The following is a 229,508-nucleotide window of genomic DNA, read 5'->3' on the forward strand; positions in this document are numbered from 1 at the left end:
GTCGTCGGCTCATCCGCAATGATCAGATCCGGCTCCAACGCCAACGCCATCGCAATCATGATCCGCTGCCGCATCCCACCCGAGAACTGATGCGGGTAGTCGCCGACGCGGGCGGCGGCCGCGGGGATCTTCACCCGCTCCATGAGCTCGACGGCCTTCGCCTTCGCCTCCTTGCGGGAGGCTCCGCGGTGCACCCGGTACATCTCACCGAGCTGGTAGCCCACCGTCAGCACGGGGTTGAGCGCCGAGAGCGCGTCCTGGAAAATCATCGCGATCTTCGCCCCGCGGATCTTGCGCCGCTCCTCGCGGCCCATCGTCAGCAGGTCGTCGCCGCGGTAGAGGATCTCGCCCTTGGGTATGCGCCCGGGCGGCATGTCGAGGATGCCCATGATCGCCTGGGCGCTCACCGACTTCCCCGAGCCGGACTCGCCGAGCACCGCCAGCGTCTCACCGGCCTCGACGCTGTAGTCGACACCGTTGACGGCCTTGACGGCACCGTCCTTGGTCTGGAACTCCACGTGCAGATCGCGCACTTCGAGCAGAGTCATGTACGCCTCCCTCAGCGGGACTTCGGGTCGAGGGCGCTGCGTACCGCATCGCCGAGCATGATGAAGGCGAGGACGGTGAGCGACACCATCAACGCCGGGAAGAGCAGCACGTGGGGCGCGTTGCGGAGCTGGTCCTTGCCGGCGTCGATGTCGACGCCCCAGGAGACCGCGGGCTCCGCAAGGCCGAGCCCGAGGTAGGAGAGCGTCGCCTCGGCGCCGATGTAGCCGCCGAGCGCCACGGTGGCGACGACGATCACCGGTGCGATGGCGTTGGGCAGCACGTGTCGCATCAGGATGCGCCACGTACTGGCACCGAGCGCCTTCGCGGCCTGCACGTAGTCGGACTGCTTCACCGTCAGCACCGAACCCCGCGCGACGCGCGCCACTTGGGTCCAGCCGAGGATCGCGAGGGCGGTGATCACCATCCAGAGGCTCCGCTCGCCGACCGCCGTGAGCACCACCATGGCGCCGAGGAGGAACGGGATGCCGAAGAAGATGTCGGTGATCCGGGAGAGCAGCGAGTCGAGCCATCCGCCGAAGTACCCGGCGAGCATGCCCACGATGGTGCCGAAGACGGCGACGACCAGGGTCACCGCGATGCCCGCGATCACCGAGGCGCGGGCGCCGTGGATGACCCGGACGTAGACCGAGCGGCCGTGTGCGTCGTAGCCCAGCCAGTCGTTGGCGAAGAGGTGCCCGAGGTTGGGCTCGGTGAGGTAGTGCGCGGCCTGGTCGCCGTCGCGCGGGGAGCCGTCGGCGAAGAGTCCGGGGAAGGCGACCATCGTGAGCAGCACCAGGATCAGTACCGCGGAGATCAGGAACAGCGGGTTGCTCCGCAGGTTCCGCCAGGCGTCCTGCCACAGGCTGCGCGCCTTTTCCGGCTTGGGGGCGGCCTCGGTCAAGGCGGCACCTGCCGCGGGGTCGTCCCGGCGTTCCTTTGTGAGGGCGGGCTCAGGCATAGCGAATCCTCGGGTCGAGGACCGCGTAGAGCAGGTCCACGATCAGGCTGGTGGCGAGGTACAGGATGACGATCAGGGAGACGACGCCGACGACGGTCGCCCCCTCCAGCCGCATCAGCGACTGGTAGATCACGTTGCCGATGCCGTGCACGTTGAAGATGCCCTCGGTGACGACGGCGCCGGCGAGGAGGGCGCCCAACTCGGTGCCGAGGAAGGTGACCACCGGGATCAGCGAGTTGCGCATCAGGTGGATGCCGACCACACGACGCCGCGGCAGCCCTTTGGCGACGGCGGTGCGTACGAAGTCGGAGCGCAGGTTCTCCGCGACGGAAGTCCGGGTCAGGCGCACCACGTAGGCGAGCGACAGCCCGGCGAGGACCACAGCGGGGAGCGTCAACTGCCCCCAGGAATCCGAACTCTGGACGGTGGGGGTGACCCACTGGAGCTCGAAGGCGAAGAAGTACTGGAAGATGTAGCCGAGCACGAAGACCGGGATCGAGATCAGCAGCATCGTGAAGACGAGCAGCACCCGGTCGACCCAGGTGTCGGCGCGCAGGCCGCCGAGGAGGCCGAGCGCGATGCCGACGACCACGATGATCGCGAACGAGTAGAGCGTCAGTTGGATCGTGACGGGCAGCGCGTCCGCGATGACCTCGGAGACGGGTCGGCCGCTGGCTATCTGGGTGCCGAAGTCGCCCTGGAAGAGGCCCGTGAGGTAGTTCCAGTACTGGTGCCAGAGGGGCAGGTCGAGGCCGAGGTCGGCCTTGATGTTCGCGATCTGCGCGGGGTCGTAGGACTTTTCGCCCATCATCGTCCGGACCGGATCGCCGGGTAGGGCGTACATGGCGCAGAAAATGAGGGCAGTCGACCCGATGAAGACCGGGATCATCTGGAGCAGTCGCCGAGCGACGTAGCGCCCCATGGTGCCTCCGTTGGGGGGAAACGTGAGAGGGAAGCGGTCCGGCGGGGCCGGTCCTCCGGGTCGCGGAGGTCCGGCGCCCGCCGGGGATCGCGCGGTCGGTTACTTGGCGATCACGTCGCGCAGAAGGATGTGGCCGTCCCAGTTCGCCTTGACGTTCTTCACGTGCTCGCTGTGGACGATGCTGGCCGTCATGTCCCAGAGCGGGATCGCCGGCATCTCCTGGAGGAGCTTGTCCTCGGCCTTCTGGTAGTCCTTCACCGCGGCGTCGAGGTCCGCGGCCTTGTCGCCGTCCTTGAAAAGGCCGTCGACCTCCTTGTCGGAGAAGCGACCGTAGTTGGCGTCGGCACCGGTGCGGTAGAGGTCCCTCAGGAAGTTGATGTTGAGCGGGTAGTCGCCCAGCCATCCGGCGCGGTAGGTGCCCTTAACGTTGTCGGCGTCGCGCTCCTTGAGGTCCGTCTCGAAGCTCGGCTTGGAGTCGGCGAGGCACTCGACACCGGCCGCCTTGCGGATCGAGTCGCAGACGGAGGTGATCCACTCCTTGTGGCCGCCGTCGGCGTTGAACTGAATCCAGATCTTGTTGCCCGGGACGCCGCCGCCCTCCTTGATGAGCTGCTTCGCCTTCTTCGGGTTGTAGCTCAGGACGTCGGTGTCGAGCGCCTCGAAGCCCTCGACGTTCGCCGGCACGAAGGACTTGGCGGGGACCGCGGTGCCGTCGAGGACGGTCTTGGTGATGGTGTCGCGGTCGATCGCCATCGAGAGGCCCTGGATGACCTTCGGGTCGACGTCCTTGAACGGCTTGGCGTAGAAGGCCGGCGCGATCGTGGTGTTGCCGGCGTACGGCTTGTCGATCGAGCGGTTGCCGAAGTCCTGCTTCCGCTTGGGGCGGTCCTTCGGCCCGACCTGGTCGGCCGCGTCGAGGTTCCCCGAGAGGACGTCCTGGTAGGCGCCCTCGATCGTGGAGTAGTTCTTGAACTGGATGCCCTTGTTCTTCGGCTTGTCCGAGCCCTTGTAGCCGTCCCAGGCAGCGACCTGGATCAGCTTGTTGTGGTTCCACTTCTCGAACTTGTAGGGGCCGTTGCCGATCGGCTTCTGGCCGAACGCCTTCGGGTCCTTGTAGAACGCCTCGGGGACCGGCGCGAACGTCGAGTAGCCGAGCATGTAGTTGAAGTAGGAGACACGCTCCGAGAGTTCGACCGTGAAGGTGTGGTCGTCGACGACCTTCAGGCCCTCCATCTCGTCCTTCTTCGGGTCGCCCTTCTCCGGGTGGACGTCCTCGTAGCCCTTGATCTGCTCGAACCAGGCGCTGTTGGACTGGTTGTTCTTGACGTTGGCGTACCAGTTCCACGCCTTGACGTAGGACTCGGCCGTGACGTCCTCGCCGTTGTGGAACTTCCAGCCCTTCTTGAGCTTGATCGTCCACGTCTTGCTGTCGTCGGTCTCGACCGACTCGGCGTTGGCGTTCTGGAGCTTGCCCTTCTCGTTGTAGTCGACGAGGGTGCTGAAGACGTTCTCGACGACGTAGCCGCCGAAGCTCTCGTTGGTGTTCGAGGGAAGCAGCGCGCGCTGCGGCTCACCATGGAAGATCGAGACGTAGCCGTCGGGCTTGTTCTCGTCCGAATCGCTGTTGTCACCGGAGCCGCAGGCCGTCGCGGCGACGGCTATCGCTGCCGCCGTCGCGGCCCACTTCATGCTTCTCGCAGCACGCATCAGGGCGTCCTCCTGAGTCAGTTCACCGAATGGAGAAAGGGGGCGGCCCTCCCGATCCGGCGACACTGTCGGACGGGGTGAGGCCCCGCGCTCGGAGCCGGCGCCCATGCGGTGCGTGACCCACTAACCCGAGCTTTACGCCCTTACTATGGGTCAATCCCCCCACTGGAACCAGGGGTTCCAGATCTCGTTTCGGTCACGTCAGCGGCAATGGCGTTCGATAAACGGACATTGACCCCTAAAGCACCACAGGTGAAACGCAACTTTAACGAGCTATCCCGACGGCATCCCCAAGATCACGTCCGCAATGCGGACAGACTAGAGGGGGTCGCCTCCCGTTCGAGAAGCGACCCCCTCCATGACAACTACACCGGATCTCCCTCGGATCTAGGAGAGGTCACCATCCGGTATCCGCTATCCGAGCACGGCCACCGTTATGCGGAGCGTGCGGTGTTTTGCCCAACTGCCGCGTATCGACCGGGAGTTGGAGCTCAGCGCTTGGCCCGGGCCGCCGCCCTGCCGCGCTCCTTCTGGTCGAGCACCACCTTGCGGATACGCACCGTGTCCGGCGTGACCTCCACGCACTCGTCCTCGCGGCAGAACTCCAGCGCCTGCTCCAGCGAAAGCTTCCGCGGCGGGACGAGGCTCTCCGTGTTGTCGGCGGAGGCCGCACGCATGTTGGTGAGCTTCTTCTCCTTGGTGATGTTGACGTCCATGTCGTCGGAGCGGGAGTTCTCCCCGATGATCATGCCCTCGTACACCTCGGTGCCCGACTCAGTGAAGATGACGCCGCGCTCCTGGAGGTTCATCATCGCGAACGGGGTCGTCACGCCCGGGCGGTCGGCGACGAGCGAGCCGCTGCGGCGGGTGCGCAGGTCGCCGAACCACGGCTCGTGGCCCTCGAAGAGCGAGTGCGCGATGCCCGTGCCCCTCGTCTCCGTGAGGAACTCCGTCCGGAAACCGATGAGTCCGCGGGCGGGCACGATCCACTCCATGCGGACCCAGCCGGACCCGTGGTTGGTCATCGTCTCCATGCGGCCCTTGCGGGTCGCCATCACCTGCGTGATCGCGCCGAGGTGCTCCTCCGGCGCGTCGATCGTCATGCGCTCGATCGGCTCGTGGAGCTTGCCGTCGATCTCCTTCGTCACCACCTCGGGCTTGCCGACGGTGAGCTCGAAGCCCTCACGGCGCATCGTCTCCACGAGGATCGCCAGCGCCAGCTCGCCGCGGCCCTGCACCTCCCACGCGTCCGGACGCTCGGTCGGCAGCACCCGCAGCGAGACGTTGCCGACGAGCTCGCGGTCGAGCCGGTCCTTCACGAGCCGTGCGGTGACCTTGTGCCCCTTGCCGCCTTTGCCGACGAGCGGGGAGGTGTTGGTGCCGATCGTCATCGAGATCGCCGGCTCGTCGACCGTGATGAGCGGCAGCGCCACCGGGTTCTCCGCGTCGGCGAGGGTCTCGCCGATCATGATGTCGGGGATACCGGCGACGGCGCAGATGTCGCCGGGGCCAGCGACCTCGGCCGGCTTGCGGGTGAGCGCCTCCGTCATCAGCAGCTCGCTGACCCGGACGCTCTGGACCGAGCCGTCCCGCCGCATCCAGGCCACGGTCTGGCCCTTCTTCAGCGAGCCCTGCTTCACCCTCAGCAGCGCGATACGGCCGAGGAAGTTGTCCGCGTCGAGGTTGGTGACGTGGGCCTGGAGCGGCGCCTCGGGAACGTACCGCGGGGCGGGGACCGTCTCCAGCAGCGTGGTGAAGAACGGCTCCAGGCTGTCGCTGTCCTGCGGGACCGCGCCGTCCTCCGGCTGCGTCAGGGAGGCGATGCCGTCCCTGGCACAGGCGTAGACGATGGGGAACTCGATCTGCTCCTCGTCCGCGTCGAGGTCGAGGAAGAGGCCGTAGGTGTCGTCGAGGATCTGGGAGATCTGCGCGTCGGGACGGTCCGTCTTGTTGACGCAGAGGATCACGGGGAGGCGGGCGTCGAGCGCCTTGCGGAGGACGAACCGCGTCTGCGGCAGCGGCCCCTCGGAGGCGTCGACGAGCAGGACGACCGCGTCGACCATCGAGAGGCCCCGCTCGACCTCGCCGCCGAAGTCGGCGTGGCCCGGGGTGTCGATGATGTTGATCGTGACCGGGTCCCCCTCTTTGGGGATGTACCGGACCGCGGTGTTCTTCGCGAGGATCGTGATGCCCTTCTCGCGCTCCAGGTCGCTGGAGTCCATCACGCGATCGTCGACCGACTCGAGCTGGTGCGCGCCGAAGGCACCTGCCTGCTTGAGCATCGCGTCGACCAGGGTCGTCTTGCCGTGGTCGACGTGCGCGACGATGGCGACGTTCCTGATGTCCTCGCGGGCCACGGTCTGCGCGGCGGACGTTTCCTCGACGGTGCTGGGCATCCTGGAGCAACTCTCCCGGGTTGGCTGGTGGGGCGGCGCTGCGTCGTAACCCTGCGCCCTGCCGGGCTGGTCTTGCCGCGGCCTCGTCAACCATGGTACGCGGGGCCCGGGGAGGTACACCGACCGCGGGCCGCCGCCCACGCCCGCGCACCTCCCCGGGGCGGCCGCGACTCGGCTACCCCTTGAACCCGATGTCCTGGTAGCGCGGGGTCTGGAAACCGAAGGCCCCCGCGTTGGCGACGCCCTCCTTCACCGCGACGAGCTGCGGACGCTGGTAGAGCGGGACGGAGCCGGCCGCGGCCCAGATGCGGGCGTCCGCCTTCCCGATGAGCTCCCTGCGCTCGTCGTCGTCGAGCTCGCCTGCCGCCTGCTCGAAGAGCTGGTCGATCTGGTCGGTGCCGACGCGGGTGTAATTCTGCTCGACCTGGAGCGAGCCGTCCGCTGCCGGCTGGGGCTTCGCGAAGATCGGACGCGCGTCCGTCGCCGGGTAGGCGGAGGCCGGCCAGGAGTAGAGCGCCAGGTCGTACTCGCCCTCGGCGACGTACTCCTTGAAGTACTTCTCACCGGGGACCTTCAGCACCTGCGTACGCACCCCGACGTCGTCGAGGGCGGAGGCGATCCGCTCGCCCGTCGCACGGATCTCGGCGGTGCCCGGCCCCTTCGGCAGCACGAAGCGAAGCGCCAGCGGCTTGCCTCCCTTCATCCGCACCGCCGAGGAGGAGCCGTTCGACGCGAGTCTGAGCTCCCGCGCGTGGGCGCGTGCCGTGCGCGCCTCGGCGAGCTGCGCCTTCGCCGCGCGGAGCTGCTTCGCCTCGGGGTTGCCCGCGCCCGGCTCGCCGCGGCCCGGCTTTGCGTCGTCGGCTTCGGCGTGCACACCGCGGAGCGCGGAGGCCGCCGCCTGCTCCAGTAGACCGGCGCGCTGCGCGGCCGCCTCCGGCGCCGGGCTCAGCGGCCGACGGACCACCTGCGCCGCCTCGGCCCGCGTGAGACGGACCGAGTGCTGCGCCTCCCCGCGGCGCTCGGGCGACTCCGCGGCGGGCGCGTCCTGCTCCGAGGCGCTGCCCGCCTCGGCGGGGCCGCCCTCGGCCTTCTTCTCGCTGCCGTCACCGCCGCCGGGCGAGCCGACGCCTTCCCAACCCGCCTCGGCGAGGAGCCCCTGGGCCGACTCGACGTCCTTGCCGCCGAGCGCGTCGCTGCTGTCGCTGTAGCCGTCCTGGTCGAGCATGCGCAGATGGCTGCCGAGCGGCTTCGCCGGGAGCCCTGCCCTGCCGAGCGCATGCTCCGCGAGCTCGTCCCTGTCGATCGCGCGGGCGACGGCGCGGCGCACCCGCTCGTCGGAGAGCGGGCCGCTCTCACCGTTCAACGCGAGCTGCGTGTACGCGGGATCGAGCGCCTTGCGGACCGTGTAGCCCTTGAGCTTGCGCAGCTCCCGCTCCGCCTTGGCGCCGTGGCCCCGCTGCGGCCCGTCGGCGCGCGCTTCCCGCTGCTCGTCCCCGGCGAACTCCGGGTGGGCACCGCGGACGACGCCGTGGCCGTGCATCGCGTCGGGCGCCCCGGCCGGGTCGACGCCGCCGGGGTCGTGCGCGACGCGGCCGCCCGAGCCTGCGCCCTCGCCCGCCGCGCGGTCCCCGTTCTTCCCCGCGGCCTGGGCCTTCGCGACCCGGTCGGCGGACGTGGTGTCGAGCTCCGCGACGTCCAACTCGCCTTTCTTCAGGGCTTCCTGGCGCTCGCCTCGCGGAACGGCGCGCAGTTCGATGCGGGAGAGCTTCGGCTCCTCGCCCCACCAGGACGAGTCGCGCTCCAGCCGCACCCGGCGCCCGCCCGGGCTGAAGCCGACCGGTCTGAACGGCCCTGCCGTCGCCGGCAGCGAAGTGCGGGAGCCCTCGTTGAAGGCGCGGGGGCTGCGGGTGGCGCCCGAGGGGTAGAGCGGCGTGAAGAGTGACTTCCAGTCCGCGTAAGGGCGCGCGAAGACGACCTTCACCTCGTGTTTTCCCTCGCCCTTGCCGATCGAGGCGATGCGGTCGTAGCCGGCGTTGCGCGCGGCCTTGTAGGAGCCGTTGCCGCCGCTGAGCGCCTGCCACTGGGCGCGGAAGTCGCGGGCCGTGATCCGGCGCCCGTCGCTCCACTTCGCCTTCGGGTTGAGCTTGTAGACGACCGTCTGGCGCGGGTCCCGCTCGGTGATCTCGGCGGACTCGAGGTAGTCCTCGTTGAGTTGGGGCTTGGCGTTCTTGTCGAGGGTGAAGAGCGCGGGGAGGGTGGCGCCCGCGATGCGGTCGGTCGCCTCGGCCGCGTCGGCGCTGAAGGCGTTGAGCGTCGCGGGCGCCTCGTCGACCGCCCAGCGCAGGGTGCCGCCCGAGCGTACCTGGTCGCGGGGGGCGCCGGGGACGTCGCTGGCGGCGCCGCTGCCTCCGCCGCCTCCGCTCCCGTGGGAGCCGTCGGACGAGCTGCACGCGGCGAGGGGCAGCAGGAGTCCCGCGGCGAGGACGGCGGCGCATCGCCGCGCGGCGGTGTCGATGGCTGACATGGCGGAAACCTCCGGACCGGCTGCACGTCTGCACGTCTGCGCGTCCATGTGTCTTGTACGTGCTCGCGTGGGGCGTTGGCGCTTCGTCAGTTGTGCGTTGATCACATCTACGGCCACTCAAGGCGAGTGCGAACCCGCTGTCGCGCTGACACGTCGCGCCGGGTGAGCCACTCCACCCGTGCGGAGCACCGTCCGCGGCGCGGGAGTTCGGTGCAGGCTGCACAGACGGGCGGGACCGCGGCGGTTCCACCGCGGGCGTCCCGAGGCCGGGAGCGCAGTCCCCGCGTAGCCGCGCCCCGTGCGACCGGGCACTGGCGGGCCGAGGACCCGCGATCTTCGCCCGCCGCCGGGGCGGCGGCGCGGGGAGCAGGCACGCCCCCACTCCGTGGAGTGCGCCGCCTCCCCGCCGCCGCAGCCCGACGAGCACCGCCGCGGCCTCGCGGCCGAGCTTCGCTTCCGGCTGCCCTCCGGGCTCTCCGGCGCAAGGTCCCGGAAGGCCACATTGGGCCGCCCGGCGCACCCCCTCACTCGTCGTTCCCGACTTCCACGTCCGCCGGGGACGGCGCCGAGCGGGCTGGACGAGGAGCACCGCAGGACGCACAAGGGCCGGTACCGATCGCACTCCTCGCGAGGGAGACCGTGGAGGGCGGGGAGCTCACGGGCGGCGCGAAGCACCGGAGGTACGCGGTCGCCGGGGCGCCCGTCTACGTGACGGTGCACCGGGCGCCCGGGGTGGCGTGCGCCTACTCGCTGCCGGCTGTGCGGGCAGGACCTGCCGGGTACGCAGCGGTGAGCCGGACCACTCGGTGGTGTCCTGCCGCTCTTGGGGTCCTTCTCCCTTGCTGGGCACGGCAGTTGCGGCCGGTTGACGCGGGCGGACGGGAGTCGCGGTGCGGCGTCGTCAACCCCGCGGGCGGTGCGCCACTCCAAAGCAGCCAACCGCGGCCTGGCCCTTCCCAAGCGGGAGTGTGACGCGCAACACTTCCGCCACGCGCACGGACCAGCCGGCCGCCACCACTGCACGGAGGTGGGCACGCATGTCTCTGGACGAGGAACTGACCGCCGCACAGCGCTGCTTGGAGGACCTGACGCGCAGCGTCAACCGCCTCGAACGCCGCGTCGGCGCCGGTCTGGAGATGCGCAGGGTGCGTAGCGACACCGACCACCTCAAGGAGTCGCTCTCCCTGCTGCGTGCCTCCTCGCCCGAACCGCCAGGTGCAGGTGGACCGGAGTTGGTGCTCATCCCGGAGACGCCGTACGACCGGGAACTGTGGACCGACGTGGACGACGAGGGTCTGGGCGCGCGGGACCGGCGAGCGCCCTGAGCGGCGCGGGTCCGCAACGCCCGGCCGCGCCGTAGCGGGCGGCCGGCTCCCCCGAAGTCGCCTCAGCGGAGAGTCAATTGGCCACCGGCACCGAACCCCCACCGAGCCCAGGCGGCGTACGCAACGCCACCCGCGCCGCCATCGCGGAACCGCATCTGCGCAAGGACCGCTGGTGGTTGGCGCCAGGCGCCACCGCGTTCGGTCTGCTCGCGTTCGTCGTCTACTCCTCGTGGCGGGCCTTGAGCGGCGCCGACTACTACGCGGCTCCCTACGTCTCGCCCTTCTACTCCCCTTGCCTCGCCGAGAGCTGCCAGACCATGAAGGCAGGCCCCAACTGGGCGCTCTTCGGCGAGTGGTGGCCCTTCTCGCCCGCGGTGATCATCCTGCTCTTCCCGCTCGGGTTCCGGCTCACCTGCTACTACTACCGCAAGGCGTACTACCGCGGGTTCTGGGCCTCGCCGCCGGCCTGCGCCGTCGCCGAGCCGCACCGCAAGTACACCGGCGAGACGCGCTTCCCCCTGATCCTCCAGAACCTCCACCGCTACTTCTTCTACGCGGCGCTGCTCGTCGCCGTCGTCCTGAGCTGGGACACGGTGCTCGGCTTCCGCAACTCCGCTTACGAGTGGGGGCACATGGGGGTCGGCACCCTCGTCTTCCTCGTCAACATCGCGCTGATCTGGGCGTACACCCTCTCGTGCCACTCGTGTCGGCACATCGTCGGCGGCAGGCTGCGCCACTTCTCACAGCACCCGGTGCGCTACCGGCTGTGGGGCTGGGTCGGGAAGCTCAACGGCCGCCATATGCAGCTCGCCTGGGCGTCGCTGCTGAGCGTGGCGCTCGCCGACTTCTACGTCTACCTGCTGGCGGTCGGCGCCTTCACCGACCCGAAGCTGTTCTGAGAGGTACGCACCGATGACGCAAGTGGAGAGCCAAGAGTGGGACGTCGTGGTGGTCGGCGCGGGCGGAGCGGGGCTCCGTGCGGCGATCGAGGCGCGCGAGCGGGGGCTGCGTACCGCGGTGATCTGCAAGTCCCTCTTCGGCAAGGCGCACACCGTGATGGCCGAGGGCGGCATCGCGGCGAGTATGGGGAACGCCAACGCGGGCGACAACTGGCAGGTGCACTTCCGGGACACGCTGCGCGGCGGCAAGTTCCTCAACCAGTGGCGCATGGCGGAGCTGCACGCCAAGGAGGCGCCGGAGCGCGTCTGGGAGCTGGAGACGTGGGGCGCCCTCTTCGACCGCACCGCGGACGGCCGGATCTCGCAGCGCAACTTCGGCGGCCACGAGTACCCCCGCCTCGCACACGTCGGCGACCGCACGGGCCTCGAACTCATCCGCACCCTCCAGCAGAAGGTCGTCTCGCTCCAGCAGGAGGACTTCCGCGAGACGGGCGACTACGAGTCGCGGATCAAGGTCTTCCAGGAGTGCACCGTCACGCGGCTCCTCAAGGACGGCGCCGGTGAGGACGCACGCATCGCGGGCGCCTTCTGCTACGAGCGCGAGTCCGGCAGATTCTTCGTCCTGCGGGCCCCTTCGGTGGTCCTCGCCACGGGCGGGATCGGGAAATCCTTCAAGGTCACCTCCAACTCCTGGGAGTACACGGGCGACGGGCACGCACTGGCGCTCCTCGCGGGCGCCTCGCTGATCAACATGGAGTTCGTCCAGTTCCACCCGACGGGTATGGTCTGGCCGCCTTCAGTGAAGGGCATCCTCGTCACGGAGTCGGTCCGCGGCGACGGCGGGGTGCTCCGCAACTCCGAGGGCCGGCGGTTCATGTTCGACTACGTCCCCGCCGTCTTCAAGGAGCAGTACGCCGAGACCGAGGCGGAGGCCGACGGCTGGTACGACGACCCGGAGAGCAACCGCCGGCCCCCCGAGCTCCTCCCCCGCGACGAGGTGGCACGCGCGATCAACGCCGAGGTGAAGGCGGGCCGGGGCAGTCCGCACGGCGGCGTCTTCCTCGACGTCTCCACGCGCATGCCGGCAGAGGTGATCAAGCGCCGACTCCCTTCCATGCACCACCAGTTCATGGAGCTCGCCGACGTCGACATCACCGCCGAACCGATGGAGGTCGGGCCGACGTGCCACTACGTCATGGGCGGCGTCGACGTGGAGAGCGACACCGCTGCCGCGGTGGGCGTGCCCGGGCTCTTCGCGGCCGGGGAGGTCGCAGGCGGGATGCACGGCTCCAACCGCCTCGGCGGCAACTCCCTCTCGGACCTGCTCGTCTTCGGCCGCCGCGCCGGGCGTTACGCGGCCGAGCACGCGGAGCGGCTCAGCGGCACGGCACGCCCCGAGGTGAGCGACGAGGCCGTTGAGCGGGCCGCGGCTGAGGCGCTCCGCCCGTTCGACGGCAAGGCCGACGAGGACGACGCACAGCCGGAGAACCCGTACACCCTCCACCAGGAGCTCCAGAAGTCGATGAACGACCTCGTCGGCATCATCCGCCGCGAGGAGGAGATGGAGCAGGCGCTGGAGCGCCTCGCCGAACTCCGGCGGCGTGCGGCGCGGTTGGGCGTCGAGGGCCACCGGCAGTTCAACCCGGGATGGCACCTCGCCCTTGACCTGCGGAACATGCTGCTGGTGAGCGAGTGCGTCGCGAGGGCGGCCGTCAACCGCACCGAGTCGCGCGGCGGGCACACCCGGGACGACCACCCGCAGATGGACCGTGAGTGGCGGCGGGCCAACCTCGTCTGCACGCTCGGCGGGACGGCGCAGCAGTCCGACCCGGCTGCCGGACGCATCGCGCTGCGGCGCCGCGAGATGCCGCCGATCCGACGGGACCTGCTGGAGCTCTTCGAGAAGGAGGAGCTGGCCAAGTACCTGACCGATGAGGAGCTTTCCGGATGACCACCGCCACCGAGAGCGAGAGCAGCACCGGCTACGACGCCCACTTCCGGGTCTGGCGCGGCGACGTCGAGGGCGGCGACCTCGAGGACTTCACGGTCCGGGTGCACGAGGGGGAGGTGGTCCTCGACATCATCCACAGGCTCCAGGCGACGCAGGCGCCCGACCTCGCCGTCCGCTGGAACTGCAAGGCGGGCAAGTGCGGTTCGTGCAGCGCCGAGGTGAACGGCCGCCCGAGACTGCTCTGCATGACGCGGATGTCCGTCTTCGAGCGGGACGAGACGATCACCGTGACGCCGCTCCGCGCCTTCCCCATCGTCCGGGACCTCGTCACCGACGTCTCGTTCAACTACACCAAGGCGCGGGAGGTGCCGGCGTTCGTCCCGCCGCAGGAGCTAGCCCCCGGCGAGTACCGGATGCAGCAGGAGGACGTCTCCCGCTCGCAGGAGTTCCGCAAGTGCATCGAGTGCTTTCTGTGCCAGGACACCTGCCACGTCGTCCGCGACCACGAGGAGAACAAGGGGGCGTTCGCGGGGCCGCGTTTCCTGATGCGGGTTGCCGAGCTGGACATGCACCCGCTCGACGCCGCGGAGGAGGAAGGACTCGACCGCAGGACGACGGCGCAGGACGAACACGGCCTCGGCTACTGCAACATCACCAAGTGCTGCACGGAGGTCTGCCCCGAGGGCATCCACATCACCGACAACGCCCTCATCCCCCTCAAGGAGCGCGCCGCCGACCGCAAGTACGACCCGGTGGTGTGGCTGGGGAACAAGATCCGGCGACGGAAGGGGTGAAGGGCGCGGCCGAGCGGGTTCCGGGGACGGTGGGCTGAGGCAGGCGGGCGGTGGCCGGCGCGCTGCCGTCCTCGCCTTCGAAGGAGCGAGGACCGGGGGCAGACTGGGACGATGCGCATCGTCCTCCCCGTCTTCGACGGGTTCACCGCACTCGACGTCATCGGCCCGTACGAGGTACTGCGGATGCTGCCCGACGCCGAGGTTCTGCTCGTCTCCTACGAGCGCGGTGAGGTGAGCGACGGGGCCGGCGCCGTTCGGCTCGTCGTGCAGGCAGCCTTCGCGGAGGTCGAGCGGGCCGACGTCCTGCTGGTGCCGGGTGGTCCGGGGGCGCGGCGCAGGACCGAGGAGCCCGAACTCCTCGACTGGCTCCGCCGGTTGCACACCTCGACCGACTGGACGGCCTCGGTCTGCACCGGCGCGCTGCTCCTCGCGGCGGCCGGCGTCCTCGACGGGCTCCGCGCGACGACGCACTGGAGCGCCGCCGCTCTCCTGGAGTCGTTCGGCGCCACGTACGCGCCGGAGCGCGTGGTGACCGAGGGACGCATCCTCACGGGCGCCGGCGTCTCGGCGGGGATCGATCTCGCATTGACCCTCGCGGAGCGCGTCGCGGGGCGTACGGCCGCCGAGGCGTACCAGTTGGCGCTGGAGTACGATCCGCAACCGCCGTTCACCGCCGGGTCGTTGGACACGGCGCCGCAGGGGGCGAAGGACTACCTGGCGGCCCGCGCCGCACGCTGACGGAGCATTCCCCTCGGACGGTCTCGGCCTGCACCGGCTCTCTGCCGCTGGCAGCGGCGGACCTCCTCGACGGTCGGCGTGCGACGACGGGGCGGAGCGGTCCGACTCCTTGAGCCGCTCAACCGTTCACCGCTGGGTCGTTGGCACACGCACCTCGGACGGCCACCGACTGCACGAGCGGTTGTGCCGCAGAACGCCGAGGCACACACCACGGCATCACGGACGGGTGACTGGGCGGGTCAGCTCTCCCGACGAGTGCGGCCGAGCTGGAAGGCGCCGACGACCAGGGCGACCACGACCGCGCCGCCGAGCCCGTAGCGTACGGCGTTGTCCAGGTCGCTGGAGATCAGCGCGGCGTCTACGGCGATGAGGACCGCCATCACCGTCCCGATGAGGGCGGTGGAAGCCCGGTTGATCGCGCTCATGGTTCCCCCTGGATACGAGAGTTGACTCAATGAGGTGCGCTGAGACTGTAAGAGCATCCTGCACGTGCCGCACCGATGCAGCAGGACTTTGCCGTTTCTGCCCTCTCTGTCTCCTGCCCTGGGAAACGACGCCGGAACCAACCGGTGAATCCACGTGGAAGGCCAGCGGCGAGCGGACACTCGCTGCCTCGCCCTGGCTTGCGGCCCGGCGCGTACGGCAGTTCCGCGCTACGTCGCAACGCCCCCACCACGACGCGCGGCTCCGGCGGCAGCGGCTGGCGTACGCCGGGTGCGGGCAGGCGGCCGAGCGCGGGAGCGCGCCCCTTGGCCACCGGAAGACCCGGCTCGGCGAAGAGGGAGCCGGGACGACTTGAGGCGACCTGTTTCGCGCTCGCCGTAGCACCACCGTGAACTCGTCCTGTGCAGCGGCGAATCGGCAATCAGGCCACGCCTCGCTCACGGCCGGGGGCCGCCCGGCAGCTACCGTCCCGCGACGCAGTGCAGGGCCTCGGCGGATAGGCTCGGCGCCCGCGGGCCGTGCTGCATTGCGGGCAGCACGGTGCCGCTCCCCGGCACCGACACACAGCGGGCGCCCGGCGTACGCCGGCAGGAGACGTCGACCTCCCGGCACCGCAGGCACGTCGACGTCCGAACGCGCTCCCTCGCACGCTCAGAACAGGCTCAGCACCGCCTCCGCCGGATCGGGAGCGGAGACTCCGTTCTCGGGGCGGGAGAGTTGGAACCAGACCGCCTTGCCGTGCGGAGTGCGCCTGCTGCCCCATCCGGAGCTGAGGAGGTCGACGAGTTGGAGGCCGCGGCCGCCCTCGTCGGTCGCGTGGGCGCGGCGGCGGCGCGGCTGCACCAGGCCCCTGTCCCAGACCTCGCAGACGAGGGTGCGCTCCAGCAGCAACCGCAGCCGGATCTCCCCCGAGCCGTGCCGCAGCGCGTTGGTGACGAGTTCGCTGACGAGGAGTTCGGCCGTGTCGGCGAGGCCCTCGATCCCCCACTCCGCGAGCTGCCGGCGGGTGAGTTCGCGTGCCCTCGCCACCGAGCGCGGCTCGGAGTCTAGGTCCCAGTCGCCTACCGAAGAGGAGGGCAGCCCGTGGACGCGCGCCATCAGGAGGGCGATGTCGTCCTCCCCGTGGTGGACGTTGAGGGTGCGGAGCACCGAGTCGGCGGTGTCCTCGAGCGGTTCGGCGGTGTTGGTGAGCGCCGAGCGGAAGCGGTCGAGGCCCTCGTCGAGCGGGTGGTCCCTGGACTCGACGAGGCCGTCGGTGTAGAGGGCGAGCAGGGCGCCGTCGGGGAGTTCGATCTCGATCTCCTCGAACGGTTCGCCGCCGACGCCGAGCGGCACGCCCTTCGGCACCTCCAGCAGCAGCGCGTCCTCGCCCGGTTCGACGAGGACGGGCGGCAGGTGCCCCGCGTTGGCGAAGGTGCAGCGGCGGGAGACGGGGTCGTAGACGGCGTAGATGCAGGTGGCGAGGTAGACCTCGGCGAGGTCGGTGGTGCCGCGCTGGGAGCGCGGAGTGCCGCCGAGGCCGCGCGCGATCTCGTCGAGCGCGCCGAGCACCTCGGCGGGTTCCATGTCGGTGAGCGCCAACGTGCGGACGGCGGAGCGCAGTTCGCCCATGGCGACGGCGGCGCGCAGGCCGCGGCCCATCACGTCGCCGATGACGATCGCGGTGCGCATGCCGGGGAGCTCGATGACGTCGAACCAGTCGCCGCCGACCTCCGTAGCCGGGTTGCCCGGGAGGTAGCGGCAGGCGATGTCGAGGCCCGTCGACTCGGGGTCGTCGGGCGGGAGGAGGCTGCGCTGGAGGATGAGCGCACGCTCGTGCTCGCGGCGGTAGAGGCGGGCGTTGTCGATGAAGACGGAGGCGCGGCCCGCGAGTTCGGCGGCGAGCGCGCTCTCCCGGTCGCCGAAGGGCTCACTGCCCTTGGCGCGCGAGAACTGCACGAGCCCGAGTACGCGCCCCCTGGCGACCATCGGCACCACGAGTGTCGACTGCACGACGGCGCCGAACTGCGCGGGCGCCGAACTGTCCTGCCCCGGCACGTGCTGCACCCGTCCCGTCCGCAGCGCCTCGGCGTACGGCGAACTCTCCAGGTAGCGGTGGGTCGCGCCGAGTGTCACCGCGGTGCCCAACTGCCCGGCGCCTTCCGGCGGCGTGTGCTCCGGCTGCGGGAGCCCGCTGCGACGGGACGATTCTGCAGCGCTCCCCCCGCCGCCATCGGCCGGCCCGGCCTGCGCGGGCAGACGGGGTCCCTCGACGGGCTTCTCCCCCTCGCCGTAGGGCCGTTCGCTCTCGTCCGGCCCCCGCTCCTCCGAACCCGCCAGGGTCAGCGGCGCGTCGGAGACGGCGCTGCCGAAGGCGACCCGGCGTAGCTGCGCGCTGCCGTCACCCGGGCCCACGGGGGGCGGCTCGTCACCGGCGAGCACCTCCTCGAAGAGGTCGACGGACGCCAGGTCGCAGAACTGCGGCACTGCCACGTCGAGGAGTTCGCGCGCGGTCGTCTGGAGGTCGAGGGAGTTACCGATGCGTGCGCCCGCGGCGTTGAGCAGTGCGAGGGCCCGCCGCACATCGTCCGGCTTGCCCGACGCCTCGACTGGCAGATCGCTCAATGCCGCCCCTTCCCACTGCCTGCGCCCCGACCACCGGGACCAGGAGGCGCAGGGAGCGCGCCGCACCCGGGCGGACACGCCTGCGACCTCCGTGCGTTTCCCACCGGTTGGAGCAGATTGCGCACATCCCCGCCGTCCACGGGGTTACCCCAGTCTTCTAACCAGCAGAAGCCGTGTCGAACCCCGCACGCTGCGGCACCACGCACACCACCCGGTGGTGCACCTCGGGCAGCACCGTACGCAGGAAGTCGCCCCCGGCGAAACCCGGAACGCGGGCTCAGGGAGCCAGAAGCTCGAACCAGACGGTCTTGCCCTCGGGTCCCCTCCGCGTACCCCAGCGGTGTGCTGCTCCCGCAACGAGTTGGAGGCCGCGTCCCCCCTCGTCCTCGGGCGCCGCCGTCCGTTCGCTCGGAGCGTCCTGCGCGGTGTCCGCCACCTCCACCACGACCGAGTGCTCGTTGCGCACCATCCGCAGGCCGACGGTGCCCTCCGCGTACCGCAGCGCGTTGGTGACGAGCTCGCTGACGAGGAGCAGCGCCGCGTCCTCCAGCGCGCCCAGTCCCCAACTGCGCAGCGTGGCACGGACGGAACGGCGCGCGTCGCCGGCCGTGCGCTCCTCGGGGGTGAAGGTCCACGCCTCCGCCGCGCCCGTCGGCAGGCCACCGAGGCGGGCGAGGAGCAGCGCCACGTCGTCGGCGTTGTCCGTGCTGTCCGCCCCGTCCGACGCGCCGGGGCCGCGGTCGAGCGCCTCCAGGACGTCGGTGCACATGTTGGCCAGGCCGGTGCCGGGGGTCAGGGAGATCTCGTGGCGGAGTCCCTCGGCCGCCTCCCGTACCTCGGTGCGCAGCCTGGCGAGCCCCTCGCCGAGCGGTCGTGCACGGTCCTCGACGAGGCCGTCGGTGTAGAGCACGAGGACCGTGCCCTCCTCGACCTCGATCTGCACCGACTCGAACGGCACCACGCCGACGCTCAGCGGCGTCCCGCTGGGCAGTCTCAACTCCCGTACGCTGCGCCGCCCGTCGGGCTCCTCCTTGACGAGCAGCGGCGGCAGGTGCCCGGCGTTGGCGACGGTGAGCAGGCCGCGCCGCCGGGCGCCGGGGCGCTCGGCGAGGTGGGGTGCGACCGTGGGCGCCGGCTCGTAGACGGCGTAGACACAGGTGGCCATCGGAGTGTCCCCGTCCTCCTCCGCCAGGTCGTCGCCGAGTTCGCCGACGCGGCGCAGCACCTCGTCGGGGGCGAGGTCGAGTCCGGCGAGCGTGCGGACGGCGGTGCGCAGCCGTCCCATGGTGGCGGCGGCGCGCAGGCCGTGCCCCATCACGTCCCCGATGACGAAGGCGACGCGCCCGCCGGCGAGCGGGATCACGTCGAACCAGTCGCCGCCGACCTCGGCGCCGGAGGCCGCGGGGACGTAGCTGGAGGCGATGCTGACGCCGACAGGGTCGGGGAACCGGCTGGGCAGCAGGCTGCGTTGGAGCATCAGCGCGCTGTCGCGCTCTCTCGCGTAGAGCCTCGCATTGTCGATCGAGACGCCGGAGCGGCCGGCGAACTCGGTGGCGAGCGCGAGGTCGTCGCGGTCGAACGGTTCGGTGCCGTCGGTGCGACCCAGGACGAGCAGGCCGAGGACGAGCCCCCGAGCGCGCAGCGGCAGCGCGAGGACGGAGTGCACATCGGGGTCGCAAGCGGCACCGAGATCCGAGGCGCCCGCGCCGACGAGTTCGGCGCGCGCCCCCGCGGTGTCGATGATGCGCGCCCTGCCGCCGGCCAGCACCTTGCCGACGACGCTCTCCGGATCGAGCGGGAACCTCTCGTCGCCGACCTCGCGCCGCACCGCCGCGCGCGAGGCGGTGCCCGCGTGCCGGAGCGCGTCGTGCGGCGGTGCGCCGTGGCCCGGGAGTTCGCCGCCGCTGAGCACCTCGCCGAAGAGGAGGACGTCGGCGTGGTCGGTGAACCGGGGCACGAGCGCCGAGGTGAGGCTCTGGGCGATCTCGCGCACGTCGAGGTGCTCGCCGATCGCCACCCCGATGTCGTCGAGGAGCAGCAGCCGCTCCCTCGCCCGCTCCACCTTGTTGAGCGCCTCGCGCCGGCTGGTGTTGTCGAGCACGAGGCAGCTTGCCCCGATGACGTTGCCCTCCACGTCCGTGAGCCGGTTGTACGAGACCGAGCGGGACCCGCCGTCCGCTGCCGGGACGACGGCGTCGACGATGGGGCGGCCGGTGCGCAGCACCGTGCGCTGCAACCGGTCGACGGCGCGGGCGACCTCGTCGGGCAGCAGCTCGTACGCGGTGCGGCCGAGGTGCTCGTCGACGGGATGGCCGTTGAGGTGGGCGAGGGCCTGGTTGACGTGGACGTACCGCTGCTCCGTGTCGAAGAGCGCGATGCCGACCGGCGAGTGTTCGAAGAGCGCGTCGAGCCCGGCGAGGCGGCGCTCCAGGGTGCGCAGGTGCACGGTGTCGACGAGGTTGAGCACGAGGTAGGAGCGGTCCTCCGCGCCGATCACCAGGGAGGCGTGCAGGGCGAGTTCGACGGTGCCGCCGTCTCGGCGGCGCAGGCACACCAGGCCCCGCCAGTGGCCCTCGCGCTCCACCACCTCGCGTACCTCGGCGACGCCCGGCCCCTCCGCGACGTACCCCTCGAAGGCAGTCCCCACCGTCTCCGCCGGTGTGCGGTGCAGCATCTCGCCGACGATCGGCCCCGCGAGGAGGACGGTGCCGTCCTGGTCGAGCATGACGGCACCGACGCGCAGGCCGCTGTGGATCGTCGCACCGCCCAAGGGTGTGCCCACCGTGCCCACGCCCCTGCCTTGCTCGGCTGGCGGGCTCGGCCCCGGTCGGGAAGCGAGCTGGACGTCTGCCCACGGCTTAAATTCTGGCCGCGGGGACGCCTGGCCACCGTGCGGATCTGGGCCGTTCGGGGGGGGGCGTGGTCGCCGGGGCCTCGGCGCCGGTGCGTCAGTCCGGGGGGTACATGTGCTCGACCAGGTATCCGCCCTGGCCGTCGACGGTGCCCGTTCCGGGGCCACCGGCCTTCCCCAACCGCTCGGCGATCTGCACGGCCTCGGTGCGGGTGGCATAGCTGCCGACGCGGTAACGGTTGCCGTTGCCGTCCTGGCGGATCACGTGCCAGGGCAGCACGGTATTGCTGTCGCCGCTCACACTTCGCATATGCCGGAGCCTACGCCCGGCATTCACTCACCGCATTCGCCTTTGCACAAAGGGCCATCGATTTCGGCCAGACGTTCGCCTCGACTGCCTCCTCCCTCTCCCTCCCACGACCGCCCGCGCACGGCTCACTGCCAGATCACACCCCCAACGCGCCCCCCCCCCGTGCGCCCTACTTCACGGGCAGGTGGTACGAGATCCGGTACCGATCGGCGGCGACCACCACGTCGGCGGTCTCCACCGGGCGGCCTCCCGCAAAGTACGTACGCGCGACGACGAGCACCGAGTGTCCCGGCACCCCGCCGAGCGCCACCGTCTCCTCGGCCTTTCCCGGGCGGGCGCCCACTTCCTCCACGACGTTGTCGACGACGACGTCGATCGCGGCCATCCGCTCCACCACTCCGCGCCCGCCGAGCGGCCCCTCCTCGGGGAGAAGCACGGGGGTGCGGCCTGTCACCGCGAGCGGCTCCCAGGAAGTGGAGAGCATCGTGGGCTCGCCGTCGACGCGGAAGAGGTAGCGGGTGCGCATCAGGCGCTCGCCCGGCTCGATCCGCAGTCGCTCCGCGATCTCCGGTGAGCACTCCTCCTGCTCGCTCGCCGACTCCCAGGTGCCCTTGGCCGACTCGTCGGCCTGCTCCTGGCGGAACGGCGAGGAATCACCGCTGCGGTACCCCGTGCGCACGATCCGCCGCGGGGCCGGCAGCTCCCTCACATAGGTGCCGGAGCCGGAGCGGCCCTCGACGAGCCCCTCGGCCATGAGGACCTTGCGCGCCTCCAGGGCGACCGTGTCGGAGACGCCGTACTCCTCGCGGATGCGCGCCTGGGAGGGGAGGCGGGCGTGCGGGGGCAGGGCGCCTTCGGCGATCTTCTTGCGCAGGTCCCCGGCGACACGCAGATACGCGGGCTGCTCACCGAATGGCACGGACGCCCCTCCCGGCTCCCTGGGGCACCGCCGACCGGCGCAACGGATCGGCGTACGTCCGCACCCCCGATCGGCGCCTCGGCAGAACCGGGGACCCCGACAGTTGACAGTGGGCAACAGCTTGGCAACCGACGGTTGTTGGCGCAATAGTCGGCCAACGTTTCACCCGATGTGATGAGTTGCAGCTCAGGGGGCGCACAAGGCCCACACCCGGGCGCACAGCACAGCACGCTGAAACGGTACGGCGGTCACGTGCACCCCCTGCTGCGCCCGCGCCCCGCCCCGCGCACGCGCCCGACGCCGGAGCGGACGCACCGGCGAACCCGCCCCGCCCGCACGGGAGTTGGCGGACCAACGCAGTCCACGCACGTACGCCCCGCGACCCGAGCCCGGGCGCGGGGCGCGGCGCGGAACCGTCAGGTCAGGCCCTGCGCGTGCATCGCCTCGGCCACGACCTCGAAGCCGGCCGCATTGGCGCCCACAACCAAGTCGCCCGGGTGCCCGTAGCGTTCGGCCGTCTCGAAGCTGGAGTCGTGGACGTGCCGCATGATCTCGGCGAGCCGCTGCTCCGTGTACTCGAACGTCCAGGAGTCGCGGGAGGCGTTCTGCTGCATCTCCAGCGCGCTCGTCGCCACGCCGCCCGCGTTGGCCGCCTTGCCGGGCCCGAAGGCGATGCCGGCCTCGCGGAGCACCCGGACCGCCTCCGGCGTCGTCGGCATGTTCGCACCCTCGGCCACGGCCTGGACGCCGCCGTTGACGAGGGCCACCGCGTCCTGCTCGCCGAGCTCGTTCTGCGTCGCGCACGGGAGCGCCACGTCGCACGGGACCTGCCAGACGGTGCCGCCGGGCACGAACTTCGCCTGTGCGCCCCGGCGTTCGGCGTACTCCGCGATCCGTCCGCGCTCCACCTCCTTCACCTGCTGGAGCAGCTCGACGTCGAGTCCGCCCTCGTCGACGACGGCGCCCGAGGAGTCCGAGCAGGAGATCACCTTCGCGCCGAGCTGCTGCGCCTTCTGCGCCGCGTAGATCGCCACGTTCCCCGAGCCGGAGACGACGACCCGCATCCCGTCGAGGCTGCGGCCGCGGGTGCGGAGCATCTGCTCGGTGAAGAGGACGCAGCCGTAGCCGGTCGCTTCCGTGCGCGCCCGTGCGCCGCCCCAGCTCAGCCCTTTGCCCGTGAGCACGCCGGACTCGTGCCTGCCCGTGATGCGGCGGTACTGGCCGAAGAGGTAGCCGATCTCGCGCCCGCCGACGCCGATGTCGCCCGCCGGGACGTCGGTGTACTCGCCGAGGTGCCGGTAGAGCTCCGTCATGAACGACTGACAGAACCGCATCACTTCGGCGTCCGAGCGGTCCTTCGGGTCGAAGTCGCTGCCGCCCTTCCCGCCGCCGATGGGCATGCCGGTGAGGGCGTTCTTGAAGACCTGCTCGAAACCGAGGAACTTCACGATCCCCAGGTTGACCGAGGGGTGGAACCGCAGCCCGCCCTTGTACGGCCCCAGCGCGCTGTTGAACTCGACGCGGAAACCACGGTTGACGTGAACCTCGCCCGTGTCGTCCATCCACGGCACCCGGAAGATCAACTGACGCTCGGGCTCGCAGAGCCGCTCGACGAGCTTGTCCTCCAGATACTCGGGGCGCTGCGCGAAGACGGGCGCGAGCGTCTCCAGGACCTCGCGGACGGCCTGGTGGAACTCGTCCTCCCCCGGGTTTCTCCGCAGTACCCTCTCGTAGAGCGGTGCGAGCGCACCGGAAGAGAGGTCGTGCTTCGGTATCCGCTGGTCGAACGGCGGCATCAGGCGGCTCCTTTTACGAAACGGAATATCCCTGGCCAATCCTTCCGAGCGTACGGGAAGCCCTGCGTCCGCTCGCGGTGCGATCCCCCGGACCAGGGACGAGGGCTTCCCTCTCCGGCTACGTTGAGGGCCGCTCCTTCGTGTTCCGTTCGCACACACCCACGGGATGGCCCATGGACACGCACTCTTCAGGACACGGCACGGACGCCCCGCACCCCGCGCGGATGTACGACTACTACCTCGGCGGCAAGGACTGGTTCGCCGCCGACCGGGACGCCGCGGAGCAGGCGATGGCCGACTTCCCCACCGCGCCCGTCGTCGCCCGCGAGAACCGCGCGTTCATGCGCCGGGCGGTCGCGGCGCTCGCGGGGGAGCACGGGGTCCGGCAGTTCCTCGACATCGGTACCGGCCTCCCGACCGAGCCCAACCTCCACCAGATCGCGCAGCGCGAGGCGGCGGAGTGCAGCGTCGTCTACGTCGACAACGACCCGCTCGTCATCGAGTACGCCGACGTGCTCATGCGCGCGGCGCCCGGCCGAGCGGTCAGCTACGTCGAGGCCGACCTGCGGTACGACGCGCTCCTCGAGGAACCGCGGGTGCGGGAGGCCCTCGACCTCTCCCGTCCGGTGGCGCTCTGCCTCGTCGCGCTGCTGCACTTCGTCGAGGACGAGCGCGACCCGCACGCCCTCGTACGCGGCCTCCTCGATCGCCTCGCGCCCGGCAGCTACCTCGTGCTGTCGCACACCACCGACGAGTTCGCGCCCGAGCGGGCCCGGGCCGGCGAGGAGATATACGGGCGCAACGGCATCCCGTACCGCATCCGGTCCCGCGCCGAGATCGCGCGCTTCTTCGACGGCCTGGAGCTCCTCGAACCCGGCGTGACGACGACGCACGCCTGGCGGCCCGAGGAGCCCTCGCCGCACAGCGACCGGGACGTGTCGACCTACGCCGGAGTGGCGCGGAAGCGGTAGCCCGGCGGCCGGCCGCGGTCAGCGCATCGCGGCGGAGACGCCCTCCGCCCACTCCCAGGGCGCGTCGCTGCCCCCGGGGTCCGAGGCGGCGTACTCCCAGCCGGCTGCGCCGCCGAAGTCGGGGTATTTCGCGGCGAGTTCGGAGAGCGTCCCGGTGAGCTGGTCGAACGGAACGTGGCCGTCGCAGTACGCGGAGTTGGTGACGGTGCCGGCGACGACCTTCTCCGCGGGGACGACACCGTGGTCGACGATGTCGTCGTAACCCGAGGTGTCCTGGAGCGAGCCCCAGCCGCAGTAGAACTGCGTGTTGAACCAGTCGATCGCGTCGCCGCGCTCCTCGTAGAGCCGGTCGTAGCCGAAGCCGGAGAGGTTGCCGCCACCCTTGAGCGCCGTCGCCACGGGAGCGAGGGTGATGAGGAAGTCGTCGCCGAAGTCGGCGCGGAGGGTGTCGATGAGGCGGGTGATCGTCGAGAGGTCGATCTCCTCCTCCACGTCGAGGTCGAGCCCGTCGAGGCCGTGCGCCTCCACGACCTCCTTCAACTTCGGGTAGTACGCGTCGAAGTCGTCCTCCAGATTGGTGAAGGAACCCTGGGCCGCGCCGCCGACCATGCCGAGCACGTGGACGCCTTCCGACTGGACGTCGGCGAGGTCCGACCACATGTCGTCGAACCGCCCGGCGTCGTGCGGGTCGTCGTTGAGGCGGGCCTTGTCGTCGTCGGTGAGGTGCACGGCGCCGACGATCACGTCCGTCGCGCCGGCGTCGCGGTCGGTGAGCTCCTTGGGCGAGATGAGGGTGTCGCCGTCGAACTGCGTCTGGTAGTAGACGACGGTGCGGTGATCGGCAGCGGTGCTCGACGGTGCTGCGTGCAGAGTGGGGGCGGCGAAGAGGAGCACGAGGGCTGCGGCGAGCGGGGGCAGGAGTCTGCGCCTGTGCACGGTCGGTTCTCCTTCGGTGGGGGTGAGAACCAGCGGAGAGGGCGGTGCGTCTCCGCGTCTCTCTGACAACGATGTCGGGTTCATGAAAAGGGCGATCGGCCCCCACGTCAAGGGTGTTGGGCGCCGCTCAGCCCTGGTCCGCCCGATACCCCGGGACCGACGGCCACCGCACGGTGAGGACCACCGACTCCTCCTCCGCGTACCAGGAGTGGTCGACGCCCTTGCCCCAGACCACGTAGTCCCCCTGCTCCTCCAAGAGCACGGAGCGGCCCGGGAGTTCGACCCGGAACCGCCCGCTGATCAACACCAGCAACGCCGTCCGCGCCTCCCCGCGCACCCACGCCGCACGCGCGTCCCCCGGCGGGTGCACCCCCCACTTGATCTCCACGGCCTCGCTGTACCGCGGGTCCCCCACGCTCTTGAAGTGCCCGAGCAGCCACCCCCGGTCCGCGGCGGCGTCGGGCCCCGCCTTGCCCACGTACACGGTGTCGTCGTCGCTCTCCATGCGACGGAATCTAGCAATCCGGATCGCGGTGCCTGAGACCGACCGGCAAGGGGCCGTAGTCGCAGAGGGGGAGCGTGGAGTGAGTGCAGCGCGGGCACACGTCCGCTGCTTTGTCCGGAGGATTCCCGACCGGATCTCGGCAACCTTGTTCGCAACCTCGCCCTGCGCAGGCGCGACGAGGGGCAGGACGGTGCGGGGTGGGGGTAGCTGCCGTATCAACCCGGGCGTCAGCAGGATGGGCGACCGGTGCGCCGGCCCGGCACGCTGAGGCGGGAACGGTACAGGCAACAGGAACAGGGGCGATCGGTGAAGGCACGTGCGAGGGCCGCAGTACTGGTGGCGGGGATGTGCGCGGTGACGGTATCGGGGATCTTCCCGGCGGCCGCGGCGGATCGGGCGTCGGCCCCGCCGCCCGCCGGCCTCGAGAAGGCCGTCGAGCAGACGGTCACGGACGGCTTCCCGGGTGTCGTGGCGTACGCCAGGCACGGAGAGCGGGAGTCACGGATGGCGGCCGGGATCGCGGACACGGCGAGCGGCGAGCGCGCACGGCCGGACCAGCGGTTCCGGATCGCCAGTAACACCAAGTCATTCGTGTCGACGGTACTGCTGCAACTGGAGGGCGAAGGACGGCTCTCGCTCGACGACAGCGTGGAGAAGTGGCTGCCCGGCGTGGTCCGGGGAAACGGCAACGCCGGCAAGGACATCACCGTCCGGCAACTGCTCAACCACACCTCGGGCATCTACGACCCCACCGAGGAGCCGGAGTTCTTCGCCCCCTATCTGGAGCGCGAAGAGTGGGACCACGTTTACACACCTCGGGAGGTGATCGCCCGCGCCGTCCGGCACAAGCCGCTCTTCGAACCCGGCGGCGGCTGGTCGTACTCCAACACCAACTACCTGCTCGCCGGCCTGGTGATCGAGGCAGTCACACGGCACAGCGCGCCCTCCGAAATCCAGCGCCGGATTCTCACCCCACTCGGCTTGGAGGACACCTCCTTCCCCCTGACCGATCCGGCCATTCACGGCCCTCATCTGCACGGTTACGACCTCGCGGGACGCGATATGACCCGGTTCAGCCCGTCGTACGACTGGACCGCCGGCGCCATGATCTCCACGGTCGACGACCTGGCCCGTTTCCACCGGGCCCTGTTCACCGGCAAGCTGCTGCGCCCCGCCCAGCAGCGCGAACTCCTGACGACGGTGCAGTTCCCCGAGGCTCCGGCGTACGGACTCGGCGTGCAGCGCATGGACGTGCCGTGCGGCTCGGAGCCAGGCGCCGAGCGGATCGACGCCTGGGAGACGGACGGCGCCGGCCCCGGGTTCACCAGCGTGTCCCTCACCACCGCCGACGGTAAGCGGCAGTTGGTCCTCGTCGCCAATGTCTACGACCTCGGCGCGGACCTGCAGGATGAGCGGCCCGTCCCGCAAAGCGAGGGACTGGGGAAGGCGCAGACCGCAGCCCTGTGCGACTGAGACGGCGTCATGTCACCGCGGACGACTCCGCATGGTGCGCCGCGCGGGACCCGTCAGGAAGCGGGACGCGACGACCGCGCACTCAGCGATCACCTGCCGTGCCGCAGTGCCCTCTTTCCGCACCTTCCTGCGACCGGTTCGCCGTACTCCTGTCCGCCCGGGGAGAGTTCGTAGCGGACCACCCGCCGGACTGTCACCGCCGTCGGATCGCCGACCGGACGGTCTTCGAGCACATCGTGCTCGCGGAGAGAGCAGAGTCGGGGCTCACGGCCGAGCTCGCCCGCAAGGGGGGTGCGGGTCCCGCTCCAGGCGGGCAGACGCTGGGGATCGAACGCCCGCACCCGTGGATGAACGGTTACGGCAAGCTCCGGCGCCGCACCGGGAGGAACGGCGAGGCCGTGGACTGCAACCTCCGCCTCGCCGCCGCTCTTGCCACGCTCCGCATGCCCATCGGCCGAGCAACGCGCCGCTACCGCTGGGACGGTGGACCCACCACCCGGCGCCCCGAATGATCCGGGCGCCGGTCGGTCTCAGCCCCGCCCGTCACTCCCCGCGCCACACCGCCGCGTCGTCCGCCTCCGTCGCCCCGTCCGACTCCTTTGCCAACCTGGCCTGTTCGTCCTCGACGATCCGGCGTGCCGTCTCGGCGTCCGAGACGTCGACGGCGTCCGGCGCCGCGTCCGCCCGCATCCAGCCCGCGCAACCCGTCGAACGTGGTGACCGCCACGCCGCCGCTCTCCCGCCACTCGGCGAACGTGTCGTGGCGTCCGGGCCCGTGCAGCGGCACCGCCCGCAGCGTGCTGCGCGTACGCACCTCGCGCACCCAGCCCACCAGCACGCTCGCCGGGCAGGCGACGAGGAACCGCGCGCGCCCCTGCGCCGCCAGATGCGCGAGGACGGCGATCGCCTCGACGGTCTTGCCGAGGCCCATCTCGTCCCCGATGATCACCCGATGCTGGACGAGCGCGAACCGTGCGCCGAACTCCTGGTAGCCGCGGAGCGCGAGGCGCAGGTGCGTGGTGTCGAGCGGCTGCGCGTGGACACGGGCGACCAGCTCCTGCGGCAGATGGCCCTCGGCCGCCGCCTCCTCGGGGGCGGCACCGGCGATCTCGTCGAGGAGTGTGTGGTACTCGGCCGACCGCGCCTCGAAGTCGACCCAGGCGGCGACCGGCGACGCCGTCGGGCGCAGCAGGTCGGCCGAGGTCTGCGCGAACGCCGCGGGGAGCGCGGCGCGGTCCGCCTCCGCCAGCGCCGTCGTCAACTCCGCGGTGGCCGCCCGCACTCGGGCACGTCGACGGGGGCCGAGGAGGAGCCGACGCACCCGGCGGCCGGCCGGCGCCGCCTCGTCGAGCAGCGGACGCAGCCGGGCCGTCGTCCGCCGTGCGCCTTCGACGGCCTCCCTGGCGTCGGGGCCCGCGTCGACGAGTCGGTGGAGCGCCGTGAGGAGCCTTCCCTCGCGCTCCTCGCGCCGGTCGACGTCGAAGCGCACGGAGACGGTCTCGCGGACCGCCTCGGCGAGCCGGCGGGCCGCGGCCACGGCCTGGTCTGCGGTGTGCGCGCCGACCCCCGGCGCCTGCTTGACACCGTGCCGGCCGGCGGCGAGGACGTCGTCCACGGTGCCGTGGCCGGCGTCGCGCAGCGCGTTCAACCGCAGCCGTCCCTCCGTGACCTCGCGCAGCCGCTCCAGCGGGATGCGCCGGAGCTCGGCGGAGACGAGCTCGTCCTGGAGCGGTGCCAGTGCGGTGCGGACGTCGTCGACAGCCGAGCGGTGGTCGGCGAGGACCGCCGACGCCGACCTGCGCAACTCCCGGCCCGCGGCGAGCACTTCGCCCGCCGGCTACTGTTCCGGGCCTCCGCCCGTCTCGCCCTCACGGACGCCGTCCGCCTCCATCCTTGCACCGGGGCACAACCCGGCCCCTGCCGCACTGGTGAACGGCGGGGCTCGTGTGGTCGGGTGGGGCCGGGCGACGCCCGCCCGTCGGCAGCCCTTACGGGTGCAGGCGGGTGTTGGATGGCGCACGGACGCACTCGCGGCGGTGCGTTCCTTCCGTGTTCTAGGAGGTCAGCTCAGCATGCAGTTCGGCGTATCCACTTTCCTCACCGATCAGGGCATCGGCCCGGCCGAGTTGGGCCGCGCCCTCGAAGAGCGCGGCTTCGACTCGCTGCTCATCGCCGAGCACAGCCACATCCCGGTCTCGCGGACAAGCCCCTGGCCGGGCGGCGGCGATCTGCCGACGCACTACTACCGCACCCTCGACCCCTTCGTCGCACTCGCGGCGGCCGCCTCCGTCACCGAGCGACTCCTGCTCGGCACCGGTATCGCGCTCATCCCGCAGCGCGACCCGTTCCACACCGCCAAGGAGACCGCCTCCCTCGACCTCGTCTCGGGCGGAAGGGCCATCCTCGGCGTCGGCGTCGGCTGGAACCGCGAGGAGATGCGGCACCACGGGGCCGACCCGCGCACCCGCGGCCGCCTCACCGACGAGCGGCTGCACGCGATCCGTGCCCTGTGGACCCGGGAAGAGGCGTCCTACCACGGCGAGTTCGTCGACTTCGACCCCGTCTACTCCTGGCCGAAGCCCGTACAGCGGCCGCACCCGCCGATCTACGTCGGCGGCGGCCCCGGCGCCTTCCCGCGCGTCCGCGAGTTCGGCGACGCCTGGCTCGCCAACAGCACTCCGCCCGAGCAACTGGGGCCGCAGATCGCGCAGATGCGCGAGACCGCGGGGCGCGACGTCCCGGTCTCCGTCTACGCCATCCCCGAGGACGCCGCCACCGTCGAGGCGTACACCCAACTCGACGTCGAGCGCGTCCTCTTCTACCTCCCCACCGTGCCGAAGGCCGAGACGCTCCACCACCTCGACGCCTTCGCCGACGTCGCTGCGCGCTTCCGGTGAACGCGCCTGCCGCCCAGGGGAGTTGACGTGCCGCGTCTGACAACCGACGAGGCGTACGCGCGCTTCGCGGCGGCGCGCGTCGCCCACCTGGCGACCGCCGACGCCGCGGGGCGCCCCCATCTCGTCCCTGTCGTCTTCGCCGTACGCGCGGCGGACGGCGCCTCCCCCGCCGGCGTCGTCCTCGCCGTCGACCACAAGCCGAAGCGCACCACGTCCCTGAAGCGCCTCGCCAACATCCGCGCCAACCCCGCGGTGAGCATCCTCACCGACACCTACGACGAGGACTGGACGCGCCTGTGGTGGTCCCGCTGCGACGGCACCGCCCGCGTCCTCCCGCCGCGGGCGGAGTCCCCGCAGGCGGCTCGGCTCGCTGGGCTGCTCGTCGCCAAGTATCCGGAGCAGTACACGCAGGGGGCACCGGAGGGGCCGGTGGTGGAGGTGGCTGCGGAGCGGTGGAGCGGGTGGCGGGCCGGGTGAGGGAGGCCCGCTCCAACGTGCGCGCCTCCGTCTCTCCTGCACCTCGCTCCGCCCGCCGCCACACGGATCAGCCGGGCGGGTACCGCGGCAACTCCCGCGAGAGCGTGGAGAAGAATCGGTGCTGCTTCCACGAATCGTGATCGCCGACGACGATGAGACGGCGCTTGGCCCGACTGACGGCGACGTTCAGGAATCCATGAGGAGATCGCCCGGACATCCGCCGAGCTTTCCGCGACCTGCCGCCTCATCGCCCACCGGCAACTCCAGCCATGCGGTCAGCCGCTCTCAGCGGCAACGGAAGAGCGTCCCCACCGGTCGGTGTTGCGACACAGCTCGGCCGGGATGCGGCGTGTGGAGATGTTGATGCCGCCCTGGGCGCGGCCGCCGGCGAGGGCAGCGACGCCGAGAACGAAGTGCACCCACATATTGAACTGGATTTCCTTGGTGACGCGCAGCCGGCTGTAGAGGATGTCGGCCCACCGGTTCCCTGCGCGCGACCAGGCTTCGACTTGGAAGTGGATCGCGCCCCCGTCGCGTCGGGCCGAGAACCTGATCTGGCCGGCTTCCAGATGGCCGCGCAGCGTGCCCAGTTGCAGGGAGACCGAGTCGCGGTGGAGTACCCGTACCGGACCGTCCCAGGGGCCCGGCATCTGCACGCGGTACTCGTCGCCGACGCGTGCGGGTCCGTCGGCGCCCCGCGTCTTGTGGAAGACCGCCACCGTCGACGGGGCAGGCCGGTTCAGGTCGGCGGCCACGGCCTCCATCAACTCCTCCGGGCCCATCACCGCGCCCTCGATACGGACGCTGAAGCGGCGGTGGAACATCGGACCCGCACCGTCTCTGAGTGCCTGGGTGAGGTCGTCGACGAGCTCGTGGGGTAGCAGCGGCGGCAGGTCGCCGTGGTCGCCGTCCGTCTCACTGCGGTGGAAAGCCGTCACCCGCCACATGTACTCCCACGACACCAGCAGCACCCCCACCGGGAAGCGCAGCAGGGCGCCGATCCGCCGCCTCGGAGGCGGCTTGGCGGGACGGGCGGCGCCGTGGATGCCGTTCTGTGGAGACATGTCTCTCATGGGAGCATGCAAAAGAGGCCCCCGCGTCTCGGCAGTGTCCGACACGGGGGCACGGACAGGAGGTGTGACGTGCTGGAAGAGTTGATGTCCCGGGTCGGCCTGCGCAGGGCGCAGATGCAGTGGGCGTCGATGGGATCAGTTGTCCTGTGCACCGTTCTTTGGATGCGCGCGTCCAGCTTCGATCAGAACGAACGGGGCAACGCCGAGCGCCGAGCCCTGTTCGTCGGCCTGTGGGCACCCACACTCTGGGCCGTGGGGCAGTCGCTCCCCCAGTCCCGGCGCCCCGGACGTTCCCGGAGACGATGAGCCGCCATGCGGGAGCGGCGCCTGTACCGGCCTCGAGCCGTCGACACGCTCTACGCCCTGGCGGGCCGCGAGATCAACTACCGACCTCCGGTCGACGACGTCCCCACGTCGGACGAACACTGGCACGTGGACTCACTTCGCTGGCCGCTCGCCCGGGAACCGTCCGGCGACCCGGTGCAGGGAGGGGCCTGGGACATCGCGTGCAGGCTGGTGCGCGACTACCAGTTCGCGGAGCCGGGCATTCTGCGGGCGCTTTACCGCACCGACCGCCCCTTGCTGGGGCGCGACATGCTCCTAGAAGGGCGATTCGCCGGACTCCGCTTCGACCTGGGCGTACGGATCACGTTCGTCGTGGACACCATCCAGCGATCGGGAGGCACCGAATCGCGAGCGTGGGGTTGGGCCTACCGCACGCTCCAGGGGCACCTGGAACAGGGACAGCTCGCCTACGAGGTCCTCAAGGACCGTCGCACCGGCGTCGTGGACTTCCGCATCAGCGGCTACTCTCGGCGGGCCCCTATCGCCAATCCCGTCGTCCGGGCCGGGTTCGCGGCCTTCGGTAGCCGGACGCAACACCGCTTCTACCACGCCAGCGCCCGTCGCCTGCAGCACTTGGTGCAGAGCGAACTGCTTGGCGCCCCGCCCCTGACCGCCGAGCTCCTCCCGGGCTACGGCGACATCGTCATCGCCCCCCGCCTCAACTGAGACGTACGGCAACGGCTCGGCCAGGAGCGGCGGTTGACACGATGGCTGGTGGCTGATGAGGCGACTCCCGGAGGGCACAGTCGTCGGAAGGCGGGCATCCAGACGGAAGCAGGTTTTAGCACCCACCGGTAGGCGCCAACTACGGTGAGAGGGCGAGTGCTTCGACGAGCTAAGGCCCTGGCGGTCGTCCTCTGCCCCGTCCCGTGAGACTTCGCCGCGGCCCCGGCGCTCCTCACGACCGCCCCCGGTTGCATCGGCGTACGCCGTGACGGCAGGGGCACGGCCACCGACTTCGGCCAGCCCCGTACCGGCCGCCCTCCTGACGGTGGCGGTGACGGGGCAGCCGTACGGGTGCCGCAAATGACTTGGTGCAGCGCTCAGTTGACGCTCACGACCGTCCGAGACACGCAACGCCGCCCGGTCTCCCTCCTCCTGGCCGACGCCTCTGCCAACAGCTTCGATCGAAGCCCCTGCCCCGACCGGCCGAGAAGACCAAGGAAACCCTCCAACACCCGCGAGCGCTCGACTCGTTGAGCACCTCGCCGAGGGACACCTCAACCCGCCCCCGCAGGACCCGATCGCGAGGTGACCACATGCCCCCGTCCCGACACGACGCCGCCGCCTGGAAAGCCCAGGCGACCCACGCCTCCGCACTGATCCGCAACCGGCGCGGCGAGTACCTGCTGCACTTGAGGGACCCCTTGCCGGGCCGGACCGAGCCAGGCGCATGGTCCCTGCCGGGAGGCGCCCGCGAGCCGGACGACGCCTCGCTGGAAGCGACCGTGCGCAGGGAGCTGGCCGAGGAGGCAGGTCTCGACGTCGCCGACTTGGAACCGTTCTCCGTGACGCAGGAGGGCGACGCCGCGGTCTACTCCGTCCGCTGGGAGGGCGACCCGGAGTCCCTCGCCCCGACCGAGGGCGCGGCGCTGCGCTGGTTCGCCCCGGCCGACCTGCACCGCCTGCGCATGCTGCCCGCCGTCCGCGACCTGGTCCTCGCGCACGCCGCCCGCCAGTCCCCCGCCGACGGGGGCAGCGCCCGTCCCCCGAGGCAGCGGGACGTCGGCTGGCTTCCGCCCGAGCAGTACGCCGAGACGGTGCTCAAGGCCACCGCCTTCGCGTGCCTCTACTTCACAGACGAGGACGACCGGCCGCTCCAACTGCACTCCGTCTACTCGCCCTCCCACCCGTGGCAGTTGGTCGGCGGCACCATGGACCCGGGCGAGCGCCCCTGGGAGACGGCCGTCCGCGAGTGCCAGGAGGAGACGGGGCGCACACCGTCCGGCCCGCCGCGGCTCCTCGCGACGGTGTACGGCCTCCCCGGCGCCGAGTGGCCGTACAGCACGATCGGCCTCGTCTTCGACGGCGGCCGCCTCACCGCGGCCCAGCTCCACGCCCTCGTACTGGACCCGAAGGAGCACGACGAGGCCCGCGTCCTCCCCCTCGCCGACTGGCAGCACCTCATGCCGCGCCGGGACTTCCTCCGCCTGGAGGCCGTCGCCGAAGCCCGCCGCACCGGCACGGCTGCCTACTTCGACACATGGGGATGGGACACATGAGCAGCGGCCATGCGCCTGTGTCCTTCGCCCCGGCAGCGGTTACCGAGCAACCGCGCTCGACGGAGGCATGGCGGGCCGGTCGGTACTCGAACTGCCCATGCCCCCAAGGCACGTCAAGTGCGTAGGACGGTCCACGGACGGCGTCCGTCCCCTTCTTTCGCCGGCCGGCCAACGGCGGCCTGCGCCGGGGCGGGCCGCGGCAAGCAAGTCGCACGTAACAGCATCCGGTCGACCACCTCCGGTGACCGATGCCACCGGCCACCACGCTGCCCCGTCGAGGACTCCGACCAGGCGGGCTGCACACACCTCGGGCAACCCGCCACGTCGGCGGTCACACGATCCGCCGGGCCAAGCCCCAGCGGTGCCGGCCTACTTCGACGGGTTCATCAGCTCCGTGCCGAACCGGCCCTTCGTCGCCGGGGAACCCAGATCGCCCGGCTCGACGAGTGCCGCGCCCTCGGCGCTCAGCCCGTCGGTGCCCGCGTACAGCAGGGCCGTGGCGCCGACGCCCTCGGTACGGTTCGGGATGCCCACAGCGAGGTCCGGCTTGCCGTCACCGTTGTAGTCGGCCGGCGAGACGGACGCGCCGAACATGTCGTTCCCCTCCATGGAACCGGGGACGCCCTCGGTGTCGAGCGAGAAGGTCTGCGCCCCCTCGTCGGTGAGCCAGTTCTCGGTGCCCTTGAGCACGTTGATGGCACCGGCGTTGTTGTAGCCCCCGGGCGCCTCGGCGCCGGTGTTGCTGACGACGAGATCGTCGTGGCCGTCGCCGTCGAAGTCGGCGAGCCGGATGGCTTCGCCCTCCTGCGCCTTGCCCTGCCAGTCCACCGGCTCGTCGGAGTCGAGTCCGTCGGCGGTGCCGGGGTAGGTACGGAGCTTCTGCTCGTCCGGACCGTCCGCGAAGCCGGTGTCCGTGACGACGTCGTCCTTCCCGTCGCCGTTGATGTCGCCGACCACGGGGCTGTAATGCGCGAACGGCAGCGGGATGTCCTTGCCCAGCGACGTGCTCTTCAGGCCACCGGCCGAGCCGGGCAGCACGCCGAGCGTGCCCTCGTCGGCGGGCGAGTCCTGGGAGGCGACGGTCACGAGATCGGTGTAGCCGTCCCCGTCGATGTCGCCGGAGGCCAGGTGCTCGACGCTGACACCGCCGCCGGGCGGGGTGACGCTGGTCATCTTCGGGGTCTCGGTCTCTCGCAGGTTCTTCGCACCCTTGACGAGCTGAATCTTCGCGCCGTCGGAGATGGCGATGTCGTCGAGGCCGTCGTTGTCGTGGTCGCCCACGGCAAGCTGGTCGCCGAAGTGTGCGTTGGCAGTGACCTTCGGCGCATGGAAGGCGATGGCGTCGTCGGACAGGCCGCCCTCGGCGCCGAAGACGACCGTGACGGAACCGGCCTGGCCGGTGCTGCCGATGGCCTCGTTGTTCGCGGCGATGACCAGGTCGGCGTAACCGTCCCCGTCCACGTCGCCGCTCACCACGGCCGAGCCGAAGCCGTCCTTGGCCTCCGGGACACCGGGTATGTTCGCGTTTGCCTGCGACAACGTGCTGTGCCGCTCGGTGTCGACGCCGCCCTCGGCGCCGTACGTCACGGCCACGTAGCCCGCCTTGGCCTCTCCGGAGACGGTGCCCTCGGGTGCCCCTACGCCGAGGTCGGCGTAGCCGTCGCCGTCGAGGTCGCCTTGGGTCTCGCTCTGCTCGGCAGCCTTCGTGGAAGACCGGTCCTGGCTCTGCCCGCCGCCGTCCGCCAGTGCCGCCGTGGCCCCGCCGGCCACAGCCGCGGCCACGGCCGCACCCACAGCGCCTGCCACCATGCCTCTGGTTCGATTGCGCACGCGTCCTCCAACGGATCGATCGCCCCTGGGTCCTGCCCCGCGGTGGGACGGAAGGGCCTGCAGAAGTAGACAGGGGCAAAAAGCTGAACGGTTCCACAACGGACAGAAAATTACTCGGCCCGGCACATTCGCACAGGTCACGACAACTCCGCGCCGCAACAGCGCACTTGGCGCCGTCCGTCCACCTCCGGTGGATGCGGTACCGGGCGTCAGCCCCCCGCCTCGAGGAACTTGCTTCCGCAGCAGGACAGTTGCATGTCCACCGCACAGGCTCGATGAACGAAGCCTTCCGGCCGACGGCCGTCCGGACTGGAACGCCGGCCTCCGCCCGCAGGGGACCGCCCTCAACTCCCTGCTCTGGCACGGACGTGCGACGGTGCTCGGCTGTTCCTACGGCATCGGTACGCAGGCCGTGGGACTGGCGACACCGCGTCATCGGGACGGACCTCAGTCCCCACGCTGCGGCTCGCGCCTCCCGCGACCCCACCCTCCGCAGCACGGTCCTCCCCACGTCCGCCGCCGACATGCGCCGCCTCCCGTTCCGCGACGGCACCTTCGACGCCGTCGTCTGCGCCGACAACGCGCTCCCACCTGCTGACTCGAAGATCGTCGCTGAACCGAGCGGCGCCTGCGCCTCGGCCAACGACGAGTCAGGAATGATGAGCGCGGTGATCTCCAGCCACGGCGCGGACCTGCCCACCTCCACCGGCTGATCGGTCAGAGCGCCCACCGGAAGGAACCACCCGTGTCCGACGCCCCTTTCCCCACGATCACGCAGTACGCCAGCGCCGACCTCATCACCGCCTTCGCCTACGAAGGCCGCGCCCACGACGACGACCCCCGCTGGAAGGAGTCCGGCGCCCCGAGCCTCGACGCCTACGGCCGCTGGGCCGGCCACATGTGCGGCATCGCCTGCCTGCGCATGGCACTGATCTCCCGTACCGGCGAGGCACCCACCATGTTCGAACTCCTCGAAGGCGCCCGGAGATACGGGGCCTACACAGAGGACCCGGACACCGGAGCGATCCACGGCCTGATCTACGCCCCCTTCGTCCAGTACGTGACAGACGCCCTCCCCCTGGACGCCGAGGTCCACCCGCACCTGACCGTGCCCGGTCTCCTCGCTCTCCTCGACGCCGGCCGGATGGTGATGGCCTCCGTCCACAAGGAGATCCGCCGCCCCGGGAACCCCGCCCCGGGCAAGGGCGGCCACCTCGTACTCGTCACCGACCGCCAAGGCGACACGGTGCACTTCCGCAACCCGTCCGGCCACACAGCGCAGGCCCGTACCGCGAGTCTGCACGCGGCCGAGTTCACCGAGTTCTTCGGCGGCCGCGGCGTATCCCTCACCTGAGAGACGTACTGACACCACTGACATGTCCCCGGCGGCCGCGGACAGGAAGCAACCGGGCCGGAGCCGCGCCCCGGCCGCCGCGTGAGATCAGCTCGACGGCTTCACGGTCGTCGATCGAGTGAAGCGGTGGACCGGAGCGAGCTCGACAGGCTGTCGGTCGCCGTTGTCCCAGCCAGCCTCGCCGTTGCCCGCGCATATGTCTGACATTCGGCTAGGGTGGGATGCATGACTGACCTCCGAGCCCCCCAGAGGAACGCGAGCCTTTCCACTCAGCTCGTGGAGAGCCTGCGTGAGCACATCACCTCCGGTGCCTGGGCCGTGGGAACTCGTCTGCCGTCCGAACACGAGCTGGTGGGACAGCTCGGCGTCAGCCGGACGACTCTGCGTGAGGCACTACGGGCCCTCACCCATCTCGGCCTTCTCGAGGCCCGCGCGGGTGACGGCACCTACGTGCGCGCGGCGAGCGAGCTGGAAGCCGTGCTGGTGCGCCGCGCGGCCTCGTCGTCCGCTGACGACGTGCTGGAACTGCGGGCCGTGCTCGAGGAGTACGCCGCCGGTCTGGCGGCAGCCCGACGCAGCGCCGACGATCTCGTGCGCCTACGAGCTCTCTTGGCCGAGGCCGACACCGCAGCGGAGAGCGGTTCGATGCCGGCGATCGCCGAGGTCGACGCCTGCTTTCACCGGGCCGTCGTCCGTGCCGGCGGCAACCTTCTGCTGGCCGAGGTGTACGACCACCTCGGCGGTGCCATCACCGCCTCCCTGGGCGGCCTGCCTCTCGACGAGGACGTGCTCGGTGAACACGTGCGATTGCACCAACGCCTGGTCGAAGCGATCGAGCACGTCGACGAGGCGGGTGCGCGGTCCATCGCGACGCAGATCGTCGCCATGACCAGAACAGGCCGCCCGGAACAAGCGGAAGAGACGAAGTGACCACCGGAGCGATCAACACAACCAAGTCCACGTCGTCGCCGGCGACGCTCGGGGCCGGCCTGGTGCTCGCGATCGTGCTGGTCGCGGCCAACCTGCGCGCGACCCTCACCGGGGTCGGTACCCTGCTGCCCGCGATCGAGTACGACACCGGGCTGCCGGCGAGCTGGGGCGGCTTTCTCAGCACACTGCCGCTGCTCACCTTCGCCGCCACCTCCCCGTTCGTCGGGCGCGTCTCCCACCGGTTCGGCTCCGCCCGGGTACTCGCCCTCGCCCTCGCCGTGCTCGCTGCGGGCACGATAGTGCGGTCGTTGCCCTCGATCGCGTGCCTGTTCCTCGGCACCATAGTCCTGTCCGCCGCGATCGCCTTCGGCAACGTGCTGCTGCCATCGATCATCCGGCAGAGTGTGCCGTCGGCACGCATCCCCCTCATCAGCGCGGCCTATGTCACCGTGATGGGTTTCGTGGCCGCGGTCTCCTCGGGCATCTCGGTACCCCTGGCCGATGCCTTGCCCGGCTCGTGGCGCACCAGCCTGGCGTGGGGGCTGGTCCTCGCCGTCGCCGCGCTCGCCGTCTGGCTACCCCGCATGCGCGGCGACCGACCGGCCGCGTCGAACGACACCGGGCACAGCCCCACCCCGTGGAAATCCGTACTGGCTTGGCAGGTCGCCGTCTTCATGGGCCTGCAGTCCCTCGGCTTCTACACGATCATCGCCTGGCTGCCCAGCATCCTGGCTCACCAGGGCATGGACCCTGCAGGCGCCGGCTGGATGCTGTTCTTCTACCAGGTCGTCGCGCTCGTCTCCAGCATGCTGCTGCCACTGGTCACCCGTGGCCGCCACGACCAGCGCTTCACCGCTGCCGTCGCCTCGGTGCTGGTCGCCGCGGGCTTCGCCCTGCTGCTCGCCACTCCTGGCCTGGCGGTCCTGTCCTGCGTCCTGCTCGGCCTGGGCGGCGGCGCTTGCCTCGTCATGGCGCTGAGCTTCCAGTCCCAGCGCGCCGCAGGACCCGACGAGTCCGCAGCCCTGGCCGGTATGGCACAGGGCGTCGGCTACCTCGTCGCCGCTGCAGGGCCCCTCCTGCTCGGCGTCCTCCACGACACCACCCGGGACTGGACCGTGCCGCTGATCCTCCTCATCGTGCTCAATCTCGTCATGTCCTTCTTCGGCTACGGCGCAGGCCGCGACCGCCACGTCCGCAGCGCGGTCCGGCAGTGAGGCTCAACCCTGTGCCTCCCGAACGGGGTTGATCGGCCGACGGCTGTATCCGTCGGCCGTCCGGCCCGGAGGTCCCGGTACTCGTCAACGAGCAGGTGGGCAGGGTGGCCCCGGCGTCGGCGCGGCAACCGGCCAGGCACCGCTGTCGCCGGCGGCCCCAACTTGCCTTGTGCACTGGGAGATTGCTGTGCTCTCGTCGGCGAGGCCGTTCAAGGATCGCGGACGGACTTCGCGGTTGTTCCCGGGAGCCGCCGGCTCGACGTGGTGCGTAGCCGGCCGGTGCGGCAGGCGACGCCCGGCGTTGCGCTCGCCTCTGAACAGGTCTTGACCATTTGCGACGGTCAATGGCTATGTTGGGCACGGAAGTCGGCGGATCGTGGCACGCCGGGTGCTGCCGGGTTTCCGAGGTCGCTCGGGAGCCTGCCGCAACAGGGGAGCAAGAAGGGCAATATGGGGCATCGGACGTTCGTGCCGAGAAAGACCGGGTCGGAAGCGCAGCGCGCGCCCGCTGCCGTTGCCCGCCGTTCACGGAGCAACGTCTGGATGCCCGGACGATGAGCACGTCGCGCCTCTCGCTTCCGGGACCCGTCGTCGGGCTGGACATGGGCGGCACCAAGATCGATGCGGCGCTCGTGGCGCCCGACGGCGTGCCGCTCGCCCGTGCCACCCGGCCCACGCCCGCGCAGGAAGGACCGGCCGCCGTACTCGACGCGCTCGCCGCCTCGTTCGCCGCCGTGAACACGGGTGCGGTCGCAATCGGCGTGGCCGCGGCCGGAGTCGTCGACTCCGTGAGCGGCACCGTAACCGGCGCCACGGACGCCGTACGCGGCTGGAAGGGCACCCCGCTGGGGCCGGAGTTGGCACGGCGTACCGGCCTCCCCGTCGCTTGCGACAACGACGTGCGGGCCGCCGCAGGACCCGAGCTGAGCGTCGGCGACAGTGTGCTCTACGCCGCCGTCGGCACGGGGGTGGGCGGTGCGATCGCTGTCGACGGGCGGCTACTGCACGGTGCCGGCGGTCTCGCCGGCCACCTGGGGCACCTGGCGGCGACGGAGGCCACGGGGCTGAGGTGCCCGTGCGGCGCCACCGGCCACCTGGAGGCCGTCGCCTCCGGTCCCGGCATCACCGCGCTCTACGTACGCGAGTCCGGCCGTACGGCGGAGAGCCTGCAGACGGTGGCCGCCCGCGCCGTCGAGGGCGACGCGGCAGCCGAGCACGCGATCGCCACCGGCGCCGGGGCGTTGGGCCGCACGCTCGGCGGGCTCGCGAACGCGCTCGGTTGCGACCGGGTCGTCGTCGGCGGCGGGGTGCCGCGCATCGGCCCGCGCTATCGCACGCCGCTCGGCGCGGAGTTCGCCGCCACCCTCCTCCCCGGTCTGCAGCACCTCCGCCCGAACGCCCCGCTGTTCGGTGACGACGCCGCCGTCATCGGCGCCGCCGCACTGACGAGCAGCGCTCCGCTGCACCGCCCGGCACGTACTCCGGGCGACCCCGTCTGAGCCCATCGGCGGGCGGCACCGTCAGGCAAGAGGAAACGGACCTGCACCGTTCTTCGCCGAGCGCGCCCGCGTTCGGCCACCTCGGAAATGTCGGTCCGACTCCGGGTGTGACGCGAGCGGTTGGACATGCACCGACGGTCCGCGCCATCGCGGAGAAGGTCGCGTCGCGTAGTCCGCGCTGCGTGCTGCCGACCGCTCGCAGCCCGTCGAACAACGCGGCGCTGCACGCGAAGCACCCCATGAGGACCCGGCTCGACCCGGCTTTGCGGATGCACTTCGACGTCCACGGCCTACGGCGCCGACCAGGATCACCGCAACACCCTCGTCGTCTCCGCCGGCCAGTCCGGCTCGTGCGGTGCCGCTCGCGGCGTCAACCCAACGCGGCCGCAAAGCGATTGGCCAGCGCGGCGGGAGCGGTGATGGCGGTACCCACGATCGCCGTCCAGGCGCCGGCGTCGAGGGCAGCGCGGGCGTCCTCGGGGGTGTGCAGGCGCCCCTCGGCACAGACCGGAACGCGCACCCGGGAGGCGAGTTGCCGGACCAACGGCAAGTCGGGGCCGGGTTGTTGGGGGCTGTACGGGGTGTATCCGGACAACGTGGTGGAGACGAGATCGGCACCGAGGGCGGCGGCGCGGACGCCTTCCGCCACGGTTGAGATGTCCGCCATGAAGAGCTTGCCCGCGCGGTGCACGGTACGGACGAGCTCGTGGAGTTCGCTGCCGTCCGGGCGGGCGCGTCCGGTGGCGTCCGCGGCCACCAGGTCCGCGCCCGCGTCCGCAACCTGCAGTGCGTGCCGGGGAGTCGGCGTGATGTAGACGCCCTCGTCGCCGTCCTTCCACAGGCCGATGACGGGTACCTCGACGGTGGCGCGTACGGCCGCGATGTCGTCGAGCCCTTGGACCCGGACCCCGGCGACGGGTGCGCCCGCGGTGACGGAGGCCGCGATCGCGGCGATGTGGTGCGGCTCGCGCAGCGGGTCCCCGGGAGGAGCCTGGCAGGAGACGACGAGTCGACCCCGGAGGCCGTCCAGGAGCGCGTTCGCCCGTGCTGCGGGCATGGCGGTACGGCTCGGCTCCGGGGCGCCGGACTCTGTGGTGCGCACGATGCTTCCTTCGTCGTCAGCGGTGTGGGGAGGGCGGCGGTTCGGGCCTCAGGAAGCGGGCGTCCGCCGCACGGCGAAGCGGATGTCGTAGCGGTCCGCGCGGTAGAGCGTGGTGGTCGCCTCTACTGGGCGCTCGCGACGGTCCAGTCCGACACGCTGCACATGCAGCCCGGAGGTGCCGACCGGCACCTCCAGCAGCGTCGACTCCGTCTCGCCCAGATCGACCGCCCGCACCACCTGCTCCGCGGTGACGATCTCCAAGCCGTAACGCTCGCTGAGGAGTTGGTACAGCGAGCCGTCGAGGTCCGCTTCGGCGAGCCCCGGCACACGCGCGGTCGGCAGGTGGACGGTCTCCAGGCACATCGGGGCTCCGTCGGCCAACCTGAGCCTGCCGATACGGAAGACCTCGGCTCTCGGATCGAGGTCCAGGAAGTCGCCTATGCGGCGACCGGCCCGCACGGTCCCCGCGGTGAGCAGCCGGGCGCCGGGCTCCATTTCACGTGCCCGCATGTCCTCCGAAAAGGACGTGAGTGCAAGGGACTTGGACACCACGGCAGGAGCGACGAAGGTGCCCGCACCCTGTACGCGGTAGACGCCCCCCGCCTGTTCCAACGCGTCGAGCGCCTGGCGCACGGTGTTGCGTGAGACCCCGTGTTCGGCGGCGATCTCCCTCTCGGTGGGCAGGGGCGTGTGCGGCGGGGCGTCGGCCATGCCCGCCAGCAGCCGCTGTCGTAGCTCCTCATGTTTGGCCAGCTTGGCCACGTGGCCCTCCGTCCTGTGTTGAGCCTGTCCTCGGCGTATAGGTACCAGCCAATACCTGGAGCTTACGGGTAAGTTCCCCAACAGTTCCAAGCCCCATGGGAGATTGGTACTGTCCAATGCGACTCAAGGTGGGCAGCTCCACGCTACGCGGCAGCACGCGGGGGCGTCGGTCCGCACCTGCTCACCCACTCAACCCGCCAACCACCCGCTTCCGCTCGCGGCCCCTCGGGCGCCCGCAGGACGCGGGAGTCAACCGCTCCGGGGCGCCCAACGCAGCGCTGTCCCCCACCCGTTCCGTCATGACGGCGGTTAATGGTTGGCACCAATCGTTCGCACTTCGCCTGCTCCACGGCTAGTTGACTATTGACGGACCCAATTGGATGGGACCAAACTAACCCTGCCTTCCAGCCGTTTCGCCTTGGAGTACTCGTGCACATCGCGCTGCTGCCACTCGACGAGCGCCCCGTCAACACCAGGCTGCCGCGGCAGGTTGCGGCCGTCGCGGGAGCCGAGGTGAAGCTGCCGCCCGCGGCCGTGCTCAGCCACAAGAAGCAGCCGGGCGACACCGCGGCGCTCGGTTCCTGGTTGGAGTCCACCGTCGAGGGCTCCGCACCCGCCGACGAACTCGTCGCCTCGCTGGACACCCTCGGCTACGGCGGTCTGATCGCCGCCCGTACGACCACTGACAGCGTCGCGGCGGTGCTCGACCGCTGGGAGGCGCTGCGTCGCGTCCGGGCGCGCGCGCCCCGAACCGGCCTGCACGCCGTCTCGTTGGTCACCCGCGCGCCCAACTCCAACAGCAGCGACGAGGAACCCGACTACTGGCGGCACATCGGCGTGGATCTGCACCGCTACGGCGCGGCCTTGCACCGCAGGTACCTCGGTGAGCAGGCGGGCGAGCGAGAGGCCGGCGAGCTCCGCGAGCGGCTTCCGCGCGACTCCGTCGCCGACTTCGAAGCCCGACGGCTGCGCAACCACACCGTCAACCTCGCAGCGCTGGGGCTCGCCGCGGACGCCACCGTGCAGACACTGCTGGTCACCGCGGACGACACCGCCGAGCGCTCCGCCGGCAGCCTGGAGCAGCACTGGCTCGCGCACTGGAAACGGGTCCTGGGAGATGCGGTCGACGGCGTGCTGATGCACCCCGGCGCCGACGAGGTCGGCGCCGTCCTGGTGGCACGCGCGGTGCTCGGGCGACTGCGGGACACCCCGCTGCCGGTCGCCGTCGAGTGTGCGGTGCCGGACGGTCTCTCCCGGGTCGCACCGTACGAGAACCTGCCGCTCGCGCAGGGAACGCAAGGCCACCTGAGGGCAGTTGGCGCCGCGCCCGCGGCGGGTGCCGACGCGGAGCTCGTCGTCGTGGTGCACCCGCCTGACCGGCAGGGGGGCGACTGGGCGCATCAACACCCGAGAGTGCGGGAGCAGGAGCACTCGGAGGTACGGGCCACGGCCGAACGCGTCGCCTCGCTGGTCGCAGCGGGCGCCGCGGTGGTGGTCGCCGACTGCGCGTACCCGAACGGGTCCGATCCGGCGCTGCTCGCCGCCCTCCAGTCGCGTATCGAGCTCAAGTCGCTGGCCGCGTACGGCGGCTGGAACACCGCGGGGAACACCGTCGGCAGCGCCCTCGCGCACGGTGTCGTCTGTGCGACGGCCCGTGCCGCCGGCGTGCTCGACCACGTCGCGCATCACCGGTTGCTGTTGCACCGGCTGATCGAGGACCACGCCTACATGACCGACATCCGGGGCCGCGCGCTGGCGAGGTTCAGCCAGCAGGACCGCCACGACGAACTCCCGGCCGAAGTGCGGGAACCCGCCCGCTCCTGGATCGCCGCCGAACTCGCCAGGTCCGTCGAGCGGTTCCCCGAGTTCGCCGGGTGGTCGCTCCCGGCCGACTCGGTGCGGCTGCCGTGGGACCGGACCTTCGAGGTCGACTTCACGCTCCGCCCGGCCGACGGTCCCGCCGCCGAAGCCGTACCGGAAGAAGGGCTGAGATGAGGGGCGTTCCCTTTCCGCGACCGCTGCGCCGGGTCATAACCATGGCGGTGAGCGGCGCGCTGCTGACCGCGTGCGGCGTCGCCGCTCCTGACGTACCGCTCGATCAGCCCGGGCACGAGCCGGTGACGATCTCGGTGTGGAGCGCCTACAACGGTCGCGAGCTCGACGCTTTCAACAAGGTGCTCAGGCGGTTCGAGCGGGAGCACCCCTGGATCAGCGTCGACAGCCTCGGCTCCCAGGACAACGACCGCATGGTCGCGGCGCTGCGCGGTGGCCCGGCGCCCGACGTGCAGTGGGCACCACAGAGCGAACTGGCGGGCGTCTACTGCCCGAGCGGTGGTTGGCGCGACCTCACCCATTACATCGAGCGCGACAAGTTGGACACCAAGAAGTTTCTGCCCGCGCCCTATCAGGCGGGCTCGTCCGAGGGGAAACGGTGCGGACTGCCCGTCCTCGGCGACATCTACGGCCTCTACTACAACAAACGCAAGCTCAAGGACGCCGGCCTCGACGGTCCGCCCAAAACGATGAGCGAACTGGACGACTATGCGCGGAAGTTGACCGAACGCAGCCCTAACGGTGCGATACAAGGGGCGGGTTATGTGCCGCTGACCATGTTCTACGCCAACCGCCCCGCGTACGAGGCCCAGTTGTGGGGTGCGCCGTGGTTCGACGAAGCCGGGGCCTCCGCCGTCGGCACCGATTCAAAGTGGCGGAAGATGCTCGATTGGCGCAAGAAGCTGATCGACTGGTACGGCTACGAGCGGCTGCGGGCCTTCAGCGCCGGCGCCGGTGCCCAGTACACCGCTTCGAACGCGTTCCAGACCGGCAAGCTGGCGTTGATGCTGGACGGCGAGTTCCGCACCGCCTTCATCGAGGACGAGGCGCCCGAACTCGACTACGGCACCGCCCCGTTCCCCGCGCCCGACGACGAGCCCCAACGGTACGGCGGCGGCGCCTGGACGGTGCACCTCGCCGGAATCACCCACCGCAGCGAGCACCCGGAAGCCGCCTGGCGGCTCGTCAAATGGCTCGCCACGGACACCGGCGCACAGACCGAGTTGGCGAAGGAACTGCACAACGTGCCGACCACGAAGGCGGCGCTGCGTTCCCCGGAGCTCGCCAAAATCCCGAACTTCAAGCCCTTCCTGAAAATGGCCGGCCACCCGCACAGCACACTGCCGCCGAACACCCCGGCGGGGCTCAGCTACCAGGACTCGATGTCGACCTTCTTCCAGCAGTGGGAGTCGGGGAAGGTGGCGAACCCCGAAAAGGGACTGCGCAATGAGGCCGAGGCCATCGACAACTTCCTCAGGCAGATCACGATCGGGAGGGGAGAGTGAGGGCGCCGGGCTCCCTCCCGCGTCGGCGGGGATTCCGGGAGAGGATCAACTGGCCGGCCATGGGCCTCATGGCGCCGTGGTTCCTCGGATTCGGGGTCTTCTTCCTCTACCCGCTGCTCGCCAACGTCTACATCTCCCTGACGCGCTACGACCTGATCACACCCGCGAAGTTCATCGGCCTCGACAACTGGCGGTTTCTCTTTCAAGACGACGCGCTGATGACCGGCATCGGCAACAGCGCCTGGATTCTCCTCATCGGCGTCCCGGTGAAGATCACGTTCGCGTTCCTCATCGCGCTGATGATCTCCCGAGTGAAGCGCGGCAGCGGCATCCTGCGCACCGTCTTCTACCTGCCGTACCTGATGCCGCTGGTCGCGGCCTCGCTAGGGTTCGTCGTGCTGTTGAACCCCTCGGCCGGTCCGGTCAACACCGTGCTGTCCCACCTCGGCGTCGACGGGCCACTGTGGTTCGACGATCCTGGATGGTCCAAGCCCTCACTGTTGCTGCTGGACACCTGGATGGTCGGCAACCTGATGGTGATCTTCCTCGCCGCCGTGCTGGACGTGCCACAACAGCTCTACGAGGCCGCCGAGATCGACGGGGCCGGCAGACTCGGCAAGCTGTGGCACGTGACGCTGCCGGCGATCCGTCCGGTGCTGGTCTTCGCCGGAGTGACCGCGTGTATCGACGCCCTGCAGTACTTCACGCAGGCGTACGTCGTGGCGACCTCGCTCTCCGGGGGCGCCACCAACGGTGCGGAGTCCCTCGGGTATCCGAACGACTCGACACTCTTCTTCCCCGTGCTGCTGTACAAGCAGGGTTTCCGCTACTTCAACATGGGCTACGCCTCGGTGCTCGCCCTGCTGCTGTTCGCGGTGTCCTTCTGCATCGCATTCGTCATGCTCCGGCGCGCCAGCCGGTGGTCCTAGGAAGTGGGAGCAGCGTCGATGTCCACCCTCGCCCCGACTCGCCGTAGGGCCGCCGGGCCGCAGCAGCCGCGGCCGGGCCTCGATCGCCGGCTCGTTCGCAGACGGCGGCAGCAGTTCCTGGAGACGGTCGCGGAACGCGCCTTCGTCATCGCCCTGGCGTTCTTGGTGCTGGTGCCGTTCGTACTCATCGCCCTCACCGCGCTGATGAGCAACTCGCAGACCCTGTCGGCCAATCTGTGGCCGGAGACCTTCCAGTGGCACAACTTCGTCGAGGTCTTCGAACGGATTCCACTGGCGCGGTACGCGGGCAACACCCTGCTGTACGCAGTTCTCGGCACGCTCGGGACGCTGCTCTCCAGCGTGCCCGCCGCCTACGCGATGGCGAAGTTGGAGTGGCGAGGCAGGCACGTATGGCTGCTGATGACCGTCGGCGTCATGATGCTTCCCCCGCAGGTGACGCTCGTCCCGCTCTTCTCGATGTGGGCCTCGGTCGATCTGGTCGGCACGCTGGTCCCCTTGGTGGCGCCGCTCTTCTTCGGCCACGCCTTCAGCATCTTCCTGCTCCGGCAGTTCTTCCTCACCGTTCCGCAGGAGTATTTGGAAGCGGCACGGTTGGACGGCTGCAGCGAACTCGGCACACTGCTGCGCGTCGTCCTCCCGATGACGAAACCCGCCCTGGCCGCGGTCGCCGTCTTCCAATTCACGTTCTGCTGGAACGACTTCCTCGGTCCGCTGCTCTACGTCGGCAACAACGAAGCCGCCTGGACCCTGCCGGTGGGGCTCACCCAGTTCCGCGGCTCCTACCAGGTCGAGTGGAATCTCACGATGGCCGCCTCGCTGCTGGCGGCGCTCCCCGTCGTGCTCCTCTTCTTCTTCGCCCAGAAGAGCTTTGTGAAGGGCATCACCCTCACCGGCGTCAAAGGCTGACCAATCCACCGTCGGACCGACTCTTCACGCAACGGGAAGCGTGTTGGTCGGGTGTGCGGCTCAACGAACGCTGGAGATGACCACCGCTGGGAAAACCTGCTGCGATCTTCCCGGCCAAGCGTGCACGACTGGCGTCCAGAACGATCACGGCACCCTCGCTCCCGTCAGCCGCCCGCCGGACAGGACCAGCAACCATCCAACGACGGTACGGATGCCCAGCAGTGGTGGCAGGTGGCGAACTAGCAGCACAACCAGCACAGACGCAGCGACCGGAACGACACCGAGGGCCGGCCCCGAACAGACCGACCCCCGGTGCTCCGCGAGTTCGACGGATCACGCCGTCAATGCCGACGGAAAGCCAAACGTTGAGCCGGAACTCCACCACGTGCCCACATGGAGGACTATTTGCCTCGGGCCACCAAGCCGAAAGCGGGTAGCTGCTCCTCGCCACTCTCACTCTTCTGCGGCTTGTGCGCCAGAGTTCTACCCGCAGCGGATCACACCACGATGATGCGCCGTCCTCTGGTGTGTCCAGCTTGGCTGTCGATGTGCGCCGCGCCGGCCTCGGCCAGCTTGTAGGTCTGGGCCACCGGGATCCGCAAGACTCCATCCGCGACCAGTCGAGCAGCCTCGACGAGAGCCGCGTGCACGTCGCCCGCTGCTCCGGAAAACCGAACGCCGAACTTCGGGGCGTCCAGATCCGCGGTCGTGAGCACTCGGTCCGGAGTGCCGACGAGGTCCACCAGCTGCTGGATGATCCCTGCTCCCGCGAGGTCCAGGGCGGCGTCGACGCGACCGAGACGGCGCACGCGGTCGGCCCAGCCCTTGTCATACGTTGTGACCAGCGCGCCGAGGCCGCGCAGATAGTCCTGGTTCGCCGGTCCAGCAGTACCGATCACCGAGATTTCGCGAGATCGGGCGATCTGAACCACCGCAGAACCGACGCCTCCGGCGGCACCACTGACCAGGAGGGTCTCACCAGCGTGGACCCCGACCTCGTCGAGCACGCGCAGCGCCGTCTCGACGACGGACGGATAGCCGGCGGCTTCGACAAAGGTCAGCTCAGCCGGCATCGGATACCAATGCGACATTAGTGCTGACTCGGCGTAGGTCTCGTTCCCTTCACCGAAAACGGCGTCACCGACCTCGACATCCGTGACCCCCTCGCCCACCTCCTCGACGACCCCCGCCGCGTCCAGCCCGAGGCCGGCCGGTAGCTGCACCGGGTGAGCACCGAGCTTTTGGCCTTCACGCACCCGCCAGTCGAAGGCGTTCACCGCGGCCGCCCGGACCGCAATCCGCAGCTGCCCGGGACCCGGGCGCGGCACCTCGCTGTCGACGAGATGGAGTACGTCCGGTCCGCCGAAGCGCGTGTAGATGACCTTCTTCATGCCCGGCACGCTAACACTAACGGTTAGTGTTTTGTATCCGCTAGGCTCGTGCGATGACCAACCCACTCCAGCCCGCTGGTCGCCGCGAGCGGAAGAAGGCAGCGACGCGACGCGGGATCGCTGATACCGCCCTGCGGATGTTCCGCGAAAGCGGGTACGAGTCTGTGGGCATCCGGGAGATCGCCACCGAAGCCGACGTGGCCGTCACGACCCTGTTCGCACACTTCCCGTCGAAGGAAGCCTTGGTGTTCGAGCAGGCCGCCGATTTCGAGACCCGCCTCGTCGCTGCGGTCGCCGACCGCGACGAGGGGGCTTCGGTGGTCTGCGCGCTGCACGAGGAGATCAGGGCCCTTGTTCAGCACTGCACGACGGGGGATGCGACCGGGATCTGGACGATGATCGAGCAGAGCCCGGAGCTCTCGACCTATGCCCAGGTCCTCGAGCTGCGATACGCGCGCACGCTCGCTGCAGCGATCCAGGCAGCGCCGGACCTCCACACATCTGAGGTCGCCTCCGACACGATCGCCCGCTTCGCCATGGCAGCCTTCACGCTTGCACGGCAGTCCGCAGACCCGGAGGCCGCCCTCGACGAGGCCTTCGGCATGATCAGGGCCGCGTGGTCCGCCACCCAATCTTCAGAGGAGCAGTAACCAAGAGCCCGTCCCACCGGGTGTGCTCCACCCCCGTCCGCCGTGCTGCCTCAGAGGCCGGATGGCGAGCTCGTCCGGCATAGCGGACGGACTTGCAGCGGTCCATCACACGCGAGGAACGGCAGCCGGCCGACGAGGCGGGTTCGGCCCGAGCGGATCGCCGCCTTCACCATTCTCGCCGCGGAACTCATCTACGCCGCCGCACTGCTGGCGTGGCACGGCGAGCCGGGCCGAAGCCATCACCATGCGGCACTGAGGACCAGCGCGGATCCGGCCAGCTCCCGGAGACGCTGCTCGTCGGAGACTCGTCCGCCTCGGGCGAACGACATGCATCGTGTACAAGATGACACCGATGCCCCTCTGGCATCACTAGCCAGTAGCTACACGTTGAACCGGAACTCCACCACATCCCCGTCCCGCATCACGTACTCCTTCCCCTCCATCCGGGCCCTCCCCTTGGCGCGGGCCTCGGGGACGGAGCCGGCCTCCATGAGGTCGTCGTAGGAGATGATCTCGGCCTTGATGAAGCCCTTCTGGAAGTCGGTGTGGATGACGCCGGCCGCCTCGGGGGCCGTGGCCCCCTTCGGGATCGTCCAGGCGCGGGCCTCCTTGGGGCCGGCCGTGAGGTAGGTCTGGAGGCCGAGGGTGCGGAAGCCGACGTGTGCCAGGGTGGCGAGTCCCGGCTCCTCCTGGCCGACCGTGTTGAGGAGTTCGAGGGCCTCCTCCTCGTCGAGCTCGGCGAGGTCGGCCTCGAGCTTGGCGTTGAGGAAGACGGCTTCGGCGGGGGCGACCAGGTCGCGCTGCTCCTGCTTGAACTCCTCGTCGGTGAGCTCGTCCTCGTCGACGTTGAAGACGTAGAGGAAGGGCTTGGTCGTCAGGAGGTGGAGGTCGTGGAGGAGGGCCGCGGGCTCCGTGCCCTGGCGGATGCCCTCGGAGAAGAGGGTGTTGCCCTTCTCCAGGATCTCCTTCGCCTCCTGGACGGCCTTCAGCTCGGGCTGCCGGTCCTTCTTGACCCGGGCCTCCTTCTCCAGGCGCGGCAGGACCTTCTCGATCGTCTGGAGGTCGGCGAGGATCAGCTCGGTGTTGATCGTGTCGATGTCGTGCGCGGGGGAGATACGGCCGTCGACGTGGACGACGTTGTCGTCCTTGAAGGCGCGGATCACCTGGCAGATCGCGTCGGACTCGCGGATGTTGTGGAGGAACTTGTTCCCCAGCCCCTCGCCCTCGCTCGCGCCCCGCACGATGCCGGCGATGTCGACGAAGTCGACGGTGGCGGGCAGCACCTTCTGCGAGTCGTAGAGCTTGGCGAGCTCGGCGAGCCGCACGTCCGGCACGCCGACGACGCCGACGTTGGGTTCGATGGTGGCGAACGGATAGTTGGCCGCCAGGACGTCGTTCTTGGTCAGGGCGTTGAACATGGTCGACTTGCCGACGTTGGGCAGGCCGACGATTCCGATCGTGAGCGACACGTGGCGACTTCCCGTAGCGAGAGGATCTGGAGGACCGGCCCGCCGAGCACGGACCAGTCCACCAGTCTACGGGCGCCCTCGGATGGTACGACCGGCCCCGGCCCGCGGAGAGCCGGCCGCCGCACGGCAGGACGGACGAACGGCCGCGCCTCCTCGTCCACACCACGACGGCGCCGGCGACCGCCCCCAGGACGAGCGCGGGGCCGAAGGCGTGCCGCAGGGAGGCGGCCGCGCAGTACCCGGCGGCGGTCTCGGCCGCCGACCACAGCACCCCGGCCGCCGCGCTCGCGGGGGCGAGTCGCCGATAGGGCAGCCGGGCAGCACCCGCGAGATGGGGCACGAGGGTCCGCACCACCGGCAGGAAGCGGCCGAGGAAGACGGCCTGCCCGCCCCGGCGGTCCATGAGCGTCTCGGCACGCTGCCAGACGGAGGCGGGCAGGCGGCGGCCGAGTCGTCCCGTCCGCATGCGGACGCCGAGGGTGCGGCCGGTCCGGTGGGCGAGGAAGTCCCCCGCCACCACCGCGGACGCGGCGACTCCGACCAGCACGGGCAGGTCCAGCCGACCGGCCCGCGCCAACCCGCCGGCCGTGAGCAGCAGCGTCAGGGTGGGGACGAACGCCCCGACGAGCAGGACCGATTCGGCGAGGACCGCCAGCGCCACGACGGCGTACGCACCGACGGGCGCCTGTTCCAGCAGCCCGTTCATCCGACGGCCGCGGCTTCCCGGCGAGGCGCAGGCGCAGCCGACGCCGGTCGCCGGAGCTGCCAGACCCTCGCGGGAGGAAGGTTGGGCCACACCGTCCGGCAGGCGGTTGCATAGCTCCACCGGTAGCCGGCGAGCACCTCCTCGACGGCTCGGTGCCGCCGCGTCCGGCTGCGGGGGGCGAACAGGGCAGAGGCCGGGAGGGTGCCGAGGTAGGCGAAGTAGGTCAACGTGCCTCCGGGGCGCAGGAGTTCCAGGTACCGCTCCATGACCGTCTCGACGTACCGGGGTGCGAAGTTCGCGAAGGGCAGGCCGGAGACGACGGCGTCGTAGGTCCGGTCGGTCTCCACCTCCTCGACGGGACGGAGGTGGAGCCGCACCTCCTTTCCGTCCCGTCGATGCCGGTCGGCGAGGCGTTGCAGCCGGTCGGCGAAGCGCGGGTTGGCTTCGACGACGTCGAGTCGGCTCCCTCTCGGCAGCCGCGAGAGGAGCGCGCTCGTCACCACGCCTGTGCCCGCGCCCGCTTCGAGGACGGTCGCGGGGCCGTGCCCGGGGGCGCACGCCGGTTCGCTCAACGCGTGCGCGAGCCCTCTGCCGCTGGGTGCGACGGCGCCGGTGGTACGCATGTCCCTGGCTGCCTCCCTCAGGAACGCCCAGCCGTCGGAGCGCGGAGGTCGGTCGTGCCGCACGGTCTCGTGATCCATGCCGGAGACGCTAGAAACCGGGCCGGAACGGTGAATCCGCCTTCCCGCGACGGCCTCCCCCTACGAAAGTCGGGGGTGCAGGCGGCAGTCGGTCGGGGGACAGCGCAGGATCGGCCCGCCTAAGGTCATCCGGGATGAGACGGAGAGAGGACTTTCCCTGGGCCGCCTACGGGCGCAGGGCGCTGATCCTGGTACTGGTGCTCAACGCCGTGCAGAGCGCGTCCGTCGCCGCAGACGGTGCGTACCTGACCTGGCGGACCGCGGTCGCCCTGCTGTGCGGGGCGGCGCTGCTGGTCCGCCGTCTGCCCTGGCTCGTCGCGCCGGTGAGCACCACGGTGGCGACGGGTGCGTGGGGGTGGCCGATGCTGCCGCTGCTGCTCGTCGCCCTCTTCGACCTCGCTGCGCGCCGCCGGCCCGGGTGGGCGGTCTGCTGCGGCGTCGCCGTCATGGTCGCCAACTCCTCGTCGCCCGAGCCGGAATCGCTGTGGCGGCCCCAGCAGTACGGCTCCACGCTGTTCCTGCTCCTGGCCGTCGTCGGCGGGCTGTGGGTGGGCAGCCGTCACCGCCTGGTGGAGCTGCTCAACTCGCAGGTGGAGCGGTTGCGCGTCGAGCGGGAGCTCCGCGAGGAGGCCGCGCGCGCCGCCGAACGCTCCCGCGTCGCCGCGGAGATGCACGACGTGCTCGCCCACCGCCTGAGTCTCATCGCGCTCCACTCCGGCGTGCTCGCCACCAAGTCCGACGCGCTCCCCGAACCGGTCGCCGAACGCCTCGCCCTGCTGCGCACCACCTCCACGGAGGCCCTGTCCGATCTGCGGGACGTCCTCGGCGCCCTGCACACCCCCGACGCGGCCGGAACGGCACCCGTCCTGCGCGACGTGCGGGAGCTCGTCGCGCAGGCACGGCAGTCCCAGCACGTCGAACTGGACATCGCGGGCCGCGCCGAGGAGGCGCCGGCCGCGCACCGGCTCGCCGTCTACCGGCTCGTGCAGGAAGGTCTCACCAACGCCCGTAAGCACGCCGCCGGTTCACCGGTGCACATCCGCCTCGACTACCGGCCGCCCGACACCACCGTCGAGGTCACCAACCGCCCCGGCACCTCCGCCGCGCTCGCAGAGCCCTCGGGTTTCGGGCTGGTGGGGCTGCGCGAGCGCGTCTCCGCGCTCGGCGGAGAGCTCAGCGCCGGCCCGCACGGCTCCGGCGGCTGGCGGCTCGCGGCCCGTATCGCCCATCACGCGCCCGACAGACAGGGAAGCTCCCGCACATGATCCGCGCCATGATCGTCGACGACGACGCCCTCGTCCGTCTCGGACTCGCCGACCTCCTCGACGGGGACGAGGCGATCGAGACGGTAGCCCAGGCGTCCGACGGCCTCCGCGCGGTCGAACTCGCCACGGCCCACCGCATCGACGTCGCCCTGGTCGACGTGCGCATGCCGCGCATGGACGGCATCGCGGCCACCGCCCGCCTGCGTGCCCTGCCCCACCCTCCGAGGGTGATCACGCTGACCACTTTCGACCTCGACGAGTACGTCTACGACTCCCTCACGGCCGGAGCCGACGGCTTCCTCCTCAAGGACACCGCCCCGTCCGAGATCCTCCGCGCCGTCCACCTCGTCGCGTCCGGTTCGGCGATGCTCCACCCCGCGGCGGCACGCAGGCTCATCGACCGCTACCACCAAGCCGGCCACTCCCGGGCCGCCGCGGCCCGGAAAAAACTGGAGAACCTCACCCCCCGCGAACGCGAGGTGCTCGCGCTGCTCTCCCGCGGGGAGACCAACGCGGAGATCGCCGGACACCTCGGCATGCGCGAAAGCACCGTCAAGGCACACGTCAGCCGCATCCTCACCGCGCTGGAGGCCGACAACCGCGTACAGGCCGCCCTCCGCGCCCGCGACGCCGGCTTCACCGGCTGAGGCGTCCGGCGGACCGGTGCGACGGCGGCAATTGCGCGTTCGCGCACGGAACTTGGCATGCGTACCGAAAGACCCGTAGCTCCGGCAACCGGCCGTTCCGTCCACCACCGCACGCCCGACACCCCACCTCCGCACGCGTGTCCGTCGCCCCGCAGCCCCGGGGGCACCGCCTACCGTGGCCCGGTGGAGCAACGCAGCGCGCGCACGACCCCGCACGAACCGCAAGTGCGGCGGGAGCGGAAGACGGGCAACAGCGGCACGACGACCCCCGAGGAAGAGCGGCTCTACCGCGCCCCCGCGGTACCGCACCCCGCGGAACCCGTCGCGGTCCCCGACCCGCCGGCGGCAGGAGTCCGTACCTCGAGGAAAGAGGAACGCCAGCGCGACCGCAGACCCTCCGCGCCGCCGAAGGACGCCGAGACGCCCAGCGGCGAGGCCCGGCGGAGCCGTCCCGAGGACCGCCGCGCGCCGACCTCCAGAGCGCTGCTGCTCCGCGTGCTCCCCCGACCGCTCGCCGACCGGGCAGCACGCCTTCCCCGCGCCCGGCTGACCGGACTCGGCTGCGGACTGCTCGCGACGACGGCGATGCTGCTCGTCGGCGCGGCGGACGCGGCGCTGCTCGACGGCGAACCCGTCGTCTACTGCGTCCTGTTCCTCCTCGCCGTCCTCGCCTCGGCGTGCTGGGTGCGCGCGGCCGACCTGATCGCGGCGCCCATCGCCGCCCCGCTCGCGTTCACGGCAGGGCTGCTCACGCTGGGCGGGCCCGGCGAGGGGTTCTCCGGTCTCGCGCAGGACGTCTTCACGCACCTGGCGCTCAACGCCGGCTGGGTGTACGCGGGCACGGGCCTCGCGGGCGCCGTGGTGCTGCTGCGCCGCATCAGCATCGTGGCCGGGCGCCGTCGCTGAGGACGGCGCCCGGCCAGCGGGCGTGCGACCGGCTCAGTCGGAGCCGGAGGCGGCCGCCGCCTCGGCGCGGAGGTCCCGCCTCAGCTCCTTCGGCAGCGAGAACTGCATGCGCTCCTCGACGGGTTGGACGATCTCGACGTCGGCCCAGCCGTGCTGCTCCAGCCAGTCGAGGACCCCGTCGACGAGTACCTCGGGCACGGAGGCGCCGGAGGAGACGCCCACGGTCGTGACGCCCTCCAGCCAGGCCGGGTCGATCTCCTCCGCGCCGTCGACGAGGTGTCCCGCCTTGGCCCCGTGCGAGAGCGCCGTCTCCACGAGGCGCACCGAGTTCGAGGAGTTCTGCGAGCCGACGACGAGGACGAGGTCCGACTCGGCGGCGACCTTCTTGATCGCGGTCTGGCGGTTCTGCGTCGCGTAGCAGATGTCGTCGGTGGGCGGGGAGATGAGGTCGGGGTAGCGGCCCTTGAGCGCGTCGACGGTCTCCATCGTCTCGTCGACCGAAAGCGTCGTCTGGGAGAGCCAGACGACCCGCTCGGGGTCCCGGACCTCGACGTTCTCCACGTCGTCCGGGCCGTCGACGAGCGTGATGTGCTCGGGCGCCTCGCCGCTGGTGCCGATGACCTCCTCATGGCCTTCGTGGCCGATGAGGAGGATGTCGTAGTCCTCCTTGGCGTACCTGACCGCTTCCTTGTGCACCTTGGTGACGAGCGGGCAGGTGGCGTCGATGGTGGCGAGCTGGCCGCGGGCGGCCTCCTCGTGCACCTCGGGCGCGACGCCGTGCGCGGAGAAGACGCAGATCTCCCCGGGCGGCACCTCCGAGGTCTCCTCGACGAAGATCGCGCCCTTCTTCTCCAGGGTGCGCACCACGTATTTGTTGTGCACGATCTCGTGGCGGACGTAGACGGGCGCGCCGTACTGCTCCAGAGCCTGTTCGACGGCGATTACGGCTCGGTCCACGCCGGCGCAGTAGCCCCGGGGGGCGGCGAGCAGCACACGGCGAGCGGGCGATGCAGTCATGTGCCCATCCTAAATGCCTCCCAACGAGCTACGCGCGGACGCCCGCCCCCGCCGGCCACCTCGCTGATCGGCCCGTCCTCCCCCTGCGCCGCGCCGTTTTCCGGCATGGTGAGCCCGTGCCCGAACTGCCGAACCTCCCCGAACCCGGGTCCGGCGGTGAGCTGCGCCGCACGCTCACCTTCCGCGATCTGATCGTCTACGGACTGCTGTTCATCGCGCCGATGGCCCCCGTCGGCATCTACGGCGCCCTCGACGCGAGGAGTCAGGGCACCGTCCCCCTCGTCTACGTCGTCGCGACGATCGCCATGGGCTTCACGGCCTACTCGTACGCGCGGATGCTGCGCGCCGTCCCGCACGCCGGCTCGGTGTACGCGTACGCGCGGGCGGGGCTCGGGCCGTCGGCCGGGTTCCTCGCCGGCTGGATGATGATGCTCGACTACGTGCTCATCCCGGCCGTGGCCTACCTCTTCTCCGGGATCGCGATGGCGCAGCTCGTCCCGGAGGTCGACCAGTGGGTGTGGACGGCGCTCGCCGTCGTGGTGACGACGGCGCTCAACCTCTCCGGGGTGCACAGGGCGGCGTTGGTCGGATTCCTCGTGCTGGCGCTGGAGTTGGCGGCGCTCGCCGTCTTCGTCGTGGCGGCCGTCGTGGTGCTGGTGCAGCACGGGCCTGAGCGCGACTGGCTCTCGCCGCTGACGGGGGACGACGGGTTCTCGGCCGAGGCCGTGCTCAGCGCGGTCTCCATCGCGGTCCTCTCCTACCTCGGCTTCGACGCGATCGCCAACTTCGCCGAGGAGGCGACCGGGGGCCGCGGGACCGACGGGCAGCGCTCTCCGGTGGCGCGTGCGCTGGTGTGGTGCCTCATCACCACCGGCATCCTCTTCATCATCCAGACCTACCTCGCCGCGCTCCTCTCGCCGGAGACCTCACAGGAGCTCGCGGACGACCCCGCCGCCCAGGGCCCGGCGTTCTACGAGGCGGTCAACTCCTCGATCGGCGGCTGGCTGGAGACGCTCGTCGCCGCGAGCAAGGCGCTGGGCGCCGCCTTCGCCGCGCTCGCCGGACAGGCAGCGGCGGGACGGCTGCTCTTCGCGATGGCGCGGGACCGCCGGCTGCCGCACGGGCTCGCCACGATCTCCCGCCGCACCGGGGTCCCCTGGATCACACTGCTGGTCAGCGCCGCGATCACCATGGCGGCCGCGGTCTGGGCGGCCCGCGCGGCCGACGGCCTCGACAGGCTCGTCTCGATCGTCGACATCGGCGCGCTCTTCGGGTTCGGGATGCTGCACCTCTCGGTCATGGGGTACTACGGCCTCACCGGGCGCGGGGCGGCCGCCGGGTTCGTGCGCGACTGGGTGCTCCCGCTCGTCGGCCTCGCGATCGTCGTCGCGGTGATCGTCACGGCGAACCGGGAGGCGCACTGGGTCGGCCTGGTGTGGTTCGTCGTCGCCCTCGTGGTGTTGGCGGTGCTCCGCAGCCGCGGGCGGCTGGACGACGTACCGGTGGAGGGCGAGCGCGAGGGCCCCGGCGCGGGGTGACCGCTCGCGCGAGGTGTCCCGCTGTCGGTGGCGGGGCCTATCCTCGCGGGCATGGCTCTGCAGACGTCGGCCGAGACGCCGGTACCCGTCAGCGAGGTCTCGCGGCTCATCGGCGGCTGGATCGACCGGCTCGGCGCGGTCTGGGTGGAGGGGCAGATCGTGCAGCTCTCTCCGCGGCCGGGGGCGGGCATGGTCTTTCTCACCCTCCGGGACCCCTCGCGGGACGTCTCGCTCACCGTCACCTGCTATCGGCAGGTCTACGAGCGCGTCAAGGACGTCGTCGCCGAAGGCTCGCGCGTGGTGCTCCACGCCAAGCCCGAGTGGTACGCACGGGGCGGGCGGCTGTCGCTGCGCGCCGCCGAGATCCGCCCGGTCGGCGTCGGTGAACTCCTCGCGCGGCTTGAGCAGTTGAAGAAGAAGCTGGCCGCAGAAGGGCTCTTCGCCACCGACCGCAAGCGCGCGCTGCCGTTCCTCCCGCACCGCATCGGCCTGGTGACGGGCCGCGCCTCCGACGCCGAGCGGGACGTCCTCCACACGGCGCGCGAGCGCTGGCCCGCCGTCCGCTTCGAGATCCGCAACACCGCGGTGCAGGGGGTCAATGCGGTGCCCCAGGTGATCGAGGCCGTCCGCGAACTCGACGCGCACCGCGAGGTCGACGTCATCATCGTCACGCGGGGCGGCGGCGGCATGGAGGACCTCCTCCCCTTCTCCGACGAGCGGCTCGTCCGCGCCGTCGCCGAGTGCCGGACGCCGCTCGTCTCCGCGATCGGCCACGAGGCCGACGCCCCGCTCCTCGACCTCGTCGCCGACGTGCGCTCCCGCACCCCGACGCACGCGGCGAAGGACACCGTGCCCGACGTCGGCGAGGAGCACGAGCGCATCGCGCAGCTCCGCCGGCGCTCCCGGCGCGCGGTGGACGGGCTGCTCGAGCGCGAGGAGCGGGGCCTCGCCGGGCTCCTGAGCCGCCCTGCGCTGGCCGAGCCGTACACCCTCGTCGAGGAGCGCGAGGAGGACACGGCGCACTGGCTGGACCGTGCGCGCCGCGTCCTCGGCCACCGACTCGACCGCGCCGAGGACGAGTTGGCGCACACCAGGGCACGCGTCGTGGCGCTCTCCCCCGCCGCGACCCTCCGGCGCGGGTACGCGGTGCTCCAGCGGGACGGCGGCGGCGTGGTGCGCGACGCCGCGGAGGTGGAGGCGGGGGAGAAGCTCAGTGCCCGGGTCGCCGAAGGCGGCTTCGAGGTGGTTGTCGGACCGGACTCATAGGGTGGGGCCATGACGACGCGCGCACAGGGCGGGGCCGACGAGGAAGAGGACGGCAGCGCCGAGGAGGCCGGCCTCGGGTACGAGCACGCCAGGGCCCAACTGATCGAGGTGGTCCAACGGTTGGAGGCCGGGGGCACCTCGCTGGAGGAGTCGCTCGCGCTCTGGGAGCGCGGCGAGGAGCTCGCGCGGATCTGCCGCGAATGGCTGGAGGGCGCCCGCGCCCGGCTCGACGCCGTCCTCGAAGCGGAGGAGGAAGGGGACGAGACCGAGGGCGAGGACGCCGATGCGGAAAGCTGACTCCGCCGGGGAAGCATGACAGTGCCGTGGTGGTGCACAACATTAACGGAAGAAGATCGTTCCATTTTTCGTTGAAGCCAAAATATGTGGCTCGTACAGTCACAGTTGCACACAACGCACCGGCACGAAAAGGCAGTTATGACCCTCCCCCTCGACCCCGCCGCCCAGGACCTGCTCTTCAAGGAGGCGCACACGGCGCACCGGTTCACCGACGAGCCGGTGACCGAAGAGCAGATCCAGGAGGTCTACGACCTCATCAAGTACGCTCCCACCGCGTTCAACCAGTCGCCGCTGCGCGTCACGCTCGTGCGCAGCCCGGAGGCGCGGGAGCGCCTCGTCTCGCACATGTCGGAAGGCAACCAGGCGAAGACGCGCACGGCCCCGCTCACCGCGATACTCGCCGTCGACCTCGACTTCCACGAGCGGCTGCCCGAACTCCTCCCGTTCAAGCCCCAATTGAAGGACACCCTCTTCGCCGACGAGGCATACCGCGAGTCCTCCGGCACCCTCAACGCCACTCTCCAGATCGGCTACTTCATCCTCGGCATCCGCGCCGCCGGCCTCGGCGCAGGACCGATGACGGGCTTCGACGCGGCCGGTGTCGACAAGGAGTTCTTCGGCGACGGCAAGCAGCACGCACTCGTCGTGGTGAACATCGGCAGGACCGCCCCCGACGGGCACAACCCGCGCGCCCCCCGGCTCGCGTTCGAGGACGCCGTCACCACGGTCTGATGCACGGAATACGGCCGTCCGGCCGGAGACCGGCTCCGGCCGGTCCCCGGCTCAGGGCGTCGCCGAGGGCGAGGAGCCGCCCTGCTTCTCCTGCAACGCACCGGCGAGCTGCCCGAGTTCGGCGAAGCCGGCCGTCCCCGTCACCACGGTGGTCATCGCCTGCTTCTCGTCGGTGCGGACGAGCGCGTCGTACTTCTCCCCCTCGTACCGCATCCACGCGTCGCCTTCGACCTGCTGGGTGCGCTCGGTCTTCTCCGCTCCCTGGGTCACGTCCCGTATGAACTTCGCGGGGCGTTTGGCGTCGCTCTGCTCGACGGCCGCGTACTCGTCCTGGGGCGACATGAAGCCGAGGTGCCAGTCGACGGCGCCGGAGCCCTCGCCCTGGAAGGTGACGGAGGTGGCGCGCCAGCCGTCGGGCAGGCCGACGGGCGCGGCGACCGGATACGGCGCCGCACGGCGGGCCGAGTCGAGCTCGACCCGGTAGCTGACGGGACGGACCGGGTCCTGGTCCTCGTCGTGCGGGATGAAGAGGTAGATCACCCAGGCGGCGAGGAGGATCACCGCGAGCGAGATCAGCATGTCCCGCACCGTCTGCTTGCCGCGCTGCTTGTCTGCTGCCACCTCGACATCGTCCCCCATGGGCGGAGAGCGCCGGTACGCGGGGACCGTCCGCAGGCGGGCGGGGGCGGCCCGGTGCGCGCGGACCGCGGATACTGACACATACTGTTTTGCGTGCGGATTCCGTGCAGTGGCGGCAAGTTGAGCGCCTCGACCGCTCATCCGAGGGTGCACCTGCTCAAATTTTCGAAGCCCGGTAGAGTCGGAAGCACCCTCAGTAGCGCGGCCGTCGCCGTACAGAAAGGCGGGTTCCGATGTCAGAGAACCATCACCTGCCCTCCCAGCTCGAAGTGAGCCCGGAGGCGCCCGACCGCAACCTCGCCCTGGAGCTCGTCCGGGTCACCGAGGCCGGGGCGATGGCCTCCGGCCGCTGGGTCGGCCGCGGCGACAAGATCGGCGCCGACGGTGCGGCCGTGAAGGCGATGCGCACCCTCGTCTCCACCGTCTCGATGAACGGCGTCGTCGTCATCGGCGAGGGCGAGAAGGACGAGGCTCCGATGCTCTACAACGGCGAGCGCGTCGGCGACGGCACGGGCGCCGAGTGCGACGTCGCCGTCGACCCCGTGGACGGCACCACGCTCACCGCCAAGGGCATGGGCAACGCGGTCTCGGTCCTCGCGGTGGCGGAACGCGGCTCGATGTTCGACCCGAGCGCGGTCTTCTACATGGACAAGCTCGTCACGGGCCCCGAGGCCGCCGAATTCGTCGACATCTCGGCGCCGCCCGCCGTGAACATCCGGCGCATCGCGAAAGCGAAGGGCTGCGGACCCGAGGACGTCACCGTGGTGATCCTCGACCGCCCGCGCCACCAGGGCCTCGTGAAGGAGGTCCGGGAGGCGGGGGCCCGGATCAAGTTCATCTCCGACGGCGACGTGGCCGGCGCGATCATGGCCGTGCGGGAGGGGACGGGCGTCGATCTCCTCCTCGGAGTGGGCGGCACCCCGGAAGGGATCATCGCGGCCTGCGCGATCACCTGCCTCGGCGGCGCCATGCAGGGCAAGCTGTGGCCCAAGGACGACGAGGAGCGACAGGCCGCGCTCGACGCCGGGCACGACCTGGAGAAGGTGCTCACCGAACGCGACCTCGTCAAGGGCGACAACGTCTTCTTCGTCGCCACCGGTATCACCGACGGCGACCTGCTGCGCGGCGTGCACTACCGGGGGGAGCGCGCGTACACGCAGTCGCTCGTGATGCGCTCGAAGTCGGGCACGCTCCGCCAGATCGAGTCCACCCACCAGCTCTCGAAGCTGCGGGCCTACAGCGCCATCGATTTCGACCGCGCCAACTGACCGCCTCGGACACGCGCTACGGGACGCTCCTCGGCCCGGTCCCCGGAACCGCCCGGCGGGCCGGGCTTCAGGCGATGCGCTCGACGGGGGCGGCCGTCACCTTCTCCGCGGCCGTCTCCCGACGGCGCCGGCGAGCGAGGACCACGCGCCGCTCGGCGGCCGTCAACCCGCCCCAGACGCCGTACGGTTCGGGGAGGAGGAGGGCGTGCTCGCGGCACTCGGCGAGCACGGGGCAGCCGGCGCAGACGCGCTTGGCCGCCTGCTCCCTGGAGAGCCGCGCGGCGGTCGGCTCCTTCGAGGGCGCGAAGAAGAGCCCCGCCTCGTCCCTGCGGCACACGGCCTCGGAGTGCCACGGCCCTGGCTGATCCCCCAGCGGGGAGCGCTGCGCGGGCACGGTGGCGGTCTTCGGGGACTGATGCGGCGTGTGCAGCACGGTCTGCTCCTGACGAGACGTCGGTGATTCCCCTTCACCCGTCTTTCTGCGCACGGCAGTTGACCTTCCTACCGCACGAGCGACGATGCACCAGCCCTACCCGCTGTGCGCGTCGGTATGCATACCGTGGCATCGTCTGACTCGTCAGACCGGTGGGGCTCCTTCGGCCCCCGCGGTACGGAAGGGAACCCTCCGCTCCGCGTTCACTCCTCCTTCCGCAGGCGGTCGCCCGCGCGCAGATTCCTCAGCAGCCTGCCGCGCTTGGGCTTCGCCTCGACAGAACCCAGCACGCCCGCCCCCTGGACCAGCACCACCGGCGCCTGCGGATCGGTGGCCTCGGCGCACTCGACGTCGAAGCTGCCGAAGACACCCGCCCCCTTCTGCCGGAGGGTGACGTTCTCCGGCACCTGTATCTCCACGCTCCCGAAGACCGCCGTCGCGTTGATGACGATGTACTGCTCGGTGAAGACCGCCTGGCTGAGGTCGATCTCGACACTGCCGAAGACCGAGACGGCGTTGATCCTCGGGGGGACGTTCCAACGCCCCTTGCGCACCGACGCGCTGAAGATCGCGACGAGGTTCTCCTTCCACCCGCCGGGCCGCGGCGCCTCCCAGCGGTACTCGGAGGGCGCGGCCTCCGCCCGCGGCGCCTGCCTGCTGCGCGCACCCGCCGGCAGATCGGCTATGAGCGGCTCCAGCTCGCCGAGTGTCTTGGCTTCGTAGACCGCATCGAGACGCTCCGCGTGCTCGGCGGCGTCGAGCCGGCCCTCGGCGAGCGCCTCGCGCAGAATCTCGGCGATGCGGTCCCGGTCGGCGTCGGAGGCGCGGACGGCCGCCTCGCGGGCGGGCGCCGGGGCGCGCTCGGGCTGCTTCTTCAGCGGGGAGTCCTCAGTCACGCCCCAAGGCTACGAGACGCGATAGATCGCGACCACCCCCTGTGGACAACCCCGGGCTTCGACCGGGCGGACCTCACGCCCCCCGGTGCGCGCGGGGGTTCTAACCTGAAGGGCGCAACGCCGCGAGTCGACGGACCAGCACTACGCCCGGCCGCGCACCGAAGTGAGAGGAAGAGCCCCTATGTCTGCCAGCTCCCAACCGGCGTTCTCCTACACGGAGATGCTCCCCGTCGGCGCGGACCCCACACCGTACCGACTCGTCACGAGCGAGGGCGTGAGCACCTTCGAGGCCGACGGGCGCACCTTCCTCAAGGTGGAGCCGGAGGCGCTGCGGAAGCTCGCGGCCGAGGCGATGCACGACATCTCGCACTACCTGCGCCCCGAGCACCTCGCCCAGCTCCGCAAGATCCTCGACGACCCCGAGGCGAGCGCCAACGACCGCTTCGTCGCGCTCGACCTGCTGAAGAACGCCAACATCGCGGCGGCCGGCGTCCTGCCCATGTGCCAGGACACCGGCACGGCGATCGTCATGGGCAAGCGCGGCCAGCACGTCCTCACCTCGGGCGGCGACGAGGAGTCCCTCTCCCGCGGCATCTACGACGCCTACACGCAGCTCAACCTCCGCTACTCCCAGATGGCACCGCTGACCATGTGGGAGGAGAGGAACACGGGAAGCAACCTCCCCGCGCAGATCGAGCTCTACGCGGAGGACGGTGACGCCTACAAGTTCCTCTTCATGGCGAAGGGCGGCGGCAGCGCCAACAAGTCCTACCTCTTCCAGGAGACCAAGGCCGTCCTCAACGAGGGGTCGATGATGAAGTTCCTGGAGCAGAAGATCCGTTCGCTGGGCACCGCGGCCTGCCCGCCGTACCACCTCGCGGTCGTCGTCGGCGGCACCAGCGCCGAGTTCGCGCTCAAGACCGCCAAGTACGCCTCCGCGCACTACCTCGACGAACTCCCCGGCGAGGGCTCCCCCAGTGGTCACGGTTTCCGCGACAGGGAGTTGGAGGAGCAGGTCTTCGAGCTGACGCAGCGGATCGGCATCGGTGCGCAGTTCGGCGGCAAGTACTTCTGCCACGACGTGCGCGTCGTCCGCCTTCCGCGGCACGGCGCCTCCTGCCCCGTGGCGATCGCCGTCTCCTGCTCGGCCGACCGGCAGGCGAAGGCCAAGATCACCGCGGAGGGCGTCTTCCTGGAGGAGCTGGAGACGGACCCGGCCCGCTTCCTCCCCGAGACCACCGACGCGCAGCTCACCGAAGGCGCGGGCGCCGACCTCGACTCCGTCGCCATCGACCTCGGCCGCCCCATGGAGGAGATCCGCGCGGAACTCTCCAAGCACCCCGTCAAAACGCGGCTCTCGCTCACGGGAACCCTCGTCGTGGCCCGCGACATCGCGCACGCCAAGATCAAGGAGCGGCTCGACGCGGGCGACGAGCTGCCGCAGTACCTCAAGGACCACCCGGTCTACTACGCGGGGCCCGCCAAGACGCCCGAGGGCTATGCGTCGGGCTCGTTCGGGCCGACGACGGCCGGCCGGATGGACGCGTACGTCGAGCAGTTCCAGGCGGCGGGCGGCTCGCTTGTGATGCTCGCCAAGGGCAACCGGAGCAAGCAGGTCACCGACGCGTGCGCGGCCCACGGCGGCTTCTACCTCGGCTCCATCGGCGGGCCTGCGGCGCGGCTCGCGCAGGACTGCATCAAGAAGGTCGAGGTACTCGAGTACGAGGAGCTCGGCATGGAGGCGGTCTGGCGGATCGAGGTCGAGGAGTTCCCCGCCTTCATCGTCGTCGACGACAAGGGCAACGACTTCTTCGCCGACCCTGCGCCCGAGCAGCCGTTCGTCACGTCGATCCCCGTACGCCAGGGGTCGTGAACCGGCGTCGACGGGCGGGCCCGCGCGCCCGCCCGTCGACCCAACGATCCGCAGCCCACACGTGCGAGTGAACCACCGGGCATACGAGCATGGCGCCTCCGGACGCCTGCGTAGCGTCGCCTCCATGGTCAACTCGCCTCACGAGGCGCTCCATCGGGCCTTCCGGCAGTTCCCCGAGCTCTTCGGCCGCGCCTTCGCGCTCCTCGGCCTCCCCGAGCCGGGTGCGACGGTCGTCTCCGACGTGAACTGCGACCTCACCGAGGTGAGGCCCGTCGAGCGCCGTGTCGACACACTGCTCCGGCTCGACGGGCCCGACGGACGGGGCTACCTGCTCGCCGTCGAGTCCCAGACCGCGGACGACCCGGAGAAAGCCAGGAGTTGGGCGTACTACCTCGCTTACCTCGCCAACAGGTACCGCGATCACCGCCCCGTACTGCTCGTCCTCTGCCGCGACCGCGCGACCGCGCGCTGGGCAGCCGGCCCCTTCCGCATCGGCCACCCCGCCGGAGCCAACCTCCAGCTCACGCCCTTCGTCCTGGGCCCGGACAACGTCCCCTTCATCACCGACGTCGAGCAGGCTGCCGCCGACCTCCCGCTGACGCTCTTCTCGGCACTGACGCACAGCAGCGACCCACGCATCGGTGAAATACTGGACGTGCTCGCAGCAGCCCTGAAGAAGACCGAGGACGACGACGCCGTCACCGTCTACGCAGACTTCACCGCAAGCGGCCTCGCCGACTCCCCCACGGCCGCCGACCACTGGAGGAAGCTCATGAGCTCAGGACTTTTCGAACTCCGCGGCTTCGTGGCGGAGGGACTGAGAGAGGAAGGCCGAGAGGAAGGCCGAGACGAGGGCAGGGACGAGGGCAGGGACGAGGGCCGCCTGCAGACGCAGATCGAGCAGCTCCTCCAACTCCTCGACGCCCGCGACATCCCCCTCACCGAAGCCCAACACCACCACCTCACCACCTGCCGGGACACCGATCTCCTCAGCCACTGGTTCACCCGAGCCCTCACCGCCGGCGCCGCCGACGAAGTGCTCACCTCCGCCCCACCCGAGCCCGGCCCCGCGAGCGTCTGACCTCCCCGCGACGCGGTGACGCATCCGGGGAATGCGCCACCGCGTACGCGACGCTGACCTGGATGGAGGTGTACGCACGATGAGCGACAGCACGGAGTACCGCGTCGAGCACGATTCCATGGGCGAGGTGAAGGTCCCGGCCGCGGCGAAGTGGCGGGCCCAGACGCAGCGCGCCGTGGAGAACTTCCCGATCTCCGGGCAGCGCCTGGAGCGGGCGCACATCGAGGCACTGGCACGGATCAAGGCGGCGGCAGCCCTGGTCAACGGGCGGCTCGGGGTGCTCGACGGCGAGCTGGCCGAGGCGGTGCGCGAGGCGGCCGAGGAGGTCGCCGCAGGGCGTTGGGACGCGGAGTTCCCGATCGACGTCTTCCAGACGGGTTCGGGCACCTCGTCCAACATGAACATGAACGAGGTCGTGGCCACGCTGGCGACCGAGCGCCTCGGCTCGCCCGTCCACCCCAACGACCACGTCAACGCCAGCCAGTCGTCGAACGACGTCTTCCCTTCGTCGATCCACATCGCCGCGACCGCCGCCGTCACGAGGGATCTGCTGCCGGCGCTCGACCATCTGTCGGCGTCGCTGGGGCGCAAAGCCGCGGAGTTCGACGGCGTCGTCAAGTCGGGGCGCACGCACCTGATGGACGCCACCCCTGTCACGCTCGGCCAGGAGTTCGGCGGGTACGCGGCCCAGGTCTCGTACGGGGTGGAGCGGCTGCGGTCGTCGCTTCCCCGGCTCGCCGAACTCCCGCTCGGTGGCACGGCGGTGGGCACCGGCATCAACACGCCGGCCGCCTTCTCGGCCTCGGTGATCGAGGAGGTGGCCCGCGCCACGGACCTGCCCTTCACCGAGGCGCGCGACCACTTCGAGGCGCAGGGCGCCAGGGACGCGCTGGTGGAGACGTCGGGGCAGCTCCGGGTGGTGGCCGTCGGCCTCACGAAGATCTGCAACGACCTGCGGTGGATGGCTTCCGGCCCGCGGACGGGCCTCGCCGAGATCGCCCTGCCCGACCTGCAACCCGGTTCCTCGATCATGCCGGGCAAGGTCAACCCGGTGATCCCGGAGGCGGTGCTCATGGTCGCCGCCCAGGTCACGGGGAACGACGCGACGGTCGCAGCGGCGGGGGCCGCCGGCAACTTCGAACTCAACGTCATGCTCCCCGTGATGGGGAAGAACCTCCTGGAGTCCGTACGCCTGCTCACCAACGCGGCGACGCTCCTCGCCGACCGCACCGTCGACGGCATCACAGCCGACGCGGAACGCGCCAGGGAGTACGCCGAGTCCTCCCCGTCCGTGGTGACGCCGCTCAACAAGTACCTCGGCTACGAGAACGCCGCCGCCGTCGCCAAGAAGGCCCTCGCCGCACGCATGACGATCCGCGAAGCGGTCCTGGACGCGGGGTACGTCGAGCGCGGGGAGCTCACGCTGGAGCAGCTCGACGAGGCGCTGGACGTCCTGCGGATGACGCACCCCTGAGCAGACGCCGGAACGGCAACGGTCGTCAACTCCCCGTCCTGAACGGGGCGTCCGAGGTACGCCGGAGGACGGCGCACCGCCGAACCGTGTGGCGACCCTGGCCGTACGGCTCCGCACCGGCGTGCGCCAGTACCGGAACTCCCCGCGGACGTACGCGCATTCAGGCACACATGCCCCGAAGGGACGAAGCCGGCACCGGGCAACCCCCTCTCCACCGGCACTTTCGGGTGCGGTGGGACGGTTCGGGGTTACTCGTACGTGTAGCTCTGCGGCCCAGGTCACGGCGGCGAGCGGCGACCGCGCCTAAGATCGGTTCATGGCCGGGGAGATGAGAGGCGCACATGCGGGCGTGGAGCCCCGCGAGAGCGCAACGGGAAGAGCAGCGGGCGCCCCCGTTGCTCCGCGTCCCCGCGCCTCCACGGAGAGCGCCGGCGCGTGCGCCCGTTGGGCGCCGGGGAGCGCGATCCTCTGGCGCTACCGCGCCAACACCCGGCACGTCCCCGGTCTGACGGACGCCCGGGCCGGCTTCCACATCTGCCGCCCGGTCACGGTCGTCAGGGACACCCCCGAGCTACTCGCCGTCTGGCTCGCTCCCGGGACCGTCTGCATCAAGCCCGTCCTCGCCGACGGCACCCCGCTCCACCGCGCGCCGCTCGCCGCCCGCTACACCAGGTCTCGCACCACGGTCCGCACGACCTGGCAGGGCACGGGTGTGCTGAAGCTGGCGCTCGCCGACGAGCCCTGGTCCGTCTGGCTCTTCTGGGAGCCCGGCTGGCGGTTCCGCAACTACTACGTCAACCTCGAGGCGCCGCGCACCCGTTGGGCCGGCGGCGTCGACTCGGAGGACCACTTCCTCGACCTCTCGGTGCGCTCCGACGGCACCACCGAGCTCCTCGACGAGGACGAGTTCGAAGCCGCGCAGCGCGCCGGCCTGATGGGCCGCGCCCAGCGCACCCAGGTGCGCTCGGCGCTGGAGCGCGCACGCCGGGCGGTCGCCGAGTGGAGACCACCGTTCTGCGACAACTGGCACCGCTGGCGCCCCCAACCCGACTGGCCGGTACCGGAGTTGCCCGAGGACTGGGACCGTGCTGCACTGGCGCCCGAAAGACGCTCGACTGCGCTCCCTCCGGAACCTCCCCGGCGCCCGGACCCCCCTCCGGCCCCGGAAGCGGCGCCGACCACGAACGCAGCCGGTGCGGAGCCAGACGCGCAAGGCACCCCGTTCAACATTCACCCGGACCGACCTCAGAGCGCCCCTTGATATGCACCCGTACCGCAAACGTAGGATCAACGTCCGTACTCGTATTTCTACACAACTCCCCTCACCCTTCGGGGACTTGGCGGACGGCCGGAGAGGAACCCAGTGGTGAGCAGCACCGGAGGAGCACCCGCGGCAGGCACGGGCGGGTCGGGCGCCGAGCAGCGGCCGGGCGTCCCCGCGCAGGGCGCCGCGGTCGCGCCCGAGGAGGGGCCCTCCCCCTACGGCGTCTTCGATCGCACGGACATAGACCGCACCGGCCAGGCCGAGGCGTTCGACTCCATCGGCGACCGCTACGACGAGGCGTTCCCGCACAAGGACGCACAGGTGGTCTCGGGTAGCTGGCTCGCCGAGCAACTCCCCGCCGGCTCCCGCGTCCTCGACCTCGGTTGCGGCACCGGCCTGCCGACGTCGCGGCAACTCGTCGACGCGGGGCACGAGGTGATCGGCGTCGACCTCTCGGAGGGCATGCTGAAGCTCTGTCGCGAGCACGTCCCCGAGGCGTCGTTCCACCACGTGGACATCGCGGACATGGAGGCGAGCGACCTGGGCCCGTTCGACGGCGCGGCCGCCTACTTCTCCCTGCTCATGCTGCCGCGCTCGGAGATCCCCCATGCGCTCGCCATGCTCCATCGGCAGATCCGCGGCGAGGGCCCGCTCGCCCTCGGCATGGTCGAGGCCGACGTCAACGACTTCGCCATCCCGTTCCTCGGCAACACGATCCGGGTATCGGGACACCTGCGGGACGACCTCCGCCGGATCGTCGACGAGGCCGGCTTCGACGTCGTCGACGAGGAGGCCGTCTCGTACGCACCCGCGAGCACGGACGTCCCTCCGGAGATCCAGCTCTTCCTGCACTGCCGGCGACGCCCCTAACAACCGAGCACCTAGCGCTGGGCGCGCGGATGCGCCCCGGATGGATGGAAACCGAACGCGTGACGGAGCACGAGAAGCCTGCGGCGAGCACAGCCGAGTCGACCCCCTCCGCGAGGGGTGAGACGGGCGACGGCCACTTCGGGCGCCAACAGGGCAGCAGCCCGCAGCCCGAAGGCGTCGAGGAGACACCCCTGCCCGCAGCCCGCACGAGACCGCGTACGGCGGGAAGTTCACCCTCCGGCAGCAGCGCCGGAGGGTCGGCGGGCCGCGGGCGCAAGTCCTGCGGAACCTCGAGCGGGAAGTCCGGCCGCGGCGCCGAGGCCCGCGGCGAGCCCGCCGACGCCCCGGGCGAGGAGCCGCAGAAGGAGGCACGGCGTTCCGGCGGGCGCGGCTCTTCCGCCGCGAAGGGCAAGAGCACGCGCAAACGGGCCGCCGGCAAAGGCGGTTCGCGCACGAGCAGCACCTCGGGCGAGCAGCCGTCGATCCCCGCACCCACCGGCGCCCCGGAGCAGCCGGCCTCCCCCGCGCCGCCCGAAGCCCCCGCGTCCGGCGGCTCGGAGAGCGAACCGAGCGAGCGCGAGCGCCGCGGTGGCGACCGGCTCCGCTTCGTCGGCGCGGCGACGCGGCGCATTGCACGCGGTGTCGACCTCGACGAGACGGTCCTCGGCCTCTGCCGCGCCACCGTCCCCGCCTACTCGGACGCCATCCTCGTCTACCTCCGCGATCCGCTCCCCGTCGGCGACGAGCGACCGACCAGCCCCTTCGTCCTCCGGCTGCGGCGCAGCGACCGCATCCCCGAGTATCCGCACGCCCTCGGCGGTCAGCCCGGCGCCGAGATCCTGCCCAACCCTCTGCCGACCTCCGCGCCCGAACAGGCGGCCCGCGCCGCGAGCGGTCTCCTCCCCGCTGCGGCGGAGCTCGCCGAGGTGCACACGGGCGGCCCCCTCGCCGAGGTGCTCCGCGGCGTACGGCCGGTCTTCGCCGACGCCTCACCCGTGAGCGCCGCGCTCCCCGAACTCCTCGGCCCGGACAGGCAGTTGCCCGCGGGTCGGCGTGCGATCCTCGCGCCGCTGCGGGGCAGGCGCCGCGTCATCGGCGCCGCGGTCTTCCTGCGCCGACCCGACCGGCCGGAGTTCGAGCAGGACGACCTGCTGATCGCCGCGCAGTTGGCGACGCACACCGCGCTCGGCGTCGACAAGGCGGTGCTCTACGGCCGCGAGGCGTACATCGCCGACGAGCTCCAGCGCACCATGCTCCCCGACGAACTCCCGCAGCCGACGGGCGTCCAGCTCGCCAGCCGCTACCTGCCGGCCGCCGAGACGGCTCGCGTGGGCGGCGACTGGTACGACGCCATTCCGCTCCCCGGCAGCCGCGTCGCACTCGTCGTCGGGGACGTCATGGGCCACTCGATGACGTCCGCCGCGATCATGGGCCAACTCCGCACTACGGCGCAGACCCTGGCAGGGCTCGACCTCCCGCCGCAGGAGGTGCTCCACCATCTCGACGAGCAGGCGCAGCGGCTCGGCAGCGACCGCATGGCCACCTGCCTCTACGCCGTGTACGACCCGGTCGCCCACCGGATCGTCGTCGCCAACGCCGGAGATCCGCCGCCGGTGATGCTCCACCGCAGCGGCCGCGCCGAGGTGCTGCGTATACCGGCCGGGGCACCGATCGGCGTAGGAGGCGTGGACTTCGAAGCCGTCGAGCTGGACGCCCCGGCAGGCGCCACGCTGCTCCTCTACACGGACGGCCTCGTCGAGTCCCGCCAGCGCGACGTGTGGACGGGGATCGAGCACCTCCGCGAGAAGCTCGCGGCGACGGCCCGCCTCACGCGCCCCGGCGCCGCCGCGCCTCTCGAACCGCTCTGCGACGAGGTCCTGGACATACTGGGCCCCGGCGACCGGGACGACGACATCGCCCTGCTCGCAGCGAGGTTCGACGGCATCACACCCAGCGACGTCGCCTACTGGTACCTCGACCCGAGGGCGCAGACGGCGGGCCAGGCACGCCGGCTCGCCCGGCGCGCGCTCGCACGCTGGGGCCTCACCGAGCTGACGGACCAGGTGGAGCTCCTCGTCAGCGAGGTCGTCACCAACGCGGTGCGCTACGCGGAGCGTCCGATAACCCTCCGGCTCCTGCGCACCGACGTGCTCCGCTGCGAGGTCGGCGACGACGTGCCCCAACTGCCCAGGCTCCGCCAGGCACGCGCGACGGACGAGGGAGGACGCGGCCTCTACCTCGTCAACCGGCTGGCTCGCCGCTGGGGCGCCACCCGCCTCTCCACGGGCAAGGTCGTGTGGTTCGAACTCCCCATCCCTCACGAGGAGTAGCTCGCCTACGCACGTGTGGGCCGCCCCGGAGTCTCCGGGGCGGCCCACACGGTGCGCGACGAGGGCTCAGGCGAGCTGGGCCTCGGACTCCAGGGTCGCGCCGACGGCCTGGACCACGGCGGCGATCTTGAACGCCTCCTGGATGGTCTCGCGGTCGACGCCGCCCTTGCGGAGCACCTGCTCGTGCGAGTCGAGGCACTGGCCGCAGCCGTTGATCGCCGAGACGGCGAGCGACCACAGCTCGAAGTCCGTCTTCTCGACACCGGGGTTGCCGATCACGTTCATCCGCAGACCGGCGCGCATCGTGCCGTACTCCGGGTCCGACAGCAGGTGGCGGGTCCGGTAGAAGACGTTGTTCATCGCCATGATGGCGGCGGCCGACTTGGCGGCACCGTACGCCTCGGCGCTGAGGTTCTCCTTGGCCTCCGGCTCCAGCGCACGCAGCACGATCCCGGAGCGGGACGCGAGGGCGCAGGCGAGCACGGTGCCCCAGAGCTGCTGCTTGGGCAGCTCCGAATTGCCTATGACGGAACCGAGGTTGAGCTTGAGGTCCTTCGCGTACTCCGGAAGGGCCTGCTTGAGGTCATCGAGTGCCATGGTTCGTCACTCACCCGCCAGCAGCGCGACCGGGTCGAGGGTCTCGTCGCCCTGGGTCCAGTTGCAGGGGCAGAGCTCGTCGGTCTGGAGCGCGTCGAGGACCCGCAGGACCTCCTTGGGGTTACGGCCGACGGAGCCGGCGGTCACCATGGTGAACTGGATCTCGTTGTTCTGGTCGACGATGAAGACGGCGCGCTGCGCGAAGCCGTCGTCGCCGAGGATGCCCAGGGCCGTCGAGAGCTCGCGCTTGGTGTCGGCCATCATCGGGAAGGGCAGGTCGGTCAGGTCCGGGTGGTCCTTGCGCCATGCGTGGTGCACGAACTCCGAGTCGAGCGAGAAGCCGAGGATCTGGGCGTCGCGGTCGGCGAACTCCTCGTTCAGCTTGCCGAACGCGGCGATCTCGGTCGGGCAGACGAACGTGAAGTCCTTGGGCCAAGCGAAGACGACCTTCCACTTGCCCTCGTGGGTCTTGTGGTCGATCTGCTCGAACTCCTTGCCCTTCTCGAGCGAGACGCAGGCAGTCAGGTCGAACTCGGGGAACTTGTCACCGACAGTGAGCAACGCGCACTCCTTGCAGATCGGAATGTCCGAATCCTTCAACTTCCGTCGCGTCACGCACGATTCACGTAGTTGCTTCGGATCTGATGGCATTCCTCGGGGGTTGGACGGAACCTACATTGCCACAGCGAACATTGATCGCGGAAATAGCTAGAGTTGGTGGCGTTGATCGGAGGTAGTTATCAGTGTCCGCCCCACCCGCCGCAGCTCACCGGGGTCGGCAGCCCACTCTGGCGCAGCTCCGCGCCTTCGCCGCCGTCGCCGAACATCTTCACTTCCGCGAGGCTGCAAGCGCCATAGGCATGAGTCAGCCCGCGCTCTCCGGCGCGGTCGCGGCGCTCGAGGAGACGCTCGGCGTGACGCTGCTGGAGCGTACGACGCGAAAGGTACTGCTTTCACCTGCGGGGGAGCGCATCGCCACGCGCACGAAGGGCGTTCTCTACGCCGTCGGTGAGCTGTTGGAGGAGGCCGAGGCGGCACGGGCGCCCTTCACCGGCGTCTTGCGACTCGGAGTAATCCCCACCATCGCGCCCTATCTGCTGCCGGCCGTCCTCCAGTTGGTCCAGGACGTCTACCCGGACCTCGACCTCCAGGTGCACGAGGAACAGACGGCCTCCCTTCTCGAAGGGCTCGGCAGCGGCCGCCTCGATCTGCTGCTGCTGGCCGTACCGCTCCCTTTGCAGCACGCCACCGGCGGTCACGGCCTTACGGAAATACCCTTGTACGACGAGGACTTCGTGCTCGTCGCCCCCCGCGGCCACCCCGCCGGCGGGCGCAGCGGCCTCCCGAGGTCGCTGCTGCGCGAGCTCCCCCTGCTCCTGCTCGACGAAGGGCACTGCCTCCGCGATCAGGCGCTCGACGTTTGCCGAGAGGTGGGCCGCGAGGACGGCGTCGCCACCACCGCAGCGGCGGGGCTCTCCACGCTCGTCCAACTCGTCGCGGGCGGCATGGGCGTCACCCTGCTGCCCAGGTCGGCGCAGCGGGTCGAGACGGCGCGCAACTACACGCTCACCACCTCGTACTTCGCCGAACCCGCGCCGTCCCGAAGGGTCGCGGCAGTGCTGCGTACCGGGGCCGCGCGGAGCTCGGAGTTCAGCGACTTCGCCGAAGCGCTCCGCGGCGCCCTGCGTGGCCTTCCCGTACGCCCCGTCAACACCGGGGCCACCGGTGACAGCTTCCGATCGGCGCCGTCACCGCGAGGTTGACGCAAGCGGGCCGCCCGGCCCGGCAAACGTACGGCGGCCCCCGTCCGGACGGAGGCCGCACCGATCTTGTGCAGGGAGAATGCGGTCGGCCCGCTCAGGGCGTGTCCTCCGCGGAGTCCTGCTGCGAGTCGTCCTCCTCGGACGGGTCTTTCGGCGGCCGCCCGCGCCGTGGATGGGGACGGGCATGGCGAGGGAGGCGGCCGGTGTCGGCGAGGGCGCGTCTGAGCACGAAGTCGATCTGCGCATTGGTGGACCGGAGTTCGTCGGCGGCCCACTTCGCGAGCGCGTCGTGAACGGCCGGGTCCAGCCGCAGCAGCACCTGTTTGCGCTGCCGCGGCCGACGCCCCGCGCCCTCTTCGGCGGAGGTCACTGGTAGAGCGAACTCGTGTTCATCACGGGCTGCGGGGAGCGGTCGCCGCAGAGCACCACGAGCAGGTTGCTGACCATCGACGCCTTGCGCTCCTCGTCGAGCTCGACGAAGTCCTGCGCCGTGATGCGCGCGAGCGCGTCCTCGACCATCCCGCAGGCACCCTCGACGATCTGCTGCCGTGCCGCCACAACAGCGCCGGCCTGCTGGCGCTGGAGCATCGCGGAGGCGATCTCGGGTGCGTAGGCGAGGTGCGTGAACCGCGACTCCACGATCGCCACGCCGGCCGCGCTCACCCGCTGCGTCAGCTCCTCGGCGAGCTTCTCCGTGATCTCCTCCGCGTTGCCGCGCAGGGAGAGTTCGGACTCCTCGTGCGCGTCGTACGGGTACTCGATGGCGATGTGCCGGACGGCCGCCTCGGTCTGCGTGGAGACGAACTCCACGTAGTCGTCGACGGAGAACGTCGCCTGTGCGGTGTCCTTCACCTGCCAGACCACGACGGCGGCGAGCTCGATCGGATTGCCGTAGGCGTCGTTGACCTTCAGCACGGCGGTCTCGTGGTTGCGGACCCGGGTGGAGATCTTGCTCCGGCTCGTCAGCGGGTTCACCCAACGCAGCCCGTCCGTCCGGATGGTGCCCGTGTAGCGCCCGAAGAGCTGGACGACCCTGGCCTCGCCGGGAGCGACCATGTTCAGGCCGGCGGTGAGGAAGACGGAGCCGATCAGCAGCAGGACACCGATGATGATCAGTACCGATCCTCCGGCCGTCGTCCCGCCGTTGGCGAGGACGCCGCCGCCGATCACCATCGCGATACCGATCAGCACCCCGAGGAGGCCGATCAGCAGCGCAAGACCGCCGTGGATGCTGTGGGCCGCGACCTCGCGGACGGGCGACTGCGGCTTCCCGACCTGGCCGGCGAGCGGTCGGGCTTCGTTGCTGTCTGCAGGAGTGTCGTTGTCGGACATCTTTCCCCCGATTCTCTGGTTCTCGCCAGCACCCGTAACCAGGTTGCGCTAGCACTGGCCTAGCAATGTGATAACACTTTACCCGCAAGCCTTGGTCCTGGCCAGTACGGGGGTCCGGCCGGGACCAGGCTTGCGCCGCTGCCGTGACCGCGCACGCCGTCGACACGTCCAACTCCCGCCGCTGCACCGCGGCTTGGCCGCTCACGAGTCGGCGAGGAGGCCGACCCGAGAGCAAACGGACCCACCCGCCCGAGGCAACCAGCGCCTTTCCCTCCGCGTCACTTGAGGCGGGTTCCGATCAGCTACGGTTGACGCCGCTCGCACAGATGACCGCCGCGCGAGCACGAAAGACTGCTGGGGGGCGAAGATGCGGGACGAGCGAGCCCTTCGCCAGGTCGCAGAGGCGCTTTCCGGTCATATCCGGCGAACTCCCCTCGTGCAGCGCACGCTCGCCTTCGCGGCGCGCCCGTACCTGGACCCGCCGAGCCCGTCCTCGGTCGTACGTCGCTGGCCGGGCCTCACCGCGCTCTGCTTCGCCACCGTCTTCTTCTGGCTCTCTCTCACACCTTCCCTCGTCCCGAGGCCGTGGTACCTGCAGGGCGTGATCGGCGGCATCACCGCCGCGATCGGCTACGCGATAGGCGCCCTCCTGGACTGGGCGTTCCGCTCCGCACTCCGGCCGCTGCTGCGCCGCTTCCCCCGGCTACGGCCGCGCGAGCGGTGGCGGGCGCACGCGTGGCAGGCGTACTACGTACTGAGCGTCGGGCTGACGATCCTCACGCTCTCCGAGAGCGCCGGTATGCAGCGTGAGCTGCGGCGCCTCCAGGAGATGCCGGAGACGCTCACCTGGCACTCGATGATGATCGCGATCATGGCGATCGGCATCTGCCTCGTGCTGCTCGCCGTCGCCCGGGTCGTGCGCCTCGGCACCCGCAAGCTGATCAGGCTGCTGGGTCGCTTCGTCCCCCGACCGGTGGCGATCCTCGGGGGGCTCGTGATCAGCGCTCTCGTCGTCGTCTTCGGCGCGAGGGACGTCGTCTTCGACCGCGGCGTGATCGACATCGCGGCACGTATCGCCGAGAGCACGGACAAGGGCACGAAAGACGGCATCGTCCAGTCGGGCTCCCCTTACGTCTCCGGCAGCCCGGACTCCCTGATCTCCTGGGAGGAGTTGGGGTACGAGGGACGGAACTTCACCGGCTCCGTCCCGTCGGCCGACCGCATCACGTCCGTCATGGACCGGCGGGCGCAGGAGCCGATACGCGTCTACGTCGGCCGGGGCACCTTCGACGACTTCACCGAGGGAGCGCGGCTCGCCGTCGACGAACTGGAGCGGACGGGCGCCTTCGACCGCGAAGTCCTCGCCATAGCCGGCACGACGGGCATGGGCTGGATCAACTCGACGGACGCCGAACCGCTGGAGTTCCTGCACGATGGCGACACGGCGATCGTGGCGATGCAGTACTCCTACCTGCCGAGCTGGGTGAGCTTCCTCGTCGACAAGGAGCAGGCGGGCCGCGCCAACCGCGCGCTCGTCGAGGCGGTGCGGGAGCGCTGGCTCCAGGTCCCGAAGGAGGACCGGCCGAAGCTCGTCGCCTTCGGCGAGAGCCTCGGCGCCTACGGGGTGGAGGCGGCCTTCGAGAGCCCGGACGACCTGCTCTCCAAGGTGGACGGCGCCGTCCTCGCCGGCTCCCCCAACTTCTCCCCCATCAGGGAAGAGGTCACGCAGCACCGGGACCCCGACACCCCGGTCTGGCTCCCCGAATACCGGAACGGCCGCAACTTCCGCTTCGCGCAGTGGCCGGAGAAGGATCTCGCAGCGCCGTCCGGCACGTGGCGGCACCCCAGGGTCGTCTACCTGCAGAACGCCTCGGACGCGATCGCCTGGTGGTCGCCGCAACTGGCGCTCACCCGCCCCCAGTGGCTCAAGGAGCCACTGGGCCGGGACATCACCGAGGAGGTCACGTGGTTCCCCTTCGTCACCTTCTGGCAGACGACGGTGGACATGGCCGTCTCCTACGGCGTAGAGGCACCGCACGGCCACCGCTACGGCACGGCCTCGGTGGAGGCGTGGGCCTCGGTCGTGCCCCCGGCGGGTTGGACCGAGGCGGACACCGCGAAGCTGAAGCGCTTCATGGATGCGCGCGAGGCACCGTACTGACCCGGAGCCGGACGCCCCGGCGTCAGCCCCCGGACCCGCCTTCGGCGCCGTCGCCCGTGCCGGAGGACCCCGAACTCCCCTCGCCGGCACCGGAGCCGGCCTCGGTCCGGCTCGCGGGTTCGTGCGGTGGTCCGGGCACCGCTTCGCCTCCGGGGCCGCCCCCGCCCCCTGGAGCACCCGCTGCCTGCACCTGCCGCCGCGCCTGTTCCTCCGCGTACGCCTTGAGGTAGACGACGACCGTGTTCGAGACGGCGACGAGCGGAACCGCCACAACGGCCCCCGGAATCCCCGCGATCAGGCTTCCCCCCGTCACCGCGAGCACGACGGCGAGCGGATGCACCTGGACCAGCCGCCCGAGGATGAACGGCTGCAGCACGTGGCTCTCGATCTGCTGCACGGCGAGGACGACGGCGAGCACCAGCAGCGCGGTGACGAACCCGTTGGTGACGAGCGCGACGACTACGGCGAGCGCCCCGGAGATGACGGCACCGATGATCGGGATGAAGGCGAAGAGGAAGATGAAGACGGCGAGCGGCACCGCCATCGGCACGTCGAGGAAGTAGATGCCGATCCCGATGAAGACCGCGTCGATGAGGGCCACTATCACCGTGCCGCGCACGTACCCCGTGAGCGTGCGCCAGGCGCGGGGCCCGGCCCCGGCCACACCCTCGCGCGCCGCGGACGGGACGAACTTCAGTGCCCACGCCCAGATCTTCCGCCCGTCGTAGAGGAGGAAGAGGGTCACGAACATCGCCAGGAACGCGCCGGAGAAGAACTCGACGAGGTAGCCGACGCCCTCGAGACCGGCCGAGGTCAACTCGTTGGTGTTGTTGCCAATCCAGTTGCTGAGGTTGCTGGCGATGTCGTTGATCTGGTCCTCGGAGACGTGGAACGGACCTTCCAACGCCCAGGACTTGAGCTCCTCGATACCCGCCTGCACCTTGTCGGTGAGGGTGTCGAGGTTCTCCATCACCTGCCAGACGACGAACCAGCCGACGAGACCCATGATGACGAAGCCGCCGATGAAGGTGAGAGCCGTCGCACTGCCCTGCCCCATCCCCCACCTGCGGAGCCGACGCGTGGTCGGCTGGAGGAGCGCGGTGATCAGCACCCCCGCCGAGAACGCGACGACGACGAGGCTGACGGCGCTCACGATCTTCATCAGCACGAAGACGACACCGGCGAGCACCAGCAGCCGCCATCCCGCCTCGGCGGCCACCCGAACTCCCCACGGCACGGCGGCAGCAGGCTCGGGCCGTGCGGAAACGGCGGGCGCGTAGACGGGCGGCGGGGGGACACGCAACTGCTCGGCCTCTTCGGCCGCGTCGCGGGTGACTCCGCCGGGAGCGTCGGTGGGCGGGTCGTTCGGCGAACGCTCGGCGCCCGCCTCCGCGCGCCACTCCGCGGCCCGGGCAGCCATACGCCGCATCCCGGTCCGCAACCTGTCCAAGCTGCTCGTCATCCGGCTTCCTCCGCCCCCGTTGCTCTACGTCGCTCGCTCCCACGGTGCCGGACGCACGGCACTCGCCACCGAGCCCTGCCCGACGGCCGGCTCCGGTCCGGGCTCGCGCCGGTCCTCCGACCTAGGACGACGTTACAGGCGCGCACGGTTGCTCCCGGGCCGGGCGCGACGTATGAGACGCATGATGCCCCCGGCGGGAACTCCCGCCGGGGGCATCACGTTCGACTGAGACAGGGTGTTCGCCTACCTCACCGGGAAAGCGCAGCAGCGCCCGGAGTTCGGCAGTGCAACTGCCTCACGTCCCGATCAGTAATAGTTGTTGGCCTGCCAGAAGCTCCATGCGTCGCACGGGCTGCCATACCGGTCGTTCATGTAGTTGAGGCCCCACTTTATCTGCGTGGCCGGGTTGGTGCGCCAGTCGGCGCCCGCAGAGGCCATCTTGCTGCCGGGGAGCGCCTGCACGAGGCCGTAGGCACCGGAGGAAGGGTTGCTCGCCTGGTAGTTCCAGCCGGACTCCCGGTCCACGATCTGCGAGAAGCACTGGTACTGGCCGCCGCCGACGATCTGCTGGGCCATCGACTTGATTTCGGCGACGGAGTACGAGGACTGCTGCTCGAAGTCACCGGCGTCCGAGCGGTCGTCGGAGCGGCTGGCCGACTGGCTGGCGAGCTCCTCCTCCCGCTCCTTGGCCTTCTTCTCCGCAGCCTTCCTCTTCTTCTCCTCGGCTGCTTTCCTCTTCGCTGCCGCATCCTCGGCCGCCTGCTTGCGTGCGGCCTCTTCTGCGGTCTTCTTCGCCTCTGCCTGGGCGGCGGTCGACGCGGAGTCGGCCTGCTGAGTCAGCGAAGCGGTCTGTGCCTGGGTCTGCTGACCGGCTGGTATGTCAGCGAGGAGCGTCGCGTCAGCAGCGGTGGCCTCGACGTCTGTCGTCGTCTGGCCCTGGTCGCTGCCCGAGGCCACACCGACGACGGCGCCGACGGTGGTGACCGCGGTGGCGGACGCCACGGCGAATCCCCGGACCGAGATCCGAGCAGTCACACGGTTTCCTTCCAACATGCCCGCTGGGGTGACCTCGCGGGCGCAATCGTGCCCCTGGCACTGACCTCCCTCGTACATGGCCACGGGAGGTACCGGCCCGGTTGGGTCCCCTCGCAAGGAGAACCCGCGTGGTACTTCGGGCGGCATACGGCGGTTGCGGGTTTTCAGTTCTGGGTGCTCAGTGGTGAGCGGTGGTGCAACACCCTTGGGGGTGCGGATGTGCCGTATGCGGGGCCTGACAGAACCCACACCCTGCCGGAAGCGCGCGGGCCAAGGCAATTCCGTGCCGAGTGGGAAAGCTCACAGGGGGTTTGGCCTGGTGGATAGCCGGAAATACGGGCGCGTCGCACCCGCCACCGCTAGGGTGCCCACCCTCGCGACTCCCCATCCCTGCAAGGGACTTCGGGCTGTCGCCCCCACACCCCGGAGCGGCGAAAACCCGCAGCTCAACGAGGCGAGCTCAGCATATACCCGCGCGTACGCGCGCTGTGTGCCGGGTACCTGACGGACCGTATCGGCAGGCTGCGACGAAGCGCCGAGAGGTCCACCCGATCGGATGCTCCCGAGTTCCCCGCTGTGTACGGGAGTTCGCCGGATCGTGCGGGCTTAGCCGATTCGGCTGCGGAACGCGGCGTCCGTCCTCTTCTCCCGGTTCCAGCGCTTTCACAGGTTGCCCGGACGCCCGCCGACGACTGCCCGGGGCGAACACTTCGCCCCGGGCAGCACATCGAGCGGCCGTGGGACTACATCCCCTCCAGCATCTCCGTCACCAACGCCGCGATCGGCGAGCGTTCGGAGCGGGTGAGGGTGACGTGCGCGAAGAGAGGGTGCCCCTTCAGCTTCTCCACCACGGCGACGACGCCGTCGTACCGGCCGACACGGAGGTTGTCGCGCTGCGCCACGTCGTGCGTGAGGACCACCCGCGAACCGGTGCCCACCCGCGAGAGGACCGTCAACAGGACGTTGCGCTCCAGGGATTGGGCCTCGTCGACGATGACGAAGGCGTCGTGGAGGGAGCGTCCGCGGATGTGCGTGAGCGGGAGGACCTCCAGCATGCCGCGTGCGTGGATCTCGTCGATCACCTCCCGACTGGTGACGGCGGAGAGGGTGTCGAGGACCGCCTGACCCCACGGGTTCATCTTCTCGGCCTCGGTGCCGGGGAGGTAGCCGAGGTCCTGGCCGCCGACGGCGTACATCGGGCGAAAGACCATCACCTTGCTGTGCTGCCGCCTCTCCAGCACCGCTTCCAGACCGGCGCAGAGAGCGAGCGCGCTCTTGCCCGTCCCGGCGCGGCCGCCGAGGGAGAGGATGCCGACGTCCGGATCGAGCAGCAGGTCGAGCGCGATCCGCTGCTCTGCGCTGCGCCCCTTGATGCCGAACGCCTCGCGGTCCCCGCGTACGAGCTTGATCCGGCGGTCAGGGGTGACCCGGCCGAGCGCGCGCCCCTTCTCCGACTGGAGCACCAACCCGGTGTGGACGGGGATCTCCGCCGCTTCCGGCACGTGGACGCTCTCCGCCGCGAAAAGCTCGTCGATCTCCTCACCCGGCAGGGTGAGTTCGGTCATGCCCGTCCAGCCTGAGTCGACACCGACGAGCTCCGCCCGGTACTCCTCCGCCACCAGTCCCACGGCGGACGCCTTGATCCGGAGCGGCAGGTCCTTGGAGACGACGGTGACGTCGGCCCCCTCAGCCTGGAGGTTCCTGGCGACGGCGAGGATGCGCGAGTCGTTGTCACCGAGGCGGAAACCGGCGGGGAGCACCGTCGTGTCCGAGTGGTTGAGCTCGACGCGCAGGGTGCCGCCCACGTCCCCGACGGGGAGGGGGGCGTCGAGCCTGCCGTGTTTGACGCGGTACTCGTCGAGGCGGCGGAGCGCCTGCCTGGCGAAGAACCCGAGCTCGGGGTGGTGGCGCTTGGCCTCCAATTCGGTGACGACGACCACGGGGAGCACGACCTCGTGCTCCTCGAACCGGTCCATGGCCGCCGGGTCGGCGAGCAGCACGCTGGTGTCGATGACATAGGTGCGGCGCTCGGCCTCGCTGCGCTTCTTGCTTGTCACCACGGGTGGACGTACCCCCTCGGATGAGGTCGGGGAGCGACGGCGTCGCGGAGGAAGAAACCGGACTCGGCCCGCGCGGGGGCCGGCGACCGGCCCTTCACGCCCCTGGCATCCGGCGTGCGCCGTGCACGGCGGGTGCGCGCGTCCGTGGATTGCAAACGGGCCTCCCGGCGGCCGAACCCTCTGGAGAGGGTGCGGCCTTGAGGGGGTATTCCCCGGTCGGCTGGCATGCATGCAACGGCATATGCCCGCGGGCTACGGTCACCTGATGTGACGTCACCGCACGGGTGGAAGCGCTCCGTGACCGGAGCGTCGATCTCGTTGCGACGAGGGGGAGTTGGCCGTGCCGACGGGTGTATCCGCCGCTCAGCCGCCGTACCGCCGGTTGCGTGCCGCGTAGTCGCGGAGGGCGCGGAGGAAATCGACCTTGCGGAACGCCGGCCAGAAGACCTCGCAGAAGTAGTACTCGGAGTGTGCGCTCTGCCACAGCATGAATCCGGACAAACGCTGCTCGCCGCTGGTCCTGATGACGAGGTCCGGATCGGGCTGGCCGCGGGTGTAGAGGTGCTCGGAGATGTCCTCGACGGTGAGCTCCTCGGCGAGCCGGGCGAGGCTGACGCCCCGCGCCGCACGGTCGCTCATCAGGGAGCGCACCGCGTCGGTGATCTCCTGGCGGCCGCCGTATCCGACGGCGACGTTGACGAGTATGCCGTCGACCTCGCCCGCCTGCTCCTCGGCCTCCTTGAGCACCTGCTGGGTACGGCCCGGGAGCAGGTCCAACTGGCCGACGTGGTGGACGCGCCAGCGGCCGTCCGAGGCCAGGTCGCGGACGGTGTCCTCGATGATGCCGACGAGCGGCAGCAGCTCGTTCTCCGGGCGGGTGAGGTTGTCGGTGGAGAGAAGCCAGAGCGTGACGACCTCGACGTCCGTCTCCGTGCACCAGCCCAGCAGCTCCCGGATCTTCTCAGCCCCGGCCTGGTGCCCCTGTTCGGCGGTGCCGCCGGAGGCCTTTGCCCAGCGCCGGTTCCCGTCGAGGATGACGCCGATGTGCTTGGGCACCCTGGTGTGGTCGAGGCGGTCCTCCACCCGACGCGCATAGAGCTTGTACACCAGGTCGCGCAGCTTCATTGGGATGGCCAGCCCTCCATGCCGAGTCCGGGATTCGAGAACCTTACTGCCGCCCACCCGTTCGGCTGAAGCCGGGCTGTTCAGGCGGTCGTTGATAAGAATTGGCACATGACTGACGACACATACGCGCCCTACACCGCCTCCCCGGAGCGCTACGACGCCATGGAGTACCGGCGTACAGGACGATCCGGACTGAAGCTTCCGGCGATATCCCTCGGACTCTGGCACAACTTCGGGGACGACCGCTCCCTGGAGACGCAGCGCGCGATCCTGCGCCGCGCCTTCGACCTGGGCGTCACCCACTTCGACCTCGCCAACAACTACGGGCCGCCCCCGGGCTCGGCCGAGCTCAACTTCGGCAAGCTCTTCGCCCAGGACTTCCGTCCCTACCGTGACGAACTCGTCATCTCCACCAAGGCCGGCTACCTGATGCACCCGGGCCCGTACGGCGAGTGGGGCTCCCGCAAGTACCTGCTCTCCTCCCTCGACGCCTCGCTGCGGCGGATGGGCCTGGAGTACGTCGACATCTTCTACTCCCACCGCTTCGACCCCGACACCCCGCTCGAGGAGACGATGGGCGCCCTGGCGACCGCCGTCCACCAGGGCAAGGCGCTCTACGCCGGCGTCTCCTCGTACAACGCGCAGCGCACCCGGCAGGCCGCGACCCTGCTCCGCGAGATGGGCGTGCCCGCGCTGATCCACCAGCCCTCGTACTCGATGATCAACCGCTGGACGGAGGAGGACGGACTCCTCGACGCGCTGGAGGCCGAGGGCATGGGCTGCATCTCCTTCGCCCCGCTCGCCCAGGGCCTCCTCACCGACCGCTACCTCACCGGCATCCCCGACGGCTCGCGAGCCTCGCGCGGCACCTCGCTCGACGCGGGACTCCTCACCGAGGAGGTCCGTCGCCGCTTGCAAGGCCTCGACGAGATCGCCACGAGGCGCGGGCAGACGCTGGCGCAGCTCGCGCTCCAGTGGGTGCTCCGCGACCCGCGGATGACGTCGGCGCTGATCGGGGCGAGCAGCGTCGCCCAGCTCGAGGCGAACGTCACAGCGTTGAGCGGCGGCTCGCTGAGCGAGGAGGAGCTCGCCCGGATCGACGAGTTCGCCGTCTCGGAGCCCGGTGCCAACATCTGGGCGCGCAGCAGCGATTCCTGAGCCTTCTGCTTGCCGCCACCGGCCGGCCTTCGCGTGGGTTCGGCCGGATTCAACCCCTGCGGACGCAGCGCTCGGAGCAGAAAAAGAGCGGTGCGGTGGCGTCCGCGCCCCCGTCGGCCACCCCAGCGCGTGCGATCGTTTACAGCGAGTGACCAGGTACACGGCAGCGTCGACGGGCTCCCCTCTGCCCGCGGACGCCTCCGAGGGAGGCTCCGAGCGCCAGTAGACCAGCGCTGACCAGGAGAAAGAAGGTGTGTGCGGCAGACGCCGGAAAAGAAAGCGGGCCGGTCCGTGGGGGGATACGGACCGGCCCGAGGGGGGGTTTCCACCATAGCCCCTCACAGCGGGTGTTGTGCCCCTCTGCGACCGTGTCGTTTTTCGCCCGGTCTTCAGACGGCAAGTCCGTGGAGGAGCACCGTCGCCAACGCGCCGCAGAGCAGGGAAGGGCCCAGGGCGATATCCGCATGCCGGGACCGTCTCCGGGTGAGCAGGAGCACAGCCCCCCACGCGCCTGCGGGCAACCAGCCCAGAAGCGCGCCCAGCAGGAGCGCTCCCCAGCCGTACCACCCAAGAGCGACCCCGAGCGCGAGCGCGAGCTTGACGTCGCCGTAGCCGAGGGCGGCCGGGTTGGCGAAGTGGATGGCGCCGTAGGCCAGGGCGAGGGCGGCGCCGCCGAGGAGCGCCGTCCGCCAGTCGCCCCCCGCGCGCGGGAAGAGCGCAGCGCAGGCGAGGGCGGTGGCGGTGAGCAGGGCGAGGGGCAGCGTGAGCACGTCGGGCAGGCGCCGGGTCTCGCGGTCGACGGAGGCGAGGAGGAGGCAGAGGGGGGTGGCGAGGAGCCAGGCGGCGAGTTCGGGGCGCGGACCGACGGCGGCCGCGAGCGCTGCGCAGATCGCCGCCCCGCACACGGCGAACCTTGCGGTCCCGGGCCCGTAGGACGAGGCGGGGCCGCACTCGGTGCAGCGTGCGCGACCGAGCCACGAGCGGGGTGCCGGACCGAGGGGGTGACCGTCTGGGCAGCTCGTGCGCGGCGGGGCGCCTTCGGGGGCTGCGAGTCGGTAGCGGGCACGCGGGAGCAGCGCGGCCGTGAGTGCGCCGTACACGGCGGCGAGGAGGGTGAGCCAGGTGGTCACGGGGCGAGCCTACGCCGCGTCAACTGAGCTTGTGTGCGGGCTGTTTCGGCGCGGTGGGGCGGAGCCCTGGGCTCCGTTCCGCTGCCTCGTTGTCGGGTGGCGATGTCAGGGGGCGGGCCTACTCTGTAAGGCATGAACGGGACTCCGCAGCCGCCGCATGACGCCCCTTCCGCTACAGCGGCCAACGAGGCGATCCGACGCTTCGTCGCCGGGCGCACGTCCTGGACGCCCGAGGAGCTCGCCGAGTTGGACCGTCTTCGCGCTGCCTGGCGGGCGGCCGTCAGGGCGGAGGTGGTGCGGGCTGCCTGAGGGCGCCGCCGGGGGGGCTGGCCGGTCCTGGTCGTGCCAACGCCTGCAAGGGACTCGTCTGTTGGGGCGCCGGGGAGCGACGATGACCTGAGGGGATAGCAGGGACGGGTGGAAGGCGGAGGGCCCGGTGAGGAGAGCGTGGAGAAGGTGGGGTACCGCACTCTTGCGAGGGCGGGGTGGAACGGAGACCTCCGGTTCCGGAGGTCAGGAGGGTTCGGCGGACGCCGGTAGCCCACGGGCTGCGCTCGCCGAGTCGGCGGAGGGGGACAGGGAGACGGGCGGGTCGCAGGCCGGTGAACCCCCTGCAGAGGATGACGAGTTCGAGGACGCGGGCCGCGAGCGGGCACGTCGTGGACGGGGGCGGCTGCTCCTCGCGGCTGCACTCTTCGCGACATTGGTGCTCCCCAAGGTGGTGAGCACCGCCGGCACCGTCGACGACTCCGCTCCCCCACCCGCGTCCAGCCCCAACGTGCACACGGCTGCCCCGTCCCCGACAGGTCCCGACGAGCCCGACGCCCGGCCGAGCGTGCCTCTTACACCGCCCGGGCCGCACTCGCCCACGGCCTCGCAGCCGACGAGCGGTCCGCCGGGCAGTGGCCCGCCGCGCAGCCCGCGGAGTACCGCACTGCCTCCCGGGGCGGATGCAGGGTTCGAGGGGGTCGAGGCGGGGGCCTGCCTCAACGTCCGCGTGGGAGCGGCGGACTGGGCCGAGTCGTCGCCTCGGCGGGCGAAGGTGAGGTGCTCGGCCGAGGACGCCCGCATACGCGTCACGGGGGTGCGTGAGCGCGGCGAGTGCCCGGAGGGCGACGGGCTCGCCGAGTGGGCCGCGCCCGGCGGTAAGGACCTCGCGCTCTGTCTGGAGCGCCGGTTCCGTGCAGGGGACTGTCTGCTCGCCTCCGGCGGTGGGGAGTCGCTTCGGGCGGCGCTGACGTCGGCACCCGCGTGCGGGAGCAGGCCCGCCGGGAACTTCGACCGACTGCTGCGGGTCGTCGGCGTCCATGGCGACCCGCCTGCCCGAATACCGCAGGGTTTCTGCGCGAAGGGCGCAGACGACGACAGGCAGTACTGGACATGGCGGGTCGCACGCGGGGAGAAGGTCATCTGCACAGTGGACGCCCGCTAGCCGGCCGCGTCGCCACGCGCGGGGAAAACCCGCCGACGCCGGGGAGTTGAGGCGTCACCTCCTGGTGGCCACCGTCACCGCGATCCCGCCGGTCAGGAGCACGAACGGCAGCGCGAACCACCCCGCGAGCGCCAGGTACGGAACACCGACGACGCAGGCGACGAGAGAGTAGGCGGCCGAGGCGACGGAGAGGCCGCACTGGGTGCGCGGCGGCCCCTCCCGGTTGAAGCGCACGACAAGTGCCGCGCAGACCGCCGCCCACAGCGCGGCGCGTGGTTCGCCGAAGGTGAGGTGCTCCCAGAGATCGACGGCGTACGTGTACCAGCCCTCGGCGAGCAGTGCCTCTCGCAGATCTCCGAACCCCTTGGCGTACTCCGGGAGTCGGGCGCCGGGTGCCGTCGAGGCGTCCACGCCCGCCAGGTCGTCGCGGAAGAGCTCCGTGACGAGGAGGACCGCGAAGCCGAGCGCGTGGGCGCTTCCGGTGATCCAACCCACGGTGGTACGGAGCGGGTTGGCGCCGTCCTCGGCAGTGGGGCGCGAGGCGGCCGTCGACGACCGTGGGGCGGGCGAAGGGGGCGGCTGATCCGGCTGCATCGGGGAGCCGGGGTCGCGTGACGGGGCTGTCGAGGCAGGGCCCGTGCGCGTGGCCTCTCGCACCGTGTTCTTCTCCGCTGTACGTCCCGGCTTCGCCCCCGACACCCGCCCGTCCCTTCTCACCGCGCCGTTTCCGGTACCGTCCCCGCCAACTTGCCTGACGCGGCGCCCACTTCGGCCGTGAGGGCTCTGTGCGCTGTGAGGTGGCGGGTGTCCGATCCCTACCCAGCAAAAAGCGGTCCGCCACTGGTGTGTGCGGACCGGTACGCATCCCCGTCGGTGGGCGAGCGCCCTCGTTGCACCAGGTCGCTGTGGCGCGCACACCTTTGTGCGGCGCGGCTAACATAGCCCCGTCCGGAACGGACGTCTTGAGCAAGCGGCGGGCCGACGCAGAGGGGGAGCGGATGTCGTTCGAAGAAGAGTGGTCGGGTCTGGTCAGGAGTTCGCAAGAACGCCAGTCGACCGGGATGCAACTCAACCACGCCACCACCCCGGACACGGCTCCGTCGGGCAACAGTTACAGCCCCGACCTCGTCGTCCACGACGACCAACTCGGCAGCATCGGCAACACGGCGGCGTCCCTCTTCCGGAAAATCCAGAAGGAAGGGGACGAGGCGCGCGAGGAGACCTTCGAGGCGGCCACGAGCCTCACCAACCAGGAGCTCGACATGGGCTCGGCGCTCCTCGCCATGCACGATGCGTGGAACACCCAGACGGGCACCGTCAAGGAGGCGTGCGCCCACATCTCCAACCACCTGGACTTCACGCGCAAGTCGCACGACCAGGACGAGGACAAGATCCGTACGGAGATGCGCGATGCGGCCGGCAAGAACATGACGCCGTCCCGTATCCAGGACTACATAGGCTGAGGGGGAACCTATGGCCACGGAGCGGTTGGGTTTTCAGGCCCTCGACACTCTGAAACTCGGTAAGTTGAAGAAGGCCGTCGACGCCTGGGCGGACATGCGGACGAAACTGGGCGACATCGCCGAAGGAGGCGAGGGGGCGACAGCGGCTCAGTTGGAACGCATGACCGCTGGGGCCGACTGGTCGGGGGCAAACGCCCAGATCACCCAGAAGTTCACCAAGCAGACCGCGGAGCAGGTCCGCAAGATGGCCGAGCAGGCCGAGAGCGTCCGCGTCGTGCTCAGCGGCGCGCACTCGGCGCTCAAACGCCACAAGAAGAATTTGCAGAACGAGATCGAGGACGCAGCGAAGAAGGACGTCCTCGTCCTCTCCGACGGCAGTGTCAACCCCGTCAATCCCTCCGCGCAGAACCCCGACGCGAAGCCTCCGACACAGGGCACGATCGACGGGGTGAAGGAGCGGATCGACACGATCCTCGAAGAAGCGGGGCACGACAACGCCGTCGCCCGCCGTGGCCTGGAGAAGCTTGCCAAGGACCCGTACAGCTTCGCGGACATCTCCTACAAGAGTTTCGAGGACGCCGACGCGGAGCAGGGCGTCAAGGACGCAGAGGACGCGGCCGACCTCATGCGCCGCAAGGACAAACTCACCGGACCGCAACTGGCCCAACTGGAAGAGCTGTTGGAGCGCCAGCACAACAACCCGGCGTTCGCCGAGAAGCTCGCGACCGAAATGGGTCCGGAGGGCGTGCTCCAGTTCTGGAGAAGCGTCGCCGATCCGGGGCAGGGCGACACCCCGACGGGCGCCCGCTCCGACGCGCTGGGCCGCGTACAGGACCAACTCAGTCTGACCCTCGCCACCGCCTCCCACGTCGACACCCCGGCGATGGAGGAGTGGAAGAAGAACTTCATCGACGCCGGTTCAAAGCAGTTCGGGCACCCCGACATCATGGCGAAGGGCTGGGGGTTCCAGTACGCCAGCGCCCTGATGGGCAAGGGCAAGTTCGACTCCGATTTCCTCGACCAGTACGGCGACGCCCTGACGAAGTTCGAGAAGGAGAAGACGAAGGGCGCTATCGACCCGGCCGGCCTCTGGGCCAACCCTGCCAACGGCGACCCCGTCATCAACCACTCGGGCAAGGACCCGATGACCGACCCGATGACGGGCTTCCTCAAGGCAACCAGCCACAACCCGGAATTCGCGAGCGAGCTCTTCGGCGACGAACAGACCGCCAAATACCTCCTCAAGGACCGCGAGTACTACCCGGAGGACTCCCCGCACAGCCCGGACAACTCCGAACTCAAGGAGCGCGCCTCCGTCAACGCCCTGGGGGATGCGCTGTTCGCGGGCGGGAGCGGGGTGAACCCGGATGAGAAGGGGGCGGAGTTCACCACACCGGACTCCGGGCAGAAACGGGTACTCCACAACGCGCTGTCCGTCCTGGGTGAGCAGAACGACGAGATGGCTCCTGAACTTCGAGACGACATGGCGAAGTTGCTCGTCACTCACGGAGATGACACCTACGAAACCGTGAGCGAGCAGAACCCGACCGGGGGAAGTCCGCTCGATCATGAGGATCTTGCACAAGTCACGAAACAGATCTCGAGAACGCCCGAAGCTCATGCCCTTCTGCAGGAAGGAATGGGCTTGCAGATCATGAAGGACATGGACGGCATCGAGGACATGAGCAAGCAAGCCCAGGACGGCTCGCTCCGCAAGGCGGGCACAGTACTCGGGTACCTCGAAGAAGCCCGCTACCAGGCGCTGGAGACCGACAAGGACGATCCGGCCTGGACCGCGCGCATGGCGTATCACGGCATCGGTTCCGTGGTCGGCGAGATCCCCGTCGTCGGCGATGTGGCACAGCGCGGCGTGGATGCGCTCACGGAGCAGTGGCGCATGCACGAAGAAGCCGAGATCGAACAAGCACAAGAGGAGGAAATAAAGGAAAACAACAATGTGCGCAAGCTGAAGACGCAGGACCTCTTTGAGTACTGGAACGACAAGACCGGCCGCCATGACCCCGATGACAACTCAAAAGAAGACGGTCTTACCGAGTACGACGAAGAAGGTCATCATTTGGACGGCGTCGACGTTGGGCAGAAAAATTTCAGGACAGCCACCGGGAAAACCCCCTGACGAGGAGCATAAAATAACCACGAACGAGAGACGTGGTAATTCGAAAATTCTGAGCGCGACCACCCGGCGATGGGCGGGTCTGATGGTGGCGGGGGTCTCCCTTGCCTGCATGTCGGGCTGCGGCGAAGCAAGGGACTACACGGTCCCGCACAGTGCTTGTGGAATCCAGGTGACTCCTTCCTCATTGGAGCCGCTGCTGCCGCCCGGAGAAGAGATCGACGACGAAGAGAAATTGGAGCTGCGCGAATACCAGCAACGCTGCTCGCTGAAGGTGGACGGACTGGAAGCATTGCGCATCAGAGGTGACGTGATCACCACTGACATGCACCCCTTCGAGGTCGAGCGGAGGCGTCTGGAAAACAGCGGGAACCCTTCGCCGGCGCATGTCGGGCAGGCCGGACGTATCGCCGACGACCAGATCATCACCTACGTGCCGTGCACGTTCCAGCTGTCGAGCGAGAAAAAACCCGCAGAACGCCGATATGTCCTCGACCTCTATGCTGCGACGGACACCCCAGAGAACGTCGACGAACGCCGAGAGGCACTGGTCGAGCTCGCCAAGAGTCTACTTCCGAAGGCAAAGAAAGAGATGGGCTGCAGCAAGACGTGACCGCTCTGCTGCGGCAGCCGAAACATAGTGAGTCGCCTAGGCCCACCCTCTCTCCGGATCGGTTACCGGATGCCTCGCATTAAAAACGGCCTCGTCTGGGATACGGCGGCAACCCGTCACAGGAAAAGGGCTTCACGAAGTATGCGGACGCGGACAGGAATCTGGGGATCGTCGACAACGAATGGGAAACTACTCGGCGCTGCATCGGCGAGACTCCGCGACAGCAACGGTGCGCGAACCGCACTGTTCCCCCTGCCGCTCTCCGCGCAGACGCACGAGCCCACCCGTAACCATTTTCAGTCCCCACCTCCTCACTTCCGCTTCCGAACATGTGTCCTTCTCACAATGATATTGTTGGCGGCGGGGACAGGTTGCGGCATCAGCGGCGTCGAGGTGCCTGACAAGGTGTGCGGCGCGAAGGTGGACCCGGGACTGCTCGAAAATTTGCTTCCCGCTGACGGCGAGTACAAAGAAACGCACAATGACACCTTGCCGGGATACCATGGACACGAGTGCATCGCCAAGACCGGAAAAGGGCACGAAATAAGGATCAGGGACGAACTGGCCCCCGACGGAATCGACCCGCTGAAGGCGCTCGACAGCACCGTGAAGCATCTCGAAAATCCTGAGATGATATCCATCGGCCACAAGGCGGCTGTCGGTGACACCGGTATCATCACCCACGCCCACTGCAAATTCCGCCCCAAGTCGGCAGCAAAAATCGAAGAAGGGGAATATGTAGTCATAGTGAAGCTGTGGCACGACGAAGTGGTGGTAGAGAAGGCAACCGACAAATACCGTAAGGATCTCGTTCGGTTCGCCAAGAATTACTTTCCCAACGCGATGAAGGCTCGGGGCTGCCGCGGCGCCTGACCACTACGAAGAGTTCCCTCTCCCCGAGTACCGGCAAAGCTGCTCGCTCAAGGGCGACGGGCTCGGCGCATTGGGCGTCAGGGGCGATGTCGTCACCACCGGCACGCAGCCCTTCGAGGTCGAGCGGGAGCGCCTGGAGGACGGCGGCGATCCGGCGCCGGTGGACGCGGACCAAGCAGCACGGGTCATTGCCCATGCGGACCTGTTGTCACCAACGCCTAACGCACGCAATCGAGTTGACACCACCACCGTCTCCACGCAATACCTCCACACCTCTACCCGCGTAGCGCATCTGATGGCATGCTCGCTTCAATCCATCCTTCCCCCACAGGAGGAGCCCACCGATGCGCATCAGAACGATCGCCGTTCCGCTCGCCGTCACGGCGGCCATGCTCGTCGCGCCCGGGGTCGCCGCGGCCGACTCCGGGGCCGGCACCACGCATGTCACCGGCCTCGCGGGGGCCTCGTCGGCGCAGGTCGAAGTCGCCCGCGACGGGGACCGGTTGCACACCGAGGCGACGCGGACGCAGGCGTCGAAGACGCTCGAAGTCGACTACCAGGTGCAGGAGACGGGGTACTGGTGCGGCCCCGCCGCGACCCGTATCGCGCTCTCGGCGCGCACCGCCCCGCCGAGCCAGACCGACCTGGCGGCGCAGCTCGGCACGACGGAGAACGGGACGGACGACATCAGCCAGGTGACCGAGGTGCTCAACGGCAACCTCGGGGAGGGCTGGTACGAGTCGAAGTACATGCCCAACGACCCGCCGACGCAGGAAGAGCGGGACCTGCTGTGGCAGGACGTCGTCACCGACGTCGACAACGGGTACCCGCTCGTCACCAACATCGTCGCGCCGCCCGGCAACCAGCCTCCCGGCTACCCGTCGGACCAGACGGTCTATCACTACTTCACGGTCATCGGCTACGACGACGCCAACCAGTCGGTGCTCATCGCCGACCCGGCCTCGTTCTCCGGCAACCAGATCTACTGGCTCTCCTTCGACCAACTCGCCACGCTCATACCGCCGAAGGGTTACGCAGCCTGAACCGCCGTCGGGCTCGGCACCCGCGGGGTGCCGAGCCCGCTCGCGTTCCCTCGATCGCGCCACCACGCGGCGAGGCCCGGGGTCGCCCCCGTCCGCTTTTCCCCCTTTTGCACGTATCCGTCCCCTCCTCTACCGTCGTGAGAGTCGCGGAAGCAGACCGGTGCGCAGGCATTCGTCGCCGTGCGCTGCCGAGTGCGCGCCGCCGTGTCGGAGGTCGTGAGGCCGTCGGCTCGGGGCCGGGCGCGCTGCGTCGGCTTGTACCGAGGAGACCCGATGACGAGCGTGACGACCTACGACGGGGCGAAGATCTTCTACAAGGAGTCCGGAACCGGTCCCCCTGTGGTCTTCAGCCACGGCTGGCCACTCCACGCCGACGTGTGGGACGACCACATGGCGCTCGTCGCCTCCCACGGGTTCCACGCCGTCGCGCACGACCGGCGGGGCCACGGGCGCTCCGCACAGACGTGGCGCGGCAACGACCTCAACACCTACGCGGACGACCTCGCGCAGGTCATCGAGGCGCTCGGGCTCCGCGAGGTCACACTCGTCGGGCACTCGGCCGGGGGCAGCGAGATCGCCCGCTACGTCGGTCGGCACGGGACGTCGCGCATCGCGCGGATCGTGCTTCTCGGATCGGTCTCCCCGCAGGTCCGGCGGACGGAGGCGAACCCGTCCGGGCTGGCGCCGAGCGTCCTCGACACGGTGCGGGAGTCGATGCGCACCCGTCGTTCCGGCTTCTTCCAGGCGCTCACCCGGACGTTCTTCGGCGCCAACCGTCCGGGGCACACCGTCACCAGGGACGAGCGCGAGGCGTACTGGCTCATGAGCATGGCGCTCGGGACCAAGGGCGCCTCGGAGGGCGTCGAGTCGCTCTTCGGCGCCGATCTCACCGAGGACCTTCGGAAGGTCGACGTCCCGACGCTCGTCCTCCACGGGGACGAGGACCAGATAGCGCCGCTGGAAGCGACGGGCCGCAGGTCCGCCTCGCTCGTACCCGGCGCGGCGCTCCGGGTCTACCCGGGCGCTCCGCACGCCTTCGCCGGCATGCGCAGCTACCGCGAGCCGCTCGGCCGGGACCTGCTCGGCTTCCTCCGCTCCTGAGCGGAAGCTCAGCGTCCGGTGACGGCCGCGGAGGCCGCGTCCGCGTCGTCCTCCGTCTGCCCGCCGGCGACGACGCGCGAGTGCCCGCGCTCGCCCCGGTCGAGGAAGCCGCCGACGACGGCGAGGCCCAGACCGACGACGGCGAGCGCCGCGCCGACGAGCGCAGGCGACGTCCAGCCCCAGCCGAGCGAGATGACGATCCCGCCGAGCCAGGCGCCGCCCGCGTTGGCGAGGTTGAACGCGGAGTGGTTGGAGGCCGCCGCCATCGTCGGCGCGTTCTCCGCCTTCGCCATGAGGAGCATCTGGAGCGGCGTCGTGATGAGGGCGCCGACGGCGCCGATCAGCACGACCGTCACCATGGCGGCGGGCGCCGAGTGGACGGCGAAGAAGAAGGCGGTCAGCGCAGCGGCGAGCGCCAGCAGGCCGCCGTAGAGCGTGGGGCGCAGGGCGCGGTCGGTGAGCGGTCCCGCCACGAGGGTGCCGAGGGTCATGCCGATCCCGTAGAGGGCGAGGACCCATGTCGTCGACGACTCGGCGAGGCCCGTCACCTCGGTGAGCATCGGCACGAGGTAGCTGTAGACGGCGAAGCAGCCGCCGAAGCCGAGGACGGCGGTGAAGAGTCCGAGCACCACCTGCCGGTTGGCCATCGCCCGCAGCTCCTGCCTGATCCCGGCCTGCGGACCGCGCGGCTGGTGCGGTACGAGCGCCGCGATGGCGGCCATCGCGACGAGGCCGATCCCGGCGACGGCGAGGAAGGTGACGCGCCACCCGAGGTTCTGCCCGAGCGCCGTGGCGGCCGGTACGCCGACGATGTTGGCGACCGTCAGCCCGAGGAACATCGTCGCCACCGCTCGCGCCGCCCGCTCGGGCGCCACGAGCCGGGCGGCGACGACCGCGCCCACGCCGAAGAGCGCGCCGTGCGGCAGCCCCGCGAGCACGCGGGCGGTGAAAAGGGTGCCGAAGCCGGGGGCGAACGCCGAGGCGGTGTTGCCGACGACGAAGAGCCCGCTGAGGAGCAGCAGCAGCCGCTTGTGCGGAATCCGCGCCCCGACGGCGGTGAGCAGCGGAGCGCCGACGACGACGCCGAGTGCGTAGGCCGAGACGAGGTTGCCCGCACGCGGTACCGACGTCCCGAGCGCGTCGGCGACCTGCGGCAGGAGGCCCATCATCACGAACTCCGTCGTGCCGATCCCGAAGGCGGCGACGGCGAGGGCGAGCAGGGCCAGGGGCATGACGGGTGAACCTCCGGTCGGCGGGGGCGGATCGTGCTGGGGGACGGCTGCGTGCACCACGGACTCCGGCGGCCGTGTGTGCGGGCACAGTCGTGGTACAGCAGCGATCGGCTGCTGTGCATTCCCGCTCGGCGGGAGTCCGGGTATGACGTGCGCCATACCTGTCCCGGTGGAACGGCGGTCACGGACGGGGCGTCAGCCCCCTCGGCTGCGGGAAAAGCAACCCCTCGGGTTTCACGGTGAGTTGATGATGAGAGAGGGTGTTGCCTCATAGATGCGGTGATGAGAGGAGCCTCGATGGCGGAGCAGTCGGGTTGGATGTCCACGAGCGGCCCCGGGCCGACGGCGGCGAACCCCGTTTCGGATCAGGGGAAGCCGCAGGTGGCGCGGATGTACGACTACTACCTGGGCGGCAAGGATCACTTCGAGGCCGACCGGGCGGCAGCGTCGGAGACGATGCGCCTCTGGCCGAACGTCGCGAGCGGGGCCCGGGCCAACCGTCACTTCCTGCACGTCGCCGTCGAGCACCTCGCCCGCGAGCAGGGCATCGACCAGTTCATCGACATCGGCACCGGCATCCCGACGGAGCCGAACACCCACCAGATCGCCCAGTACCACCAGCCGCAGGCGCGCGTCCTCTACACCGACAACGACCCGATCGTGATGACGTACGCACAGGCCCTGTTGACGAGTTCGCCGCAGGGACGGGTGGACTACATCGAGGCGGACCTGCGGAAGCCGCAGGACATCCTGAACCATCCCTGTCTGGCGGGGCCCGAGCCGGTGCTGGACCTCAGCCGTCCGGTGGCGCTCTTCGTCGTGGCGATCTTCCACTTCATCACGGACGAGGACGGGCCGAGCGAACTGCTGCGCACGCTGATGGAGCCGCTCGCACCCGGCAGCCACCTGGTGCTCTCGCACGCGAGCGGGGACTTCGACGCGGACGTGGAGAAGGCGGCCGAGTTCTACCGGAGCCGCAATCTGCCCGCCAGGACGCGCTCCCGCGAGGAGGTCGAAGAGCTGGTCACCGGTGCGGGCGTCGAGCTGGTGGAGCCCGGGGTGCAACCGCTGCACCGGTGGTGGCCGGGGCGTCCGGCACGCCTGGCGCCGGCCGCCGTCTCCACCGACGCGCAGTGTCCCGGGTACGGGGTGATGGCCCGGAAGCGGTGAGGGTGCGAGGTCGCGGAGCGGTGCCTCAGCGCAGCCGCGCCGCGACCTCGTCCGCGCAGGCGCGCAACTCCGGCAGGAGCGACCGGAGTTCGGAGCCCCGGGTGAGGACGACCGTCGCGCCGAGGGAGAGGGTGAGCGGCGTCTCGCGGAGGCCCTCCGGGTCGGGGACGGGGACGGCTATGGAGCGGACGCCGATCTCGTTCTCCTCGTCGACCTCGGCCCAGCCGAGCTCGCGGACGCGCGCCAGCTCCTCGCGGAGCGCGCCCGCGTCGGTGCAGGTGTGCGGGGTGACGGGGACGAGCTTCGCCGCGAGGAGCTGCTCGCGCTCCTCCTCGGGGAGGCCGGCGGCGAGGAGCTTCCCCATCGACGTGGCGTACCACGGGTTTCTCGTGCCCTCGGCGCTGCGTAGCTGTATGTGCTGGGTGCCCTCGGCGGTGAGGACGAGCAGGATCTCGGCGCCGTCGAGGACGCCGGTGAGGACGGGGAGTCCGGTGCGGGCCGCGAGGCGCTGTACGGGGCCCGCCGCCGACGAGTACCCGGCGGACGAGCGCTGGAAGCCGCGGGAGAGCTCCAGGACGCGGACGCCGAGGGCGTAGCGGCGGGTGTCGGCGTCGTAGGCGACGAAGCCCTCCGCGACGAGCCTGGCGAGGAGCCGGTGCGCGCTGCTGACGGGCAGCCCGGCGGCGCGGGCCACTTCGCTGACGCCCATCCCCCGGGTGTGCCGGGAGAGGACGGTGAGCAGGCGGAGCCCGCGGCCGAGCATGTCGTCACCGGGTGGTTGACTCACCGCGGGGTTCACCTCGCTGCGCTGGGGTCTCCGGCGCCGACCCGCCGGGCGGCTCGGAGGCGGGAAGGTTCACCGTACCCAACGCCTTCGCGGGGGCACCGGGTTCCCGGATCGCCGGCATCAGCGCCGCGGAGACGAGCGTGCAGACGGCCATGAAACCGAACCCTCCCGCGTTCCCCAACTCGGTGCCGCGCACCCATCCGACGAGGTACGTGCCGGCGAAGGAACCCGGGCACCGAGGAAGTTGACGAGCGCGACGGCCGCCCCCGCGACCCCCGCGGGAGCGAGTTCGGAGACGAGCGCGAAGTACGGCGCGTACATGCGCAGCCCTGCGACGACGAGGAGCGTCAGCGCCACCGGGAAGTTGCCGCCGGCGAGGTAGGAGCCGAAGAGCGCGGCGGCGCCCCGTGCGGTCCGAGACACGGGAGTTGGGGAGCATCGCCGCGACGGCGAAGGCGTACGGGGTCGCGGAGAGGAGGCCGGTCGCACCGATGCCCTCGCCCGAGCCCTGCTTGACGATCGCGGGCAGCCGGAAGACGAACCCGTACATCCCGAACGACCAGGAGAAGTACTGCGCCGCCATCACCAGCACCGGCCGCGCCCGGAACACGCGTGGCCGTCGACCCGGCGTCGGCGACCTCGGTGGGTGCGGGCTCCTCGGCCGCCAACCGCTCGGCGAGCTCGGTGCGTTCGGCCTGGGGGAGCCAACGCGCGTCCTGCGGGGGGTCCTTGACGAGCTTGAGGCAGAGCAGCCCCCACACCACGGAGGTGGCGCCCTCGACGACGAACATCACCCGCCAGTCGGAGACGGAGACGAACACCCGGAGACGGCGGAGAGCCACATGACGGTGACGGGGTTGCCGAGGATGAGGAAGGTGTTCCCCTCCCCCGCTCCCCCTTCGTGAACCACCTGCTCAGCAGCGTCACCAGCGACGGCAGCACCGCACCCTCGACGACGCCGAGCAGGAAGCGCACCGCGACGAGCTGCGTCGGGCTGCTCAACAGCCCCTGGACGACGGCGAGCAGACCCCACGCGGCGGTCGACCAGGCGATGAGCCGGCGGGCGCTGCGCTGCTCCGCGCAGATGGTGCCGGGGATCTGGAAGAGGAAGTAGCCGAGGAAGAAGGACGCCGCGATGAGCGAGTCCTGCGCGGCCGTGAGGCCGAGCTCGTCGGCCGTGCCGCCGGCCGAGGTGCGAGGGAGCAGTGGGACTTGTCGAGGTACGCGAGCGAGTGCGTGACGAAGGCGATCGGCATCAGGTGCCGGGCACGTACGGAGGACCAGAACCCTCCGCCGGGACGGGAGGGTGACCCGGCTGTCATCCCGGACCCGCTTATTTCCGCTACGTGGAAAGTGTTTCACTGAGCGGCAAGACGGTACGAAGGGACGCGTGACCGGTCAGCGGAGAGCGCCGGGGAACATCCGCGACGGCCAAGGGTGTTGGGCGGAAGGACACCCGACCGGCACCAGCGTCGTCCCGTCGGCCGCCGCGCCACCAGGACCACGAAGAAAGGCACCCCGTGACCGACACCGCCGCGCCCGACGTCCTCCTCCCCTGGCCGGACCTCGACCTGAGCCACGGAAGCTGGCCCGCCGGCCTCCGCGTCCACGTGTGGGACGGGAACGGTGCGGGCCCCGAGCTGTCCCAACGCGAGTTGGACCGCGTCGGGTTCTGGGTCGTGCCGTACGCGACACCGGGCACCGAGGCCCTGCTGCCGCGACTGCCCGGGCTGCGTGCGGTGCAGTCGCTCAGCGCCGGCGTCGAGAAGCTGGAACCGCGCCTTCCCGCAGGGGTGGCCCTCCACAACGGGCGGGGGCTCCACAACGCGAGCACCGCGGAGCACGCGCTCGGCCTCGTCCTCGCCGCGCAGCGCGACCTGCCGCAGTGGGTCGAGGACCAGCGGGCCGGACGGTGGGCGCCGCACTCCCTTCCCGGCCTCGCCGACGCGCGCGTGGCACTCGTCGGGTACGGCGCGATCGGGGAGGCGCTGGAGCGCAGGCTGCTCGCCTGCGAGGCGGAGGTGGTGCGGATAGCCCGGCGTGCGCGCCCCGGCGTGCATGCCATCGACGAACTTCCGGAGCTGCTGCCGGAGGTGGACATCGTCGTCCTCGTGGTGCCGGAGAACGCCTCGACGGTCGGACTCCTCGGCGAGCGGGAGCTCGCCGCCCTCCCGGACGGGGCGCTCGTCGTCAACGTCGGTCGAGGGCGGACGCTCGACACCAAGGCGCTCCTCGCCGAGACGGCGGCGGGCCGCCTGCGCGCCGCTCTCGACGTCACGGAGCCCGAGCCGCTGCCGGCCGATCACCCGTTGCGCACCTCGCCGGGGGTGCTCGTGACGCCCCACGTCGGCGGCGGTGGCGCCTCCTTCAGGCCGCGGGCCGAGCGCTTCGTCGTCGCGCAAGTGCGGCGGTTCGCCGCCGGAGAGCCGCTGGTGAACGAGTTTCCCCGGGGGTCGTAACCCCCGGTGACCGGACGCCGGTTGGCCGCCCGTCACTCCCGATGGCGGTACCCGCCGCGCGCTCGACGGCCACAGCACGTTGACTGGGAGGAGAGCGGTACGGAAGCCCGGTGCCCGGCCGGCGGGCCGGGCACGGCGAGGTGCGGATGGACGGGTTGCGGAAAGCGGTGGTGCGGGCCGCGGCGCGGGCGCCCTGGCTCGCGCCGGCCTGCCTCCTCGCGGCGGGCGCGCTCGCCAACCTCTACGGGCCGCGCCCGCACTTCGGGGAACCGCTGCTCGCGTGCACGCCGCTCCTCGCCATCATGGTGCTCTCCTTCGGCTGGAGCCTCTTCTTCGCCATCCTGACGTGCCTCGTATCCGTCGGGGTGGCTCTCGAGCAGGGCCTCGCGTCCGACGTGTTGGTCATCGACGGGCTCGCGGTGCTGCTGGTGAGCGTCGTCGGGCTGGGGATCAAGCGGCTCTCCGACGCGCAGGGCCGCAGTCTCGCCTTCGTACGCGACGTCGCGGAGGCGGCCCAGCGCGCCGTGCTGCCGACGCCGTCCGCGGCGGTCGGGCCGCTGCGGGCGGCCGACCGGTACGTCACCGCGCGGGTGGGTACGGCCGTCGGCGGGGACTTCTACGCCCTCCAGGAGACCCCGTTCGGCGTCCGCGCGATCATCGGCGACGTCCGGGGCAAGGGGCTGGAGGCGGTGGCTTCGGTCTCCGTCGCGGTCGGCGCCTTCCGCGAGGCGGCCCAGCACGTACCGACGCTCCCCGAGCTCGCCGCCCACCTCGACGGGGTCCTCGTCCAGGAGAACGAGCGGCGCGACCGCAGCGTGGAGTCACTGGAGGGCTTCGCGACCGCGCTGCTCCTCCAGTTCTCGCCCGACGACGATTCGCTCCTCCTCCACAACCGCGGGCACACGCCTCCCTACCTCCTCGGCCGCGGATACGTGACACCGCTGGAGCCCACCCGCCCCGACCTGCCGCTGGCCACCGGGCTGACCCCGAGCGGGCACGCGCACACGGACCGGGTCGCGCTCCGGACGGGGGAGGCACTGCTCCTCGTCACCGACGGCGTCACGGAGGCACGCAACACCGCGGGCACCTTCTTCGACCCGCGCCGCGGCCTCTCCGGTACGGTCCCCTCCTCGCCGCGCGAGCTCGCCGACACGCTCGTCGACAGGGTGCTGGCGTGGACGGGGGGCGAGCGCCAGGACGACATGGCGATCCTCGTCATGGCGCGGCGGCAGGACGGCGGGTGGGAGGGCACGGCACCGACGTCGGCGCCGCTGCGCGAGGAAGTGGTGCACGACCGCGAGGTGTGAACCCCTCGGCGGCAGGAGCCGTTGACGTGGCCCCCTGCGCTTTCGATACACCGGTACGCGCGCGGTGTTGACCGCCCCCTCGCCGCCCGGCACCATGCGTGCGTCGCATCCGCCGCGCGGTGGAGCATTGGCCCGGGGAGTACCGATGGCATCAACTGACCGCTCCGTACCGGCAACCGTCACCGAACCCGCCAATCCGCCGGACACCGAGGACCGCAAGCTGCCCCCGCTCTCGCGGCGTCGCTTCCTCCAGGCGTCGGCCGGCACCGCCGCCGTCACCGCGCTCCCGGCCGCCGAGGCCGTCGCCGCGTCCTCCACGCCCACGCGCCGCGGTGCGCTCTCCTTCACCTCGGCGACCAACGGGGCCGCCACGCTCTCGCCTTCGGGGGACCGCCTCGTCGCCGAGGTGCAGAACATCCTGTGGTCCCTTCCGCGCCACGGCGGCGCAGCGCAGCGCCTCACCCCGCCCGAACTGGAGCCCACACGCCCGGAGTTCTCGCCCGACGGCAAGCAGCTCGCAGTCTGCGCATACCGCGGCGGCGGCTTCCACCTCTGGACGCTCGATGCCGACGGCTCCCACCTGCGCCAGCGCACCGAAGGACGCGGCGACGACCGCGGCCCCGCCTGGTCCCCCGACGGCACCCGCCTCGCCTTCGCCTCGGAGCGCGGCGGCGACGACGTCGCGGGGAGCCCGTACCGCATCTGGGTGCTGGAGCTGGCGAGCGGCACCCTCACCCGGCTCACCGGTGCGCCCGGCCAGTCGGGACCGGGGCAGGGCGGCGCCTGGGAGGACTTCGACCCGACGTGGTCCTCCGACGGGGAGCGCGTGCTCTTCGTCCGCGCCGCCGTCGTCGAGGGAGAGGACGGCGAGGTGCTCCGGGCGCGCACCGTCGCGTCGGTGCCGGCAGGCGGCGGTGACGTGCGGACCGAGCACACCGACGGGAGCGAGGCCGAGGTGATGACGCCGGCCGTCTCGTCCGAGGGCCGACTGGCGTACCTGCGGACGACGGCTGCGCCCGAGTCCTCGTGCACGCTCGTCGTCGACGGTGAACCGGTGGACGTCGAGGGGGACTTGGCGCCCGTACCACCGCGCTGGACGTCGGCCGAGCAGCTCCTCCTCACCGTCGGCGGGCAGTTCCGCGTCCTCGACGTGCGCCGCCCCGGCGAGGCAGAGCGAATTCCGTTCGCCGCTCGGCTGCCGGTCGAGCGGCCCCACTACCGGGGGAAGCGGTTCTCCTTCGAACGCGAAGGCAGGCAGCCCGTCAAAGGCGTCCACCTCCCCGCGCTCTCCCCGGACGGCCGGCAGATCGCCTTCTGCGCCCTCAACTCCCTCTACACGGTGAGCACTTCAGGGGGCGCCCCGACGAAGCGGGCCACGGCCCCCCGCACCGGCTACCTCCTCGCGCCCTCGTGGAGCGCGGACGGGCGCTCGCTCGTCTACTCCGTCGACGGCGGGGACGGCGACGGCCTTCTCGCCGTCCACCGGCTCGACCTGCGGACCGGTGAGAAGAAGGTGCTCGCCACCGGGGGACGCGTCTTCCCCGCGCTCTCCCCGGACGGAAAACGCCTCGCCGCCCTCGACATGGAGGGCAACCTCCTCGTCCGCGAGCTCCAGGGGGGAAGCGAGCGGCGCCTCGCCGCGCCCATGGGCGAGGGCGGACTGCCCGGCCGCCCGAGCTGGTCACCCGACGGGCGCCACCTGGCGCTCTGCGACCGCAACCGGCTCAACCACCGCTTCCGCGAGGGCTACAACCTCATCCGCCTCGTCGACGCGGCGACCGGTGAGGACCGCCGCCACCTCGCCGCTCCCCACACCTCGCTCTCGGAACGGTACGACGGCGGGCCCGTGTGGTCGCCCGACGGGCGGCACCTAGCCGTCGTCGTGGAATCGGCGCTGTGGCTGCTGCCCGTACGCGACGACGGCACGCCCGAGGGGAAACCGCGGAGACTCACCGACGAAGCGGCCGACCACCCGAGTTGGTCCGGCGACTCGCGCCGCCTCCTCTACCTCTCCGCCGGCCGACTCCGGCTCCTCGACGTCGCGTCGGGGCGCGCCACGACCGTGCCGCTCTCCCTGCGGCGCGGCACCGGAGGCGGGGCCAGGCGCGACGAACTCGTCGTCCACGCGGGGCGGTTGTGGGACGGCACCGGCGCACGCGTGCGCGAGGACGTCGACATCACACTCCGGGAAGGCCGGATCACCGACATCTCCCCGCACCGCAGGCGGCAGGTGCGGCGCCGCGTCGACGCCTCCGAGCACACCGTCGTCCCCGGCCTGTGGGACGCGCACACCCACCCCTGGCAGTCGACGTACGGCGGCCGGCAGACCACCACCCAGCGCGCCTACGGCATCACCACGGCCGTCTCGCTCGGCGGCTTCGCCTACGAGCAGGCCCGCGTCCGCGAGGCGACCGCCGAAGCAGCGCTCACCGGTCCGCGGTTGCTCGCGACGGGTGAACTCCTCGACGGCGCCCGCGTCGCCTACTCCATGGGCCGCGCCCACCGCACCGAGGAGGGCCTGCGCCGCTCCCTCACCCGGGCCACCGGGCTCGACTGGGATTTCGTCAAGACGTACGTGCGCGCTCCCGGTTGGCTGATGGCCGAGGCGGCACGCTTCGCGCACGAAGAGCTCGGCGCCCGCGCCGGCAGCCATCTGTGCACGCCCGGCGTGCAGTTGGGACAGGACCTCACGACCCACCTCCAGGCGACCCAACGCCTGGAGTTCGGCCACGCGACGACGGCCACAGGGCACGCCTACGGGGACATCACCGAGATCTACTCGTCCACCGGAGACTTCCACCTCGTCGCGACGCCGTTCACCGCTGGGCCTCTCCTCGGCGCCGACCCGTCCCTCGCCGACGACCCGCGGGTGACGCGCATGATGCCGCCCTGGGACGCGCTCGCCGTGCGGGAGGGGGCGGGGAAGGCGCCGACCGAGGCCGAACTCGCCACGCTCGACCGCGAATGCGCCGTCTACCGGCGGGTGTTGGACGCCGGAGGGCTCGTCGCCCTCGGCACCGACCAGCCGCTCGTGCCCGTCGGGCTCCACCTCCATCTGGCGCTGCGAGCCCTGCACCGCAGCGGGCTTTCGACGGCCGCTGTGCTGCGCCTCGCCACCTCCGTACCGGCGCGGGTCTTCGGTGCCGGGCGGGTGCTCGGCACCGTGGAGCGCGGCAAGTTCGGCGACCTCGCGCTGATCGACGGCGATCCCTTCGAGGACTTCGACGCGCTGGTGCGCACCGCGGGGACCGTCTGCGGCGGGGAGGTGGTGTGGCAGCGGGAGCTTGTCGAGGCGTACCCCAAGTCCGCTGCATACAAGGCCGGTTCGCGGTCGGGCGGCTCGGACGACGAGCACTGGCGGGCGGTAGGGCGGCAGCTTCGCCGCGGCGGGTGCTGCGACGCGGGGGTGTGACGGAGCGGCCGTCGCCGTACCGAAGCGGTCGACCCGACTCGGTCCCAAGGCCGTTCGAGGGTTGTGCGCGTCCGGTCTTCAACATGTGTGTTCACCGAGGCGCTCTTGGCACGGGCTCTTTCGCAGGGGAGCGTGAACTCCGCACTGCTCCCCCCACGTTGGAGTGTCCGGATGAAGAAGCCGAGAACGCCGAAGCAGAACAGCACGCGTCGCGCCGGTTGGCACCGAAGGGTTCCTGCCGCCGTCGCAGGGGCCTTCGCGCTGGTGCTGGCCGTCCCAGGGACAGCGCTCGCCGACCCGCCAGAAGCGCTGCCGCAGAACGCGACCGACCTGGAACTCAGCTTTCAACCCGCCTACGACTACGACAAGGACGGCTGCTACGCCACCCCTGCGATCGGCCCCGACGGCACCATCGCACCGGGGCTCAAGCTCGGCGGCGACATGAACGGCAACTGCCGCGACGAGTCGGACCTGGAGAACACCAACGTCTACTCCCGCACCAAGTGCAACAACGACTGGTGCGCCCTCGTCTACGCCTCTTATTTCGAAAAGGACCAGGCCGCACACGGCGGCGGCAGCGCGGGCCACCGGCACGACTGGGAGCACGTCGTGGTGTGGGTGCCCGAGGACGGCGACGCAGCGGAGTACGTCTCCACCTCGGCCCACGGCGGGTTCACCGTCCACGGGCGCGACGACCTGCCCTTCGAGGACGCCCACCCCAAGGTCGTCTACCACAAGGACGGCGTGAGCACCCACTGCTTCCGCGCCGCCAAGAACGACGGCGGCGACGAGCCTCCGGAGAACCACAAGGGCGCCTGGCAGTACCCCGAACTCGTCGGCTGGGACGGCTACCCCGAGGGCCTCCGCGACACCCTCACGGCAGCCGACTTCGGCTCGGCCACCCTCGGCATCAAGGACTCCACCTTCGACGACCACCTGGCAGCGGCCAAGCCGGAGCAGATTCCGTTCGACCCGTACGCCTAGAGGACCGACGTACCGACGGCAACACGCCCCGCACCGCTCCCGTACGCGCCCTTGTACCCGAGCGCCGTCCAACTGCGCGTCCCCGCGCCCCGTCCGGGGGACGCCTCGTGACCCCAACTCCCCCGAGTCGACGACGCGGGCGAGAAGGGCGAGCGCGTCCTTCCGGCGGGCCTCGCGACGGGCGGCTGGGCGCGGGTTGCGGTGCGGGGGCCGTCGTGCACGACGATCCGTACCTCGTCGCCCTGCCGGGAGCGCGAAAGCCGCAGTTCCGGCCCGCCCCGAACCGGCAGGCGGCTGCGAGGAGTTCCGGTCACCTGGAGGACGACGTCATCGGCACGGATACCCTCTCCGCGCATTGTGCAGCCGAGCTGTACGGGGAGGGAGAAGGGCGATGTCTTTCGAATCCGAGTGGGCGCAATACAAACGGCAAGCCAGCGAGGTGACGGAAACAGACGAACCTCGCACGCCGCGGACGACGGCAGCCGGTCGGGAAACACGAGCGCTTCCCGCAACGCAGGTCCGGCAAGACTGCCTGAACAGCGTTGAACACATTGGAAGATGGTTACAAGGGCTTGGGCAGAGGCGGCCGCACCGGTGGAACCCGGAGCGGCCAGGCACAACGCGATGTCTACGCCTCCTGGAAGCGCTACCTCGAGGACGTCAGCGGACGGTGTGACCTGCGGGGCCGCATGGCCAAGGCGGGCCAGTTCCATTACGGCAATGACGACGACGTTCACGGCATCTTCGCGGGGCTGGCCGAGCAATACAAAGACACCGCCGGCGTGGGCGGCAGGGAAAGCGGCCGGTGAGACGAGGGATGGACTACGCCACACTCGAGTCCCTCAGCCCCGGTCGATTCGAGGACGCGGCAGACGCCTACCGTTCGGCGAGCTCTACGGCCGGTGAAAGCAAGCACCGCTTGGAACACCAGATCAGCGTCAGAATGCGCAAGAAGCTCGGCTGTGAGGCTGCAGAAGCGGCCCTGGGCCAACTCCGCCGACTGGCAAGGAATTTCCATTACGCCCAGACCGAATGCGGCTGCTCGCGACGGCGTTGAACGGCTTACACCGTGTCCTACATGATGTTAGAAGTCGAGCTCGTCGCCGGCTTGGTCGAGCCCGTTCCCGACCGTATTAAACGCCAAGCCCGCCGCAACCTCATCCCACGACAGCAAAGCCGAGCACCTGCTATGAGAAGTCGCCTGGCATGGACGGCAGTTGACCACCTCAGCCCAGCACCCCGCTGAGCCCCCGCCACAGCGCCGTCGCCGTCGTGGGCGAGAGGAGGACGCCCTCCGCCGACTCCTCCAGTACCCACCACCCGTAGCCGCGCGCGCCCAGGACGTCCAGGCGTGCGCCGAGCGCCGATCCGTCGCCCTCGTCGCTGGGGGCCGCCGCCTGCAAGCGCCACAGTCGCCAGTCGCCTACGCGCAGCGCCGTGCCCACGGGGTGCGCGGCGAGCGCCGGCGAGATCTGCGGCGGCGGGACGGCGAGTGCGTCGATGTCCGCCTCGGGGACGGTGAGCGGCGGGATGTCGACGTACGGTGCAGGGCCCAGGCCAACCGTGCGGGCGGTCACCGCCGGCACCGACTCCGGTGTGACGGCGGCGAGTTCGGGGTCGTGCGTCGGACGGGAGAGGATGACGGCGCAGAGGTCGGAGCCGAGGGCGAAGGCGGCGGCCCGGCGTCCGTCGGGTCCCGTCACCTCCACGACGATCTCGGCTAGCGGGTCGTCGAGCAGGCTGAGAGCCGCGGTGGCCACCGGGTCGTCGTCAGAGGGCGCCTTCCGCAGGGCGTCGAGGCGGCCCTGGGTGAGGACGATGCCGTCCCGTGGTGTGCCTGCGTTGAGTCTCACTTCGCCTCCCCGAGGGGCCGCCAGCTCGCGGCGACGGTCGCCAACTCGTCGGCCATGACGTCGTACAGGAGCGTCGGGACGGTCGCCGAGAGGGTCACGTCGAGCGTGTCGTGGCCGGGCCGCTGCCAGCGCCACGCCCACTGCTCCAGCGTCAGCGACCTGTGCGCGTCGACGTAGGCGGCGAGTTGACGGAACCCGCCCTCGTCCACCTCCGCGTCGAGGAGTTGGAAGTCATCGACGCTTTCGCCCAGGCCGTCGGCCGCCGCACGCTGCCAGGCGCCGAGGTCGCCGCTCTCGGCCGTGGTCGGCCCGACGGTCGCCACGACGTTGGGCCGGAACGCGGCGGCCTCCGGAGCGAGAAGCGCCAGCGCGACTCCGGGGCTCGGGTCGTGGACGGCCTCCCAGGAGTCGGGGGCGTCCAAGGTGAATCCCAGCGAGTGTTCAGCGCGCAACACGAGTCCGTTCACGGTTGAGGGTGTCCGCCGCTCGGCGGGCCTGCCCGAAGTTGACCTCGAAGAGATGGTCGCCGGCATCGGTCGTGACGACGAGCCGGGGGAACCAGGAGCGGTAGAGGAAACCGTGCCGGCGCACGCCGTCCACACCCGCACGGGCAGGCACGCGCCGGACCTCGCGCAACTCCTCCCAGCGAGCTGCGAATTGGGCGCGGTCCGTCCACTCCGGCCCCGGCGCCGCGTTCGGCCCGAACCACACACCACCTTCGCCCGCCACCAGCGTCCCCGCCACAGTGCCGCGGCGCGAGACTGCGTCGGGACGCTCGCGCGTCTCCATGTCTACGATCAAGCCGGCGCCCCAGGTTGAACGGGCAGCACCGAGCCAGTCTGGAGGGGCTCCCGCAGTGCCCGCGTCCATCCGACGCGCCACCGCGGGCAACTCGCCGGTCAGCGCGTCCAGCTCCTCCTGCTTGCTCATGCGGGTGAACCAACGCGGGCCCCACAGCTTGCGTATCGGCCGCCACACAAGGCCGATTGTGGTGACAAGGAGTCCCCAAGCAAAGAGGCAGAACCCTGTCACGAACAGGAGGGCACCCGGCGCGAACAACAACTCGGACACACCCCCGAGCGACAGGCCGAGCAGAGTGGGCCCCGCCAAGGGCATGACGACGAGTACACCGAACTCACCTTGCAAATCCCGCGTCCACCAGCGCGCCCGATGGCTGCGGCCACGCCACGACCACACCTCGAAGACAATGACACCCACTCCCACAAGACCCAACGCGTAGAAAAACACAGTCCCTCAATCCCAGAACTTCAACTTGTCGCCAACCTTGCCCAAACCGTTTCCGACCCCATCAACGAGCTTGCCACCAAGATCAACGGCATAATCGGCGGCCTCGTTCCCCACCCCCGACCCCACGATTCCACCAACTGCGCCGCCCACGAACCCGCCCACTACTGTTCCCACCGGACCACCAACCGCGGTACCGATCGCACCGCCGAGCTTCGCCCCAGCGGCTGCGCCGCCCCAGCCGCCCAGACCCACGCCCAAACCACGTGTAGCAGCCCGGCCGACGCGTTCACCGGTGTGGTAGCCGCGCCCCGTGTCGTCCGTCCACTGCCCGTAGGCAGAGGTGGCGCCGCCCACCACGTTGCCGATACCACCGGCCCATTTGCCCGCTGTCGCCCATCTGCTGTGTTGGACGGCCCTGTTGGCCTTCGGGACGAAATTGCGCGAGTCGAGGGCCTGGCGCGTGCGTCCGAGAACTGTCGGTGCGATCGGAGCGAACTGGCCGTTGACGCGCGGTGCAAAATGCCCGTGTTCCACGTTGGTGAACCACGAAACCGTCGTACCCGCTGCCGTGTTGAGGTGCCCGTACCCCCACGACGCCAGTTGCAGCCCGTCGTCCTTCGGAGGAACGACCTGCCCCTTGGCGGATTCGGCGATCTCCTCAAGGAGGTTGCGGTCCGCGCTCGATGTCGTCTTCTGGAAAGCGTGGCGGTCCTCGGCGAGCTCTGCCAAGCTGCTGCGGGCCGCCTCGTCGGCACTGCCCGCTCCCGCGAGTATGCGGTCGATGTTCTGCTTGACCCGCGAGAGGACGAGCGGTGACGGAGTATCTGCCTCGGAGAGATCCTCCACCGGTTCGACCGTGCCGTTGGGAAGCACGCGGATGTGCCTCTCCGCGGCGTCCTCCACCTGCCGGTCCAGTTGCTTCTTGAACGCCTCGAACGCGGTGTGCGCGTTCCTGAGCACGTCGCGGACGTTCTCGGCGTGGTCGGCCATCGCGCGGATCTGCTCGGCCGTCTTACGCGTGAACCTCTGTGTGACGGCCGCGTTTTCGCCCTTCCAATCGGCGTTGCGGCTGGTCCGCTCCAGGGTCGCCGCGGTGGTTCCCTCGCCACCGTCGCCGATCTCCTTCAGGTCGCTCTCCATCGACGTCCACGCGTCGACGGCGCGCTTCAGCTTGCCGAGTCGGAGGTTGTCCAGGGTCTGGAAACGCAGCGGCTCACCGGCCATCGGCTCCCCCTCAGTCGATGTGGTCGCGTATGCGTGACGGAGTCATGAGGTGCCCGCCCGCGTCCCGCATCGAGGTGCGGATCTTCTCCTCGTCCTGGTCGTGCAACTTGCCCGTGTAGTCGAGGTGGTTGGAGATGTGGGCGCAGGCCTCCTTGACGGTGCCGGTCTGCGTGTTCCATGCGTCGTGCACGGCGAGGAGGGCCGAACCCATGGCGAGGTCCTGGCCGGTGAGGTCGTTGGCCGCGGTGGACGTCTCCTCGCGGGCCGCGTCTGCCTTCTTCTGTATCTGCCGGAAGAGGGAGGCCGCCTGATTGCCGATCTTCCCCAGCTCGTCGTCGCGCACGACGAGATCAGGCGAGTAACTGCCCGAACCGCCGCCCGCCTCGTTGAGCTGCATCCCCGTGGCGTCCGCGCCCTCCTGGCGGCGCACGAGGCTCGCCCACTCTTCCTCGAACGTCATGTGCTGCTCCCCTGTAGACGTCGCACACGGCGGGCGGGCCCGGCACGAGTACGGGCGGCCCTCCCGTCGCGGCCGCCACACAACTTACCCAGCGTGCCCGTTCGTTGACAGGGCGGGGTGCAGGCCGAACCGGCGGGCGATCTGCCCGCCGATGTGCGCGGCGCCCGGGCACCCGGACCGGGAGGGCGCGGTGCATGATGAGGGTGATTCACACCACCGAGTGGGAGGAGTGCACGTGAGCGACAGCAGCGAGGAGGCCCGGTCGGGCGCGGCGGGGACCGGGACCGTGGCGCACAACGCGCGCGTGTGGAACTACTGGCTCGGCGGCAAGGACTACTACGACGTCGACCAGGCCGTCGGGGACCACGTCACGGGCGTCTACCCCGCGATCGGCGAAGTCGCCCGCGCCGACCGGCGGTTCCTCGGACGCGTCGTCCGCTTCCTCACCGAGGAGGCAGGCGTGCGCCAGTTCCTGGACATCGGGACCGGACTGCCCACCGCCGAGAACACCCACGAGGTCGCCCAGCGCCACGCACCCGAGGCGCGCGTCGTCTACGTCGACAACGACCCCACCGTCCTCGCCCACGCCCGCGCCCTTCTCACCAGCGCACCGGAGGGCGCGACCGCCTACGCCGACGCGGACGCGCACCACCCGGACACCATCCTCGAAGCCGCCTCCAAGACGCTCCGCTTCGACCGCCCCGTCGGCGTGATACTGCTCGGCATCCTCAACTTCGTACTCGACACCGACGAGGCGCGCGGCATCGTGCGGCGCCTCATGTCGGCGGTGCCGCCGGGGAGTTACCTCGTCCTCTCCCATCCGACACAGGAGCTGGGGGGCGAGGGCAACGCGGACGCCATGGCCTTCTGGAACGAGAACGCCGAGCCGCCCATCACGGCGCGCAGCCGCGCCGAGATCGAGAGCTTCACCGAGGGGCTCGAGCTTCTCTCCCCCGGCATCGTCTCCTGCTCGGCCTGGCGCCCCGAGGGCGAACAGGACGCGGAGGTGGCCCAGTTCGGCCTCGTCGCACGCAAGCCCTGACCCGGTACGGCGCCGGGCTTTCGTTGCGGTCGGCGGACGTGGCAGCCCGCGCCGTGCGCGCCGGGCGTTCCGTGTCCGCTCCGGCTTCCGGCCGCGCCCGCCGCACTGCCCCGTCGCACGCGCCCGTGTGACGGGGCCCGCGCGTCACCCCTCCTGACGCGGGAAGGAGACCTCGACGCGGCGGTTCTTCTTGCGGCCTTCCTCGGTCTTGTTGTCGGCGACCGGGTAATCCTCGCTGTAGCCGCGGACGTTGAAGGAGACGTCGGAGCCAAGCTCTTCGGCGAGGCGTTGCTGGACGGTGGCTGCGCGGGCGCGGGAGAGCTTCTTTCCGTGCTCGTAGGAGCCGAGGTCGTCGGTGAACCCGTAGACGTTCACCTCCGTGCCCTTCTGCTTCTCGACCTCCTCCGCGATCTCCTTGATCTTGGCGTTCGCCTTCCCGTTCAGCTTGTTGCTGTCCTTGGGGAAGAGCACCTCGGCTTGGAGCGTGAACTTCGTCTTCTCGGTGCTGTCCTCGCGCCGCTCGTCGCCGCCCATGTTCTCCGTGACGAACTTGATGTCCAGCACCTTCGGCGGCGCCAACTTGGCCCCGGAGGCGAGCTTGAGGCCACCGGACTGGGCGTCGACCTTGTTGGGTCCTGAGCCGGAACCGGCGTTTTCGAAGTTGTCCGGAGGTTCGCTGTAGCCCTCGTCGCCGGGGCCGGTCTCGCCGGGGAGGGAGGGGGCGGAGCCGGTGGGGATGGTGGTGGGGTTGTCGGTACCGAAGTCGGGTGGGTCGGTCGGCAGGTCACCGATGCTTGGTGACGGTGTCGTGTCGTCTGCATGGGCCACGCCGCTGAAGCCGAAGACCAGCAGCCCCAACACGGACGTGCCTGTGACAGCTCGCGCGAGGACAGTGCGGGCCATCGTCATTCCCCCGAGATGGTGATGCTGGCTGTCGGAAGGTCTCCCACCTGAAAATCGAGGGCGTCGTTCCCCTCAGGCGGCGCGGGGAACTGTGCATACCAACTCTTGGTTTGGCCGCCTTGCAGTCCGCCCTTGAAAGCAGTACAGAGACAACGCCCGTCAGTGTCCCTGAGGACGAGGTACTTCTTCTTCCCCTTCTTATCAACCAGGCTCGCCCCGGCCATCGACGACGGATTCGCCTCTGCCAACTCCTTTTCTTCGGCTTTCCATTCGACTCCGCTCCAGAACTTCCCGCCGCTGTTCGAAATCTCTCCATTGAGGGTGAGGAACCCGCCTTCCTCGCGCTCTGCGGAGTTGACGGTCAGACTGATATCCGAGCCGCCCTTGACCTCAGCGAGTACTTCTTCCTCGCCGTCGCCGTCCTGGGACGAGGAATCTTTACCCCCGCCCTTGTCGTCCTGTTGGCTGGGGGAGGATTTGTCTGCATCATCGTCGCCCCCATCTCCGCTGCAACCTGCCAGCGCAAAGAGCAGACCTGTTGCGATCGCAAGGGCCGCCCAACGGCCGCCTTTTCGCCGCGTTCTCATGGGTTGCGCTTCCTCCGGTTGTCGTCTTTCATCATCCGACTAGCACCACGTCGAACAGGTCAGCCGGGTTGGCATCCAGATCGTCATCGTCCGGGTCGATAGCGATCTCCTCGCCGTCACAGGACAAAATGATCTGGTCAGAATCGTCGTCATCGGCCTCGCACTTCGGCACAATCACAGCAGTCGCCGACGCCTTCGCGGTCTTGTTCCCTGCGCCGGGGATGATCGATGATCCGCTGTCGAACCTTGTTCGTACGTCGACGGCATACCCAAGGTCGCCTCGCCTCTGGACCGGCCGGCACCCCTCTACGTTGGAGTCGTTCCGGCCTGCGAAGTGCCCTGCCTCCTCGCAGCCCTCGGCGACTATGTCACCACGCCCGGCTATCCACTCGCGCCATTCGTCATCGTCGTCCAGCGCATCGATGAAGCCATCGAAGAAGGCCGCTCTGTCTGCTCTCGCTGCGCCGACCGCCGCCGCGTCGGCAGCGGTCTGCCCACCGTTCCGAACCGAAGCGGCCTGGGCGACCGTGAAAAGAGCAAAAGCCAGAAACAACAGGCCCGTCATGGCGATTGCGCACAGCAGGAGCGCAGAACCGCTCTCCGGACCAGGTCGGTTCACCCGCCGCCGACGATCTTTGCAACAGCATTCCCTATGGCCGTGGAGATCACTGCGTCGAGTCCAAGCGCGCGAATTCCCAGAATGATCGCCCCCACAATGATCACGATCCCCACATACTCGATCGCAGACGCACCCCTCTCCCCGTCGCGTCCGTGACGGAGTCGAAAGGCTGCCCTCTGCAAGGCTCGGGCGGGCTTGGACATCGGGCTCTCCTCCAGTGTCAGCGGCGTGGTGGGCCGCCCTTCGGTGGGCTTCCGGGGCGTGAGGCGCGGTGGTTCGGTGTGGACCCGGTCTGGCTTCGGGTGGGTGCACACCGGTGGGGGGAGGGAGGTCGCGCAGGGTCAAGTCCCGGTGTGTGTGCGGGTGCCGGGCGTCAGGCATGGGTGGCACCTCCGGATGGGAGGGGAGGCGCGGGGGTGGGGGTCATGGTGTGCTGCGTCTCCCTCCGGCACCTGGTCTCGCGGGTGGGGCGCGGCCACTCGGGGTCGGGGGGTTCCGACAGGCCGGTGGGGTGTGCGCCGACTCTTGTTGCCCACTGTTGTTGCCCGAATGCAGACTGTGCCATATTTGCCTGCTGCCGCGAAGAGTTGGCGTGAAATGTGGGCGGCCTGGTCCCGTTTCGGGCGGTGGTGTGCGGGTGGTTTTCGGTCATCGCAGCGTCAACCCCCGAGGATGGAACCGAAGTCGGTGTCGGCACCGAGGATGAACGTGGCGGCGATCAGGATGAGGGTGCCGGGGAGCAGGAACCCGATCGTGGCGAGCGTCGCCTTGGGTATGGTCTTCGCGGCCTGGCGGCGCGCGTTCTGGGCGTCCGTCCGGCGCATGTCGGTGGCGATCTGCACGAGTGTGTCGGCGATGGGGGCGCCGAGTTCCTCGCCCTGCTGGAGCGCGGTGACGAACTGGTCGACCTGCTCGCTGGAGTTGCGCCTGCGCAGCTCGTCGAAGGCGTCGCGGCGGCTCACGCCCATGTCCATCTGCCGCAGGGTGATGCGGAGTTCGTCGGCCCACGGCCCTTCGTACCGCTCCGCCACCCGTTCCAGCGCCTGCCGGAAGCCGAGCCCGGCGGAGACGACGACGGCGAGGACGTCGAGGAAGTCGGGAAGGGTGCGCTCGATCGTCCGCTTGCGGTCGCGGACGGCCTGCCAGAGGGAGAGGTCGGCGGCCGTCCAGCCGAAGGCGAGGACGAGGAGGGTGAAGAGGAGGCTGTCGGCCGCGATGCCGACGAGGCCCATGAGGAGCCCGAAGACGCCGTAGACGGCGCGCCTCGCGGCGTACCGCTGGAGGGTGAGGCCGCCGGGGTTCCCCGCCTGGTCGATCCGGCGCCGCTTGCGGTCGACGAGGCGGGGCCCCATGAGCCGCAGCACGAGCGGCGCGAGGCGCATGCCGAGCCGGTCGACGGCGCGGTCGGGCGCCGAGGCGCGGGTGGCGCCGATCTCGTGGGCGAGGACGAGGTCGGCGGGGAGTTCCGCCTCGGAGCGGTAGAGGCGCAGCCCGGCGAGCGCCGCGTAGACGGCGGCGCCTGCGACGAGCGCGAGGACCAGCGCGATCACGCGGGGCACCGCCTCTCGGTGACGTCCAACGCCTCGGCGGGAGCGGCGAGTTGCCTCGTGGTACCCACCCTCACACCTCGATCCTGCCGAGCCGCCTGATGACGAGGAACCCGCTGGCGAAGAGCCCGACGGCGACGAGCATCGCCAACTGCCCCACGGGCGACCCGGTGACGCGTGCGAGGGCGCCCGGCATCATCGAGTTCATCATCAGCATGGCACCGAGGCCGAGGAGAGGCAGCGTGTACGCGGTGGCGTTCACCTCGGAGAGCATCGTGCGCACCTCGCGTCGCGTCTCCTTGCGCTCCTCCAGCGTGTGCGTGAGGTTCCGCAGCGACCCGACGATGGTGCCGCCCGCCCGGTTGGAGAGCACCAACGTGGTGACGAGGACGACGAGTTCGCGCGACGGCAACCGCTCGGCGAGCTCGCCGAGGGCGTCGTCGATCGAGCGTCCGACGGCGAGCTGGTTGACCACGACGGCGAGTTCGTCGCCCGCGGGCGCCTCCAGCTCCTCGGCGGCGATACCGAGGGCCGTACGCAGCGCAAGGCCCGCCGAGGTGGCGTTGGCGAGGATGCGGGAGAGCTCGGGGAGCTGCGCGATGAACTGCTCGGTGCGGCGCCTGCGTTGCTGGTTGAGGAAGGCGTTGGCGGTGACGGCGCCGAGGAGGCCGGCGAGCGGACCGAAGAAGGCGGCGAGCATCGCGGAGGCGAGGAACCAGAGGACCGCGACGAGCGCGGCGGTGTAGACGGCGAACTCGCCCGCGGTGAGGTCGAGTCCGGTGGCGTCGAGCCGGCGCTGGAGGCGCCTGCCGGGACCGGTGCGGCGCAGCCGGCGGTCGACGCCGGAGAAGGGCCGCGCCCGGCCGTCGGGGAGCCGGGCGCCCGCGGCTTCGGCGGCGAGGCGGTCGAGGAGCGCCCTGCGCCGGCTGCGCCCCGAGGCGTACACCAGCACGCCGGCGGTGCCCACGGCACCGGCGCACGCGGTCGCCGTGAGGGCGAGGAGTGCGGTGTTGTCCATACGGCGTCCTCGGTGGCCTTTCTCGTCCTGCGTCTGCGGTCTGCGCGGTGCGGTCTGCGCGGTGCGGTGTGCTCTCAGCCGGGCCGCCCGGCCGGTGGTCCGGCGCCCGGCAAGTCTCCCCAACGCGGCCGGCGCGTGGGCGGGTTGGGCCGGGTCATCCCCTGCCCCCCGCGTGGCGCCCGCCGGCGCCCCGCTCGGACGGCCCCTCCGCGACGCGCGAGGCGAGCTGCGAGGCGTCGGACGCGACCCCGTACGCGCCGGGGACGCTCTCGCCCGCCAGCGCGAGCCGGTCGGCGGTCCTGCGGGGCAGCGGGAGGTGCGCGAAGCTGCCGTCGACCCGCCCCGTGCCGGTGGCGGGGGCGGCGTCGAAGCGGGTGAGCGGCACGATCCGGAAGGGCTCCCTGCCGTGCGAGGCGAGGAGCGCGACCTCGACCACCTTGCGGGAGCCGTCGGAGAGGCGGGCGAGTTGGACGAGCACGTCGACGGCCGAGTTGATCTGGTCCTGGAGCGCGGCGAAGGGGACGTCCACCTCGGACATCGAGGCGAGGGTCTGGAGTCGCATCAGCGCGTCCTCCGCGCTGTTGGCGTGGACGGTGGCGAGCGAGCCGTCGTGCCCCGTCGACATCGCCTGGAGCATGTCGAGGGTCTCGCCGCCGCGTACCTCGCCGACGAGGATGCGGTCGGGGCGCATCCGCAGCGAGTTCCGGACGAGGTCGCGGACGGTGACCTGGCCCTTCCCCTCGACGTTGGCCGGACGTGTCTCCAGCCGGATGACGTGCTCCTGCTGGAGCTGGAGTTCGGCCGCGTCCTCGACGGTGATGATGCGTTCCCGCTCGGGGATGAGCGCGGAGAGGGCGTTGAGCAGCGTCGTCTTGCCGGAGCCCGTGCCGCCGGAGACGATCACGTTGAAGCGGCCCCTGATGAAGGCGGAGAGCAGCGCGAGCATGTGCGTGTCGAGGGTGCCGATGCCGATGAGCTCTTCGAGCGTGTAGGCGCGGGGGAAGCGCCTGATGGTGAGGGTGGCACCGGAAAGGGAGAGCGGCGGGATGATGACGTTGACGCGCTCGCCCGTGGGGAGGCGCGCGTCGACCATCGGATTCGACTCGTCCACCCGCCTGTTGACGGTCGAGACGATCCGCTCGATCGTCTGCATCAACTGCTCGTCCGAGGCGAACCGCACCGGCACCTGCTCGACGCGGCCCGCGCGCTCGACGAAGACCTGGTCGGGCCCGTTGACCATGATCTCGGTGATCGACGCGTCCTCCAGCAACGGTTCGAGGACGCCGAGGCCGAGCGCCTCGTCGACGACGCGGCGGATGAGCAGCGCCCGGTCGGGGGTGGCGAGGACGGGGCCCTCGCGGCTGATGATGTGGCCGAGTACGCGCTCCAGGCGGCTGCGGCGCTCGTCGGGCGCGAGCGCCGACATCTCGGCGAGGTCGATCTCCTCCAGCAGCTTGGTGCGGAAGGCGGGGACGAGGTGGCCCGTCGTGTCGTCAGCGGGACGGCCCGCGGCGGGCGCCGCGCCGTCCTGGTTGATGCGGGAGCGCAGGCTCAACTCGGCCTCCTCGGCGCGGTGTCGGGCCCCTGCGGGGCGTACGGCGGCATGTCAGTCGTCCTCGTCGGCCGGCATCGTCGCCGAGCGGCTCGCGGTGCCGAGGCTGCCGAAGCCGGGGATGACGGACGGGATGGTGACGGTGGTCTTCACGGTCACCTCGTCGCCGCCCCCGGAGAGTGCGAAGGTGCTGCGCTGCGCCGTCCAGCCGGACATCGCCGCGCGCCCCCCGGCCGCGTACCCGTCCGCGGTGTCCTGCTGCCCGGCGAGGCGGGCTGCGGCGCGCGCTCCGGTCCCGGCCTGCTGCACGGCGTAGCCGGCGAGGCCGAGCTGGATGCCGGCCATGGCGACGAGCAGGAGCAGCGGGAGCATGCCGACGAACTCCAGGGAGCTCGCACCGCGTTCGGGCTGCCGGCGCCCCGCGCGGCGTATGCGCAGGAAGGGGACGCGCACCACGGGTCAGCCCTCCTTCGCGGCCCCGGCCTCGCCCGCGACCGTGAACGGGAGGAGGGCGGAGCCGGGGAAGAGGATGGGGGTTTTCATGTCGACGTCGGCCTTCCAGACGTCGCCGGAGAGCGAGCACGCCACCTTCGAGCCGCCGCGCCACTTGGCGGGAAGGTGCTCGGTGGCGGCGGCTTGGCAGGCGCCCTGCGGGTCGCCGTACGCCTCTGCCGAGGCCGCGGCGCGTGCGCCCTCGTCCGCCGCGTTGCCGGCGAGCGAGAAGGTGTAGCCGATCAGCACGGCCTGCCAGACGAGGGCGAGGACGACGAGGACGATCGGCGCCATCCCCGCGAACTCCACGCTCGCCGCACCGCGTTCGCCGCCGAGCCGGCCCGGCTGCCCGCCGTCGGGCGCCTGCTGGGGTGCGGCGGTGCCGGGCGGAAGCGCCTGCCGTGGCCCGCCCGTCCCGGGGAGCGCCTGGGCCTGCTCGGGGGATTGCGGCTTGTCGCCGCGGTGCTTCTCGCGGCGCTTCGCCTTCCCGCGGGCCTTGCGCGGCTGCTCCGGTGCGGCGGCGACGCCGAGTTCGCCCGCGAGAGCCCACAGGGCCTGCTTGACGACGCTGCGGTCATCGAGGTCCTGGAGGCGCCCGGCGTCGACGGCGGTCTGGAGGTCCTTGAAGTGCGAGGGCACGGCCGTGCGCGCGACTGGTGTCCCCGTGATGCGCGCGACCAGCGGCGGCTGGATCTCCGTCTGCCGGGAGGCCCGATTGACGACGGTGACGATCTCCTCGGCCTTGCGCACCTGGAGCCGGTCCCACAGCCGCACCGCGCGCTTCGCCGCGCGTACCGAGACGACGTCCGGGGTGGTGAAGAGGACGGCCCGGTCGGCGAGTTCGACCGCCGCTGCACTGCCCGCGGTGAGCTGCGCACCGCAGTCGACGACGACCACCTCGTAACGGGAGCGGAGGGCGCCGACGATCTGCCGTGCCGCGCGGTCGTCGACCTCCTCGCCCCGCTCCCCCTCGCCCGGCGCGAGGAGCAGCGCGAGGCCCGACTCGTGGGCGTAGACGGCGTCCTGGAGGACCCGCGGGGAGACGTCCTGGATGCCGGCGAGGTCCGCCACGGACCTGCGGTATTGGACGTCGAGGTAGGAGGCGACGTCACCGGACTGGAGGTCGAGGTCGACGAGGGCTGTGCTGCGCCCCGACGCCTGTGCGGCGAGGGCCAGTTGCACGGCGGCGAGCGTCGCGCCCACTCCGCCCTTCGCGCCCGTCACGGCGACGACGGTGCCGCCCGCGCCGGCCGCCCGCGCCCCGCCCGTGCCGAGATGGCGCCGCACACCGGCCGCCCAACCGCCCGCGGCACCGATGCGGGCGCTCAACTCCTCGACGCGCAGCGGCAGCGAGACGACGCCGCGCGCCCCCGCGTCCATGGCGGAGGAGTACAGGGCGGGGCTGGTGTCCCGCGTGACGAGGATGGTGCCGACGGCGGGGAAGCGGACGGCGACCTCGCGGATCAGCTCCAACGCGGGGAGCGGGCCGATGAGTTCGTGGACGAGGACGATCTCGGGCAGGTCGGCGGCGGACTCGGTGCCGGCCTGCCCGAGCACGTCGAGGAGCTGGGTGGAGTCGATGGCCGGCGGCAGCGGCTCCCCGTCCGGCGTGCTCGCGAGCGCCTCCACCAGGACGCGGGCCGCCTCCGGGTCGCTGACGGCGGGCTGGATGCGCCAGGTCATCGGCACCTCACTCGTCCCCGCCGAGGGTGTAGGTACGGTCGCCCTCGGGGACGCCCTTGTCGTCGCCGGGGGCGACGAGCGCGAGCCGCACGTGCTCGGCGAACGACTCGGCGTAGGCGACGCGTTGGGCGTCCTCGGTGCCGAGCGCGAAGGTGATCGGCACGCCCTCGCGCTCGCGCTGGCGGGTCTGCTCGTCGCGGTCGCCGTCGTCGGAGAGCGGGCTCAGTTCGCCCACGTCGATCACCTTGGCGTCGGCGACGATCACCCGCGACTGCGACGGGGTGTTGCCGCCGCCTTTGCCGCCGCCGCGCTCGCCCTCGAACGTGGCGTAGATGTTGACCTTGTTCCCCGGGTTGATCTTCCCGGCGACACCGGTCTCCGCGTCGATCATGATGGCGATCTCCTGTTCCCCCGCCGCGAGTTCGGGGCGCTCGGCGAGCATGTCCGACTGGAGGGGCGAGCCCTTGCGGAGCGGGTTGACGGCGATCTTGCCGCGGATCTCGCCGAGGTCGGTGACGGCCGTGCGCGGTATCCACCGCTTCGGCATCGTGACCCGCTCGAACTGCGAGGCGTCGAGCCGCTTGTACGCCGGTACGTCCGACTTCAGCTCGTACGCCGCCGTCTCCTCGCCGACCTTCGACTCGACGTTGCGCACGTACGCCAGCACCCCCGCGAAGGCGGCGAGCGCGCAGAGCGCGGAGACGAGCAGCAGGAGGACGCCGCGGCGCTGACGGGAGTTCATATCGGGCGTTTTCCTCGGATTTCTCGGGGATCTGCGACGGCGGTATCGGCGAGCGGCGGCTGCTCGCCCTGCGGCGGGGCGTGCTCGTGTTCCGGGTCGGCCGGGTCGCTCGGGACCGCGTCACGGGGCGTGGGGTCGGGCGTCGGGTCGTCGAACGGGGGTTCCCCGTACGGCGGTTGGGGAACCGGCCGGTCACCGGGGGACGACGCGGGAGGGGCCACGGGCCACGGTGCGGGCGGGCGGGGTGCCCTCCCGGACGGGGCCGCTTCGGGAGAAGCGGGGCCGGGCGTCGGGGGGTCGGACGGGGCTTCCGCGTACAGCGGCCGGGGAGCCCACCCTTCACCGGGCCACGGCACGGCCGGGCGACCCTCCTCCGCCGACGCGGCCGCCCCAGGAGGCGCACCGTCAGGCGTCGGAGCATCGAACGAAGCTTCCGCATACGGTGATCGGGAAGCCGACTCCTCACCGGGCGAGGCCGCCTCACGAGGCGTGGCATCGGACGCAGCTCCCGCGTACGGCGGATGCGGAGCCTGCTGCCCGCCGGGCCACGGCGCCGGCGCACGGTCTTCCTGCCCGGACACGTCCCCAGGCATGAACGTCCGGTCTCCCGACGCAGCCCCCGTGTACGGCGCTCGGGGGGCCGACTCCTCTCCGCCCCGCGGCTCTGGCGGGACGGCGGGCCACGGCACAGCGGCCTGGCTGCCTTCCTCCTCGGCCGGAACGACGTCCCGCTGCCCCGGCTCGGGAGCCGCCGACGAGGGAACCGCCGCATCGGCGGACGTGGGACCGTACGCCGAAGCCGCCGCGTACGAAGCAGGGTTGACGGGCGCCGATACGCCCTCGCCCTGCGACACCTGCGCACCCGGCGCCGAAGCGGAAGGCGCCTCCCGCGCACCCGGCGGCGGCACCGAGTGAGGCGCGTACCCGGCCGGAGTCGGCGGTGCGGGGGGCGGCCCCCAACCGGTGCCGGACACGGTGGTGTCGCCCGCCTCGACCGGCGCGGGCGCCGAGGGGCGCGGCACCTGCGGCCGCCGAGGCGCCTCGCGCTCGGCGGCACGGGCCGAGAGCGGCCCTCGGGGCTCGGCGGGCGCGCGGCCTCGCACCCGTGGGCCGCGCACCGCGTACGCGCCGCGCAGCGGGTGGCCCGCGCCGGAGGGCTGGGCGGGAGAGGCGCAGAACGCGCAGCAGTCGCCGATGAGTTCGAGGCCGCACCAGTGGCAGGTGTCCCTGCGGACCGAGGCGACGAGTTGGTAGAGCATCGAGACGTCGGCTATCGCCGCCGCGAACTCCGTCAGCTTCCCCGTCCCCCACCAGGAGGGCGAGTCGGCGGGCAGGTGTTCCTCGCGCACCTCGCCCACACGCCAGCCACGGGCGAGCGGGCCCGTGACCCATTCGGCACCTGCCTGCCCCCGCGCCAGGGTGAGTTGCGTGGGGAACCGGGGCCCGCTCAGCGCGGCGCCCTCCGCCTCACCGACCCGTACGAGCTCCGGTGCGGGCGCCGCGAGCACCGCGAACTGGGCACGCGAGACGAGGGACTTGGCGTGCGCGCCGAGCGAGACGGGGACGCGGTCGAGCTTCGCTACGGAGTGCAGGAGCGCGCCGGCGTAGACATAGTGCGCGAGGAGGCGCGAGGAGGCCCCCAGTACGCCGGGGCTGAAGTCGCAGAGCGAGAGCTGCCGGAGCTGCCGGACGAGGACACCGACGGCGAGCGGCGGCAGCGGCGTCGGCAGCAGCGCGATGCGGTCGCTCTCCAGCACGGACCTGATCGCGTGGAGGCGGTGGACGTGGGAGCGGGGAAGCGCGTCGGGATAGACGGCGATGAGGTACCCGTGCTGCTCCAAGAGGGCGTGCGCCTCTTCGAGGGCGGCCTCGAACGGCTGCTCCTCCGGGGCGTGCAGGACGTGCGCGCGCGGCGTGTGCCGGTCGGGCGGGGGCAGCACGTGGTCGCGGCTGGCGACCGCTAAGGCTGTAGTCACGTCCCGGCTCCCCTGGTCCGGACCCGGGTGGTGGCGGACCGGCCCCTGCACGCCCGTCCGGCCGCCCTGGGCCTCGCTTCCTCCTGCACCGCGGCCCCGCCGGCCTCCCGCCCGACTGCGCACCGCGGCGCCGACCCCCTCGTCGGCTCGTACTCTCCCGTTCGTCCGCCGGCGCACTGCGCGACGGGCGGCCAACCTCCAGTCTGCACCCAGCCGTTGACCCCGGCTGACGACATAACACCTTATCTGCGGCGCAGCCGCCAGAGAACCTTTCCCGGAACTCCACGGCAACCCCTACCCAGGCGCAGCAGGAAGGCAACCGCGAGAGGGCCCGGCACACAGGCGTGCCGGGCCCTCTCACCGCGCGATACTCACCACGGCAGGCCGCGCAACTCCTCCACGCACAGCACGAGAAAGAGCAGCCCGGAGAGGACGAGCAGGACGTTGCTGAGCGGCCGGTTGCGCCATTCCCGCGGTGTGCGCGAGGAGTTGAGGAGCCAGACGAGCGTCAGCGCGAGGAAGGGCATGAAGAAGGCACCGAGGACGCCGTACGCGATCACGAGGCCGAACGGTTCGTCGAGCCACAGGAGGACCATCGGCGGGAACGTCAGCCAGAGCAGGTAGCCGCGGAACGGCAGCGAGCGCTCCCGCTCGCCCCGCGCGACGAGCCCGACGGCGTCGCCCTCCTCCCCCGCGGCCTCGCGGCGCCCGGCACGGGCGAGCCTCACCTGCTCGACGAAGTCGGCGAACATGAGACTCACGCCGTGCCAGACCCCGATCACGGACGAGAAGGCGGCGGCGAAGAAGCCGACGAGGAAGAGCGTCGACGTCACGCCGCCGAATCGGTCCTCCAGCACCTCGTTGAGGTCGAGGAGCCCCCGGTCGCCGTCGGTGAGAGCGATCTGCGTGGAGTGCAGCAGCTCGGCGCCGATGATGAGCATCGCGACGACGAAGATGCCGGTGGTCAGGTACGCGACGCGGTTGTCGAGGCGCATCATGCGCATCCACCGGCTGTCGGTCCAGCCCTTGGCGTTCACCCAGTACCCGTACGCGGCCATCGTGATGGTGCCGCCGACGCCGCCGATGAGGCCGAGCGTGTAGAGCAGCGAGCCGTCGGGGAGGACGGGCGCGAGCCCGGCGAAGGCGTCGGGGACGCTCGGCGCGACCCTGACGGCCACGTACACGACGACGAGGAACATCGCGCCGACGAAGACCATCATCGCCTTCTCGACGACGGCGTACCGGTTGGTCCATACGAACGCCAGCCCGCAGAGTCCGACGAGGATCGCCCAGTACTTCAGCGGCAGCGTGTCGGGGAAGAGCGCCTGGAGGGGCAGCGCACTCGACGACATCGCGGTGGCGCCGTAGACGAACCCCCAGACGACCACGTAGACGGCGAAGTAGACGGTCGTCCACGTGCCGAGCTCGCGCCAGCCCTCGAAAAGGGTGCGCCCGGTGGCGAGGTGCCAGCGGCCGACGGCCTCGGCGAGGGCGATCTTGACGATGCAGCCGATGACCGCGGCCCAGAGCAGCGTGTACCCGAACTTGCTTCCGGCGACGAGCGTCGCGACGAGGTCCCCCGCGCCGACACCGGTGGCGGCGACGACGATGCCCGGACCGATCCGCTTCCACATGGCGCGACGCGAGGTCGGGGGCGTCTCCGAAGTCGCCTGCGGAGCCTGCGGTTTCGGTTCGGCGCCGCCCGGCCGGGCGGGCGCGCCGTCGAACGGTGCGGCGTCGTCGGTGGCCATCGGTACCGCCCTTCCTGCCGTGCTGGTTCCGTCGGGTCGGCGATCGCGACGCCGGGCGCCCACTGATCGTCCGCGCATGAAACCGCCGGTTCGGTCCGCGCACAAGAGGCCGCGCACGGGTTGCCCCTCCTGCCGCGCAAGGGAGCGGGAAACGTCCGAGGTATTGACATCCCCATTGGTCTGGACCACGTTGTACGCGAGCGCAGGGCCCGCGCCTTCCCCAAGTCCCCCCACACCGGAGGAAGTTGTGGCTCGAACACGTACCAGAGCGGCCCGCATCCGCAACCGCGCCGTCGTCGGCCTCGCCGCGGGCGCCCTCGCGGCAGGCAGCCTCTTCGCCGTCGGCGCCGCCAACGCCAGCGCGGGCGAGACGGCCCAACCGGGCCCGAACGTGGGCGCGTCGGCCGTACCCGCGCACGCGGTCACCGGCTACTGGCAGAACTTCGACAACGGCGCCACCGTCCAGACGATCGCCGACGTCCAGGACGACTACGACATCATCGCCGTCGCCTTCGCCGACGCCACGGGCTCTCCCGGCGAGGTCGACTTCAACCTCGACTCCGCACTCGGCTACTCCGAGGACGACTTCAAGGCCGACGTCGCCGCGAAGCAGGCCGACGGGAAGTCCGTCATCATCTCCGTCGGCGGCGAGAAGGGCGCCGTGCAGGTCGGCGACAGCGCGTCGGCACAGGCGTTCGCCGACAGCATCGTCGGGCTCATGGACGAGTACGGGTTCGACGGCGTCGACATCGACCTGGAGAACGGCCTCAACGCCACCTACATGACCGAGGCGTTGGAGTCGATCCACTCGGCGAAGAGCGACGTCGTGGTGACGATGGCGCCGCAGACCGTGGACATGCAGTCCCCGGAGAACGAGTACTTCGAGACGGCGCTGAACATCAAGGACTTCCTCACCGTCGTCAACATGCAGTACTACAACAGCGGTTCGATGAACGGCTGTGACGGACAGGTCTACGACTCCGGAAGCGTCGACTTCCTCACCTCCCTCGCCTGCCTCCAGATCGAGGGCGGCCTCGACCCCTCGCAGGTCGGCCTCGGCCTCCCCGCCTCCTCGGACGCCGCCGGCTCCGGCTACATCGAGCCGTCCGTCGTCAACGACGCGCTCGACTGCCTCGCCAAGGGCGAGAACTGCGGCAGCTTCACCCCCGAGGAGACCTGGCCGGACATCCGCGGCGCGATGGCCTGGTCGACCAACTGGGACGCCACAGCCGGCGACTCCTGGTCGGGCACGGTCGGCCCGCACGTCCACGGCCTCTGAGCCGACACCACCCGCGCGCCCGCGGGACCGCGGGCGCGCGACCCCGGCCCGGACTGGGAACGGGCCGGCACGGTACGGGGTGTTCCGCCCCACCGCCCCGTACCGCACAGGACGCCCCCGAGGCCTCACGGCCACGGGGGCGTCCGCCGCGTGCGGCGCTCAGCTCAACCGCCGGTCACGGCTTCGGCAGGGTGCAGCCTTCCAGGTCGAGGTCGACCTCGTTGCCCTTGCCCACGCAGGCCGCGAGCAGGTACGTCTGCTGTCCGTAGGCGATGCCCTCGCGGACGGTGACGTTGCCGTCCTCGTCGACCTCGCACGGGTTGTCGAGGGTGCACTCCTCGCCGTTCTCGTTGCGCGTGTTGTTGACGCCCACGACCTTGCCCGAGGCGTCGTCGACGACGGGCGAACCCGAAGTGCCTCCCTTGGTCTCGCACTCGGCGGTGTACCGGAGCGAGTCCTTCATCGTCCAGTCGGCCTCCCGGAGTTCGGGTACGAACGCGTCGATCGCGCAGCCGAACGTCTCCTTCCAGTACCCGGAGACGACGGTGATGTCGTTGCCCGCCACCGGGTGCTCGGCGTCGAGGTCGAGCGCGGTGACGCCGTACTCCGACTCGATCTCCTCGTAGCTCTCACCGACCTGGTACAGGGAGACGTCGGTGTCGGTCATCGTCGCGTAGGCGACCTTGACGGCGCTGACCGTGCCGGCGTCCTGTCCCGAGGCGTCGAGGAGCGTGAAGCCGCGGCTGGAGGGCTCGTCGACGACGACTGTCCCGGGGCCGGGCATGCCCGCCTCCAGGCAGTGGCCGTTGGAGAGGACGAGCGCCGGGTCGGACGGCTGGGAGTCGGGGAGGCTGACGAGCGACCCGGAGCAGTTGCTCAGCGCCACGGAGCCCTCGAAGTCGGGGGCGGCCGCGTTGTGTGGGGAGGAGGCTGACGTGGGGCGGTGCTGCTGCGCGTCCGCGCTCGTTGCTGCGGCCGGTGTCGCGGCGAGGCCGGTCAGCGCGGCGGCTCCGAGGAGGCCGGCTGCCAGGGTGCCTGCGAGAGGTCGTTTCATGTGTGGGGTCCTCTCTTAAGGAACCTGCGTTACCGAAGGTCCGTTCGGTCTGTCGCGGCATCCTTCAGCAGCCCCCCGCACGGCACAAGGGCGCGCGTCGGACACCAACTGGAAGCGCCCCGGGCGCAGTTGGGCGCACGAACACCACATGGTCGCTACATCAGGGCCTCTTCCCCCCGCACACCCGCCGGCTGGATAGTGGAACGTCCGCGGCACTTCGCGCACCTCGGACGACGACGTCCCGAAGAGAAGGTGAACCGGTGAAGTTCAGCTACGCGATGCTCCCCGACTACCCGCTCACGGAGTCCCTCGCCTCGATCGGCCTCGCCGACCGGCTCGGCTTCCATGCCTGCTACGCGGCGGACGAGACCTGGCACAAGGACCTGTGGCAGCTCTTCGCCGCCGCAGCCACCCGGACCGAGCGCATCCGGCTCGGCCCCAGCGTCTCGCCCGTCGCACTCCGCGAACCGAGCCTGCTCGCCCAGGCGTTGGCGACGCTCGACGAGCTCTCCGGAGGGCGCGCCGAAGGCGTCCTGTCCAGCGGCAACTTCGGCCTCCTCGCCCAGTACGGCATCGACTGGCGGGAGACGCGCCCGCTGAGCCGCACCAAGGAGGCGCTCCACGTCGTCCGCACCCTCCTCGACGACGGCGCGCTCACCCACGAGGGCGAGTTCTACCGCTACGAAGGACTCTTCACCTTCGCGCGCCCCGTGCAGGAGCGGCTGCCGCTGAAGCTCGGCGCGATGCGCGGCCCCCGCTCCTTCCGGGCGGCCGGGGCGCTCGCGGACGGCTGCCACCACGCACTCAGCTACACGCGCGAGGCGTACGAGTACGCCGTGGCGCACCTCAAGGAGGGCGCCGAGAGCGCGGGCAGGGACTGGCGGTCGCTCGACATCGGCGCCTGGATCGTCTTCGCCGTGGGCGAGGACTCCGCGAAGGCGAAGGAGGCGGCACGCAGCATGGTCGGCATCTACGCCTCCTCGATGCCCGAGGAGCAACTGCGGCGCAACGGCGTCGACCCGGAGGAGCTGGCACCGGCGATCGAGGCGATCGGGGTCGGAGACCTCGCCCGCGGCATCGAGCTCACCAGCCCGGAGGTCGCGGAGCGGCTCTCCGTCTCGGGGACGCCCGAGGAGTGCCGCCGCAAGATCGCCCGGGAGATCGCCCCCACCGGGGTCAACCACGTGATCTGCGCGGTCACCGACCGCACCCTGGTCCGCACCTTCACCGGACGCGACCTTCCGGGCGTCGCGGACGTCGACACGCAACTGCGGATCATCCACGACGAGTTGATGCCCGCGTTCGCCTGAGGCGACGTGCGCGGAACCGCCGAGCGGAAGCCACTCGGCCCGAACACCGCGACGGGCGGGGCCGCCCCGGGGGCGGCCCCGCGTGCTACACCACGAGGCTCACCAGCGCGGCCACCACGAACCCCGCGACGGAGAGCACGGTCTCCAGCACGGTCCACGACTTCAGCGTGTCCCGCTCGGAGATGCCGAAGTACTTGGCGACCATCCAGAACCCGCCGTCGTTGACGTGCGAGGCGAAGATGGACCCGGCGGAGATCGCCATGACGACGAGTGCCACGTGCGCCTGCGAGTAGTCCCCGGCGTGGAGCAGCGGCGCGACGATGCCCGCCGTGGTGACGATCGCGACCGTCGCCGAGCCCTGTGCGATCCGCAGCACGACGGAGATGAGCCAGGCGAGGAGGATCACGGGAAGCCCCGCGTCGCTGAAAACGTCGGCGAGCGCCTGCGCGACCCCCGACCCCTGGAGCACGGCACCGAAGATGCCGCCCGCACCCACGACGAGGAGGATGTTGCCCACCGGCTTCAACGAGGCCGTGGACACGGTCTCCAGGGACTTGCGGCTCCACCCGCGGCGGATGCCGAGGAGGTAGTAGGCGAGGAAGAGGGCCACGGTCAGCGCGACGAACGGGTGCCCGACGAACTCGACGACCGACCGCGGCGTCGAGGGGTCGAGCGCGATCGAGGAGAACGTCGCGGCGAGGATGAGGATCAGCGGGGTGCCGATGATCGCGAGCACCGTGGAGACGGCGACCGGGCGCTCCGCCGCGTCGCCGCCCGAACCGCCCTTCCGCACGGGCCCGTTGGCCGCCTTGTCGGCGGCGACGGCCCGCTTCGACTCCTCGGCCGCCTCCACCATCTCCTGCGGCACCTCGACGAAGACGCGCTTCCCGATCCACGCCGAGTACACCCACGCGGCGAGCACGGCGGGGATGCCGCAGACGACGCCCATGAGGATGATCCACCCCAGGTCGACGTCGAGCAGCCCGGCAGCGGCGACGGGGCCCGGGTGCGGCGGCAGGAATGCGTGGGTCATGGAGAGCCCGGCGAGCATCGGCATCGCGTACAGGAGCACGGACTTGCCGCTCCGCTTGGCCGCGGCGTAGACGATCGGCGCGAGGACGAAGATGCCGACGTCGAAGAAGACGGGGATGCCGAAGATGAGGCCCGTCAGCCCCATCGCGAGCGGCGCCCTGCGCTCTCCGAAGAGCCCGAGGAGCCGCGAGGAGAGCGCCTCTGCGCCGCCGCTCACCTCCAGGATGGCGCCGAGCATCGTACCGAGCCCGATGATGATGGCGACGTGGCCGAGGATGCCGCCCATCCCGTCCTCGATGAGCGAGGAGACGTCGGACTCCTGGACGGTGCCGAAGAGTTCGGTGACCGAGAGCCCGGCTGCGAGGCCGACGGCTATGGAGACGGCGAGCAGCGCGACGAACGGCTGCAACCGCACCTTGATGATGAGGACGAGGAGGAGGGCGATACCGAGGGCCGCCACGGTGAGCAGCCCTGCGGTGCCGGGTATCAGTGCGAGCAGCCCGCCGGTGTGCGGCGGGGCGTCCTCTGCGAGCAACATGCGGTGACCTCGTGACTTCCGTGCAGCGCCGGGCGGTTGGAGCGGCGCGGGAGGGGTGGGGGGCAGCCAAAGGTGGTGCAGGGGAGCGCGGGCGCGCCCGTCGGCCGGGATGGCGGCGGGGTACGCGCGGCGTGCGGGGAGGTGCGCAGGGCGGCGCTCGCGGAGGGTGTGCGCGGTCCGCGCACGCGGGGCGCCGTCTGACTTGGGAAGGGGGGAGTCGGGAGCCGCGCCGCCCCGCCGCTCAGGCGGGGCGGCGGGCGTGTTCAGCCGAGGACGGCGAGGACGTCGACCTCGACGAGGAGCCCCGCGGGCAGGCCGACGTACACGGTGGTGCGGGCAGCCGGGGCCTGCTGGAGGTCGGCGAAGTACTCGTTGTAGACCTCGTTGAGCTCGGGGAAGTGCGCGGTGTCCGTGAGGTAGACGCGGATCATCACCGCGTCCTCCCAACTGGCGCCGCCCTCGCGGAGGATCGCCTCCGCGTTGGCGAACGCCTGGAGCGTCTGCTCGCGCAGCCCGGGCCCGACCGGCTCGGGCCCCTTCCCCTCGACGGCGGGGCCGAAGCCGACCTGCCCCGCGACCTGGAGGATGTTCCCCTTCTTCACGCCGTGCGAGAACTTCGCGGGCGGCGTCGTGTGCGTCGGCGGGGTGAGCGCGGTCTTGGCGAGGCTGTTCTCAGTCATGGTGGGGTTCTCCTGAACGTCTCCGGGGTGGAGCGGTACGGGTCGGTCTCCCCGCGTACTCGGCGCTGATCGCCTCGGCGGTGCGCCGCACGCGCGGGAGGAGGGTGAGGAGTTCGTCGCCGGAGACGACGACGTTCGGCGCCGAGACCGACATCGCCGCGACGGTGCGTCCGTCGGCGCCGCGGATGGGTGCCGCGACGCAGTTGATCGACTCCTCGTGGCCGCCGAGGTCGGTGGCCCAGCCCTGTTCGCGGACGCGGTCGAGCTCGGCGAGAAACTCGGCGGCGCTCCGGATCGAACGGGCCGTGTAGCGGGGGTAGTCGAGCCGGTCGGCGAGCGCGCGCCGCTCCGGCTCCGGCAGGTCGGCGAGGCAGAGCTTGGCGACCGCGGCCACGGTGAGCGCCACGGGCTTGCCGATCCTGGAGTACATCCGGACCGGGTAGCGGCTCTCCACCTTGTCGATGTAGACCACCTCGTCCTCCTCCTGCACGGCGAGGTGGACGGTGTGCCCGCAGGCGGCGTTGAGCTCCGCGAGGTGGGGGTGCGCGATCTCGCGCACGTCGAGGTTCTCGACGGCCTGTTGGGCGAGGGAGAAGAGCCGGGCGCCGAGGCGGTAGCGCTGGTCCCGCTGCCGGTAGACCATGCCGTGCTCGTCGAGGGTGCGCAGCAGCCGCAGCGCGGTGGACTTGTGCACGTCCAGCCGGGAGGCGACCTGCTCCAGGTTGGCCGGTCCCTCGGCGAGGAGCGGCAGGATGCGCAGCGCGCGGTCGACGGTCTGGCTCACCGGGCACCGCCCGGTTCGGCCCCTCGCGGGCTGCGGGTTGCGGACGGCGGTGTCATACGGCGTGGTCCTCCGATGCGGGTGCGGCAGCCCCGAGTCGCCCGTTCGCGGTCCATCCGGGAGCGAGCCGCAGTCTGCCCCACGCCTCCTCGTCGAGCGCCGCCAGCCGGTCGGCCGCGGCCGGCGCGGGCGGCTCCGCGAGGTCGCCCGGCGCCGTGAGCGCCGCGGCGGCGAGGAGGTGGCCGTGGCGCAGCCGTTGGGCGAGCGGCAGTCCGCGCAGCGTGCCCGAGAGGAAGCCGGCGGCGAAGGCGTCGCCCGCGCCGACGGGTGCGACGACGTCGACGTCGAGCCCCGGCGCGCGCACACGCAGCCCGTCGCCGGTGAACGCCGTCGCCGAACGGTCGGCGCTCTTGACGACGAGCAGCGACGGCTCCGGCAGCGCCGCGCGCACCGCCTCGGGGCCTCCGGTGACGCCCCAGGCGGCGGCCGCCTCGTCCTCGCCGACGAGGACGAGGTCGCAGCCGCGTGCGAGGTCGAGCAGCAGCTCGGGGGTGCCGGGCGCCGAACGCCAGAGCGTGGCGCGGTAGTTGACGTCGAAGGAGACGAGCGGCCGGGGCCGGCGCGGCGCGGTGAGCGCACGGACCAGCGCGAGGCAGTCGGCGGAGAGCGCCGAGGTGATGCCGGTGAGGTGGAGGACGCGTCCTGCGTCGGCGGCGGCGAGGTCGGTGGTCGCGGGGGACATCGCGGAGGCCGCCGAGCCCGCGCGGTAGTACGCCACTTCGCCGTCGCCCGGGGCCTGTTCGGCTCCGGTCGCCCGTTCCCCGTCGGTGCGGAAGTAGACCCCGGTGGGGCGCACGGGGTCGCGGCGGACGGCCGAGGTGTCGACGCCGTGCGAGGCGACGGTGCGCACCAGGTGGTCGCCGAAGCCGTCGGCGCCGACGCGGCTGATCCACCGGGTGCTGTGCCCCCAACCGGCGAGCGCACAGGCGACGTTGGACTCGGCGCCGCCTATCGCCCGCGTGAACGACGGCACGTCGGCGAGAGGGCCCGGGCGGGACGGCAGGAACGTCACCATCGACTCGCCGAGGCAGACGGCGTCGCAGGCGACGTCGGTCAGCGCGTCGTCGGTGTGCGGGGGGCGGTTCGCGTCCGTCACTGCCTGCGGCTCCTCGGGTACGGCGGCGGAGGGCGGTCGCCTTTCGCGCGCGGTCTGCGTCTCCATTGACCTGCTGTTCGCCGGGATGCTAGACAGCAACAAGCGATATACGCAATGCATGTTGCACAGATCGCAACAGCGCCCCGGGGGTGTTCGGCCACCGGGCCGCCGGCCCGCCGACGCCCCGACCATGGGGCGCCGTTGCACACCGCGGTACGGCCACCCGCCGCGCCGCCCGCACCCGTCCGTCCGTGCCCCAGGCACCACTGCCCCCGGAGTCCGCATGGCCGCCGCCCCCGTTCCCGCCGAGACCAGCCTCACCGAGGAGCGCGTCGACCACCGCTTCAAGGGGCTGCCACCGGACGCCGAGGGGCTCACCGTCGGCGAACTCACCGCTCAGCACCGCAACCTCTTCACCGGCGGCTTCACCACCCCCGTCCTCGCCCTCGACGAGGAGCGGCTCGACCACAACCTCGCCCAGCTCGGGACGTACACGGCCCGCCACGGCCTCGCCTTCGCACCGCACGGCAAGACGTCGATGGCGCCCGCGCTCTTCCGCCGCCAACTCGCCCTCGGTGCCTGGGGCATCACCCTCGCCGTCCCTCACCAGGTGCGCGTGGCCCGCGCGTTCGGTATCGAGCGGATCTTCCTCGCCAACGAGCTCGTCGACGCCGCCGCGCTCCGCGCCCTCTCCGCCGACCTCGACGCCGACCCGTCGTTCAGGTTCGTCTGCTACGTCGACTCATTGGCGGGCGTCGCGCTCATGGACGAGGCGCTGCGGGAGGCGGAGGCTCGGCGTCCGCTCGACGTCGTCGTCGAACTCGCCGCGGGCGACGGTGCGCGGACAGGCGCGCGGACCGAGGAGGAGTGCGCCCGGATCGCGGAAGCGGTCGCGCGCACCTCGACGCTACGGCTCGTCGGTGTCGCCGGCTACGAGGGCGAGGTCCCGGGCGCCACCGCCGGCACCCCGGCCGAGGGCCACGAGAAGGTGACCGGATGGCTGCGCCGACTCACCGCGCTCCTCGCCGAGTTCGACGCGTCCGGCCGGTTCGACGCGCTCGACTCCGGGGCCGAGGTGGTGCTCAGCGCGGGCGGCAGCGCCTGGTTCGACGCCGTCGCCGAGGTGTTCGAGGAGCTTCCCCCGCTGTCGCACCCCGTCCTCAAGCTCCTCCGCTCGGGCGCCTACGTCTCGCACGACGAGGGCCACTACCGCGAGCTCACCCCGTTCAACCGCGTTCCCGACGAGGGCGCCCTCCAGCCCGCACTCCGGCTGTGGGCCCAGGTCGTCTCCCGCCCCTCCCCCGACCAGGCGTTCCTCAACGCCGGCAAGCGCGACGCCGCCCACGACCTCCACCTCCCCCAGCCCCGCGAGATCCGCCCGGCCGACGGCGGTCCCGTACGCGCCGCCACCGGGGTCTCCGTCACCGGGCTCTCCGACCAGCACGCCTGGGTACGCACCGAACCGGACGCGCCGCTCGCGGTCGGCGACTGGGTCGCGCTCGGCATGTCCCACCCCTGCACCATGTTCGACAAGTGGCAGCTCATCCCGATGACGGCGCCCGACGGAACGGTCGTCGAGTACGTCCGCACCTTCTTCTGACCGGTCCCCAGCAACCCCAGCCACCGTCGCAGGAAGGCAGCCCATGGACCTGGTGATCACCGACGTCGACGTCGCCGACGGCAGCGGAGGCCCCGCCTACCGCGCCGACGTCGCGCTCCGGGACGGACGCATAGCCGAGATCGCCCGCGAGGGCGAACGCCGCCCCACCGCACCGCAGTTGCTCGACGGCGCCGGCCTCACCCTCGCCCCCGGCTTCATCGACATGCACGCCCACTCCGACCTCGCCGTCCTCCGCGACCCCGACCACTCGGCAAAGGTCGCGCAGGGCGTCACCCTGGAGGTCCTCGGCCAGGACGGCCTCTCCTACGCGCCCTCCGACGACCGCACCCTCGCCGAGGTCCGCCGCGCCATAGCCGGTTGGAACGGCAGCCCGCCGGGGGACGACTCCCTCGACTTCGACTGGCGCTCCGTCGGCGGCTACCTCGACCGCATCGACCGCCAGGGCGCCCCCGTCAACGCCGCTTACCTGGTGCCGCAGGGCACCGTCCGGATGCTCGCCGTCGGCTGGGAGGACAGGCCGGCGACCGACGCCGAACTGGGGCGGATGCGCCGACTCGTCGCGGAGGGGATGCGGGAGGGCGCCGTCGGCATGTCCTCGGGGCTCACCTACACACCGGGCATGTACGCCTCCGGCTCCGAACTCGCCGAGCTGTGCGCCACGGTCGCCGAGCACGGCGGCTACTACTGCCCCCACCACCGCTCCTACGGCGCCGGCGCGCTGGAGGCGTACGCGGAGATGGTCGACGTCAGCCGCCGCTCCGGCTGCCCGCTCCATCTCGCGCACGCCACCATGAACTTCGGCGTCAACAGGGGCCGCGCGGGCGAGCTCCTCACGCTCCTCGACGAGGCGATCGAGGCGGGCGCCGACATCACCCTCGACACCTATCCGTACACCCCCGGCTGCACCACCCTCGTGGCGATGCTGCCGAGTTGGGCGCACGAGGGCGGTCCGGACGCCGTCCTCGCCCGCCTCGCCGATCCGGAGCAGCGCGCGCGCATCCGGCAGGCCATGGAGGTCGAGGGGTCCGACGGCTGCCACGGCGTCCCCATCGAGTGGGACGCCATCGAGATCTCCGGCACCTCGGAACCCGCGCTCTCGGCGTACGTCGGGAAGACGGTGGCGGCTTCCGCGGCCGAGCGCGGCGAGGAGCCCTTCACCACGGCCCAACGGCTGCTCGTCGAGGACGGGTTGGGAACGACGATCCTCCAGCACGTCGGCCACGAGGGGAACGTCCGCGCCATCATGCGCCACCCGGTGCACACCGGCGGCAGCGACGGCATCCTCCAGGGCGCCAAGCCGCATCCCCGCGCCTACGGCACCTTCCCCCACTACCTCGGCCACTACGTGCGCGAGGAGGGCGTACTGGGGCTGGAGGAGTGCGTGGCGCATCTGACGTCGCGCCCCGCCGCGCGCCTGCGCCTCCCCGACCGCGGCCTCGTCCGCGAGGGCTACCGCGCCGACCTCGTCCTCTTCGACGCCGCCACGGTCGCCGCCGGCTCCACGTTCGAGGAGCCGCGGGCGCTGCCGCGCGGCCTCCCGCACGTCCTCGTCGACGGCCGCTTCACCGTCCGCGACGGTCGGCGCACCGACGCGCTGCCGGGCCGCTCGGTCCGCCGCGCCGCCTGACGGCACCGTTCGACAGGCAGGGGGCGTACGGGAGTTCCGTACGCCCCCTGCCTGCATCGTCAGGTGTGCTGGTAGGCGACGAGCGAGATACCCACGTAGTGCACGGCGAACGCGGCGAGCGTGAACGAGTGGAAGACCTCGTGGAACCCGAACCAACGGGGCGAGGGGTTCGGCCGCTTGATCCCGTAGACCACACCGCCCGCGCTGTACAGCAGCCCGCCGACGACGACGCAGACGAGCACCGTCATGCCGCCCGTCCGGAGGAAGTCGGGGAGGAAGAAGACGGCGGCCCAGCCCATCGCGATGTAGCACGGCGTGTAGAGCCAGCGGGGCGCACCGACCCAGAGCACCCGGAAGGCGATGCCGACGGCCGCGGCCACCCAGATCCCCCACAGCAGCAGGTCGCGGCGGCCGTCGGGGAGGAGCAGTATCGTCAGCGGCGTGTAGGTGCCGGCGATGATGAGGAAGATGTTGGCGTGGTCCAACCGCCGTAGCACGCCGTCGACTCGGCGGGACCAGTTGCCGCGGTGGTAGAGCGCGCTGACGCCGAAGAGCAGGCACGCGGTGAGCGTGTAGACGGCGCAGGCGACCCGTCCGCGCGTGCTGCCGGCGAGCGCCGTGAGGAAGACGCCGGAGATCAGCACGGCGGGGAACATGCCCGCGTGGAGCCAGCCGCGGAGCCGGGGCTTCAGCGCCTCTGCGGCCTGCCCGGCCGAGGCGCTCAGCCGCGCCGCCGGCTTGGCGAGCGAGACGCGCTGGGCGAGCGGGGTCGGTTCTGACGGCTTGTCCTGTACGGGAGTTGGGGACGCAGACGTCTGCTCCGTACGCGGCGGAAGCGGGGCGGCAGTCATGGCGACATCGTACCTACGGAACCGTAGGTAACCCTCGCCGGACCGGTGTGAGCGCCATTGCACCGCACAGCGGGGAACCCGTCGACCATGCCCGGGTAAAAGACATTGCACACATGAGCATGGATCTCATCAAGTGGCCTCGGACACATCGTCGCCGTCTGGACAGAACCCCCCTTCGCCTCGCATGATCAGATGAGCACAAGCGGCACCGGATGAGCATCACCTGGCTCCGACGGTCGACAGCAACGACCGGCACCGGGACACAGGAGACGCCTGGGACGCCCAGAACACCGCAGCGTCCGGGTCGCGGCCCCCAAGGGGCGCGCTGAGAGTCGGACAACGAAACGCGGACGCACCTGCCGGCGTCCGCGGACACCCTCAAACGTCTGGAGCGATCGTGGCGCGCAGTACTGCGGCTCCCAACACCATTCCGACGACCCCTGCCACCCCGCCGACCGGCCACCGCGAACTCGTCGCGTGGGTCGAGAAGATCGCCTCACTCACCGAGCCCGAGCGGATCGTCTGGTGCGACGGCTCGGAGGCGGAGTACGACCGCCTCGCCGAAGAGCTCGTCGAAAAGGGAACGTTCAAGAAGCTCGACCCGATCAAGCGCCCCCACTCCTACTACGCCGCCTCCGACCCGAGCGACGTCGCCCGCGTCGAGGACCGCACCTTCATCTGCTCGGAGCGCGAGGAGGACGCGGGCCCCACCAACCACTGGAAGGCCCCCGCCGAGATGCGCGAGATCTTCTCGGGCGAGGAGGGCATCTTCCGCGGCTCCATGCGCGGCCGCACCATGTACGTGGTGCCCTTCTGCATGGGTCCGCTCGGCTCCCCGCTCTCGGCGCTCGGCGTCGAGATCACCGACTCCGCCTACGTCGCCGTCTCGATGCGCACGATGACGCGCATGGGACAGCCCGTCCTCGACGAGCTCGGCGACGACGGCTTCTTCGTCAAGGCCGTGCACACGGTCGGCGCCCCGCTCGCCGAGGGCGAGCAGGACGTCCCCTGGCCCTGCAACCCGACGAAGTACATCTCGCACTTTCCCGAGTCCCGCGAGATCTGGTCGTACGGCTCGGGATACGGCGGCAACGCGCTCCTCGGCAAGAAGTGCTACGCGCTGCGCATCGCCTCGGTGATGGCGCGCGACGAGGGCTGGCTCGCCGAACACATGCTCATCCTCAAACTCACCCCGCCCCGCGGCGGCACCGAGGCCGTGAAGTACGTGGCGGCGGCCTTCCCCTCCGCATGCGGCAAGACCAACCTCGCCATGCTCCAGCCGACGATCCCCGGCTGGACCGTCGAGACGATCGGCGACGACATCGCGTGGATGCGGTTCGGCGAGGACGGCCGCCTCTACGCGATCAACCCCGAGGCCGGCTTCTTCGGCGTCGCACCCGGCACGGGCGAGGACACCAACGCCAATGCGATGAAGACCCTTTGGGGCAACTCGGTCTTCACCAACGTCGCGCTCACCGAGGACGACGACGTCTGGTGGGAGGGCATGACGGAGGAGCCTCCCGAGCGCCTCACCGACTGGAAGGGCAACGCCTGGACGCCGGAGAGCGGCACCCCTGCCGCCCACCCCAACGCCCGTTTCACCGTGCCCGCCGGCCAGTGCCCGATCATCGCGCCCGAGTGGGAGGACCCGCGCGGTGTGCCGATCTCCGCGATCCTCTTCGGCGGGCGCAGGGCCACCGCCGTCCCGCTGGTGACCGAGTCCTTCGACTGGCAGCACGGCGTCTACCTCGGGGCCAACGTCGCCTCCGAGAAGACGGCGGCGGCCGAGGGCAAGGTCGGCGAACTCCGCAGGGACCCCTTCGCGATGCTCCCCTTCTGCGGCTACAACATGGGCGACTACTTCGGCCACTGGGTCGAGGTCGGTCGGCAGGCGGACCCGGAGAAGCTTCCGAGGATCTACTACGTCAACTGGTTCAAGAAGAACGACGAGGGCAAGATCGTCTGGCCCGGCTTCGGTGAGAACTCGCGCGTCCTGAAGTGGATCGTCGAGCGTCTCGACGGCGAGGCGGAGGCCGTCGAGACACCGATCGGCAGGGTGCCGACCAAGGACGCGCTCGACACCGCAGGGCTCGGCCTCTCCGACGCCGACCTCGACTTCCTCCTCGACGTCGACAAGGACGTCTGGCGCAGCGAGGCGGCCCTCGTCCCCGAGCACTTCAACACCTTCGGCGACCACACACCCAAGGAGCTGTGGGACGAGTACCGGGCGCTGGTCCAGCGCCTCGGCTGACAGACCCGCCGGGGCACGCCCCGGCGCACGGCCGATCGGGGCGGCTCCGTCGCACCACCGCAGGGGTGGGACGGAGCTGTCGGTCAGGCCCGATCGAAGAGGGCCGCCTCCCACCAGTGCGGGAGGCGGCCCTTTGGGCTCTGCCCGTGCAACCGCCCTGCGGACGGGGCGCGTCGGGTCAGGCTGCCGCCGGCTGGCGGGCCGCGTGGCTCCGGGCGCGCTCGGCGGCGAGCTCGGCCGCCTCGGTGTCGTCCCGCGTCGTGGCGAGCGCGAGGGCGTAGTCGGCGAGCATGTGGGCGCGCTGGTGGAGCGAGGCGAGGTGTGCCTGCTCCGACGGCGCCGAGGTGGGCGCGGCCCGCAGCGGCCGGACGCCTCCGCTGAGGCGGGCGGCGTGCGCGGCGAGACGGTGCGCGGCGTCGTCGAGCTCCGCGCTGGGGGTGAGCGCGCGGAGTTCGTCGGTCACGGTGAGGAGCGCCGTGAGGTGCCCGGCGAGCCGGATGTCGAGCTCCTCCTCGCGGGTACGACGGGGCAGCTCAGCGTCCGGCACGGAATGGACCGACTTGGTTCGGATCGGCTCGTACATGGATCGCCTCCCGGCTTGCGTCTTCAGGAAACCATCCTAACTTAGACTGAGTCTAAAATTGGCACGAATCAAAAAAGTATCCGCCCGCAGACGCTGCGTGACCGCCCGGAAAACACGCTGCGCGCCGACCGGAGTGCCGATCGACGCGCAGCGCGCGGGAGTTCAGACCTGGCTGTAGCCGTCGAGGAAGTGCGCGATCCGGGTGACCGCCTCGGCGAGCTCGTCGGCCGGGGGAAGGTTGACGATCCGGAAGTGGTCGGGCTCGGGCCAGTTGAAGCCGGTGCCGTGGACGATCATGATCTTCTCCTGGCGGAGCAGGTCGATCACCATCTGCCGGTCGTCCTTGACCTTGTGCACCTTCGGGTCGAGCCGTGGGAACGCGTAGATGGCGCCCTTCGGCTTCACGCAGGTGACGCCGGGGATCTGGGTGAGCAGGTCGTAGGCGACGTCGCGCTGCTCCAGCAGCCGCCCACCCGGCAGCACCAGGTCCTGGATCGACTGCCGGCCGCCGAGCGCCGCCGCAACCGCGTGCTGCGCGGGCATGTTGGCGCAGAGCCGCATGTTGGCGAGGATCGTGAGCCCCTCGATGTAGCTCTCCGCTTCGTCCTTCGGGCCGCACACGGCGAGCCAGCCGCTGCGGTACCCGGCGACGCGGTACGCCTTCGAGAGGCCGTTGAAGGTGAGCACCATCAGGTCGGGCGCGACGGTGGCCGTGGGGGTGTGGACCGCACCGTCGTAGAGGATCTTGTCGTAGATCTCGTCCGAGCAGACGACAAGTTGGTGTCGGCGGGCGATCTCCGTGAGGCCCCGCAGCATCTCCTCGCTGTAGACCGCGCCCGTCGGGTTGTTCGGGTTGATGATGACGAGCGCCTTGGTGCGGTCGGTGATCTTCCGCTCGATGTCGGCGAGGTCGGGCATCCAGTCGGCCTGCTCGTCGCAGCGGTAGTGGACGGCGGTGCCGCCCGAGAGGGAGACGGAGGCCGTCCACAGCGGGTAGTCGGGCGCCGGGACGAGGACCTCGTCCCCGTCGTCGAGGAGCGCCTGCATCGACATCTGGATCAACTCGGACGCGCCGTTGCCGAGGTAGACGTCCTCGACGTGGAGGTCCTCGATGCCCTGGTTCTGGTAGTGCTGCACGACGGCGCGGCGTGCGGCGAGGAGGCCCTTGGCATCGCCGTACCCGTGCGAGGTACCGACGTTGCGGAGCATGTCCTCGAGGATCTCCGGCGGGCAGTCGAACCCGAAGGCCGCCGGGTTGCCCGTGTTGAGCTTGAGGATGCGGTGACCTGCCGCCTCCAGCCGCATCGCCTCCTCAAGGACCGGGCCCCGGATCTCGTAACAGACGTTGGCGAGCTTGGTCGACTGGATCACCTGCATATCGCCACCATACGGGCGCTCCGCACGACCCGCTCCGTGTTTTCCCTCACCCAGCGCTGCCACCCGGCGACGGAACCGGACGCGGGCGTGCGGACGTCCCCGCGCGCACGGCCGTGGCCGTCGGCGCGGGCGATGGCCGACAATGACCCACATGCCCTCCGCAGCCACCGGCTCCGCACCCGCGCTCGGGCTGCGCGAGCGGAAGAAGATCCGCACGAGACAGGCCATCCGCGCGGCGGCCTACCGCCTCTTCGAGGTCCGCGGCTACGACGCGACCCCCGTCGACCGCATCGCCGAGGAGGCCGAGGTCTCCCCCAGCACCGTCTTCCGGTACTTCCCGACCAAGGAGGACATGGTCCTCCCCGACGAGTACGACGTACTGATCGGCGAGGCACTCGCCCGGCGCCCCGCCACCGAGTCGCCCGTCCGCGCCGTCGGCGGTGCCGTCGCCTCGGCCCTGCACGAGGTCTACCAGCGCGACGGTCGCGAGATGCAGCTCCGGCTCCACCTGCTGCGGGAGATCCCCGCGCTCCGCAGCCGCGCCGCCGACCACGGAGCCGAGACGGTGCGCGTCCTCGCGCGCATCCTCGCGGACCGCACCGGACGCCCGGTCGACGACCTCGAACTCCGGGTCGTCTGTACCGCGTTGGTCGCCTCGCTCACCGAGGTCGTCTTCGGCTGGATCGACTCCGGCACGCACGACGACCTCCCCGCGCTCGTCGACCGCACCCTGGCCACGCTGGAGCGCGGGCTCACTCTCTGAGAGAGCGCTCCTGCCGTGCGGAGCGGTCGCGGACCCCGGCCATTGTCCGTACCTACGCCCCGTCGACCGACGGCTCCAACTGCTGCACCAGTTCCTCGGTGTCCGTCGTCGGACGGGCGCAGACGAAGCCGCGGCAGACGTATGCGGCCGGCTGCCCGTCGAGCAACGGCCGGTCGGCGAGGAGCGGAACAGCCGCCTCGTCGCCGGGCTCGCCCGCGGCGACCACCGCGCCGGGAGCCGTCGTCAGCAGTGCGGTGCGGTGGAGCCGCGCCGTCGCCGACGCGTCGTGCGGGCCGACGACGGCGACCTCGCGCGGCCCGTCGAGGGCTGCTTCCGCCGCCGACAGGCCCCAGCCGAGGAAGCGCGGCGCCCGGGCCGCGAGCGGGCGCAGGACGCCCAACGCCTGCTCGGCCGCGGTGCGGTGGCGCTCGCTGCCCGTGTACGCCGCGTACGAGAGGAGGGCTGCCGCCGCCGCGTTCCAACCCGAAGGGGTGGCACCGTCCGTCGGGTCCTGCGGGCGGCGGATGAGCGCCTCGGCGTCGTCTGCGGTGTCGAAGAGGGCGCCCTCCTCGCCGCCGAACCGGGTGAGGACGGTCTCCAGCAGCGAGCCGGCGCGCTCCCACCACTCGGCGCTGCCCGTGACGGCGTAGAGCGCGAGGTAGCCCTCGGCCACGTCGCCGTAGTCCTCCAACACCCCTGCGTTCGCTCCCGCTTCGCCGTCCCGCGAGGTGCGCACCAGCCGGCCGTGCGCGTCCGTGTGGACCTCGGCGATCAGGCGGGCCGCGCGCTCGGCCGCGCGTACGAGGTCGGGGCGCTCGAAGTACGCGCCCGCCTCGGCGAGGGCCGCGACGGCGAGGCCGTTCCAGGCCGCCACGACCTTCTCGTCACGCGCCGGCCTGGGGCGCGTCGACCGTGCAGCGAGGAGCCGGGCACGTAGCGAGTCGGCGCGACCTGCATCCAACGGGGGTGCGTCGTCAGGGAGTTGAAGGACGGAGGCGCCCTCCTCGAAGGTGCCCTCGACCGTGACGCCGTACCGCTCGGCGGCGGCCTCGGCGTCCTCGTCGCCGAGCGCCTCGGCGAGCTGCGCCGGCGTCCACACGTAGTAGGCGCCCTCGCGGTGGCGGCCCGCGGCGTCCTCGCTGTCGGCGTCGAGCGCCGATGCGAACCCGCCCTGGGACGTGCCGAGTTCGCGTACGAGGAAGTCGGCGGTCTCCAACGCGACCCGCCTGCCCAACTCCGAACCCGTGGCCCGCCACAGGTGCGCGTAGACGCGGCAGAGCTGCGCGTTGTCGTAGAGCATCTTCTCGAAGTGGGGCACCGTCCACTCCGCGTCGACCGAGTAGCGCGCGAAGCCGCCGCCGAGCTGGTCGTAGATCCCGCCGCGCGCCATCGCCTCGCACGTCGCCTCGACCATCTCGAGCGCGCCCTGCGAACCGGTGCGCGCATGGTGGCGCAGCAGGAACTCCAGCACCATCGGCGGCGGGAACTTCGGCGCACCGCCGAACCCGCCGTACCGCGCGTCGAACTCCCGCGTCAGCCCGAGGAGCGCAGCGCCGGCCTCCTCCTCTCCCGGCGGCTGCGCACCGGCCCCGCTGATCGCACGCGAGGCGAGGTCTCGCGTGATCCGCGAGGCGACGTCGGCGACCTCGCCCCGCCGATCCCGCCACGCGGCCTCGACCCCTTCGAGCACCTGCCGGAAGGACGGCATCCCGTGGCGCGGCACCGGCGGGAAGTACGTCCCGAAGTAGAAGGGTTGCCCCCCCGGGGTGAGAAAGACGGTCATCGGCCAGCCGCCCTGCCCCGTCGCCGCCTGCACAGCCTCCATGTACACGGCGTCGACATCGGGCCGCTCCTCGCGGTCGACCTTCACCGCAACGAACCGCTCGTTGAGATACCGAGCGAGCTCCTCGTCCTCGAACGACTCGCGCGCCATCACGTGACACCAGTGGCAGGCGGAGTAGCCGACGGACAGCAGGACGGGGACATCCCGGCGCCGCGCTTCCTCGAACGCCGCGTCGGACCACGGCCACCAGTCGACGGGGTTGTCGGCGTGCTGGAGCAGGTAGGGCGAGGTCGCGCCGGCCAACCGGTTCATACGATCCAGGCTCTCACAGGGCTCGGCACGACCTACGAAGCCTTTACGGGATCGCTTAGCTTGGCTGAAGTGCACTTGTGAGCCATCACCTGGTGGCCGGCTCACGCCTACTCCGAACCGGCCTGCCCGACCCCTCGGAACAGTACGCTGGGCGCAGCAGCGCCAGACCTGCCAAGTCTCCTCGAAGGAGGTACACCATGACCGCCGAGATGGTGGCGCCCGCGTGGATGCATGCGCAGATCAGCGCGGAACAGTACGACTCCTGGTCCGAGGAACAGTGCGCCGGCATCGAGATCGTGGACGGGATGGTCGTCGTGAGCCCGAGCGCCTCCAAGCGCCACAACCGGCTTGCCCGCGTTCTGGCCAACGCACTGGACACCGCCGCAGGCACGGACTGGAACGCAGACACGGACTTCGACGTCCGCCTGCAGGACGTTCCGCTCACCAACCGCCGTCCTGATGTCATCGTCTACCGCGCGGAGACCATCGACCTCACGCCCACCCGCCCCGAGCATGTACTCCTGGTCGTCGAGGTTGTGTCGCCCGGTTCGGAGACCACGGACAGGATCGTGAAGGTGGACCAGTACGCCAAGGCCGGCATCCCCTTCTACTGGCGCATCGAACAGGCTGCCACCGGAGTGCCCATCACCTACACCTACGTCCTTGACCCCGCCACCAAGGCTTACAGGGACGGCGAGATGTTCACCGGCGTGATCAAGGCTGCCGCACCCTTCGCTGTCACCGTGGACCTGGGAATCATCTGATAGCGCTGGAAGCGCACTTCTTCATGACTGAGCAACAGAGACGATGCGCCGGGGTACCGCGCCTTCTCGGAGGCCTCAGGTCCCCACTCTCACCAGTCGGCAAAGTCGTCGGCGTACTGAATTTGCTGCGGCACAGCCACGCCAACCCGGGAATGGGCCCGGGCGGACGTCGGAACAGGCTCCCCTTATCCTCGGCGCCATAGGCGCATTGCCCTGGTGATCAGACCTATTCAGGGCGCCAAAGCTTCGAGGGGTAAACAAGTGATGGAACCCACCGCAGGTGGCGGCACGGAAAAGACCCGTGAGCGAGCCTCGTATCTGATCGAGGGACGACGGGTGCGAATTTCGGATTTGGTGGATGCCGGGCTGCTGCCCGCGGGCACCCAGCTCACCTTTGAGCGCAAGCGATCCGGAAGAGTGCATCTAGCGCAGGTAACTGCGGATGGCAAGATCGAACTGCGGGACGGGCGAAAGTTTAAGACCCCCTCCAAGGCAGCCGCTGCAACTGTGGGAGGTGGATCTTTCGACGGCTGGACCTCGTGGGCGCTGGACAACGGCACCTTGCTGGACAACCTACGGCAGGAACTGCTGGACGCTGTGGTGGAGAAGCCGCTCTCCGACAGTCCCGCAGCCACTAGCTCCGCCGACAGGCACGCCTGGTTGAAGCACGCACGGAGGCAAGCCGACGCGGGCACCTGCATCTCCCTATCCGTTAGGGACCTGCTGGTCTGGTGGGGCGCGTCCAAGCGCGGCTACCGGGTCAGCGAACGGGCATCGGCCGAGTTGGCGAACCACGGCTTGTCCACCGTGCCAGATTTCACAGCTGTGGGCCTCGACGACCAGGTCACTCTGGTCGGACCGCCGGTGGACACCGAGGGGGATCAGGAGGAGGAGGCGGGGCACCACCCGGCAGCCGAGCAGAAGGCAGCGAGGGAGCACGAGGACAAGGAGACGACCGGCGCGCCGGGGCCCACCACCTCCGAGCAAGACGAGGACTTGCCGACGCAACAAGGGCAGGCAGTCGGAAACCTACCTTCGGCGCTCAAAGGGGTGACCTCTGTGACCTCCTCTGCGAGCTTCGAGGAGGCATTCACCAAGATGCGCCTCAACGCGTATTCACAGCTACCGGTGCTGGATGGACCTCGGAATTTGCGAGGGGCCGTCACCTGGGAATCCATCGCACGAGCGCGCCATGCGAACGCCGCAGCCCAGTTTCCCGATGCCATCATCGATGCTCACGCGGTCAGCTACACCGACCACCTGATCGACGTCCTGTCCGACATGGAACGGTTCGGCTTCGTCCTGGTCAAAGACCAGACGAACCAGATCGCCGGAATCATCACCGTCGCCGATATGGCCGCCGAATACGGCGCCACGGCCCGTCCGTTCCTACTCATCGGTGACCTAGACCGGCAACTGCGTTGGGTCATCTCGGAGGGCCTGGACCTTGCAGAGGTGATCGCGCTCTGCGATCCGGATGGACGCCGGAAGCTTACCGCCTTCGACCAACTGTCCTATGGGGACTACCAGCAGGTCCTGAGTAACCAGAAGCAGTGGGACAGGCTGGGCTGGCCGCTAGACCGCAAGTCCTTCACGGCCCGTCTCGACGAACTGCGCGAGATCCGCAACGAACTGATGCACTTCAACGACAAGGACAAGGTTGGCGACTCAGCGATACCCATGCTCCGCAACATGATCGAACTTCTGCGCGAACACGGAGGCTGAGGCACGGCGTCGAGAAGCCCCAGGACCCGAGCTGGGACGCGGAGGACATGTCCGTGTCTTCCCACAGAGTCGATCGGTGAGCTCCGCGCTCGAAAAAGTCATCGCGGGCCGTCCGGTTACATTACCGGGGCCTCACATTCTGGACGACTTCGAGCGTGCCCGGAGCGAAGGCGCTGCTCGCGACCAGGGCCGCCAGGAGGTCCACCGCAGTATCTTCCACGGGCCAGTCCAGCTGAAGGGCGTTCGTGCAGAACAACCACAGTTGAAACACAAGAATGGACAACGAGCACACCTCCCTGATAAGCACGGCAACCGCATCGACGGGCCGACACAGGTCGAGGGCGTACAGAACAACTGTTTCTCAGCCGGTCCGGCAAGCCCACCCGGCACGTGGGCGACGGCGGAACGCGCGGATCCGCTCGCTTTCGGTAGGCACCGCCCCCGCCCGCAGGAAGGCCAGCAGCTTCGGCACCCCTACGTGGCTCGGGACGTCGATGTTCCGTTTGCGCCCTATAATCGCCCGACTCAGCACCGGCGGCTTCCTGGTCGTCACCGGCGGCTCGACCGCGGGGGAGACCCGAGCCATGCGGGCCGAACCCGCCGGGTGCCAGGCGTGGGCTCCCCTCGCACTGCCGACCTGCGGCCAATCACGGGCCTGAAACCGCCCTTGGCGAAAGGCCAGGTGCCGTGGCTGGATGATGTCGAGGACCACATTCGCGCGGGCCGGAGCCCGCGCTCCCCCGACTCTCTTTATTGTGCAAGTGACAGTAACTGAAGTACTCTGCAGACCATGCAACATGACGCGTGGTCACCTCCTCCTGTCTTACTGACGGTCGATCTCGTGATCCTGACGCTGCGGGAGGGCCACCTGCACACCCTCCTGGTGGAGCGGGGTGAAGACCCCTTCCGCGGTATGTCCGCCCTGCCCGGAGGATTCCTGAACCACGACGGCGAGGAGATTCTGGATGCCGCTCACCGCGAACTGAGCGAGGAAACGGCCCTGACATCCAGCTGGGTCCACCTTGAACAGCTGGGCGTGTACGGGGAATCGGGCCGCGACCCCCGCGGCCGAGTCGTCTCCGTGGCACACCTGGCGATCGCGCCGGGACTGCCCAACCCGGTCGCGGGGACGGATGCCACCGATGCCGCGTGGGTTCCCGCGCACGCCGTGCTGTCGGGAAAGGTGGAACTCGCCTTCGACCACCGCCGAATCGCAACGGACGGGATCGAATACGCGCGTACCAAGCTTGAGTTCTCGTCGCTGGCCACGGCCTTCTGCGGGGCGGAATTCACCATCGCAGAGCTACAACAGGTGTATGAGGCCGTCTGGGGCACCGCACTCGACACTCGCAACTTCTACCGCAAAGTCCAGGCCGCGAAGGGATTCATCATCCCCGTCGGTGCGGACCGCAGGAGCACGGGCGGCCGGCCCGCACAGCTATACCGGGCCGGCCCGAAGACCGTGCTTTTCCCGCCACTGATCCGCCCCGCGCCGCCCGCAACGGAAGAGAAAACGAGAGAGGAAGAGTAATAGCTGTCGAAAGACCCGGTGGTGATTCTCACCGCCCTCAATCTCGAGTATCAGGCCGTACGTCAGAAGCTGGCGAGTCTGCAGACGCACCGTCATGAGCGTGGTACCCGGTTCGAAGTGGGAACCGTGCAGGGTACCTCGTGCCGTGTCGCACTCGGCCTGACGAGCAAGGGGAACCATTCCGCCGCGGTGATCGCCGAACGCGCGATTCAGGAGTTCTCGCCGGTGGCCGTGCTGTTCGTCGGGATCGCTGGCGCTTTATGGGACGCCACGAGGTTAGGTGACGTCGTCATGGCGTCACACGTGTACGCATATCACGGTGGGACCGGCGAGGACGACGGGCTCAAAGCACGCCCCCGGGTGTGGGAGGCACCGCACGACATCAGCCAGCTCGCCTCGCACCTGGCCCGTTTGAACGACTGGGCGGGTTCTGCCTCCGGCTGCGAGGACGCGCCACAGGTTCGCTTCGGGGCGATCGCCGCCGGCGAAGTCGTCCAAAACTCAAGAATCTCGGCCGAGGCGAAGTGGATTCGGCAGCACTACAACGACGCTCTCGCCATCGAGATGGAGGCGGCCGGTGTGGCGCAGGCCGGCCATCTCAACGGGGCCCCGGTGGCCATCATTCGGGGAATCAGCGACCGGGCGGACGGCACGAAGAACAGCACGGACGACCGCAACTGGCAGCCGCAGGCCGCAGCGAACGCAGCGGCGTTCGCTATCCGACTGATAGTGGAACTGGCAGCGGAACAGGAGGAGACCCCCGTGCCCCGGGACGGCAGGGTCCCTTCGGCCGACCGGCCCGACCGACACGTCAGCAATACCGTTCACAGCAGCACCGTCGGCATCATGGCCGACTCGGTCACGGACAGCAGCGTTCACATGAACATGGTTCCGCAGAAGTCCGGCCCGATAAATCTGATCGCGGCGCTCAACGGTTTCCGCGGAAGTTTGAGGCGGCACCACGCTGAAGGCGCCCTCGACGAGGACACCTACCGGGAGGCCTTGGCCGACCTGGACTCCGCCCTCCGGTCGGCCAGGGGAAACAGCCCAGATTCGTCGAAGCAGGCGACCATGACGCTCAGGAGACTGCGCGGATTGGTCGTGGAGTGCCCTGGGCTGATGGCCGAGCTAGCCCCCTTGGTCGCCACAGCCGGAGACCGGGCATGAACGACAGCTACGGTGCCACGTACGGCTCAGCCGCGTATGACTCCAACGTCGGGATTCAGGCGGAGACCGTACACAACTCCAACGTCTACTTCGTCCGCCCGGATGCTTCGCCGCAGGAGAAGTACAGGGTGGGAGTGCGGCTTCTGGAAGACGGAATTCCCAGCCGTGCCCGCGAAATGATCACGGACGCGATCGCCCACGGTTACCACAACGCGGAGGTTCGCTTCCACTGGGTGCTCGCCATGCTCAGCGCACGCACCTACCACGACCTCAGCGTCGAAGAGGTCCAGCGGCTGCGCCACGCCTCCGGGCTCGTGCGGGCCTACGCGGAGGACGAGTGGAAGGACTCCCTACGCGTCACTTTCGACCTGCTGGCGGCGCTCGGCACCGCGAGCGGAGCGACCGGACCTGTGCTGAAGCAGCTGCAGGACCTGCCGTCCCGCCAGCATGATGCGATCCTCCGCCACTTCGACCTCATGCTCACCGGAGGTCTGAAGGACGACCTGTGGGCGGAGACCCTCGAACGAGCTGAGGCGGAGCGCTTCGGCAACGACCGGGTCGGACGGGTCTGGGCCTATTTCGAGCCCTCCCCCATAGGCGCGCGTGCCGTACTCCCCCGCCTGAGCACTGATGCCGCCGCCGCTGCCCGGGCGGGCCTTCCGCTCCGGCTGGTCCTGTTCGTAGTCAGCAGTGCGGTCCTCGGGGCCCTGGCTTGGATCGCGCATCCGGCCCAGGCGGTCTTCGAGTTACTGCTGGCACTCGTAGCGGGCCGCACCGCGGCCCGCTACGGCGTCCGGTGGTGGGGCCGGGAATCCCGACCGGGCCACACGGCCGGGGCCGGCGCCCCGCAGCCGCACGGTCCCGCACCTGCCGAGGACGGGTTCACCAAGCGCGTCCACAGCAAGTTCGATCACTACTTCAGCGTCCGCACACCCCACGGATTCGCCCCGGAAGCCTGGCTCGCGCACACCGCTGAGGTCCGCAGTGCCCTCGCCGCCGAGATCGCGGACCTCTACCGGGAGAGCCGAATCAGTGTGGACCGGGTCACCTGGCTGATCCGGTACCTCGCCGAGGAGAGCAGGAACCGCCACAACAACGGCACCCTTTTCGATCGGCACCGCCAGGACCGGACGCCGGCCAAAACGAAGGTCCTGAATGTAGCAGCCCTTGTTGTTCTCGGCGCCGTGGCCCTGTCAGCATTCAGCACGGCGGTGTCGGGAGCTGCCCAGCCGCGGCCACTGTGGGCGTTCCTGGCCTTGCTCGGTGCGACCTGGTCGGGTCACGCGGCCGCTCAGCTGTGGCTGGAGTTCCGACGTGAAAGACACCGAGTGGCCCGGGAGGCTCGGGAATACCAGGAGGAGCTGGCCGCACGGCAGAAGGCGCATGAGCGTTGGAAGGCGTTCCTAAACGAAACCCGCCCCAGTGAGCGGGAAATGGAGACATGGCTCACCTGCGACAAGACTTCGTTCGTGGACGAGGCACTGCGGCACCATCGGCTCACCTGGCGGGACCTGATCACGCACACCATCCTGGCGGCCCCGGCGCCCTCCTACAAACGAGCCCGGGTCCGGGGCGGCCCGTGGCGGTACTCGCACTACGTCATCCGCCTTTTCCTGTTCACCCGGGACGGCATCCGCGAGATCAGCTCCGAACTCAAGTTCGTCGACTCGACGCGCAGGAACGAGCAGCGGAGCAACTACCGGTTCGACGCACTGTCCTCAGTGCAGGTGACGGAGAACACGGATGTCGGCTACGACCTGGAACTCGTCTTCACGAACGGACCAACCCGGAAGATCCGTGTCAAGGACGCCGATGCCCATCAACTGGCACCGGACGAGAGCGCCCGGGAGATTTCCGAGATCAGTCTCAGCGCGGCCGGCTTCACCCATACTTTCCGCCTTTTGGAGGGCATCGCGGCGGACGGGAAGGACTGGATCGAACGGCACAACCCCGACGATCTGACGCCCTTCCAGGTCACCGGCTGATCCCGGAATCGAGCACAGGAATGGCTGCGAACTCCATGGACGATGTCACCGAGAGCAAAGTCCTGCTGGCCGAGTACGACCGCCTCAAGGAGGAACAGAAAACCCGCATAGGGTTCCGCGACAACCTACTCTACTTCACGCTCGCCGCGGTCACCGCGGTCGTGGCAGTCACCGTCCACAGCGGACAGTCCCGACTGTTGCTCTGCGCCCCCGCGATCTGCCTGATCCTGGGCTGGGCCTACCTGGTCAATGACGAGAAGATCTCGGCGATCGGCTATTACGTCCGCGACCAACTGGGGCCGCGCATAGGGGAACTCGCCTCCGCCCAGGGCACGGTGTTTGGCTGGGAGGTCTACAATCGCAACCTTGCGGGCCGCACCCTGCGCAAGCGGCTTCAAACCGCGGTGGACCTGTTCACGTACCTGATACTGCCGATGGTCTGCACGATCGCATTCTGGTGCTCTCCCGCCGCTCGGCCCCTGCTCGTGCTCACTTCTCTCGTGCAGACGCTCGCCTTGGCTGTGCTGGGCTGGCAGTTTCTGCGCCGTACGGAGCGGTAGCACCAGGCCCTCGCCAGGCACGCGTACGACACCTCCGACCTCGGGGTGCGAGTCGAACTCCGCTGCATAGTCAGCAGGCGTCCGGCTCACGCTCGTACAGTCCGTCAAGCTCAACGGGCTATGCCCGTCCGTCGGTCAGTTTGAAGGGCAGTTTGGCCAAGCCTCAGCCCGGATCCTGGGCGAACCTCCCACTGCTGGATCCAGGGGATCAGTTTCTGCATGTTGATGCCGACTCAGGAGGGAATCTGGTATGCGCTCAGGTGAGGCTACTGGTGGTGCGCGCGGGCCAATTGCAGCAAGGTCTGCCTCGTTCAAGCCGGACCAGCCGAGCAGCAGGCCCTTGCCAGCGACAACAACGTCGGGATAGAAGATGAAGCGTTCCCGGGGGATGTCGAGGCCGCCTCGGTGCGACCAATAGGACGCGTGCTGGAAATCAGCGCTCACGAACTTGGGTGGAACGGAATCCTCAGTCTTCACCTGCTTGTCCTCGCGACGCTTAAGCTCCCAGACCTGCTCGCGCTGGGCACGCTTACGCAGAGCCGACTCCTTGTATCGCTTCGCTGACGCGTACGGCACATGCTCTGTGGCCGCGAGGGGCCCGTCCGGCAGCTCGCATCGTGGCAGTCGTTCACACACGACCTGAGCCAGGCGCCGAGCAGCTTCTGAGTCGAAATCGCTTTTGCCAACGCAACACAGATGGCGTGAATGCGCCAGTCGCGACTCGGGACATGCACAGGGAATTGGCGGCAGGGTGGGCTGTCGAAGCCACGCAGCGCGCAAGGTGCGAACATACTTTGCCGGAACGCAAACCGCTTCCGTCCGCAGCTCCTCCCCTCCCGACGCCTGCGGCGCCTGGCTCGGGAGCGTCGGTACTGGTCGACGACGAGGGCGGCGGTCGTGCCGGGTGGTCGCGGCTGAGGCCGTGCAGGCGCGAGGTGATGCTTGCCTGTACCACTGCGGCACGGAAAGGTGTGGAGCGAGCGCGGGGGTGCGATTTCCCCTTTCTCGCCCGCGAGCCAGCCGAGTGGGGCGTCGGGCCGTTGTGCGAATGCGGTGGCAACGCCGACGAGGGAGAAGGCGCGCGCGATCACGTCTCCGGCCGCCCGTGCCCGGCGGACGCCACCGGCGTTCCGATCGTCTACACCTGCGTTCTCGATCCCGCCGACAGGACCTGTCGGGACGGCGAGATGTTCACCGGCACGGTGAAGGCCACCGCGCCTTTTTCCGTCACGGTCGATCTCGCGATCGTATAAGAACTCCTAACGAAATAGACCTGGAGGTTCACCAGAGCGAGCAATTCTCCAGCGGTGTACGGCAGTTCTCCCCGCGGCGGACACCACGCCGCCTGGGCCGGATGTCAGTGCCGTGTGGCACTGTCGCCCCGTGATCATCGTCATCGTCGGATCGATCGGGGGACCCAATGGCGGCCAGTGATGAGGCGGCCGAGGAGACTATGGAAGCCGGTGTCGCCCCAGTCCCGGGGGTGTGTGACGAGAGGCATGGCGAGGACCGGCTGCCTCGGGCGTACATGCTGTGGCTCGTCGGCATCCTGGTGTCGCTCGTGGGCAATGCGGTCTTCTACTTCGCCCTCGGCTGGGCAGCCAGCGAGTATGGCGGGAGCGTCGCGGCGCTGGCCCTGAGCGCGATCACGCTGCCCCGCGTCCTGCTCCTTCTCATCGGAGGAGCGGTCAGCGACCGCGTCAGCGCACACCGCGTGCTGATCACCGGCGATGCCGCGATGCTGGTGTTCTCCGTCGTTCTCACGGCCGTCGCCTACTCCGTGGGTGCTCCGCCCTTGTTGCTCATCGCAACAGGCATTGCGGTCGGTGTCGTCGACGCGTTCTATCTGCCAGCCTCAGGGTCCATGCCCCGACGGTTGGTGGACAAGGCTCAGTTGCCTCGTGCGTTGTCTCTACGCCAGGTCGGCGGTCAGGTGATCAACATGGGAGGCGGTCCGCTGGCCGGTGTGCTGGTCGGCCTGGCAGGGCTCGCGGGCGCCGCTGTCGTCAACGCGGTCACCTTCGCCTTCACCCTCGTCGTCCTGATAGTCATCCGTCCGCAGCACGACGTGCCACCGGCCCCAAGGTCGGACGGTCTCCTCAAGGAAGCCTTGAGCGGGGTGAAGGTGGCCTTCTCCCATCCGGTGCTGCGCCCGGGATTGTGGCTCACCGGAGCGGCGGCCGGTTTCCTGTTGCCGGTAATGTCCCTGCTGGTCCCCCTGCTCGCTCGCGAAGAGCGGTGGAGCGCGGGATCCGCCGGGCTGGTGCTCGGCGCGCAGGGCGTGGGCATGGTGGCGGTCACCCTGGTGGTGGTGAAGCGCGGCCCGCTGGGGCGGCCTGGACTGATGGCGGCGAGCGCGCTGATCCTGGCGGGTGTGGGCGTCCTCGCGCTTGGTCTCTCCCCCAGTGCGACCTTAGCTGTCGCTGCCGGCCTGGTCATCGGAATCGGTAACGGGACCTTCTCCGCACACATCGCGCCGCTAGTGCTCGCATCATCGCCCGACTTCCACCTGTCGCGAATCCAGGCGGTGCTGGTACTCGTACAGAGCTTGGCCCTGTTGCTCATGAACAACGTGCTCGGCGCACTTGTCGACCTTCAGGGCGCCACCGTCATCGTTGTCGCCTGTGCCGTCCTGCTCGTCGGCGTGGGGCTCACCGGTCTGACCTCCGGCCCGCTCCGAAACGACCGAACGGGGCTGAGGCGCCCCTGACTTCACCCGTCGCTGGGAAGTGCTACCGCAGCGATTTGAGGCGCCGCCAACAGATCAGAGCGCAGCCGAGGATGAGGAACGCCTCGTGGATGTCATCGCGCATCTCCCAACGAATCCGAAGCCGGCAGAACCAGTGCAGATGGGCGAACGCGCGCTCGACCACCCACCGTTGAGTCCCCAGACCGGCACCGTGCGCGGTGCCGCGGCGGGCGATCAGCGGCTTCACGCCGAGATCCCAGACCAGGCGGCGGTACTTGTCGTGGTCGTAGCCGCGGTCACCGAGCACGATGTCCGGACGGCGCCGGGGCCGGCCGCGCTTGCCACGCACGGGAGGTACGGCCTGGAGCAGTGGAATGAGCTGGGTGACGTCGTTGCGGTTCCCGCTGGTCAAGGTGGCGGCAAGCGGGATGCCGGTGGCATCGGTGATCAGATGATGCTTGCTGCCCGTCCTGCCCCGGTCGACAGGGCTTCGTCCCGTCTTGGGCCCCCTTTAAAGCCCGGATGTGGGAGCCGTCGACGGCTGCCCGGGAGAAGTCCAGGGCGTTCGCGCCGCGGAGTTCGGCGAGCAGGACCTCGTGCAGCTGAGGCCACACCCCGGCCTCGGTCCACTCGGCCAGGCGGCGCCAGCACGTCATGCCCGAGCCGAAGCCGAGTTCCTGCGGCAGGTGTTCCCAGGAGATCCCGGTGTGCAGCACAAACAGGATGCCCTGGAACACCAGTCGGTCCGGATGCCGCTTGCGTCCCGGGTGCCGAGTTCGGCGCTCAACCTTGGGCAACAGCAGTTCGACCATCGCCCACAACTCGTCATCAACTTCCCACGGCTTCGGCCGAGCCACCCCACACCCCCGGATCAACAGCCCCGGAGTGATCCAACCACCTCGAAGATCATTTCGTTAGGAGTTCTAAGGCCGCCCGAGCCCGGTCGGCAATGCGCGGCCGTCAGGTTCTACGACGAGTGCCGCCCCTCCCATCGGGCAAGTGACGTGTTGCCGCCGCGACTTGGCCGAGGAGAGCAGCGGATGCGTCCTCGCGCCCTTCCTCCGCGGAACCCCGCGTCGCGGCCCCGTCCTGTCGTCCTGTCCCCCGCGAGAGCTACGTGCAGGTGTCCACCGTGCGGTGACGATTCGCGGGCGGTGGATACGTAGCGTTCTGGCTGGTCGCGGCGGGCTGCTGCGGTCCGCCGACGTACCTCGATTCGCTGGAGAGCCGAATGACCCGCAACCGCAAGACCCCTGCCGTGATCGCTCTGTGCTGTGCCGTCGCCGGTGTGGGGCTTGTCGGGTGTGACGACGAACCGTCGCCGGCCACCGACGCAGCCGGCAGCTCCGCTTCGGCGGAGCAGGCGCTGCAGGGCAGCAAGAAGATCAAGGTTGACGGTCGGTCGGTGCACGTGTCCTGCTCCGGACGAGCGGCGGAGGGTCAGCCGGTGGTCATGCTGATGCACGGCGGTGGCGACGACGTGAAGAAGATGGCCGGTTTCCAGAAGAAGCTGAGCAAGAAGAATCGTGTGTGCTCCTATGACCGTCTCGGCGCGGGCACGAGCGACAAGCCCAAGAAGGCGCAGAGCATCGACGACAGCGGGAAGGTGCTGAACGGGGTGTTGGACAAGGTCGCCGGTGACAACCCGGTTGTCCTGGCCGGGCATTCGCTCGGCGGGCTGATCGCCGCCCGGTTCGCACCGGACCACCAGGACAAGGTCGCGGGCCTGGTCCTGATGGACGCCACCCCGCCGACGCAGAACGCCGACGTGAAGCGGGACGTTCCCGAGTCCGCCGACGGACCGGCCGCCGAGGTACGGGACCAGTTCGTCGCGATCTCCTCCGGGCAGAACCCGGAGAAGCTCGTGATACGGGACGGCAAGGTGCGCTCCGCCGGGGACATTCCGGTGGAGGTGCTCAAGCACGGGAAGCAGTACCTCGCGGAGATCCCCCAGTACGGGAAGGCCATGGAGCGTTCGTGGTCCGAGGGCCAGAAGAAGTGGCTGAAGATCTCCAGCAACAGCTCGCTCGCCACCGCGTCCAAGAGCGAGCACTACATCTACGTCGACGAGCCCGGCCTCGCCGCCAAGGCGGTCGAGCGCGTGGCCGCGCAGGCGGCCCGCACGTGAAATCCCCACGGGTCGAGTGGAGTCGGCGCCGCCGCGGCGCACTGCGGGAGCGGATGGATACCGACGTCGGGTTTGTGCGATGACGAGTCCGCGTAGGCTCCGGGAACTGTGGCGGCGGCTCCCCGTCACGGTCCGGGACCTCCCGTTGGGGCTGCCGTTCCTGGTCGCCTCGCTCCTGCCGTCGCTGCACAACAACGGGACGCAGCTCGGCGGCGTGCCGGACCGCCCCTTCGACACGCTGGCCGTCGCGGCGATCGCCCTGCAATGCCTGCCGCTGGCGCTGCGGCGCCGGTGGCCGCTCGCCTGCGTCCTGCTGGTCGTGCTCGGCTTCGCCGTCGACCAGCTACGGGGGTACCACACCTTCGCCGGGAGCGGGCTGCCCATCGCAGTGCTGAGTGCGGGGGTGCACCTGGACCGTCATCGGCGCCCCACGTTCGTCCTCCTCGCCCTGGCGTACGTGCCGTTGGCGGTTGCGCTCGATCGGCTCGGCTCGGGTGAAGGGCTCGGAACGTTCGTGACGTTCTTCGCTGCGGTGGCCCTCGCGTGGGGCATCGGGGTGCGACTGCGCTCCACTCGGGCCGAGGAGGCCGCGCGCCGCCGCCGCGTCGCCGACGAGACGCGCACCGCCGAACGCACCCGTATTGCAAGGGAACTCCACGACGTGGTGACCCACCATGTGACGGCCATGGTCGTGCAGGCGGAGGCGGCCCGCTACCTGACCGGGACGCCCGAACGCCTCGACCAGACCCTCGACGCCGTCACCGACACCGGCCGGCACGCCATCGGCGACCTGCGTCACCTGCTCGATCTCCTCAACCCGGACCACCGCACCGCCCACCGCAACGGCACCGGAACGGAGATCGGAACGCCCCCGGCCGGCAAGCTCCGCGCCCTCGTGGAGCAGACGCACCGCGCCGGCCAGCCGGTGGAGTTGAGCGAGGAAGGCACGCCCGCCGAGTCGACGGTCGGCGACGAACTGGCGTACCGGGTGGTACAGGAGTCCCTCACCAACGCGCTCAAGTACGCCTACGGCAGCCGCACTTCGGTCCGGGTGCACCGTGGCCCGGCCGAGATCACCGTGGAGGTCGGCACGGACGACGCCCGCTTCCGCTTCCCCTCTCCCGGCGGCAGCGGACGTGGCCTCGCCGGCCTCCGCGAACGAGTCGACGTGCTGGGCGGCGACTTCAGCGCGGGCGGCCGGGAAGGTGGCGGGTTCGTCGTACGGGCGCGTATACCCGCCGGCGGCCGGACGTGACCAGCCGCCCCGGGTTTCGTCCGGGACTGTCAGGCCCGGTCGGCCGACGGCTGTTGGCGACGCCCTGAGGGGTGGCGCCTCCCCCGACGGGCGGTTCGCGTCCACACGCGGCAGTCGGTGAGGGCATCGGCCTGTTCGTCCGCGCGTACGACACGGAACGGTCGGCGAGCGCACCGACGAGGTCCCGCACGCTCGACGACGAAGGGCCGGCCCAGAGCGGCGGGGCTCGGAGGCAGCCGGTCGAACCGCTCGGCACGGATTTCGTCGCGCAGTCGGCGCTCGGTGGCCCCGCCCCGCCCGGCAGGCCCGTCCTCCTCCAACGTCCCGAGGCGACAGGCAAGCGGAGCCTGCTCGATTGCCCGCGGACCCGGCCGGTACCGGTATCCGGCCGTGGCGCGACCCGCCGGCACGCACTCTGCCGGACCGGGTTCCGGAGGAGCTTCGAAGAAGACCGGCAGAGCCTTGCGCCTGCGACGCGGTCGAGCCGCAGGGCTCCCGGCCTCCTCACCGTGATGTACCACCGGCCTGCCTGGGTGTGCGTGCGGAGTGGGTCCGCGGCGCCGTCCGTCGCGGTCGGTGTCGAGACCACCGGTGGCGCGTCGCCTCGGCGAGGGGCGAGAAGAGCGTCGGGGAACCGGGCTCGTCCGGGAAGGCGAGCGCCGGCATGCGAGCCCCCACCTGCGGGGAGGCTCGCCGCACCAGCGGCCACGACCGCGAGGCTGGCGGTGGCACTTCCTCGACAGTCCGGATGCGTGCAGGCGTCTTTCGGCCACGGACGCGGTGAGTGATTTCATGGCGTAACCGCGAGGAGGCGCGGGTAAAGTGCGGCAGGCGGAGGCACGTCCACGGACGCGTTCCGTGCTTCTCTCGCGTCAAGGAAGGATTGTGATGAGTCCTCAACCGAACCCCAGCGGTGGCCTGCCCGCCGCCTTCACGGCCTCTGAAACGTCGTCCTTCCTGGACTTCCTCTCCGCGCAGGCCCCCGAGCTGGTCCCCTCGCACCGTGAGCTGCCGCGCGTGGAAGGTGAGTTCCAGGCACCGCACGGCACCACGATCGTCGCGGTCACCTACGCGGACGGGGTGCTGGTCGCGGGCGACCGCCGGGTGACGATGGGGAACGTCATCGCGCACCGCGAGTACGAGAAGGTCTTCCCCGCGGACGAGCACGCGGCCGTCGCCATCGCGGGCACGGCCGGCCTCGCCGTCGAGCTGGTGAAGCTCTTCCAACTGGAGCTGGAGCACTACGAGAAGATCGAGGGCACGGCGCTCTCCCTCGTCGGCAAGGCCAACCGGCTGACCACCATGGTCCGCGGCAACCTCGCCATGGCCATGCAGGGCTTGGCCGTGGTGCCGATCCTCGCCGGCTACGACCTCGACCGCGAGTGCGGCCGCATCTTCACCTACGACGTCACCGGCGGCCGCACGGAGGAGACGGGCTTCGCCGCCACCGGCTCGGGTTCCGTGTACGCGCGCGGCTCGCTGAAGAAGCTCTACCGGCCGGGGATGTCGGAGAACGACGTCGTCACCGCGGCGGTCCAGGCGCTCTACGACGCCGCCGACGACGACTCGGCCACGGGCGGCCCCGACCTCGCCCGCCGCCTGTTCCCCCTCGTCGCCCTCGTCACCGACGAGGGGTACCGCCAGCTCTCCCAGGACGAGATCACTTCCGTCGCACAGTCGGTCGTCGACAACCGCATGGAGTCTCCCAACGGGCCCCAGGCACCGGTGCTCTGACGCCGCCCCGGCCTGGGAGCCGGTGCACGGGAACCGGCCGACCTCCGGGTCGGCCGGTTCCCGTGTTCTCGGAAGCGCCGCACCTGCACGACGAACGCCGGCCGAGTCCGAACGACGGCGCAACGGACGCCCCTCCCTTGGAACGCCCGTCCATGCCCGGCATCAGCCGAGGCGCCCGCTTCCGTACCGCCTGCGTACGCACGCCGCCCGCGCTTTCACCGGCGAGGCGGGTACTCACCAGCGCCTCGGCGCCACCCGCGCGGAACTCCCGCACCGGCACGTCTCCACGCCTCCGCCCGGCGGTGCGGAGACCCCGCAGGCTCAGGCGCTCGGCGGCTGCTCGGTCCTGGCTCCCCCTGTCGCCTCCCAGCCGGCGAGGGCAAGGGCGCGGTACGCGGCGTACTCGGCGGCCGGGTCGGGGGCGCCCGCCCACGGGAGCGCGCCGACGTAGCCGTCGACGACCTGCACGGCGTCGATCGCCTCGCCGTAGCGCTCGGCACGCACGAGGAACCAGACGAGCAGGTGCAGGACGTGGGGGCGTACCGGGTGGTCCTCCGGCGCCTGGTCGACGGCGAATTCGGCGGCCTCGATGGCCCGTTCGATCTCGGCGCTCTGGTAGAGCCCGCGCACCATGTTCACGTCGGGCAGGTGGTCGTGGACGGCGAAGAGCGGCAGCGCGGGGAGGAGACTGCCCTGTGTCGCGTGGCTCGCTGCCGTCTGCGCGAAGGCGTCGGCCTCCTCCTTGGAGCCGGCCCACTGCTGCGACCAGTACGGCAGCGCCGCGAGGTGGGCGCCCATGTGGTCGGGGGCGTGGCGGCGCACCGTCGCCCAGAGGGACTCGAAGTCCGCCTTGCGGTAGCCGAGATGGCGCGCGAGCACCAGCTCGGTGACGTACGGGGTCGGATCGTCGGCCTGGAGCCGCTGCGCGTCCTTGCAGACGTTCCGCGCCTCCTCCAGGACGATCTGCCGGTCGGCCGAGTCGTCGGCGAGCGCCTGCCAGGTGAGGAACTGCGCGTACACCTGCGCCCCGCCCGGGTCGCGCGGCTCCTCCGCGCGCCAGGTGCGCAGCCACGCCGCACCGCTTAGCCCGCCCTCGGGCGGAGAGGCCGGCTCGCCCTTGGTGAACGACACCTTCGAGGGACCCGGGACGGAGTCCTCCAGCGGCGACGCCTGCGCACGGCGCCCCTTGCGGCCGCCGTTGTCGTCCTGCGCTTCGCGCAACGCCGCCCGCTCGCGGGCGAGTTCGACGGCCGCCGCGCCCGCGATCGACTGCACCCGCTGCCAGCGCAGCTCCCACTCGTCCCCCGTGAAGGCGAGGAGGCGGCCCACCGGCCGCCAGTCCCCCGTGCGCTGCGTCTCGTCCAGCGCCTCGATCAGCTCGCGGTCAGGGCCCGGCAGGCGCACGTCGAGCTCGTGCTGCGGGGTCAGTCCGTACCCCGCCGTCGGGTCGGCGGCGCGTACGGCGGCCTGGCCGCCCTCGCGCGCGAGCCGTCTGCGGCGGACGGCGGGGGCGATCACCAGGCCGACGACGGCGGTCAGGACGATCAGCAGGAGGAGGGCTTCCATGGCGTCGGGTCTCCACGAGGTACGGGTCGGCAGGGGGCGCGGCGGCCGGGGTGCGCCTCACGGACAACGTCCGGGGCGGCGCTGGTGCTTCCTTGGAGGCGGATTTCGGACATCTGTCGGCTCGCTCGTCTTGCGGTGTCAACACGGCCGGGTGCGATGACCTCGGCCGGTCCTGAGTACACCGTACGGCCCATTACGCTCGCTGCATGAGTGAGCAGCGCGACAGTTACAAGAGCTTCGAGACCCTCGCCATCCACGCGGGACAGACGGCGGATCCCGCGACGGGCGCGGTCGTACCACCGATCTACCAGGTATCCACGTACAAGCAGGACGGAGTCGGCGGCCTCCGCGGCGGCTACGAGTACAGCCGCTCGGGGAACCCGACCCGAGGGGCGCTGGAGGAGAACCTCGCAGCGCTGGAGGGCGGCAGGCGCGGCCTGGCCTTCGCCTCCGGCATGGCGGCCGAGGACTGCCTGCTGCGTACCCTCCTCAAGCCGGGCGAGCACGTCGTGATCCCCGACGACGCTTACGGCGGCACCTTCCGCCTCTTCTCCAAGGTCGCCGAGCGGTGGGGCGTCGAGTGGTCGGTGGCGCACACCAGCGACGTCGCGTCCGTGCGGGCCGCGGTCCGTGAGAACACCAAGGCGATCTGGGTCGAGACGCCGTCCAACCCGCTCCTCGGCATCACCGACATCGGCGCGCTCGCCGACGTGGCGCGCGAGAGCGGTGCGCGGCTCGTCGTCGACAACACCTTCGCCAGCCCCTACCTCCAGCAGCCCCTCGCCCTCGGCGCCGACGTCGTCGTCCACTCGACGACCAAGTACATGGGCGGGCACTCGGACGTCGTCGGGGGCGCGCTCGTCGTGCGGGAGGAGGAGCTCGCCGAGCAACTCGCGTTCCACCAGAACGCGATGGGCGCCGTCGCGGGTCCCTTCGACGCGTGGCTCGTGCTGCGGGGCGTCAAGACGCTCGCGGTGCGCATGGAGCGGCACTGCGCCAACGCCTCCCGCATCGCGCAGATGCTCACCGCGCACCCGCAGGTCACCGAGGTGTACTACCCGGGGCTGCCGAGCCACCCGGGACACGAGACGGCGGCGAAGCAGATGCGCGCCTTCGGCGGGATGGTCTCCTTCCGGGTGCGCGGCGGCGAGCAGGCGGCCGTGCGGGTCTGCGACCGCACCCGGCTCTTCACCCTCGGCGAGTCGCTCGGCGGCGTCGAGTCGCTGATCGAGCACCCCGGGCTGATGACGCACGCCTCGGCGGCGGGCTCCGCGCTGGAGGTGCCCGAGGACCTCGTCCGGCTCTCCGTCGGCATCGAGTCGGGCGACGACCTCCTCGCCGACCTGCAACAGGCTCTCGCCGACGTGTAGTTGGCAGGGGACGGCCCCCGCGCGGGGCCGTCCCGCCCGGCGTGACACGGATGCCTCGCCCCGCTGGCCCCGGGGGCGGAGCCTGCCTACGTTCGCCTCGTGAACGCTATGGAGTTGGCGGCCGACGGTCTCAAGATCGACTGGACCAAGATGCCGACCTACAACACGGTCATGTCCGTCGCAGCCGGCGCCGGCCTGCTGCTCGTCGTCGCGCTCGGCTTCCGTCTGCTGACCGGCCGCCGGGTCGTCGCCGAGAGCTGGGCGCTCGCCTTCGGCGCGCTCGGGTTCCTCCTCGTCGTGACGGGGCTCCACATGACGCTGACCTGGCCGCTGGCCGGGCAGGGGTTCCCGTTCGACAACATCATCTTCGGCGAACCGGCACTCGCCTTCGGGGTGCTGCTCTCCACCGCCGCGTTCTTCCTGTGGAAGCGGGGCGGCACGCTCACCGAGGCGGCAGGTGACGCGGGCACGCGGACGGGCGCCGCCGTGCTCGCGGGGCCCGTCTCCGTGTTCGTCTTCGGCATGGGGCTCGCCTGCTTCGGCATCGCGGCGGCCGGGTGGAAGTACACGCTCTTCGCCGCGCCTCCCGAGGAGCCGATCTCGGGCGAGTTCGCCGACTACCCGGTGCTGGAGGCGAGCTTCATCTCGGGGCTCTACGTGCTCGTCGGGATCGGTGCCGTCCTCTTCCCCTTCGTGCTGCGCAGTGCACGCGCCGGGTGGCTCGCGAAGGTGACGGGCGCGGCGTGGACGATCTCCGGTGCGCTCTTCCTCCTCTTCGGCGCGCTCAACTACTTCACGCACATCGGCCTCATCGTCAACACCATGTGAAAGGGCGCCCGTTCGCGTCACCAGTCGACGGTCGGCGTCGTCTCCGGCGCCCCCGCCCACGGCTGCTCGATCGAGAGCCACACCGCCGCACCGCAGACGAGGAAGAGCACCACGGCCCACACCAGGGCGAGCAGCGCCCTCCTGCGACGCAGCAGCCGCTCCCCCGCGACGGCCGCGCGCAGCGCGAGGTCCGGCGGCACCACCGGGTGGACGGACTGCCGCAGCAGCAGCCGCACCTCGGTCTCCTTGCGGTCCGGCAGGCTCACGCCGCGTCCCCGACGGGATCGCGCGGCCGGCTAAGCGCCGCCGCCATCCCCCTCTCGCAGAGCGCGCGCACCCGCTCGGGCGGAAGCCCCAGCCCGGCGGCCGCCTGCTCCTCGGCGACTCCCTCGCCGTGGCGGAGGACGACCACCAGACGCTCCTGCGGGGGCAGCCGGGAGAGGACGCCGCCCTCCGCCCGGCGATGGCGCCGGCGCTGCCGCGCGAAGCGGGCCGCGAGCTCCTGCCGGGTGTGCTCGTACGGGTCGTCGCCGCGCAGCCGCGCCCAGTCCGCGTACGTCCTCGCCAGTGCGGAGACGAGGAGGCGCTCGGCCGCGGGGGCGCGCGCCGGCGGCTCGCCCGTGAGGAGCACGGCAGCGTGCAGCAGTCGCCCGCCGGCGCCCGCGACGAACGCGTCGAACTCGCGGGCGTGGCGCTGCGCTTGGCGTCTTCGTCCCCGGCTCACCGCGCCTCCCTGCGGCTATGGGACGGCAGGCGCGCTGATCAAATCAAGAGGTCGGAGCGCCTGGCGCGGTCGAGGGGCGGATGTCGGAGAGCGCCGTGTTGAACCTCGTGAGCAACGAGCAGAACTCGGCCACCTCCTCCTCGCTCCACTCTTTGGTGAGGACCCCCATCAGGTCGCGGCGCGAGGTGCGGACGTCGTGGAGACGCTCCAGGCCCTTCTCGGAGAGCTTCAGCACCACGGCCCTGCCGTCCTCCGGGTCGGTCGCCCGGCTCACGAGGCCGGCCTCGACGAGCGGCGCCACCTGGCGGGTGACCGTCGAGGAGTCGATGCGCATCCCCGCGGCGAGTGCCTTGACCCCCATCGGGCCCTCGCGGTGCAGACGGTTGAGGAGCAGGTAGGCGGCCCTGTCCATCGAGTTGCGCAGCGGGCCGAGCCCGCCGAGGCGCGTCTGCTCGGCACGGCGGGCGAAGACGGCGACCTGATGCTGGAGCGTCACCAGCACCTCGGCCTGCTCGGCTGCGATCTCGTCGGACTCCTCCGCTGCGGCGTCGGCGGTGTCGGGGTCGGCGTGGTCGTCGGTGAGGTGAGTCGTCATGTCCGAAGGAGTGGGCATGGCCGGGGTGCTCGCTTCTCTGAGATTTTCCTGTCAGGGACAGAATTTTGTATGACCGTGGTTGACGAACAGGGTACGCGGCTGGGCCATTCCGCGTACCTCCGCGCTCGGAGCGGAGGTCCCACAGATTGCCCGGGGACGGCCGGCCCCCTCAACTCGACTGCGAGACTGGGCTCATGGCCGCTGGCACCGCCGGGAGCGGAAGTGCTCCCTCAGTAACTCTGGACGACGTTCGACGTGCGCAGAAGACCCTGACCTCCGTCTCGCGCACCACAGCTTTGGAGGGAAGCCGCCACCTCAGCTCGCTCGTCGGCTCCCCCGTCCTCTTCAAATGCGAGAACCTCCAGCGCACGGGATCGTTCAAGCTCCGCGGCGCCTACGCGCGGATCGCAGGGCTCAGCGCCGGGGAGCGCTCCCGCGGCGTCGTCGCCGCGAGCGCAGGCAACCACGCGCAGGGCGTCGCCCTCGCCGCCTCGCTCCTCGGCGTCGCCTCGACCGTCTTCATGCCCGTCGGCGCCCCGCTCCCCAAGGTGGCCGCCACCCGCGAGTACGGCGCCCGGGTGCGTCTGCACGGCCAGGTCGTCGACGAGACGCTGCACGCCGCGCAGGCGTACGCGGAGGAGACGGGCGCCGTCTTCATCCACCCCTTCGACCACCCGGACGTCGTCGCGGGCCAGGGAACGGTGGGCCTGGAGATCGTCGAGCAGTGCCCGGAGGTGCGGACGATCGTCGTCGGCGTCGGCGGCGGCGGGCTCGCGGCCGGGATCGCCGTCGCGGCGAAGGCGGTTCGGCCCGAAGTGCGCGTCGTCGGCGTGCAGGCCGAGGGAGCCGCCGCCTACCCGCCCTCTCTTGCGGCCGGGCACCCGGTGGCACTGGAGCAGGTCTCGACGATGGCCGACGGGATCAAGGTCGGCCGGCCCGGAGGCGTTCCCTTCGCACTCGTCGAGGAGTACGTCGACGAGGTGCGCACCGTCTCGGAGAACGACCTCTCCAGTGCGCTGCTGCTCTGCCTGGAGCGGGCGAAGCTCGTGGTCGAGCCGGCCGGGGCTTCCCCGGTCGCCGCCCTCCTCCACGATCCGCGCGGATTCGAAGGTCCGGTCGTCGCCGTGCTCTCCGGCGGCAACGTCGACCCGCTCGTCCTCCAGCGCACCCTGCGGCACGGCATGGCGGCGGCCGGACGGTACCTTTCCCTGCGCCTGCGCCTCACCGACCGGCCCGGCGCGCTCGCGGCGCTGCTGCGGAAGCTCTCCGAAGTGGACGCGAACGTCCTCGACGTCGGCCACACCCGCACCGATCCGCGGCTCGGCCTCGACGAGGCCGAGGTCGAGGTGCACCTGGAGACGAAGGGCCCCGAGCACTGCGTCGACGTCGCCTCCTCGCTGCGGGCCGCCGGATACCGGGTGGTGAGCTGAGCCGGGAGCCTTCCAACTCACGACTGTCGCAACCCCGTTGACGCGATACATCGCGTCCCTCATAGTGGTCTCCGGCGACGGCCCCCGGCCGTACGCCGCCCTCGGCCGTGCCCTGGATCGGCCGATACGGGAGACGGGGGAGGGGGAACCATGCCGGCGACCGCGCGACCGCCACCGCGTGCTGCCCGCCCGCGTCTCGGCGCACTCGGTGCGCTCTCCACCCCACCGCCCCCTTCCCACTGGAGTCCCTTATGCCAGGCGCAATTCACGCCGAGGGCCTCGTCAAGACCTTCGGCGACGTGACGGCACTCGACGGCGTCGATCTCGACGTCCCCCAGGGCACCGTCCTCGGCCTGCTCGGCCCGAACGGCGCCGGCAAGACCACCGCCGTCCGCATCCTCACCACCCTGCTCACCCCGGACAGCGGCACGGCTTCCGTCGCAGGAGTCGACGTCCTCAAGGACCCGACGGAGGTCCGCCGGTCCATCGGCGTCTCCGGCCAGTTCGCCGCCGTCGACGAGTACCTCACCGGACGGGAGAACCTCGACATGGTCGGCAGGCTCTACCAGATGCCCGCGCGGCAGGCGAAGCGAAGAGCCGAGGAACTCCTCGACCAGTTCGACCTCGCCGACGCCGCCGACCGCACCGCGAAGACCTACTCGGGCGGCATGCGGCGCCGCCTCGACCTCGCCGCCGCACTCGTCGTCCATCCGCCCGTGATGTTCATGGACGAGCCGACCACGGGGCTCGACCCGCGCAACAGGCAGGCGCTCTGGGAGGTGATCGAGGACCTCGTCGCCGGCGGCACCACGCTCCTCCTCACCACCCAGTACCTGGAGGAGGCCGACCACCTGGCCCACGCCGTCGCCGTCGTCGACCACGGCCGCGTCATCGCCAGGGGCACCTCGGACGAGCTCAAGGCGCGCACCGGCGGCGAACGCGTCGAGACGGTCGTCCACGCCCAGGCCGACCTCACGCGCGCCGCCGAACTCCTCGACCGCCACGCCCTCCACGGCCCCGGCCAGGGCTCCGTCACCGTTCAGCGGCAGACCCGCCGGCTGACGGTCCCGGTGAGCGGCGGCACCAAGCTCCTCGCCGAAGTCATCCGCGACCTGGAGGCGGCCGCCATCGAGATCGACGACATCGGCCTGCGCCGCCCCACCCTCGACGACGTCTTCATCTCCCTCACGGGCCACGCCACGGCCGAGGGCGCGCAGCCGGGCGGGGAAACCTCAGGGGAGGAGCCCAAGTGACGGACATCGCACCGACCTTCACCAGCACGGCACCCCGCGGGAGAGGGGGGCCGGCCCAGTCCGTCCGGGACTCGCTCGTCGTCGCCAAGCGCAACCTGCTGGGGATGGTCCGCATCCCCGAGACGATCCTCTTCGCGCTCTTCCAGCCGATCATGTTCGTCGTGCTCTTCAGTTACGTCTTCGGCGGCTCCATCCAGATCCCCGGCGCCGGCCTCGACGCCGCCGCCTACCGCGAGTTCCTGATGGCCGGCATCTTCGCGCAGACCGTCACCTTCGCCACCGCCGGCTCCAGCGCGGGGCTCGCCGCCGACATGAGCAAGGGCCTGATCGACCGCTTCCGCTCGCTCCCCATGGCGCGCGGCGCGGTGCTCACGGGGCGCACCCTCGCCGACGCACTCCAGACGGCGCTCACCCTCGTCGTCCTGGCGATCGTCGCACTGCTCGTCGGCTGGCGCGTGCACGCCGGCATTCCGAAGGCGCTCGCCGGCTTCGGACTGCTGCTTCTCCTCGGCTACGCCTTCACCTGGATCGGCGCCCTCATCGGGCTCTCCGTCCGCTCACCCGAGGCGGCCACGTCCGGGGGCCTGGTCTGGCTCTTCCCGCTGACCTTCATCTCGGTCGCCTTCGTCCCCTCGCAGAACATGCCGGCGTTCCTCCAGCACGTCGCCGAGTGGAATCCGTTCAGCGCCACGGTCGTCGCCGGGCGCGAGCTCTTCGGCAACCTGCCGCCGCACTACCCGACGCCCGACGCCTGGCCGATGCAGCACCCGGCGCTCGCGTCGCTGATCTGGTCGGTGCTGATCATCGCCGTCTTCCGGACACTCGCCGTGCGGAAGTACCGCAGGAGCGCCTGACGGTCGGCGGGACGAGCACGGGAGAGGGGCGGGCCCCGCCTGGGCCCGCCCCTCTCCCGTGGTGGCTCAGCCCGGGTAGGGCTTGGCCTTCAGGATGCGCACGGAGGCGAACTTGCCGTTGGGCAGCTCGTACTCCGCGTCCGTACCGACGGACTTGCCGTTCACGCCCTGGCCCAGCGGGGACTGCGGAGAGTAGGTCTCGATCTCCGAGCTGGCGTACTCGCGGGAGGCGAGGAGGAAGGTGAGGGTGTCGTCCTCGTCGCCGTCGAAGGCGACGGTGACCACCATGCCGGGTTCCACGACACCGTCGTCCGCGGGGGCCTCGCCGACCTTGGCGTGCTCCAGCAGTTGCTGGAGCTGGCGCACGCGCAGCTCCTGCTTGCCCTGCTCCTCCTTGGCCGCGTGGTACCCGCCGTTCTCGCGGAGGTCCCCCTCTTCACGGGCCGCCTCGATCTTCTTGGAGATCTCGGTGCGTGCAGGACCCGACAGGTACTCCAGCTCCGCCTTGAGCTGGTTGTACGCCTCCTGGGTCAGCCAGGTGACGTTGTCGCTGGTCTGGGTCACAGGTGCTCCTCGTCGGTACTGGGTACAAAGCAACGCCCTACCCGGGCGTTCTGCATCCACGGGTGGGCGAAACCACGAGCTTAACAATCTGTGGGGAAAAGGGAAGAAGGACGAACAGTCAGGCAGGTTCCCCATACCCCTGCGAGACCGAGGTTTCCGGCACACGGACGCCGAACCCCGCCGAGACCTTACCCCGGACCCGCCGACGCACACCGGGACCGCGCACCCGGCGACGTCGAACCGGCCCGCGGCCGGCGTGCGTCAGCGCACGCTGCATCCCACCAATTCGGCGCTGGTCGCGCGCGCCGCGGTACGGACCGTCGCCACGGTGTCGACTCTGGAAGGCCCCGCCTCGACGGGCACGTCCTTCCGCCCGACCTCGGCACCGTCCTCGGAGCGGACGCGCACGGTGCAGACGCCCTCCGTCCCGGCGTCCTTGCGGACCTCCAGATGCGCCTCGGTCGCGTCGTCGGAGACGACCTTGAACTTGATCAACTCACCGCTGACGTCCTCCCCCGCGAGGTAGGACCCGCCGATCCAGACGATCAGCCCCACCATCGCGACGCCGAGCACCCCGCCGGTGATCTTCAACCGCCGATCGGTCCGCGCCTCGCGCTCGACCCGGCCCTCGGCGGGCCGCCCGGCGCGCCCGTAGCGCCCCTCGGGGACGCGTTGACGAACGTCGGCCATGGTCGGTCCTCTCCCTGCGCGGCCCTCGCCGCACCACCGGACGGAGGGCACCGATCGGCGGCGAATGCGGATAAACGGGGCTGGGGGAATACACAGCACCCGCTGTCGGTCACTATAGAAGTCGCCCGCGCACACCATCAGGCGGGGCCGTATGGAAAAACTGAGCCACTGGGGATCGAACCTTGACTGAGCAGCTGCGACTGATGGCAGTGCACGCACACCCGGACGACGAGTCGAGCAAGGGTGCGGCGACCATGGCCAAGTACGTCGACGAGGGCGTCGACGTCTTGGTCGCCACCTGTACCGGGGGAGAGCGCGGCTCCATCCTCAACCCCAAGCTGCAGGGGGACTCCTTCGTGGAGGAGCACATCCACGAGGTCCGCAAGAAGGAGATGGACGAGGCGCGCGAGATCCTCGGCGTCCAGCAGGCGTGGCTCGGCTTCGTCGACTCGGGGCTTCCCGAGGGCGACCCGCTGCCGCCGCTGCCCGAGGGCTGCTTCGCGCTCCACGACCCGGCGGAGGCGGCGGCCCCGCTGGTCCGCCTCATCCGTGAGTTCCGCCCGCAGGTGATCACCACCTACGACGAGAACGGCGGGTACCCGCACCCCGACCACATCATGACCCACAAGATCTCGATGATCGCCTTCGAGGCCGCCGGCGACCCGGAGCAGTACCCGGAGGCCGGCCCGGCGTGGCAGCCGCAGAAGCTCTACTACAACCAGGGCTTCAACCGGCAGCGCACCGAGGCCCTCCACCACGCGCTGCTGGACCGCGGCCTGGAGTCGCCGTACGGCGAGTGGCTGGAGCGCTGGGAGAAGATGCCGCACCGCCTGGAGCGGACGCTCACCACGCACGTCCCCTGCGCCGACTACTTCGAGATCAGGGACAAGGCGCTGATCGCGCACGCGACCCAGATCGACCCCGACGGCGGCTGGTTCCGCATCCCGATGGAGATCCAGCGGGAGGTCTGGCCGACGGAGGAGTACGAGCTCGCCAAGTCCCACGTCGAGACCACCCTCCCCGAGAGCGACCTCTTCGCCGGCATCCGGGAGAATTGAGCCCATGAGCGCGATGCAGACGGCACACTCGGCACCCCTCCAGCTCGCTTCCCTCGCCAAGGAGCTCGACGAGACCAAGGTCACGCCCGGAGTCCTCGGCTTCCTCGTCTTCGCCGTGATCGGCCTCGCGGTCTGGCTGCTGATGAAGTCCATGACCACGCACATGAGGCGGGTCGACTTCGAGGAGCAGCCGGCCGGTTCGACCCCGTCCCCGGGGGCACCCGGAGGGAGCGCCGCCGCCCGGCGCACGGCCCCGGAGGCGTCCCCGAAGACCGACACCTGACGTCATCGCCAGACGCAACCCAGACCAGGAGCGCGCCATGCTGTTCGGAACCACACCCCGCCTCCCCGAGCCCGACGAGGCACTGAAGGGCCGCCCGGAGCCCGCGTTCACGGTCCCCGAGCTGCACACCGTCCTCGGCACCCCGCTCCAGGGGCCCTACCCCGAGGGGTCCGAGGTCGCCGACTTCGCCATGGGCTGCTTCTGGGGGGCCGAGCGCGTCTTCTGGCAGACGGAGGGCGTGTACACGACCCTCGTCGGCTACCAGGGCGGCTACTCCCCCAACCCGACGTACGAGGAGGTCTGCTCGGGGCTGACGGGGCACGCCGAGGCGGTCCGCGTCGTCTACGACCCGGCCGTCGTCTCCTACGGCGAGCTGCTGCGGCTCTTCTGGGAGTCGCACGACCCGACGCAGGGCTTCCGCCAGGGCAACGACCGCGGAACGCAGTACCGTTCGGCGATCTACACCCACTCGGCCGGCCAGCAGCAGGCTGCCGAGACGTCCCGCGAGGCGTACCAGTCCGTCCTCGACAAGGCCGGGCTCGGCACCATCACCACCGAGATCCTTCCGGCCGCTGACCGTCCCTTCTACGGTGCCGAAGCTGCTCATCAGCAGTACTTGGACAAGAACCCCGCCGGCTACTGCGGCATCGGCGGCACGGGTGTGAGCTGCCCCGTGGGGATCGCCTCGGCCGGCTGAAGGCCGCCGACGCCCGCTTCCGACACCGCCCCCGGCGGTCGCGTCGGGGGCGGGCGCCTTCGTGCGCGGGGGCGCGCTCGCCGAGGCCGGCGGCAGGTGTGCGGTGGGACAGCGCAGGGCTCAGGGCCCGGCGCGGGCAAGGAGAGGTGAAGAGCGATGGCGTCGCGGTCGGAGACGTTCTGGGTGCCCGTCGAGGTGCGGGGGTACGAGACGGACACGCAGGGGCACCTCAACCAGAGCGTCTATCTCCAGTACGCGGAGCACGCGCGCTGGTCGCTGCTGCGGGCCGCGGGGATCGGTCAACGGGAACTCGTCGCCGGCGGGTTGGGGCCCGTGGTCCTGGAGACGACCCTCAAGTACAGGCACGAGCTGGTGGCGGGCGACCGCACGGAGGTGAGCTGCGCCTTCGTCTGGACGGGCCGGAAGGTCTTCGAGCTGGAGCAGTGCGTGCGCAAGGCGGACGGGACGGTGGCGACCGAAGTCACCGCCAAGGGCGGGCTCCTGGACCTGGAGCGGCGCCGGCTCGTCGACGACCCTGAGGGGGCGCTGCGGAGGCTCGCCACGCACCCCGGGGTCCTCGGCGTGGAGGAGTAGCGCGCGGGCGTACACACACCCCCGCGGACGTCCGGGAGAGCGAAGGGGCGGACGACGAGGACCGTCTCGTCGTCCGCCCCTTCGGGCTCAGGACCGCCGCGTCAGACGGCGCTGCCGGCCTTCCACTCCGACCAGTCCATGTTCCAGCCGTTGAGGCCGTTGTCCGGCTGAACGGTGCGGTCGGGGGAGTTCTTCATCACGACGACGTCGCCGATCATGGAGTTCTCGTAGAACCAGGCACCGTCGGTTGAGCTGTTGTTGGCGCCGCGGGAGTCCTTGAGGCCGACGCAGCCGTGGCTGGTGTTGCCCGAACCGAACGGGGCGCCCCAGTAGTTGCCGTGGATGAAGGTGCCGGAGGTCGAGAGGCGCATGGCGTGCGGGACGTCGGCGATGTCGTACCCCTCCTCGCCGTCGCGGCCGAAGCCGACCGTCTGGCCGTCCATCCGCGTCTCCTTGTGCTTCTCGGAGATCACCATCTCGCCGTTGTAGGTGGGGTTCTTGCTGCTGCCGGCGGAGATCGGGATGTCCTTGATGGTCTTGCCGTCCCTGACGACCTTCATCCGGTGGCTCTTGGCGTCGACGGTGCTCACCTGCGAGCGGCCGATGGTGAAGGTCGCCGTGGTGTCCTGGACGCCGGTGATGCCCTTGGCGCCCTGGACGCCGTCGAGTTCCATGTCGAGGGTGACCTTCGAGTTCGGCTTCCAGTAGTCCTTGGGACGGAAGTCGAGGCGGTCGTTGCCGAACCAGTGGCCGACGACCTCCTGGCCGCTGGTGGAGCTCACCTCGATCGCCGACTGGACCGCCTTCTTCTGCGTGATCTGCTTGTCGAAGGTGATCGAGACGGGCATGCCGACGCCGACCGTCGCGCCGTCCTCGCCCGCGTAGGTGCCGATGAAGCTGTCGTCGGGCGAGACCGTGGTGAAGGTCGAGTTCTCGACGGCCTTGCGGCCCTCACCGTCCTTGGCGGTCGCCGTGATCTCGTACTTGGTGGCGCGCTCCAACTGCTCCTTGGGCTTCCAGGACTTCTTGCCCCCGGACATCTCCCCCTCGACGGTGTTGCCGCTCTGCACGGCCTTCATCGTGACGCGGACGAGTGCGCCCTTGCTCACCTTGACGTCTCCGCCGGTGTTGATGCTGGCGCTGTCGGACCCGTCCTTGGCCGAGATTTTTATTCGAGCCTCGGAGGCGTTCTCCCCGCCCTTGCCGTCATCGTTGCCGGACATCTCCGACTTTCCGCCGGAATCGTCGTCGCCGCCGAACAGACCGCACCCGCTCAACGTCAACGTACCGCCGAGCAGCACGGCCACGGCCGCGAGACCCTTGCGGTACTTCCCCACCGTCGTCACTGACCTCTCCCGTGTGTCCGAAGACCTTGGAACCCGAAAGGCTGCGCACACTCTGACGCCGACGAAACGGACATCCACAGCACACCTCTACACATCGAAACGCAAGCGGCGTATGACCGGTTCCACTTCCCTCGAAACTGTGCAGTAGGACACTGCTCACACGAGGAAATCGCCCATGCCGTCAAAGCCGCCGAAACAGACATTCGGGTAACTCCCGTACATATACGGGCACTACAGCGTCGGGCGGACCCCGCCCTCAGCCACGGTAGTCGGCGGTGGTCTCGCCGGCCTCGCCTCTGTCGACGGTCTGGTTCACGCCGTGGTCCGAACCTGGTGCGCGGGCGCCGTCAGGGGTGGCGTCGGCGGAGGGAACGAACCACAGCGCGAGGAGCAGCCCCCCGGAGACCGCGGCGGTGAGCAGCGGACGACGGTGGGTCTGCAGGGTCGAGGGTCCGACTCCGGGCACGAAGAGCACCTTCCGAGTTGCGAGGGAACCGCCGCGAGCGCGACGAACGAGCTTTCCGCGCACCGATGTTACTTACTCGCTCCGCATGAGGGGAACCCGCGATTCCGCCCGTTCGTCCTGTGATCCGCGGGGAGTTGACGGAGCATCACTGCGACGGTCGCCGGGCGGGACGGGCGGACTCCTGACAGCGGCGTGCGGCTGCGCTTGAGCAGGCGCCATGTCAGGGTTGTCTACAACGACTGCCGCTCACAGGGCAGTTGGCGTCGGCTCACGCTGCCGCGCCGACCGCCCCGCGTACCCGGCCGTCCATGAGGTCGGCACCCGAGGAGGCAGGGAGCAGTCTGCACGGCGGCCTCACCGAGCCGTTCCTACGCTCGGGTCATGCTCGCCGTCTATGCCTTTCCGCCACTGTCATGGCGCTCGTCGCGGCGGCTTCGCCGTCCACCCCGGCCGCGGCCCCCGCCGACGCCCGCGAGTCCGTGCAGCGAGACGCCGACGCGCTGCACGATGCCGGGGTCAGCGCGGTACTTCGGGCCACGGAACGGGCCCTCAGGCGAGCTCCCCCACCGCCTCCTCCGCCGCGGCCACGAGTGCGCCGGTGCGTACGAAACGCTCCGCGCCCTCCAAGTCCGGGGCGAGGAAGCGGTCTTCGCCCGGGCCCGGCACGCCCGACTCGCGCAGGGCGTGGAGGACGGCGCGGGAGGCGGGGGAAGGGGAGGAGCCCGTCGTCTCGGTGCGGAGTTCGAGGGCTCGGGTCGCGGCGTAGAGCTCGACGGCGAGGACGCGGGAGAGCGTGTCGACGGCGGTGCGCAGCTTGCGGGCCGCGGACCAGCCCATCGAGACGTGGTCCTCCTGCATCGCGGAGGACGGCACCGAGTCGACGGAGGCGGGCACGGCGAGCCGCTTCAGCTCGGAGACCATCGCGGCCTGCGTGTACTGAGCGATCATCAGGCCCGAGTCGACGCCGGCATCGCGCGCGAGGAACGGCGGCAGGCCGTGCGAGCGGTTCTTGTCGAGGAGCCGGTCGGTGCGGCGCTCGGCGATCGACGCCAGGTCGGCCGCGGGTACGGCGAGGAAGTCGAGCACGTAGGCGACGGGGGCGCCGTGGAAGTTGCCGTTGGACTCCACGCGGCCGTCGTCGAGGACGACCGGGTTGTCCACGGCAGCGGCGAGTTCCCGCTCGGCGACGAGCACCGCGTGCGCCAGCGTGTCCCGAGCGGCCCCTGCGACCTGGGGCGCACACCGCACCGAGTACGCGTCCTGGACGCGGGGGGCGTCGTGGTGGTGCTGCCCCGTGAGGCCCGAACCGTGGAGGATCTTCCTCATGTTGGCGGCGCTCGCGGCCTGCCCCGGGTGCGGGCGCAGAGCGTGCAGCTCGGGCGCGAGGACGCGGTCGGTGCCGAGCAGCGCCTCCAGGGAGAGGGCCGCCGCGATGTCGGCCGAGGTGAGGAGGCGGGCGAGGTCATCGCAGGCCATGAGGAGCATGCCGAGCATCCCGTCGGTGCCGTTGAGAAGCGCGAGACCTTCCTTCTCGCGCAACTCCACCGGCGCGATGCCGTGTTCGGCGAGGAGTTCGGCCGCCGGGCGCACCGTGCCCGCGGCGTCCTCCGCTTCGCCCTCGCCCATCAGCACCAGGGCGCAGTGCGAGAGGGGCGCGAGATCCCCGGAGCAGCCCAGCGAGCCGTACTCGTGGACGACGGGCGCGATCCCGGCGTTGAGCAGCTTGGCCATAGCCTCCGCGATCTCGGGGCGTACGCCGGTGTGCCCGGAGGCGAGTGTCTTGAGCCGGAGGAACATCAGCGCGCGGACGACCTCGCGCTCGACGCGCGGGCCCATCCCGGCCGCGTGCGAGCGGACGATGTTCCGCTGGAGGCGGGTGCGGAGCCCCTCGCCCCCTTCCGCGTCGTCGCCGGGGATGTGCCGGACGGCGAGCGCCCCGAAGCCCGTCGAGACCCCGTAGACGGGCTCGGGCTTCGCCGCGAGTTCGTCGACGAAACCGCGCGCCCTCCGCAGCGCGGCGAGCGCCTCGGACGAGAGCGCGACCTCGGCCCCTTCCCTGGCGACGGCGACGACCTGCCGCGGGGTGGTCCCCGAGGCGCCCAACTCCACGCTGTGCATACCCATATTCAGCAACAGTAGAGAGTGAATCGGTGTGCTGTCACGACCGGGCGGCCACCGGTCATCTCCCCCGGAACCTCCGCCGCTCGGTGCCGTGCGGGGGCGGCGCGTCGGCGAGGCGCACGACGGGGTCGACGGCGCCGCCGTCCCGGCCGGCGACGACCGGGCCCTGGGCGCGCGCCACCTTGGCCCGGTACTGCGCGGCGTCGGCGAGGAGGAAGAGCCGGCGGGGCGTGCGTACGGGGCCGATGGGGTCGCCGGTGGAGGCGAGGCCGCAGGCGACGCCGTCGCCGAGCGCCGACTCCCCTGCACGGCGGCAGAGTTCGCCGGCGGCGGTCACGGCCTCCTCGGCCGAAGGGCCGGCCGCGAGGAGGCAGAACTCGTCGCCGCCGAGGCGCCCGGCGAGCGCGGAGGGGAGGAGCGCGGCGCACTCGGCGAGGAGCGCGGCGAAGCGCTCGAGGAGGCGGTCGCCCGCCTGGTGACCGTGGGCGTCGTTGACGCGCTTGAGGCCGTTGATGTCGCAGACGGCGAAGCTGACGACGGTGCCGTCGGCGGCGTGCAGGCGGAGCGCCGCGTCGAGGCGGTCGTCGACGGCACGGCGGTTGGCGAGTCCGGTGAGCGGGTCGGCGTAGGCCAGGCGGCGGAGTTCGGCGACGTACCCGGCCTGGGCGAGTCCGGCGGCGGCGACGGCGGCGAGCGCGGTGGCGCCGCAGACCTCGTCCGCGGTGAACGGCGGGCCGCCCGGGGCGCGTTCGACCTCCGCCTCTCCGTATACGCGCCCGGCGTGCACCAGTGGCGCGATGAGCGACGGGGCGCCTTCATCGGCCGCCCGCGCGCGGTGGCCGCCGGGGGCGAGGGCCGCGGCCGCGAACCCCGGCGCCGAGCGCGTCGCTGCGGGGGCGGCGTCGCCGTCGGTCGCCAGCGGACTGAGGGTCTCGTCCTGCGCGTCCCAGGCGCGGACGGTCGCCGCCGTGCCGTCGAGCGCAGCGCACAGCCGTGCGGCCGCGGTGCGGGCGGTCTCCCGTACGGCGGGGTCGGTGGGGCCGCCCGGCCCCGCGCAAGGGTGCGCGGGGTCGGCGTGCGGGCTCGCGGACTGCGCCGCCGCGAGGGCCTGCACGAGCCCGACGACAGCCGGCAGCCGCACACCCTGTCCCATACGCCCAAGGTTATGAGGATTGTCCCGGTACTGCCGCGCGGGCACGTGCCGGGGGGACGCGCGCGAGCACGGGCGGCCCAGGGCTCACTCGCCCGGCCACTCCGGCTTGCGCTTCTCGTTGAAAGCCGCGACGCCCTCCGCGCGGTCGCCGGAGAACGCCACCGTGCGCCACTCCGCGTCCTCCACGTCGAGCCCCTCGTGGAGCTCCCGCCCCCACCCGGTGCGCAGGGCGCGCTTCGCGGCGCGGAGCGCGACGGGCGAGTGGGCCGCGATCCCCCCGGCGAGCGCGAGCGCCTCGGCGCGCTCGTCCCCCTCCACGAGCCGGTCGACGAGCCCCATGCCGAGCGCCTCCTCCGCGCCCACCCACCGCGCGGTGAAGACGAGTTCGGCGGCGCGCGCCGCACCCACGCGCCGCGGCAGGAGCTGCGTACCCCCGCCGCCCGGAATCACACCGACCGACACCTCGGGCAGCGCAAGCACGGCGCGCGGCCCGGCAAGGATCAGGTCGCAGGAGAGGGCGAGTTCGGCCCCGCCGCCGAGCGCGTAGCCGCCGACGGCCGCGATCGAGGGCATGGGGAGGTCGAGGACGCCGGTGTAGGCGGCCCGCGCGTACGGGCGCTGGTTGGCGAGCTGTTCGTCCGTGAAGCTGTTCCGCTCCTTCAGGTCGGCTCCGACGCAGAAGGCGCGGTCGCTCGTGGAGGTGAGGACGGCCGCACGGACCGAGCGGTCCTCGGCGAGCGCGGCACACGCCTCGCTGACGCCGAAGGCGAACTCGGTGGAGACCGCGTTCATCGCCTCCGGCCGGTCCAGCACGATCTCGGCGACGTGCGTACGCGCGTCCCTGCGCAGCAGGACCCACTCGCCGAACCGCTCTTCGCTGACGCTGTCGTTGGGGTTCACCATGGGGTCACCCTACGCACCCGACCGACCGAACGTTCGGGTCGCGCCTGCCTCCCTCAACGCCTCCGCAGCAGCCACGGTTCGACGACGCCGAACCCGCGCACCGGACGCTGGTAGAGCGGCTGGAGAGCGAAGCGGAACCGGCCCTCGCCGAGCCCCTCGCTCTCCTTCTCCGACTCGGGCGCCTCCCCCGCGGAGATCAACTCCGCCCGCAGCGCCCCGTCGACGAGCACGCCGTCCTTCGGCGCTATCGAGGTGAGCCGGCTCGCAAGGTTGACGGTGCTGCCGAAGACGTCGCCCATCCGCGTCGTCATCGTGCCGAAGGCGATACCGACGCGGAGCTCGGGCATGGTCTCGTCGTTGGCCATCGTCTCGATGAGCCGCACGCCGATCTCGGCGGCGGTGGCTGCCTCCTCCGCGACGTAGAGGACCTCGTCCCCCAGCGCCTTGATCAGCCGGCCCCCGTGGGCGGCGACGAGGTCGGCCGCCATCGTCTCGAACGCCTCGACGAGCTCCCCGACCTCCTCGTCCTCCAGCCGCCTGCTGAGCCTGGTGAAGCCGGCGAGGTCGGCGAAGCCGATCGCCTGGCGGCGGTCGACCGTCTCCTCGTCGTCCTTCGCCTGCACCACCCGCCCCGTGGCGGCGGCGAGTTGGCGGCGCCAGACGTAGACGAGGAACTCCTCCAGCTCGGGGAGGAGGAGCTGGACGAGCGGGTAGGTGACCTCGTTGCGGGTCATCCCCGGCTCGGGGGGCTCGGTGAGGCCCATGAGGAACGAGTCGATCTGCCAGTCGGCCAGCCTCGAGGTGGTCTGGCCCGTGGAGCGCGCCACCTGCATCGCCATCGACTCGCTCAGCAGGCCCGCCTCGACGAGCCCCGAGAGCCGGCGCAGCGCGAGGACGTCGGCCTCGGTGAGCGCACGCGCCTGCCCGACGTCGGCGAAGCCCATGGCGCGCCAGAAGCGGGAGGCGAGCTCCATCGGGACACCCGCGGCTCGGGCCGCCTGGAACGCCGTGTACTGGCGCTCGGACCCGAGGATCAGCTCCTCGATCCGCAGCGCGCTCGGGTCCTCCTCGCCCGACCTGCCCGGCGCGGGGTCCGGCCCCCGTGGTTCGTCTCCCTCGGCCGGCTCGCCGCCCTCTCCCCGAGGGCCCTCGGAGGCTGGGGCTTCTTCCGGGGTGCGTGGTTCGTCCACGGTCACTGCCCGCCTCTTGCCAGCTCCGCTGTTCCGCCGCGCACTGCCCTTCCGTCCTTCGGGATGCCTCCGCCGGCTGCCCAGAATACGGCAGCTATGCCCTGGCTCACGCTCCCCCGGCGGGCCGCAGGTGCACGATGTCGCCCGCGGCCACCGGGTGCTGCACCCCCTCGCCCGTCGCGATCACCAGCCGGCCCTCTCCGTCGAGGGCGACCGCCTCGCCCAACAGCGCGCGGTCGCCGGGGAGTTCGACCCTCACGTGGCGTCCGAGCGTCGCGCATCCGGCCGCGTACGCCTCCTGGAGGTCGCTCTCCCCCGCGGAGCCGTCGACCGCCGTCCACCGCCCGTACCAGTCCTCCAGGGAGCGCAGTACGGCGCGGAGCAGCGGGTCGCGGTCGGTGCCCTGCGCCCCGGCGAGTTGCAGCGAGCCGGCGGTGGGCACGGGCAGCTCGGCCTCGCGGAGCGTGACGTTGATGCCGATGCCCAGCACCAGCGCCCCTTCCCGAGGCCCTTCACCGACGCGTTCGGCGAGGATGCCGACGCACTTGCGCTCCTCGCCGCCGACCGTGACGAGGATGTCGTTCGGCCACTTCAACGCGGTGTCGACGCCCGCGGTACGGGAGAGTGCACCCGCCGTCGCGACCCCGGCGAGCAGCGGCAGCCATCCCAGGCGCTCGGCCGGGACCTCGGGCGCCAGCAGGACGGAGAAGAAGAGCCCCGATCGCGGCGGAGCCGACCAGCCGCGGTCGAGCCGTCCCCGCCCCGCCGTCTGCTCCTCGGCGACGAGCACCGTGCCGGGCTGCGCGGCGCCGCGACGGGCGCGGTCGGCGAGTTCGGAGTTGGTGGAGCCGACGGAGCCGACCACCTCCAGGTGCGTGTAGAGGCTGTCGGCGCCGAGCAGGGCGCGGCGGAGCGCGGTCGCGTTGAGCGGCGGTCGCTCCAGGTCGGACCAGCGGCTGCGCGGAGGGTTCTCGTCGGACATGGGACGAGCCTAGGGGCCGCGTCCGCAGTGCGGGCACGAGGCGCCGGCCGGCAGCGGAGGACGGAGGGCTGCGGCGTGCGGTGGCGACAATCCGTCGCATACCGGTCGAAAACCCTGGCGCCCTTCGCGCGAGTGTGGCCAACGCCGCACCCACGGCGTCCTCGTACGCCGATAACCTACGTTCCGGTAGCCACCCGATGACGAGTAGGAGCCTCCCGCAGATGTCCGAGCAGCCAGGTTCCGTCCCCTCAGAGCAGGAGCGGCACACCACCGCGGGCCGAATCGCGGACTTCGAGCGCCGCACGTCCGAGGCGACGCACGCCGGCTCCCAGCGGGCGATCGAGAAGCAGCACGCCAAGGGGAAGTTGACCGCGCGCGAGCGGGTCGAGATGCTGCTCGACGAGGGCTCGTTCACCGAGCTCGACGAGTTCGCGCGCCACCGCTCCACCAACTTCGGCCTGGAGCAGAACCGTCCGTACGGCGACGGCGTGGTGACCGGCTACGGCACCGTCGACGGTCGCCCCGTCTGCGTCTTCTCGCAGGACTTCACGATCTTCGGCGGGGCGCTGGGCGAGGTCTACGGCGAGAAGATCGTCAAGGTGATGGACTTCGCGCTGAAGACGGGCTGCCCCGTGATCGGCATCAACGACGGCGGCGGGGCGCGCATCCAGGAGGGCGTCGCGGCGCTCGGGCTCTTCGCCGAGATCTTCCGCCGCAACACCCACGCGTCGGGCGTCATCCCGCAGATCAGCATCGTCCTCGGACCGTGCGCCGGCGGTGCCGTCTACTCCCCGGCGATCACCGACTTCACGGTGATGGTCGACAAGACCTCGCACATGTTCATCACGGGCCCCGACGTCATCAAGACGGTCACGGGCGAGGACGTCGGCTTCGAGGAGCTCGGCGGCGCCCGCACCCACAACACCACCTCGGGCGTCGCGCACCACATGGCCGGCGACGAGAAGGACGCCATCGAGTACGTCAAGGGCCTCCTCTCCTACCTGCCGGGCAACAACCTCTCCGAGCCGCCCGTCTTCCCCGAGGAGGCGGACCTCACGACGTCCGACGAGGACCGCGAGCTGGACGCGCTCGTCCCCGACTCGCCGAACCAGCCGTACGACATGCACAGCGCCATCGAACACGTCCTCGACGACGGCGAGTTCCTGGAGACGCAGGCACTCTTCGCGCCGAACATCATCACCGGGTTCGGGCGGGTCGAGGGCCACTCGGTGGGCGTCGTCGCCAACCAGCCGATGCAGTTCGCCGGGTGCCTCAACATCGACGCGAGCGAGAAGGCCGCGCGCTTCGTGCGCACCTGCGACGCCTTCAACGTCCCCGTACTCACCTTCGTCGACGTCCCCGGCTTCCTGCCCGGCACCGACCAGGAGTACGACGGCATCATCCGCCGCGGCGCCAAGCTCATCTACGCCTACGCGGAGGCGACGGTGCCGTTGATCACCGTCATCACGCGGAAGGCGTTCGGCGGCGCGTACGACGTCATGGGCTCGAAGCACCTCGGCGCCGACCTCAACTTCGCCTGGCCGACGGCGCAGATCGCCGTGATGGGCGCCCAGGGCGCCGTGAACATCCTCCACCGCAAGCGCCTCGCAGGGACCGAGTCCCCCGAGGAGCTGGAGCAACTGCGCACGGAGCTCACGCAGGAGTACGAGGACGCCCTCCTCAATCCGTACATCGCGGCCGAACGCGGCTACGTGGACGCGGTCATCCGTCCGGCAGAGACGCGTCGGCACATCACGAGGGGGCTGCGTACCCTGCGCTCCAAGCGGGAACAGCTTCCCCCCAAGAAGCACGGCAACATCCCGCTCTGACAAGGACGTTGTCCCCCGTGGCGGCAGCCCGCCGCCCGTCACGCGCCGCTTCCGAAGGGGCTGGAATGCCTGAGATCCCGCCGCCGCAGGCCAACCACCACGACCAGCAGCCGCACGGCGAGCGCCCCGAACTGCCCGCGGAGCAGCCGCAGATCCGCGTGCTGAAGGGCAACCCGACTCCGGAGGAGCTCGCCGCGGCGCTCGCCGTCGTACGCGCGCGGGCGGTCGGCGCCGCCGAGGAGGCGGCGCCGGGGGAGCAGCCGGTGAGCGAGTGGTCCAACCCTGCCCGCCTCGTTCCCCGGCGCCTTCCGCAGCCGGGCCCCTGGGCCTGGCGCTCGACCTACTGGCCGGGCTGAGCCGCACTCGCACAATCGGGCGGTGCCGCCTGAGTACGGGTACTCAGGCGGCACCGCCCGCCGTCCGCGCATCCTCGAAGGCATGCTCTGGTCCGACCCCGACCGCACGGAGCGGCAGCGCCCCGCCGAGGTGCGCGAAGCGGAGGCGAAACTCCGCCGACTCGGCTGGCTGCTGCCGGTCGCCGCGGTCCTGGCGATCGTCCTCCACGTGACGGCCTCCCGCTGACCGCGCGCTGGCCGGCAGCCGCGTGCTGCATACGATGCCGCCATGACCTCAGCTCCCACCGCAGACACCGACGTTCCGGACCTCGCCCCGCGCCGCCGGGTCGTCCTCGCCTCCGCCTCTCCCGCGCGGCTCGGACTCCTGCGACAGGCGGGGCTCGTGCCCGAGGTGGTGGTGAGCGGGGTCGACGAGGACGCCCTCCACGCCGAAGACCCGGGCGAGTTGGCACTGGTGCTCGCGGAGGCGAAGGCCGCGGCGGTCGCCGCACGCGAGGCGGCCGCCGGCGCCCTCGTCGTCGGCTGCGACTCCGTGCTCGACCTCGACGGGCGCGCGCTGGGCAAGCCCTCGGGCGCCGAGGACGCCGCCGCCCGCTGGCGCGCGATGCGCGGACGTACGGGCGTCCTTCGGACGGGCCACTGCGTGGTCGACACCCGTACCGGCGGCCGCGTCTCCGAAACGGCCTCCACCGCAGTGCACTTCGGCGAGCCGACCGACGCGGAGATCTCCGCCTACGTCGCCACGGGCGAACCGCTCCACGTCGCGGGCGCGTTCACCCTCGACGGCCGCTCGGCCCCGTTCGTCGAGCGGATCGAGGGCGACCACGGCAACGTCATCGGCCTCTCGCTGCCGCTGCTCCGGCGGCTCTTCGCGCGTCTCGACGTCTCGATCACCGACCTGTGGGCGGACGCCGACTGACCCCGGCCGCCCGCGGGTCCTCCGGGTCAGGCGGCGCCGGGCGCGGGCGGCGCCGAGGGGCCCTGCTCCCCCGCGCCGTCGCCGGAAGGCTCCGATGTCCCCGCGTCGGCGGGCTTGGCCGAGTACCAGGTGAGCGCCCAGACGATCAGCGCGAGCACCGCCATCATCACGGCGAACGCCTGCCACCCGACGAGGCCGACGGAGAAGGCGCCCAACAGCCCGTGCACCACCGCGCAGCTCATCAGGACGATCCGCCAGAACCCGCGCGGCGGCCGGTCGGTGACGGCGGCGCGCAGCAGGACGGCGGCGTTGACGAGGAGGTAGACGCCGAAGACGCCGCCGGCGATCCAGGCGGAGAGGGTCGTCGCCCTGGGGTCGATACCGGCGAGCGACATCTCCTGCTGGTCGACGACCATCCCGAGGAAGAGGTTGAGGAGGACGAAGACGACCGCCTCGAAGGCCAGCACCACTCCACCGACGACCGCCACAGCACGCCTACGCGCCACCTGGCCCACCTGCTTCCCCTGTTCCGTTCGGCTCGCTCCTCTTCCGCCGGCCTGCGCCCGGCACCTGTCGCATGGAGCAGGTGGCGCTCAAGCGGGCCTACGGGCACGGGAGTTGCGCGGTGCTACCGGTTCGTACGCCCGTGCACGTTCCGTTCGGCACCGGGCACGCTACTCACGGGTACACGCGGGCACAAGGGGAGGGCAGCAGGCGGGCTGGAGGCAAAGATTCCACAGTGAGTTCATAGGGTTCCAACAAAAGAGGGCCACCCCCTCCTTCGTCCTCCGACAGAGAGCTACACCACATGGCGAAGGACGACCTCAGCCCGGTACACCCGGCGTACCGTGGGACGATAAGGAACGACGGGGCAGGGGGAGGTCGGGAGCCGAAGGCTTCTGTGCGCAAGCTCACCCCCTTCGGCGACTCGGCCTTCGGTGTCGCCAGTACCTAAACTCAGCCCGTTGTCTTGTTTGCGGCGTAGCGCCGAGTAGGGAGAGATCGTGCGCAAGGTGCTCATCGCCAATCGCGGCGAAATCGCTGTCCGCGTCGCCCGTGCCTGCCGGGACGCGGGTATCGCGAGCGTTGCCGTCTATGCCGACCCGGATCGGGACGCACTCCACGTGCGCACGGCCGACGAGGCGTTCGCACTCGGCGGCGACACCCCGGCGGCGAGCTACCTCGACATCGCCAAGGTCCTCAAGGCCGCCGCCGACTCGGCCGCGGACGCCGTCCACCCGGGCTACGGATTCCTGTCGGAGAACTCGGAGTTCGCGCAGGCCGTGCTCGACGCCGGGCTCACCTGGATCGGGCCGCCCCCCGGCGCGATCCGCGAACTCGGGGACAAGGTCTCGGCCCGGCATCTCGCCGAGCGCGCGGGCGCCCCGCTGGTCGCCGGCACCAAGGACCCGGTCTCGGGCGCCGACGAGGTCGTCGCCTTCGCGGAGGAGCACGGCCTGCCGATCGCCATCAAGGCGGCCTTCGGAGGCGGCGGGCGCGGCCTGAAGGTCGCCCGGACCCTTGAGGAGGTGCCGGAGCTCTACGACTCGGCCGTGCGCGAGGCGGTCGCCGCCTTCGGCCGCGGCGAGTGCTTCGTCGAGCGCTACCTCGACCGCCCGAGGCACGTCGAGACGCAGTGCCTCGCCGACCGCCACGGCAACGTCGTCGTCGTCTCCACGCGTGACTGCTCCCTCCAGCGCCGCCACCAGAAGCTCGTGGAGGAGGCGCCCGCGCCTTACCTCACCGAGGAGCAGAACGCCGAGCTGTACCGCGCCTCCAAGGCGATCCTCCAGGAGGCCGGCTACGTCGGCGCCGGTACCTGCGAGTTCCTCGTGGGGCAGGACGGCACCATCTCCTTCCTCGAGGTCAACACCCGCCTGCAGGTGGAGCATCCGGTCTCCGAGGAGGTCACGGGGATCGACCTCGTCCGCGAGATGTTCCGCGTCGCCGACGGCGAGGAGCTCGGCTACGACGACCCGGTCCACCGCGGTCACTCCTTCGAGTTCCGCATCAACGGCGAGGACCCGGGTCGGAACTTCCTCCCCGCGCCCGGCACCGTCACCACCTTCGACGCGCCTGCCGGCCCCGGCGTGCGGCTCGACGCGGGGGTCGAGTCGGGCTCGGTGATCGGCCCCGCGTGGGACTCGCTCCTGGCGAAGCTGATCGTCACGGGTGCCGACCGCAAGCAGGCGCTGGAGCGCTCGCAGCGGGCGCTGGCGGAGTTCACCGTGGAAGGCATGGCGACGGCGATCCCCTTCCACCGGAAGGTCGTGCGCGACGCGGCGTTCGCCCCTGAAGTACACGGCAGCGACGAGGCGTTCAGCGTCCACACCCGGTGGATCGAGACGGAGTTCGTCAACGACGTCGAGCCGTTCGGCCCCCCCACGGCCGACGACGAGGCCGGCGAGGCCGGACGGGAGACCGTCGTCGTCGAGGTCGGCGGGAAGCGGCTCGAGGTGTCGCTGCCGTCGTCGCTGGGGATGCCGCTCGCTCGCGCCGCCGTCGAGGGCGGTGCGCACAAGCCGCGCCGCAAGGCGGGGAAGAAGTCCTCGTCGGCCGCCTCGGGTGACGCGCTCGCCTCTCCGATGCAGGGCACCATCGTCAAGGTCGCCGTCGAGGAGGGGCAGCAGGTCGAGGAGGGGGAACTCGTCGTCGTCCTGGAGGCGATGAAGATGGAGCAACCGCTCAACGCGCACCGCTCCGGCACCGTCAAGGGGCTCAACTCGCAGGTGGGCGAGGCCGTTACGGCCGGTGCCGTGCTCTGCGAGATCAAGGACTGACCCGGTTCCGCACCGGAGGGGCGTGGGGCGTACACGACTGGTGTGTACGCCCCGCGTCGTGTGCGGTCAGCGCCTACGGGGCCCGAGGTCGGCGACGCGGTTCTTCGCCGGGTAGCCCCCTGCGCCGGGTGGCTCGCCCTGCTGTCCTGGGCCGCGCGTCTGCGGGGGCCCCGAACCGCCGCCCTGGGGCGGCGGATTGCGGCGGGGCGACGGGACGTCGCGCCGCTGGCCCTCGGCCCGATGGCCGCCGCCAGGTGCGGGCCCCGAGGGGCCGCCCGCCACGACGACCTGTACCCCGCGGTCGGCGAGGGCGTGCAGCTCTGCTTCGGCGCGCTGCTCGCCTGCCGGCGGTTCGTCGGTGACGAGGCGGGTGATGGCGTCGGTCGGGACCGTCTGGAACATCGTGTCGGTGCCGAGCTTGCTGTGGTCGGCCAGGACGACGACTTCCGTCGCCGCCTGCACGAGCGCCCGATCGACGCTCGCCGAGAGCATGTTGGAGGTGGAGAGCCCGCGCTCGGCGGTGAGCCCGCTCCCGGAGAGGAAGGCACGGGAGACCCGCAGCCCCTGGAGCGACTGCTCGGCACCGCTCCCCACGAGCGCGTAGTTGGAGCCGCGCAGGGTGCCGCCCGTCATCACGACTTCCACGCGGTTCGCATGGGCCAACGCCTGCGCCACCAGCAGGGAGTTGGTGACGACCGTCAGCCCGGGGACGCGCGCCAGGCGGCGGGCCAGCTCCTGGGTGGTGGTGCCGGCGCCGACGACGACGGCCTCCCCCTCACCGACGAGGCCGGCCGCGAGGTCGGCGATCGCCGTCTTCTCGGCGCTGGCCAGGTGCGACTTCTGTGGGAGCCCGGACTCCCTGCTGAACCCTCCGGGGAGTACGGCACCGCCGTGGCGACGGTCGAGCAGCCCTTCGGCCTCCAGCGCCCGCACGTCCCGACGGACGGTGACTTCGGAGGTCTGGACTACCCGCGCGAGCTCCCGGAGCGAGACCGCCCCGTTGGCTCGCACCATTTCAAGGATCAATTGGCGACGTTCCGCAGCGAACACGAAACTGACAGTAACGCCAACGACCGTCTGGTTTCAGCAGATTGCACCGATTAACAGAAGTTGTTCGTCTCGCAAGGGAACACGTGGTATAGCGGCCCCCGAGTCCCTTCCGTCCCTGCGCACCGGCCGTCGAACCGCCTGCGCGCCCCCTTCCGCGCCCCCGGCGGCGTCAACAGCTCAACTCTCCTCTGCCGCCTTACGAGTGTGCAGTTGCCGCGCCACCTCGGCGATCGAACCCGTCAGGGACGGGTACACGGTGAAGGTGTTGGCTATCTGCTCGACCGTCAGATTGTTGTCGACGGCGATCGCAATGGGGTGGATCAGCTCGCTCGCGCGCGGCGCCACCACGACGCCGCCCACCACGATCCCGGTGCCGGGCCGGCAGAAGAGCTTCACGAAGCCGTCCCTGATGCCCTGCATCTTCGCCCGCGGGTTCCGCAGCAGCGGCAGCTTCACCACGCGCGCGTCGATCGTGCCCTGCTCGACGTCGGCCTGGGTGTAGCCGACGGTGGCGATCTCCGGGTCGGTGAAGACGTTCGCCGAGACCGTCTTGAGGTCGAGCGGCGCGACGGCGTCTCCGAGGAAGTGGTACATGGCGATCCGGCCCTGCATCGCGGCCACCGAGGCGAGCGCGAGGACGCCGGTGCAGTCCCCCGCCGCGTAGACGCCGGGCGCCGAGGTGCGCGAGACCCGGTCCGTCTTGATGTGCCCCGACTCGCGCAGCACCACGCCCGCCTCGGCGAGGCCGAGTTCGGCGGTGTTGGGGATCGCGCCGACGGCGACGAGGCAGTGCGTGCCGCTGATCGTCCGGCCGTCCTTGAGCGTGACCTCGACCCGGTCGCCGACCCGGCGCGCGGACTCGGCGCGCGAGCGGGACATCACGTTCATCCCGCGCCGCCGGAAGACGTCCTCCAGCACGGCGGCCGCGTCCGGGTCCTCGCCGGGGAGCACGCGGTCGCGCGAGGAGACGAGGGTGACCTGGGAGCCGAGCGCCTGGTAGGCACCGGCGAACTCGGCGCCCGTGACACCGGAGCCGATCACGATCAGCTCCTCGGGGAGCTCCTCGAGCTCGTAGACCTGCTTCCAGTTCAGGATGCGCTCGCCGTCGGGCAGGGCGTCGGGGATCTCCCGCGGATGCGCGCCGGTCGCGATGAGAACCGCGTCGGCCGTGAGCCGCTCCTCGCGACCGTCGGCGGCGGTGGCGACGACCTCGCGCGAGCCGTCCCGCGCCTGGCCGGGCTCGATACGTCCGTGCGCACGGACGACGCGGACGCCGGCGCGGGTCACGGAGGCGGTGATGTCGTGGGACTGCGCGAGCGCGAGCCGCTTCACGCGCTTGTTGACGCGACCGAGGTCGACGCCGACCACACGGGCCGGGTCGGCCGGGTCGTGGGTGCCGTCCTCGATCCGAATACCGAGTTCGCGGTGGGAGGAGTCGAAGCTCGTCATCACTTCCGCGGTGGCGATGAGCGTCTTCGACGGCACGCAGTCGGTGAGGACCGAGGCACCGCCGAGGCCGTCGCTGTCGACGACGCTCACCTCCGCACCGAGTTGCGCGGCGACGAGCGCCGCCTCGTATCCACCAGGGCCACCACCGACGATCACGATCCGAGTCACGGGCCCCATTCTCCCGCACCGCCTGCGACGCCACCCGCCCGGGCCTCCCGACGCCGCACAGCCGCCCGCGTCCGCGCACCGCCGCTACCCTCGGGCCATGTCGCTCTACGCCGCGTACGCCGGCAACCTCGACGCCCGGCTGATGGCGCGCCGCGCCCCGCACTCCCCGCTCCGCTGCACGGGCTGGCTCGACGGCTGGCGGCTCACCTTCGGCGGGGAGCACATGGGTTGGGACGGGGCGCTCGCCACGCTCGCCGAGGAGCCGTGCGGGCAGGTCTTCGTCGCGCTCTACGACGTCGCGCCGATGGACGAGGCGGCACTGGACCGCTGGGAGGGCGTCGGCCTGGAGATCTACCGCAGGACGCGGATGCGCGTCCACACGCTGGAGGGCGACGAGGCCGCGTGGACCTACGTCCTCAACGCGTACGAGGGTGGACTCCCGTCCCCGCGCTACCTCGGGGACGTCGCCGACGCGGCCGAGTCGGCAGGAGCCCCGCACGACTACGTGATGGAGCTGCGCAAGCGCCCGTGCTGAGGGCTGCCCCGAGGGGCCGCCCCAACTCCCCCGGGCGAAACGGGCAGTTGAGAGGCGCAGAAGGAACCCCCCTCCTTCTACGCGCGTAGGGTCAGAGCGGCTACGCTCAACGCGTGAACGCATCACCCACACTCCACCCCGACGACCCGTACCGCACTGCCGAGGCCGCCGCCGCGCGGCTCCGCGAGCTCACCCGGCGCCGGGAAGGCGGCGCCTACGAAGGCTCCGACAGCTTCGACGTCGCGCTCGTCATGGGCTCCGGCTGGGCCCCCGCCGCCGACGCGCTGGGCGACCCCGAGGACGAGATCGACGTCACCGAGCTCCCCGGCTTCCCCCCACCCACCGCCACCGGCCATGCCGGAACCATCCGCACGTACACGCTCGGCAGCACCCGGGCGCTCGTCTTCCTCGGCCGCACCCACTACTACGAGCACCGCGACCTCGCGGCCGTTGCGCACGGCGTGCGCACCGCCGTCGCCGCGGGGTGCAAGACGGTCGTCCTCACCAACGGCTGCGGCGGGCTGCGGCCCGGCATGCGGCCGGGGCAGCCCGTCCTCATCAGCGACCACCTCAACCTCACCGCCGCCTCGCCCATCCAGGGCGCCCGCTTCGTCGACCTCACCGACCTGTACTCGTCGCGCCTGCGCACGCTCTGCAGAGAGGTCGACCCGACGCTGGAGGAGGGCGTCTACGTCCAACTCCCCGGGCCCCACTACGAGACCCCGGCGGAGATCACCTACCTGCGGGCCATCGGCGGCGAACTCGTCGGCATGTCCACGGCGTTGGAGGCGATCGCAGCCCGCGAGGCGGGGGCCGAGGTACTCGGCGTCTCCCTCGTGACCAACCTCGCCGCCGGCATGACGGGCGAGCCGCTCAGCCACGAGGAGGTGCTCCGCGCCGGGCGCGACTCCGCGTCCCGGATGGGGACGCTCCTTGCCGGAGTGCTCGAACGGATCTGACCGGCACCGGCGTGCGGCGGGGCGCGGTAGGCGGGACGCCGACGCGGGTACCCGCACAGCGGCGCAGCAGCGACGAGAGGCAGGAACCGTGCACGACGAGGCGATCACGGCAGCCCGCGAGTGGCTCGCCGAGGACCCCGACGAAGAGACCCGCAAGGAGCTGGCCGCGCTCCTGGCCCGGGCGGAGGAAGGAGATTCCGGCTCCCTCGCCGACCTCGGCGACCGCTTCTCCGGGACCCTGCGGTTCGGAACGGCAGGCATGCGCGGGCGCCTGGGCGCCGGACCGATGCGGATGAACAGGGCCGTGGTGATCCGCACAGCGGCAGGACTCGTGCGCCACCTGGAGCGGACGCTGGGTTCGGCCGCCGGGCTCGACCCGGCGCGGGGGCTCGTGGTCATCGGCTACGACGCGCGGCACAAGAGCGCGGAGTTCGCGCGGGACACCGCGGCGGTCGTCGTCGGGGCCGGACTGCGCGCCGCGCTGCTGCCGGGCCCGCTCCCGACGCCGGTGCTCACCTTCGCCGTCGGACACCTCGGCGCCGTCGCGGGCGTGATGGTCACCGCGAGCCACAACCCGCCGGGCGACAACGGTTACAAGGTCTACCTCGGCGGCGGCTACCAGATCGTCCCGCCGACCGACGACGAGATCGCCGCGGAGATCGACGCGGTCGGTCCGCTCTCGTCGGTGCCGCGCCCCGACTCCGGCTGGCAGGTCCTCGACGACGGACTGCTCGACGCGTACCTCGCACGCTCCGGCTCCGTGCTCACCGAGGGGTCGCCGCGCGAGGTGCGCGTGGTGCACACGGCGCTCCACGGCGTCGGCACCGGCACCTTCCGAGAGGCGTTCCTCCGCGCCGGCTTCCCCGAGCCCGTCCCCGTGCCCGAACAGGCGGAGCCGGACCCGGAGTTCCCCACGCTCGCCTTCCCCAACCCGGAGGAGGCCGGTGCCCTCGACCACGCCTTCGCCGCGGCGCGGGCGCACGGCCCCGACCTCGTCGTCGCCAACGACCCGGACGCCGACCGGTGCGCCGTCGCCGTGCCGGAGCCGGGCAGCGAAGCCGGCTGGCGGATGCTCCACGGCGACGAGCTGGGCGCGCTCCTCGCCGTCCACCTCGTCCACAAGCGGGCGCGGGGGACGTTCGCGACGACGATCGTCTCCTCCTCGCTGCTCTCGCGGATCGCACAGGCCGCAAAGGTGCCGTACGCGGAGACGCTCACCGGGTTCAAGTGGCTCTGCCGCGTCCCCGACCTGGCGTTCGCGTACGAGGAGGCGCTCGGGTACTGCACCGACCCCGCCGCCGTCCCGGACAAGGACGGCATCACGGCGGCGCTCCTCGTCGCGGAGCTCGCGGCCGAACTCAAGCTCGCCGGACGCACGGTGAGCGACCTCCTCGACGACCTCGCCGTCGAACACGGGCTCCACGCGTCGGGGCAGATCTCCATGCGCGTCGACGAACTGCCGCGCATCGCCGAGGCGATGGAGCGGCTGCGGTCCCGACCACCGCAGCGGCTCGGCGGGTTGGCCGTCGCCGAGGCGGAGGACCTCGCCGCGGGCACGGGCGGGCTGCCGCCGACGGACGGCCTCCGCTACCGGCTCGACGGCGACGGCGCCGTACGCGGCGCACGCGTGATCGTGCGGCCGAGCGGCACGGAGGCAAAGCTGAAGTGCTATCTGGAGGCGGTCGTCGGGGTCGAGGGGCAGGAAGACCTCGCCCGTGCGCGGCGGACGGGGGAAGCGGTGCTGGAGCGGATCAAGGAGGGGCTCTCGGCCGCCACCGGGCTGTGAACCGGCTGCGTCAGCCGGTCGCGAGGAGGACGACGAGCGCGGCGGCGCCGGCCGCGGCCGGCGCGAGCACCTCGTAGGCCCAGCGGACCGCCACGCCGCCCGCTCCTTCGCCGTCCGCGCCGTGGCGTGCGGCGAGGGAGCGGAGGTCGTCCATCGCCTGGTCGGAGGGCGCGCGGCGGTCGGCCTGCTCCGGCTCCTTGGCGACGGAGGGCATCGTCCGGCCGCCGAAGAGGCCGCCGGCCGCCGAGGGCGGGTGGCCGGCGGCGACCCGCTCGTTGTGGCGCGTCGCCTTGTTCCGGGCGCGCAACGAGACCGGGATCGACCAGAGTTGGTAGGTCCGTCCATCGGCGACGACCTCGCTCGAGTACCCGGAGCGCAGCGACTCCACCGCGCCCCACGGCACCGAGACGGTCCGGAAGGGGTTGCGCACCCGCAGCCGCCGCTCGCCCGCGAAGACCGCGGGGCGCAGGGTGAATGCCACCACCAGCGGCACGACGACGAAGAGGCCGGCGAGCGTGATCCACGGGGTACGCCCGTCGCTGTTGACGATCGCGTCGGTGCCGAGCCACAGGGCGAGCAGGAGCAGCAGCACGCCGCCGGCCATGCCCGCGGGCGAGCGGAAGACACGGTCCGCGTACGCCGGGGGCTCGGGGCGCTGCTCGCCGGGCTCGTCTGCCGTGGTCCCTCGCCCCTCGGGGCGGTCGTCCCCTGGGGTGCTCTCCTCGCGCGTCATGCGATCGATTCTGCCGGACCGTCCGGTAGACGGACATTGCGGTACGGCATCGATGCGCGTGGCGGTTGTGCGCGCTGTGTCGCGAATCCGTCGCGCAGAGTACTGGTTCGCTCCAACTCCCGCGAAAACGATCGCACTTCGGGGGCGACGCACCGCTACACGCGTAGATATGCTGCCCTGGTGACCATGCCGACTCCCCCCAGCAGCCCACCGGCCGCGCCCCGCCCTCCCGTCACCGGGACGGCACCGTCGCAGGCGGAGCTCCGCTCCCGGCTCCACGGCCTCCCCGGTGTCGACGCCGTCGGCCTCGAGCAGCGCGCGGCCGGGCTCGCCACCCGCTCGATCAAGACGACGGCGAAGGCTTACGCCCTAGACCTGGCGATCTCCATGGTCGACCTCACCACCCTCGAGGGCTCGGACACCGCGGGCAAGGTGCGTGCCCTGTGCGCCAAGGCGGCGCGGCCGGACCCCGGCGACCCGACGACGCCGCACACCGCCGCCGTCTGCGTCTACCCCGACCTCGCCGCCACGGCGAAGGAGGCGCTCGCCGCCGCGGGCGCCCCGCAGGTCGAAGTCGCCGCCGTGGCAACCGCGTTCCCCTCCGGACGCGCCTCGCTCCGGGTGAAGATCGCCGACGCCGAGGACGCGGTCGCGGCAGGCGCCGACGAGGTCGACATGGTGATCGACCGCGGCGCCTTCCTCTCCGGCGACTACCTGAAGGTCCACGAGGAGATCAGAGCCGTCAAGGAGGCGTGCGCGGCGGGACCGGGCGCCGGCGCGCGACTCAAAGTCATCTTCGAGAACGCCGAGTTGGCGACGTACGACAACATCCGGCGCGCCTCCTGGCTCGCCATGGAGGCGGGCGCCGACTTCATCAAGACCTCCACGGGCAAGGTCGGCGGCGCCGCCACCCTCCCCGCCACCCTGCTGATGCTGGAGGCGGTCCGCGGCTATCACGCGGCCACCGGCACCCGCGTCGGCGTCAAGCCCGCCGGCGGGATCAGGGCGGCGAAGGACGCGCTGCGCTACCTCGTCGTCGTCAACGAGACGGCGGGTCCCGAGTGGCTCACGCCCGACTGGTTCCGCTTCGGCGCCTCCGGCCTCCTCGGCGATCTCCTGATGCAGCGCCACAAGTTGGCGACGGGGGCCTACTCCGGCGCCGCGTACGTCACCGTCGACTAGACACCTGCCACCCACCCATGCCCACACCCCAAGGCACAGAGGCACCGATGGTTTTCGACTACGCACCCGCACCGGAGTCCCGCTCGCTGGTGCAGATCGCCCCGTCCTACGGGCTCTTCGTCGACGGCGAGTTCCGCGAGGCGGCGGACGGCAGGAGCTTCAAGACCGTCTCCCCCGCCGACGAGCAGGCCCTCAGCGAGGTGGCGCACGCAGGCGCCGAGGACGTCGAGGCCGCCGTCCGCGCGGCCCGCGCGGCCTTCCCCGGCTGGGCCGCGCTGCCCGGCGCAGAGCGCGCGAAGTTCCTCTTCCGGATCGCCCGGATCCTCCAGGAGCGCTCCCGCGAACTCGCCGTCCTGGAGACCCTCGACAACGGCAAGCCGATCAGGGAGACGCGCGACGCCGACCTGCCGCAGGTCGCCGCGCACTTCTTCTACTACGCGGGCTGGGCCGACAAGTTGGCCCACGCCGGCCTGGAGCGCACCGCGCACGGCGGCCCGCCGCGGCCGCTCGGTGTGGCAGCGCAGGTCATCCCCTGGAACTTCCCGCTGCTCATGCTCGCCTGGAAGGTCGCGCCGGCGCTCGCCACCGGGAACACCGTGGTGCTCAAGCCGGCCGAGACGACGCCGCTCTCCGCGCTGTTCTTCGCCGACATCTGCCGCCAGGCACAGCTTCCGGCAGGCGTCGTCAACATCCTCACGGGGGACGGGGAGACGGGCGCCGCACTCGTCTCCCACCCCGGCGTCGACAAGGTCGCCTTCACCGGCTCCACCGCCGTGGGCAAGGCCATCGCGCGCGAAGTCGCAGGCGGCGACAAGCGGTTGACGCTGGAGCTCGGCGGCAAGGGCGCCAACATCGTCTTCGAGGACGCGCCGCTCGACCAGGCCGTCGAAGGCGTCGTCAACGGCAGTTTCTTCAACCAGGGTCAGGTCTGCTGCGCCGGTTCGCGGCTCCTCGTCCAGGAGTCGGTCGCCGACGAGCTCCTCGAAGCCCTGCGGCGGCGGCTCGGCACGCTGCGGCTCGGCGACCCGCTCGACAAGAACACCGACATCGGCGCGATCAACTCGCCCGAGCAGCTCGCCCGGATCACCGAACTCGCCGACGCGGGGGAGGCCGAGGGTGCCGCGCGGTGGTCCCCGGCGTGCGAACTCCCCTCGCAGGGCTACTGGTTCGCGCCGACCGTCTTCACGGGAGTGACGCAGGCGCACCGCATCGCACGCGAGGAGATCTTCGGGCCCGTGCTCTCCGTGCTCACCTTCCGTACCCCCGAGGAGGCGGTGGCGAAGGCGAACAACACGCCGTACGGGCTCTCGGCAGGCATCTGGACGGAGAAGGGCTCGCGCATCCTGCGCGTCGCCGAGAAGCTGCGGGCCGGCGTGGTCTGGGCGAACACCTTCAACAAGTTCGACCCCACCTCGCCCTTCGGCGGCTACCGGGAATCCGGCTTCGGCCGCGAGGGCGGACGGCACGGACTGGAGGCGTACCTCGACCTCACCGGCGCCGAGCCGGCCGAGGCGGGCGCCGTGGCGAACGAGGGCAGGCGCGGGGCGCGCGCCGGCGGAAAGGCAGGTGGCCGGTGAGCGAGCAGACGGCGCAGCGGCGCGTGGGCGCGCCGCGCAGGCTCGGGGTGCTGAAGACGTACAAGCTCTTCGTCGGCGGGAAGTTCCCGCGCAGCGAGAGCGGACGGGTGTACGAGGTGGTCGACGCAAAGGGCGAGTGGCTCGCCAACGCCCCGCTCTCCTCGCGGAAGGACGCCAGGGACGCCGTCGCCGCCGCGCGCAAGGCGTTCCCCGGTTGGTCCGGGGCGACGGCGTACAACCGCGGGCAGGTCCTCTTCCGGGTGGCCGAGATGGTCGAGGGACGCAGGGCGCAGTTCACCTCCGAGGTCGCGGCCGCCGAGGGGCTCTCGGCCGCGCGCGCCTCCGCGCAGGTCGACGCGGCGATCGACCGGATCGTCTGGTACGCGGGCTGGACCGACAAGATCGCGCAGATCGCCGGTGGCCCCAACCCGGTGGCAGGGCCGTTCCTCAACGTCTCGACCCCCGAACCCACGGGCGTGGTCGCCGTGTTGGCGCCGCAGCGCTCCTCGCTGCTGGGGCTCATCTCGGTGCTGGGGCCCGTCCTCGCGGGGGGCGGTACCGCGGTGCTCGTCGCGTCGGAGCGGGCGCCGCTCCCTGCACTGTCCTTCGCCGAGGTGCTCGCCACCTCCGACGTGCCCGGCGGAGTCGTGAACCTCCTCTCCGGGCGGACGGCCGAACTGGCGGCACCGCTCGCGGCCCACCGCGACGTCGACGCGCTCGACCTCACCGGCGCCTGCGGGGACCCGGAGCTCGTCCGCGAGTTGGAGGTCGCGGCGGCCGAGAACCTCAAGCGCGTCCACCGCCCCAGGGCGGGCGCTGGGAACGGCGACGCCGAGGACTGGGCCGCCGATCCGGGAACGGGGCGGCTGCTCGCCTTCCTGGAGACGAAGACCGTCTGGCACCCCCGAGGGGACTGAGTCCCGCACGGTTCCGGGCCCCGCTCGGGGCCCGGACCATCGGGGCTCGATCGGCGCGGCCGCCCGACTGCGTTCCCGCATGCCCTTCCCAGGACTTGCGTCGTGCCCTCTCCTTCCCCCGTGCTCGACGGGCCGTCCGGCCGGCGGCCCCGGGTGCCGGCGGAGCGGCGGTGGCGTCAACACGCGGCTTCCGCAGCCTCGTTGGGAGGGTCGCCGCTGCCGGTCCCGTCGGGCTCCGCCGTCCTGTCCTCCGGGGCGGGACGGCGGAGCTCCTCGGCGAGCCAACTCTCGCCGTGCACCCGGACCGCTCCCTTGCTTATGGCCTCGCGCAGGGTGAGAGAGGAGTTGGCCAACTCGACGGGCGCCCGCGCGTCCAACTCCATGACGACGTCGGGGGATTCGGCGCGCCCGGGCTCGTAGAGCGGCGGCGCCTCGGCCCCGGGACGCACACCGCAGAGGCGCTCGACGTCAAGGTGGAGGTGGAAGCTTCCCTCTTCCAGGTGGACGTCGAGGACGCCGCGCGCCGCTCCGTCCGGCGGCTCGCCCACGCCTGCCGACTCCCGGAGCGCACGCGCGACGGCCCCCTGGAGCGGCACGGCGAACCAGTGGGCGCGCACCGCGTCGGTCGGGCGCAGCCCGTCGAGGAGGGGGGCGCCCCACTCGGCGAGCGCACGCAGCACGGGGAGCAACGCGGCACCGCGCTCGGTGAGTTCGTAGACGAAAGCGGAGGCGGGGCTCGCGAGGCGGCGGCGCCCGACGAGCTCGGCCTGCTCCATGTGCCGCAGCCGCGCGGCGAGTATGTCGGTGCTGACGCCCGGGAGATCGGCGTGGAGATCCGTGTACCGGCGTGGGCCGGCGAGGAGTTCTCGCACGATCAGCAAGGTCCAGCGGTCCCCCACGGAGTCGAGGGCGCGCGCTATGGCGCAGAACTGGTCGTAGCTGCGGCGGGTTCGGCTCGGCATGGCACCAGTGTACGCACGCGGTTGGACTTTCCAAGTCCGGACTTGGTAGAACCAAGTAGTCAGATCCGAGGGGACGTTCCGAGCGGGTCAGGGGCGCGGCGCCTGCTGCGCTCGTGACGGTCGTGGCGCGTCCCCGATGGCAGGGCGGGCCGCGCACGCGGCTCCCCGGGAGGGCGGGGACGCATGGTGTTCCGGCAGTCGAGCAAGCTCAGCGAAGTCTGCTACGAGATCCGCGGTCCTGTGATCGAGCAGGCCGACGCGCTCGAGGAGGCAGGCCACAGCGTCCTGCGCCTCAACACCGGCAATCCGGCGCTCTTCGGCTTCGAGGCGCCGGAGGAGATCCTCCAGGACATGCTCCGGATGCTCCCCCGCGCACACGGGTACACGGAGTCGCGGGGCATCCTCCCGGCCCGCCGCGCGGTGGCCCAGCACTACCAGCAGCGAGGCATGCCGGAGACCGACGTCGACGACGTCTTCCTCGGCAACGGCGTCTCGGAGCTCATCTCCATGGCCGTCCAGGCACTCGTCGAGGACGGTGACGAAATCCTCGTCCCTGCCCCGGACTTCCCGCTCTGGACGGCGGTCACGACGATGGCCGGCGGCCGCGCCGTCCACTACCGCTGCGAGGAGACCGCGGAGTGGCTCCCCGACCTCGACGACATGGCGGCGAAGATCACCCCGCGCACCAAGGCCGTCGTGATCATCAACCCCAACAACCCCACGGGCGCCGTCTATCCGCGCGAGACCCTGGAAGGCATCCTCGAACTCGCCCGCCGGCACGGCCTGATGGTCCTCTCCGACGAGATCTACGACAAGATCCTCTACGACGACGCCGTCCACCACCACCCGGCCGCACTCGCCCCCGACCTCGTCTGCCTCACCTTCGGCGGTCTCTCGAAAGCGTACCGGGTCGCCGGCTTCCGCAGCGGCTGGCTCATCGTCTCAGGACCCCGCTCGGAGGCCGCCGATTATCTGGAGGGCCTCGGCATGCTCGCCTCGATGCGGCTCTGCCCCAACGCCCCCGCGCAGTACGCGATCCAGGCGGCCCTGGGCGGCCGCCAATCGATCGACGACCTGGTACTCCCCGGCGGCCGTCTCCACGAACAACGCGACGTCGCCTGGCAGAAGCTCAACGAGATCCCGGGGGTGAGCTGCGTCAAGCCCAAGGGTGCCCTGTACGCCTTCCCACGGATCGACCCCGAGGTGCACAAGATCCACGACGACGAGCAGTTCGTCCTCGACCTCCTCCTCCGCGAGAAGATCCAGGTCGTCCAGGGCACCGGCTTCAACTGGCCCTCCCCCGACCACTTCCGCATCCTCACCCTCCCCCGCGCCGAGGACCTCGACGCAGCCATAAGCCGGATCGGAAGGTTCCTGGAGGGGTACCGGCAATGAGCCGGGGCACCCCGGCCCCCGGCACCGACGCTTCCGCGAGGTGCACGCGCTCCCGTAGAGGCAACATCGTGCGTGCACGGCACACACGGCCGTCGACGCGCCCGCGCGAACAGCAAGTCGGAGCGCCTGCCTCCCCGGGCGCGCTCCGAGTCGACCTCCGCATGCCCGCATGCCAACGCCCACCTGCGTCCTCGCACCGGCACGACGCCCCGTCGCGGCCCCTCCTCGGCAGCCGCCCAGCGCCGCGCGGAGTGAGAGAGCCGCTTCCGAGCGGCTCTGCCCCTGGCGTCCAGACCGGCGAGAAGGCACTCCTTCACCACGCCCACCCTCCGGGCCGCTCCGGCGCTCCCTCGCCGCACACCGCCAACACACGGCTGCACTCGTCACGTTGGGCAGACTTTCGCGGCACTCCGACGAGCCCAGGACACCCGGCCGCAACCGCCCCGGAGGCACTCACGCCCCGGCCCCGCGACAACGCCCCGCACCGCGGCCGCGCCTCCTTCAGGCACGGCAGGCGCGGCGCGGGGCGCCGTCCACGGACCACCGGGATCTCAGTGGCCGCGGGCGAGCCACTCCTGGACGTGCGGTGCCTCGTCCCCGATCGTCGTCGAGTCCCCGTGGCCGGTACGCACCTCCGTCTCCGGGGGCAGCGTCAGCAGGCGGTTCCTGATCGACTCGACGATCGTCGGGAAGTCCGAGAACGACCGCCCCGTCGCGCCCGGCCCGCCTTGGAAGAGCGTGTCACCCGTGAAGACGGTCCCGAGCTCCGGCGCATAGAAGCAGACGGCCCCCGGCGCGTGCCCCGGCGTGTGGAGCACCTGGAGCTCCACACCGGCCACGGAAATGCGCTCGCCGTCGGCCAAGTCCTCGTCGGGAACGGTGCCTTGGTGCGTCATCTTCCACAGCGGCAGGTCCTCCGGGTGGAGGTGGACGGGCGCGCTGGTGAGCTCGGCGAGCTCGGGTGCGGCGTCGACATGGTCGTTGTGGCCGTGGGTGCAGAGGATCGCGGTGACCCGACGGCCGCCGACCGCGTTGCTGATCGCCTGCGCGTCGTGCGCGGCGTCGATCACGACGACCTCCTGGTCGTCCCCCACGACCCAGACGTTGTTGTCGACCTCCCACTCCCCTCCGTCGAGCCGGAAGGTGCCCGAGGTGACGACATGGTCGATACGCGCGGCGCTCACAGGACCACCACCGAACGCAGCACGTCCCCGCCGTGCATCCGCGCGAACGCCTCCTCGATCTCGTCGAGGGCGATCGTCTCGGTGACGAAGGCCCCGAGGTCGAGGCGGCCCTGCTGATGGAGGTCGACGAGCATGGGGAAGTCCCTGGAGGGCAGGCAGTCGCCGTACCAGGAGGGCTTGACGGCGCCGCCCCGCGAGAAGACGTCGAGGAACGGCAGTTCCAGCTCCATCTCGGGGGTCGGCACGCCGACGAGGACCACCGTGCCCGCGAGGTCCCGTGCGTAGAACGCCTGCTTGAAGGTCTCGGGCCGGCCGACGGCCTCGATCACCACGTCCGCGCCGAAACCGCCTGTGAGCTCGCGCACGGCCTCGATCGGGTCGGCGTCACGGGAGTTGACTGTGTGCGTCGCGCCGATCCGCTCGGCCGTCGCCAGCTTGCGGTCCTCGATGTCGACGGCGATCACCTTCGACGCCCCCGCGAGGCGCGCACCGGCGATCGCCGCGTCACCGACCCCGCCGCAGCCGATCACCGCGACACTGTCCCCGCGGGTGACCTGCCCGGTGTTGATCGCCGCACCGATCCCCGCCATCACACCGCAGCCGAGCAGCCCCGCGACCGCCGGCGAGACCGCCGGATCGACCTTGGTGCACTGCCCCGCTGCGACGAGCGTCTTCTCGGCGAACGCGCCGATACCCAGGGCCGGTTCGAGTTCGCTGCCGGCCTGCGGCCCCGAGACCACGGTCATCCGCTGTTCGGCGTTGTGCGTGTCGAAGCAGTACCACGGGCGCCCGCGGCGGCACGCGCGGCATTCGCCGCAGACGGCACGCCAGTTGAGCACCACGAAGTCACCGGGCGCCACCTCGGTGACCCCCTCGCCGACCGCCTCCACGACCCCGGCGGCCTCGTGGCCGAGGAGGAACGGGTAGTCGTCGCTGATACCGCCCTGCTTGTAGTGGAGGTCGGTGTGGCAGACGCCGCACGCCTGCACGTCGACCACCGCCTCGCCGGGCCCGGGGTCCGGCACCCGAATCGTCTCGACCCGTACGGGTTCGTTCTTGCCCGGTGCGATGACACCGCGGATCTCCTGGGCCATGTACGGCCTCCTTCTGCGTACGGGGAACGGGACTTGCCGCGGACACGGCGACCGCGGCATCCCGACAACGGCGCCGCCAGGCGCGGCCGTCCCATTGTCGCGGTCGGCGGGGCGGACCGGGAGGCGGGCGCACCACGGTCCACCCGAGCGCCGATCGACGCAGCCGGGTCCCCACGGCTCCGCGCATGGCAGAGAATGGACTCCCGTGACCGACTCCACCGACCGCACCGGTCCCGAAGCCGACCCGGCGCCGCCCCACCGTACGCGTCCCCTCGCCCGCGTCGTCCTGCTGACCGGACCTTCGGGTTCGGGAAAGTCCCGGCTCGCGGCCCGCACCGGCCTCCCGGTCCTCCGTCTCGACGACTTCTACAAGGAGGGCGACGACCCGACGCTCCCCCTTCTGGAGCCGAAGGACGGCACGCACCCGGGATCGGGGCCCAAGTCGCCACCGGCAGGGGTCGACTGGGACTCCCCCCTCGCCTGGGACGCCGCCTCCGCGCTGGAGACGGTGACCAGGCTGTGCACCCGTGGCAGCGCCGACGTCCCGCTCTACTCGATCTCGGCGAGCGCGCGCACGGGCATGCAGCACCTCTCGGTGGAGGGCTCCCCGCTCTTCGTCGCCGAGGGCATCTTCGCCGCCGACCTCGCCACCGCGTGCGCCGAGTCCGGCCTGCTCGCCGACGCCCTCTGCCTCAGCGGCAGCCCGCTCACCACCTTCCGGAGGCGACTGCTCCGGGACGTCCGCGAGGCGCGGAAGCCGCTCCCCGTGCTCGTCCGCCGCGGATGGCGTCTGCTGCGGGCGGAGACGGCGATCGTCGAGCGCCACGTGCGTCTCGGCGCCTTTCCGTGCGGCAGGGAGGAGGCCGCTGCCCGTATCGAGCGCGCCCGCATTTCCGTGACCGGCCCGGCGCCCGCCGGGCACCGCACGCCCGCGGCTCACACCGTCCCGCGCCCGCGCGAGGGCAACTGCCGTACGGGAGCAGGCGAGACCGGCGCCCCGCGCTAGCCCGCGCACACGACGCAGCGGGAGGTTCCCGCCAGACCCCCCGGCCGGCCGGAACCTCCCGCTGCTTCCCCCGTGTCCCCTTGTTCCCCCGTGTCCCCTCTCCCCTCGGGCCGTGCCTTCCCCCTGCCTCAGGCGACGAGTTCCCCGAAGGACTCCTCGCGGTCCTTGCCGAAGCTGAGCACCTCGTCGTCGCGGAGCCGCCGCAACGAGCGCCAGATGCTGCTCTTCACGGTGCCGACGCTGATGTTGAGGATGTCCGCGATCTCCGGGTCGGTCCGCCCCTCGTAGTACCGCAACACCAGCATCGTCCGCTGGAGTTCGGGGAGCTTGGCGAGCGCCTGCCAGAGCACGGCGCGCAGTTCGGTGCCGCGCATCGCGTCCTGGTCGTGCGCCGTCTCGGGCAGCTCCTCCGTCGGGTACTCGTTGAGCTTCCGGCGCCGCCAGGCGCTGATGTGGAGGTTCGTCATCGTCCTGCGGAGGTACCCGCCGACCGCCGCCTTGTCCGTGATCCTGTCCCAGGCACGGTACGTCGAGAAGAGCGCGCTCTGGAGGAGGTCCTCGGCCTCGTACCGGTCGCCCGTCAGGTGGTAGGCGGTCGCGTAGAGGGAGGCCCGGCGGTCGCGGACGTAGGCGGTGAACGCCGCTTCGGCGTCGCTCTCCGCCTCGTGCTCCGCGGTGTCCCGCCGTTCCCCTTCGGCCTCCCCGTACGCGTCCCGCTTCTGCTCCCCCGTCTCCCCCCGGGCCTGCTCCGGTACATCCCCCCGCAGGCCCTCGACCGCAGCGATGTGCTGCGGACGCACACGCGCGGCGCCACGGACGCGTCCCCGCCCGCTCACCGCTCCGGACTTCTCACCGTTCCGCGGCACGGTGTCGCCGCCGAACGTCGTCCGCGTTGCGGGAACCGAAGGCACGTGCAGACGCGTGTGAAGTACTGCATTGGTTGCGGTGCCGTGCAGTTTGTTCATCTCACGCGCCCCCTTCGGAGCCATCGGTTCCTTGCTGACGACGTACACATTGCCGGGCCAGTTTCATGGCGAGGTCCTCCGACTGTCACAGCGGTGTCACAACGGATCAGGCCCCGGCGGGCCGCGCTTCCGGTCGAAGGAGGAACCGGCGGTCGAAGTCGGGATGGGTCATGCGCCAGAATGGCGCGCGTGGCTTTCCTGTTGCTGATCGAGGACGACGACGCTGTCCGTACGGCCCTGGAGATGGGGCTCACCCGCCAGGGGCACCGCGTGGTGACCGCGGCCTCGGGCGAGGACGGCCTCAAACTGCTGCGCGAGCAGCGTCCTGACCTCATCGTGCTCGACGTCATGCTCCCCGGCATCGACGGCTTCGAGGTCTGCCGCCGCATCCGTCACACCGACCAGCTCCCGATCATCCTGCTCACGGCGCGCAGCGACGACATCGACGTCGTCGTGGGCCTGGAGTCGGGGGCCGACGACTACGTCGTCAAGCCGGTGCAGGGCAGGGTCCTCGACGCGCGCATCCGTGCCGTGATGCGCCGCGGCGAGCGCGAGTCCAGCGACTCGGCCACCTTCGGCTCGCTCACCATCGACCGCTCGGCGATGACGGCGACCAAGAACGGCGAGGACCTCCAACTCACCCCCACGGAGCTGAGGTTGCTGCTGGAGTTGAGCCGCAGGCCCGGCCAGGCGCTCTCCCGGCAGCAGCTCCTCAGGCTCGTCTGGGAGCACGACTACCTCGGTGACTCCCGCCTCGTCGACGCCTGCGTGCAGCGTCTGCGCGCCAAGGTGGAGGACGTCCCGTCCTCACCGACCCTCATCCGCACGGTCCGCGGCGTCGGCTACCGGCTGGACGCTCCTCAGTGATCGCGCGCTCGCGGGACGGCGACCCCGGGGCCGCCGAAGAGGAATCACAGAAGGGCGAGGAACACCGGCCGGACGACGGCGGTTCCACGAAGAAGCTGCGCGGGATGCGGCGTTGGGTGGCCGGTGTGCTGCCGTCGCTGCGGCTGCGGCTCGTCGTGGTCTTCGCACTCGTCGCGCTGACCGCCGCCGTCTCAGCCTCGGGGATCGCCTACTGGCTCAACCGCGACGCCGTGCTCACCCGCGCGCAGAACGCGGCGCTCAACGACTTCCGGAAGTCGCTGGAGGACAACGCGGGAAACCTCCCGAGCGAGGTGGAGTGCGCTCAACTCCGCGAGGCGGCCGACCGGATGGCGGGCACCACCCAGAACTACGAGGTGCTGGTGACAGGGCAGAGCCGCGACAGGGGCTCCTGCGCCGCCGCCTCCAGTGAGGACGACTTCACCCTCGCGCACGTCCCCGCCTCGCTCCGCAAGGCGGTCGACAAGCGCCGCACCGTGGACTCCGCCAACCGGCACCCGTACCACCTCTATTGGCAGCGCATCACGATAGACGGCAACCCCTTCCTCGTCGGAGGGGCGAAGGTGATCGGCGAGGAGCCGACGCCCACGGGCTACATGCTCAAGTCGCTCGCGCCCGAACGCGACGACCTCAACTCCCTCGCCTGGTCGCTGGGGATCGCCACGGGCCTCGCGCTCCTCGGCGCCATGCTCCTCGCACAGGCGGCCGCGACGACGGTGCTCCGCCCCGTGCGCAGGCTGGCGCAGGCGGCGAAGCAGCTAGGCGAGGGCCGCCTCGACACCCGTCTGAAGGCGACGGGCAGCGACGAACTCGCCGAACTCTCCAGGACGTTCAACCGCTCGGCCGAGGCGTTGGAGGCCCGTGTCGCCGAGTTGAGCGCCCGCGAGGAGTCGAGCCGCAGGTTCGTCGCCGACATGTCGCACGAGCTGCGTACGCCGATGACGGCGATCTCCGCCGTCACCGAGGTGCTGGAGGAGGAGCAGGAGAACCTCGACCCGATGATCGCGCCTGCCGTGCAGCTCGTCGTCAGCGAGACCCGGCGCCTCAACGATCTCGTCGAGAACCTGATGGAGGTCACCCGCTTCGATGCCGGCACGGCCAGGCTCGTCCTCGACGACGTCGACGTCGCCGACCAGGTCACCGCCTGCATCGACGCGCGCGCCTGGCTCGACGCCGTCGAACTCGACGCCGACCGCGGCATCATGGCCCGGCTAGACCCGCGCCGGCTCGACGTCGTCCTCGCCAACCTCATCGGCAACGCGCTCAAGCACGGCGGCTCCCCCGTGCGCGTCTCCGTGCGCACCGAGACCCCGCAGCCGGGCGACGCGGAGGCCGCGCGCCTCGTCGGCGCCCCGGCACAGGAGCCGCAGCGCGAGCTGGTGATCGAGGTGGCCGACCGCGGGCCCGGCATCCCCGAAGAGGTACTGCCGCACGTTTTCGACCGCTTCTACAAGGCGAGCGCCGCACGCCCCCGCTCCGACGGCAGCGGCCTCGGCCTCTCCATCGCCATGGAGAACGCACACATCCACGGCGGCTGGATCACGGCCCACAACTCCCCGGAGGGCGGCGCCGTCTTCTCCCTCCGCCTCCCGCGCGACGCCCACCGCGTCGCAGGCGGCGAGATGGAGGGCGAGGCCGACGACGCGGAGAGCAGCAGCAGGAGGCGCCGCCGCGACGGCGCGGAGTCCGGCGACGGAGGGGACGGGGAGTGAAAGGCCGTACCAGCGCGCGCCGTTGGGAAACGGGGGGCGCCGAAGAGCGCCGCGGCAGGCGCGCCCAGGGCCACCAGGACACGGGAAGCCGTGTACTCGCTCTCGCCGCGGCCTCCTTGGCCGCCGCGGCGCTGCTCTCCGGGTGCGGAATCAGGGCCACCTCGGTGCCGGTGGACGCCGGCGCCGCGCCGTCGCGCGTCGGCTGCGCCCCGCCCACGTCGACGCCGCCCGCCGCACCCGGCGCGGAGACGAGCCAGGTGCGGGTCTTCCTCGTCTGCGGGTCGCGGGTGGCGCCCGTCGAGCGGGAGGTGGCCATACCGCAGGGTCGCTCGTCCGCGCGCCGGGTCCCCGTCGCCCGGGCGCTCCTTGAGGAGCTCACCGGGGCCCCGCCGCGTTCCGAGCGCGCGACGGGATTCGAGAGCGCCGTGCCGCAGGACCTCACGGTGGACGGCGGCACGGAGGCGGACCCGAAGGAGGCGCTGCGGCTGAGCGTCCCGCTCGACGAGCTGCCGGCTTTCGCGCTCGCGCAGATCGTGTGCACCTTCAGCGACAGCGCGGCGGCCGACACCAACGACGCCGTCGTCCTCGGCGGCCCCGCCGAGACCGTGGAGGAGGCCGAACGGGCCCGCCCGCTGGAGCGGTTCGAGTGCGGCACGGCGCTCCGCACCCGCCCCGAGGCGGCGGAGACGGCGGGCACCCGCGTGTGAACCCCGAGCGCCGGTGAAGAGCCCTCCGAGGCCGGCGTGCAGGGCGGGGCGTACGCCGGGACAAGCTGTGGGGAACCGGACGCTTCGGACCGGAACCGCAGCGCCCGGAGGCAACGTCCTCAGTTGCGTGCAGCGCCATGGCCCAGGCGGCAGAACAGCCGCCTTCCGCATCCGCGCCGCGGGATTCCTCCTGCTCGGCGCGTACCTCCTGTTCGTCGGATGGCTGACGCTACGGCCGCTCGCCGTCCCGTGGGTCCTCCCGACGAACACCCGGCCGTTCGCCACCATCCGCGCCGACCTCGCCGACGGGCCCACCGCGGCGCTGACCGGAATCGGAGGCGGACTGCTGCTCATGGTGCCGCTCGCCCTGCTCCTGCCGATCGCGGGCGGCGGCTGGCGCCGCCCGCTCCCCGCGCTGTGGCTGCGGGCGGTGGGCGTGACCGGGCTGCTCTCGTCGGGGATAGCGGTGACGCAGTCCGGGATCTCGGGCCAGATGGGGAACGTCGACTCGGTGCTGCTCAACACGCTGGGCGTCGCGGTGCTGCAACCGCTGCTCTTCCCACCGCTGCGGGGCTGGCTGTTGCGGGGCCCGCGAAGGGCGGGCACCGGTGGTCGGTCCGCGGGCCGGTCCGGCGGGGGCGCGGCGCCGCGCCAGTCCGGTAGCCCTGAGGGGTCGTCCCCGAGGACAACCAGGGTTCACCTCACTCCGTGGCCCGAGGCGGGGGTGGCTCACCGCGGCTACCTTCATAAGTAGGCAGAAGGCCCCGACGGGGCTCCGCCACCGATACGAAGGAGCACCGAGATGTCCACACTGGCCCGCCCGCGCAACGGACGGATGATCGGCGGTGTGTGCGCCGGGCTCGCCCGCCGCTTCGGTACCACGCCGACCACGATGCGCGTCCTCTTCCTGCTCTCGTGCCTGCTGCCGGGACCGCAGTTCGTGCTCTACCTGGCGCTGTGGGTACTGATGCCGAACGAGGACGAGCACACCGCCTGGTGAGCCGCCGACCGCAGCCGCACGCGAGGGCGGCGGTCCACCGCAGGGTGGACCGCCGCCCTCGCGACTGTCGGGAGGTGTGCCCTCAGGAGATGAGGCCGCCACCGAGCGGGACGCCGCCGAGGAGTTCCTGACCCGAGGGGCTGCCGGCGTCCGACTGCTGGGAGTCCTGGTTGAGGAGGCTGTCGGTGGTCTTGCCGAGGTCCTGGTCGGCGACCGCGTCCGTGGCGGCGTCGACGGTGGGGCCGAGGGCCGGTGCGGCGGCGGCCGTGCCGGCGCCCGCGAGGGCTGCGGCTCCGGCGAGTGCGACGGCGCCGAGGGTCTTGCGGGTGAGGTGCGTGGTCTGCAACGTAGTCCTCGCTGTGTGTGGGGATTTCTTCAGCGGCGACCGCGAACGTAGCCAGGCGACTGCGGAGCGTGCAAACACCCCCGGCCCCTGCCCCGTCGCCCACCCGTGCCCCGCGCGGGGATGCAGCACTCCCCGCGCGTCAACTGCCTGACGGAGCCGCCGTGCTGGTCAGCGGGGCGGTCTCCAGTGCGTCACGGAAGAGCCACTCGGACTTCAGCTCGGCGTAGCCCGGCTTGATCACGTCATTGATCATGGCGAGACGTTCATCGAAAGGGATGAAGGCGGACTTCATCGCATTGACGGTGAACCACTGCACGTCGTCGAGCGTGTAGTGGAAGGTGCGCACCAGCTCCCTGAACTCGCGGCTCATGCAGGTGTCGCTCATCAACCGGTTGTCCGTGTTGACCGTCGCCCTGAAGTGGAGGCGCCGCAGGAGGCCCAGCGGGTGTTCGGCGTACGAGGTGGCCGCGCCCGTCTGGAGGTTGGAGGTCGGGCAGAGCTCCAACGGGATGCGCTTGTCCCGCACGTACGAGGCGAGGCGCCCCAGCGCCACCGACCCGTCGTCGCCGACCTGCACGTCGTCGATGATGCGTACGCCGTGGCCCAGCCGGTCGGCGCCGCACCACTGGAGCGCCTGCCAGATCGAGGGGAGGCCGAACGCCTCGCCTGCGTGGATGGTGAAGTGGTTGTTCTCCCGCTTGAGGTACTCGAAGGCGTCGAGGTGGCGCGTGGGCGGGTGGCCGGCCTCGGCGCCCGCGATGTCGAAGCCGACGACGCCCGAATCCCGGTGGCGGTTGGCGAGTTCGGCGATCTCCAGCGACCGCGCGGCGTGCCGCATCGCCGTGAGCAGCGCCCCCACGCGGATACGGTGTCCGGCGGCGAGCGCGTTCCGCTCGCCCTGGCGGAAGCCCTCGACGACCGCCTCGACGACCTCTTCCAGCGTGAGCCCTTGTGTGAGGTGCTGCTCGGGTGCGAACCGCACCTCGGCGTAGACGACGCCGTCGGCCGCGAGGTCCTCGGCGCACTCGGCGGCCGTGCGCACCAGCGCCCCGCGGGTCTGCATGACGCCGACGGTGTGCCGGAAGGTCTCCAGGTACCGCTCCAGCGAACCGGAGCTGGCGGCGGAGCGGAACCACTCGGCGAGGCGCTCGGGGTCGGACTCGGGGAGGCCCTCGTAGCCCGTCTCCGCTGCGAGGTCGACGACGGTCGCCGGGCGCAGGCCGCCGTCGAGGTGGTCGTGGAGGAGGACCTTGGGCGCGCGGTGGATCTGCTCCGGGGTCGGTGTGTTCGCGGGCATCTGGCTCGTCATCCAGGCAGGGTAGCTGCTACGCGCGTAGAAGGCATCCTCTTCCCGCTGCGACGCACCCGGAGGCACCCAACTCCTGTGCCGCCACCGCGCATTGAAAAACCCGCCTCAGGTGTCGATACGCCAGGGGAGCCCGCGCAGCCGGCCGATCTCGCCGGCGGCGAGGAGGGCGAGGAGGCGCAGGACCTCGTTGAGTGGCAGGTCGTTGAGCTCACCTGGAGGCACCGTGCCGTCCTCGAGGTTCTGCCAGTGCACCGCGCCACCGCGGTAGGCGCTCAGACTCCAACCGCTGTCGTGCCTCAGCATCACCGCCGGGTGCTCGCCGTCCGCATCGTGCAGGCTGTCGAGGATGCGGCGGCGCATCTCGGCATCCGGGTCCCGGAAGGCGGCTCCGCCGGCGTCGTACATCAGGAAACCCATGGCGCCCATTACCTCACGCCTCGGCCCCTGCTTCGGTGAGATCCGCCCGCGCCGCACCGGCTTGGCGGGCTGTTCGATACCCAATGGTGATGGAGCGGCCTGCGCCGGGCGGTGGTCCTTCTGCCATCGTTCTGCTCGTGACTGAGCAGCGAGCGACGCCCGTCAGGGAAGCACGTCTCGGCCGCCCCGCGGGGCCCGTAAGGACCGCACCGCACGCGGTGGTCCTGGTGCTGCCGGGAGGTGGGGAGGCGTCGAGCCTGCGGCGCCAACGCGCGGCGCCCGCCTGGACGGCGCGCACGCTCGCGCGCCGGCTCGTCCGCGGCACGGAGCCGCTCCTCGCGCACCCGGTGCGCCTCCGTTGCCGCGGCTGGGGCGAGGAGGGCCTGCCGGTGCAGGACGCGCGGTGGGCCGTCGAGGAGGTCGGCCGCCGCTACGGGGACGTGCCCGTCTGCCTCGCCGGCGTCGACACGGGGGCCCGCGCCGCGCTCCAGGCCGCCGGGCACCCCGCCGTCGCCTCCGTGCTGGCGCTGGGACCGCGGTTGCCGGAGTCGGGGGAGCCCGAGCCCGTACGGCAGCTCCTCGGCCGCAAGGTGCTCATCGCGCACGGCACCGAGGACGAGCGCACGGAACCCGAGCTCTCCTACCGCCTCGCCGAGCGCGCCAAGAAGGTCAACGCGGACGTCTGCCGCTTCGAGGTCCACTCGGACGGCCACGCGCTTCGGCAGCACCGGTTCGAAGTCACCGCGCTCGCCCGGGACTTCGTCCGCGGCACGCTCTGCGACCTCGACTTCGCCAGGCCGCTCGCCGACGCCATGGCGGCCCCGCCGCCGATAGGCTTGCGGATGCCGCTCGCCTCCGGGTTCGGCAGGTCGCTGCGGCTGTGAGGACGGTTCACTCCGAGAGCAGCCGTCCTTTGCGTGCCAGCAGGAACCGCTTGAACGCCGCGACGGGCGAGGTGTCCTGGTGCCCGGCGAGCCACGCCACCCCGATCTCGCGGAACGCGCGCGGCGCCGTCACCGTCAACTCGTGGACGCCCTGGCGGTGTACGGGCGCCGGGGGCAGCAGCGCGACGCCGAGGCCGGCCGCGACGAGGCCGCGAATCGTCTCCGACTCCTCGCCCTCGAAGGCGATCCGCGGACGGAAGCCGGCCTGTGTGCAGAGGTCGTCGAGGATGCGCCGCATCCCGTAGCCGCGCTCCAGCGTGACGAAGGACTCGCTCGCCGTCTCCGCGAGCCGCACGCGCCTGCGGCGGGCGAGCGGGTGGTCGTCGGGGACGACGAGCCGGAGCCGCTGCTCGTCGAGGCGGCGGGAGACTAGGTCGGGTGCCGCGGGCAGCGGCGAGGTGAGGCAGAGGTCCAACTCGCCCGCGCGCAGGCGCTCCAGCATCGCGTCGCCGTACGTCTGCACCAGGGAGAAACGCACCCGGGGGTGCTCGGCGCGGAAGTCGCGGAGGAGGCTGGGGACCGTCTCCCAGCCGAGGGTGTGGAGGAAGCCGAAGGCGACCTTCCCCGTTGCGGGGTCGGCGTCGGTGCGGACGGACTCGGCCGCGCCCTCGACCGCCGCGAGGGCGCGCTCGGCCGAGGCGAGGAACGTGCGTCCTGCGGGGGTGAGGGAGAGCGTCCTGCCGTGCCGGGCGAAGAGTGCGACGCCGAGTTCCCGCTCCAGCCGGGTGAGGGAGCGGCTCAACGTCGACTGGGGGACGCCGAGTTCGTGCGCCGCGCGGGTGACGTGCTCAAGGCGGGCGACGGCGACGAACTGCGCGAGGCGCGGGGCGAGCGACGCCGCCCAGCCCGATGTGACAGAGGTGTCATTCTCGTGACCCGGCGATGACATTGCCCCTCCTGAACTGTGTTGATGCGCGAATGGATCGATTTTCGCACTTCCGTGCATTGGACGCATGAAACGACCGGCCGTAACTTCGACGTATGCCTGCTGCTGATACCAAGGCGTCCGAGCCGCGTTCGGACGCCGCCGCCGAGAGCCACCCCGCACCCGCACCGCGCACCGGCGACCCCGGAGCAGCGGACACCGATGCCACGAAGCTGTCGCCGGGCGACCCCGGGCACACCCGGATGCGCCTCGCGCTCTTCGCCGCAGGACTCGCCACCTTCGCACTCCTCTACGAGACGCAGGCGCTCCTCCCGGAGATCTCCCGGGACCTCAACGCCTCCCCCGACCAGGCCAGTTGGACCGTCTCAGGCCCGACGATCGGCCTTGCGGCCGCCGTGCTGCCGCTCGCCGCACTCTCCGAGCGGTTCGGCCGCCGGCGCATCCTGACGGTCTCGATGGCGGCGGCCGTCGCGCTCGCGCTCGTCATCCCCTTCGCGCCCGGGCTCGGCGCACTCGTGGCGTTGCGCACCCTCCAGGGCGTGGCGGTCGCGGGCGTGCCGGCGTCGGCGCTCGCCTTCCTCTCCGACGAGGTGCGCAGGCGCCATCTCGTGGGCGCCGTCGGGCTGTTCGTCGCGGGCAACAGCGTCGGCGGCATGAGCGGGCGCATCCTCACCGGCTGGGCCACGCAGATGTGGGGGTGGCGCGCCGGGCTGATGGCCGTGGCGCTGACCTCGCTGCTCTGTGCCGTCGCCTTCCGGCTGCTGGTGCCGGAGCCGCGGCACTTCACGCCCGTACCGCTGCGGCCCGCCGCCATGGCGCGGACGGTCGGACGGCACCTGCGCAACCCGCTGCTGCTGCGGCTCTACGCGATCGGGCTGCTCTTCATGACCGTCTTCGGCTCGGTGTACACGGTGATCGGGTACCGGCTCGTCGAGGAACCGTTCTCGCTCTCGCAGGGGCTCGTGGGCTCGATCTTCGTCATCTACCTCGTGGGAACGCTCGCTTCGGCGACGGCGGGGCGGCTCAACGCGCGCCTCGGGCGGCGCGGCACCCTCTACCTCGGCGTCGGCACCGCGGCGGCGGGGCTGCTGCTCAGCACGGTCGACAGCCTTTTCGGCGTCGTCGCGGGGCTCGTGCTCGTCACCGCCGGGTTCTTCGCCGGGCACGCGGTGGCGCAGGGCGCGGTGAGCCAGACGGCGACGGAGGGCAAGGCGCAGGCGTCCGCCCTCTACACGATGGCGTACTACCTCGGCAGCTCCCTCGGCGGCGCCTTCGGTGCGTTCGCCTTCGCGGCCGGCGGCTGGCCGGCTGCGGCGTCGCTCGGGCTCGGCTCGCTGGCGCTCGCCGCGTGCGTCACGCTCTACGCCACGCGCAAGGCCGTCGTGGCGAACCGCGTCGCGGTCGAGGCCGCGGCCTGAGGCGCGTCGGGCTCCCCCTCCGCGGCCGCAAGTGCGGTGCGCGGAGGGGGAGTCGACGTCTCAGGCGATGCGCTCCAGCACCACCGGCTGCTTCGTGAAGTCGCCCGCTTCGCCGACGGTGACCGCGCCCTCCAGCGCCTGGGCCGCGTACGCGAACGCCTCGGGGGTGTCGCTGTGCAGGGTGAGCAGGGGGGCGCCCGCCGTCACGGAGTCGCCCGGCTTGGCGTGGAGTTCGACGCCGGCCCCCGCCTGGACGGGGTCCTCCTTGCGGCTGCGTCCGGCGCCGAGCCGCCAGGCGCAGACGCCGACGGCGTAGGCGTCGAGCTCGGTGAGGACGCCGGCCTCCTGCGCCGTGACGGTGTGCCGCTCGCGGGAGGCGGGGAGCGGGGCGTCCGGGTCGCCGCCCTGCGCGGTGATCATGCGGCGCCAGTGGTCCATCGCGGAGCCGTCTGCGAGCGCCTTGGCCGGGTCGGCCGAGGCGAGTCCGGCGGCGTCGAGCATCTCGCGGGCGAGCGCGAGGGTGAGCTCGACGACGTCCTCGGGGCCGCCTCCCGCGAGCACCTCGACGGACTCGCGGACCTCCAGCGCGTGCCCGGCGGTGCGGCCGAGCGGGGTCGACATGTCGGTGATCAGGGCGCGGGTGCGGACCCCGTGGTCGGTGCCCAACTCGACCATGGTGCGGGCGAGTTCGCGGGCCTGCTCGGGCGTCTTCATGAAGGCGCCGGAGCCGGCCTTCACGTCGAGGACGAGCGCGTCGGTCCCCTCGGCGATCTTCTTCGACATGATCGACGAGGCGATCAGCGGGATCGACTCGACGGTACCGGTGACGTCGCGGAGTGCGTAGAGGCTGCGGTCCGCGGGCGCCAGGCGCTCGTTGGCCGCGCAGACGACGCAGCCGGTCTCGCGGAGGACGTCGAGCATCTCCTCCGCGGTGAGCCCCGCGCGCCAGCCCACGATCGACTCCAGCTTGTCGAGGGTGCCACCGGTGTGCCCCAGGCCGCGCCCGGAGAGCTGCGGTACGGCGGCGCCGCACGCCGCCACGAGCGGGGCGAGCGGCAGCGTGATCTTGTCGCCGACGCCGCCCGTCGAGTGCTTGTCCGTGGTCGGCTCGGGGAGCGAGGAGAAGTCCATGCGGTCGCCGGAGGCGATCATCGCGGCCGTCCAACGGGCGGTCTCCGTACGGGACATGCCGTTGAGGAAGACCGCCATCGCGAGCGCCGACATCTGCTCGTGCGCCACCTCGCCCCTGGTGTAGGCGGCGATGATCCAGTCGATCTGCTCGGCGGTGAGCTCGCCGCCGTCCCGCTTGGTGCGGATCACGGAGATGGCGTCCATCTGCACTCCTCGGTCGTGTGGTTGGGGCCGGGCGCGCCGGACCGCGCCGCGGCCGCGGACGGTGTGCGGCAGGCGTGCGGAACGCGGGGCGCGGCGTCTCCGCGCCCCGCGGCACTCCGGGGTGGGCGTACGCCCCGGACGTCCCCCGTGCGTCCGGGGCGGTGGTTCAGCGGGCGAGGTGCTCCGGCGTGAAGGGGTCGGCGAGGAGCTCGGAGAGCCTGCGGCTGCCGGCCGCGCCGTCGACGAGCAGGCCGGGACCGCCGTGCTCCCAGAGGAGTTGGCGGCACCTGCCGCACGGCGCGACGGGCATGCCGTCCTGCCCGACGCAGCTCACGGCCGTGAGCCGCCCGCCGCCGCGCGCGTACAGCTCGGAGACGAGCCCGCACTCGGCGCAGAGGCTCAGGCCGATCGACGCGTTCTCCACGTTGCAGCCGGAGACGGTGGTGCCGTCGTCGACCTGTCCGGCCGCGCCCACCGGGTAGCCGGAGTACGGAGCGTAGGCGCGGGCCATGGCGCTGCGGGCGAGGGCGCGCAACGCGGGCCAGTCGACGGGCTGTTCGGACGGGGTCCCGCCCTCGGGGATGTGCGGTCCTGCGGTCACTGGGCCTGCCCTCTGCGGTAGGACTTGCCGACGGCTCTCGGTGCGCGCAGCCGTTGGGCGGCGAGCGCGAGCACCAGGAGGGTGGCGACGTAGGGGGTCATCTCGACGAACTCCAGCGGGATGGTGTCGGTAAGGGCATACCAGACAATCAGCAGCACGGCGGTCACCGCGCTCAGCGCGGCCTGGAGCCGGTGCCCCGAACGGAGCTTGACGAGCGCGATGACGAGCAGCACCACGGCGACGAGGAGCAGCAGCGCGTGCACCGTCGGCCCGCCGGAGCGGAGTTGGAGCGCGTCCATGAAGCCGAAGAGCCCGGCCCCCATGGCGACGCCGCCGGGACGCCAGTTGCCGAAGATCATGGTGGCGAGGCCGATGTAGCCGCGGCCGCCGGTCTGCTGGTCCTGGTAGATGTGGACGTCGATGGCGAGGAAGGCCCCGCCGAGCCCCGCGAGGGCGCCCGAGACGACGACGGCCGCGTACTTGTAGCGGTAGACGTTGACGCCGAGCGTCTCGGCCGCGACCGGGCTCTCGCCGCAGGAGCGCAGCCGCAGCCCGAACGACGAGCGCCAGAGCGCGAAGAAGCTCGCCACGAAGACCGTCACGGCGAGGACGGTGAGCCAGGAGACCGAGCTGACGAGCGAGCCCAGCAGCCCTGCGGCGTCGGAGACGAGGAACCAGTGGTGCTCCTCGACCGCCTTGAGCCCGTCGGAGAGGCCGGGGACGGTGAACGTCGGCATCGAGTCCATCGGTGGGGACTGCTTGTCGTTGCCGCCCTGCGCCGCCGCTTCGCTCCCCTCGGCGCCGAACCACAGCTTCGCGAGGAACTGCACGACGCCGAGCGCGAGGATGTTCATCGCGACACCGGAGACGATGTGGTCGACCCCGAACGTGACGGTGGCTATGGCGTGGAGGAGCCCGCCGAGCGCGCCGCCCGCGATCCCCGCGACGGCCGCCACCCAGGGGCCGTACTGCCAGCCGAGCCACCCCGCCGAGAAGGCGCCGAGCATCATCATGCCCTCGAGGCCGATGTTGATGACGCCGGCCCGCTCGGCCCACAGCCCGCCGAGCCCGGCGAGGCCGATCGGGACGGCGGCGCCGAGGGCCGCTGAGTACTGCCCGCTCGCGGTGAGCTGGTTGGCTCCGGTGACGATGCGCAGCAGCGACAGCGCAACGAGGCCGCCGGCGACGAGGAGCAGGATCTGCGGGTACGTCAGCTTCCTGCGGGCGCCCTTCGCCTCGCCGCCGCGGGTGAGCGTGGCCCGCAGGACGGCGAACTTCTGCCGCTCGGGGGCCTGTTGGGGTTTCAGGGGCGCACTCACGCCGACACCTCCGCCTTCTCGCCGCCCGCGCCCGAGGAGGCGGCGAGCTCGGCGCCGACCTCCCGCTGCTGCCTGCGCAGGCCGTAGCGGCGTACCACCTCGTAAGCGATGACGACGCAGAGCACGATCACGCCCTGCATCACACCGACGATTTCCTGGGCGTATCCCTCGAACTCCAGTTGCGTGCCCGTGCGTTCGAGGAAGCCCCACAGCAGGGCGCCGAGGGCCATCCCGATCGGGTGGTTCCGGCCGAGCAGCGCGATGGCGATGCCGGTGAAGCCTATGCCCGCGGGGAAGTCGGTGCCGTAGTTGAACGACTCGTTGAGGAGCGTCGGCATGCCCACGAGTCCGGCGACGGCCCCCGAGAGGACCATGCTCGTCACGATCATCCGCCGGACGCTGACGCCGCTCGCGGTGGCCGCCGACTCCGAGCGGCCGACCGCGCGCAGGTCGAAGCCGAACCGGGTGCGTCCCAGGACGAACCAGTACGCGACGCCGATGACGAGCGCGATGAGGATCGTGCCGTAGATCGGGTCCGGGTTGGTGGGGAGCGTGAAGAAGCGGGTGGCGTCCGGGAGGTACGGGGTGTGGAAGAGGTTGCCCTCCTTCTCGGCGAGCCTGCCCTCCTGGAGGAAGTAGCCGATGAGGGAGCCGGCGATCGAGTTGAGCATGATCGTGGTGATCACCTCGCTCACCCCGCGCGTGGTGCGGAGCACCCCGGCGATCCCCGCCCAGACGGCCCCGACGACCATCGCCGTGAGGAGCACCAGCGGCAGCGCGAGGAAGCCGGGCAGCGAGACCGCGCCGCCGACGACCGCGGCGGCGAAGGCGGCGATGCGGTACTGGCCGTCGACCCCGATGTTGAAGAGGTTCATGCGGAAGCCGACGGCGACGGCGACCGCCGAGAGGTAGTACGGGATCGCCTTGTTGACGATCCAGATCTGGCTGTCGCTCTTCGAGCCGAAGTCGAGCATCACCTGGAACGCGTGGAACGGGTCCTTGCCCGTCGCGCCGATCACGAGCGAGGTGATCGCCAGAGCGGCGACGATCGCGAGCAGCGGTGCGGCGAGCGCCTGCACCACGGCCTGCGGGTCGATCCTGCGCGGCCCGGAGCCGCGGCCGGCGGGGCGGGTCACCTCGCCTCACCCCCTTCGTCGTCGGTGCCTCGTTCTTCGTCGGCCTGCGGGTTCCGCTGGCCGGGGAGCGGTGCGGTGCCGGACCCGGGCGGCCCGTCGTCCTCATGGACGAGGTGGCCGCTGGCGGCGCCCGTCATCGCGGAGCCGAGTTCCTCCGGTGTGATCGCCGCCGGGTCCGCGTCGGCGACGAGCGCCCCGCGGTACATCACCCGCAACGTGTCGGAGAGGCCGATGAGTTCGTCGAGGTCGGCCGAGACGAGGAGCACGGCGAGGCCCTCCCGTCGTGCCTGCCTGATCTGGTCCCAGATCTGCGCCTGCGCGCCGACGTCGACGCCCCGGGTGGGGTGGGCTGCGATGAGGAGCTTGGGCTCGTGGCTCATCTCCCGGCCGACGATGAGCTTCTGCTGGTTGCCGCCGGAGAGGCTCGCGGCGGGGACGTCGATGCCGGGTGTGCGCACGTCGTACTCCTCGACGATGCGCTCGGTGTCCCGCCGGGCGCCGCGCGGATCGAGGAGCCTGCCGCGGGAGTTGGGCGCCTCGGTGACGTGGCCGAGGATGCGGTTCTCCCAGAGCGGAGCCTCCAGGAGCAGCGCGTGGCGCTGGCGGTCCTCGGGGATGTAGCCGATGCCCTGCTCGCGCCGGGTGCGGGTGGAGGCGTGCGCGAGGTCGGCGCCGTCGAGCTCGACGGCGCCGGACTCCGGCTCGCGGATGCCCATCACCGCCTCGACGAGCTCGGCCTGGCCGTTGCCCTCCACGCCCGCGATGCCGAGCACCTCGCCGCGGTGGATGGTGAAGGAGACGCCGTCGAGCACCGTCCGTGCGACGCCGTCGCCGTCGGTCGCCGCCAACCGGAGCCCGTCGACCCGGAGTACGGGGACGTCGGTGACGGTCGACTCGCGCGTCTCCGGCGAGGGGAGCTCGCTGCCGACCATCAACTCGGCGAGCTGGCGCGGGCTCGTGCGCTCCGGGGTGAGGGTCTCGACGGTCGTGCCCCTGCGGATCACCGTGATCTCGTCGGCGACGGACATCACCTCGCCGAGCTTGTGCGAGATGAAGAGCACGGTGAGCCCCTCGGCCTTCAGCTCCCTGAGGTTGTCGAAGAGCGCGTCGACCTCCTGCGGGACGAGGACCGCCGTGGGCTCGTCGAGGATGAGCGTACGGGCGCCGCGGTAGAGGACCTTGAGGATCTCGACGCGTTGGCGGTCGGCGACGCCGAGGTCCTCGACGAGCGCGTCGGCGCGGATGCCGAGGCCGTACTTCTCGGAGATCTCCTGGATGCGCGCGCGGGCGCGGCCCCCGATGCCGTGGAGACGTTCGGCGCCGAGGACCGTGTTCTCCAGGACCGTGAGGTTGTCGGCGAGCATGAAGTGCTGGTGGACCATGCCGATACCGCGCGCGATCGCGTCCGCCGGGGTATGGAGGGAGACCTCTTCGCCGTCGAGCGTGATGGTGCCCTCGTCCGGCTTCTGCATGCCGTAGAGGATCTTCATCAGCGTCGACTTGCCCGCGCCGTTCTCGCCGACGAGGGCGTGGACCGTGCCGCGGCGCACGGTGATGCCGATGTCGTGGTTGGCCACGACACCGGGGAAGCGCTTGGTGATCCCGCGGAGTTCGACCGCCGACGGGTGCTGCCCGGCGCTTTCGGGTGCGGCGCGTTGGGGGGTGCTGGCTGGGGAAATGACGGCACCTCGGGTTTTCGGTCGGCTCGCGCGCGGGCGGCCGGAGGGGAAGGGGCGGCCGGAGTGCCCGCTGCCGCGGGGGAGTTGGGGTCGTGCCGGCGGACCTGGGCGTCCGCCGCTCGCGCCCGCCGCCGGCCGTCCGCGCACGCGGCGGAGCGCCCGGCGGCGGGCGGTGGGCTCAGCGGGTCACGGGGAGGTGCGGACCTTGATGTCGCCGCTGACGATCTTCTTCTTCGCGGCGGCGACGTCGTCCTGGACGTCGTCGATGAAGCCGCCGGAGGTGGCGAGGGAGACGCCGTCCTCCTTGAGGGTGAAGTTTTGGGTGCCGTGGAGCGGCTTGCCCTCGTCGACGCTCTTGATCAGCTCGTAGACGGCGATGTCGACGTTCTTCACCGCCGAGGTGAGGATCGAGTCCCGATACTTCTCCAGACCGGGCTGCATGTACTGGTCGGAGTCGACGCCTATCGCCCAGGTGTCCTTCTTCTTGCTGATCTCCTCGATCGCACCGGTGCCCGACTGGCCCGCGGCGGAGTAGATGACGTCGATGTCCTGGTCGAGCATGCCCTTGGCCTTGTCCTTGGCGGCCTTCGGGTCGTTGAAGCCCTTGATGTTCGTCGGGTAGAGGTACTGCGACGTCAGCTTGATCTTGGAGTCGGTCTCCTCGACGCCCTGGACGAAGCCCGCCTCGAACTTCTGGATGAGCGCGTTGTTGACGCCGCCGATGAAGCCGACCTTCTTCGTCTTCGTCTTCTTCGCCGCGGCGACGCCCGCGAGGTAGGACGCCTCCTGCTCGGAGAAGAGCAGCCCTGAGACGTTGTCGGCGTTCGACTCCGCGTCGACCACGGCGAAGGTGGTGTCGGAGAAGTCCTTGGCGACCTTGTTGATCGACTTGCCGTAGGCGAAGCCGACGCCCACGACCGGGTTGTAGCCGGCCTCGGCGAGCTGGGTGAGGCGCTGCTCGCGGGTGGCCTCCGTCTCGTCGTTGGAGGCGGTGAGCGTCTTGTTGCCGAGGTCCAACTCCTTGGTGGCCTTCAACATGCCGCGGTTTGCTGCCTGGTTGAAGGAGTGGTCGTCCTTGCCGCCGACGTCGAAGGCGAGGCCGACACCCTTGTCTCCCTTGGCGGCGGACTCCGTGGAGCTCTCGCCGCAGGCAGTGGTGGTCAGTGCGAGAGCCGCGGTCGCGCAGGCCGCGGCAGCGAGCTTGGTTACCCGACGCAAGAGGACGTCCCCTTCAGCTTTTCCGCGCGCCGCTTCCGGCGCTGGTCCGGGGTCAGATTAACGCGCGTAGAATTCAGGTAAAGGCATGTGGGAGCGCCGTTACCGTATCGTCGCGTGAGCCACGCGCGTAACCCCCGCAGAGGGTGACGCAGCGCGGTGCCGAGTGGACGCGCAGTAAGAGCAGCGGGGCCAAACCGCCGGATACGCACGGAAGTTGGTTCGTGCGTGCCTTCCCTCCCGGCTCCGGAGCCGAACCGGCCCCGGAGCCGGGGGTGTTCAGTGCGCCGCGTCCAACAGCGCGGCGGCGGTGAAGAGTTCGATACCGACGGTGACGGCCCGCTCGTCCGCGTCGAAGTCGCCCTGGTGGAGGTCGCGGGTGCGGTGCTCCTCCGGCCTGCGGACCCCGAGCCGCGCCATCGCACCGGGGACGTGCTCCAGGTACCAGGAGAAGTCCTCGCCACCGAGGCTCTGTTCGGTCCCGACGACGGCCTCGGCCCCGCGGCGCGCGGCCATCGCGCGCTGCAAGAGCTGGGTGGCGCCCGGCTCGTTGACCACGGGGGGCACCCCGCGGACATAGGTGAGCTCCGGCTTGGCGCCGTGGAGCGCGGCGACCTCGTCGACGGCCGCGTGGACCAGATCGGGCGCCGTGCGCCAGGAGTCGAGGTCGAGGCAGCGCAGGGTGCCGGAGAGGTCGGCGCGCTGCGGGATGACGTTGCACGCGTGTCCGGAGGCGATCCGCCCCCAGGTCAGCGCGAGGCCGGCCCGCGCGTCGACGCGGCGGGCGAGGAGCGCGGGGACGTCCGTCGCCAACTTCGCGGCGGCCGTGACCAGATCGGTGGTCAGGTGGGGCCGCGCGGTGTGTCCCCCGGGGCCCATGAGCGCCACCTCCACGCGGTCGGCGGCGGAGGTGATGGCGCCCGAGCGCAGGCCGATCCGTCCGACCTCGACCCGGGGGTCGCAGTGGACGGCGAGGATGCGGCCGACGCCGTCGAGGACGCCGCACTCCAGCACGTCCGGGGCACCGCCGGGCAGCAGCTCCTCGGCCGGTTGGAAGAGGAGCCGCACCGAGCACGGCAGCGCCCCCGCGCGCGCCAGGTCGGCGAGGACGAGGCCGGTGCCGAGGACGGCGGTGGTGTGGACGTCGTGACCGCAGGCGTGTGCCCGGTCGGGGACCGTCGAGCGGTAGCCGACGTCCTTGGTGTCGGGGATGGGGAGCGCGTCGATGTCCGCGCGGAGCGCGAGCATCGGGCGGTCGGGAGAGGGGGGCTCGGAGGCGAGCCCCGGGTGGATGTCGCAGACGAGACCGGTGCCGAGGGAGAGCACTTGCGGTGCGAGCCCCGCCTGCTCCAGCCGCGCCTTCAGCGCCGAGGTCGTGCGGAACTCCTGGTTGCCCAGCTCTGGGTGCATGTGGAGGTCCCGCCGGAAGACGACGAGTTCGCGGCGGAGCGATTCGGGGAGCGCGCCCGGGAGCTCGGGCATCTCCGGGTTGCCTGCGGGGAGCCGTTCGGCGCCGGGGAACTGCGGGGCGTCGGACGGGTGGGGGCATTCCGGTGGAGCGGCTTGCGGCGTACGGCTGTGGTCCGGAGCCGCCGCTGCCGGGGTGTCGGGGGCGTCCACCTCCGGAGTGTGGGACGACAGGAGTTCGTTCATGGTGCGAAGACTAGGCGCATCACGGGGGCAACTGGCCGGTGATCCACCAAACTTCAGCCCCACAGGGGAAGAAAAAGTAGCCTGCGCGGCGGTTGTTCCCGTTTGGGGCTGGGTATTGTTATGCGCTCGCTGCGCCCGGCTCGGGCCCGAGAGAACGGACACCGGTGGCCGACTCCGCCACCCGCGCAAGGAACCCCTTGGCGCCCGGTGCGGCGGCCGGCGTCAACCACGCGGGATCGACGTCGCGCACCGCGACCGTCACGGGCGTTCCGGAGAGGGCGAGCGGGAGCGTGTGCACGACCGTGGAGGGGAAGCTGAGGATCGTCCGCCCCACGGGGCCCCGCCGCGCGGCGAGTTCCAGCGGCAGGTCGGGACGGACGATCTGCAACCCGGCCGCGGAGGCGACGCGTTGGAGCTTGCCGCTGGCCTCCCTGCGGTGCGCGAAGTAGCGCGTGGCGCCGTACTCCCCGGCGAGGCGGGCCACCGCTTCGACGTAGCGCTCCTGATCCACGACGCCGGTCTCCACCAGCGAGGTGCCGACGAGGTCGGCGCCCTTGGTGAGGAGCGGAGGACCGAACCGTTCGCGGGTCCATGCGAAGGAGTTGGTGCGCAGCCGCACGCCAGGGGGCGGCTCTATCGGCATGGCGCTGAAGACCTCTACCTCGCGCGCGGGGCCCGGCGTGAGCCGTCGGCGCGCGCCGTGCGAGACCGGAGCGAAGAGCAGCGCGCTGGCGCCGCCCCGACCGGTGCGGTGCCAGCGCGTGAGCCGTTCCCCCTGGGCCAGTTGGGACGCGAACTCCATCGTCGCGGTCCCGTCGTCGACCACCACCGCGTGTGCGGCGCCTGCGAGGTTGAGCAGGACCTGGAGGTAGCGCGAGAAGGGGTCGCCGATCACCAGGCGTGCGGCGCGCCGGAGTTCGGCGGCGAGCGTCCCCGCGGCTCTGAGCGGTGCGAGCGCCCCTCCGCGCGCTTCCTGCCAGCGCACCGGGTGGCCCTCGTCCCTCGCCAGCTCCACCATGCGGCGCAACTGGCCCCGCGTCATCGGGTCGCCGGGCGGCAGCACGACGAGGGTGAGGTCCTGCGGACGTGTGAGGTGCGCCCACTCCAGGAGGTTGAGGAGTTGCGCGGGGCTTTCAGCGAAGGCGAGAGTGCGCCCCTCGGCACGCGGGGCGCCCGCGCTGCCGCCGGCGGCGCCCGTCGTCGCGCCGGTACCGCTAGACGGCCGCCGGGACACGGTCCACCCCCTCCCCGGGCGCCTCGCCCTGCTCCGCGACGACGCCAGGCACCCGGCGGAGCTTCTGCATCGGCTTCAACTCGCTCTCGTAGACGCGCTTCACGCCGTCCCCGAGCGATTCCTCGATGGTGCGGATGTCCCTGACCATGCGGCGCAGCCCGCCGGGCTCGACGGAGGCTGCCTGGTCGGAACCCCACATCGCGCGGTCCAGGGTGACGTGCCGCTCGACGAAGACGGCGCCGAGCGCGACGGCGGCGAGGGTGGTCTGGAGGCCGGTCTCGTGGCCGCTGTAGCCGATCGGGACGTTGGGGAACTCGGTCTGAAGCGTGTGGATCATGCGCAGGTTGAGTTCGCCCGCGGGGGCCGGGTACGTCGAAGTGGCGTGGCAGAGCACGATGTTCTCGCTGCCGAGCACCTCGACGGCGTGCCGGATCTGCCGGGGCGTCGACATGCCGGTGGAGAGGATCACCGTGCGGCCGGTCTCCCGCATGGCGCGCAGGAGTTCGTCGTCGGTGAGGGAGGCCGAGGCGACCTTGTGCGCGGGCACGTCGAACTTCTCCAGGAAGGCGACGGACTCGACGTCCCACGGCGAGGCGAACCAGTCGATGCCGCGTTCGGCGCAGTGCTCGTCGACGGCGCGGTACTCCTCCTCGCCGAACTCGACGCGGTGGCGGTACGCCAGGTACGTCATCCTGCCCCAGGGGGTGTCGCGTTCGACGTCCCACTGGTCGCGCGGGGTGCAGACCTCGGGGGTGCGCTTCTGGAACTTGACGGCGTCGCAGCCCGCCTCGGCCGCGGCGTCGATCAGGCGGAGGGCGTTGTCGAGGTCGCCGTTGTGGTTGATGCCGATCTCTGCGGTGACGTAGACGGGTCGGCCGGGGCCTGCGAGGCGGCTGCCGAGCGTCCGCTGGCGGGTGGTGGTCGGGGTGGTGCTCATCTTCGGGGTTTCCCTTCGCTTTCGGTGCTTCCGTGCGCCGCGGCTCGCGGCGCGGGTCGTGCGGGTCTGCTCAGGTCGCCGCGTCGGGCGCCGATACGGCTGCCTGCGGCGGCGGTTGGGCCGCTCCCGCGTGCGCGGGTGCGGGCTCGGGCCCGGCGTGCGCCGGGGCGTCGAGGAGCGGGGCGAGGAGACGGGCGTGCGCCAGGTCGTGGGGTTCGTCGACCTCCAGTACGCGTGCCGCCTCGGTGCGCACGGGGACGGTGCGGCCGAAGAAGCGGTGCCGCGCGGCGCGGAAGCCGTCGGCGCGCATCGCGTAGGCGGCGCCCGTCTCCAGCAGGTCTTCGGGACGGTCCTGCCGGCGCGGCCTGTACCTGCTGTCGTGGTTGACGCCGCGGGCGCCGCGCGGCTCGTCGCGCCAGACGAAGCCGTGGAACGGCGCGACGCTCAGCGCGCTGTCCGCGCCGCCGAGCACCGCCCCGGCGACGCCTGCGATGTCACCCGGCGTGAGGAACGGGCTCGTGCACTGCACCAGCAGCACCACGTCGACGGTGCGGCCCGTGCGCGCCTCGTGGACGTCGAGCGCGTGGAGGACGGCGGCCTCGCTTCCGGCGGTGTCCACCGCCAAGTGCGCTGGACGCTCGACCACTTCGGCGCCCTCGGGCAGGACGGCGGAGGCGATCCCGGCGTCGTCGGTGGAGACGGCGACGGCGGTCGGCTGCGGCGCAGCCAGGCAGGCGCGCACCGCGCGCACCACGAGCGGTGCGCCGCCGACCTCGGCGAGGTTCTTGCCCGGCACGCCCTTCGAGCCGCCCCGTGCGGGGACGACGGCGAGGACCTCGGGCCGGTCGCGGTGGGTCATGCGGGCTCCCTGGCGAAGAGGACGGGGCAAAGGCAGCGGCAGCGCGGGGACGCGCCGGTGGCGGACGGCACGGAGCGCCCGGACCGGCCCGCGCCGCACGGGAGTCGGTGCCGGCGGCACCGCGGCCGGCTCACAGCTCCCCCAGCCGGCGCACGACGGGCGCCACCCGCTGCACCCCGTGCCGGTACGCGCCCCGTGCCGTAGTACGGAGCGCGCGGCGCAGCGCGCTCGGACGCGCGGGCGAGCCGGCGCCCCGCAGGGGTTCGCCCTGCGGGTCGAGGCCGTAGCGCGCGAGGACGGCGGCGAGGTGCGCGGGTGCGGTGCGCGGCGTGTAGTACGGGGCGAGCGGCGGCAGTCCGACATCGGCCGACTGCGCGACGAGGCGCGCGACCCGGGCGCGCGCCGCGTCGAAGGCGTGCGCGTACCACTCCCCCGCGCTGCCGCCTCCGGGCGGGAGTACCCCCTCGCGGGCGCACCACTCGCCGTCGGCCTCGGGGAGCGCACCCGCGTCGAGCTCGTCCCAGGAGGCGAGGCACCCCGAGCCGAGGAAGTAGTGGTTGCCGAGCGCCTCGCGGACGCCGAGGTCGGTGAGGACCGCCGTCGGCACACCGCGGTGGAGCGACTCCAGCGCGGCCGTCGAACTCACGGTGACGAGCAGGTCGGTCCGCTCCAGCACCTCTCCCATGTGCCCGTGGACGAGGCGGCAGTTGGGCGGCAGGCCGCCGGGGAGCGACCGGCCCAGCCGCTGGTAGGGCTGCTCCTCGATGTGCGTGGTCTGCTCGCCGGGCTTGCTCCGCAACTTGACGAGCACTTCGCGGTCGGGGTGCGCCCGCGCGTGCTCCGCTGCGCGCCGTAGCAGGTAGCGCCGGTCCGCACGGCCCGCGGGGACGGACGGCTGGGTCGCGAAGACGACCGTGAACGGGTGCCCCGCCTCGGCACGTCCGGGTCCACCCGGCTCGTGCGCCCCGTCGAGGAAGGGGAGCGCGCACTCCGTCACGCCGTCCGGGTCGGCCCCTGCCCCGCGGTACACCTCGCGGAAACGGGCGGCGTCGGCGGGCGAGTTGGCGAGGACGACGTCGGCGCCGTGGCGGAGCAGCAGCCCGTCGGCGAGCTTCTCGTAGACGACGCCGACGTACCCGGTGACCGTCACGGGACGCCGCAGCAGCCCCGCCCCCGGTGCGACGGCGCGCTGCGCTGCCGCCGCACCGTGGAGCATCGACTGCACCGCGCCGCCCACGCAGGCGAGCACGATCGCGTCGTACCCGGGGTCCCGCTCGGCGGCGGCGCGGACGAACTCGGCCGTCGTCACCTCGCGCAACGAGTCGGCTTCGGCGTCGACTTCGGCGAGCTGACGCGGCGTCGGCGTCGCCCTGCCGCGCAGCAGCAGGCCGTCGAGGTGCGCCCCCGGCGCGAGCCTGCGCGCGGTGAGCGCACCCCATTTCCAGCGCGTATCGGAATCCGCGAGCACTGCGACGCGGCGCGGTGCGGAATGCGTCGAGTTTTCACCGGCGGCTTCTGCAAAAGTACCTGTGAGCACGCGGAAGACGTTAGGGAGCGGAAATCCCAGGAGGTCGAACGGAAAGGCAACAGCCGGTGAACAGCGGCGCACCGCGAGGCGGTTCACCTGCCCGCCATGCGCCGTTCACCACGGCGACCACACCAGGACACACCCCCGCGCCGATGCGCGCCTAACCTTTCTCCCCGTGGTCAAGCTCTCCGTCATCGTGCCGTTCTACAACGTGCGCGACTACGCACCCGACACTCTCGCAAGCCTGCACGAGAACGCCGGCGAGGACGTCGAATTCCTCCTCGTCGACGACTGCTCGACCGACGGCACGCGCGCTCTCCTGGAAAAGGCGGAACGGGAAATCCAGGGCGCCGTACTCGTCCCGCGGGGGGAGAACGGCGGCCTCGCCTCCGCGCGCAACTCCGGACTCGCGTGCGCCGAGGGCGAGTTCGTCACCTTCCTCGACGGGGACGACTGGCTCGCGCCCGGCTACTACGCGCGGCTCGTCTCCGCGGCGGAGAGGCTGCGCTGCGACTTCCTCCGCACCGATCACGTGCAGTGCACCGGCAGGTCCCGCACGATCGCGCGCGTGCCGCACGGACGCCGAGAGGTCGTCGAGGACCCGCGGGCCGCGATCCTCCCCGCCGACCGCACCACCTCCGTCGACTACGCGTACGCCTGGGCCGGCATCTACCACCGCCGCCTCCTCGACCGCGGGCTCCTCCACTTCACCGAGGGCCTGCGCACCGCGGAGGACCGGCCGTGGATCTGGCGGCTCCACCGGGAGGCCGAGTCCTTCGCAGCCGTCGGCCTCCTCGGGGTCTTCTACCGGCGCGGCGTCGCCTCCTCCCTCACCCAGATCGGCGACGTGCGCCAACTCGACTTCCTCCGCGCCTTCGACCAGGTCGTCACCGAGACCGCCGAGGACCGCGACGCCGCGGCGCTCCTCCCCAAAGCCGTCCGCACCTACTGCGCGATCATCGCGCACCACCTCACCAGCGGCCGGTTCGAGCCGCGCGTGGCCCGCCTGCTGCGCGCACGCAGCGCGGCGGCGCTGCGCACCCTCCCGCCTGCCGTCCGCGACGAGGCGCTCCGCGCGATGGACGCCCCACGCGCGGCCCGGCTGCGCCGGTTGCTGCGCCGCCCCTCGCGCGCGGCGGCGCCGGCCGGCGTACCGCGCCCCTCCCCCGACGCGGGCCCCGGCCGCCGGGCAGCGAACGGAGCCTCCGTCTGATGCGTACCAGAATCCTCCTCGCCTCCACGCTCTACGGCGCCGCCACCCTCGTCGCCGCCGAGGAATCGGGCCTCCTCGGGCCCGCGGGACGGCGCCTCCTCCTCGTCAGCAACAACGCCGCCGTGCCCGAGACCACGCCGGCGCTCGACTCGGCGCCCGGATTCGTGGTGCTGCAAGGCGCGTTCGACTCCGTCGCTTCGTGGAACGACGCCATCAGGCCGCTCCACCCCGGCGGTTGGTCGCCCCGCGCCGACGAGGTGCCGCTGTGGGAGCGGCACTTGCGGCGGCTGTGGGGGCTCGGCGAGGACGAGGTGGAGCTCGTCGTGGAGTCGATCCAGGTCGATCCGGCGCTCGCGCTCTGCCGGATCTTCACCGACTCCCCCGTCACCGTCTACGCCGACGGGCTGATGAGCTACGGGCCGACGCGCAACCGGCTCGACCCGCTCGTCGGCTCCCGTATCGAGCGCCTCCTCCACCTCGACCTCGTACCGGGCCTGCGTCCCCTGCTGCTGGGGGAGTTCGGCGTGCCGGCCCGGACGGTGCCGCTCGACGCCTTCCGCACGGTGCTCGACCGCCTCGCGCGGGCCGCGCCCGCCGAGGTGGAGGCGGCACCGCACGGAGGTGCGCTCCTGCTCGGGCAGTACCTCGCGGCGCTCGGCATCCTCAGCCGCGACGAGGAGGAGCAGCTCCACCTGTCGATGGTCCGCGGCGCCGCCGCACTCGGACACCGCACGGTCGTCTTCAAGCCGCATCCGGTGGCTCCCCTCCGCTACACCGACGCGCTGCGCGACGCGGCCGACGCGCTCGGCGTCGACCTCACGGTGGTCGACTCGCCCGTCCTCGCCGAGACGCTCTGCGCCCGCACCCGCCCCGCCCTCGTCGCCGGGTGCTTCTCCACCGGCCTCTTCACCGCCGCCGCCTGCTACGGCATCCCCGTCGCACGCACCGGAACCGGGATGCTGCTGCGGCGGCTCACACCGTACGAGAACAGCAACCGCGTCCCCGTCACCCTCGCGGACGCGCTCCTGCCCGAGTTGGGCGCCCCGGACGCGACACCGACCGCGGACCTCGCGGCCACCGGAGGGGTCACCGCGCTGGTCCGCGCCGTGGGGTTCGCGATGCGACCACGGCTCCACCCCGAACTGCGGGAAGAAACCGAGCGGTTGCTGTCGGCCCGGCGCTCCGATCCGGCCCTCCTCCGCTACTTCGACCGCCGCCGCCTCGCCGTCCTCGGCCTCCCGGGCGCACTACCGCCGGCGCTGACCCGGATGGTGCGCGACCCCAGGGTCCGCCGGCTCGCGCGCCGCGCTCCGCGCTCGCTGCGGCAGGCGGTCACGGGGTAATACGACGGCGCGCGCCCCCGCCTCGGGGAGCGCGCGCCATCGGGGCCCGTCGTCCGGCTACAACACCAG

202 protein-coding genes and 6 pseudogenes (1 of these 208 cut by a window edge) are annotated in these 229,508 nt (G+C 71.2%); 102 read left to right on the forward strand and 106 right to left on the reverse strand.

The features are described from left to right. The 6 genes from F603_RS0106820 to F603_RS0106845 all read right to left on the reverse strand — a co-directional run. A partial coding sequence (locus F603_RS0106820) for an ABC transporter ATP-binding protein (RefSeq protein WP_019545265.1) occupies nt 1–548 on the reverse strand: 548 nt, incomplete at its 3' end. Nucleotides 549–559: 11 nt separating this feature from the next. Next, complete coding sequence (locus F603_RS0106825; protein WP_019545266.1) at nt 560–1,507, reverse strand: ABC transporter permease; 948 nt, start codon at nt 1,505–1,507, stop codon at nt 560–562. Further along, nucleotides 1,500–2,429 (reverse strand): ABC transporter permease, encoded by a 930-nt coding sequence (locus F603_RS0106830; RefSeq protein WP_019545267.1) that lies wholly within the window; start codon nt 2,427–2,429, stop codon nt 1,500–1,502. Before F603_RS0106830 ends, F603_RS0106825 begins: the two co-directional genes overlap by 8 nt. 99 nt (nt 2,430–2,528) lie before the next feature. Beyond that, a complete protein-coding gene (locus F603_RS0106835; RefSeq protein ID WP_026328199.1) occupies nt 2,529–4,136 on the reverse strand; it encodes a peptide ABC transporter substrate-binding protein in 1,608 nt (535 codons plus the stop codon). Nucleotides 4,137–4,627: 491 nt separating this feature from the next. Continuing rightward, on the reverse strand, nt 4,628–6,532 hold the full coding sequence (typA, locus tag F603_RS0106840; RefSeq protein WP_019545269.1) for a translational GTPase TypA: 1,905 nt from the start codon (nt 6,530–6,532) through the stop codon (nt 4,628–4,630). A 175-nt stretch (nt 6,533–6,707) separates the two neighbouring features. Continuing rightward, nucleotides 6,708–9,056 (reverse strand): ABC transporter family substrate-binding protein, encoded by a 2,349-nt coding sequence (locus F603_RS0106845; protein ID WP_019545270.1) that lies wholly within the window; start codon nt 9,054–9,056, stop codon nt 6,708–6,710. 1,037 nt (nt 9,057–10,093) lie between these two features. Between F603_RS0106845 and F603_RS0106850 the strand changes: the two genes are divergently transcribed. The 5 genes from F603_RS0106850 to F603_RS0106870 all read left to right on the forward strand — a co-directional run bounded on the left by F603_RS0106850 (nt 10,094) and on the right by F603_RS0106870 (nt 14,763). Further along, entirely contained in the window at nt 10,094–10,381 is a 288-nt protein-coding gene (locus F603_RS0106850) for a hypothetical protein (protein ID WP_019545271.1), read from the forward strand. Between the two features lie 77 nt (nt 10,382–10,458). Further along, nucleotides 10,459–11,280 carry a hypothetical protein gene (locus tag F603_RS0106855; RefSeq protein ID WP_019545272.1) on the forward strand — a complete coding sequence of 274 codons (822 nt, stop codon included), beginning with the start codon at nt 10,459–10,461 and terminating at the stop codon, nt 11,278–11,280. 13 nt (nt 11,281–11,293) lie between these two features. After that, nucleotides 11,294–13,231 carry a fumarate reductase/succinate dehydrogenase flavoprotein subunit gene (locus tag F603_RS0106860; RefSeq protein WP_019545273.1) on the forward strand — a complete coding sequence of 646 codons (1,938 nt, stop codon included), beginning with the start codon at nt 11,294–11,296 and terminating at the stop codon, nt 13,229–13,231. Beyond that, a complete protein-coding gene (locus F603_RS0106865) occupies nt 13,228–14,025 on the forward strand; it encodes a succinate dehydrogenase/fumarate reductase iron-sulfur subunit (protein WP_019545274.1) in 798 nt (265 codons plus the stop codon). Before F603_RS0106860 ends, F603_RS0106865 begins: the two co-directional genes overlap by 4 nt. 111 nt (nt 14,026–14,136) lie before the next feature. Next, nucleotides 14,137–14,763, forward strand: a complete 627-nt coding sequence (locus F603_RS0106870; protein ID WP_019545275.1) for a DJ-1/PfpI family protein — start codon at nt 14,137–14,139, stop codon at nt 14,761–14,763. Nucleotides 14,764–15,002: 239 nt separating this feature from the next. Here the strand turns inward: F603_RS0106870 and F603_RS0106875 are convergent, their stop codons facing one another. From F603_RS0106875 to gdhA, 6 genes are all read right to left on the reverse strand, one after another. Next, on the reverse strand, nt 15,003–15,188 hold the full coding sequence (locus F603_RS0106875; RefSeq protein ID WP_019545276.1) for a hypothetical protein: 186 nt from the start codon (nt 15,186–15,188) through the stop codon (nt 15,003–15,005). Between the two features lie 670 nt (nt 15,189–15,858). Next, a complete protein-coding gene (locus F603_RS0106880; protein WP_019545277.1) occupies nt 15,859–17,811 on the reverse strand; it encodes a SpoIIE family protein phosphatase in 1,953 nt (650 codons plus the stop codon). 277 nt (nt 17,812–18,088) lie between these two features. Further along, nucleotides 18,089–20,593 (reverse strand): SpoIIE family protein phosphatase, encoded by a 2,505-nt coding sequence (locus F603_RS0106885; protein ID WP_245600701.1) that lies wholly within the window; start codon nt 20,591–20,593, stop codon nt 18,089–18,091. A gap of 166 nt (nt 20,594–20,759) precedes the next feature. Then, nucleotides 20,760–20,999: an SPOR domain-containing protein gene (locus F603_RS0106890; RefSeq protein ID WP_281168868.1), complete on the reverse strand. Its 240-nt coding sequence runs from the start codon at nt 20,997–20,999 to the stop codon at nt 20,760–20,762. 142 nt (nt 21,000–21,141) lie between these two features. After that, nucleotides 21,142–21,891: a GntR family transcriptional regulator gene (locus tag F603_RS0106895; protein ID WP_019545280.1), complete on the reverse strand. Its 750-nt coding sequence runs from the start codon at nt 21,889–21,891 to the stop codon at nt 21,142–21,144. Nucleotides 21,892–22,307: 416 nt separating this feature from the next. Next, complete coding sequence (gene gdhA, locus F603_RS0106900) at nt 22,308–23,687, reverse strand: NADP-specific glutamate dehydrogenase (protein WP_019545281.1); 1,380 nt, start codon at nt 23,685–23,687, stop codon at nt 22,308–22,310. A gap of 173 nt (nt 23,688–23,860) precedes the next feature. On the opposite strand from gdhA, the gene F603_RS0106905 reads away from it, so the two are divergent. After that, a complete protein-coding gene (locus F603_RS0106905; protein ID WP_019545282.1) occupies nt 23,861–24,658 on the forward strand; it encodes an SAM-dependent methyltransferase in 798 nt (265 codons plus the stop codon). 18 nt (nt 24,659–24,676) lie between these two features. Here F603_RS0106905 and F603_RS0106910 read toward each other — a convergent pair whose 3' ends face one another. Both F603_RS0106910 and F603_RS0106915 read right to left on the reverse strand, forming a co-directional pair. Beyond that, a complete protein-coding gene (locus F603_RS0106910; RefSeq protein ID WP_019545283.1) occupies nt 24,677–25,594 on the reverse strand; it encodes a glycosyl hydrolase family 18 protein in 918 nt (305 codons plus the stop codon). A 127-nt stretch (nt 25,595–25,721) separates the two neighbouring features. Then, nucleotides 25,722–26,099, reverse strand: coding sequence for a cupin domain-containing protein (locus tag F603_RS0106915; RefSeq protein ID WP_019545284.1), 378 nt, complete (start codon nt 26,097–26,099; stop codon nt 25,722–25,724). Nucleotides 26,100–26,405: 306 nt separating this feature from the next. Between F603_RS0106915 and F603_RS31770 the strand changes: the two genes are divergently transcribed. Further along, nucleotides 26,406–27,572, forward strand: coding sequence for a serine hydrolase domain-containing protein (locus tag F603_RS31770; RefSeq protein WP_211231026.1), 1,167 nt, complete (start codon nt 26,406–26,408; stop codon nt 27,570–27,572). Between the two features lie 673 nt (nt 27,573–28,245). On the opposite strand, the pseudogene F603_RS31780 reads toward F603_RS31770, so the two are convergent. Continuing rightward, nucleotides 28,246–29,397: pseudogene (locus tag F603_RS31780) on the reverse strand (SNF2-related protein); the annotation flags it as partial. Between the two features lie 247 nt (nt 29,398–29,644). Here F603_RS31780 and F603_RS0106935 point away from each other — a divergent pair. After that, entirely contained in the window at nt 29,645–30,469 is an 825-nt protein-coding gene (locus F603_RS0106935) for an LLM class F420-dependent oxidoreductase (RefSeq protein ID WP_019545287.1), read from the forward strand. A gap of 27 nt (nt 30,470–30,496) precedes the next feature. Then, complete coding sequence (locus F603_RS0106940; protein ID WP_019545288.1) at nt 30,497–30,946, forward strand: TIGR03668 family PPOX class F420-dependent oxidoreductase; 450 nt, start codon at nt 30,497–30,499, stop codon at nt 30,944–30,946. A gap of 275 nt (nt 30,947–31,221) precedes the next feature. On the opposite strand, the gene F603_RS0106945 is transcribed toward F603_RS0106940, so the two are convergent. Next, nucleotides 31,222–32,010 carry a DUF1990 family protein gene (locus F603_RS0106945; RefSeq protein WP_019545289.1) on the reverse strand — a complete coding sequence of 263 codons (789 nt, stop codon included), beginning with the start codon at nt 32,008–32,010 and terminating at the stop codon, nt 31,222–31,224. Between the two features lie 321 nt (nt 32,011–32,331). On the opposite strand from F603_RS0106945, the gene F603_RS0106955 reads away from it, so the two are divergent. Together F603_RS0106955 and F603_RS35745 are read left to right on the forward strand one after the other, a co-directional pair. Continuing rightward, complete coding sequence (locus F603_RS0106955) at nt 32,332–33,030, forward strand: DUF1990 family protein (protein WP_019545291.1); 699 nt, start codon at nt 32,332–32,334, stop codon at nt 33,028–33,030. A gap of 593 nt (nt 33,031–33,623) precedes the next feature. Beyond that, nucleotides 33,624–34,586: an NUDIX domain-containing protein gene (locus tag F603_RS35745; protein ID WP_245600702.1), complete on the forward strand. Its 963-nt coding sequence runs from the start codon at nt 33,624–33,626 to the stop codon at nt 34,584–34,586. 369 nt (nt 34,587–34,955) lie between these two features. Here F603_RS35745 and F603_RS0106965 read toward each other — a convergent pair whose 3' ends face one another. Then, nucleotides 34,956–36,395 (reverse strand): FG-GAP-like repeat-containing protein, encoded by a 1,440-nt coding sequence (locus F603_RS0106965; RefSeq protein WP_019545292.1) that lies wholly within the window; start codon nt 36,393–36,395, stop codon nt 34,956–34,958. 296 nt (nt 36,396–36,691) lie between these two features. Here F603_RS0106965 and F603_RS36480 point away from each other — a divergent pair, with 296 nt between their 5' ends. From F603_RS36480 to F603_RS0106990, 5 genes are all read left to right on the forward strand, one after another. Then, the gene (locus F603_RS36480) at nt 36,692–37,129 is read left to right on the forward strand and encodes a class I SAM-dependent methyltransferase (RefSeq protein ID WP_425426952.1); all 438 of its coding nucleotides are present in this window, start codon (nt 36,692–36,694) and stop codon (nt 37,127–37,129) included. A gap of 32 nt (nt 37,130–37,161) precedes the next feature. Continuing rightward, the gene (locus F603_RS0106975) at nt 37,162–37,770 is read left to right on the forward strand and encodes a cysteine peptidase family C39 domain-containing protein (RefSeq protein WP_019545294.1); all 609 of its coding nucleotides are present in this window, start codon (nt 37,162–37,164) and stop codon (nt 37,768–37,770) included. Between the two features lie 225 nt (nt 37,771–37,995). Continuing rightward, nucleotides 37,996–38,700 (forward strand): FadR/GntR family transcriptional regulator, encoded by a 705-nt coding sequence (locus F603_RS0106980; protein ID WP_026328203.1) that lies wholly within the window; start codon nt 37,996–37,998, stop codon nt 38,698–38,700. Beyond that, nucleotides 38,697–39,914: a CynX/NimT family MFS transporter gene (locus tag F603_RS0106985; RefSeq protein ID WP_019545296.1), complete on the forward strand. Its 1,218-nt coding sequence runs from the start codon at nt 38,697–38,699 to the stop codon at nt 39,912–39,914. The genes F603_RS0106980 and F603_RS0106985 overlap by 4 nt, the downstream gene beginning before the upstream one ends. A 554-nt stretch (nt 39,915–40,468) precedes the next feature. Further along, on the forward strand, nt 40,469–41,413 hold the full coding sequence (locus tag F603_RS0106990) for an ROK family protein (RefSeq protein WP_019545297.1): 945 nt from the start codon (nt 40,469–40,471) through the stop codon (nt 41,411–41,413). A 370-nt stretch (nt 41,414–41,783) separates the two neighbouring features. Here the strand turns inward: F603_RS0106990 and F603_RS0106995 are convergent, their stop codons facing one another. Next, a complete protein-coding gene (locus tag F603_RS0106995) occupies nt 41,784–42,470 on the reverse strand; it encodes an N-acetylmannosamine-6-phosphate 2-epimerase (protein ID WP_037955540.1) in 687 nt (228 codons plus the stop codon). 93 nt (nt 42,471–42,563) lie between these two features. Further along, complete coding sequence (locus F603_RS0107000; RefSeq protein WP_026328205.1) at nt 42,564–43,277, reverse strand: GntR family transcriptional regulator; 714 nt, start codon at nt 43,275–43,277, stop codon at nt 42,564–42,566. A gap of 429 nt (nt 43,278–43,706) precedes the next feature. On the opposite strand from F603_RS0107000, the gene F603_RS0107005 reads away from it, so the two are divergent. From F603_RS0107005 to F603_RS0107020, 4 genes are read left to right on the forward strand one after another with little or no spacing between them, the layout of a single operon-like run. Then, nucleotides 43,707–45,272, forward strand: coding sequence for a DUF4127 family protein (locus F603_RS0107005; protein WP_019545300.1), 1,566 nt, complete (start codon nt 43,707–43,709; stop codon nt 45,270–45,272). Continuing rightward, nucleotides 45,269–46,615, forward strand: coding sequence for an extracellular solute-binding protein (locus tag F603_RS0107010; RefSeq protein ID WP_037955366.1), 1,347 nt, complete (start codon nt 45,269–45,271; stop codon nt 46,613–46,615). Before F603_RS0107005 ends, F603_RS0107010 begins: the two co-directional genes overlap by 4 nt. Nucleotides 46,616–46,674: 59 nt before the next feature. Beyond that, nucleotides 46,675–47,544: a carbohydrate ABC transporter permease gene (locus tag F603_RS0107015; RefSeq protein ID WP_019545302.1), complete on the forward strand. Its 870-nt coding sequence runs from the start codon at nt 46,675–46,677 to the stop codon at nt 47,542–47,544. Between the two features lie 18 nt (nt 47,545–47,562). Continuing rightward, entirely contained in the window at nt 47,563–48,471 is a 909-nt protein-coding gene (locus tag F603_RS0107020) for a carbohydrate ABC transporter permease (RefSeq protein ID WP_019545303.1), read from the forward strand. 497 nt (nt 48,472–48,968) lie between these two features. On the opposite strand, the gene F603_RS0107025 is transcribed toward F603_RS0107020, so the two are convergent. Further along, entirely contained in the window at nt 48,969–49,862 is an 894-nt protein-coding gene (locus tag F603_RS0107025; protein ID WP_019545304.1) for an NADP-dependent oxidoreductase, read from the reverse strand. A 53-nt stretch (nt 49,863–49,915) separates the two neighbouring features. On the opposite strand from F603_RS0107025, the gene F603_RS0107030 reads away from it, so the two are divergent. Continuing rightward, nucleotides 49,916–50,512: a TetR/AcrR family transcriptional regulator gene (locus tag F603_RS0107030; RefSeq protein ID WP_026328207.1), complete on the forward strand. Its 597-nt coding sequence runs from the start codon at nt 49,916–49,918 to the stop codon at nt 50,510–50,512. A 380-nt stretch (nt 50,513–50,892) separates the two neighbouring features. On the opposite strand, the gene ychF is transcribed toward F603_RS0107030, so the two are convergent. The 3 genes and pseudogenes from ychF to F603_RS0107045 all read right to left on the reverse strand — a co-directional run bounded on the left by ychF (nt 50,893) and on the right by F603_RS0107045 (nt 53,388). After that, nucleotides 50,893–51,981 (reverse strand): redox-regulated ATPase YchF, encoded by a 1,089-nt coding sequence (gene ychF / locus F603_RS0107040; RefSeq protein WP_019545306.1) that lies wholly within the window; start codon nt 51,979–51,981, stop codon nt 50,893–50,895. 247 nt (nt 51,982–52,228) lie between these two features. Continuing rightward, nucleotides 52,229–52,687, reverse strand: a pseudogene (locus tag F603_RS33905) (DedA family protein); the annotation flags it as partial. After that, nucleotides 52,684–53,388 (reverse strand): class I SAM-dependent methyltransferase, encoded by a 705-nt coding sequence (locus tag F603_RS0107045; protein WP_019545307.1) that lies wholly within the window; start codon nt 53,386–53,388, stop codon nt 52,684–52,686. The gene F603_RS0107045 and the pseudogene F603_RS33905, both read right to left, overlap by 4 nt. A 134-nt stretch (nt 53,389–53,522) precedes the next feature. On the opposite strand from F603_RS0107045, the gene F603_RS0107050 reads away from it, so the two are divergent. From F603_RS0107050 to F603_RS0107060, 3 genes are all read left to right on the forward strand, one after another. Beyond that, a complete protein-coding gene (locus F603_RS0107050; protein ID WP_019545308.1) occupies nt 53,523–54,653 on the forward strand; it encodes a sensor histidine kinase in 1,131 nt (376 codons plus the stop codon). Next, the gene (locus F603_RS0107055; protein ID WP_019545309.1) at nt 54,650–55,300 is read left to right on the forward strand and encodes a response regulator; all 651 of its coding nucleotides are present in this window, start codon (nt 54,650–54,652) and stop codon (nt 55,298–55,300) included. The genes F603_RS0107050 and F603_RS0107055 overlap by 4 nt, the downstream gene beginning before the upstream one ends. 183 nt (nt 55,301–55,483) lie before the next feature. Beyond that, nucleotides 55,484–56,206, forward strand: coding sequence for a DUF6542 domain-containing protein (locus tag F603_RS0107060; RefSeq protein WP_019545310.1), 723 nt, complete (start codon nt 55,484–55,486; stop codon nt 56,204–56,206). Between the two features lie 33 nt (nt 56,207–56,239). On the opposite strand, the gene F603_RS0107065 is transcribed toward F603_RS0107060, so the two are convergent. Further along, entirely contained in the window at nt 56,240–57,223 is a 984-nt protein-coding gene (locus F603_RS0107065) for a 4-hydroxy-3-methylbut-2-enyl diphosphate reductase (RefSeq protein WP_078503583.1), read from the reverse strand. 116 nt (nt 57,224–57,339) lie between these two features. Between F603_RS0107065 and F603_RS0107070 the strand changes: the two genes are divergently transcribed. The 4 genes from F603_RS0107070 to F603_RS0107085 all read left to right on the forward strand — a co-directional run bounded on the left by F603_RS0107070 (nt 57,340) and on the right by F603_RS0107085 (nt 61,056). Then, a complete protein-coding gene (locus tag F603_RS0107070) occupies nt 57,340–58,761 on the forward strand; it encodes an APC family permease (protein WP_019545312.1) in 1,422 nt (473 codons plus the stop codon). A 51-nt stretch (nt 58,762–58,812) separates the two neighbouring features. Beyond that, nucleotides 58,813–60,027, forward strand: a complete 1,215-nt coding sequence (gene xseA / locus F603_RS0107075) for an exodeoxyribonuclease VII large subunit (RefSeq protein ID WP_019545313.1) — start codon at nt 58,813–58,815, stop codon at nt 60,025–60,027. A gap of 9 nt (nt 60,028–60,036) precedes the next feature. Continuing rightward, complete coding sequence (locus F603_RS0107080; RefSeq protein ID WP_019545314.1) at nt 60,037–60,324, forward strand: exodeoxyribonuclease VII small subunit; 288 nt, start codon at nt 60,037–60,039, stop codon at nt 60,322–60,324. 138 nt (nt 60,325–60,462) lie between these two features. After that, on the forward strand, nt 60,463–61,056 hold the full coding sequence (locus F603_RS0107085; protein ID WP_019545315.1) for a malonic semialdehyde reductase: 594 nt from the start codon (nt 60,463–60,465) through the stop codon (nt 61,054–61,056). A gap of 51 nt (nt 61,057–61,107) precedes the next feature. Here the strand turns inward: F603_RS0107085 and F603_RS0107090 are convergent, their stop codons facing one another. After that, nucleotides 61,108–61,695, reverse strand: coding sequence for a DUF4245 domain-containing protein (locus tag F603_RS0107090; protein ID WP_019545316.1), 588 nt, complete (start codon nt 61,693–61,695; stop codon nt 61,108–61,110). Nucleotides 61,696–61,928: 233 nt separating this feature from the next. Here F603_RS0107090 and glpX point away from each other — a divergent pair, with 233 nt between their 5' ends. Next, complete coding sequence (glpX, locus tag F603_RS0107095; protein WP_019545317.1) at nt 61,929–62,963, forward strand: class II fructose-bisphosphatase; 1,035 nt, start codon at nt 61,929–61,931, stop codon at nt 62,961–62,963. Nucleotides 62,964–63,030: 67 nt separating this feature from the next. Here the strand turns inward: glpX and F603_RS0107100 are convergent, their stop codons facing one another. Next, nucleotides 63,031–63,396, reverse strand: coding sequence for a WhiB family transcriptional regulator (locus F603_RS0107100; RefSeq protein WP_019545318.1), 366 nt, complete (start codon nt 63,394–63,396; stop codon nt 63,031–63,033). Between the two features lie 203 nt (nt 63,397–63,599). Continuing rightward, on the reverse strand, nt 63,600–64,292 hold the full coding sequence (locus F603_RS0107105) for a DUF1707 SHOCT-like domain-containing protein (RefSeq protein WP_019545319.1): 693 nt from the start codon (nt 64,290–64,292) through the stop codon (nt 63,600–63,602). Nucleotides 64,293–64,473: 181 nt separating this feature from the next. On the opposite strand from F603_RS0107105, the gene F603_RS0107110 reads away from it, so the two are divergent. The 6 genes and pseudogenes from F603_RS0107110 to F603_RS0107135 all read left to right on the forward strand — a co-directional run bounded on the left by F603_RS0107110 (nt 64,474) and on the right by F603_RS0107135 (nt 73,184). Then, nucleotides 64,474–66,165 carry a fumarate hydratase gene (locus tag F603_RS0107110; RefSeq protein ID WP_019545320.1) on the forward strand — a complete coding sequence of 564 codons (1,692 nt, stop codon included), beginning with the start codon at nt 64,474–64,476 and terminating at the stop codon, nt 66,163–66,165. A gap of 124 nt (nt 66,166–66,289) precedes the next feature. Further along, nucleotides 66,290–67,246 carry a hypothetical protein gene (locus F603_RS31790; RefSeq protein WP_019545321.1) on the forward strand — a complete coding sequence of 319 codons (957 nt, stop codon included), beginning with the start codon at nt 66,290–66,292 and terminating at the stop codon, nt 67,244–67,246. 79 nt (nt 67,247–67,325) lie between these two features. Beyond that, nucleotides 67,326–68,720 carry a class II fumarate hydratase gene (locus F603_RS0107120; RefSeq protein WP_019545322.1) on the forward strand — a complete coding sequence of 465 codons (1,395 nt, stop codon included), beginning with the start codon at nt 67,326–67,328 and terminating at the stop codon, nt 68,718–68,720. Between the two features lie 328 nt (nt 68,721–69,048). Next, nucleotides 69,049–69,807, forward strand: a pseudogene (locus tag F603_RS0107125) (ribonuclease FAU-1 family protein); the annotation flags it as partial. A 279-nt stretch (nt 69,808–70,086) separates the two neighbouring features. Beyond that, the gene (locus F603_RS0107130) at nt 70,087–70,854 is read left to right on the forward strand and encodes a class I SAM-dependent DNA methyltransferase (protein ID WP_037955374.1); all 768 of its coding nucleotides are present in this window, start codon (nt 70,087–70,089) and stop codon (nt 70,852–70,854) included. A gap of 29 nt (nt 70,855–70,883) precedes the next feature. Next, nucleotides 70,884–73,184: a SpoIIE family protein phosphatase gene (locus F603_RS0107135; protein ID WP_019545325.1), complete on the forward strand. Its 2,301-nt coding sequence runs from the start codon at nt 70,884–70,886 to the stop codon at nt 73,182–73,184. Between the two features lie 66 nt (nt 73,185–73,250). Here the strand turns inward: F603_RS0107135 and F603_RS0107140 are convergent, their stop codons facing one another. Both F603_RS0107140 and F603_RS0107145 read right to left on the reverse strand, forming a co-directional pair. Beyond that, nucleotides 73,251–73,781, reverse strand: coding sequence for an alkyl hydroperoxide reductase (locus F603_RS0107140; RefSeq protein ID WP_016907688.1), 531 nt, complete (start codon nt 73,779–73,781; stop codon nt 73,251–73,253). Nucleotides 73,782–73,787: 6 nt separating this feature from the next. Continuing rightward, nucleotides 73,788–74,342 (reverse strand): peroxiredoxin, encoded by a 555-nt coding sequence (locus F603_RS0107145; protein ID WP_019545326.1) that lies wholly within the window; start codon nt 74,340–74,342, stop codon nt 73,788–73,790. Between the two features lie 182 nt (nt 74,343–74,524). Between F603_RS0107145 and F603_RS31795 the strand changes: the two genes are divergently transcribed. After that, a complete protein-coding gene (locus tag F603_RS31795; protein ID WP_078503585.1) occupies nt 74,525–75,544 on the forward strand; it encodes a LysR substrate-binding domain-containing protein in 1,020 nt (339 codons plus the stop codon). A 94-nt stretch (nt 75,545–75,638) separates the two neighbouring features. On the opposite strand, the gene F603_RS0107155 is transcribed toward F603_RS31795, so the two are convergent. Both F603_RS0107155 and F603_RS0107160 read right to left on the reverse strand, forming a co-directional pair. After that, the gene (locus tag F603_RS0107155) at nt 75,639–75,914 is read right to left on the reverse strand and encodes a type II toxin-antitoxin system antitoxin (protein WP_019545328.1); all 276 of its coding nucleotides are present in this window, start codon (nt 75,912–75,914) and stop codon (nt 75,639–75,641) included. After that, nucleotides 75,911–76,876 (reverse strand): SPFH domain-containing protein, encoded by a 966-nt coding sequence (locus F603_RS0107160; protein ID WP_019545329.1) that lies wholly within the window; start codon nt 76,874–76,876, stop codon nt 75,911–75,913. Before F603_RS0107160 ends, F603_RS0107155 begins: the two co-directional genes overlap by 4 nt. Nucleotides 76,877–77,312: 436 nt before the next feature. Here F603_RS0107160 and F603_RS0107165 point away from each other — a divergent pair, with 436 nt between their 5' ends. Then, a complete protein-coding gene (locus tag F603_RS0107165) occupies nt 77,313–79,037 on the forward strand; it encodes an alpha/beta hydrolase (RefSeq protein WP_019545330.1) in 1,725 nt (574 codons plus the stop codon). 22 nt (nt 79,038–79,059) lie between these two features. On the opposite strand, the gene F603_RS0107170 is transcribed toward F603_RS0107165, so the two are convergent. From F603_RS0107170 to F603_RS0107185, 4 genes are all read right to left on the reverse strand, one after another. Continuing rightward, a complete protein-coding gene (locus tag F603_RS0107170; protein WP_019545331.1) occupies nt 79,060–80,499 on the reverse strand; it encodes an AI-2E family transporter in 1,440 nt (479 codons plus the stop codon). Nucleotides 80,500–80,805: 306 nt separating this feature from the next. Further along, nucleotides 80,806–81,552, reverse strand: coding sequence for an aggregation-promoting factor C-terminal-like domain-containing protein (locus F603_RS0107175; protein WP_037955378.1), 747 nt, complete (start codon nt 81,550–81,552; stop codon nt 80,806–80,808). Between the two features lie 725 nt (nt 81,553–82,277). Further along, nucleotides 82,278–83,594 carry an RNA 5'-3' helicase PhoH2 gene (phoH2, locus tag F603_RS0107180; protein ID WP_019545333.1) on the reverse strand — a complete coding sequence of 439 codons (1,317 nt, stop codon included), beginning with the start codon at nt 83,592–83,594 and terminating at the stop codon, nt 82,278–82,280. A 363-nt stretch (nt 83,595–83,957) separates the two neighbouring features. After that, nucleotides 83,958–84,719 (reverse strand): isoprenyl transferase, encoded by a 762-nt coding sequence (locus tag F603_RS0107185; protein ID WP_019545334.1) that lies wholly within the window; start codon nt 84,717–84,719, stop codon nt 83,958–83,960. 108 nt (nt 84,720–84,827) lie between these two features. On the opposite strand from F603_RS0107185, the gene mgrA reads away from it, so the two are divergent. Beyond that, the gene (gene mgrA / locus F603_RS0107190) at nt 84,828–85,877 is read left to right on the forward strand and encodes an L-glyceraldehyde 3-phosphate reductase (RefSeq protein WP_019545335.1); all 1,050 of its coding nucleotides are present in this window, start codon (nt 84,828–84,830) and stop codon (nt 85,875–85,877) included. A 389-nt stretch (nt 85,878–86,266) separates the two neighbouring features. On the opposite strand, the gene F603_RS0107195 is transcribed toward mgrA, so the two are convergent. Continuing rightward, nucleotides 86,267–87,007 carry a prepilin peptidase gene (locus tag F603_RS0107195; RefSeq protein WP_019545336.1) on the reverse strand — a complete coding sequence of 247 codons (741 nt, stop codon included), beginning with the start codon at nt 87,005–87,007 and terminating at the stop codon, nt 86,267–86,269. Nucleotides 87,008–87,139: 132 nt separating this feature from the next. Between F603_RS0107195 and F603_RS35345 the strand changes: the two genes are divergently transcribed. Then, a complete protein-coding gene (locus F603_RS35345) occupies nt 87,140–87,316 on the forward strand; it encodes a hypothetical protein (RefSeq protein ID WP_169379054.1) in 177 nt (58 codons plus the stop codon). 688 nt (nt 87,317–88,004) lie between these two features. Further along, nucleotides 88,005–88,439 (forward strand): hypothetical protein, encoded by a 435-nt coding sequence (locus F603_RS0107200; protein ID WP_019545337.1) that lies wholly within the window; start codon nt 88,005–88,007, stop codon nt 88,437–88,439. 54 nt (nt 88,440–88,493) lie between these two features. Here the strand turns inward: F603_RS0107200 and F603_RS0107205 are convergent, their stop codons facing one another. Next, nucleotides 88,494–88,934 (reverse strand): hypothetical protein, encoded by a 441-nt coding sequence (locus tag F603_RS0107205; RefSeq protein ID WP_019545338.1) that lies wholly within the window; start codon nt 88,932–88,934, stop codon nt 88,494–88,496. 566 nt (nt 88,935–89,500) lie between these two features. Here F603_RS0107205 and F603_RS0107210 point away from each other — a divergent pair. The 6 genes from F603_RS0107210 to F603_RS0107235 all read left to right on the forward strand — a co-directional run bounded on the left by F603_RS0107210 (nt 89,501) and on the right by F603_RS0107235 (nt 95,666). Next, nucleotides 89,501–89,902: a hypothetical protein gene (locus F603_RS0107210; protein WP_019545339.1), complete on the forward strand. Its 402-nt coding sequence runs from the start codon at nt 89,501–89,503 to the stop codon at nt 89,900–89,902. 10 nt (nt 89,903–89,912) lie between these two features. Beyond that, a complete protein-coding gene (locus F603_RS0107215; protein WP_019545340.1) occupies nt 89,913–92,039 on the forward strand; it encodes a hypothetical protein in 2,127 nt (708 codons plus the stop codon). A 169-nt stretch (nt 92,040–92,208) separates the two neighbouring features. Continuing rightward, complete coding sequence (locus F603_RS0107220; protein WP_158678620.1) at nt 92,209–92,649, forward strand: hypothetical protein; 441 nt, start codon at nt 92,209–92,211, stop codon at nt 92,647–92,649. Between the two features lie 345 nt (nt 92,650–92,994). Next, entirely contained in the window at nt 92,995–93,522 is a 528-nt protein-coding gene (locus F603_RS0107225) for a hypothetical protein (RefSeq protein ID WP_019545342.1), read from the forward strand. A gap of 344 nt (nt 93,523–93,866) precedes the next feature. Beyond that, on the forward strand, nt 93,867–94,565 hold the full coding sequence (locus tag F603_RS0107230) for a C39 family peptidase (protein ID WP_019545343.1): 699 nt from the start codon (nt 93,867–93,869) through the stop codon (nt 94,563–94,565). A gap of 273 nt (nt 94,566–94,838) precedes the next feature. Then, nucleotides 94,839–95,666, forward strand: coding sequence for an alpha/beta fold hydrolase (locus tag F603_RS0107235; protein WP_019545344.1), 828 nt, complete (start codon nt 94,839–94,841; stop codon nt 95,664–95,666). Nucleotides 95,667–95,674: 8 nt separating this feature from the next. On the opposite strand, the gene F603_RS0107240 is transcribed toward F603_RS0107235, so the two are convergent. After that, nucleotides 95,675–96,898, reverse strand: coding sequence for an MFS transporter (locus F603_RS0107240; protein ID WP_019545345.1), 1,224 nt, complete (start codon nt 96,896–96,898; stop codon nt 95,675–95,677). A gap of 297 nt (nt 96,899–97,195) precedes the next feature. On the opposite strand from F603_RS0107240, the gene F603_RS0107245 reads away from it, so the two are divergent. Next, on the forward strand, nt 97,196–98,068 hold the full coding sequence (locus F603_RS0107245; protein WP_019545346.1) for an SAM-dependent methyltransferase: 873 nt from the start codon (nt 97,196–97,198) through the stop codon (nt 98,066–98,068). 25 nt (nt 98,069–98,093) lie between these two features. On the opposite strand, the gene F603_RS0107250 is transcribed toward F603_RS0107245, so the two are convergent. After that, a complete protein-coding gene (locus tag F603_RS0107250; protein ID WP_245600705.1) occupies nt 98,094–98,855 on the reverse strand; it encodes an IclR family transcriptional regulator in 762 nt (253 codons plus the stop codon). Between the two features lie 120 nt (nt 98,856–98,975). Beyond that, complete coding sequence (locus F603_RS35530) at nt 98,976–99,278, reverse strand: hypothetical protein (protein ID WP_026328210.1); 303 nt, start codon at nt 99,276–99,278, stop codon at nt 98,976–98,978. 5 nt (nt 99,279–99,283) lie between these two features. Between F603_RS35530 and F603_RS35755 the strand changes: the two genes are divergently transcribed. Beyond that, entirely contained in the window at nt 99,284–99,760 is a 477-nt protein-coding gene (locus F603_RS35755; protein WP_245600706.1) for a hypothetical protein, read from the forward strand. 31 nt (nt 99,761–99,791) lie between these two features. Here the strand turns inward: F603_RS35755 and F603_RS36485 are convergent. Beyond that, nucleotides 99,792–100,217 (reverse strand): annotated as a pseudogene (locus F603_RS36485) (MFS transporter); the annotation flags it as partial. Nucleotides 100,218–100,375: 158 nt separating this feature from the next. Between F603_RS36485 and F603_RS0107270 the strand changes: the two are divergent. From F603_RS0107270 to F603_RS35035, 5 genes are all read left to right on the forward strand, one after another. Next, complete coding sequence (locus tag F603_RS0107270) at nt 100,376–101,314, forward strand: 2-hydroxyacid dehydrogenase (protein WP_019545350.1); 939 nt, start codon at nt 100,376–100,378, stop codon at nt 101,312–101,314. A gap of 110 nt (nt 101,315–101,424) precedes the next feature. Further along, on the forward strand, nt 101,425–102,621 hold the full coding sequence (locus F603_RS0107275; RefSeq protein ID WP_019545351.1) for a PP2C family protein-serine/threonine phosphatase: 1,197 nt from the start codon (nt 101,425–101,427) through the stop codon (nt 102,619–102,621). Between the two features lie 145 nt (nt 102,622–102,766). Further along, on the forward strand, nt 102,767–106,033 hold the full coding sequence (locus tag F603_RS0107280) for an amidohydrolase family protein (RefSeq protein WP_019545352.1): 3,267 nt from the start codon (nt 102,767–102,769) through the stop codon (nt 106,031–106,033). A 171-nt stretch (nt 106,034–106,204) separates the two neighbouring features. Next, nucleotides 106,205–107,017, forward strand: a complete 813-nt coding sequence (locus F603_RS0107285; protein WP_019545353.1) for an NPP1 family protein — start codon at nt 106,205–106,207, stop codon at nt 107,015–107,017. A gap of 542 nt (nt 107,018–107,559) precedes the next feature. Continuing rightward, entirely contained in the window at nt 107,560–107,826 is a 267-nt protein-coding gene (locus F603_RS35035; RefSeq protein ID WP_158678621.1) for a hypothetical protein, read from the forward strand. A 417-nt stretch (nt 107,827–108,243) separates the two neighbouring features. On the opposite strand, the gene F603_RS0107300 is transcribed toward F603_RS35035, so the two are convergent. From F603_RS0107300 to F603_RS0107320, 5 genes are read right to left on the reverse strand one after another with little or no spacing between them, the layout of a single operon-like run. Further along, nucleotides 108,244–108,870: a hypothetical protein gene (locus F603_RS0107300; protein ID WP_019545356.1), complete on the reverse strand. Its 627-nt coding sequence runs from the start codon at nt 108,868–108,870 to the stop codon at nt 108,244–108,246. Beyond that, complete coding sequence (locus F603_RS0107305) at nt 108,867–109,325, reverse strand: hypothetical protein (protein ID WP_106431272.1); 459 nt, start codon at nt 109,323–109,325, stop codon at nt 108,867–108,869. The genes F603_RS0107300 and F603_RS0107305 overlap by 4 nt, the downstream gene beginning before the upstream one ends. Continuing rightward, on the reverse strand, nt 109,312–110,118 hold the full coding sequence (locus F603_RS0107310; RefSeq protein ID WP_019545358.1) for a hypothetical protein: 807 nt from the start codon (nt 110,116–110,118) through the stop codon (nt 109,312–109,314). The genes F603_RS0107305 and F603_RS0107310 overlap by 14 nt, the downstream gene beginning before the upstream one ends. A gap of 6 nt (nt 110,119–110,124) precedes the next feature. Further along, complete coding sequence (locus F603_RS0107315) at nt 110,125–111,342, reverse strand: hypothetical protein (RefSeq protein ID WP_019545359.1); 1,218 nt, start codon at nt 111,340–111,342, stop codon at nt 110,125–110,127. 10 nt (nt 111,343–111,352) lie between these two features. Next, complete coding sequence (locus F603_RS0107320; protein WP_019545360.1) at nt 111,353–111,802, reverse strand: hypothetical protein; 450 nt, start codon at nt 111,800–111,802, stop codon at nt 111,353–111,355. Between the two features lie 235 nt (nt 111,803–112,037). On the opposite strand from F603_RS0107320, the gene F603_RS0107325 reads away from it, so the two are divergent. Continuing rightward, nucleotides 112,038–112,844 carry an SAM-dependent methyltransferase gene (locus F603_RS0107325; RefSeq protein WP_019545361.1) on the forward strand — a complete coding sequence of 269 codons (807 nt, stop codon included), beginning with the start codon at nt 112,038–112,040 and terminating at the stop codon, nt 112,842–112,844. 144 nt (nt 112,845–112,988) lie between these two features. On the opposite strand, the gene F603_RS0107330 is transcribed toward F603_RS0107325, so the two are convergent. From F603_RS0107330 to F603_RS0107385, 12 genes are all read right to left on the reverse strand, one after another. Then, nucleotides 112,989–113,747, reverse strand: coding sequence for an OmpA family protein (locus F603_RS0107330; RefSeq protein WP_019545362.1), 759 nt, complete (start codon nt 113,745–113,747; stop codon nt 112,989–112,991). A 2-nt stretch (nt 113,748–113,749) separates the two neighbouring features. After that, on the reverse strand, nt 113,750–114,334 hold the full coding sequence (locus F603_RS0107335) for a hypothetical protein (protein WP_026328212.1): 585 nt from the start codon (nt 114,332–114,334) through the stop codon (nt 113,750–113,752). A gap of 31 nt (nt 114,335–114,365) precedes the next feature. Beyond that, a complete protein-coding gene (locus tag F603_RS0107340; RefSeq protein WP_019545364.1) occupies nt 114,366–114,899 on the reverse strand; it encodes a hypothetical protein in 534 nt (177 codons plus the stop codon). Nucleotides 114,900–114,949: 50 nt separating this feature from the next. Further along, nucleotides 114,950–115,156 (reverse strand): hypothetical protein, encoded by a 207-nt coding sequence (locus F603_RS0107345; protein ID WP_019545365.1) that lies wholly within the window; start codon nt 115,154–115,156, stop codon nt 114,950–114,952. A gap of 456 nt (nt 115,157–115,612) precedes the next feature. After that, a complete protein-coding gene (locus F603_RS0107350) occupies nt 115,613–116,503 on the reverse strand; it encodes a DUF5936 domain-containing protein (RefSeq protein WP_050988569.1) in 891 nt (296 codons plus the stop codon). A 70-nt stretch (nt 116,504–116,573) separates the two neighbouring features. After that, entirely contained in the window at nt 116,574–117,518 is a 945-nt protein-coding gene (locus F603_RS0107355) for a type II secretion system F family protein (RefSeq protein ID WP_019545366.1), read from the reverse strand. A 154-nt stretch (nt 117,519–117,672) separates the two neighbouring features. After that, entirely contained in the window at nt 117,673–119,073 is a 1,401-nt protein-coding gene (locus F603_RS0107360) for a TadA family conjugal transfer-associated ATPase (protein WP_019545367.1), read from the reverse strand. A 51-nt stretch (nt 119,074–119,124) separates the two neighbouring features. Further along, nucleotides 119,125–119,526, reverse strand: a complete 402-nt coding sequence (locus F603_RS0107365) for a TadE/TadG family type IV pilus assembly protein (RefSeq protein WP_019545368.1) — start codon at nt 119,524–119,526, stop codon at nt 119,125–119,127. Nucleotides 119,527–119,529: 3 nt separating this feature from the next. Further along, a complete protein-coding gene (locus F603_RS0107370) occupies nt 119,530–121,245 on the reverse strand; it encodes a CpaE/TadZ family protein (RefSeq protein WP_019545369.1) in 1,716 nt (571 codons plus the stop codon). A gap of 7 nt (nt 121,246–121,252) precedes the next feature. Continuing rightward, entirely contained in the window at nt 121,253–121,987 is a 735-nt protein-coding gene (gene cpaB / locus F603_RS0107375; protein ID WP_019545370.1) for a Flp pilus assembly protein CpaB, read from the reverse strand. Further along, nucleotides 121,984–123,963, reverse strand: a complete 1,980-nt coding sequence (locus F603_RS0107380) for a hypothetical protein (RefSeq protein WP_245600707.1) — start codon at nt 123,961–123,963, stop codon at nt 121,984–121,986. Before F603_RS0107380 ends, cpaB begins: the two co-directional genes overlap by 4 nt. Before the next feature lie 371 nt (nt 123,964–124,334). After that, nucleotides 124,335–125,714: an Nramp family divalent metal transporter gene (locus F603_RS0107385; RefSeq protein ID WP_019545372.1), complete on the reverse strand. Its 1,380-nt coding sequence runs from the start codon at nt 125,712–125,714 to the stop codon at nt 124,335–124,337. Nucleotides 125,715–125,961: 247 nt separating this feature from the next. On the opposite strand from F603_RS0107385, the gene F603_RS0107390 reads away from it, so the two are divergent. Further along, nucleotides 125,962–126,993, forward strand: a complete 1,032-nt coding sequence (locus tag F603_RS0107390) for a chitinase (protein WP_019545373.1) — start codon at nt 125,962–125,964, stop codon at nt 126,991–126,993. Between the two features lie 175 nt (nt 126,994–127,168). On the opposite strand, the gene F603_RS0107395 is transcribed toward F603_RS0107390, so the two are convergent. Next, nucleotides 127,169–128,047 (reverse strand): S1 family peptidase, encoded by an 879-nt coding sequence (locus F603_RS0107395; protein ID WP_019545374.1) that lies wholly within the window; start codon nt 128,045–128,047, stop codon nt 127,169–127,171. Nucleotides 128,048–128,307: 260 nt separating this feature from the next. On the opposite strand from F603_RS0107395, the gene F603_RS0107400 reads away from it, so the two are divergent. Beyond that, nucleotides 128,308–129,357: an LLM class flavin-dependent oxidoreductase gene (locus tag F603_RS0107400; protein WP_019545375.1), complete on the forward strand. Its 1,050-nt coding sequence runs from the start codon at nt 128,308–128,310 to the stop codon at nt 129,355–129,357. An 85-nt stretch (nt 129,358–129,442) separates the two neighbouring features. On the opposite strand, the gene F603_RS0107405 is transcribed toward F603_RS0107400, so the two are convergent. From F603_RS0107405 to F603_RS0107420, 4 genes are all read right to left on the reverse strand, one after another. Continuing rightward, the gene (locus tag F603_RS0107405) at nt 129,443–130,927 is read right to left on the reverse strand and encodes a GntP family permease (RefSeq protein ID WP_019545376.1); all 1,485 of its coding nucleotides are present in this window, start codon (nt 130,925–130,927) and stop codon (nt 129,443–129,445) included. Between the two features lie 263 nt (nt 130,928–131,190). Further along, nucleotides 131,191–131,607, reverse strand: a complete 417-nt coding sequence (locus F603_RS0107410) for a RidA family protein (RefSeq protein ID WP_019545377.1) — start codon at nt 131,605–131,607, stop codon at nt 131,191–131,193. After that, the gene (locus tag F603_RS0107415) at nt 131,600–132,391 is read right to left on the reverse strand and encodes an IclR family transcriptional regulator (protein ID WP_016907741.1); all 792 of its coding nucleotides are present in this window, start codon (nt 132,389–132,391) and stop codon (nt 131,600–131,602) included. Before F603_RS0107415 ends, F603_RS0107410 begins: the two co-directional genes overlap by 8 nt. 52 nt (nt 132,392–132,443) lie before the next feature. After that, nucleotides 132,444–133,544: a sugar kinase gene (locus F603_RS0107420; protein WP_211231030.1), complete on the reverse strand. Its 1,101-nt coding sequence runs from the start codon at nt 133,542–133,544 to the stop codon at nt 132,444–132,446. A 283-nt stretch (nt 133,545–133,827) separates the two neighbouring features. On the opposite strand from F603_RS0107420, the gene F603_RS0107425 reads away from it, so the two are divergent. Together F603_RS0107425 and F603_RS0107430 are read left to right on the forward strand one after the other, a co-directional pair. Beyond that, nucleotides 133,828–135,144: a type III PLP-dependent enzyme domain-containing protein gene (locus tag F603_RS0107425; protein WP_019545379.1), complete on the forward strand. Its 1,317-nt coding sequence runs from the start codon at nt 133,828–133,830 to the stop codon at nt 135,142–135,144. Between the two features lie 43 nt (nt 135,145–135,187). Then, on the forward strand, nt 135,188–136,792 hold the full coding sequence (locus tag F603_RS0107430; protein ID WP_019545380.1) for an N-acyl-D-amino-acid deacylase family protein: 1,605 nt from the start codon (nt 135,188–135,190) through the stop codon (nt 136,790–136,792). Between the two features lie 59 nt (nt 136,793–136,851). Here the strand turns inward: F603_RS0107430 and trhA are convergent, their stop codons facing one another. After that, the gene (trhA, locus tag F603_RS0107435; protein WP_019545381.1) at nt 136,852–137,643 is read right to left on the reverse strand and encodes a PAQR family membrane homeostasis protein TrhA; all 792 of its coding nucleotides are present in this window, start codon (nt 137,641–137,643) and stop codon (nt 136,852–136,854) included. A gap of 397 nt (nt 137,644–138,040) precedes the next feature. Here trhA and F603_RS0107440 point away from each other — a divergent pair, with 397 nt between their 5' ends. Further along, the gene (locus F603_RS0107440) at nt 138,041–139,894 is read left to right on the forward strand and encodes a phosphoenolpyruvate carboxykinase (GTP) (RefSeq protein WP_019545382.1); all 1,854 of its coding nucleotides are present in this window, start codon (nt 138,041–138,043) and stop codon (nt 139,892–139,894) included. A 178-nt stretch (nt 139,895–140,072) separates the two neighbouring features. On the opposite strand, the gene F603_RS0107445 is transcribed toward F603_RS0107440, so the two are convergent. After that, on the reverse strand, nt 140,073–140,477 hold the full coding sequence (locus F603_RS0107445; protein WP_019545383.1) for an SCO4983 family protein: 405 nt from the start codon (nt 140,475–140,477) through the stop codon (nt 140,073–140,075). Between the two features lie 162 nt (nt 140,478–140,639). Continuing rightward, nucleotides 140,640–141,854: a pyridoxal phosphate-dependent aminotransferase gene (locus tag F603_RS0107450; RefSeq protein WP_019545384.1), complete on the reverse strand. Its 1,215-nt coding sequence runs from the start codon at nt 141,852–141,854 to the stop codon at nt 140,640–140,642. A gap of 142 nt (nt 141,855–141,996) precedes the next feature. On the opposite strand from F603_RS0107450, the gene F603_RS0107455 reads away from it, so the two are divergent. Continuing rightward, a complete protein-coding gene (locus F603_RS0107455) occupies nt 141,997–142,617 on the forward strand; it encodes a TetR/AcrR family transcriptional regulator (RefSeq protein ID WP_019545385.1) in 621 nt (206 codons plus the stop codon). 52 nt (nt 142,618–142,669) lie between these two features. Here F603_RS0107455 and F603_RS0107460 read toward each other — a convergent pair whose 3' ends face one another. Then, the gene (locus tag F603_RS0107460; protein ID WP_019545386.1) at nt 142,670–144,712 is read right to left on the reverse strand and encodes a thioredoxin domain-containing protein; all 2,043 of its coding nucleotides are present in this window, start codon (nt 144,710–144,712) and stop codon (nt 142,670–142,672) included. Nucleotides 144,713–144,909: 197 nt separating this feature from the next. Between F603_RS0107460 and F603_RS0107465 the strand changes: the two genes are divergently transcribed. The 6 genes from F603_RS0107465 (at nt 144,910) to F603_RS0107495 (ending at nt 152,444) form a co-directional block, all read left to right on the forward strand. Continuing rightward, nucleotides 144,910–145,476 carry a Uma2 family endonuclease gene (locus F603_RS0107465; RefSeq protein WP_019545387.1) on the forward strand — a complete coding sequence of 189 codons (567 nt, stop codon included), beginning with the start codon at nt 144,910–144,912 and terminating at the stop codon, nt 145,474–145,476. Between the two features lie 264 nt (nt 145,477–145,740). After that, on the forward strand, nt 145,741–147,201 hold the full coding sequence (locus F603_RS0107470; protein ID WP_026328213.1) for a restriction system modified-DNA reader domain-containing protein: 1,461 nt from the start codon (nt 145,741–145,743) through the stop codon (nt 147,199–147,201). 790 nt (nt 147,202–147,991) lie between these two features. Further along, entirely contained in the window at nt 147,992–148,732 is a 741-nt protein-coding gene (locus tag F603_RS0107480) for an NUDIX hydrolase (RefSeq protein ID WP_026328214.1), read from the forward strand. A 3-nt stretch (nt 148,733–148,735) separates the two neighbouring features. Continuing rightward, nucleotides 148,736–149,899, forward strand: coding sequence for a 5'-methylthioadenosine/S-adenosylhomocysteine nucleosidase family protein (locus F603_RS0107485; RefSeq protein ID WP_026328215.1), 1,164 nt, complete (start codon nt 148,736–148,738; stop codon nt 149,897–149,899). Further along, nucleotides 149,896–151,884 (forward strand): hypothetical protein, encoded by a 1,989-nt coding sequence (locus tag F603_RS0107490; RefSeq protein ID WP_019545392.1) that lies wholly within the window; start codon nt 149,896–149,898, stop codon nt 151,882–151,884. The genes F603_RS0107485 and F603_RS0107490 overlap by 4 nt, the downstream gene beginning before the upstream one ends. A gap of 20 nt (nt 151,885–151,904) precedes the next feature. After that, on the forward strand, nt 151,905–152,444 hold the full coding sequence (locus F603_RS0107495; RefSeq protein WP_019545393.1) for a hypothetical protein: 540 nt from the start codon (nt 151,905–151,907) through the stop codon (nt 152,442–152,444). Between the two features lie 135 nt (nt 152,445–152,579). Here the strand turns inward: F603_RS0107495 and F603_RS36490 are convergent, their stop codons facing one another. After that, nucleotides 152,580–153,407, reverse strand: a complete 828-nt coding sequence (locus tag F603_RS36490) for a DUF7008 domain-containing protein (RefSeq protein WP_425426953.1) — start codon at nt 153,405–153,407, stop codon at nt 152,580–152,582. 155 nt (nt 153,408–153,562) lie between these two features. Between F603_RS36490 and F603_RS35040 the strand changes: the two are divergent. Both F603_RS35040 and F603_RS0107505 read left to right on the forward strand, forming a co-directional pair. Continuing rightward, a pseudogene (locus F603_RS35040) lies at nt 153,563–153,697 on the forward strand (Uma2 family endonuclease); the annotation flags it as partial. Between the two features lie 167 nt (nt 153,698–153,864). Then, a complete protein-coding gene (locus F603_RS0107505; RefSeq protein ID WP_019545395.1) occupies nt 153,865–155,154 on the forward strand; it encodes an MFS transporter in 1,290 nt (429 codons plus the stop codon). A 22-nt stretch (nt 155,155–155,176) separates the two neighbouring features. Here F603_RS0107505 and F603_RS33920 read toward each other — a convergent pair. Next, nucleotides 155,177–155,945 (reverse strand): IS5 family transposase gene (locus F603_RS33920; protein WP_169379055.1). Its coding sequence is split into 2 segments (ribosomal slippage): nt 155,177–155,645 and nt 155,644–155,945, totalling 771 coding nucleotides; the frame shifts between segments, so codons are not numbered across the junction. Between the two features lie 419 nt (nt 155,946–156,364). Between F603_RS33920 and F603_RS0107515 the strand changes: the two genes are divergently transcribed. The 3 genes from F603_RS0107515 to prcB all read left to right on the forward strand — a co-directional run bounded on the left by F603_RS0107515 (nt 156,365) and on the right by prcB (nt 160,250). Further along, nucleotides 156,365–157,261, forward strand: coding sequence for an alpha/beta fold hydrolase (locus tag F603_RS0107515; RefSeq protein WP_019545397.1), 897 nt, complete (start codon nt 156,365–156,367; stop codon nt 157,259–157,261). A 79-nt stretch (nt 157,262–157,340) separates the two neighbouring features. Further along, the gene (locus F603_RS0107520; RefSeq protein WP_019545398.1) at nt 157,341–158,516 is read left to right on the forward strand and encodes a sensor histidine kinase; all 1,176 of its coding nucleotides are present in this window, start codon (nt 157,341–157,343) and stop codon (nt 158,514–158,516) included. Between the two features lie 888 nt (nt 158,517–159,404). Then, nucleotides 159,405–160,250: a proteasome subunit beta gene (gene prcB, locus F603_RS0107525; protein ID WP_019545399.1), complete on the forward strand. Its 846-nt coding sequence runs from the start codon at nt 159,405–159,407 to the stop codon at nt 160,248–160,250. A gap of 321 nt (nt 160,251–160,571) precedes the next feature. Here the strand turns inward: prcB and F603_RS0107530 are convergent, their stop codons facing one another. Beyond that, the gene (locus F603_RS0107530) at nt 160,572–161,816 is read right to left on the reverse strand and encodes a hypothetical protein (RefSeq protein ID WP_019545400.1); all 1,245 of its coding nucleotides are present in this window, start codon (nt 161,814–161,816) and stop codon (nt 160,572–160,574) included. A 206-nt stretch (nt 161,817–162,022) separates the two neighbouring features. Here F603_RS0107530 and F603_RS0107535 point away from each other — a divergent pair, with 206 nt between their 5' ends. After that, nucleotides 162,023–163,186, forward strand: a complete 1,164-nt coding sequence (locus F603_RS0107535; protein ID WP_019545401.1) for a cystathionine gamma-synthase — start codon at nt 162,023–162,025, stop codon at nt 163,184–163,186. 108 nt (nt 163,187–163,294) lie between these two features. Then, a complete protein-coding gene (locus F603_RS0107540) occupies nt 163,295–164,014 on the forward strand; it encodes a DUF981 family protein (RefSeq protein WP_019545402.1) in 720 nt (239 codons plus the stop codon). A 17-nt stretch (nt 164,015–164,031) separates the two neighbouring features. On the opposite strand, the gene F603_RS0107545 is transcribed toward F603_RS0107540, so the two are convergent. From F603_RS0107545 to F603_RS0107555, 3 genes are read right to left on the reverse strand one after another with little or no spacing between them, the layout of a single operon-like run. Continuing rightward, complete coding sequence (locus F603_RS0107545) at nt 164,032–164,280, reverse strand: hypothetical protein (protein WP_019545403.1); 249 nt, start codon at nt 164,278–164,280, stop codon at nt 164,032–164,034. After that, complete coding sequence (locus tag F603_RS0107550; protein WP_019545404.1) at nt 164,277–164,738, reverse strand: sigma factor-like helix-turn-helix DNA-binding protein; 462 nt, start codon at nt 164,736–164,738, stop codon at nt 164,277–164,279. Before F603_RS0107550 ends, F603_RS0107545 begins: the two co-directional genes overlap by 4 nt. 43 nt (nt 164,739–164,781) lie before the next feature. Next, the gene (locus F603_RS0107555) at nt 164,782–165,351 is read right to left on the reverse strand and encodes a MarR family winged helix-turn-helix transcriptional regulator (RefSeq protein WP_425426954.1); all 570 of its coding nucleotides are present in this window, start codon (nt 165,349–165,351) and stop codon (nt 164,782–164,784) included. A gap of 176 nt (nt 165,352–165,527) precedes the next feature. Here F603_RS0107555 and ilvA point away from each other — a divergent pair, with 176 nt between their 5' ends. The 3 genes from ilvA (at nt 165,528) to F603_RS0107570 (ending at nt 168,870) form a co-directional block, all read left to right on the forward strand. After that, a complete protein-coding gene (ilvA, locus tag F603_RS0107560) occupies nt 165,528–166,763 on the forward strand; it encodes a threonine ammonia-lyase (protein WP_026328220.1) in 1,236 nt (411 codons plus the stop codon). A 251-nt stretch (nt 166,764–167,014) separates the two neighbouring features. Further along, nucleotides 167,015–168,016 carry a daunorubicin resistance protein DrrA family ABC transporter ATP-binding protein gene (locus F603_RS0107565; RefSeq protein WP_019545407.1) on the forward strand — a complete coding sequence of 334 codons (1,002 nt, stop codon included), beginning with the start codon at nt 167,015–167,017 and terminating at the stop codon, nt 168,014–168,016. After that, complete coding sequence (locus F603_RS0107570) at nt 168,013–168,870, forward strand: ABC transporter permease (protein ID WP_019545408.1); 858 nt, start codon at nt 168,013–168,015, stop codon at nt 168,868–168,870. Before F603_RS0107565 ends, F603_RS0107570 begins: the two co-directional genes overlap by 4 nt. A 66-nt stretch (nt 168,871–168,936) precedes the next feature. On the opposite strand, the gene greA is transcribed toward F603_RS0107570, so the two are convergent. Both greA and F603_RS0107580 read right to left on the reverse strand, forming a co-directional pair. Then, nucleotides 168,937–169,434 (reverse strand): transcription elongation factor GreA, encoded by a 498-nt coding sequence (greA, locus tag F603_RS0107575; protein ID WP_016907784.1) that lies wholly within the window; start codon nt 169,432–169,434, stop codon nt 168,937–168,939. A gap of 261 nt (nt 169,435–169,695) precedes the next feature. Then, the gene (locus tag F603_RS0107580) at nt 169,696–170,124 is read right to left on the reverse strand and encodes a DUF4307 domain-containing protein (RefSeq protein WP_019545409.1); all 429 of its coding nucleotides are present in this window, start codon (nt 170,122–170,124) and stop codon (nt 169,696–169,698) included. 182 nt (nt 170,125–170,306) lie between these two features. Between F603_RS0107580 and mca the strand changes: the two genes are divergently transcribed. From mca to F603_RS0107600, 4 genes are all read left to right on the forward strand, one after another. Continuing rightward, nucleotides 170,307–171,182: a mycothiol conjugate amidase Mca gene (gene mca, locus F603_RS0107585; RefSeq protein WP_026328221.1), complete on the forward strand. Its 876-nt coding sequence runs from the start codon at nt 170,307–170,309 to the stop codon at nt 171,180–171,182. Between the two features lie 4 nt (nt 171,183–171,186). Continuing rightward, complete coding sequence (locus F603_RS0107590) at nt 171,187–171,465, forward strand: RAMP4 family protein (RefSeq protein ID WP_019545411.1); 279 nt, start codon at nt 171,187–171,189, stop codon at nt 171,463–171,465. 37 nt (nt 171,466–171,502) lie between these two features. Continuing rightward, nucleotides 171,503–172,162, forward strand: a complete 660-nt coding sequence (gene msrA / locus F603_RS0107595) for a peptide-methionine (S)-S-oxide reductase MsrA (protein WP_019545412.1) — start codon at nt 171,503–171,505, stop codon at nt 172,160–172,162. A 156-nt stretch (nt 172,163–172,318) separates the two neighbouring features. After that, complete coding sequence (locus F603_RS0107600) at nt 172,319–172,756, forward strand: acyl-CoA thioesterase (RefSeq protein WP_019545413.1); 438 nt, start codon at nt 172,319–172,321, stop codon at nt 172,754–172,756. Nucleotides 172,757–172,857: 101 nt separating this feature from the next. Here the strand turns inward: F603_RS0107600 and F603_RS0107605 are convergent, their stop codons facing one another. The 7 genes from F603_RS0107605 to F603_RS0107635 form a co-directional block, all read right to left on the reverse strand. Next, nucleotides 172,858–174,102, reverse strand: coding sequence for a L,D-transpeptidase (locus tag F603_RS0107605; protein ID WP_019545414.1), 1,245 nt, complete (start codon nt 174,100–174,102; stop codon nt 172,858–172,860). Between the two features lie 256 nt (nt 174,103–174,358). Further along, complete coding sequence (locus F603_RS0107610; RefSeq protein ID WP_245600709.1) at nt 174,359–174,568, reverse strand: hypothetical protein; 210 nt, start codon at nt 174,566–174,568, stop codon at nt 174,359–174,361. 549 nt (nt 174,569–175,117) lie between these two features. Continuing rightward, complete coding sequence (gene hutH, locus F603_RS0107615) at nt 175,118–176,692, reverse strand: histidine ammonia-lyase (protein WP_019545416.1); 1,575 nt, start codon at nt 176,690–176,692, stop codon at nt 175,118–175,120. 55 nt (nt 176,693–176,747) lie between these two features. Further along, nucleotides 176,748–177,842 carry a GGDEF domain-containing protein gene (locus F603_RS0107620; RefSeq protein ID WP_026328222.1) on the reverse strand — a complete coding sequence of 365 codons (1,095 nt, stop codon included), beginning with the start codon at nt 177,840–177,842 and terminating at the stop codon, nt 176,748–176,750. An 84-nt stretch (nt 177,843–177,926) separates the two neighbouring features. Then, nucleotides 177,927–178,745, reverse strand: coding sequence for an enoyl-CoA hydratase/isomerase family protein (locus F603_RS0107625; protein ID WP_019545418.1), 819 nt, complete (start codon nt 178,743–178,745; stop codon nt 177,927–177,929). Between the two features lie 53 nt (nt 178,746–178,798). After that, a complete protein-coding gene (locus tag F603_RS0107630) occupies nt 178,799–179,941 on the reverse strand; it encodes an adenylate/guanylate cyclase domain-containing protein (protein WP_019545419.1) in 1,143 nt (380 codons plus the stop codon). A 100-nt stretch (nt 179,942–180,041) separates the two neighbouring features. Then, the gene (locus tag F603_RS0107635; protein WP_019545420.1) at nt 180,042–180,917 is read right to left on the reverse strand and encodes a biotin--[acetyl-CoA-carboxylase] ligase; all 876 of its coding nucleotides are present in this window, start codon (nt 180,915–180,917) and stop codon (nt 180,042–180,044) included. A 221-nt stretch (nt 180,918–181,138) separates the two neighbouring features. Here F603_RS0107635 and F603_RS0107640 point away from each other — a divergent pair, with 221 nt between their 5' ends. The 4 genes from F603_RS0107640 (at nt 181,139) to F603_RS0107655 (ending at nt 184,021) form a co-directional block, all read left to right on the forward strand. Next, a complete protein-coding gene (locus F603_RS0107640) occupies nt 181,139–182,746 on the forward strand; it encodes an acyl-CoA carboxylase subunit beta (RefSeq protein ID WP_019545421.1) in 1,608 nt (535 codons plus the stop codon). Nucleotides 182,747–182,898: 152 nt separating this feature from the next. Next, nucleotides 182,899–183,102, forward strand: a complete 204-nt coding sequence (locus tag F603_RS31810) for an acyl-CoA carboxylase epsilon subunit (RefSeq protein ID WP_245600726.1) — start codon at nt 182,899–182,901, stop codon at nt 183,100–183,102. 22 nt (nt 183,103–183,124) lie between these two features. Then, the gene (gene mmpB, locus F603_RS31815; RefSeq protein WP_016907800.1) at nt 183,125–183,328 is read left to right on the forward strand and encodes a morphogenic membrane protein MmpB; all 204 of its coding nucleotides are present in this window, start codon (nt 183,125–183,127) and stop codon (nt 183,326–183,328) included. A 42-nt stretch (nt 183,329–183,370) separates the two neighbouring features. Next, the gene (locus F603_RS0107655; RefSeq protein ID WP_019545423.1) at nt 183,371–184,021 is read left to right on the forward strand and encodes a Maf family protein; all 651 of its coding nucleotides are present in this window, start codon (nt 183,371–183,373) and stop codon (nt 184,019–184,021) included. A gap of 26 nt (nt 184,022–184,047) precedes the next feature. Here the strand turns inward: F603_RS0107655 and F603_RS0107660 are convergent, their stop codons facing one another. Then, on the reverse strand, nt 184,048–184,509 hold the full coding sequence (locus F603_RS0107660) for a hypothetical protein (protein WP_019545424.1): 462 nt from the start codon (nt 184,507–184,509) through the stop codon (nt 184,048–184,050). Between the two features lie 516 nt (nt 184,510–185,025). Here F603_RS0107660 and F603_RS0107665 point away from each other — a divergent pair. Next, on the forward strand, nt 185,026–186,801 hold the full coding sequence (locus tag F603_RS0107665; protein WP_019545425.1) for an acetyl/propionyl/methylcrotonyl-CoA carboxylase subunit alpha: 1,776 nt from the start codon (nt 185,026–185,028) through the stop codon (nt 186,799–186,801). Nucleotides 186,802–186,867: 66 nt separating this feature from the next. Here the strand turns inward: F603_RS0107665 and F603_RS0107670 are convergent, their stop codons facing one another. Together F603_RS0107670 and F603_RS0107675 are read right to left on the reverse strand one after the other, a co-directional pair. After that, nucleotides 186,868–187,851: a DeoR/GlpR family DNA-binding transcription regulator gene (locus F603_RS0107670; RefSeq protein WP_078503587.1), complete on the reverse strand. Its 984-nt coding sequence runs from the start codon at nt 187,849–187,851 to the stop codon at nt 186,868–186,870. Between the two features lie 177 nt (nt 187,852–188,028). Further along, nucleotides 188,029–189,477 carry an NAD(P)H-quinone dehydrogenase gene (locus F603_RS0107675; RefSeq protein ID WP_019545427.1) on the reverse strand — a complete coding sequence of 483 codons (1,449 nt, stop codon included), beginning with the start codon at nt 189,475–189,477 and terminating at the stop codon, nt 188,029–188,031. 88 nt (nt 189,478–189,565) lie between these two features. Here F603_RS0107675 and F603_RS0107680 point away from each other — a divergent pair, with 88 nt between their 5' ends. The 3 genes from F603_RS0107680 to F603_RS0107690 all read left to right on the forward strand — a co-directional run bounded on the left by F603_RS0107680 (nt 189,566) and on the right by F603_RS0107690 (nt 192,748). Then, nucleotides 189,566–190,003, forward strand: a complete 438-nt coding sequence (locus F603_RS0107680; protein WP_019545428.1) for a gamma-glutamylcyclotransferase family protein — start codon at nt 189,566–189,568, stop codon at nt 190,001–190,003. 113 nt (nt 190,004–190,116) lie between these two features. Beyond that, on the forward strand, nt 190,117–190,962 hold the full coding sequence (locus F603_RS0107685; RefSeq protein ID WP_019545429.1) for a purine-nucleoside phosphorylase: 846 nt from the start codon (nt 190,117–190,119) through the stop codon (nt 190,960–190,962). 88 nt (nt 190,963–191,050) lie between these two features. After that, nucleotides 191,051–192,748: a phospho-sugar mutase gene (locus F603_RS0107690; RefSeq protein WP_019545430.1), complete on the forward strand. Its 1,698-nt coding sequence runs from the start codon at nt 191,051–191,053 to the stop codon at nt 192,746–192,748. A 10-nt stretch (nt 192,749–192,758) separates the two neighbouring features. Here the strand turns inward: F603_RS0107690 and F603_RS0107695 are convergent, their stop codons facing one another. Then, nucleotides 192,759–193,481, reverse strand: coding sequence for a PH domain-containing protein (locus tag F603_RS0107695; RefSeq protein WP_019545431.1), 723 nt, complete (start codon nt 193,479–193,481; stop codon nt 192,759–192,761). Nucleotides 193,482–193,667: 186 nt separating this feature from the next. Between F603_RS0107695 and deoC the strand changes: the two genes are divergently transcribed. From deoC to F603_RS0107710, 3 genes are read left to right on the forward strand one after another with little or no spacing between them, the layout of a single operon-like run. Further along, nucleotides 193,668–194,663, forward strand: a complete 996-nt coding sequence (gene deoC / locus F603_RS0107700) for a deoxyribose-phosphate aldolase (protein WP_019545432.1) — start codon at nt 193,668–193,670, stop codon at nt 194,661–194,663. Nucleotides 194,664–194,710: 47 nt separating this feature from the next. Beyond that, nucleotides 194,711–196,240, forward strand: coding sequence for an aldehyde dehydrogenase family protein (locus tag F603_RS0107705; protein ID WP_019545433.1), 1,530 nt, complete (start codon nt 194,711–194,713; stop codon nt 196,238–196,240). After that, nucleotides 196,237–197,157, forward strand: coding sequence for an aldehyde dehydrogenase family protein (locus F603_RS0107710; protein WP_019545434.1), 921 nt, complete (start codon nt 196,237–196,239; stop codon nt 197,155–197,157). Before F603_RS0107705 ends, F603_RS0107710 begins: the two co-directional genes overlap by 4 nt. A gap of 176 nt (nt 197,158–197,333) precedes the next feature. Here F603_RS0107710 and F603_RS0107715 read toward each other — a convergent pair whose 3' ends face one another. After that, nucleotides 197,334–198,119: a winged helix-turn-helix transcriptional regulator gene (locus F603_RS0107715; protein ID WP_019545435.1), complete on the reverse strand. Its 786-nt coding sequence runs from the start codon at nt 198,117–198,119 to the stop codon at nt 197,334–197,336. Between the two features lie 183 nt (nt 198,120–198,302). Here F603_RS0107715 and F603_RS0107720 point away from each other — a divergent pair, with 183 nt between their 5' ends. Continuing rightward, nucleotides 198,303–199,514 carry a pyridoxal phosphate-dependent aminotransferase gene (locus tag F603_RS0107720; RefSeq protein ID WP_019545436.1) on the forward strand — a complete coding sequence of 404 codons (1,212 nt, stop codon included), beginning with the start codon at nt 198,303–198,305 and terminating at the stop codon, nt 199,512–199,514. A 551-nt stretch (nt 199,515–200,065) separates the two neighbouring features. Here the strand turns inward: F603_RS0107720 and F603_RS0107725 are convergent. Together F603_RS0107725 and F603_RS0107730 are read right to left on the reverse strand one after the other, a co-directional pair. Next, entirely contained in the window at nt 200,066–200,698 is a 633-nt protein-coding gene (locus F603_RS0107725) for an MBL fold metallo-hydrolase (protein WP_019545437.1), read from the reverse strand. Continuing rightward, nucleotides 200,695–201,792 carry an S-(hydroxymethyl)mycothiol dehydrogenase gene (locus F603_RS0107730; RefSeq protein WP_019545438.1) on the reverse strand — a complete coding sequence of 366 codons (1,098 nt, stop codon included), beginning with the start codon at nt 201,790–201,792 and terminating at the stop codon, nt 200,695–200,697. Before F603_RS0107730 ends, F603_RS0107725 begins: the two co-directional genes overlap by 4 nt. A gap of 205 nt (nt 201,793–201,997) precedes the next feature. On the opposite strand from F603_RS0107730, the gene F603_RS31820 reads away from it, so the two are divergent. Then, entirely contained in the window at nt 201,998–202,798 is an 801-nt protein-coding gene (locus F603_RS31820) for a nucleoside/nucleotide kinase family protein (protein WP_019545439.1), read from the forward strand. Between the two features lie 128 nt (nt 202,799–202,926). On the opposite strand, the gene F603_RS0107740 is transcribed toward F603_RS31820, so the two are convergent. Beyond that, nucleotides 202,927–203,763, reverse strand: coding sequence for a SigE family RNA polymerase sigma factor (locus F603_RS0107740; RefSeq protein WP_026328226.1), 837 nt, complete (start codon nt 203,761–203,763; stop codon nt 202,927–202,929). 189 nt (nt 203,764–203,952) lie between these two features. Here F603_RS0107740 and F603_RS0107745 point away from each other — a divergent pair, with 189 nt between their 5' ends. From F603_RS0107745 to F603_RS0107765, 5 genes are all read left to right on the forward strand, one after another. Beyond that, on the forward strand, nt 203,953–204,630 hold the full coding sequence (locus F603_RS0107745) for a response regulator transcription factor (protein ID WP_193386448.1): 678 nt from the start codon (nt 203,953–203,955) through the stop codon (nt 204,628–204,630). Further along, nucleotides 204,627–206,360 (forward strand): ATP-binding protein, encoded by a 1,734-nt coding sequence (locus tag F603_RS0107750; RefSeq protein WP_019545441.1) that lies wholly within the window; start codon nt 204,627–204,629, stop codon nt 206,358–206,360. The genes F603_RS0107745 and F603_RS0107750 overlap by 4 nt, the downstream gene beginning before the upstream one ends. Beyond that, nucleotides 206,357–207,067 (forward strand): hypothetical protein, encoded by a 711-nt coding sequence (locus tag F603_RS0107755; protein ID WP_019545442.1) that lies wholly within the window; start codon nt 206,357–206,359, stop codon nt 207,065–207,067. Before F603_RS0107750 ends, F603_RS0107755 begins: the two co-directional genes overlap by 4 nt. 127 nt (nt 207,068–207,194) lie before the next feature. Beyond that, nucleotides 207,195–207,821 (forward strand): VanZ family protein, encoded by a 627-nt coding sequence (locus tag F603_RS0107760; protein ID WP_019545443.1) that lies wholly within the window; start codon nt 207,195–207,197, stop codon nt 207,819–207,821. Nucleotides 207,822–207,869: 48 nt separating this feature from the next. Further along, nucleotides 207,870–208,067, forward strand: a complete 198-nt coding sequence (locus tag F603_RS0107765) for a PspC domain-containing protein (RefSeq protein ID WP_019545444.1) — start codon at nt 207,870–207,872, stop codon at nt 208,065–208,067. An 82-nt stretch (nt 208,068–208,149) separates the two neighbouring features. Here the strand turns inward: F603_RS0107765 and F603_RS0107770 are convergent, their stop codons facing one another. The 3 genes from F603_RS0107770 to F603_RS0107780 form a co-directional block, all read right to left on the reverse strand. Next, a complete protein-coding gene (locus tag F603_RS0107770) occupies nt 208,150–208,413 on the reverse strand; it encodes a hypothetical protein (protein WP_019545445.1) in 264 nt (87 codons plus the stop codon). Between the two features lie 139 nt (nt 208,414–208,552). Beyond that, complete coding sequence (locus F603_RS0107775) at nt 208,553–209,722, reverse strand: adenosine deaminase (protein WP_019545446.1); 1,170 nt, start codon at nt 209,720–209,722, stop codon at nt 208,553–208,555. Between the two features lie 105 nt (nt 209,723–209,827). Beyond that, nucleotides 209,828–210,139 (reverse strand): hypothetical protein, encoded by a 312-nt coding sequence (locus F603_RS0107780; protein ID WP_019545447.1) that lies wholly within the window; start codon nt 210,137–210,139, stop codon nt 209,828–209,830. A 137-nt stretch (nt 210,140–210,276) separates the two neighbouring features. Between F603_RS0107780 and F603_RS0107785 the strand changes: the two genes are divergently transcribed. Continuing rightward, nucleotides 210,277–211,023 carry an alpha/beta hydrolase gene (locus F603_RS0107785; protein WP_245600710.1) on the forward strand — a complete coding sequence of 249 codons (747 nt, stop codon included), beginning with the start codon at nt 210,277–210,279 and terminating at the stop codon, nt 211,021–211,023. Between the two features lie 7 nt (nt 211,024–211,030). Here the strand turns inward: F603_RS0107785 and F603_RS0107790 are convergent, their stop codons facing one another. Continuing rightward, a complete protein-coding gene (locus F603_RS0107790) occupies nt 211,031–211,972 on the reverse strand; it encodes a LysR family transcriptional regulator (RefSeq protein ID WP_019545449.1) in 942 nt (313 codons plus the stop codon). 92 nt (nt 211,973–212,064) lie between these two features. Between F603_RS0107790 and F603_RS0107795 the strand changes: the two genes are divergently transcribed. Further along, nucleotides 212,065–213,387, forward strand: coding sequence for an MFS transporter (locus F603_RS0107795; RefSeq protein ID WP_019545450.1), 1,323 nt, complete (start codon nt 212,065–212,067; stop codon nt 213,385–213,387). Nucleotides 213,388–213,447: 60 nt separating this feature from the next. On the opposite strand, the gene F603_RS0107800 is transcribed toward F603_RS0107795, so the two are convergent. The 11 genes and pseudogenes from F603_RS0107800 to F603_RS0107850 form a co-directional block, all read right to left on the reverse strand. Then, entirely contained in the window at nt 213,448–214,722 is a 1,275-nt protein-coding gene (locus tag F603_RS0107800; protein ID WP_019545451.1) for a thymidine phosphorylase, read from the reverse strand. Nucleotides 214,723–214,888: 166 nt separating this feature from the next. Beyond that, entirely contained in the window at nt 214,889–215,323 is a 435-nt protein-coding gene (locus F603_RS0107805) for a cytidine deaminase (RefSeq protein WP_019545452.1), read from the reverse strand. Then, complete coding sequence (locus tag F603_RS0107810; RefSeq protein ID WP_019545453.1) at nt 215,320–216,642, reverse strand: ABC transporter permease; 1,323 nt, start codon at nt 216,640–216,642, stop codon at nt 215,320–215,322. The genes F603_RS0107805 and F603_RS0107810 overlap by 4 nt, the downstream gene beginning before the upstream one ends. Further along, nucleotides 216,639–217,778 carry an ABC transporter permease gene (locus F603_RS0107815; RefSeq protein ID WP_019545454.1) on the reverse strand — a complete coding sequence of 380 codons (1,140 nt, stop codon included), beginning with the start codon at nt 217,776–217,778 and terminating at the stop codon, nt 216,639–216,641. The genes F603_RS0107810 and F603_RS0107815 overlap by 4 nt, the downstream gene beginning before the upstream one ends. Next, entirely contained in the window at nt 217,775–219,457 is a 1,683-nt protein-coding gene (locus F603_RS0107820; RefSeq protein ID WP_425426956.1) for an ABC transporter ATP-binding protein, read from the reverse strand. Before F603_RS0107820 ends, F603_RS0107815 begins: the two co-directional genes overlap by 4 nt. A gap of 186 nt (nt 219,458–219,643) precedes the next feature. Next, nucleotides 219,644–220,675 (reverse strand): BMP family lipoprotein, encoded by a 1,032-nt coding sequence (locus tag F603_RS0107825; RefSeq protein ID WP_019545456.1) that lies wholly within the window; start codon nt 220,673–220,675, stop codon nt 219,644–219,646. Nucleotides 220,676–220,951: 276 nt separating this feature from the next. Continuing rightward, complete coding sequence (locus F603_RS0107830) at nt 220,952–222,325, reverse strand: amidohydrolase (protein WP_019545457.1); 1,374 nt, start codon at nt 222,323–222,325, stop codon at nt 220,952–220,954. 118 nt (nt 222,326–222,443) lie between these two features. Then, complete coding sequence (locus F603_RS0107835) at nt 222,444–223,559, reverse strand: hypothetical protein (RefSeq protein WP_019545458.1); 1,116 nt, start codon at nt 223,557–223,559, stop codon at nt 222,444–222,446. Continuing rightward, entirely contained in the window at nt 223,540–224,496 is a 957-nt protein-coding gene (locus tag F603_RS0107840; RefSeq protein WP_019545459.1) for an N-acetylneuraminate synthase family protein, read from the reverse strand. The genes F603_RS0107835 and F603_RS0107840 overlap by 20 nt, the downstream gene beginning before the upstream one ends. Nucleotides 224,497–224,623: 127 nt before the next feature. Beyond that, nucleotides 224,624–225,355 (reverse strand): annotated as a pseudogene (locus F603_RS0107845) (acylneuraminate cytidylyltransferase family protein); the annotation flags it as partial. Between the two features lie 130 nt (nt 225,356–225,485). Continuing rightward, a complete protein-coding gene (locus F603_RS0107850) occupies nt 225,486–226,823 on the reverse strand; it encodes a DUF6716 putative glycosyltransferase (RefSeq protein ID WP_019545461.1) in 1,338 nt (445 codons plus the stop codon). Nucleotides 226,824–227,058: 235 nt separating this feature from the next. Here F603_RS0107850 and F603_RS0107855 point away from each other — a divergent pair, with 235 nt between their 5' ends. Both F603_RS0107855 and F603_RS0107860 read left to right on the forward strand, forming a co-directional pair. Beyond that, nucleotides 227,059–228,096: a glycosyltransferase family 2 protein gene (locus tag F603_RS0107855; protein WP_019545462.1), complete on the forward strand. Its 1,038-nt coding sequence runs from the start codon at nt 227,059–227,061 to the stop codon at nt 228,094–228,096. Next, on the forward strand, nt 228,096–229,439 hold the full coding sequence (locus F603_RS0107860) for a polysialyltransferase family glycosyltransferase (RefSeq protein WP_019545463.1): 1,344 nt from the start codon (nt 228,096–228,098) through the stop codon (nt 229,437–229,439). Before F603_RS0107855 ends, F603_RS0107860 begins: the two co-directional genes overlap by 1 nt. Nucleotides 229,440–229,496: 57 nt before the next feature. Here F603_RS0107860 and F603_RS0107865 read toward each other — a convergent pair whose 3' ends face one another. Then, nucleotides 229,497–229,508 carry the end of a GntT/GntP/DsdX family permease gene (locus F603_RS0107865; RefSeq protein WP_019545464.1) on the reverse strand. 1,389 nt of this gene lie beyond the right edge of the window, so the window shows 12 of its 1,401 coding nt (coding positions 1,390–1,401); its start codon lies beyond the right edge, outside the window; the stop codon is at nt 229,497–229,499.

This window comes from Streptomyces sulphureus DSM 40104, assembly GCF_000381025.1.
Classification (GTDB): Bacteria; Actinomycetota; Actinomycetes; order Streptomycetales; family Streptomycetaceae; genus Streptomyces; species Streptomyces sulphureus.

Coding starts and splice junctions, on each gene's coding strand:
- F603_RS0106825 (WP_019545266.1), bottom strand. CDS start 1,507: ATGCCTGAGCCCGCCCTCACAAAGGAACGCCGGGACGACCCCGCGGCA.
- F603_RS0106830 (WP_019545267.1), bottom strand. CDS start 2,429: ATGGGGCGCTACGTCGCTCGGCGACTGCTCCAGATGATCCCGGTCTTC.
- F603_RS0106835 (WP_026328199.1), bottom strand. CDS start 4,136: ATGCGTGCTGCGAGAAGCATGAAGTGGGCCGCGACGGCGGCAGCGATA.
- typA (WP_019545269.1), bottom strand. CDS start 6,532: ATGCCCAGCACCGTCGAGGAAACGTCCGCCGCGCAGACCGTGGCCCGC.
- F603_RS0106845 (WP_019545270.1), bottom strand. CDS start 9,056: ATGTCAGCCATCGACACCGCCGCGCGGCGATGCGCCGCCGTCCTCGCC.
- F603_RS0106850 (WP_019545271.1), top strand. CDS start 10,094: ATGTCTCTGGACGAGGAACTGACCGCCGCACAGCGCTGCTTGGAGGAC.
- F603_RS0106860 (WP_019545273.1), top strand. CDS start 11,294: ATGACGCAAGTGGAGAGCCAAGAGTGGGACGTCGTGGTGGTCGGCGCG.
- F603_RS0106865 (WP_019545274.1), top strand. CDS start 13,228: ATGACCACCGCCACCGAGAGCGAGAGCAGCACCGGCTACGACGCCCAC.
- F603_RS0106870 (WP_019545275.1), top strand. CDS start 14,137: ATGCGCATCGTCCTCCCCGTCTTCGACGGGTTCACCGCACTCGACGTC.
- F603_RS0106875 (WP_019545276.1), bottom strand. CDS start 15,188: ATGAGCGCGATCAACCGGGCTTCCACCGCCCTCATCGGGACGGTGATG.
- gdhA (WP_019545281.1), bottom strand. CDS start 23,687: ATGCCGCCGTTCGACCAGCGGATACCGAAGCACGACCTCTCTTCCGGT.
- F603_RS0106905 (WP_019545282.1), top strand. CDS start 23,861: ATGGACACGCACTCTTCAGGACACGGCACGGACGCCCCGCACCCCGCG.
- F603_RS0106915 (WP_019545284.1), bottom strand. CDS start 26,099: ATGGAGAGCGACGACGACACCGTGTACGTGGGCAAGGCGGGGCCCGAC.
- F603_RS0106935 (WP_019545287.1), top strand. CDS start 29,645: ATGCAGTTCGGCGTATCCACTTTCCTCACCGATCAGGGCATCGGCCCG.
- F603_RS0106945 (WP_019545289.1), bottom strand. CDS start 32,010: ATGTCTCCACAGAACGGCATCCACGGCGCCGCCCGTCCCGCCAAGCCG.
- F603_RS0106955 (WP_019545291.1), top strand. CDS start 32,332: ATGCGGGAGCGGCGCCTGTACCGGCCTCGAGCCGTCGACACGCTCTAC.
- F603_RS35745 (WP_245600702.1), top strand. CDS start 33,624: ATGCCCCCGTCCCGACACGACGCCGCCGCCTGGAAAGCCCAGGCGACC.
- F603_RS0106965 (WP_019545292.1), bottom strand. CDS start 36,395: ATGGTGGCAGGCGCTGTGGGTGCGGCCGTGGCCGCGGCTGTGGCCGGC.
- F603_RS36480 (WP_425426952.1), top strand. CDS start 36,692: ATGAACGAAGCCTTCCGGCCGACGGCCGTCCGGACTGGAACGCCGGCC.
- F603_RS0106980 (WP_026328203.1), top strand. CDS start 37,996: ATGACTGACCTCCGAGCCCCCCAGAGGAACGCGAGCCTTTCCACTCAG.
- F603_RS0106990 (WP_019545297.1), top strand. CDS start 40,469: ATGAGCACGTCGCGCCTCTCGCTTCCGGGACCCGTCGTCGGGCTGGAC.
- F603_RS0106995 (WP_037955540.1), bottom strand. CDS start 42,470: ATGCCCGCAGCACGGGCGAACGCGCTCCTGGACGGCCTCCGGGGTCGA.
- F603_RS0107010 (WP_037955366.1), top strand. CDS start 45,269: ATGAGGGGCGTTCCCTTTCCGCGACCGCTGCGCCGGGTCATAACCATG.
- F603_RS0107015 (WP_019545302.1), top strand. CDS start 46,675: ATGGGCCTCATGGCGCCGTGGTTCCTCGGATTCGGGGTCTTCTTCCTC.
- F603_RS0107020 (WP_019545303.1), top strand. CDS start 47,563: ATGTCCACCCTCGCCCCGACTCGCCGTAGGGCCGCCGGGCCGCAGCAG.
- F603_RS0107025 (WP_019545304.1), bottom strand. CDS start 49,862: ATGAAGAAGGTCATCTACACGCGCTTCGGCGGACCGGACGTACTCCAT.
- F603_RS0107030 (WP_026328207.1), top strand. CDS start 49,916: ATGACCAACCCACTCCAGCCCGCTGGTCGCCGCGAGCGGAAGAAGGCA.
- F603_RS0107045 (WP_019545307.1), bottom strand. CDS start 53,388: ATGGATCACGAGACCGTGCGGCACGACCGACCTCCGCGCTCCGACGGC.
- F603_RS0107050 (WP_019545308.1), top strand. CDS start 53,523: ATGAGACGGAGAGAGGACTTTCCCTGGGCCGCCTACGGGCGCAGGGCG.
- F603_RS0107055 (WP_019545309.1), top strand. CDS start 54,650: ATGATCCGCGCCATGATCGTCGACGACGACGCCCTCGTCCGTCTCGGA.
- F603_RS0107065 (WP_078503583.1), bottom strand. CDS start 57,223: ATGACTGCATCGCCCGCTCGCCGTGTGCTGCTCGCCGCCCCCCGGGGC.
- xseA (WP_019545313.1), top strand. CDS start 58,813: ATGGCTCTGCAGACGTCGGCCGAGACGCCGGTACCCGTCAGCGAGGTC.
- F603_RS0107080 (WP_019545314.1), top strand. CDS start 60,037: ATGACGACGCGCGCACAGGGCGGGGCCGACGAGGAAGAGGACGGCAGC.
- F603_RS0107085 (WP_019545315.1), top strand. CDS start 60,463: ATGACCCTCCCCCTCGACCCCGCCGCCCAGGACCTGCTCTTCAAGGAG.
- F603_RS0107090 (WP_019545316.1), bottom strand. CDS start 61,695: ATGGGGGACGATGTCGAGGTGGCAGCAGACAAGCAGCGCGGCAAGCAG.
- glpX (WP_019545317.1), top strand. CDS start 61,929: ATGTCAGAGAACCATCACCTGCCCTCCCAGCTCGAAGTGAGCCCGGAG.
- F603_RS0107110 (WP_019545320.1), top strand. CDS start 64,474: ATGTCTGCCAGCTCCCAACCGGCGTTCTCCTACACGGAGATGCTCCCC.
- F603_RS31790 (WP_019545321.1), top strand. CDS start 66,290: ATGGTCAACTCGCCTCACGAGGCGCTCCATCGGGCCTTCCGGCAGTTC.
- F603_RS0107120 (WP_019545322.1), top strand. CDS start 67,326: ATGAGCGACAGCACGGAGTACCGCGTCGAGCACGATTCCATGGGCGAG.
- F603_RS0107135 (WP_019545325.1), top strand. CDS start 70,884: ATGCGCCCCGGATGGATGGAAACCGAACGCGTGACGGAGCACGAGAAG.
- F603_RS0107140 (WP_016907688.1), bottom strand. CDS start 73,781: ATGGCACTCGATGACCTCAAGCAGGCCCTTCCGGAGTACGCGAAGGAC.
- F603_RS0107160 (WP_019545329.1), bottom strand. CDS start 76,876: ATGTCCGACAACGACACTCCTGCAGACAGCAACGAAGCCCGACCGCTC.
- F603_RS0107170 (WP_019545331.1), bottom strand. CDS start 80,499: ATGACGAGCAGCTTGGACAGGTTGCGGACCGGGATGCGGCGTATGGCT.
- F603_RS0107175 (WP_037955378.1), bottom strand. CDS start 81,552: ATGTTGGAAGGAAACCGTGTGACTGCTCGGATCTCGGTCCGGGGATTC.
- F603_RS0107185 (WP_019545334.1), bottom strand. CDS start 84,719: ATGAAGCTGCGCGACCTGGTGTACAAGCTCTATGCGCGTCGGGTGGAG.
- mgrA (WP_019545335.1), top strand. CDS start 84,828: ATGACTGACGACACATACGCGCCCTACACCGCCTCCCCGGAGCGCTAC.
- F603_RS35345 (WP_169379054.1), top strand. CDS start 87,140: ATGAACGGGACTCCGCAGCCGCCGCATGACGCCCCTTCCGCTACAGCG.
- F603_RS0107210 (WP_019545339.1), top strand. CDS start 89,501: ATGCAACTCAACCACGCCACCACCCCGGACACGGCTCCGTCGGGCAAC.
- F603_RS0107215 (WP_019545340.1), top strand. CDS start 89,913: ATGGCCACGGAGCGGTTGGGTTTTCAGGCCCTCGACACTCTGAAACTC.
- F603_RS0107225 (WP_019545342.1), top strand. CDS start 92,995: ATGATATTGTTGGCGGCGGGGACAGGTTGCGGCATCAGCGGCGTCGAG.
- F603_RS0107230 (WP_019545343.1), top strand. CDS start 93,867: ATGCGCATCAGAACGATCGCCGTTCCGCTCGCCGTCACGGCGGCCATG.
- F603_RS0107235 (WP_019545344.1), top strand. CDS start 94,839: ATGACGAGCGTGACGACCTACGACGGGGCGAAGATCTTCTACAAGGAG.
- F603_RS0107240 (WP_019545345.1), bottom strand. CDS start 96,898: ATGCCCCTGGCCCTGCTCGCCCTCGCCGTCGCCGCCTTCGGGATCGGC.
- F603_RS0107245 (WP_019545346.1), top strand. CDS start 97,196: ATGGCGGAGCAGTCGGGTTGGATGTCCACGAGCGGCCCCGGGCCGACG.
- F603_RS0107280 (WP_019545352.1), top strand. CDS start 102,767: ATGGCATCAACTGACCGCTCCGTACCGGCAACCGTCACCGAACCCGCC.
- F603_RS0107285 (WP_019545353.1), top strand. CDS start 106,205: ATGAAGAAGCCGAGAACGCCGAAGCAGAACAGCACGCGTCGCGCCGGT.
- F603_RS0107315 (WP_019545359.1), bottom strand. CDS start 111,342: ATGGCCGGTGAGCCGCTGCGTTTCCAGACCCTGGACAACCTCCGACTC.
- F603_RS0107320 (WP_019545360.1), bottom strand. CDS start 111,802: ATGACGTTCGAGGAAGAGTGGGCGAGCCTCGTGCGCCGCCAGGAGGGC.
- F603_RS0107330 (WP_019545362.1), bottom strand. CDS start 113,747: ATGGCCCGCACTGTCCTCGCGCGAGCTGTCACAGGCACGTCCGTGTTG.
- F603_RS0107335 (WP_026328212.1), bottom strand. CDS start 114,334: ATGAGAACGCGGCGAAAAGGCGGCCGTTGGGCGGCCCTTGCGATCGCA.
- F603_RS0107340 (WP_019545364.1), bottom strand. CDS start 114,899: ATGACGGGCCTGTTGTTTCTGGCTTTTGCTCTTTTCACGGTCGCCCAG.
- F603_RS0107345 (WP_019545365.1), bottom strand. CDS start 115,156: ATGTCCAAGCCCGCCCGAGCCTTGCAGAGGGCAGCCTTTCGACTCCGT.
- F603_RS0107355 (WP_019545366.1), bottom strand. CDS start 117,518: ATGGACAACACCGCACTCCTCGCCCTCACGGCGACCGCGTGCGCCGGT.
- F603_RS0107370 (WP_019545369.1), bottom strand. CDS start 121,245: ATGACCTGGCGCATCCAGCCCGCCGTCAGCGACCCGGAGGCGGCCCGC.
- cpaB (WP_019545370.1), bottom strand. CDS start 121,987: ATGAACTCCCGTCAGCGCCGCGGCGTCCTCCTGCTGCTCGTCTCCGCG.
- F603_RS0107385 (WP_019545372.1), bottom strand. CDS start 125,714: ATGGCCACCGACGACGCCGCACCGTTCGACGGCGCGCCCGCCCGGCCG.
- F603_RS0107395 (WP_019545374.1), bottom strand. CDS start 128,047: ATGAAACGACCTCTCGCAGGCACCCTGGCAGCCGGCCTCCTCGGAGCC.
- F603_RS0107405 (WP_019545376.1), bottom strand. CDS start 130,927: ATGTTGCTCGCAGAGGACGCCCCGCCGCACACCGGCGGGCTGCTCGCA.
- F603_RS0107410 (WP_019545377.1), bottom strand. CDS start 131,607: ATGACTGAGAACAGCCTCGCCAAGACCGCGCTCACCCCGCCGACGCAC.
- F603_RS0107425 (WP_019545379.1), top strand. CDS start 133,828: ATGGCCGCCGCCCCCGTTCCCGCCGAGACCAGCCTCACCGAGGAGCGC.
- F603_RS0107430 (WP_019545380.1), top strand. CDS start 135,188: ATGGACCTGGTGATCACCGACGTCGACGTCGCCGACGGCAGCGGAGGC.
- trhA (WP_019545381.1), bottom strand. CDS start 137,643: ATGACTGCCGCCCCGCTTCCGCCGCGTACGGAGCAGACGTCTGCGTCC.
- F603_RS0107445 (WP_019545383.1), bottom strand. CDS start 140,477: ATGTACGAGCCGATCCGAACCAAGTCGGTCCATTCCGTGCCGGACGCT.
- F603_RS0107450 (WP_019545384.1), bottom strand. CDS start 141,854: ATGCAGGTGATCCAGTCGACCAAGCTCGCCAACGTCTGTTACGAGATC.
- F603_RS0107455 (WP_019545385.1), top strand. CDS start 141,997: ATGACCCACATGCCCTCCGCAGCCACCGGCTCCGCACCCGCGCTCGGG.
- F603_RS0107460 (WP_019545386.1), bottom strand. CDS start 144,712: ATGAACCGGTTGGCCGGCGCGACCTCGCCCTACCTGCTCCAGCACGCC.
- F603_RS0107465 (WP_019545387.1), top strand. CDS start 144,910: ATGACCGCCGAGATGGTGGCGCCCGCGTGGATGCATGCGCAGATCAGC.
- F603_RS0107470 (WP_026328213.1), top strand. CDS start 145,741: ATGGAACCCACCGCAGGTGGCGGCACGGAAAAGACCCGTGAGCGAGCC.
- F603_RS0107480 (WP_026328214.1), top strand. CDS start 147,992: ATGCAACATGACGCGTGGTCACCTCCTCCTGTCTTACTGACGGTCGAT.
- F603_RS0107490 (WP_019545392.1), top strand. CDS start 149,896: ATGAACGACAGCTACGGTGCCACGTACGGCTCAGCCGCGTATGACTCC.
- F603_RS0107495 (WP_019545393.1), top strand. CDS start 151,905: ATGGCTGCGAACTCCATGGACGATGTCACCGAGAGCAAAGTCCTGCTG.
- F603_RS0107505 (WP_019545395.1), top strand. CDS start 153,865: ATGGCGGCCAGTGATGAGGCGGCCGAGGAGACTATGGAAGCCGGTGTC.
- F603_RS0107515 (WP_019545397.1), top strand. CDS start 156,365: ATGACCCGCAACCGCAAGACCCCTGCCGTGATCGCTCTGTGCTGTGCC.
- F603_RS0107520 (WP_019545398.1), top strand. CDS start 157,341: ATGACGAGTCCGCGTAGGCTCCGGGAACTGTGGCGGCGGCTCCCCGTC.
- prcB (WP_019545399.1), top strand. CDS start 159,405: ATGAGTCCTCAACCGAACCCCAGCGGTGGCCTGCCCGCCGCCTTCACG.
- F603_RS0107530 (WP_019545400.1), bottom strand. CDS start 161,816: ATGGAAGCCCTCCTCCTGCTGATCGTCCTGACCGCCGTCGTCGGCCTG.
- F603_RS0107535 (WP_019545401.1), top strand. CDS start 162,023: ATGAGTGAGCAGCGCGACAGTTACAAGAGCTTCGAGACCCTCGCCATC.
- F603_RS0107540 (WP_019545402.1), top strand. CDS start 163,295: ATGGAGTTGGCGGCCGACGGTCTCAAGATCGACTGGACCAAGATGCCG.
- F603_RS0107555 (WP_425426954.1), bottom strand. CDS start 165,351: ATGCCCACTCCTTCGGACATGACGACTCACCTCACCGACGACCACGCC.
- ilvA (WP_026328220.1), top strand. CDS start 165,528: ATGGCCGCTGGCACCGCCGGGAGCGGAAGTGCTCCCTCAGTAACTCTG.
- F603_RS0107565 (WP_019545407.1), top strand. CDS start 167,015: ATGCCAGGCGCAATTCACGCCGAGGGCCTCGTCAAGACCTTCGGCGAC.
- F603_RS0107580 (WP_019545409.1), bottom strand. CDS start 170,124: ATGGCCGACGTTCGTCAACGCGTCCCCGAGGGGCGCTACGGGCGCGCC.
- F603_RS0107590 (WP_019545411.1), top strand. CDS start 171,187: ATGAGCGCGATGCAGACGGCACACTCGGCACCCCTCCAGCTCGCTTCC.
- msrA (WP_019545412.1), top strand. CDS start 171,503: ATGCTGTTCGGAACCACACCCCGCCTCCCCGAGCCCGACGAGGCACTG.
- F603_RS0107600 (WP_019545413.1), top strand. CDS start 172,319: ATGGCGTCGCGGTCGGAGACGTTCTGGGTGCCCGTCGAGGTGCGGGGG.
- hutH (WP_019545416.1), bottom strand. CDS start 176,692: ATGGGTATGCACAGCGTGGAGTTGGGCGCCTCGGGGACCACCCCGCGG.
- F603_RS0107620 (WP_026328222.1), bottom strand. CDS start 177,842: ATGGGACAGGGTGTGCGGCTGCCGGCTGTCGTCGGGCTCGTGCAGGCC.
- F603_RS0107625 (WP_019545418.1), bottom strand. CDS start 178,745: ATGGTGAACCCCAACGACAGCGTCAGCGAAGAGCGGTTCGGCGAGTGG.
- F603_RS0107635 (WP_019545420.1), bottom strand. CDS start 180,917: ATGTCCGACGAGAACCCTCCGCGCAGCCGCTGGTCCGACCTGGAGCGA.
- F603_RS0107640 (WP_019545421.1), top strand. CDS start 181,139: ATGTCCGAGCAGCCAGGTTCCGTCCCCTCAGAGCAGGAGCGGCACACC.
- F603_RS0107655 (WP_019545423.1), top strand. CDS start 183,371: ATGACCTCAGCTCCCACCGCAGACACCGACGTTCCGGACCTCGCCCCG.
- F603_RS0107675 (WP_019545427.1), bottom strand. CDS start 189,477: ATGGGGCCCGTGACTCGGATCGTGATCGTCGGTGGTGGCCCTGGTGGA.
- F603_RS0107680 (WP_019545428.1), top strand. CDS start 189,566: ATGTCGCTCTACGCCGCGTACGCCGGCAACCTCGACGCCCGGCTGATG.
- F603_RS0107695 (WP_019545431.1), bottom strand. CDS start 193,481: ATGACGCGCGAGGAGAGCACCCCAGGGGACGACCGCCCCGAGGGGCGA.
- deoC (WP_019545432.1), top strand. CDS start 193,668: ATGCCGACTCCCCCCAGCAGCCCACCGGCCGCGCCCCGCCCTCCCGTC.
- F603_RS0107705 (WP_019545433.1), top strand. CDS start 194,711: ATGGTTTTCGACTACGCACCCGCACCGGAGTCCCGCTCGCTGGTGCAG.
- F603_RS0107715 (WP_019545435.1), bottom strand. CDS start 198,119: ATGCCGAGCCGAACCCGCCGCAGCTACGACCAGTTCTGCGCCATAGCG.
- F603_RS0107720 (WP_019545436.1), top strand. CDS start 198,303: ATGGTGTTCCGGCAGTCGAGCAAGCTCAGCGAAGTCTGCTACGAGATC.
- F603_RS0107730 (WP_019545438.1), bottom strand. CDS start 201,792: ATGGCCCAGGAGATCCGCGGTGTCATCGCACCGGGCAAGAACGAACCC.
- F603_RS0107740 (WP_026328226.1), bottom strand. CDS start 203,763: ATGAACAAACTGCACGGCACCGCAACCAATGCAGTACTTCACACGCGT.
- F603_RS0107765 (WP_019545444.1), top strand. CDS start 207,870: ATGTCCACACTGGCCCGCCCGCGCAACGGACGGATGATCGGCGGTGTG.
- F603_RS0107775 (WP_019545446.1), bottom strand. CDS start 209,722: ATGACGAGCCAGATGCCCGCGAACACACCGACCCCGGAGCAGATCCAC.
- F603_RS0107780 (WP_019545447.1), bottom strand. CDS start 210,139: ATGGGTTTCCTGATGTACGACGCCGGCGGAGCCGCCTTCCGGGACCCG.
- F603_RS0107790 (WP_019545449.1), bottom strand. CDS start 211,972: ATGTCATCGCCGGGTCACGAGAATGACACCTCTGTCACATCGGGCTGG.
- F603_RS0107795 (WP_019545450.1), top strand. CDS start 212,065: ATGCCTGCTGCTGATACCAAGGCGTCCGAGCCGCGTTCGGACGCCGCC.
- F603_RS0107800 (WP_019545451.1), bottom strand. CDS start 214,722: ATGGACGCCATCTCCGTGATCCGCACCAAGCGGGACGGCGGCGAGCTC.
- F603_RS0107830 (WP_019545457.1), bottom strand. CDS start 222,325: ATGAACGAACTCCTGTCGTCCCACACTCCGGAGGTGGACGCCCCCGAC.
- F603_RS0107840 (WP_019545459.1), bottom strand. CDS start 224,496: ATGAGCACCACCCCGACCACCACCCGCCAGCGGACGCTCGGCAGCCGC.
- F603_RS0107860 (WP_019545463.1), top strand. CDS start 228,096: ATGCGTACCAGAATCCTCCTCGCCTCCACGCTCTACGGCGCCGCCACC.